This is a genomic window from Pelotomaculum propionicicum, from assembly GCF_048984525.1.
Lineage (GTDB): Bacteria > Bacillota > Desulfotomaculia > Desulfotomaculales > Pelotomaculaceae > Syntrophopropionicum > Syntrophopropionicum propionicicum_A.
Window position 1 is genome coordinate 113,241 of record NZ_JBMGJC010000001.1, and the last position, 230,686, is coordinate 343,926.

Annotated in this window: 227 protein-coding genes, 1 tRNA gene, 3 pseudogenes and 2 riboswitches (2 of these 233 only partly in view); of the genes and pseudogenes, 81 read left to right on the forward strand and 150 right to left on the reverse strand. The window is 48.5% G+C overall.

Annotated features, from left to right (window positions below; translation table 11 throughout):
* The 5 genes from ACOBQJ_RS00640 to ACOBQJ_RS00660 all read left to right on the forward strand — a co-directional run.
* Positions 1–238, forward strand: the final stretch of a protein-coding gene (locus ACOBQJ_RS00640) for a 7-carboxy-7-deazaguanine synthase QueE (RefSeq protein WP_421069778.1). 500 nt of this gene lie to the left of the window's left edge; only the last 238 of its 738 coding nucleotides appear in the window; its start codon lies off the left edge, out of view; its stop codon occupies positions 236–238.
* Between the two features lie 34 nt (positions 239–272).
* Positions 273–833, forward strand: coding sequence for a GTP cyclohydrolase I FolE (folE, locus tag ACOBQJ_RS00645; RefSeq protein WP_421069779.1), 561 nt, complete (start codon positions 273–275; stop codon positions 831–833).
* A 60-nt stretch (positions 834–893) separates the two neighbouring features.
* Positions 894–1,082: a YpmA family protein gene (locus ACOBQJ_RS00650; RefSeq protein ID WP_421069780.1), complete on the forward strand. Its 189-nt coding sequence runs from the start codon at positions 894–896 to the stop codon at positions 1,080–1,082.
* A gap of 12 nt (positions 1,083–1,094) precedes the next feature.
* Positions 1,095–1,853, forward strand: a complete 759-nt coding sequence (gene surE, locus ACOBQJ_RS00655) for a 5'/3'-nucleotidase SurE (RefSeq protein WP_421069781.1) — start codon at positions 1,095–1,097, stop codon at positions 1,851–1,853.
* Between the two features lie 145 nt (positions 1,854–1,998).
* Entirely contained in the window at positions 1,999–2,559 is a 561-nt protein-coding gene (locus ACOBQJ_RS00660; protein ID WP_421069782.1) for a class I SAM-dependent methyltransferase, read from the forward strand.
* 90 nt (positions 2,560–2,649) lie between these two features.
* On the opposite strand, the gene spoVB is transcribed toward ACOBQJ_RS00660, so the two are convergent.
* Positions 2,650–4,257: a stage V sporulation protein B gene (gene spoVB / locus ACOBQJ_RS00665; protein ID WP_421069783.1), complete on the reverse strand. Its 1,608-nt coding sequence runs from the start codon at positions 4,255–4,257 to the stop codon at positions 2,650–2,652.
* Positions 4,258–4,573: 316 nt separating this feature from the next.
* Between spoVB and fusA the strand changes: the two genes are divergently transcribed.
* From fusA to ACOBQJ_RS00695, 6 genes are all read left to right on the forward strand, one after another.
* Entirely contained in the window at positions 4,574–6,589 is a 2,016-nt protein-coding gene (gene fusA / locus ACOBQJ_RS00670; protein WP_421069784.1) for an elongation factor G, read from the forward strand.
* A 71-nt stretch (positions 6,590–6,660) separates the two neighbouring features.
* A complete protein-coding gene (locus ACOBQJ_RS00675) occupies positions 6,661–6,855 on the forward strand; it encodes a hypothetical protein (protein ID WP_421069785.1) in 195 nt (64 codons plus the stop codon).
* A gap of 423 nt (positions 6,856–7,278) precedes the next feature.
* Positions 7,279–7,572 carry a hypothetical protein gene (locus tag ACOBQJ_RS00680; RefSeq protein ID WP_421069786.1) on the forward strand — a complete coding sequence of 98 codons (294 nt, stop codon included), beginning with the start codon at positions 7,279–7,281 and terminating at the stop codon, positions 7,570–7,572.
* 56 nt (positions 7,573–7,628) lie between these two features.
* Positions 7,629–7,769, forward strand: a complete 141-nt coding sequence (locus ACOBQJ_RS00685) for a hypothetical protein (protein ID WP_421069787.1) — start codon at positions 7,629–7,631, stop codon at positions 7,767–7,769.
* 255 nt (positions 7,770–8,024) lie between these two features.
* Positions 8,025–8,216, forward strand: a complete 192-nt coding sequence (locus ACOBQJ_RS00690) for a hypothetical protein (protein WP_421069788.1) — start codon at positions 8,025–8,027, stop codon at positions 8,214–8,216.
* A 341-nt stretch (positions 8,217–8,557) separates the two neighbouring features.
* Complete coding sequence (locus ACOBQJ_RS00695) at positions 8,558–9,121, forward strand: hypothetical protein (protein ID WP_421069789.1); 564 nt, start codon at positions 8,558–8,560, stop codon at positions 9,119–9,121.
* A gap of 48 nt (positions 9,122–9,169) precedes the next feature.
* Here the strand turns inward: ACOBQJ_RS00695 and ACOBQJ_RS00700 are convergent.
* Positions 9,170–9,244, reverse strand: a tRNA-Trp gene (locus tag ACOBQJ_RS00700).
* 143 nt (positions 9,245–9,387) lie between these two features.
* Here ACOBQJ_RS00700 and ACOBQJ_RS00705 point away from each other — a divergent pair.
* The 17 genes from ACOBQJ_RS00705 (at position 9,388) to ACOBQJ_RS00785 (ending at position 27,215) form a co-directional block, all read left to right on the forward strand.
* Positions 9,388–10,326 (forward strand): D-alanine--D-alanine ligase, encoded by a 939-nt coding sequence (locus ACOBQJ_RS00705; protein WP_421069790.1) that lies wholly within the window; start codon positions 9,388–9,390, stop codon positions 10,324–10,326.
* Between the two features lie 22 nt (positions 10,327–10,348).
* Positions 10,349–11,026, forward strand: a complete 678-nt coding sequence (gene deoC / locus ACOBQJ_RS00710; RefSeq protein ID WP_421069791.1) for a deoxyribose-phosphate aldolase — start codon at positions 10,349–10,351, stop codon at positions 11,024–11,026.
* A 197-nt stretch (positions 11,027–11,223) separates the two neighbouring features.
* Positions 11,224–11,412: a hypothetical protein gene (locus ACOBQJ_RS00715; protein WP_421069792.1), complete on the forward strand. Its 189-nt coding sequence runs from the start codon at positions 11,224–11,226 to the stop codon at positions 11,410–11,412.
* Between the two features lie 30 nt (positions 11,413–11,442).
* Positions 11,443–14,190, forward strand: a complete 2,748-nt coding sequence (locus ACOBQJ_RS00720; protein ID WP_421069793.1) for a UPF0182 family protein — start codon at positions 11,443–11,445, stop codon at positions 14,188–14,190.
* Between the two features lie 150 nt (positions 14,191–14,340).
* A complete protein-coding gene (locus tag ACOBQJ_RS00725; protein ID WP_421069794.1) occupies positions 14,341–15,444 on the forward strand; it encodes a 6-phosphofructokinase in 1,104 nt (367 codons plus the stop codon).
* A gap of 271 nt (positions 15,445–15,715) precedes the next feature.
* Positions 15,716–16,318: an FmdE family protein gene (locus ACOBQJ_RS00730; protein WP_421069795.1), complete on the forward strand. Its 603-nt coding sequence runs from the start codon at positions 15,716–15,718 to the stop codon at positions 16,316–16,318.
* Positions 16,319–16,320: 2 nt separating this feature from the next.
* Complete coding sequence (locus ACOBQJ_RS00735) at positions 16,321–16,791, forward strand: HAD family hydrolase (protein WP_421069796.1); 471 nt, start codon at positions 16,321–16,323, stop codon at positions 16,789–16,791.
* Between the two features lie 102 nt (positions 16,792–16,893).
* Positions 16,894–17,352 carry a hypothetical protein gene (locus ACOBQJ_RS00740; RefSeq protein WP_421069797.1) on the forward strand — a complete coding sequence of 153 codons (459 nt, stop codon included), beginning with the start codon at positions 16,894–16,896 and terminating at the stop codon, positions 17,350–17,352.
* 114 nt (positions 17,353–17,466) lie between these two features.
* The gene (locus ACOBQJ_RS00745; RefSeq protein WP_421069798.1) at positions 17,467–18,693 is read left to right on the forward strand and encodes a glycosyltransferase family 4 protein; all 1,227 of its coding nucleotides are present in this window, start codon (positions 17,467–17,469) and stop codon (positions 18,691–18,693) included.
* 162 nt (positions 18,694–18,855) lie between these two features.
* On the forward strand, positions 18,856–19,281 hold the full coding sequence (locus ACOBQJ_RS00750; RefSeq protein WP_421069799.1) for a Fur family transcriptional regulator: 426 nt from the start codon (positions 18,856–18,858) through the stop codon (positions 19,279–19,281).
* Positions 19,282–19,310: 29 nt separating this feature from the next.
* Positions 19,311–20,225 carry a metal ABC transporter substrate-binding protein gene (locus ACOBQJ_RS00755; RefSeq protein ID WP_421069800.1) on the forward strand — a complete coding sequence of 305 codons (915 nt, stop codon included), beginning with the start codon at positions 19,311–19,313 and terminating at the stop codon, positions 20,223–20,225.
* On the forward strand, positions 20,222–21,040 hold the full coding sequence (locus ACOBQJ_RS00760) for a metal ABC transporter ATP-binding protein (RefSeq protein ID WP_421069801.1): 819 nt from the start codon (positions 20,222–20,224) through the stop codon (positions 21,038–21,040). The genes ACOBQJ_RS00755 and ACOBQJ_RS00760 overlap by 4 nt, the downstream gene beginning before the upstream one ends.
* Positions 21,040–21,879 carry a metal ABC transporter permease gene (locus ACOBQJ_RS00765; RefSeq protein ID WP_421069802.1) on the forward strand — a complete coding sequence of 280 codons (840 nt, stop codon included), beginning with the start codon at positions 21,040–21,042 and terminating at the stop codon, positions 21,877–21,879. The genes ACOBQJ_RS00760 and ACOBQJ_RS00765 overlap by 1 nt, the downstream gene beginning before the upstream one ends.
* Positions 21,880–22,203: 324 nt before the next feature.
* A complete protein-coding gene (locus tag ACOBQJ_RS00770) occupies positions 22,204–22,794 on the forward strand; it encodes an NAD(P)H-dependent oxidoreductase subunit E (protein WP_421069803.1) in 591 nt (196 codons plus the stop codon).
* Entirely contained in the window at positions 22,775–24,721 is a 1,947-nt protein-coding gene (locus ACOBQJ_RS00775; RefSeq protein WP_421069804.1) for an NADH-ubiquinone oxidoreductase-F iron-sulfur binding region domain-containing protein, read from the forward strand. The genes ACOBQJ_RS00770 and ACOBQJ_RS00775 overlap by 20 nt, the downstream gene beginning before the upstream one ends.
* Positions 24,669–26,597, forward strand: coding sequence for an NADH-dependent [FeFe] hydrogenase, group A6 (locus ACOBQJ_RS00780; RefSeq protein WP_421070105.1), 1,929 nt, complete (start codon positions 24,669–24,671; stop codon positions 26,595–26,597). The genes ACOBQJ_RS00775 and ACOBQJ_RS00780 overlap by 53 nt, the downstream gene beginning before the upstream one ends.
* 93 nt (positions 26,598–26,690) lie before the next feature.
* Positions 26,691–27,215 carry a MerR family transcriptional regulator gene (locus tag ACOBQJ_RS00785; protein ID WP_421069805.1) on the forward strand — a complete coding sequence of 175 codons (525 nt, stop codon included), beginning with the start codon at positions 26,691–26,693 and terminating at the stop codon, positions 27,213–27,215.
* Positions 27,216–27,280: 65 nt separating this feature from the next.
* Here the strand turns inward: ACOBQJ_RS00785 and ACOBQJ_RS00790 are convergent, their stop codons facing one another.
* On the reverse strand, positions 27,281–27,541 hold the full coding sequence (locus ACOBQJ_RS00790; protein WP_421069806.1) for a hypothetical protein: 261 nt from the start codon (positions 27,539–27,541) through the stop codon (positions 27,281–27,283).
* Positions 27,542–27,602: 61 nt separating this feature from the next.
* Positions 27,603–29,060: a long-chain-fatty-acid--CoA ligase gene (locus ACOBQJ_RS00795; RefSeq protein ID WP_421069807.1), complete on the reverse strand. Its 1,458-nt coding sequence runs from the start codon at positions 29,058–29,060 to the stop codon at positions 27,603–27,605.
* A gap of 196 nt (positions 29,061–29,256) precedes the next feature.
* Here ACOBQJ_RS00795 and ACOBQJ_RS00800 point away from each other — a divergent pair, with 196 nt between their 5' ends.
* The 3 genes from ACOBQJ_RS00800 to ACOBQJ_RS00810 are packed head-to-tail and all read left to right on the forward strand — an operon-like array spanning position 29,257 to position 31,556.
* Positions 29,257–30,195, forward strand: coding sequence for an ATP-binding cassette domain-containing protein (locus ACOBQJ_RS00800; RefSeq protein WP_421069808.1), 939 nt, complete (start codon positions 29,257–29,259; stop codon positions 30,193–30,195).
* On the forward strand, positions 30,182–30,952 hold the full coding sequence (locus ACOBQJ_RS00805) for an ABC transporter permease (protein ID WP_421069809.1): 771 nt from the start codon (positions 30,182–30,184) through the stop codon (positions 30,950–30,952). Before ACOBQJ_RS00800 ends, ACOBQJ_RS00805 begins: the two co-directional genes overlap by 14 nt.
* A 19-nt stretch (positions 30,953–30,971) precedes the next feature.
* Positions 30,972–31,556 carry a DUF6657 family protein gene (locus ACOBQJ_RS00810; protein ID WP_421069810.1) on the forward strand — a complete coding sequence of 195 codons (585 nt, stop codon included), beginning with the start codon at positions 30,972–30,974 and terminating at the stop codon, positions 31,554–31,556.
* A gap of 429 nt (positions 31,557–31,985) precedes the next feature.
* Here ACOBQJ_RS00810 and ACOBQJ_RS00815 read toward each other — a convergent pair whose 3' ends face one another.
* Positions 31,986–33,260, reverse strand: coding sequence for an MFS transporter (locus tag ACOBQJ_RS00815; RefSeq protein ID WP_421069811.1), 1,275 nt, complete (start codon positions 33,258–33,260; stop codon positions 31,986–31,988).
* A 214-nt stretch (positions 33,261–33,474) separates the two neighbouring features.
* On the opposite strand from ACOBQJ_RS00815, the gene glpX reads away from it, so the two are divergent.
* The 9 genes from glpX (at position 33,475) to ACOBQJ_RS00860 (ending at position 42,381) form a co-directional block, all read left to right on the forward strand.
* Positions 33,475–34,452 carry a class II fructose-bisphosphatase gene (glpX, locus tag ACOBQJ_RS00820; RefSeq protein WP_421069812.1) on the forward strand — a complete coding sequence of 326 codons (978 nt, stop codon included), beginning with the start codon at positions 33,475–33,477 and terminating at the stop codon, positions 34,450–34,452.
* Positions 34,453–34,596: 144 nt separating this feature from the next.
* Positions 34,597–35,256 carry an ABC transporter ATP-binding protein gene (locus ACOBQJ_RS00825; RefSeq protein ID WP_421069813.1) on the forward strand — a complete coding sequence of 220 codons (660 nt, stop codon included), beginning with the start codon at positions 34,597–34,599 and terminating at the stop codon, positions 35,254–35,256.
* Entirely contained in the window at positions 35,257–36,054 is a 798-nt protein-coding gene (locus tag ACOBQJ_RS00830; protein ID WP_421069814.1) for an ABC transporter permease, read from the forward strand. It abuts the gene before it with no gap.
* A gap of 102 nt (positions 36,055–36,156) precedes the next feature.
* On the forward strand, positions 36,157–36,942 hold the full coding sequence (locus ACOBQJ_RS00835) for a hypothetical protein (protein WP_421069815.1): 786 nt from the start codon (positions 36,157–36,159) through the stop codon (positions 36,940–36,942).
* Between the two features lie 25 nt (positions 36,943–36,967).
* On the forward strand, positions 36,968–38,074 hold the full coding sequence (locus ACOBQJ_RS00840; protein ID WP_421069816.1) for an NADH:flavin oxidoreductase: 1,107 nt from the start codon (positions 36,968–36,970) through the stop codon (positions 38,072–38,074).
* A gap of 40 nt (positions 38,075–38,114) precedes the next feature.
* Positions 38,115–38,489: a GNAT family N-acetyltransferase gene (locus tag ACOBQJ_RS00845; RefSeq protein ID WP_421069817.1), complete on the forward strand. Its 375-nt coding sequence runs from the start codon at positions 38,115–38,117 to the stop codon at positions 38,487–38,489.
* A 75-nt stretch (positions 38,490–38,564) separates the two neighbouring features.
* Positions 38,565–38,945: a hypothetical protein gene (locus tag ACOBQJ_RS00850; RefSeq protein ID WP_421069818.1), complete on the forward strand. Its 381-nt coding sequence runs from the start codon at positions 38,565–38,567 to the stop codon at positions 38,943–38,945.
* 25 nt (positions 38,946–38,970) lie between these two features.
* Positions 38,971–41,052 carry a DNA topoisomerase III gene (locus tag ACOBQJ_RS00855; RefSeq protein WP_421070106.1) on the forward strand — a complete coding sequence of 694 codons (2,082 nt, stop codon included), beginning with the start codon at positions 38,971–38,973 and terminating at the stop codon, positions 41,050–41,052.
* 165 nt (positions 41,053–41,217) lie between these two features.
* Complete coding sequence (locus ACOBQJ_RS00860) at positions 41,218–42,381, forward strand: peptidoglycan-binding protein (RefSeq protein WP_421069819.1); 1,164 nt, start codon at positions 41,218–41,220, stop codon at positions 42,379–42,381.
* Between the two features lie 75 nt (positions 42,382–42,456).
* Here ACOBQJ_RS00860 and ACOBQJ_RS00865 read toward each other — a convergent pair whose 3' ends face one another.
* Positions 42,457–45,198, reverse strand: coding sequence for an EAL domain-containing protein (locus ACOBQJ_RS00865; RefSeq protein WP_421069820.1), 2,742 nt, complete (start codon positions 45,196–45,198; stop codon positions 42,457–42,459).
* A gap of 214 nt (positions 45,199–45,412) precedes the next feature.
* Here ACOBQJ_RS00865 and ACOBQJ_RS00870 point away from each other — a divergent pair, with 214 nt between their 5' ends.
* The 3 genes from ACOBQJ_RS00870 (at position 45,413) to ACOBQJ_RS00880 (ending at position 48,575) form a co-directional block, all read left to right on the forward strand.
* Positions 45,413–46,201, forward strand: a complete 789-nt coding sequence (locus ACOBQJ_RS00870) for a tRNA 2-thiocytidine biosynthesis TtcA family protein (protein WP_421069821.1) — start codon at positions 45,413–45,415, stop codon at positions 46,199–46,201.
* Between the two features lie 171 nt (positions 46,202–46,372).
* A complete protein-coding gene (locus tag ACOBQJ_RS00875) occupies positions 46,373–47,428 on the forward strand; it encodes a DUF3231 family protein (RefSeq protein ID WP_421069822.1) in 1,056 nt (351 codons plus the stop codon).
* Between the two features lie 205 nt (positions 47,429–47,633).
* Positions 47,634–48,575, forward strand: coding sequence for a methyltransferase (locus ACOBQJ_RS00880; protein WP_421069823.1), 942 nt, complete (start codon positions 47,634–47,636; stop codon positions 48,573–48,575).
* A 20-nt stretch (positions 48,576–48,595) separates the two neighbouring features.
* On the opposite strand, the gene ACOBQJ_RS00885 is transcribed toward ACOBQJ_RS00880, so the two are convergent.
* Together ACOBQJ_RS00885 and ACOBQJ_RS00890 are read right to left on the reverse strand one after the other, a co-directional pair.
* Positions 48,596–49,405 (reverse strand): YkgJ family cysteine cluster protein, encoded by an 810-nt coding sequence (locus ACOBQJ_RS00885; protein ID WP_421069824.1) that lies wholly within the window; start codon positions 49,403–49,405, stop codon positions 48,596–48,598.
* Positions 49,406–49,622: 217 nt separating this feature from the next.
* On the reverse strand, positions 49,623–50,468 hold the full coding sequence (locus tag ACOBQJ_RS00890; protein ID WP_421069825.1) for an amidohydrolase family protein: 846 nt from the start codon (positions 50,466–50,468) through the stop codon (positions 49,623–49,625).
* A 544-nt stretch (positions 50,469–51,012) separates the two neighbouring features.
* Between ACOBQJ_RS00890 and ACOBQJ_RS00895 the strand changes: the two are divergent.
* Both ACOBQJ_RS00895 and ACOBQJ_RS00900 read left to right on the forward strand, forming a co-directional pair.
* Positions 51,013–51,387: pseudogene (locus ACOBQJ_RS00895) on the forward strand (copper amine oxidase N-terminal domain-containing protein); the annotation flags it as partial.
* Between the two features lie 294 nt (positions 51,388–51,681).
* Positions 51,682–52,734, forward strand: coding sequence for a DUF3231 family protein (locus ACOBQJ_RS00900; RefSeq protein WP_421069826.1), 1,053 nt, complete (start codon positions 51,682–51,684; stop codon positions 52,732–52,734).
* A 139-nt stretch (positions 52,735–52,873) separates the two neighbouring features.
* On the opposite strand, the gene ACOBQJ_RS00905 is transcribed toward ACOBQJ_RS00900, so the two are convergent.
* The gene (locus ACOBQJ_RS00905; protein ID WP_421069827.1) at positions 52,874–53,170 is read right to left on the reverse strand and encodes a CC/Se motif family (seleno)protein; all 297 of its coding nucleotides are present in this window, start codon (positions 53,168–53,170) and stop codon (positions 52,874–52,876) included.
* Between the two features lie 144 nt (positions 53,171–53,314).
* Between ACOBQJ_RS00905 and ACOBQJ_RS00910 the strand changes: the two genes are divergently transcribed.
* Complete coding sequence (locus tag ACOBQJ_RS00910; protein ID WP_421069828.1) at positions 53,315–53,692, forward strand: VOC family protein; 378 nt, start codon at positions 53,315–53,317, stop codon at positions 53,690–53,692.
* A 60-nt stretch (positions 53,693–53,752) separates the two neighbouring features.
* On the opposite strand, the gene ACOBQJ_RS00915 is transcribed toward ACOBQJ_RS00910, so the two are convergent.
* A complete protein-coding gene (locus tag ACOBQJ_RS00915) occupies positions 53,753–54,556 on the reverse strand; it encodes an EFR1 family ferrodoxin (protein ID WP_421069829.1) in 804 nt (267 codons plus the stop codon).
* A 382-nt stretch (positions 54,557–54,938) separates the two neighbouring features.
* On the opposite strand from ACOBQJ_RS00915, the gene ACOBQJ_RS00920 reads away from it, so the two are divergent.
* From ACOBQJ_RS00920 to ACOBQJ_RS00930, 3 genes are read left to right on the forward strand one after another with little or no spacing between them, the layout of a single operon-like run.
* Complete coding sequence (locus tag ACOBQJ_RS00920; protein WP_421069830.1) at positions 54,939–55,418, forward strand: DUF2975 domain-containing protein; 480 nt, start codon at positions 54,939–54,941, stop codon at positions 55,416–55,418.
* A 10-nt stretch (positions 55,419–55,428) separates the two neighbouring features.
* A complete protein-coding gene (locus ACOBQJ_RS00925; RefSeq protein WP_045641699.1) occupies positions 55,429–55,632 on the forward strand; it encodes a helix-turn-helix domain-containing protein in 204 nt (67 codons plus the stop codon).
* Between the two features lie 13 nt (positions 55,633–55,645).
* The gene (locus ACOBQJ_RS00930) at positions 55,646–56,893 is read left to right on the forward strand and encodes a DUF4153 domain-containing protein (RefSeq protein WP_421069831.1); all 1,248 of its coding nucleotides are present in this window, start codon (positions 55,646–55,648) and stop codon (positions 56,891–56,893) included.
* Between the two features lie 467 nt (positions 56,894–57,360).
* On the opposite strand, the gene ACOBQJ_RS00935 is transcribed toward ACOBQJ_RS00930, so the two are convergent.
* Positions 57,361–57,708 carry a LysM peptidoglycan-binding domain-containing protein gene (locus ACOBQJ_RS00935; protein ID WP_421069832.1) on the reverse strand — a complete coding sequence of 116 codons (348 nt, stop codon included), beginning with the start codon at positions 57,706–57,708 and terminating at the stop codon, positions 57,361–57,363.
* 580 nt (positions 57,709–58,288) lie between these two features.
* Positions 58,289–59,467: a stalk domain-containing protein gene (locus ACOBQJ_RS00940; RefSeq protein ID WP_421069833.1), complete on the reverse strand. Its 1,179-nt coding sequence runs from the start codon at positions 59,465–59,467 to the stop codon at positions 58,289–58,291.
* A 964-nt stretch (positions 59,468–60,431) separates the two neighbouring features.
* On the opposite strand from ACOBQJ_RS00940, the gene ACOBQJ_RS00945 reads away from it, so the two are divergent.
* The 5 genes and pseudogenes from ACOBQJ_RS00945 (at position 60,432) to ACOBQJ_RS00965 (ending at position 64,262) form a co-directional block, all read left to right on the forward strand.
* Positions 60,432–60,998 carry a PIN domain-containing protein gene (locus ACOBQJ_RS00945; protein WP_421070107.1) on the forward strand — a complete coding sequence of 189 codons (567 nt, stop codon included), beginning with the start codon at positions 60,432–60,434 and terminating at the stop codon, positions 60,996–60,998.
* 1,098 nt (positions 60,999–62,096) lie between these two features.
* Positions 62,097–62,939: pseudogene (gene istA / locus ACOBQJ_RS00950) on the forward strand (IS21 family transposase); the annotation flags it as partial.
* Positions 62,939–63,325 (forward strand): annotated as a pseudogene (locus ACOBQJ_RS00955) (ATP-binding protein); the annotation flags it as partial. The pseudogenes istA and ACOBQJ_RS00955, both read left to right, overlap by 1 nt.
* Before the next feature lie 222 nt (positions 63,326–63,547).
* Positions 63,548–63,985 carry a hypothetical protein gene (locus tag ACOBQJ_RS00960; protein WP_421069834.1) on the forward strand — a complete coding sequence of 146 codons (438 nt, stop codon included), beginning with the start codon at positions 63,548–63,550 and terminating at the stop codon, positions 63,983–63,985.
* A gap of 46 nt (positions 63,986–64,031) precedes the next feature.
* Entirely contained in the window at positions 64,032–64,262 is a 231-nt protein-coding gene (locus ACOBQJ_RS00965; RefSeq protein ID WP_421069835.1) for a hypothetical protein, read from the forward strand.
* Between the two features lie 494 nt (positions 64,263–64,756).
* Here ACOBQJ_RS00965 and ACOBQJ_RS00970 read toward each other — a convergent pair whose 3' ends face one another.
* Positions 64,757–65,074, reverse strand: coding sequence for a hypothetical protein (locus ACOBQJ_RS00970; protein WP_421069836.1), 318 nt, complete (start codon positions 65,072–65,074; stop codon positions 64,757–64,759).
* Between the two features lie 199 nt (positions 65,075–65,273).
* Between ACOBQJ_RS00970 and ACOBQJ_RS00975 the strand changes: the two genes are divergently transcribed.
* The 3 genes from ACOBQJ_RS00975 to ACOBQJ_RS00985 all read left to right on the forward strand — a co-directional run bounded on the left by ACOBQJ_RS00975 (position 65,274) and on the right by ACOBQJ_RS00985 (position 66,555).
* Positions 65,274–65,717, forward strand: coding sequence for a hypothetical protein (locus tag ACOBQJ_RS00975; RefSeq protein ID WP_421069837.1), 444 nt, complete (start codon positions 65,274–65,276; stop codon positions 65,715–65,717).
* Between the two features lie 35 nt (positions 65,718–65,752).
* Entirely contained in the window at positions 65,753–65,965 is a 213-nt protein-coding gene (locus ACOBQJ_RS00980) for a hypothetical protein (RefSeq protein WP_421069838.1), read from the forward strand.
* Between the two features lie 395 nt (positions 65,966–66,360).
* On the forward strand, positions 66,361–66,555 hold the full coding sequence (locus ACOBQJ_RS00985) for a hypothetical protein (protein ID WP_421069839.1): 195 nt from the start codon (positions 66,361–66,363) through the stop codon (positions 66,553–66,555).
* Positions 66,556–67,074: 519 nt separating this feature from the next.
* Here the strand turns inward: ACOBQJ_RS00985 and ACOBQJ_RS00990 are convergent.
* The 18 genes from ACOBQJ_RS00990 to ACOBQJ_RS01075 form a co-directional block, all read right to left on the reverse strand.
* Positions 67,075–67,734, reverse strand: a complete 660-nt coding sequence (locus tag ACOBQJ_RS00990; protein ID WP_421070108.1) for a zinc dependent phospholipase C family protein — start codon at positions 67,732–67,734, stop codon at positions 67,075–67,077.
* 125 nt (positions 67,735–67,859) lie between these two features.
* Positions 67,860–68,477 (reverse strand): indolepyruvate oxidoreductase subunit beta, encoded by a 618-nt coding sequence (locus ACOBQJ_RS00995; RefSeq protein ID WP_421069840.1) that lies wholly within the window; start codon positions 68,475–68,477, stop codon positions 67,860–67,862.
* A gap of 1 nt (position 68,478) precedes the next feature.
* On the reverse strand, positions 68,479–70,389 hold the full coding sequence (locus ACOBQJ_RS01000; RefSeq protein WP_421069841.1) for a thiamine pyrophosphate-dependent enzyme: 1,911 nt from the start codon (positions 70,387–70,389) through the stop codon (positions 68,479–68,481).
* Complete coding sequence (locus ACOBQJ_RS01005; protein WP_421069842.1) at positions 70,390–71,472, reverse strand: Coenzyme F420 hydrogenase/dehydrogenase, beta subunit C-terminal domain; 1,083 nt, start codon at positions 71,470–71,472, stop codon at positions 70,390–70,392.
* A gap of 445 nt (positions 71,473–71,917) precedes the next feature.
* The gene (gene nifJ, locus ACOBQJ_RS01010) at positions 71,918–75,421 is read right to left on the reverse strand and encodes a pyruvate:ferredoxin (flavodoxin) oxidoreductase (RefSeq protein WP_421069843.1); all 3,504 of its coding nucleotides are present in this window, start codon (positions 75,419–75,421) and stop codon (positions 71,918–71,920) included.
* Between the two features lie 124 nt (positions 75,422–75,545).
* Positions 75,546–76,946, reverse strand: coding sequence for a pyruvate carboxylase subunit B (locus ACOBQJ_RS01015; protein WP_421069844.1), 1,401 nt, complete (start codon positions 76,944–76,946; stop codon positions 75,546–75,548).
* Positions 76,947–76,983: 37 nt separating this feature from the next.
* The gene (gene mdh / locus ACOBQJ_RS01020) at positions 76,984–77,919 is read right to left on the reverse strand and encodes a malate dehydrogenase (RefSeq protein WP_421069845.1); all 936 of its coding nucleotides are present in this window, start codon (positions 77,917–77,919) and stop codon (positions 76,984–76,986) included.
* 98 nt (positions 77,920–78,017) lie between these two features.
* Positions 78,018–78,440, reverse strand: coding sequence for a biotin/lipoyl-containing protein (locus ACOBQJ_RS01025; RefSeq protein WP_421069846.1), 423 nt, complete (start codon positions 78,438–78,440; stop codon positions 78,018–78,020).
* 40 nt (positions 78,441–78,480) lie between these two features.
* Complete coding sequence (locus ACOBQJ_RS01030; protein WP_421069847.1) at positions 78,481–78,678, reverse strand: hypothetical protein; 198 nt, start codon at positions 78,676–78,678, stop codon at positions 78,481–78,483.
* Positions 78,679–78,711: 33 nt separating this feature from the next.
* On the reverse strand, positions 78,712–80,250 hold the full coding sequence (locus ACOBQJ_RS01035) for an acyl-CoA carboxylase subunit beta (protein WP_421069848.1): 1,539 nt from the start codon (positions 80,248–80,250) through the stop codon (positions 78,712–78,714).
* A 15-nt stretch (positions 80,251–80,265) separates the two neighbouring features.
* Complete coding sequence (gene mce, locus ACOBQJ_RS01040) at positions 80,266–80,664, reverse strand: methylmalonyl-CoA epimerase (protein WP_421069849.1); 399 nt, start codon at positions 80,662–80,664, stop codon at positions 80,266–80,268.
* A 125-nt stretch (positions 80,665–80,789) separates the two neighbouring features.
* A complete protein-coding gene (locus ACOBQJ_RS01045) occupies positions 80,790–81,185 on the reverse strand; it encodes a cobalamin B12-binding domain-containing protein (RefSeq protein WP_421069850.1) in 396 nt (131 codons plus the stop codon).
* A 17-nt stretch (positions 81,186–81,202) separates the two neighbouring features.
* Entirely contained in the window at positions 81,203–82,873 is a 1,671-nt protein-coding gene (locus tag ACOBQJ_RS01050) for an acyl-CoA mutase large subunit family protein (protein ID WP_421069851.1), read from the reverse strand.
* Between the two features lie 24 nt (positions 82,874–82,897).
* Positions 82,898–83,770, reverse strand: a complete 873-nt coding sequence (gene sucD / locus ACOBQJ_RS01055) for a succinate--CoA ligase subunit alpha (RefSeq protein ID WP_421069852.1) — start codon at positions 83,768–83,770, stop codon at positions 82,898–82,900.
* A 68-nt stretch (positions 83,771–83,838) separates the two neighbouring features.
* Positions 83,839–84,954 (reverse strand): ADP-forming succinate--CoA ligase subunit beta, encoded by a 1,116-nt coding sequence (sucC, locus tag ACOBQJ_RS01060; RefSeq protein ID WP_421069853.1) that lies wholly within the window; start codon positions 84,952–84,954, stop codon positions 83,839–83,841.
* A gap of 505 nt (positions 84,955–85,459) precedes the next feature.
* Entirely contained in the window at positions 85,460–86,020 is a 561-nt protein-coding gene (locus tag ACOBQJ_RS01065; protein ID WP_421069854.1) for a Fe-S-containing hydro-lyase, read from the reverse strand.
* A 61-nt stretch (positions 86,021–86,081) separates the two neighbouring features.
* A complete protein-coding gene (locus ACOBQJ_RS01070; protein WP_421069855.1) occupies positions 86,082–86,957 on the reverse strand; it encodes a fumarate hydratase in 876 nt (291 codons plus the stop codon).
* A 249-nt stretch (positions 86,958–87,206) separates the two neighbouring features.
* Positions 87,207–88,910 (reverse strand): sigma 54-interacting transcriptional regulator, encoded by a 1,704-nt coding sequence (locus ACOBQJ_RS01075; protein WP_421069856.1) that lies wholly within the window; start codon positions 88,908–88,910, stop codon positions 87,207–87,209.
* A 179-nt stretch (positions 88,911–89,089) separates the two neighbouring features.
* Between ACOBQJ_RS01075 and lexA the strand changes: the two genes are divergently transcribed.
* Positions 89,090–89,701, forward strand: a complete 612-nt coding sequence (gene lexA / locus ACOBQJ_RS01080) for a transcriptional repressor LexA (RefSeq protein ID WP_421069857.1) — start codon at positions 89,090–89,092, stop codon at positions 89,699–89,701.
* A 389-nt stretch (positions 89,702–90,090) separates the two neighbouring features.
* A complete protein-coding gene (locus ACOBQJ_RS01085; protein ID WP_421069858.1) occupies positions 90,091–91,440 on the forward strand; it encodes an MFS transporter in 1,350 nt (449 codons plus the stop codon).
* A gap of 270 nt (positions 91,441–91,710) precedes the next feature.
* Here ACOBQJ_RS01085 and ACOBQJ_RS01090 read toward each other — a convergent pair whose 3' ends face one another.
* The 15 genes from ACOBQJ_RS01090 to miaB all read right to left on the reverse strand — a co-directional run bounded on the left by ACOBQJ_RS01090 (position 91,711) and on the right by miaB (position 110,144).
* Complete coding sequence (locus tag ACOBQJ_RS01090) at positions 91,711–92,742, reverse strand: DctP family TRAP transporter solute-binding subunit (protein WP_421069859.1); 1,032 nt, start codon at positions 92,740–92,742, stop codon at positions 91,711–91,713.
* 11 nt (positions 92,743–92,753) lie between these two features.
* Positions 92,754–93,431: a response regulator gene (locus ACOBQJ_RS01095; RefSeq protein WP_421069860.1), complete on the reverse strand. Its 678-nt coding sequence runs from the start codon at positions 93,429–93,431 to the stop codon at positions 92,754–92,756.
* A gap of 6 nt (positions 93,432–93,437) precedes the next feature.
* Positions 93,438–95,054 (reverse strand): ATP-binding protein, encoded by a 1,617-nt coding sequence (locus ACOBQJ_RS01100; protein WP_421069861.1) that lies wholly within the window; start codon positions 95,052–95,054, stop codon positions 93,438–93,440.
* A gap of 43 nt (positions 95,055–95,097) precedes the next feature.
* On the reverse strand, positions 95,098–96,009 hold the full coding sequence (locus ACOBQJ_RS01105) for a selenium metabolism-associated LysR family transcriptional regulator (RefSeq protein WP_421069862.1): 912 nt from the start codon (positions 96,007–96,009) through the stop codon (positions 95,098–95,100).
* An 85-nt stretch (positions 96,010–96,094) separates the two neighbouring features.
* A complete protein-coding gene (locus ACOBQJ_RS01110; RefSeq protein WP_421069863.1) occupies positions 96,095–97,330 on the reverse strand; it encodes an aminotransferase class I/II-fold pyridoxal phosphate-dependent enzyme in 1,236 nt (411 codons plus the stop codon).
* Between the two features lie 44 nt (positions 97,331–97,374).
* Positions 97,375–98,337 carry an AAA family ATPase gene (locus ACOBQJ_RS01115; protein WP_421069864.1) on the reverse strand — a complete coding sequence of 321 codons (963 nt, stop codon included), beginning with the start codon at positions 98,335–98,337 and terminating at the stop codon, positions 97,375–97,377.
* Between the two features lie 112 nt (positions 98,338–98,449).
* A complete protein-coding gene (hfq, locus tag ACOBQJ_RS01120) occupies positions 98,450–98,692 on the reverse strand; it encodes an RNA chaperone Hfq (protein ID WP_421069865.1) in 243 nt (80 codons plus the stop codon).
* A 52-nt stretch (positions 98,693–98,744) separates the two neighbouring features.
* Positions 98,745–99,698: a tRNA (adenosine(37)-N6)-dimethylallyltransferase MiaA gene (gene miaA, locus ACOBQJ_RS01125; RefSeq protein ID WP_421069866.1), complete on the reverse strand. Its 954-nt coding sequence runs from the start codon at positions 99,696–99,698 to the stop codon at positions 98,745–98,747.
* A complete protein-coding gene (locus ACOBQJ_RS01130) occupies positions 99,695–100,525 on the reverse strand; it encodes a class I SAM-dependent methyltransferase (protein WP_421069867.1) in 831 nt (276 codons plus the stop codon). Before ACOBQJ_RS01130 ends, miaA begins: the two co-directional genes overlap by 4 nt.
* Positions 100,526–100,536: 11 nt before the next feature.
* Positions 100,537–102,321 carry a DNA mismatch repair endonuclease MutL gene (gene mutL, locus ACOBQJ_RS01135; protein ID WP_421069868.1) on the reverse strand — a complete coding sequence of 595 codons (1,785 nt, stop codon included), beginning with the start codon at positions 102,319–102,321 and terminating at the stop codon, positions 100,537–100,539.
* Between the two features lie 14 nt (positions 102,322–102,335).
* Positions 102,336–103,697, reverse strand: coding sequence for a histone deacetylase (locus tag ACOBQJ_RS01140; RefSeq protein ID WP_421069869.1), 1,362 nt, complete (start codon positions 103,695–103,697; stop codon positions 102,336–102,338).
* Positions 103,698–103,701: 4 nt separating this feature from the next.
* Positions 103,702–105,375 (reverse strand): hydantoinase/oxoprolinase family protein, encoded by a 1,674-nt coding sequence (locus tag ACOBQJ_RS01145; RefSeq protein WP_421069870.1) that lies wholly within the window; start codon positions 105,373–105,375, stop codon positions 103,702–103,704.
* Positions 105,376–105,404: 29 nt separating this feature from the next.
* Positions 105,405–107,981, reverse strand: coding sequence for a DNA mismatch repair protein MutS (gene mutS, locus ACOBQJ_RS01150; RefSeq protein WP_421070109.1), 2,577 nt, complete (start codon positions 107,979–107,981; stop codon positions 105,405–105,407).
* Positions 107,982–108,360: 379 nt separating this feature from the next.
* The gene (locus ACOBQJ_RS01155) at positions 108,361–108,744 is read right to left on the reverse strand and encodes a YlbF family regulator (protein ID WP_421069871.1); all 384 of its coding nucleotides are present in this window, start codon (positions 108,742–108,744) and stop codon (positions 108,361–108,363) included.
* A 77-nt stretch (positions 108,745–108,821) separates the two neighbouring features.
* The gene (gene miaB, locus ACOBQJ_RS01160; protein ID WP_421069872.1) at positions 108,822–110,144 is read right to left on the reverse strand and encodes a tRNA (N6-isopentenyl adenosine(37)-C2)-methylthiotransferase MiaB; all 1,323 of its coding nucleotides are present in this window, start codon (positions 110,142–110,144) and stop codon (positions 108,822–108,824) included.
* Between the two features lie 221 nt (positions 110,145–110,365).
* Here miaB and ACOBQJ_RS01165 point away from each other — a divergent pair, with 221 nt between their 5' ends.
* From ACOBQJ_RS01165 to ACOBQJ_RS01175, 3 genes are all read left to right on the forward strand, one after another.
* On the forward strand, positions 110,366–110,716 hold the full coding sequence (locus tag ACOBQJ_RS01165; RefSeq protein WP_421069873.1) for a hypothetical protein: 351 nt from the start codon (positions 110,366–110,368) through the stop codon (positions 110,714–110,716).
* Between the two features lie 94 nt (positions 110,717–110,810).
* A complete protein-coding gene (locus ACOBQJ_RS01170) occupies positions 110,811–111,005 on the forward strand; it encodes a hypothetical protein (protein ID WP_421069874.1) in 195 nt (64 codons plus the stop codon).
* Positions 111,006–111,105: 100 nt separating this feature from the next.
* Positions 111,106–111,747, forward strand: a complete 642-nt coding sequence (locus tag ACOBQJ_RS01175; RefSeq protein WP_421069875.1) for a hypothetical protein — start codon at positions 111,106–111,108, stop codon at positions 111,745–111,747.
* 3 nt (positions 111,748–111,750) lie between these two features.
* Here the strand turns inward: ACOBQJ_RS01175 and ACOBQJ_RS01180 are convergent, their stop codons facing one another.
* The gene (locus ACOBQJ_RS01180) at positions 111,751–112,158 is read right to left on the reverse strand and encodes a universal stress protein (protein WP_421069876.1); all 408 of its coding nucleotides are present in this window, start codon (positions 112,156–112,158) and stop codon (positions 111,751–111,753) included.
* Positions 112,159–112,293: 135 nt separating this feature from the next.
* Positions 112,294–113,169: an HpcH/HpaI aldolase/citrate lyase family protein gene (locus ACOBQJ_RS01185; protein WP_421069877.1), complete on the reverse strand. Its 876-nt coding sequence runs from the start codon at positions 113,167–113,169 to the stop codon at positions 112,294–112,296.
* Positions 113,170–113,325: 156 nt separating this feature from the next.
* Here ACOBQJ_RS01185 and ACOBQJ_RS01190 point away from each other — a divergent pair, with 156 nt between their 5' ends.
* Positions 113,326–113,730: an Asp23/Gls24 family envelope stress response protein gene (locus ACOBQJ_RS01190; RefSeq protein ID WP_421069878.1), complete on the forward strand. Its 405-nt coding sequence runs from the start codon at positions 113,326–113,328 to the stop codon at positions 113,728–113,730.
* Positions 113,731–114,978, forward strand: a complete 1,248-nt coding sequence (locus ACOBQJ_RS01195; protein WP_421069879.1) for a hypothetical protein — start codon at positions 113,731–113,733, stop codon at positions 114,976–114,978.
* 269 nt (positions 114,979–115,247) lie between these two features.
* On the opposite strand, the gene mutT is transcribed toward ACOBQJ_RS01195, so the two are convergent.
* From mutT to galT, 7 genes are all read right to left on the reverse strand, one after another.
* Complete coding sequence (gene mutT / locus ACOBQJ_RS01200; RefSeq protein WP_421069880.1) at positions 115,248–115,652, reverse strand: 8-oxo-dGTP diphosphatase MutT; 405 nt, start codon at positions 115,650–115,652, stop codon at positions 115,248–115,250.
* A 50-nt stretch (positions 115,653–115,702) separates the two neighbouring features.
* Positions 115,703–116,455: an acyl-[acyl-carrier-protein] thioesterase gene (locus ACOBQJ_RS01205; RefSeq protein ID WP_421069881.1), complete on the reverse strand. Its 753-nt coding sequence runs from the start codon at positions 116,453–116,455 to the stop codon at positions 115,703–115,705.
* A 40-nt stretch (positions 116,456–116,495) separates the two neighbouring features.
* Entirely contained in the window at positions 116,496–117,176 is a 681-nt protein-coding gene (locus ACOBQJ_RS01210) for a SanA/YdcF family protein (protein ID WP_421069882.1), read from the reverse strand.
* 62 nt (positions 117,177–117,238) lie between these two features.
* The gene (locus ACOBQJ_RS01215) at positions 117,239–117,529 is read right to left on the reverse strand and encodes a hypothetical protein (protein ID WP_421069883.1); all 291 of its coding nucleotides are present in this window, start codon (positions 117,527–117,529) and stop codon (positions 117,239–117,241) included.
* A gap of 77 nt (positions 117,530–117,606) precedes the next feature.
* Positions 117,607–118,155, reverse strand: coding sequence for a DUF6630 family protein (locus tag ACOBQJ_RS01220; protein WP_421069884.1), 549 nt, complete (start codon positions 118,153–118,155; stop codon positions 117,607–117,609).
* Between the two features lie 149 nt (positions 118,156–118,304).
* On the reverse strand, positions 118,305–119,798 hold the full coding sequence (gene glgA, locus ACOBQJ_RS01225) for a glycogen synthase GlgA (RefSeq protein ID WP_421069885.1): 1,494 nt from the start codon (positions 119,796–119,798) through the stop codon (positions 118,305–118,307).
* Positions 119,791–120,837, reverse strand: coding sequence for a galactose-1-phosphate uridylyltransferase (gene galT / locus ACOBQJ_RS01230; RefSeq protein ID WP_421069886.1), 1,047 nt, complete (start codon positions 120,835–120,837; stop codon positions 119,791–119,793). Before galT ends, glgA begins: the two co-directional genes overlap by 8 nt.
* Before the next feature lie 218 nt (positions 120,838–121,055).
* Here galT and minC point away from each other — a divergent pair, with 218 nt between their 5' ends.
* Positions 121,056–121,709 carry a septum site-determining protein MinC gene (minC, locus tag ACOBQJ_RS01235; RefSeq protein WP_421069887.1) on the forward strand — a complete coding sequence of 218 codons (654 nt, stop codon included), beginning with the start codon at positions 121,056–121,058 and terminating at the stop codon, positions 121,707–121,709.
* A 70-nt stretch (positions 121,710–121,779) separates the two neighbouring features.
* Here minC and ACOBQJ_RS01240 read toward each other — a convergent pair whose 3' ends face one another.
* Entirely contained in the window at positions 121,780–122,322 is a 543-nt protein-coding gene (locus tag ACOBQJ_RS01240) for an NUDIX domain-containing protein (protein WP_421069888.1), read from the reverse strand.
* Positions 122,323–122,694: 372 nt separating this feature from the next.
* On the opposite strand from ACOBQJ_RS01240, the gene ACOBQJ_RS01245 reads away from it, so the two are divergent.
* From ACOBQJ_RS01245 to cobO, 4 genes are all read left to right on the forward strand, one after another.
* A complete protein-coding gene (locus ACOBQJ_RS01245; RefSeq protein ID WP_421069889.1) occupies positions 122,695–123,690 on the forward strand; it encodes an acyl-CoA dehydratase activase-related protein in 996 nt (331 codons plus the stop codon).
* Positions 123,678–124,781 (forward strand): acyl-CoA dehydratase activase-related protein, encoded by a 1,104-nt coding sequence (locus tag ACOBQJ_RS01250; protein ID WP_421069890.1) that lies wholly within the window; start codon positions 123,678–123,680, stop codon positions 124,779–124,781. The genes ACOBQJ_RS01245 and ACOBQJ_RS01250 overlap by 13 nt, the downstream gene beginning before the upstream one ends.
* Positions 124,782–124,797: 16 nt before the next feature.
* Positions 124,798–125,751 carry an acyl-CoA dehydratase activase gene (locus tag ACOBQJ_RS01255; protein ID WP_421070110.1) on the forward strand — a complete coding sequence of 318 codons (954 nt, stop codon included), beginning with the start codon at positions 124,798–124,800 and terminating at the stop codon, positions 125,749–125,751.
* Between the two features lie 243 nt (positions 125,752–125,994).
* Positions 125,995–126,537 (forward strand): cob(I)yrinic acid a,c-diamide adenosyltransferase, encoded by a 543-nt coding sequence (gene cobO / locus ACOBQJ_RS01260; RefSeq protein ID WP_421069891.1) that lies wholly within the window; start codon positions 125,995–125,997, stop codon positions 126,535–126,537.
* A gap of 10 nt (positions 126,538–126,547) precedes the next feature.
* On the opposite strand, the gene ACOBQJ_RS01265 is transcribed toward cobO, so the two are convergent.
* From ACOBQJ_RS01265 to ACOBQJ_RS01280, 4 genes are all read right to left on the reverse strand, one after another.
* On the reverse strand, positions 126,548–127,732 hold the full coding sequence (locus ACOBQJ_RS01265; protein ID WP_421069892.1) for an aminotransferase class V-fold PLP-dependent enzyme: 1,185 nt from the start codon (positions 127,730–127,732) through the stop codon (positions 126,548–126,550).
* A 204-nt stretch (positions 127,733–127,936) separates the two neighbouring features.
* Positions 127,937–128,749 (reverse strand): CAP domain-containing protein, encoded by an 813-nt coding sequence (locus ACOBQJ_RS01270; protein ID WP_421069893.1) that lies wholly within the window; start codon positions 128,747–128,749, stop codon positions 127,937–127,939.
* A gap of 351 nt (positions 128,750–129,100) precedes the next feature.
* Positions 129,101–129,313, reverse strand: a complete 213-nt coding sequence (locus tag ACOBQJ_RS01275) for a hypothetical protein (RefSeq protein WP_421069894.1) — start codon at positions 129,311–129,313, stop codon at positions 129,101–129,103.
* A gap of 64 nt (positions 129,314–129,377) precedes the next feature.
* Positions 129,378–129,956: a hypothetical protein gene (locus tag ACOBQJ_RS01280; RefSeq protein ID WP_421069895.1), complete on the reverse strand. Its 579-nt coding sequence runs from the start codon at positions 129,954–129,956 to the stop codon at positions 129,378–129,380.
* Between the two features lie 148 nt (positions 129,957–130,104).
* Between ACOBQJ_RS01280 and ACOBQJ_RS01285 the strand changes: the two genes are divergently transcribed.
* Positions 130,105–130,518: a hypothetical protein gene (locus ACOBQJ_RS01285; protein ID WP_421069896.1), complete on the forward strand. Its 414-nt coding sequence runs from the start codon at positions 130,105–130,107 to the stop codon at positions 130,516–130,518.
* Between the two features lie 121 nt (positions 130,519–130,639).
* Here the strand turns inward: ACOBQJ_RS01285 and ACOBQJ_RS01290 are convergent, their stop codons facing one another.
* Positions 130,640–132,037, reverse strand: coding sequence for a phage-shock protein (locus ACOBQJ_RS01290; RefSeq protein ID WP_421069897.1), 1,398 nt, complete (start codon positions 132,035–132,037; stop codon positions 130,640–130,642).
* Between the two features lie 294 nt (positions 132,038–132,331).
* Between ACOBQJ_RS01290 and ACOBQJ_RS01295 the strand changes: the two genes are divergently transcribed.
* On the forward strand, positions 132,332–133,003 hold the full coding sequence (locus tag ACOBQJ_RS01295; protein ID WP_421069898.1) for a GNAT family N-acetyltransferase: 672 nt from the start codon (positions 132,332–132,334) through the stop codon (positions 133,001–133,003).
* A gap of 75 nt (positions 133,004–133,078) precedes the next feature.
* Here ACOBQJ_RS01295 and guaB read toward each other — a convergent pair whose 3' ends face one another.
* The 25 genes from guaB to ACOBQJ_RS01420 form a co-directional block, all read right to left on the reverse strand.
* Entirely contained in the window at positions 133,079–134,545 is a 1,467-nt protein-coding gene (guaB, locus tag ACOBQJ_RS01300) for an IMP dehydrogenase (RefSeq protein WP_421069899.1), read from the reverse strand.
* Between the two features lie 148 nt (positions 134,546–134,693).
* Entirely contained in the window at positions 134,694–134,927 is a 234-nt protein-coding gene (locus ACOBQJ_RS01305) for a helix-turn-helix domain-containing protein (RefSeq protein ID WP_421069900.1), read from the reverse strand.
* Between the two features lie 80 nt (positions 134,928–135,007).
* Positions 135,008–136,087: a mechanosensitive ion channel family protein gene (locus tag ACOBQJ_RS01310; protein WP_421069901.1), complete on the reverse strand. Its 1,080-nt coding sequence runs from the start codon at positions 136,085–136,087 to the stop codon at positions 135,008–135,010.
* 9 nt (positions 136,088–136,096) lie between these two features.
* Positions 136,097–136,747 carry an alpha-ribazole phosphatase gene (gene cobC, locus ACOBQJ_RS01315; protein WP_421069902.1) on the reverse strand — a complete coding sequence of 217 codons (651 nt, stop codon included), beginning with the start codon at positions 136,745–136,747 and terminating at the stop codon, positions 136,097–136,099.
* Between the two features lie 4 nt (positions 136,748–136,751).
* Positions 136,752–137,846 carry a threonine-phosphate decarboxylase CobD gene (cobD, locus tag ACOBQJ_RS01320; RefSeq protein ID WP_421069903.1) on the reverse strand — a complete coding sequence of 365 codons (1,095 nt, stop codon included), beginning with the start codon at positions 137,844–137,846 and terminating at the stop codon, positions 136,752–136,754.
* 259 nt (positions 137,847–138,105) lie between these two features.
* On the reverse strand, positions 138,106–138,843 hold the full coding sequence (gene cobS / locus ACOBQJ_RS01325; RefSeq protein ID WP_421069904.1) for an adenosylcobinamide-GDP ribazoletransferase: 738 nt from the start codon (positions 138,841–138,843) through the stop codon (positions 138,106–138,108).
* A 68-nt stretch (positions 138,844–138,911) separates the two neighbouring features.
* The gene (gene cbiB / locus ACOBQJ_RS01330) at positions 138,912–139,880 is read right to left on the reverse strand and encodes an adenosylcobinamide-phosphate synthase CbiB (RefSeq protein ID WP_421069905.1); all 969 of its coding nucleotides are present in this window, start codon (positions 139,878–139,880) and stop codon (positions 138,912–138,914) included.
* Positions 139,881–139,905: 25 nt separating this feature from the next.
* Positions 139,906–141,426: a cobyric acid synthase gene (locus ACOBQJ_RS01335; RefSeq protein ID WP_421070111.1), complete on the reverse strand. Its 1,521-nt coding sequence runs from the start codon at positions 141,424–141,426 to the stop codon at positions 139,906–139,908.
* A gap of 38 nt (positions 141,427–141,464) precedes the next feature.
* Complete coding sequence (gene cobU, locus ACOBQJ_RS01340) at positions 141,465–142,019, reverse strand: bifunctional adenosylcobinamide kinase/adenosylcobinamide-phosphate guanylyltransferase (RefSeq protein ID WP_421070112.1); 555 nt, start codon at positions 142,017–142,019, stop codon at positions 141,465–141,467.
* Between the two features lie 94 nt (positions 142,020–142,113).
* Positions 142,114–142,297: riboswitch (cobalamin riboswitch) on the reverse strand.
* Positions 142,298–142,522: 225 nt separating this feature from the next.
* Positions 142,523–142,798, reverse strand: a complete 276-nt coding sequence (locus ACOBQJ_RS01345; RefSeq protein ID WP_421069906.1) for a translation initiation factor 2 — start codon at positions 142,796–142,798, stop codon at positions 142,523–142,525.
* A 375-nt stretch (positions 142,799–143,173) separates the two neighbouring features.
* Complete coding sequence (locus tag ACOBQJ_RS01350) at positions 143,174–144,340, reverse strand: LL-diaminopimelate aminotransferase (protein WP_421069907.1); 1,167 nt, start codon at positions 144,338–144,340, stop codon at positions 143,174–143,176.
* 36 nt (positions 144,341–144,376) lie between these two features.
* Complete coding sequence (locus tag ACOBQJ_RS01355; protein ID WP_421069908.1) at positions 144,377–145,192, reverse strand: PHP domain-containing protein; 816 nt, start codon at positions 145,190–145,192, stop codon at positions 144,377–144,379.
* 161 nt (positions 145,193–145,353) lie between these two features.
* Entirely contained in the window at positions 145,354–145,614 is a 261-nt protein-coding gene (spoVS, locus tag ACOBQJ_RS01360; protein WP_134212817.1) for a stage V sporulation protein SpoVS, read from the reverse strand.
* A gap of 148 nt (positions 145,615–145,762) precedes the next feature.
* Positions 145,763–146,542: a TIGR00282 family metallophosphoesterase gene (locus ACOBQJ_RS01365; protein ID WP_421069909.1), complete on the reverse strand. Its 780-nt coding sequence runs from the start codon at positions 146,540–146,542 to the stop codon at positions 145,763–145,765.
* A gap of 15 nt (positions 146,543–146,557) precedes the next feature.
* Positions 146,558–147,079 carry a hypothetical protein gene (locus ACOBQJ_RS01370; RefSeq protein WP_421069910.1) on the reverse strand — a complete coding sequence of 174 codons (522 nt, stop codon included), beginning with the start codon at positions 147,077–147,079 and terminating at the stop codon, positions 146,558–146,560.
* A 276-nt stretch (positions 147,080–147,355) separates the two neighbouring features.
* The gene (gene rny / locus ACOBQJ_RS01375) at positions 147,356–148,894 is read right to left on the reverse strand and encodes a ribonuclease Y (protein WP_421069911.1); all 1,539 of its coding nucleotides are present in this window, start codon (positions 148,892–148,894) and stop codon (positions 147,356–147,358) included.
* A 286-nt stretch (positions 148,895–149,180) separates the two neighbouring features.
* Entirely contained in the window at positions 149,181–149,651 is a 471-nt protein-coding gene (locus ACOBQJ_RS01380) for a regulatory protein RecX (protein WP_421069912.1), read from the reverse strand.
* Positions 149,648–150,691 carry a recombinase RecA gene (recA, locus tag ACOBQJ_RS01385; protein WP_421069913.1) on the reverse strand — a complete coding sequence of 348 codons (1,044 nt, stop codon included), beginning with the start codon at positions 150,689–150,691 and terminating at the stop codon, positions 149,648–149,650. The genes ACOBQJ_RS01380 and recA overlap by 4 nt, the downstream gene beginning before the upstream one ends.
* A gap of 215 nt (positions 150,692–150,906) precedes the next feature.
* The gene (locus ACOBQJ_RS01390; protein ID WP_421069914.1) at positions 150,907–152,499 is read right to left on the reverse strand and encodes a DEAD/DEAH box helicase; all 1,593 of its coding nucleotides are present in this window, start codon (positions 152,497–152,499) and stop codon (positions 150,907–150,909) included.
* Between the two features lie 198 nt (positions 152,500–152,697).
* Positions 152,698–153,939 (reverse strand): competence/damage-inducible protein A, encoded by a 1,242-nt coding sequence (locus tag ACOBQJ_RS01395; protein WP_421069915.1) that lies wholly within the window; start codon positions 153,937–153,939, stop codon positions 152,698–152,700.
* Positions 153,940–154,096: 157 nt separating this feature from the next.
* Entirely contained in the window at positions 154,097–155,578 is a 1,482-nt protein-coding gene (locus ACOBQJ_RS01400) for an AAA family ATPase (protein WP_421069916.1), read from the reverse strand.
* On the reverse strand, positions 155,562–156,134 hold the full coding sequence (locus ACOBQJ_RS01405) for a hypothetical protein (RefSeq protein WP_421069917.1): 573 nt from the start codon (positions 156,132–156,134) through the stop codon (positions 155,562–155,564). The genes ACOBQJ_RS01400 and ACOBQJ_RS01405 overlap by 17 nt, the downstream gene beginning before the upstream one ends.
* A 139-nt stretch (positions 156,135–156,273) precedes the next feature.
* Complete coding sequence (locus tag ACOBQJ_RS01410; RefSeq protein WP_421069918.1) at positions 156,274–158,199, reverse strand: PocR ligand-binding domain-containing protein; 1,926 nt, start codon at positions 158,197–158,199, stop codon at positions 156,274–156,276.
* A gap of 216 nt (positions 158,200–158,415) precedes the next feature.
* Positions 158,416–159,744 (reverse strand): 30S ribosomal protein S12 methylthiotransferase RimO, encoded by a 1,329-nt coding sequence (rimO, locus tag ACOBQJ_RS01415; RefSeq protein ID WP_421069919.1) that lies wholly within the window; start codon positions 159,742–159,744, stop codon positions 158,416–158,418.
* A 47-nt stretch (positions 159,745–159,791) separates the two neighbouring features.
* Positions 159,792–160,289 (reverse strand): YajQ family cyclic di-GMP-binding protein, encoded by a 498-nt coding sequence (locus ACOBQJ_RS01420; RefSeq protein ID WP_421069920.1) that lies wholly within the window; start codon positions 160,287–160,289, stop codon positions 159,792–159,794.
* Positions 160,290–160,472: 183 nt separating this feature from the next.
* Here ACOBQJ_RS01420 and ACOBQJ_RS01425 point away from each other — a divergent pair, with 183 nt between their 5' ends.
* Together ACOBQJ_RS01425 and ACOBQJ_RS01430 are read left to right on the forward strand one after the other, a co-directional pair.
* The gene (locus ACOBQJ_RS01425; protein ID WP_421069921.1) at positions 160,473–162,101 is read left to right on the forward strand and encodes a DAK2 domain-containing protein; all 1,629 of its coding nucleotides are present in this window, start codon (positions 160,473–160,475) and stop codon (positions 162,099–162,101) included.
* A gap of 66 nt (positions 162,102–162,167) precedes the next feature.
* Positions 162,168–163,013 (forward strand): DegV family protein, encoded by an 846-nt coding sequence (locus tag ACOBQJ_RS01430; RefSeq protein WP_421069922.1) that lies wholly within the window; start codon positions 162,168–162,170, stop codon positions 163,011–163,013.
* 301 nt (positions 163,014–163,314) lie between these two features.
* Here the strand turns inward: ACOBQJ_RS01430 and ACOBQJ_RS01435 are convergent, their stop codons facing one another.
* The 11 genes from ACOBQJ_RS01435 to thiD all read right to left on the reverse strand — a co-directional run bounded on the left by ACOBQJ_RS01435 (position 163,315) and on the right by thiD (position 174,268).
* Positions 163,315–164,055: a helix-turn-helix domain-containing protein gene (locus ACOBQJ_RS01435; protein WP_421069923.1), complete on the reverse strand. Its 741-nt coding sequence runs from the start codon at positions 164,053–164,055 to the stop codon at positions 163,315–163,317.
* Positions 164,056–164,135: 80 nt separating this feature from the next.
* On the reverse strand, positions 164,136–165,200 hold the full coding sequence (gene mnmH, locus ACOBQJ_RS01440) for a tRNA 2-selenouridine(34) synthase MnmH (RefSeq protein WP_421069924.1): 1,065 nt from the start codon (positions 165,198–165,200) through the stop codon (positions 164,136–164,138).
* Between the two features lie 397 nt (positions 165,201–165,597).
* Positions 165,598–167,835, reverse strand: coding sequence for a DNA translocase FtsK 4TM domain-containing protein (locus ACOBQJ_RS01445; protein ID WP_421069925.1), 2,238 nt, complete (start codon positions 167,833–167,835; stop codon positions 165,598–165,600).
* 118 nt (positions 167,836–167,953) lie between these two features.
* Positions 167,954–168,745: an undecaprenyl-diphosphate phosphatase gene (locus tag ACOBQJ_RS01450; protein WP_421069926.1), complete on the reverse strand. Its 792-nt coding sequence runs from the start codon at positions 168,743–168,745 to the stop codon at positions 167,954–167,956.
* Between the two features lie 300 nt (positions 168,746–169,045).
* Positions 169,046–169,258, reverse strand: coding sequence for a YlzJ-like family protein (locus ACOBQJ_RS01455; RefSeq protein WP_421069927.1), 213 nt, complete (start codon positions 169,256–169,258; stop codon positions 169,046–169,048).
* Positions 169,255–170,097 (reverse strand): ClpP family protease, encoded by an 843-nt coding sequence (locus ACOBQJ_RS01460; RefSeq protein ID WP_421069928.1) that lies wholly within the window; start codon positions 170,095–170,097, stop codon positions 169,255–169,257. The genes ACOBQJ_RS01455 and ACOBQJ_RS01460 overlap by 4 nt, the downstream gene beginning before the upstream one ends.
* 117 nt (positions 170,098–170,214) lie before the next feature.
* On the reverse strand, positions 170,215–170,847 hold the full coding sequence (locus ACOBQJ_RS01465; protein WP_421069929.1) for an MtnX-like HAD-IB family phosphatase: 633 nt from the start codon (positions 170,845–170,847) through the stop codon (positions 170,215–170,217).
* 6 nt (positions 170,848–170,853) lie between these two features.
* Positions 170,854–171,474: a thiamine phosphate synthase gene (gene thiE, locus ACOBQJ_RS01470; RefSeq protein ID WP_421069930.1), complete on the reverse strand. Its 621-nt coding sequence runs from the start codon at positions 171,472–171,474 to the stop codon at positions 170,854–170,856.
* Positions 171,465–172,268 carry a hydroxyethylthiazole kinase gene (thiM, locus tag ACOBQJ_RS01475; protein WP_421069931.1) on the reverse strand — a complete coding sequence of 268 codons (804 nt, stop codon included), beginning with the start codon at positions 172,266–172,268 and terminating at the stop codon, positions 171,465–171,467. The genes thiE and thiM overlap by 10 nt, the downstream gene beginning before the upstream one ends.
* On the reverse strand, positions 172,258–173,469 hold the full coding sequence (cytX, locus tag ACOBQJ_RS01480; protein ID WP_421069932.1) for a putative hydroxymethylpyrimidine transporter CytX: 1,212 nt from the start codon (positions 173,467–173,469) through the stop codon (positions 172,258–172,260). The genes thiM and cytX overlap by 11 nt, the downstream gene beginning before the upstream one ends.
* A complete protein-coding gene (thiD, locus tag ACOBQJ_RS01485) occupies positions 173,462–174,268 on the reverse strand; it encodes a bifunctional hydroxymethylpyrimidine kinase/phosphomethylpyrimidine kinase (RefSeq protein WP_421069933.1) in 807 nt (268 codons plus the stop codon). Before thiD ends, cytX begins: the two co-directional genes overlap by 8 nt.
* Positions 174,269–174,362: 94 nt before the next feature.
* A riboswitch (TPP riboswitch) is annotated at positions 174,363–174,471 on the reverse strand.
* A 459-nt stretch (positions 174,472–174,930) separates the two neighbouring features.
* On the opposite strand from thiD, the gene ACOBQJ_RS01490 reads away from it, so the two are divergent.
* The 6 genes from ACOBQJ_RS01490 (at position 174,931) to ACOBQJ_RS01515 (ending at position 180,189) form a co-directional block, all read left to right on the forward strand.
* On the forward strand, positions 174,931–176,109 hold the full coding sequence (locus tag ACOBQJ_RS01490; protein WP_421069934.1) for an ABC transporter substrate-binding protein: 1,179 nt from the start codon (positions 174,931–174,933) through the stop codon (positions 176,107–176,109).
* Between the two features lie 73 nt (positions 176,110–176,182).
* Positions 176,183–177,064 (forward strand): branched-chain amino acid ABC transporter permease, encoded by an 882-nt coding sequence (locus ACOBQJ_RS01495; protein ID WP_421069935.1) that lies wholly within the window; start codon positions 176,183–176,185, stop codon positions 177,062–177,064.
* A gap of 9 nt (positions 177,065–177,073) precedes the next feature.
* Positions 177,074–178,024 (forward strand): branched-chain amino acid ABC transporter permease, encoded by a 951-nt coding sequence (locus tag ACOBQJ_RS01500; RefSeq protein WP_421070113.1) that lies wholly within the window; start codon positions 177,074–177,076, stop codon positions 178,022–178,024.
* Positions 178,021–178,788 carry an ABC transporter ATP-binding protein gene (locus ACOBQJ_RS01505; protein WP_421069936.1) on the forward strand — a complete coding sequence of 256 codons (768 nt, stop codon included), beginning with the start codon at positions 178,021–178,023 and terminating at the stop codon, positions 178,786–178,788. The genes ACOBQJ_RS01500 and ACOBQJ_RS01505 overlap by 4 nt, the downstream gene beginning before the upstream one ends.
* Before the next feature lie 3 nt (positions 178,789–178,791).
* Positions 178,792–179,496: an ABC transporter ATP-binding protein gene (locus ACOBQJ_RS01510; RefSeq protein ID WP_421069937.1), complete on the forward strand. Its 705-nt coding sequence runs from the start codon at positions 178,792–178,794 to the stop codon at positions 179,494–179,496.
* Positions 179,497–179,526: 30 nt separating this feature from the next.
* Positions 179,527–180,189, forward strand: coding sequence for a CBS and ACT domain-containing protein (locus ACOBQJ_RS01515; protein WP_421069938.1), 663 nt, complete (start codon positions 179,527–179,529; stop codon positions 180,187–180,189).
* A 20-nt stretch (positions 180,190–180,209) separates the two neighbouring features.
* On the opposite strand, the gene ACOBQJ_RS01520 is transcribed toward ACOBQJ_RS01515, so the two are convergent.
* From ACOBQJ_RS01520 to ACOBQJ_RS01530, 3 genes are all read right to left on the reverse strand, one after another.
* Positions 180,210–180,716, reverse strand: coding sequence for a nitroreductase family protein (locus tag ACOBQJ_RS01520; RefSeq protein WP_421069939.1), 507 nt, complete (start codon positions 180,714–180,716; stop codon positions 180,210–180,212).
* A 75-nt stretch (positions 180,717–180,791) separates the two neighbouring features.
* Positions 180,792–181,439, reverse strand: coding sequence for a flavodoxin family protein (locus ACOBQJ_RS01525; RefSeq protein ID WP_421069940.1), 648 nt, complete (start codon positions 181,437–181,439; stop codon positions 180,792–180,794).
* 56 nt (positions 181,440–181,495) lie between these two features.
* On the reverse strand, positions 181,496–181,900 hold the full coding sequence (locus tag ACOBQJ_RS01530) for a pyridoxamine 5'-phosphate oxidase family protein (RefSeq protein WP_421069941.1): 405 nt from the start codon (positions 181,898–181,900) through the stop codon (positions 181,496–181,498).
* Between the two features lie 132 nt (positions 181,901–182,032).
* Between ACOBQJ_RS01530 and ACOBQJ_RS01535 the strand changes: the two genes are divergently transcribed.
* Positions 182,033–182,404, forward strand: a complete 372-nt coding sequence (locus ACOBQJ_RS01535; RefSeq protein ID WP_421069942.1) for a winged helix-turn-helix transcriptional regulator — start codon at positions 182,033–182,035, stop codon at positions 182,402–182,404.
* A gap of 107 nt (positions 182,405–182,511) precedes the next feature.
* Here the strand turns inward: ACOBQJ_RS01535 and ACOBQJ_RS01540 are convergent, their stop codons facing one another.
* From ACOBQJ_RS01540 to ACOBQJ_RS01605, 14 genes are all read right to left on the reverse strand, one after another.
* Positions 182,512–184,176, reverse strand: coding sequence for a ribonuclease J (locus ACOBQJ_RS01540; protein WP_421069943.1), 1,665 nt, complete (start codon positions 184,174–184,176; stop codon positions 182,512–182,514).
* 92 nt (positions 184,177–184,268) lie between these two features.
* Complete coding sequence (dapA, locus tag ACOBQJ_RS01545) at positions 184,269–185,153, reverse strand: 4-hydroxy-tetrahydrodipicolinate synthase (protein ID WP_421069944.1); 885 nt, start codon at positions 185,151–185,153, stop codon at positions 184,269–184,271.
* Between the two features lie 38 nt (positions 185,154–185,191).
* Complete coding sequence (dapG, locus tag ACOBQJ_RS01550) at positions 185,192–186,424, reverse strand: aspartate kinase (protein WP_421069945.1); 1,233 nt, start codon at positions 186,422–186,424, stop codon at positions 185,192–185,194.
* A 44-nt stretch (positions 186,425–186,468) separates the two neighbouring features.
* Complete coding sequence (locus ACOBQJ_RS01555; protein WP_421069946.1) at positions 186,469–187,488, reverse strand: aspartate-semialdehyde dehydrogenase; 1,020 nt, start codon at positions 187,486–187,488, stop codon at positions 186,469–186,471.
* A 67-nt stretch (positions 187,489–187,555) separates the two neighbouring features.
* Positions 187,556–188,140: a dipicolinate synthase subunit B gene (locus ACOBQJ_RS01560; RefSeq protein ID WP_421069947.1), complete on the reverse strand. Its 585-nt coding sequence runs from the start codon at positions 188,138–188,140 to the stop codon at positions 187,556–187,558.
* A 29-nt stretch (positions 188,141–188,169) separates the two neighbouring features.
* Entirely contained in the window at positions 188,170–189,063 is an 894-nt protein-coding gene (gene dpsA / locus ACOBQJ_RS01565) for a dipicolinate synthase subunit DpsA (RefSeq protein ID WP_421069948.1), read from the reverse strand.
* A gap of 86 nt (positions 189,064–189,149) precedes the next feature.
* A complete protein-coding gene (dapB, locus tag ACOBQJ_RS01570; protein WP_421069949.1) occupies positions 189,150–189,959 on the reverse strand; it encodes a 4-hydroxy-tetrahydrodipicolinate reductase in 810 nt (269 codons plus the stop codon).
* 90 nt (positions 189,960–190,049) lie between these two features.
* Positions 190,050–190,274, reverse strand: a complete 225-nt coding sequence (locus ACOBQJ_RS01575) for a hypothetical protein (RefSeq protein WP_421069950.1) — start codon at positions 190,272–190,274, stop codon at positions 190,050–190,052.
* Positions 190,275–190,314: 40 nt separating this feature from the next.
* A complete protein-coding gene (locus ACOBQJ_RS01580; RefSeq protein ID WP_421069951.1) occupies positions 190,315–191,301 on the reverse strand; it encodes an SDH family Clp fold serine proteinase in 987 nt (328 codons plus the stop codon).
* A 415-nt stretch (positions 191,302–191,716) separates the two neighbouring features.
* Positions 191,717–191,986, reverse strand: coding sequence for a YlmC/YmxH family sporulation protein (locus tag ACOBQJ_RS01585; RefSeq protein WP_421069952.1), 270 nt, complete (start codon positions 191,984–191,986; stop codon positions 191,717–191,719).
* A gap of 24 nt (positions 191,987–192,010) precedes the next feature.
* A complete protein-coding gene (locus ACOBQJ_RS01590; protein WP_421069953.1) occupies positions 192,011–192,346 on the reverse strand; it encodes a hypothetical protein in 336 nt (111 codons plus the stop codon).
* A 136-nt stretch (positions 192,347–192,482) separates the two neighbouring features.
* A complete protein-coding gene (gene dut / locus ACOBQJ_RS01595) occupies positions 192,483–192,944 on the reverse strand; it encodes a dUTP diphosphatase (RefSeq protein WP_421069954.1) in 462 nt (153 codons plus the stop codon).
* 31 nt (positions 192,945–192,975) lie between these two features.
* Positions 192,976–194,238: a M16 family metallopeptidase gene (locus ACOBQJ_RS01600; protein ID WP_421069955.1), complete on the reverse strand. Its 1,263-nt coding sequence runs from the start codon at positions 194,236–194,238 to the stop codon at positions 192,976–192,978.
* A gap of 42 nt (positions 194,239–194,280) precedes the next feature.
* Positions 194,281–194,442, reverse strand: coding sequence for a hypothetical protein (locus tag ACOBQJ_RS01605; RefSeq protein WP_421069956.1), 162 nt, complete (start codon positions 194,440–194,442; stop codon positions 194,281–194,283).
* Positions 194,443–194,634: 192 nt separating this feature from the next.
* Here ACOBQJ_RS01605 and ACOBQJ_RS01610 point away from each other — a divergent pair, with 192 nt between their 5' ends.
* The gene (locus tag ACOBQJ_RS01610; RefSeq protein WP_421070114.1) at positions 194,635–195,051 is read left to right on the forward strand and encodes a MaoC family dehydratase; all 417 of its coding nucleotides are present in this window, start codon (positions 194,635–194,637) and stop codon (positions 195,049–195,051) included.
* Positions 195,052–195,174: 123 nt separating this feature from the next.
* Here ACOBQJ_RS01610 and ACOBQJ_RS01615 read toward each other — a convergent pair whose 3' ends face one another.
* From ACOBQJ_RS01615 to ligD, 36 genes are all read right to left on the reverse strand, one after another.
* Entirely contained in the window at positions 195,175–195,927 is a 753-nt protein-coding gene (locus tag ACOBQJ_RS01615) for a polysaccharide deacetylase family protein (RefSeq protein ID WP_421069957.1), read from the reverse strand.
* Positions 195,928–196,241: 314 nt separating this feature from the next.
* Positions 196,242–198,449: a polyribonucleotide nucleotidyltransferase gene (locus ACOBQJ_RS01620; RefSeq protein WP_421069958.1), complete on the reverse strand. Its 2,208-nt coding sequence runs from the start codon at positions 198,447–198,449 to the stop codon at positions 196,242–196,244.
* A 143-nt stretch (positions 198,450–198,592) separates the two neighbouring features.
* A complete protein-coding gene (rpsO, locus tag ACOBQJ_RS01625) occupies positions 198,593–198,862 on the reverse strand; it encodes a 30S ribosomal protein S15 (protein ID WP_421069959.1) in 270 nt (89 codons plus the stop codon).
* Between the two features lie 84 nt (positions 198,863–198,946).
* Entirely contained in the window at positions 198,947–199,168 is a 222-nt protein-coding gene (locus ACOBQJ_RS01630) for a hypothetical protein (protein ID WP_421069960.1), read from the reverse strand.
* A 13-nt stretch (positions 199,169–199,181) separates the two neighbouring features.
* Complete coding sequence (locus ACOBQJ_RS01635; protein ID WP_421069961.1) at positions 199,182–199,406, reverse strand: hypothetical protein; 225 nt, start codon at positions 199,404–199,406, stop codon at positions 199,182–199,184.
* A 110-nt stretch (positions 199,407–199,516) separates the two neighbouring features.
* Positions 199,517–200,452 carry a bifunctional riboflavin kinase/FAD synthetase gene (locus tag ACOBQJ_RS01640; RefSeq protein ID WP_421069962.1) on the reverse strand — a complete coding sequence of 312 codons (936 nt, stop codon included), beginning with the start codon at positions 200,450–200,452 and terminating at the stop codon, positions 199,517–199,519.
* Between the two features lie 18 nt (positions 200,453–200,470).
* Positions 200,471–201,400: a tRNA pseudouridine(55) synthase TruB gene (gene truB / locus ACOBQJ_RS01645; protein ID WP_421069963.1), complete on the reverse strand. Its 930-nt coding sequence runs from the start codon at positions 201,398–201,400 to the stop codon at positions 200,471–200,473.
* Positions 201,401–202,378, reverse strand: a complete 978-nt coding sequence (locus ACOBQJ_RS01650) for a DHH family phosphoesterase (protein ID WP_421069964.1) — start codon at positions 202,376–202,378, stop codon at positions 201,401–201,403.
* The gene (gene rbfA, locus ACOBQJ_RS01655; RefSeq protein ID WP_421069965.1) at positions 202,371–202,730 is read right to left on the reverse strand and encodes a 30S ribosome-binding factor RbfA; all 360 of its coding nucleotides are present in this window, start codon (positions 202,728–202,730) and stop codon (positions 202,371–202,373) included. The genes ACOBQJ_RS01650 and rbfA overlap by 8 nt, the downstream gene beginning before the upstream one ends.
* 74 nt (positions 202,731–202,804) lie before the next feature.
* Positions 202,805–205,726, reverse strand: coding sequence for a translation initiation factor IF-2 (infB, locus tag ACOBQJ_RS01660; protein WP_421069966.1), 2,922 nt, complete (start codon positions 205,724–205,726; stop codon positions 202,805–202,807).
* Positions 205,727–205,811: 85 nt separating this feature from the next.
* Entirely contained in the window at positions 205,812–206,084 is a 273-nt protein-coding gene (gene rnpM, locus ACOBQJ_RS01665; RefSeq protein ID WP_421069967.1) for an RNase P modulator RnpM, read from the reverse strand.
* A gap of 12 nt (positions 206,085–206,096) precedes the next feature.
* The gene (gene nusA / locus ACOBQJ_RS01670) at positions 206,097–207,179 is read right to left on the reverse strand and encodes a transcription termination factor NusA (RefSeq protein WP_421069968.1); all 1,083 of its coding nucleotides are present in this window, start codon (positions 207,177–207,179) and stop codon (positions 206,097–206,099) included.
* A gap of 20 nt (positions 207,180–207,199) precedes the next feature.
* Positions 207,200–207,661 (reverse strand): ribosome maturation factor RimP, encoded by a 462-nt coding sequence (gene rimP, locus ACOBQJ_RS01675; protein WP_421069969.1) that lies wholly within the window; start codon positions 207,659–207,661, stop codon positions 207,200–207,202.
* 165 nt (positions 207,662–207,826) lie between these two features.
* Entirely contained in the window at positions 207,827–208,498 is a 672-nt protein-coding gene (locus ACOBQJ_RS01680) for an MgtC/SapB family protein (protein ID WP_421069970.1), read from the reverse strand.
* Between the two features lie 32 nt (positions 208,499–208,530).
* On the reverse strand, positions 208,531–209,718 hold the full coding sequence (locus ACOBQJ_RS01685) for an MGDG synthase family glycosyltransferase (protein WP_421069971.1): 1,188 nt from the start codon (positions 209,716–209,718) through the stop codon (positions 208,531–208,533).
* A gap of 236 nt (positions 209,719–209,954) precedes the next feature.
* Positions 209,955–211,667: a proline--tRNA ligase gene (locus ACOBQJ_RS01690; RefSeq protein ID WP_421069972.1), complete on the reverse strand. Its 1,713-nt coding sequence runs from the start codon at positions 211,665–211,667 to the stop codon at positions 209,955–209,957.
* 30 nt (positions 211,668–211,697) lie between these two features.
* Complete coding sequence (gene ispG / locus ACOBQJ_RS01695; RefSeq protein ID WP_421069973.1) at positions 211,698–212,747, reverse strand: flavodoxin-dependent (E)-4-hydroxy-3-methylbut-2-enyl-diphosphate synthase; 1,050 nt, start codon at positions 212,745–212,747, stop codon at positions 211,698–211,700.
* A gap of 381 nt (positions 212,748–213,128) precedes the next feature.
* On the reverse strand, positions 213,129–214,184 hold the full coding sequence (rseP, locus tag ACOBQJ_RS01700; RefSeq protein WP_421069974.1) for an RIP metalloprotease RseP: 1,056 nt from the start codon (positions 214,182–214,184) through the stop codon (positions 213,129–213,131).
* Between the two features lie 18 nt (positions 214,185–214,202).
* Positions 214,203–215,363, reverse strand: a complete 1,161-nt coding sequence (locus tag ACOBQJ_RS01705) for a 1-deoxy-D-xylulose-5-phosphate reductoisomerase (protein WP_421069975.1) — start codon at positions 215,361–215,363, stop codon at positions 214,203–214,205.
* 282 nt (positions 215,364–215,645) lie between these two features.
* Positions 215,646–216,689: a sporulation integral membrane protein YtvI gene (ytvI, locus tag ACOBQJ_RS01710; protein WP_421069976.1), complete on the reverse strand. Its 1,044-nt coding sequence runs from the start codon at positions 216,687–216,689 to the stop codon at positions 215,646–215,648.
* A gap of 12 nt (positions 216,690–216,701) precedes the next feature.
* Entirely contained in the window at positions 216,702–217,490 is a 789-nt protein-coding gene (locus ACOBQJ_RS01715) for a phosphatidate cytidylyltransferase (protein ID WP_421069977.1), read from the reverse strand.
* Between the two features lie 18 nt (positions 217,491–217,508).
* Entirely contained in the window at positions 217,509–218,321 is an 813-nt protein-coding gene (locus ACOBQJ_RS01720; protein ID WP_421069978.1) for an isoprenyl transferase, read from the reverse strand.
* Positions 218,322–218,445: 124 nt separating this feature from the next.
* A complete protein-coding gene (locus ACOBQJ_RS01725) occupies positions 218,446–218,613 on the reverse strand; it encodes a DUF362 domain-containing protein (protein WP_421069979.1) in 168 nt (55 codons plus the stop codon).
* Position 218,614: 1 nt separating this feature from the next.
* Positions 218,615–218,824: a hypothetical protein gene (locus tag ACOBQJ_RS01730; protein ID WP_421069980.1), complete on the reverse strand. Its 210-nt coding sequence runs from the start codon at positions 218,822–218,824 to the stop codon at positions 218,615–218,617.
* A 2-nt stretch (positions 218,825–218,826) separates the two neighbouring features.
* Positions 218,827–219,384 (reverse strand): ribosome recycling factor, encoded by a 558-nt coding sequence (gene frr, locus ACOBQJ_RS01735; protein ID WP_421069981.1) that lies wholly within the window; start codon positions 219,382–219,384, stop codon positions 218,827–218,829.
* On the reverse strand, positions 219,365–220,105 hold the full coding sequence (gene pyrH / locus ACOBQJ_RS01740; RefSeq protein WP_421069982.1) for a UMP kinase: 741 nt from the start codon (positions 220,103–220,105) through the stop codon (positions 219,365–219,367). The genes frr and pyrH overlap by 20 nt, the downstream gene beginning before the upstream one ends.
* Before the next feature lie 70 nt (positions 220,106–220,175).
* Positions 220,176–220,835, reverse strand: coding sequence for a translation elongation factor Ts (tsf, locus tag ACOBQJ_RS01745; RefSeq protein ID WP_421069983.1), 660 nt, complete (start codon positions 220,833–220,835; stop codon positions 220,176–220,178).
* A gap of 199 nt (positions 220,836–221,034) precedes the next feature.
* On the reverse strand, positions 221,035–221,733 hold the full coding sequence (rpsB, locus tag ACOBQJ_RS01750) for a 30S ribosomal protein S2 (protein ID WP_421069984.1): 699 nt from the start codon (positions 221,731–221,733) through the stop codon (positions 221,035–221,037).
* Between the two features lie 223 nt (positions 221,734–221,956).
* Positions 221,957–222,742, reverse strand: a complete 786-nt coding sequence (codY, locus tag ACOBQJ_RS01755) for a GTP-sensing pleiotropic transcriptional regulator CodY (protein ID WP_421069985.1) — start codon at positions 222,740–222,742, stop codon at positions 221,957–221,959.
* A 16-nt stretch (positions 222,743–222,758) separates the two neighbouring features.
* Positions 222,759–224,153 carry an ATP-dependent protease ATPase subunit HslU gene (hslU, locus tag ACOBQJ_RS01760; protein WP_421069986.1) on the reverse strand — a complete coding sequence of 465 codons (1,395 nt, stop codon included), beginning with the start codon at positions 224,151–224,153 and terminating at the stop codon, positions 222,759–222,761.
* Between the two features lie 15 nt (positions 224,154–224,168).
* The gene (hslV, locus tag ACOBQJ_RS01765) at positions 224,169–224,699 is read right to left on the reverse strand and encodes an ATP-dependent protease subunit HslV (protein ID WP_421069987.1); all 531 of its coding nucleotides are present in this window, start codon (positions 224,697–224,699) and stop codon (positions 224,169–224,171) included.
* 88 nt (positions 224,700–224,787) lie between these two features.
* Entirely contained in the window at positions 224,788–225,720 is a 933-nt protein-coding gene (gene xerC / locus ACOBQJ_RS01770) for a tyrosine recombinase XerC (RefSeq protein WP_421069988.1), read from the reverse strand.
* Between the two features lie 38 nt (positions 225,721–225,758).
* Positions 225,759–227,132, reverse strand: coding sequence for an FADH(2)-oxidizing methylenetetrahydrofolate--tRNA-(uracil(54)-C(5))-methyltransferase TrmFO (gene trmFO, locus ACOBQJ_RS01775; protein WP_421069989.1), 1,374 nt, complete (start codon positions 227,130–227,132; stop codon positions 225,759–225,761).
* A complete protein-coding gene (topA, locus tag ACOBQJ_RS01780; RefSeq protein ID WP_421069990.1) occupies positions 227,125–229,293 on the reverse strand; it encodes a type I DNA topoisomerase in 2,169 nt (722 codons plus the stop codon). The genes trmFO and topA overlap by 8 nt, the downstream gene beginning before the upstream one ends.
* Before the next feature lie 81 nt (positions 229,294–229,374).
* On the reverse strand, positions 229,375–230,478 hold the full coding sequence (gene dprA, locus ACOBQJ_RS01785) for a DNA-processing protein DprA (RefSeq protein ID WP_421069991.1): 1,104 nt from the start codon (positions 230,476–230,478) through the stop codon (positions 229,375–229,377).
* A 172-nt stretch (positions 230,479–230,650) separates the two neighbouring features.
* A protein-coding gene (gene ligD / locus ACOBQJ_RS01790) for a non-homologous end-joining DNA ligase (protein ID WP_421069992.1) crosses the window boundary here: on the reverse strand, positions 230,651–230,686 show its 3' end. It continues 885 nt past the right edge of the window; the window shows 36 of its 921 coding nt (coding positions 886–921); the start codon falls outside the window, past its right edge; the stop codon is at positions 230,651–230,653.

Consider the following 230,686-nt stretch of genomic DNA (forward strand, 5'->3'; position numbering starts at 1 on the left):
TACATTTGTAAAGATCGTGGCGGGAGACAAAACCCCCCCGGAAGAGGTTATAACAGCCGCTGAGCTGATAAAAGACACTGCCCCTGGTGTACCCCTGGTCATCCAGCCGGTAAGCGCCGGAGGGAACATAATGGCAGTTGCAGCCAAACACTTGCTTGAGCTGCAGGAACTGGCGTTAAGCATAATCGATGACGTGCGCGTAATACCCCAGACGCACAAGATAATGGGCTTTTTATAAACTGTAAATTCCCCCAAGGGGAGAGGATGATGATATGTTCGACGAGCAAAAGATTAAACAAGCGGTAAGATTAATTCTGGAAGCGATTGGCGAGGACCCCGAAAGGGAAGGCCTTATAGAAACACCGGCCAGGGTTGCCAGGATGTACTCTGAAATATTTCAGGGGCTGCGTGAAGACCCTGAGGTGCACTTGGAAAAAGTATTTTCCGAACAGCATAATGAAATGGTAATTGTCAAAGACATTCCTTTATATTCGATGTGCGAGCACCACCTGCTGCCTTTTTACGGCAAAGCGCACGTGGCTTACATACCCCGCAAGGGAAATGTTACCGGCCTGTCGAAACTGGCCAGGGTCGTGGAAGGTTACGCCAGGCGGCCTCAGCTGCAGGAGCGCCTCACATCGCAGATCGCCGACAGTATCATGAACCGGTTAAATGCATACGGTGTCCTGGTGGTAATTGAAGCGGAGCATATGTGCATGACCTTCCGCGGAATTAAAAAGCCCGGATCAAAAACTGTAACATCAGCGGTCAGAGGCGGTTTTCAGAAAAATGAAGCCACCAGGGCCGAGGCCTTTTCTTTGATAAAAGGTTAAGAGTTTTACAGCCGCGCTGATATCTGAATAAATTCCAGCTGGAGGTGGACAATTCTAAATATGGCCGATAATGAACATCCAGAGGAAGGAAAACTCGAGCTTATCGCTTCAAAAAGTTTCAAATCTTATGACGAGATGTACAGGGTGGTAGACTTTTTAAATAAAACACTGAAAGATAAAAAAGTTATTTTCGGGCTGACCAAAGACAAGTCAAATGATACTATGAGTATTTCCGTCTATGAAATTTAATGGAGAAGCCTTATGCGAATACTAATCAGCAATGACGACGGCATCCAGGCGGACGGCCTGAACGAATTGAGAAAATCCCTGCAGGACCAGCACCAGGTCTTTGTAGTGGCGCCGGATCGCGAAAGAAGCGCCACCGGACACAAAATCACAGTTTACAGGCCTCTAAGGGTTAAGGAATGGACTTACCCCGGCTCCTGCACTGTCGGTTGGGAAGTTGACGGCACGCCCGCAGACTGCGTCAAATTGGGCCTGGAGGCCCTGCTGCCGGAACCGCCTGACCTTGTTATATCAGGGATAAATTTTGGACCGAACCTCGGCACGGACGTGCTTTATTCAGGTACGGTTTCCGCCGCTGTTGAAGGGATCATCAACGACATTCCTTCCATAGCGATCTCCCTGGCCAGCCGTGATTACAACGATTTTACGTTTTCAGGAAAACTAATCAAGAAGATTGTTGCGGTACTGTCCGGCGAACTCGGGCCGCGAACCCTTTTAAATATTAACACGCCCCCCTGTGAACCAAGGGGCATAAGGGTAACCAGGCTCGGCCACAGGCGGTATGTTAATATTTTTGATAAGAGGACCGACCCCAGAGGCAGGGTTTATTTCTGGATGGCCGGTGAACCTTTTGACTCGGATATAGATGATCCGGAGACGGACGTATGGGCTGTCCGGGAAGGCTATGTTGCGATTACTCCAATCCATTTTGACCTTACAGACTACGGCTTCATGGATAAGCTGAAAAACATATGCAAAAAATTAGAGGGCTAGCCCCCTTTAGAATAATTTTATCTGCTTATAAACATTATCACAAGATTAACAGGACCATCAGGATTAACAAGATTATTTAATTAATCATAATGACTTGAAAACAGCCAAAATTATTTTGCCCTGATCATAAAAAAGGAAGGGGCACATGATGAACCACCTTAAACACCTTCAAGATGCATTAGAAAGTCCAGAGAAATTAGCAGAATTAAGACCAAAAGAAACGTTAAATAAAATTGGTTTGGGTGAGCACGATGTTTTCTGCGACATTGGAGCAGGGACGGGTATTTTTACAATTCCCGCGGCCCAAATAACTAAAAATTTGGTTTATGCTTTGGAAATAAAAGATGAGTTCCTGGAAATTATTAAAGAAAAGGCAGTGGACCAGAATCTGCTTAATATTAAAACCATGAAAGTTACAGGCAACAGTTTTGATATTGAAAATGGTTCGGTGGATTTTATAATTTTAGTTACCGTCTTACATGAAATCGAAAATAAAACTGCTTTTTTAGCTGAAGTAAAAAGAATTATGAAGAGTACAGCTAAACTTTCAATCATAGAACTTCATAAAAATACTCTCATAGGACCTCCGAACGCACCTCGCCTTGATCTGGGTGAGGTTGCCGCAATATGCAGGGGGGCTGGATTTACCCTGATAAAGGAATTTAATTTAGGCAGCAATTACTATTGTGTTGTATTAAATGCCTGAAATTTAATTATAATAATGTTTTTAACACCAAAATTACATTTTTAAAAATCCTGTTAATCTTAAAAATCTTGTTAATCCTGTGAATACGTTTTACATGTTTTTTATTATTAACAGGTCTTTTTTATTTACGCCGCCGTTGATAACCAGTAATAGCATGTACCCCAAAAACCCCGCGGCCATAGAGCTCATAACTACAATTGACTCGGGTGCCGTCTGATCATGCAAAATGTTGTACGAGAAGAAGATTACCGCGCTCATGGCTGCTGCTGCTGTGAGCGGTTTTAATATGACTTGGTGATAGTTGATTTTAAACCCGCTCAGGTTTCTGATATCAACCAGGTTTAAAACAGCCATCACAGCGCAGGCCGCCGCTGTGGCGGCAGCGGCGCCCTGAATGCCCAGGTGCGGCATCCCGGTTAAATAGTAAATGCCGCTAATTTTAAGAAGTGAGGCGATGACAAGGTTTTTGAAAGGCAGAGCCGCCCTGCCCATACCGTGGAGAATACCGGTGGTAGTCTGATGCAGGTACAGGAAAGGACCTCCCAGGGCCAGTATTTTTAAGCTGTCACCGGCCTCCGGGTAACCAAAGATGAGCCCGCAGAGCTTATCGCCAAGCAATATAAAAATAACGGCAAAGGGTATGCCGGCCAGCAAAGTTATTCTGACTGCTGTTTCACATCTGGCTCGTACCAGCTGAATATTCTTTAAAGAGATAGCGTCGGAAATAGCCGGGACTAATGCAGTAGCCAGAGATATAGTAATGATGCCCGGTATGAAAAGGAGGCTTTGGGCTATGCCCACAAACTGTCCGTATACGGCGGTGGCGCCGGCAAGGCTGAGACCGCAGACCTGCAGGCGCTGTGGTATTATTATGGCGTCCAGCGATAAAAACAGTGTCGAGACAAATCGTGTCAGGGTGACCGGGACTGCCAGGCTTGATATCCTGGCCGCCATTATGCCAGGGCGTTCGGCCGGGAGGCGTCGGGCATCGCGCGGTATCAGGGGCCGGTATTTAAAGTAGAAAACAGCCATTAACAGAAACCCTGAAAATTCCCCGGCAATGATTCCCAGCGAGGCGCCGACAGCAGCGTATTCCACGCCCCTGGGTAAAAGCAGGCCGGCTAAAAAGAGACCGGATATCACTCTGACCAGCTGTTCAAAAGACTGGCTCACAGCTGTGGGTTTCATCTGCTGAAGACCCTGGAAAAAACCCCGCAGGGCCGAGCACAGCGCCACAATGATTACTCCCGGCAGCAGGCTTAAGAAGATATAGTAAACCCTGGGGTTTGGAAACACATACGCAAGTAAAAACGGCGCGCACAGGTAGCAGAGGGAGCTGAACAGGACACTGGTCAGTATTAAGGACACAAAACAGGTAAAAAATATTCTATAAGCGCCTGTCAGGTTATTTTTGGCCATTTCCTCAGCCACAAGCTTGGCTATGGCTACCGGTATACCCGCTGTGGCCAGGACAATTATTAAAACATAAACAGGATAAACCATGGCAAAGAGGCCCAATCCCTCGGGAAGGATTAGCCGTACCATCAACACCTGGTAAATAAAACCGAGGACCCGGTTAAAAGAAGCGGCCAGGAGCAGTACCAGGGCGCCATAAATGAAAGATTGTTTAGACATCACAGGTCCTTTCAACTCCCGCACGGCCTGCAGCACGGCAGCATGTCCGTACCTGCGCGGCATGGGGACAGACTTTCCTGGTAATATCTATTCAACCTTTATTTACCTATGAATAATAATTACTTGCACATATGATTTTTTTATGAAAAATAGTCTCATATTTTTTAAAAAACAAGGATTTTGGCAAACTACTGTAGAAATACCATTTTTAATAGAGGCTTTATATGGGGTTAGACTTGAGACGTTTATTAAAAAAACCGTCGAACTCTCAGGGGGTTCTTCTTTTTTGTTTTTTATCCAGTTTAGCCCAGTTTTGGTTTTAAATAAGTATATAAAATCTATTTAGGGGAACCATTATTTACAAAAGGAGGCACTAATTTTGAAGAACTATCAAACCGGTCAATTACGCAACCTTGGGGTGGTAGCGCACGGCGGAGCCGGTAAAACCTCCCTGGTAGAGGCAATGCTCTTTAATACCGGGATCCTATCTCGCCTGGGCAGGGTGGAGGACGGCACAACAGCTTCCGACTACCACCCGGAGGAAGTAGCAAAACAAATTACCATTCATACCAGCTTGGTGCCATGTGAGTGGAACGGCGTCAAGATTAACCTGCTTGACACTCCCGGATTTTCGGATTTTATCGGTGAGGTCAAAGGCGCCCTTAGAGTGTCGGACGCCGCCATGTTCGTAGTATCAGCCGTTGATGGCGTTGAAGTCCAGCATGAGGTTATTTGGGATATTGCAGATGGATACAACCTGCCCAGAACTGTGTTTATAAATAAAATGGACCGTGAAAATGCAAATTTTGAAAGAGTACTGGATGATCTCAAAGCAAAATTTAAAACTAATTTTGTGCCGGTTCAAATACCTATTGGTTCTTTCAACACTTTCACCGGCGTAGTGGATATAATTAACGGCACTGCTTACGAAGGGGTTGGAAAAGGAAAAGAAATCTCCATCCCGCCTGAGCTTGCCGATGAGGTCGCCCAGTACAGGGAGCAGTTGATTGAAGCAGCGGCTGAGGGAGACGACGACCTGACCATGAAATACCTGGAAGGTGAAGAATTAACTCCAGAAGAAATAAAAGACGGCCTGAAAAAAAGTATCGCCCTGCGCAAGGTGGTTCCAGTTTTAGCAGGCTCCGCCACAAAGAATATGGGCGCCGCCCAGTTGATGGATGTTGTGGCAGGTTATATGCCCGCGCCGGAGGCAAGTGAAGGAAAAATGTCGGCCCTGGTATTTAAAACTATTGCCGACCCGTATGTTGGTAAAATGAACTTCCTGCGCGTGTACAGCGGCAATTTCAAGAGTGATTCAACGGTCCTCAACAGCACGAAGGAAAAAAATGAGAGAATTGGCAATGTCCTCTTTGTGCGCGGCAAGAACACAGTTCAAACAGACTCAGTTCCTACCGGAGACCTGGCTGTTGTAGTTAAGCTGCAGGACACCGGCACGGGCGACACCCTTTGTGAAAAAGACAAACCGGTCGTACTTGAAGGGGTTGAATTCCCGACCCCCACGCTGACCGTGGCTATCGCGCCCAAAAGCAAAAACGATGAAGATAAACTGGGGGACGCCATTTCCAAGCTTTTAGAGGAAGACCCCACCATGAGAGTGGAAAAAAATGCTGAAACAAAGCAGACGCTGCTGACCGGTATGGGCGAGCTTCACATCAATACCATGATCGAGAAACTTAAACGAAAGTTTGGCGTGGATGTAGTGACCGCTGACCCGAGAGTGCCTTACCGGGAGACTATCCGCTCCAAGGTGGAGGTTGAGGGCAAACACAAGAAACAATCAGGCGGCAGGGGACAGTACGGACATGTTTGGATACGCTTTGAGCCCTGTCCAGAAGAGGATTTCGTTTTTGAAGAGGATATATTCGGGGGCTCAGTCCCCAGGCAGTACTTCCCGGCTGTAGAAAAAGGCCTGCGTGAAGCGTTGCTGGAAGGAGTGCTGGCCGGCTATCCCACTACCGGAATCAAGGCCACGCTGTACGACGGCTCATACCATAACGTGGACTCTTCTGAACTTGCTTTTAAAATAGCGGCTTCACTGGCCTTTAAAAAAGGAGCCCTGCTAGCCAAGCCAATCATACTTGAGCCGATTATGAACGTGGAGTCTGTGGTGCCGGAAAACTTCATGGGAGATATAATAGGTGATTTCAACACTAAACGAGGTCGGGTGCTCGGCACAGAGCAGATTGGCAGGCTTACAAAAATCAGGGCCACTGTTCCTCTCTCGGAAATGTACCGCTATGCCATAGACCTTAAATCAATGACTCAGGGGCGTGGTTATTTCACTATGGAATTCAGCAGCTATGAAGAAGTGCCAGCCCGCCAGGCTGATGATATCATAAAAAGAGCAAAGGCTGAGGCTGAGGCTGAAAAATAAAGAAAAGCGGGTGTTTAATCCCGCTTTTTTATTTTGCACAAATCTAATATAAAAAAAGGAGACGTAATAACATGGAGATGGATTTAAGTTATTTTGTGCATTACAAAAGCAAAGGGGCCGATTATATCAACAGGGCGATGGCCGACTTATCTATTGAAATAACTGACGACATAACTCCACTGGAACTTTTCAGCGTTTTCAACGGTATTTTTGCCAGGGCTATTGATATCATGCTTGAGGAAATAAAAGAAGGCGTAGATTTTTAGTCGTTAATTGGTAAATGTCCAAGCTTACAAGATTAAATTGGATGTTTTATATTCGGTTTTTTGTTTGCTTTCATAACGCAATTATGGTTGTCTATGCATATGTATTTATACTGGCAGGTTATTTCGGAACTTATTTCGTTTAAAGCGTTACTGTTATTGACCTTGTCTTTAGCAAGGGGACACCTGGTCATGTTTCTCACGCTCCTTGTTTTGTATTCTTCCCTTTGTAAAATTAATTATTAATAAACTTTTAAAAAGAACCGCTGCCTCACCGGATTTGCAGCGGCTCTTTCATCTTGCGGATTTTCAAAATCATTTAAGGGATTTATAAAGAAAATGAAAATTATACCGAGTAATATGCAAAGAAATTTAACCTCTTAAAAAGAAAAGGCAATCATTTTATTTATCCGGCAGGTGAACCAAATGTACGACTTATCCCACTGGACCATGGAAGAGCTGGCCAAGGCGCTGAGCGAGCCGACTGACGAGCTTTCTAAAAAAGCGGAGCAGACTCTCTGGCCGACAGTATGGCGGGACATGCCCAAAAAGGAGAAGAAGTATCTTTTTCTTCTTCTGCGGTCCTTTATAACTCCGATTGACTTTTTAGAAGATTATCATTTCGACATGGCCGCTGTCTTCCTGGCCAATATATTTTTTGCGCCGGGCCACAGTTTTGATGTAAAGCAGGCCTACCCGGTGGCACAGGGAATGCAGTAAACCACCTTGGGAAATTGATGAACATGTTTTCTGCAGGCAGTACGGAGGAGTTAAAAATGAAATTATTTTTTGCACTGATTTTTGTATTTACAATATTTTTTAATATAAGCGCATCTTCTGCACCCATTGTATATGCCCAGCCGGAAGTTCGCTGCGATTCGGCAGGCATGGACCTGAGCGGGAACGGCAGCGGGTGAGGGGCAAACAATTCTGCGGCTGCAGAAAAATACGAGTACAGCACGTGGGAAAAATCATTTATTTTTTTAATTATTGCCGGTATGGCAGTAATATTTTCTTTATTAAAAAGCATTCTATAGTAATACGGCTGACAAGCCGATATCTGTAAATTTTTATTGATATTATAAGTATACTGTATATTTTTTTATATAAAGGAGGATAATCCGGTCTGTTGTATAATAATCCTATAAAATTCATAAAAAGGAAGATACTAAATGATAATATGCCGCTCTTCTCTCATGGGCTGCTCATACTGCCAGCATCCTGAAAAAACAAAGTACCCATCCACCTGTCCCGGGTACGATGAAGCAAAGGTATGCCTTTATTACCTTGAGCGTTTTGTATGGCCGGATCCATGTGATGGAAAAGACGAAGAATGCCCGTTAGATTGTTTTTTCGTAAAATGAGGAAGAGGTATTATATACAAAAAAAGAAAATTTGCCGTTGTTTCAGTATTTTTTGTCAGTATAAAGCCACGGTTTCAGCGATCGTGGTTTTTTATTTCACAAAGGCATCAATAACAGCAGCAGGGGCTGTTGTCTTTAAGAAAAATAAAAATTATCATGGCTATATACGAAATGGCTATTTCATGCATAATTGATCCGAATCAAAGTTTGTATTGTTATCTCTTTATCTATGAAACAACTATTTCACATATACTTGACACTTCTGAATACAAGCTTTATCATTAATTACTACCATGAATTATTTATTGCATTGTATTGCAAGAATTACAAGGAGATTTTTTATGATGCTGCTCGGCATGGTTCAGGAAGAATTATCTGCTTTTGGTATTAATATTACTGAACGGACTTTAAAAAATTATGTTGCATGGGGGCTGATTCCTCAGCCTATCAAAGAAGGCGGGGGAGCGGGGAAACAATCGGAATATCCCGGACATACTTTGCCGGAAGCTTATGCAGCCTGGAAATTGCTGCACCACGAGGCTTTGAAGACTTCTCCGCAAAAAGTTAAGGAGTGCCGGGAAAATGCGCTATACATAGTAGAATCGGAAATTCTAGACAGTAAAACCCTGGTTTCCAATAAAACACTAAAAGAAAAATTATCAGAGCGTATTATTGAAATTGTGCTGGTGCACGATTGGCTTAAATTTTGGAGTGAAATTATTTTCAAGGGCCTGGATGAGCTCTACAATAAAGTGTATTCTGATTACGAGCAGGCCTTGAAAATCAACGCGGATTATAGCGAGGAACTAAAACAGGATCTGAAAGACATTTGCGAGGAAATAGCGGCAAGGGATTTTTATAAAAACTGCTCCGCGCTTTACAGCTTTGCTTACATAGCTGATTAGGCAAAGATAAGGTTGGATATAAAAAAAAGCCCCCAGGGCTTGACATTTTGGCAGGGGAGACAGGACTCGAACCTGCAACACCTGGTTTTGGAGACCAGTACTCTACCATTGAGCTACTCCCCTGTGCCATGTTTACTACGTTTTATATTATATAAAAAACGTGTCTTTTCAGTCAAGGGAAAACACTGTCACCGGAGGATTTTCTTGAATAGGAACGAATATAATAGGATCAGTCCAGGTTAAATAATTTTGTGGAGGTGAGTGCAGTGGCGCCTAAAATTGGTGTTTTAATGGGCGGCAGATCATCCGAAAGGGACGTTTCTCTCCGGACTGGCGATGCTATTTTCAGCGCTCTTCAGGTTAAAGGCTACCCCGCAGTGAAAATAGACGTCGGCTTTGATGTTGTTGAAAAGATAAAGGCGGCAGGCATTGACCTGGCGTTTCTGGCGCTGCACGGCAGGTACGGTGAAGACGGCACGATACAGGGTATGCTCGAGATGCTGGATATCCCTTATACCGGTTCGGGGGTCCTTGCCAGCGCCCTGGCCATGGATAAGACAGCGACTAAAAAAATGTTGCTTTTTGAAGGGCTGCCGACACCTCGCTTTAAAACAATAAGCAAATCAGAGGCAAGTGCAGAAGGATTGGGAAATATTTGCGGCCAATTGGTGCGGGAAATGGGCCTGCCGCTGGTGATAAAGGCTCCGACCCAGGGGTCAACAATCGGAATTTCGTTTGTAAGACAGGAAGACGAACTTGCAGCGGCTTTTGAGCTTGCTTTTAAATACGATCCCGCAGCCCTGGTCGAGCAGTTTATTGAAGGCGTTGAGCTGACGGCATCAGTGCTGGGCAACGACAATCCCGCAGCTCTGCCTCTTATTGAGATTGTATCTGCCACCGGTGTTTACGATTATGATGCCAAGTATACCGCGGGAATGAGCGATCACATCATCCCGCCCAGGATTTCCGGGGAACGTCAGAATATGATAAAAGACTTGGCTGTCAGCGCTTATAAAGCAATTGGATGCCGTGGACTGGCCAGGGTCGATTTCATTTTGGACCGCGTCGGATCACCTTATATCCTTGAGATAAACACTATACCGGGTATGACCGCAACCAGCCTTTTCCCTGACGCTGCAAGGGCGGCCGGGATTGAATTTCCGGACCTTATAGAAACTCTGGTCAGGTTGGCCCTGGAAAAATAACCGCTTAGTTTTGGAGACTGATATGCAGTTCACAAGATCGGAATTGGCCGGGAAGATAGACCATACTCTGTTGAGACCTGACGCCTTGCCTGATGATATCGTCCGGCTATGCGGCGAGGCGAAATATTATGGTTTTGCTTCTGTTTGTGTTAACCCGTGTTATATTTCCACAGCAAGTAAAGAACTTGCCGGATCACCCGTGGCGGTCTGCTCCGTAATTGGTTTTCCCCTGGGGGCAAGCGCCCCGCTGACCAAGGCTCTCGAGGCGGCGTCAGCTGTACGGAGCGGCGCGGCTGAGCTGGACGTAGTTATCAACATTGGTTTTTTGAAAGGCGGGTTGCTTGACCTGGTGAGTTCGGACCTGACCGGAGTTGTGGAAAGCGCCAGGCTTGCCAACCAGGCCACGGTAGTAAAGATAATTCTTGAAACCTGCCTTCTAACTGAAAAAGAGAAAATGACAGCCTGCCGCCTGGCTGTCGAGTCAGGCGCGGACTTTGTTAAAACCTCCACCGGATGGGGCAAAAGCGGCGCCACAATAGCTGACGTGGCCTTGCTGAAACAGACCGTCGGCGCCAGCGTCGGCGTTAAAGCCTCGGGCGGTATCAGAGACCTGGCAGCGGCGCTCTCCATGCTTGAAGCCGGCGCGGCAAGAATTGGCACCAGTTCAGGCCCCGCCATAATAAATGAGTTGATAAAATAGGGTTAAAAAAGTCCGGCCTTTAAATAGCCGGACTTTTTTTAACATTGTCTTAACTACATTTTGACAAAGATGGTTAAACTAAAGCTGTGCTAAATTAAACAGAGGATACCCCGTTATTTTTTATTTGAGCAGGAATTATGCCAAACGACAGCGAAATATCCTTCTAAAGCTCATAAAAAATAACAGGGGTGATTGTTTTGAAGATACGCTGCATGCTGTGTGGGATGCCTATTGATGAAGAAGTGCTGTCAAGCGCCGATCCTCTTGAAGATGACGACGACGATGACGATATGCCGAAGAAAAAGCCTATGTCGGTATGCCTGCGGTGCCAGGCGAAACTAAAGCACGAAGCGGACGGCCAGCAAAAGATACCCAAACCTATGTAATAAAGCAATTGTTATCAGGAGGTAGAATATTTGCAGAATAACCTTCGCAAGATAATAAACTTTTTGATACTGGCGACAGTATTCATCTTATTTGTTCTTGCCTTGTCCGGGGCCAGGCTTTATACCGACTGGCTCTGGTTCCAATCCTTGAACTACCAAAAGATTTTCACAACAATATTAATATCTGACATAGGTCTCCGGTTTGCAGTCGGTTTGGCCTTGTTTGTGTTTCTGTTTATTAACCTGTATATAACACGCGGTCCCCTGCTCAAGGCAACACAGAAAGCGACTGTTATCAAAGAGGAAGATTTGCTTACAATCCAAAACGCTCCTCTAAACCAGCTTATCACACCCCGTTTTTTGCTTTTGCTGTTTATAGGGATTAGTTTTGTTATGGCTATACTTTTTAATTTATCTGTAGCCAAGGACTGGATTATCCTGCAGCAATTTTTGCACCCAAGTAATTTTGGCATTAATGACCCTGTCTTTCAAAAAGACATCGGTTTTTATGTATTTCAGCTGCCTTTTTACATTTTCCTGTACAATGTGGCCAGCATGGCAGTATTGGTGACCGCTTTCTGGGTTGCTATTGTATACCTGGTGATCAATTTCGTGCAGGGGAGTCCGGGCCGGCTGCTGCAAAACATTTCAGCACGCTACCACCTTTCCTTCCTGGCCGCGGTTTTCTTTATTATCAAATCTGTGGGATACCTGTTGGAACAATATGCCCTTCTTTTTGTTCACCGCGGCGCAGTTTGGGGGCCGGGCTATACAACGACCCACGCCACTATTATAGCCTACAAGGTCCTGGCTGTTATCGCCCTGATATGCGCCCTCGCTATTTTAATCAACCTGTTCCTCCGTAAATTCAGGCTGATAGTATACAGCATCGGCGTCCTCCTGGTAGCGTCCATAGCGCTGGGCGGGCTTTACCCGGCTTTCATCCAGAAATTTGTGGTAACACCGAATGAAGCGGTGATAGAAAGGCCATACCTGGAGAGAAACATTCAATATACACGGATGGCTTACGACCTTGATAAAATTGAGAAAAAAAGCTTCCCAGCCGGCAGAATTTTAACAGCTGGAGATATCCGGGCCAACCAGGACACGATCAACAACATCCGCCTCTGGGACTGGGAGCAGCTAAAACAGACTTACGGGCAGCTGCAAGAGATACGTCTGTATTATGAATTTACTGATATTGATATTGACCGCTACACAATTAACGGCCGTTACCGCCAGGTGATGCTGGCGCCCAGAGATCTCAACCAGGAACACCTGCCGGCCCAGGCGAAAACCTGGGTTAACCAGAGGCTTTTCTTTACCCACGGTTACGGGATCGCCATGAGCCCGGTCAACGAGCTTACCACGGAAGGGCTCCCCACCTTTTTCCTGAAAGACATACCACCCGCAGGCAATACCGACTTAAAAGTAGAGCGCCCGGAAATTTATTACGGAGAGAGGACAGACCAGTACGTCCTGGTCAACACAAAATCGCAGGAGTTTAACTTCCCGCAGGGTGACGTCAACGTCCTTTCCACTTATGAAGGGGAGAGCGGCGTTAAGGTAAGCGACTTCCTGCGGCGGGCGATGTTCGCACTGGCAATGGGAGATTATAAAATACTCCTTTCCAGCGAAGTCGACAACAACAGCAGGGTCTTATACTACCGCAACATTAAGCAGAGAGTGCCCAAGATCGCCCCGTTCCTGAAATACGATGATGACCCTTATATAGTTTTGAGCAACGGAAAGCTCTACTGGATGTGGGACGCTTATACAATAACAAACAAGTTTCCGTATTCCGAGCCGTTTGATAAGGTAAACAACTACATCCGCAATTCTGTAAAAGTCGTGGTTGACGCTTATACCGGGCAGGTCGATTTCTATATCAGCGACGAAAATGACCCGCTGATCCAGACATACAGCAAAATCTTCCCCGGCATGTTCAAACCTTTGGAAGAAATGCCCGAAGACCTTCACAAACATATCCGCTATCCGGAAGATTTCTTCCGGACACAGGCGGAGATGTATGCCGTCTACCACATGGAAGACCCGCTGGTATTTTACAACAGGGAAGACAAGTGGAACGTCGCCACTGAAACCCTGGGTAAAGAAGAAAAGCAAATCGAGCCGTACTACACGATTATAGAGCTGCCTGGAGACAATGAGCCGGAATTTGTCCTGATCCTGCCTTTTACTCCACAGAACAAAAAGAATATGATCGCCTGGATGGCCGCAAGGTCTGACGGCGAAAATTATGGCAAGCTTTTATCATATAACTTCCCCAAGCAGGAGCTTGTTTACGGCCCTACTCAGATTGAAGCGCGGCTTAATCAGGACACTACCATATCACAGCAGTTATCTTTGTGGAACCAGCGAGGCTCCAGCGTAATCAGGGGAAACCTGCTGGTTATACCTGTTAAGGACGCGCTTATTTATGTCGCGCCTATTTACCTGCAGGCCGAGCAGAGCAGAATGCCCGAGTTGCGCAGGGTTATTGTGGCGCACGGGGAAATGGTGGTTATGGAACCGACGCTTGAAATAGCTCTTCAGAAAATATTCGGAGAAGGTACGGGGATTATGCAGCCGCAGGTACAGCAGCCCCAAGCGGGCGCCCCCGCCGCAAGTATTGCCGACCTCGCTAAAAGCGCCAGCAAGCTGTACGATGAGGCGCAAAACAAGCTTAAGAACGGCGACTGGGCAGGTTATGGAGAATCTTTAAGCAAGTTGAAGCAGACGCTGGCTGACCTTGTATCCAAAGCAGAGAGCCAGCCGTAAAACTTAAAAAAATATTCATATGATGCCGGCGTTCCAATATATGCTCATCATTTAAACAACTGCAATAAAAGCTGTCGGCCCGGCGCCGGCCGCTTTTTTTTAAAGTGTCAGTCCGTATATCATTTAAATGTTTGAGGGAGGTTAAAGCAGATGGCTCCAGGCGGGAAGATCAGGCGTATCGGCGTGCTGACAGGCGGCGGGGACTGCCCGGGCTTAAACGCGGTTATCCGCGCGGTAGTTAAAACTGCGATAGGTAGTTACAGGTTATCTGTCGTCGGATTTGAAAACGGTTTCGGCGGCTTGATCCAGAACAGGGCGCGTGACTTGACCATGAACGACGTGGTCGGCATTTTGCCGCGCGGCGGAACCATCCTGGGCACTACCAACAGGGACAACCCCTTTAAATACCAGATGGTTATCAATGGACAAAAAGTTTTCAGGGATGTTTCAGACCGTGTTATTGAAAATATAAATATCCAGGGAATAGACGCCCTGATCGTGATCGGTGGCGACGGAAGCCTGAGTATCGCCAGGGAGCTTTACGAAAAAAAGGGTCTCCCGGTTGTCGGCGTGCCCAAAACCATTGACAACGACCTGTCTGCAACCGACCAGACTTTTGGTTTTGACACAGCCCTAAATACCGCTACCGAAGCCATAGACAAGCTGCACACTACGGCTGAGTCACACCACCGGGTAATGGTGCTCGAGGTCATGGGACGCTACGCGGGGTGGATTGCGCTGGAGGCCGGCATCGCCGGGGGGGCTGATGTAATACTTATTCCGGAAATCCCCTTTTCAATGGATACAGTATATGAAAAGATAAACCAGCGGCGGGATAACGGGAAGCTCTTCAGCATTGTGGTAGCGGCCGAGGGAGCTAAAGCATTAGGCGGCGAAATAGTCGTGCAGAGAATGGTGGAAGAAAGTTTTGACCCAATCCGCCTGGGCGGTATTGGCAACGTAGTGGCCAGGCAAATTGAAGAAGCTACTGGAATGGAATCCCGGGTAACAGTGCTGGGCCATCTCCAGAGAGGGGGGACGCCGACCGCCTTTGACCGGATCCTGTCAACCCGTTACGGCGCCGGAGCTGTAAACCTTGTTATGAGCGGCAACTTTGGTGAAATGGTATGCCTGCGCACTCCCAATATACAGTCTGTACCGCTGGCGGACGCTGTGGGTGAAATTCGCCTCGTGCCCAAAGACGGTGACATGGTACGCACCGCAAAACAGGTTGGCATATGCTTCGGTGACTGATAAAAACAATTTCACAGGATTAACTAGATTTAAATTGATTAACAAGATTTTTTTATTTAATAATTAACGTTTTATTACTGACTCCCAAGGTAGAAACATTTTGGAGTAAAACAATTTTTATCACCATAAAACGTCTAATTAATAATTGTTTATAATCTTGTTAATCTTAATAATCCTGTAAATCTTGTGATATAAATATTTTTTTAAATTTTTTGATCCTGTAAATCCTGTCAATTTGTTTAAAAATCTAGATGATATGGTGGTGACAGTAGTGGATAAATATGGATGCGAGAATAAAACCAGCTGGGAGAAAACAGTGGAATTTCACGGGCATGAGTGCCCGGGGCTGGCTATTGGTTACCGTGCCACCGAACTCGCGCTGCAGGAGCTTGGCACTGATCGCTCTGTTGATGAGGAACTGATAGCAATAGTGGAGCACAACTCCTGCGGCGTAGACGCGCTGCAGACCCTGGCGGGTTGCAGTTTTGGAAAAGGCAACCTGTTCTACAAGGATCTCGGCAAGTCTGTATATACGATAGCCAGGCGGAAGGACAGCAACGCGGTCAGGGTTGCCGTAAAATATGGCGCCACATTTGACCCTGATTTCAGGACACTTAAAGAGCGGGCGGCCTCTGCCTCTGCCACCGAGAAGGACCGGGCGCTGTACCGTGAAGCGCTCCAGAAACGCATAAAAAGCATCCTCAGCGCGGGTTCAGAGGTGTTCGATGTTAGAAGGGTGGCAATTGAACTGCCACGCCCGGCCTCAATATATCAAACCCTGCAGTGCAGTGTGTGCGGCGAAGGTGTTATGGAGCCCAGGGCCAGGCTTAAAGACGGCAGGGTGGTCTGCATCCCTTGTGAGGGAGAGATCTAGATTTGATAACTATAGACATCCCGGGCCTGGAGAGACTTATTATTAAAAATATCGTCCTTGATTTCAACGGCACAATCGCCCTGGACGGCGCCCTGATTCCCGGAGTGAAGGAAAAATTAAATTCCCTGGCAGGTTCCCTTGATATTTATATACTAACTGCAGATACTTTTGGAACTGTCTTATCTGCTTGTTCAACTGTGCTCGCCAGGGTGATCGTACTTAAAGGACCAATAGGGTCCGGTGAAAAACTAAAGTTTATTGAAAACCTGGGCATTCGGGAAACCGCGGCTATCGGCAACGGCGCCAACGATGTCCTGATGCTTGAAGGAGCGGCGCTGGGGATCGCCGTGACAGGGCCGGAAGGGACTTGCGCCAGGGCTTTAATGGCGGCGGATGTGGTTGTTAAAGACATCAATGACGGTCTGGATTTGTTTTTAAATCCCCAGAGGCTGGTTGCTACTCTAAGGCGATAAGGTTTTTATCCGGCCATCGTACAAGTAAATAAATAATTCCATAATATGGAAGGATTTTTACTGCGGCACACCGTATTTATTAAATAAAGCGGGGTGCCTTTAATGTTCAATAGAATATTTGCCATTGTCCTCGTTATATCCTTAATGACTGCAGTAATGGCTGGGGCGGAACCGGTTCAACCCAATACCCCGGTTAAAGAAGATATTGAATTTGAAATTGCTAAAGTTGTGAAAGGCGCGGTTGAAGACACGAGCTGGCTGCATGCTTCTTCCAGGCAGGAAATGGAGAGCCTGCTAACGGCATACTATACGGGCGATCTTCTTAATGAGCTCGGCGACAGCGGGTGGCGCTTCGTAAGCAGGCCCAACGACTGGGAATATATTACCAGCGCCGGGCGCATTGACGTGGTAGTTATATCTCATCAGGAAGGAGCGGCCTGTGCTGAGATCCTTGAAAAAGACGAGTTATCGGGAATGGTTTATTCCAGCACTGTCAGGTACTTTTTAATAAAAACCGGCGGCGGGTGGAGAATCCGGGCTAAGACCCATGTATACAATTAAGAGAAATGGGAATAATAATAGATTGCCATACAGGCCGGGAAATATGGCCAAACTTGCTGTAAAGCAGGCGTTGTGTTAAAATAAGCCACAGAAAACTACTTTGGAGGATGCTAAGTGAGAATAGGTGTTTTCACTGATAGTTATTTACCATATACAAGCGGCGTCGTTCGTTCTATCCAGACCTTTAATGAAGAACTTACCAGGTTGGGCCATGAAGTTTATATATTCGCCCCGAGCTATAAGAACTGCAGCAGCGAAAGCAGGGTTTTTCGCTTCGCTTCCATACCATCGCCGACCAACCCTGACTTTACACTGGCTCTTCCTTTTTCCTTAAAACTGAGGCCGACAATTAAACAGCTCAACCTTGACCTGATCCACGTGCATTCACCTTTCCTGCTGGGGCGTCTTGGCGCCAGGTACGCCAGGAAAATCGACGTGCCCCTCGTATTCACGTACCACACCCTGTATGAACAGTATGTGCATTATGTACCTTTTGCCCAGTCCGGCTCAAAAGATATTGCTCAGATTGCGCAGTCGGTGTCAAAAGACCTGGCCCAAAAAGTGAGCCGGGATTTTTGCAACCTGTGTGACCTGGTGATAGCGCCTACAGGCATCGTGGCTAACTACCTGTTAGAAATCGGCGTTAAGACCGATCTTAAAGTTGTACCTACAGGCATTAAGACCGCCGAATACAAAAAAGGGGAAAGAGAATGGCTCCAGAAACATTATAGTGTCTCCGCCGGCGATAAGGTACTTCTTTTTGTAGGAAGGCTGGGCCAGGAAAAAAATATTCCATTTCTACTGGAGAGTTTTAAAATAATAAAAAATAATGTTAAAAACTCGGTACTGGTGATTGTGGGAGGTGGTCCCGAAGAGGAAGAGCTCAAAAATATGGCTGTGGACCTGGACCTGGGTGACAGCGTTATTTTCACGGGCACCCTGACACCGCAAGACGTAATCAACTGCTACGCGGGATCAAGCTTGTTTGTTTTTTCATCAGTAACCGAGACCCAGGGTATTGTGATAGCCGAGGCCAAGGCCGCCGGGCTGCCGGTGGTGGCAGTACGCGCTTATGGTGTATCGGAAATGGTCGAAGACGGTGTTGACGGTTACCTGACAGACCTGGCCGCTGAGCAGTTTGCGGATAAGATTATCACACTCCTGAACAACGAACAACTTAGGTTGGAAATGGGCAAAAAAGCAGAAAAGAATGCCGAAAGGCTTGATTCGGCCAACTGTACATCAATGCTGTTAAAATGCTACCGAAGCCTTAAAGATGACTGTGAAGCGGGTCACGTAAAGATAGATGAGAGCAAACGATCTTCTCAAGGGCCAAAATAATTTTTAGAAGTAGAAGACGGCTCACAACAGAATACTGCCAAACCTGGTTTAACCACCATACCTGCTAAAAACCGGCAAAATGCCGGTTTTTTATTTGACATAATTTAGGACAGGCGTTAATATTAATATTATTAAATAGGAATATTCTTATTTGGAGGCATTATGAAAGAAGCAGAAATACTACAGCAAATAAAGGCCAGGGGGTTCAAAATAACGCCGCAGCGCAGGGCTATTATCGCAGCACTGCTTGTACCGGACAAACCGCCGACGGCAAAAGACGTTCTTGAAATTGTCAGAAATAAGTACCCTGATGTCGGCCTGGACACAGTGTACCGCAACCTGAACCTGCTTGCTGATATAGGGTGCGTAATTCAAATTAATCTTAAAAACAGTGAAAAGAGCAGGTTTGAAATCCTTAAAAACCACCACCATCATTTGATATGCCTCGGCTGCGGCGAAGCCGTCTGCCTCGAAAAGTGCATGCTGGAAAAACACACAGGTGTTTTAAAAGACAAGGGGTACCAAATTGTGGGGCATGCGTTTGAAATATACGGTTACTGCCCGTCCTGCCGTGGTGAAGCAGGATAGTAAAGTTTAAGACTAAAGGATGTGAAAAAATGTTTAAGAAAGCATCTTTTTTGTTAGTCAGATTTGCAGCGCTCGCCTTTTTACTGTCTTTTCTTACCGCGTGTGGAATTCAGCCGGCAAACAACAGTAAGGAACATGATGCAAAAACAATTGTTATCAACACAACATTTTATCCGATATACATTGAGGCCTTGAATATTACCAGGGACATACCTGACGTGAAGCTTGTCAATATTGCCCCTCCTGTCACGGGGTGCCTTCACGATTACCAGTTGAGCCCGGATGACTTGAAAAAAATGAGCGAAGCTGACATCCTGATCATAAACGGGGCGGGAATGGAGTCATTTATAGATAAGATAGTCAGTCAACTGCCTGAATTAAAGATAATTGATGCCAGCAGAGGTATACCTCTGCTAAAAAGTGAAGGGGATGAATATAACCCCCACGTCTGGGTCAGCATCACCAATGCCATACTGCAGGTAAAAAATATCGGAGAACAGATTGCTCTGCTTGATCCCGGACACGCCGCTCAATACAAAGCAAATACTGAAGCTTACGCTGCCAAGCTGGAGGACCTCCGGGTAAGGATGCACCAGGTCATAGACGATTCCGGCAGCCGGGAGATCATCACTTTCCACGAAGCTTTTCCTTACTTTGCCAGGGAATTCAACCTGAACATAACCGCTGTCATAGAAAGAGAGCCCGGTTCCGAACCCATCCCGGCTGAGCTGGCGGAGACTATTGATATAATTAATGAGACCGGCACAAAGGTTATTTTCGCTGAACCTCAGTATCCGGCAAAGTCCGCTGAAACTATTGCCCGTGAGACCGGAGTAAAGCTATACATACTTGACCCGGCAGCCACAGGAGAATTGGAACCGGACGCCTATATAAAAACCATGGAAAAAAATATGGATGTTTTGCGTGAGGCTCTAAACCAATGAACGAGAAACCAATTGTGAAGAAACAGTCAAAAGCCTGCGGCCTGTGCTGTACAAAGCTGAAGTCTTTCGGCGTCACCATAGGCAAAAACGAAATCCTGAGGGACATCAACCTGCATATTCACTGTGGTGGACTGACGGCACTGGTCGGCCCTAATGGAGCGGGCAAAACAACGCTGCTCAAGGCTATTATGGGAGAAATCCCCCATTCAGGCACTTTACGGTTTCTGGATATCAAGGACTGCCATACCAGAAAACCCCTGCTAGGCTATGTCCCGCAAAAACTTGAGTTCGATCCCGGCGCTCCAATCAGCGTTCTGGACCTTTTTTCAGCAGGACTGTCAGCCAGGCCGATCTTTTTGGGCCATTCAACCCGCCAGCGAGAACATGCAGCCGCCAGTTTATCGGTTGTCCAGGCTGAACACCTGTTAGAAAGACGCCTGGGGGATTTATCAGGCGGCGAACTGCAGAGGGTCCTCCTGGCCCTGGCGCTTGATCCCTGCCCGGATCTGCTTCTTATGGATGAGCCGGTATCCGGTGTTGATCCAAACGGCAGGGAAATATTTTATAACATAGTTTCCAACCTGCGCCAGCATTACGACCTGTCAATCATTTTAGTGTCGCACGACCTGGCGGTAGTCTCGCGGCATGCTGACAGGGTAGTGTTTATTGACCGTACACTACAGTGCCAGGGCACCCCGGAAGAGGTTTTTAACAACGAAAAAATATTACGGGCCTATGGCTTTGTCTACCAGGAAAGCATTGGAGGAAAACGGTCAGCCTCAGATGAAGATAAAAATGAAGGGGTTGGCGCCTGATGGATGTATGGTACTTAATAATTGACCGGCTTTTGCCTTTTGCCTGGGCTCATCACACTTTTATGAAGAACGCCCTGCTGGCTGTTTTACTGGTGGGGCCGATGTTTGCCATCATGGGCACCATGATCGTAAACAATAAGATGGCTTTCTATTCGGACACTATCGGCCATTCCGCCCTGACAGGCATAGCGATAGGTATTCTCATGGGTTTTCAGGACCCTTTGTGGATCATGATTATTTTTTCTGTTCTCCTGGCCATAGCCATATCGCTATTGAAATACTATACGACTGCATCAACAGATACTGTTATCGGCGCCGTTTCCGCTGCCATGGTGGCGCTGGGCATAGTTATACTATCACGCGGCGGGGGCTTTGCCAAATTTTCCCGTTTCCTCATCGGCGATGTTTTAAGCATCACCCCTAAAGAGATGTACCTGCTTGCAATTGCCCTGGCAGCAATAATTCTGCTCTGGGCAACCATGTTTAATAAATTTCTTATGGTCAGCGTTAACCCGACCCTGGCCCGCAGCAGGGGCATTCCGGTCCGCCTGGTGGAAACGCTGTTCTGTATAGCCACCGCTGTTGTAGTTACGATCTCAATACAGTGGGTGGGCATCCTGATTATAAATTCGTTTTTAATCCTGCCTGCCGCCGCCGCCCGCAATGTGTCCGCCAACATGAGACAGTACCATGTTATTTCGGTGTTAATAACTTTGGCCTCCGGCATAACGGGGCTCCTGCTGTCATTCTACTGGGCAACGGCCACAGGCGCGACAATTGCTTTAGTCGCTGCGTTATTCTATCTTATTACACTTGTTCTTAAACCAAGGTTTGCCTAAATTGTGACGTGGGACGTAAGACGTGAGAAATTATTGCAATCCTCTTATGTCTTAATCTTTATAGCCTGTAGGGTCTGATTTATCCGACCTTGTATTGTGCGGCTGAAGCCGCGCCTACAGCTCTCAAGCCGCAGGATCAGCTGATTTCAAGGCCATGGTCCCTGCAGTATTAATTTGTCGACACTCTTTAGCGGGATAAATCCCGCCTGCAAGAATGCAGAATATATTTTTCCTGCCGTCTACGGCAGCTTTTTTATTTTTGGCATAAAAGCTGTTTAAAGATAAACAATATTACACAAAAGACTTATTGCAGGAGATGTTGTGATGGCACAGGAGATACACCGGGAAGAAGAATTAAGAGAACGCGAAATTCCCGCGGCGTTCGTATATGATGTAATGCCAGGCGAAGAAAAAGAAGAAAAAATAAAAGAGAATAAATATGACGAACTAAACCGGGTTATCAGCCTGTATTCAAAGGAGCCGGGCCAACTGATACGGATTTTGCAGAAAGCACAGGACATATTCGGTCACCTGCCGGAAGAGGTGCAGGCTTACATAGCGGAAAAAACCGAAACACCGGTAAGCGAGGTAAACGGTGTAGTTACTTTTTACTCATTGTTTTCCGCAGAGCCCAGGGGAAAATACACCTTGGACCTCTGTATGGGAACAGCCTGCTATATCAAGGGCGCTCAGGAATTGATGGACACGCTGAAAGATCACCTCAAGATAGATTCCGGTGAGACTACACCGGACCAGCTTTTTACCGTTAAAAGCACACGCTGCATTGGAGCCTGCGGGCTGGCTCCGATCCTGGTCGTAAACGGTGATGTGCACGGAAATGCCACCACCGGCGAAATATTAAAAATAATAAAGAAGTACCGGAAAGGTGAAGAAATTGAAAGTAAAAAGCACTGATAATCTCAGGGAAATAAAAGAAAGGTTTTTCCCCCTGATTAAACAGCGGCTTGGACACCGCAACGGGCTCGGACTTACACAGGTGATGGTTTGCTCCGGCACCGCATGTTCCTCAGCGGAAAGCCAGGATTTTCGCTTAGAGCTGGACAGGGAGCTGGACCGGCGAGGTTTAAAAGACAGCGTGCGCGTGTTTAAAACAGGCTGCTTTGGTTTCTGCCAGCACGGACCGATTGTAATGGTCCATCCGGGTGAACTGTTTTATTGCCAGGTGAAGCCGGAAGACGTGAAAGAGCTTGTTGAGACGCATTTAATCCACGGACGGATCGTGGAAAGGCTGCTCTATAATCATGACGGCCAAAAGACAAGCAATATTGAAGATATTAACTTTTTTAAAGCCCAGAAGCGGATTGTGCTGCGAAACTGCGGAGTAATAAACCCGGAGGAAATCGGCGAATACATTGCGAGAGACGGTTATTTCGCCCTGGCGGATATTATCTTAAATAAAAAACCGTCTGAAATAATTGACCTTATAAGCAAATCCGGGCTCAGGGGCAGGGGTGGGGCCGGATTCCCTACCGGCAGGAAGTGGGAGCTGACGGCCGCTCAGGATGTAAGTCCAAAGTATGTATTATGCAATGCGGACGAAGGCGATCCCGGCGCTTTTATGGACCGGAGCATTCTTGAGGGAGACCCGCACAGTGTTCTGGAAGCGATGACAGTGGCCGGTTACTGCATTGGCGCGAGCCAGGGTTATGTTTATGTCAGGGCGGAATACCCGATTGCTGTGGAAAGGTTGGAAATCGCCATTAACCAGGCAAGAGAACTCGGCCTGCTCGGCAAGAATCTGTTTGGCTCTTCTTTTGATTTCGATATCGGGCTGCGCTTTGGCGCCGGAGCTTTTGTTTGCGGGGAGGAAACCGCGCTAATTCATTCTGTTATAGGCCAGCGGGGGGAACCGCGTCCCAGGCCGCCCTACCCGGCTCAGGAAGGACTCTGGGGCAAACCGACATTAATTAACAATGTGGAGACCTACGCCAACATTCCGGTTATATTAAGAGAGGGCTGGGAGTGGTACAGCGGTCAGGGCACGTCGTCCAGCAAAGGCTCCAAGGTATTTTCCCTGGCCGGAAAAATTATTAACACCGGACTAATAGAAGTGCCCATGGGCACTACCCTGCGTACAATAATATTTGATATTGGAGGCGGCATCCCCGGCGGGAAAAAATTCAAGGCTGTCCAGACCGGCGGTCCTTCAGGCGGCTGTATACCAGACAAGCACCTCGACCTTGCGATAGATTACGAGTCCTTAAAAGAGATCGGCTCGATGATGGGGTCAGGCGGCATGATTGTCATGAACGAGGATAACTGCATGGTTGACATAGCGCGGTTTTACCTTGAATTCACCCAGGACGAGTCATGCGGCCGCTGCACACCCTGCCGGGTTGGCACCAAAAGGCTGTTGGAAATTTTAAAAAGAATTACAGAGGGCCAGGGAGAAATTGAGGACCTGGAGCTGCTTGAAGAACTGGCTTATGACATCCGTGACGCTTCGCTATGCGGACTGGGCCAGACGGCGCCCAACCCGGTAATATCTACGATGCGTTATTTCAAAGAAGAATACATCGCCCACATCAGGGACAAGGCCTGCCCGGCCGGGGTGTGCAAAGCTCTTCTCGACTATACGGTGGACGAAGCTAAATGCGCCGCCTGCGGCCTCTGCGCGAAGGCTTGCGCCGCCGGGGCCATTACAGGCGAGCGAGGGCAGCCTTACCGGATCGACCCTGATAAATGCCTTAAATGCGCCGCATGCGTCGCCAAGTGCCCTAAAAATGCCATTATCAAAGGCGCCAGAAAGGAGGTCGTAAAATTTGAAAATACCGGAGTACACACCGGGCCCGGTGGTCAGGAAGAAAGGGCAGCTTTATGATAACCCGGAAAAAAAGGTGGAAAAAATAAAGCTGGTCGTTGACGGCAGGGAAGTTGAAGCAGACAAGGGAATGAATGTATTAGAAGCCGCCCGCCTTGCCGGCGTTGAGATCCCAAGCCTGTGCTACCTCCGTCATATCAATGAAATCGGTTCCTGCCGGGTCTGCCTAGTTGAAGTGGAGATAAAAGGGACAAAAACACTCCAGGCCTCCTGTGTCTACCCGGTTTCAGAGGGACTTGTCGTCCATACTTCATCACCCCGCGTCAGGCGGGTCCGAAAAACAATGGTGGAACTCCTTCTTTCCGACCACCACCGCGAGTGCACCACCTGTATCCGCAATTTGAACTGCGAGCTGCAGAATGTCGCTGACAACCTGGGAATAAGGAATATCAAATATACTGGAGAAATGAAAACGCTGCAGGTCCAGAATGAAAATTCATTTATTATCCGCGATTACAATAAGTGCATCAAGTGCCGGCGCTGTGAGGCCATCTGCAGCAAGGTGCAAGAGGTAAATGTCTATTCCGCCCTGAACCGCGGCTATGACACTGTTATCGCGCCAGCCTTTATGCAGGACCTTTCAGAGGTGGCCTGCATCACCTGCGGTCAGTGTGTGATAGCCTGTCCCACCGCTTCTCTGACCGAGAAGGAGTGCGTGGAATCCGTCTGGGAAGCGCTGGAGGACCCTGATAAATACGTTGTGGTACAGACAGCGCCGTCCATCCAGGTTACTTTGGGCGAGGTGTTCGGCTTCGAAGTGGGAACAGTGGTAACAGGGAAACTGGTTGCCGCCCTGCGGCGACTTGGATTTGACAAGGTATTTGCCACGGATTTCACAGCGGACCTGACCATTATGGAAGAGGCCCACGAACTGCTAGAAAGGCTGGGGGGCCACGGCAAACTGCCCCTTCTTTCTTCCTGCAGCCCCGGCTGGGTCAAGTTCGCGGAGCATTTTTACCCTGAATTTCTAGAAAACCTGTCAACCTGCAAGTCGCCGCACGAAATGTTCGGGGCGTTGACAAAAACATATTTTGCGGATAAAGAAGGATTAGACCCCAAAAAAATTGTGGTGGTGGCAATTATGCCCTGTACGGCGAAGAAATTCGAGGCCAGCCGGCCGGAGATGGGCACCGGCGATTTCAAAGATGTGGACTGGGTTTTGACCACCAGGGAACTGGCCCGGATGATCAGGCAGTCGGGTATAAATTTTCACGACCTGCCGGACGAGGACTACGATACACCGATGGGAATCTCCAGCGGCGCCGGCGCCATATTCGGCTCAACCGGCGGGGTAATCGAAGCGGCAGTAAGGACGGCATATTATCTAACATCAGGCAGGGAAATGGACCTCCTGGACTACGAGGAACTGCGCGGTTTCAGCGGGCTGAAAGAAGTATGGGTAGAACTGAAAGGCCGCAAAATCAAAATAGCCATCGCTCACGGCACCGGCAACGCCAGGGTAATGATGGACCGGCTCAAAGCAGGTGAGCAATTTGACTACGTTGAGATCATGGCCTGTCCGGGCGGCTGTGTCGGCGGCGGCGGGCAGCCCATCTTCGGCACCAGGGAGCATAAAGAAATTTCGCTGGATTACAGGCATAACCGGGCTGAGGCCCTGGACCGGATCGATTTTTCAAAGGAATTAAGGCGTGCCCATGAAAACCCCGCGGTCAAGAAAATTTATGACGAGTTTTTGGGCCATCCTCTGAGCGATATGTCAAGAAAACTGCTCCATACCTATTACACACCTCGCGGCAAGGCGCCGGGTCTGAATCTGGGGGGAACAAAGGGAAGCCATGCAGGACACGTGAAAGAAAACATGCCGCCCCATGACAGCCAGTACATGCCGCGGGATGAAATGGCTCCAAAAATTTAACTGCTTGCAGGAAAAACATATTGTCCTAAGGCGTAAACATCATAAACGCAATTTTGTATTATTAAGCGCGATTACACAGACGGAGGTAAACCGATGACAGAAAAGACAAACTGGAAAGTCGGGGAGCTTGCCAAGCAGACCGGGCTTTCGGTACGGACACTGCACTACTACGACCAGATCGGGCTGCTTGTCCCTTCCAGGAACAAGGGAAACGGGCACCGCCTATACACGGGAACGGACATAGTAAGGCTTCAGCAAATAGTAGCCTTGAAACACCTCGGTTTTTCACTGGATGAAATAAAAGAGTTCCTGCAGAGCTCCGTTTATTCGCCGGGGAGTGTGATCAACCTGCACATCGGGCAGCTGCGTGAACATATCAAGTCGCAGCAAAATCTCTGCCGGCAGCTGGAAATAATCGCGGAAAGCCTGCTATCGCAAAAAGAAGTGACCGCGGAGCAGTTCATTGAAATAACAGAGGCTATAAAGAGTTCAGAAAAGTATCCCCTGAGCAGGGAGCTGGATGATGGAGACAAACACAGCGGGGAACTGCCGGTTAAAAAGAAAAGCCGGCAAACTAATCAGGCCTGGGACGAACAGCAGATTTACGTAATGAAATAAACAAGCGGGCTGTTGCCTGCGGCAAATTTAAAAATTGGCTGGGCTGCGCTGACATCCTGTTTAATTTATTTTAATTCCGTAACGGTTGAAGAACCGTTCAGCCCGGTCACCACCAGGTATTCTTTGCCGGTCAGCGTGTCTTTAATTACAGTAAATCCGCCGATATTGTTCGTCTCTCCCTGCTCCTGGACGATCTGGAACCTTTGATTTGCAATATCCGGAGCCTCATTGGTGTTTTCTATCAGCGGGCGGCTTTTAGTCAGTGAAGCGCAGCCCTGGAGCAATAAAACTGAAAATATTATTAATATAATGGATATTTTTTTCACAATGACTCAGCACCTTCTCCATAATATAACCTTATCAGGTCTTGTTTTCTCTCAATGCTGCTCACTTAAGCAAGCGCTTCAGCACCTTTCCGCTTGCGCCTCTGGGCAGTTCCTCTTTAACCTCGAATATTTCCGGGATCTTATATATGGAAAGCCTTCCTTTCAGAAAGCGAAAAAGTTCATGTTTATCCGGCGTAAAGCCCTCCGCCAGAATTATGAAGGCTTTAATGATCTCACCCTTGACCGGGTGGGGAACACCGATCACAGCTGCCTCCGCCACCGACTGGTGAGACGCCAGCGCCTCCTCAACCTCGCCGGGATACACATTATACCCGGCTGTAATTATAAGCTCTTTTTTGCGGCCCACGATAAATATATAACCGTCCTGGTCACAGTAGGCCAGGTCGCCGGTATAAAGCCAGCCGCTTCTTAGCGCCGACCGGGTTTCTTCTTCCCTGTTAAAGTAACCTTTCATAACGTTGGGCCCTTTAACGATTAGCTCTCCCACCTCGCCGGCCGGCAGTTCCCTGCCTTCATCATCCACTATTTTTACATCCACACCAGCCAGCGGCAGTCCGACCGACTTTATTTTACGGACACCGTCCAGCGGGTTCAGGCTGACCACAGGGGAGGCCTCAGATAGCCCGTATCCTTCGATTATAGGAAAGTTAAAGAGCTTCTCAAAAGCAATCATATGTTCTTCAGAGATGGAATCACCTCCTGAGATGGCATACTTCAAGGTGGGGAAGGGAGCCTGGCGCCGCAGCTTGAGCAGCACCGCAAACATGCTCGGCACGCCGCAAAATACCGTCACTCCTTTTTGTGACAGCACCTGCAGCACTTCCTTGGGCCTGAAGGCGTCAAGTATGGTTATGGAGCAGCCAAGGTACAGCGGCAGCAGTACGCTGGTCGCCCAGCCAAAACTGTGGAACATGGGCAGCACAGCCAGAAAGTTGTCGCCGGGGCCAAAGTCGGAAACGTAGTCCATGGACTTGACGTTGCCGTTCAGGTTGTTGTGCGTCAGCATGGCGGCCTTGGGATGGCCGATAGTGCCTGAAGTATAAAGAAATGTGCATATTGACTCCGGGTCTGAGGCAGGGAAATACGCCAGCTGTGCGGCTGCTATCTCGCTGCGGCATTTTTCGTCGATTATAACAGGGGTAACAGACTGTCCCGGCAGCTGAGAAAACGCCCTGCCGATAGCTTCGTTTGTTATCAGAAAGCGTGCGCCGGAATCTTTCAGCATAAAAGCAAGCTCCGGCGGTGACTGCAGCAGGTTTAAAGGGACGGCTACGCCGCCGGCGCGGGTTATGCCAAAATAAGAATAGATGAACTCCGGGCAATTGGGGAGAGCGATCGCAGCTCTGTCACCCGGCTTAAGGCCCAGGCCGGCACAGTAACTTGCGTATTTCCCTATATTATCTTCCAGCTGGCCGTAGCTGACAGTAACATCTTTAAAATATAATGCCGGTCTATTTACGTCCTGGCTGTTATCTTTGTGTATGTTATGAATGTTCACCCTTATAAAACCTCCCGGTCGTATCTTAACAGGCATTATTTTCGACAGACTGAGCTTATAATCCTCCGTTGGGCGTTCCCTTTTATTGTAAAGATGAATAAAATATCTGCTCTGGCGCCCTGACGTATATTTGACCCAAAAAGAGCTGAAAGTTATAATGATATTGGCAATTGCTAGAAGCAGCGGGGGTTTTTTGTTGGACCAAGTAATTACCGCACAAAACCTGGTAAAAAAGTACAATGGTAAGACAGCGGTTAAAGGAATAAACTTTCACGTCCGGCAGAGAGAATGCTTCGGCATCCTGGGGCCGAACGGCGCGGGAAAATCCTCTATCGCTAAAATGGTTTACTGTTTTTCTCCTGTGTCGGCGGGATCGCTCATTGTACTTGGTATGGACGTGATGTCAAAGCCAAGGGAGATTAAAAAAAGGCTGGGTGTGGTCGCCCAGGACAACAACCTCGACACCGATTTGACCGTACTGGAAAACCTTCTGGTATATGGCAGTTTTTTTAATATCCCCGCCCGCCGGGTTGCCGCGGCCTCTGTTGAAATTCTTGATTTTTTTGCCCTCGGCGACTATATGAACGATAAGGTTGAAAGGCTCTCCGGCGGGATGAAAAGGAGGCTTACAATCGCCAGGGCTCTGATAAATTCCCCGGAAATCCTGATCCTGGACGAACCCACTACCGGACTTGACCCGCAGGCAAGGCACCTGCTATGGCAAAAGTTAAGAAGCCTTAAAGAGCGGGGAGTGACACTCCTTTTGACCACGCATTACATGGATGAGGCGGAACACCTGTGCGACCGGCTTATAATAATGGATGAGGGAGCCATACTCGAAGAAGGCCGGCCGGAAGACTTGGTGGCCCGACACATTGGGAACCAGGTCCTGGAAATAGGGCTGGGAAGCGCTGCCGAAGATGATATCCTCAAATGCGGGGGTGACCGGATCAGGGGCTATCAAAATGTCGGTGACATGATGTTTGTATATCCCACTGACGGGCAGGCGCTTATGGAAACACTCAGGCCGTTGACCGGGAGTTTCTCCCGCTTGATGCTGCGCGGCGCTAATTTGGAGGACGTATTTTTAAAGCTTACCGGGAGAGGGCTGGTGGAAGAAAATGTACCGTCCTGACCTCTCGCCGCTGGTATGGAAAGTTTTCAAAAGACATTTGCTGGCCTACCGGAAGACCTGGAAGGTCAGCATCTCGTTTAACTTCTTTGAGCCGCTATTCTACCTGACGGCTTTCGGCTTCGGCCTGGGAGCCTACCTCCAGCCGATGGAAGGAGTATCTTACATCGAGTACCTGGCGCCGGGCCTGATCGCTTACTCGGCCATGTTTGCGTCCACTATTGAGTGTACATACGGTATTTTTGTCAGGATGGAATACCAGAAGTCCTACCAGGCCATTGTAGCGACACCGGCGAGTATTTATGACGTGGTTATGGGAGACATGCTGTTCGGAGCTTTTAAATCGGTCATGTACGGCGCTGTAATACTGATCGTCATCTCTGTGCTGGGGCTGGTTAAATCACCACTGGCCATATTAATCCTGCCTGTGCTCGCTTTGTCAGGGCTGCTGTTTTCTGCGCTGGCAGCCACTTGGACCGGATTGGTGCCGAACATCGACAGCTTTAATTACTTCTTTTCGCTGCTGATAACCCCGATGTACTTGATTTCCGGGGTGTTTTTCCCACTCTCCGGGCTGCCGGTTATAATACAGAAACTAGCCTGGTTCAGCCCTCTTTATCACCTGGTTAACATATCCCGCGGGCTTGTCACGGGTAATGCCGGCGCATATATGGCGGGAGACCTTGCCTGGCTGCTGGTTGTGTCTTTGATAATTTTACCGGTCCCGGTTTACTTGCTGCGCCGGTTGATAATAAGGTAATAATACGGGAGGTCTTATTTTGGACAGGATTAAATCAGCCTATGAAATGGCCATGGAGCGTTTTCAACAGAGGAAGGAAGTGCCGCCGGAAGAGATTGAAAAAATGGAGCACATCCCGGTCGGAAAAGCGATGGCAGCTAGATATTTAAACGAAAAAGACTTTGACTTTTTATCAGAGATGAATAAATATCCTGATAAAATAAAAGGGTATATGGCGGAAGGCGCGCTGGAAACCTTCTTAAGCAACATCCAGCTGCCGGTTGACAGGGCTGCTTTTGACACGACTAAAAAAGCCCTGGAAGGGATAACGCTCCTCAAGGTAAACAAAGACGCCCTCAGGGAAGTGTACGGCCAAATTGAACACCTCTTTAATTATTATGAAAAAACTCTTGAACAGGCATTTGGACAGTTTAAAGAAAGGTTTTCGGCCAAGATGGCCTCGTCGATGCAATCAATAGAAAAGAAAATGGGGGCCAAAATAAAAGTGGACCCGGAAAAACAGCCCGGCTTCCGGGAAGAATGGTCGCGGGTAGTGAACAGCTTTAACGCCCAGTATAACCAGGTACTGGCCGAGCAGAAAGAAAAGCTCAAGAAAGTCAGGTGAGACATGAGACGTGAGACGTGAGACGTGAGTATATACTGCATTCCTTTTGGGTCTTTCTTAACCCTTGAGATAACATTCACGATCAATCTCAAGTCTAACATCTTAATAATGCGGCTGGTTTCTAAACGCGACTGGGGTACTGTTCTCTGGTCGCGTTCAATTTATGATCATATATATTTCAATCCTGTCTAGTATCCCAAACAGGTGGGCGGTTCTCTTTTCTTGCAGGGTAGAATTTGTCACTACAAGGAGGCGATTCTCTTGTATTGTAGGGTCGGATTTATCCGACCATTTTGTTCGGCTGAAGCCGAACCTACCATTTCAGAGACCGGAAGTCTGAAGTCGGAGGTCGAGCCGGATATCTGATGTCTGACGTAAGTTATAAGTTCCAACATTATTTCACGCGTCTCATTCCCCACGTCCCACTTCTCACTTTCCGGGTTTGCCGGCCGGGATTGGCTTATAAATAAAAGACGCCGGGTTAGCTTGTGAGCCCTTTGCTTTTCCAAATATAAAAAACACAACCGCGCCTGCCAGGGCCAGGCCGGCCGAGCTCCAGAACATGAGCCCGGTCCCTTTCGCCATCAGAAAACCATAGAGGGGAGGGCCGGCGGCGACGCCGAAAAACCTCACGCTGCCGTAAAGCGAAGTGATTAATCCGCGCTCCTTTATTGTAGCCGCGCTTGTTATAAGCATGTTCAAACAGGGCAGCACCAGTCCCGTGCTGACCCCGATTACTGAAATAGCGGCGAAGTAAAAAATAACCCCTTTAGCCAGCGGCAAGAATATCAGTGCCGCCGTCATAATACTGAGACCTGTTATCACCAGTATTTTCATCAACGCTTCTTTCTTCTTGATAATAAAACCGGTTATAAAAGAAGTAGCGCTCATGAATAAAACCGGGATCGCCAGCACCAGCCCTTTGGGGATGCCGTCCAATCCGTACTGCTGTTCCAGGTATTCGGAGAGATAGAAAAGAACGCCGAAAAGCACCATCAGCGCTATAGCGCCCGCCAGGTAAGAGGAGAGCAGCAGGCCTTTTTGATCTTTAAACACTTTCGCAAATGATTTCAAATACTGCCCTAATTTTTGTTTGGCACGGCCTTCAGGCTCTTTTACCAGCAGCCACATCCCCACAACCACCGGTATTACTACTAACGGGAAAAATATAAAAGCGGCATACCAGGCCAAAAGGCCGACAGCCGAACCGAGGACAGGGCTTAAGACCTTGCCGAGCCCATTTGAAGCTTCGATTGACCCCAGTGAACGGCTGCGTTCCTTGTCTTTAAACAGGTCTCCGCACAGCGCCATGGCGATCGGCGCGGTTCCGGCGGCGCCGATGCCCTGGACGACCCTGCCGGCCAGGATTAACACATAAGCATACTGTTTGAAAAAAACAGCCGCCAGGGCGGCGATAAGCCCGCCCGCGCCGTATACAACCAGAGCCGGGATGATCACCGCTTTTCTCCCGTAACGGTCTGAAAGAAAGCCGGTCACAGGTATAATTATACCGGCCGGCAGGGAAAACAGCGTAATTATTAAACTTACCTGCACTGAGGATAAATTAAGCGAGTTCCTGATATCGGGAAGGACGGGGATCAGCATTGAATTGCCCAGGACCATTATAAACGGGACTCCGGACAGTGCTGCGACCACCAGCCAGTAGTTTTTTGGGGTTTTTTGGGCGTCTGAGCTTTCAGTCATAATTATCCCTCCGGATCTTTAAACTTCCCCCTGTTTTAAAAAATAAACTTTTAAGAATTTAAAGATTATGGATATTAAAAAAATATCCAATTGCTGTAAATATCGTTGCAGGGGTATTCAATTCAATTTGACAGGTATATAGTATATTTAAAAGCACTACTATAAAGGGCCGTTTTCATTAACGCCTTTTATTTTTTTACGGGGAGTGGGACAGATGGATAGAGAACTCGCAATGGAACTGATAAGGGTAACAGAGGTCGCGGCGCTTGCTTCCGCAAGGTGGATGGGCCGGGGACAAAAAAATGAAGCGGATGAGGCGGCGACAAACGCCATGCGACGGATGTTTGATTCAGTTTCCATAAATGGAACAGTGGTTATAGGGGAGGGGGAAATGGACGAAGCCCCCATGCTCTATATCGGAGAGAAAGTTGGAAATGCCGCCTCACCGGAAGTAGACGTGGCCGTTGACCCGCTGGAAGGCACAAATATCCTGGCAAAAGGTCTGCCCAATGCCATGTCGGTCATCGCCATAGCCGACAAGGGCAACCTCCTGCACGCGCCGGACATGTATATGGAAAAGCTTGCCGTTGGCCCGAAGGCGGCCGGCAGGGTCCACCTCGACGATCCTATCGAGGTAACCCTAAGAATTGTGGCGGAAGCCAATAACAAAAAAGTATCCGAGTGCGTAGTGATTATACTGGAAAGGCCGCGCCATAAGAAACTTATTGACGCGGTGCGCAAAGCAGGGGCCAGGGTGAGGCTGATCGGTGACGGCGACGTTAGCTCTGCCATATCCACGGCCTTTGATGATACAGGCATTGATATATGCGCTGGAATCGGCGGGGCGCCTGAAGGAGTAATCGCGGCGGCCGCCTTAAAATGCCTGGGCGGTGAAATGCAGGCCCGCCTTGTGCCGGAAGACGATGATGAGTACCAGCGCTGCATCAGGATGGGTATTGCCGACCCTAAAAAAATATTGTCCATGGATGATCTCGTAAAGGGTGATGACGCGATTTTCTCCGCCACCGGCGTTACGGACGGGGAACTTCTAAGAGGGGTGCGCTTTTACGGCGGCGATAGGGCTGAGACACATTCGGTGGTTATGAGGGCCAAAACCTGCACTGTGCGTTTCATAAGGGCGATCCACAAGCTGGACCGCAAACCATACCCTTTCCTTAGCTTTCCCGCTTAGTAATTTCTATTTACATCTGACATCCAATTTCCGGCTTCCGACTTCTGCTTTTGCGGCAGGCATCTATTACCTGCCGCTTTTTCAGGTTATAATCTAAAATAGCTGGCAGCAGAAATTAATAAATTTTCCCGGGAGGGAAAACTTGTGACGGGATTTTTCAAAATCGACCATGTTGAATATCACCTCGGCTCCGCTGGCCGCACTGTCAGCGTATCATCCAGCCTGGAAGAAGGATCGCTGCTGGTAGTGAAAGGGTCGTCAGGCGCCGGCAAAACAACCCTGCTGAAGATTTTGGCAAGGCTTATGAAGTGCGACAGGGGCCTGGTCTCTTTCCTGGGAGAAGACTGGCTTTCGTATTCTCCCCAGCAGTGGCGCAGCAAAATTAATTACACAGCCCAGAAACCGGCTATTTTCAGCGGGACGGTGCTCGATAACCTGAAAAAGCCTTTTGAACTAAAAATAAAGAAAGAACAGTTTAATTCCAGCGAAGCTCTGGACGGGCTGAGGGCATTATTATTGAATGAGGATTTACTGGGCCAGGATGCCCGCACTCTTTCCGGCGGCGAAATGGCAAGAATAGCGCTGCTGCGATCAGCTCTTTTCAAGCCGAACATTTTACTTCTGGATGAACCCTTTGCAGCCCTCGATGATAATTCCGCCAGGGCGGTAATGGCTTTTTTGAGGATTTGGGCCGGAAGTGAAGCTGGCCGCGGCATAATTATGGTAACCCATAATGACATTTATAAAGATATTACGGATATTATCATCCACGAGGTTGTACTCCCCGGGCCGGGGGTGAATTAATTGGACGTTGGCATAATACCTATATCCAACCTGCAGCTTGCCCTGAGCGTTATTTTAGTATTAATCGCGGGCGTTATTTCGGCCGCGTTAAGGCTTGAACTGCTCAAGCCGCTGCTGTGGGGCACTGTCAGGACTTTTGTCCAGCTGACGCTGATCGGCTATGCCCTTACATATATTTTCAAGCTAAACAACCTGTTCCTGATCGTGGTAATCATAACCATGATGACCCTGGTGGCATCCGGAACAGCCGCGCGGAGGTCGCCGCGAGCGGTGCGGCATACCCTGGCGCTCGCGTTTGTTTCTCTCTGGGCCAGCACTTTTATCGTAGGGACAATAGTCGTGGCCCTGATCATAGCTCCTGAGCCCTGGTACTCGGCCAGGATAGCCATACCTATTTTCGGCATGATCCTGGGCAACTCGATGAACGGTATCGCCCTTTCACTTGACCGCCTGTTTTCAGAAGTCAGGTCAAATATATCCGAAATAGAAGCTTTGCTCAGTTTCGGCGCATCACCATGGGAGTCTGTCAGAGAATGCGTTAAGGAAGCGCTGCGATCCGGTATGACCCCGACAATTAATTCACTTATGGTCGTCGGCCTGGTCAGCCTGCCGGGTATGATGACCGGGCAGATCCTGAGCGGCGCGGACCCTCAACAGGCCGTCCGCTACCAGATAGTAGTAATGCTTATGATAGCCGCGGCGGTTGCGATAGGGTGCCTGATACTGGTTTTAATGTCTTACAAAAAATTATTTACAAAAGAAGATGCGATAGCGCAGTATGTTTTTGACCGGGAATAACAGCAGCCTGCAAAATCCGGTTGTTGCCCAATTATCATGTATGTGGTAATTTAATACTAACTCTGCAGGATTAAAAGTACACCGGACAGGGAGGAGCATTTATTGGATTACTCATTAGTAAGCAACCATATTGTGTTTGATATCGATGAAATACTGGAGATGATTGAGGAGTACATAGAAGAATACTTGCTTTTGGAGCACTATTTCGAAGATCAGCTGGTCGAGTCAACTATCATATACCTTGAAGATATTGAGGTTGAATTTGATCCCGGCGATGCGGGAATGTATTTTAAACAGAAGTACATGCAAAATGAATCTGAAGAGCACGATTTTTCCAGCTTTTTAAGAAATACCTTCCCCACCAGCCTGTTTATTAACGATTCCCAGATTGAAATAGAGATACAAAACGGGCGCATTGTCTGCCTGCTGGGAAACAGGGGGGAATTAATCCTGAGGACCGGTATGGACAGCTTCGTATTTTCACCGCTGTTCAAGCTTTCAATAAAGCCTGACAAGGCGCAGGTACTATTAAACGCGGTTATTACAGCTTATAAAAAGAACTACGAAAATGTGGCCAATGAGAAACTAAATCCTGAGTCCTACTCCATGTTCTCAGGTGTTTGCCTGATGGCACTGGCTAAAATAAATGAACTTCCCACCAGCGGCTACGAACTCAACCTCTCCCATGATGAAATGCTGCTTTTCGGCCTGGCCCTGAATTTAGCCGGTGAAAACGCTGACAAGGAAACCCTGGCGGTAACGCGCCAGATCATGGAGCAAATAAAAAAATACTTCCCTGAAATCGAGCATATTTCGCCCGAAAGTTTTGAATCAACACCAAGGATGGGCAAGATCCTGGACTTCAAAAAGCCTGACGACAAAAAGTAATATCATCAAAGTGGGGAGACAAAAGATGTCTATACTGAACACACCTTACAAAATTAAAAATATGGAGATTAAAAACAGGTTCCTGCGTTCCGCGACTGTCGAGAGCAAGGCTGATATTGACGGCTTCGTTACCGACGACCTGCTGGAGCTTTACTACCATTTAGCAGCGGGAGGGTCGGGTATCCTGGTAACCGGCGCCGCCGCTGTTGAGCCGGCAGGGAAAGGCTTTGCGCAGCAGATGTGTGTTTTTGACGACAAGTTTATAACCGGTCTAAAAAAACTGGCTGATATCGTGCACAAATATGGCAGCGGCTGCAGGTTAGCGATGCAAATATTTCACCAGGGCACGTCCGGATATGGGTTTTCATATGGCGCTCTCGACAGGGGTTACCGTCTTAACGATATCAGGGAAGAGGATATAACCACCACAATAAAAGCTTTTGGCACGGCTGCCCGCAGGGTAAAAGAAGCCGGCTTTGACGCGGTTGCCGTGCACGGCGCCCACGGATACCTGCTAAGCGAGTTCCTCTGCCCGGCCACAAACAACCGCGCGGATCAATGGGGAGGCAGCCTGGAAAACAGGATGCGCTTCACCCTGGAGGTTTACTCCGCCATACGGGAGCAGGTCGGTGACGATTTCCCGGTATTCTGGAAAATGAACACCTCAGATTATATAGATGGCGGAAATGGAATAGAACAATATGCCACGGTGGCTAAATCACTGGCAAAAATGGGCGTGGACCTGATTGAATTGAGCGGCGGGGTCGAGAAACAGATACAGCTGCGGGCCAGGCTCAGCAAGGAAGCGGGAGAGCGTGAGGCATATTTCGGCTGGGCTGTAGACGCCATGAAAGAAGCAATAACAGGAACAAACACCGCACTGGCGGTTACCGGCGGCATCCGCTCACTGCCGGCGATGGAGCACCTGCTGAAAAACGGAGCCGACTTTATCGGCATCTGCCGCCCATTAATATGCGAACCGGATTTGCCTAACCGGCTGCTGCACAGCCCGGACAAGAGGCAGTCCAGGTGCACATCATGCAACAAATGCCTTATGCATATTGCCAGGCAGCCATTGAAATGTGTCGAGTTCGACCCTTTCCGCAGCGTGCTGGCCGGTGTTTCCAGATAAATATTTTGTATTATTAATTGCTGATTTTAAGGTGGATGGCTTGGAACAAAGCATAATCAAAGAAGGTAACATCCTGATCACAGAAGAGAAAAACCCGATCAACAGGATCGTCCGGTTTCAGAGAAAAGAAAACGATAAAACACTTGCCTGCGCTGAAATAAGCAGCGCCGGCGACATCTGGATTTTTACCAGGATGTATGTTTCAGAAGAAAACAGGGCGATGGGGTATGGGTCCGAAGTCTTGACAAAACTCACCGCATACCTTGACCGGAAAAATTTGGACTTATACGCTTATATATATTCCTCCGGCAACCTCAGCGAAAAACAGCTTGACGCGTGGTACAGGAGGTACGGGTTTGCAGACGACGAGAATAAAGGTTATCCCCTGGCCAGGTACGCCGTCAGCCGCATATGAGCGGTGAGCTTAGATCAGTAATATTGCCTGCGGCTCATTGCAAATAAATAATTCCATAGGAAAGGGCGTGTATATGTGAAACTGGAAATTAACACATCAAAGAAGAGCGGTGAGATAATCAAGGGATGTGAATACCGTTACAGCAGGACAAATGACATGCCCGCCGCCGTGAGGAATAAACTGTATCTTCACATATACCCCAAAAAGGATACCCTGCAGGACGACGGTGAACGTCTGGGCTTATTTGATTCCTACCTGTCTGAGATACATATTTTCAATACAGACAACAATACTGTTTATGTCCTGCCGAGATTATATGACAACATTGATATTCAGGTTTCGAAACATATAAGTGTACGGTACTTTAAGGACTTGAGTATATTCATCGAAGTGCCGGGGCCTGTAAGGATAAAGGCAGACAGTACTTTTCAAATCCAGGAAATCACTGCTGATTAGTTTAATTAAGAATTGAGGAGATTTGATGAAAGCGCTTGTGCTGGCGGAAAAGCCCAGTGTGGGCAGGGAAATAGCCAGGGTTTTAAAATGCGGCAGTAAAAACAAGGGGTATATAGAGGGACCCCAATTTGTTGTGACATGGTCGCTGGGTCACCTGGTAACACTGGCTGAGCCTGATGACTATGATAAAAAATATAAGGATTGGCGCCTGGAGGATTTACCAATGCTGCCGCCAAGTATGAAATTAAAAATCATCAGGCAGACTTCCCACCAGTTCCAGGTAGTCAGAAATTTAATGAGGCGGGACGATATCAAAGAGTTGGTAATTGCCACAGACGCCGGACGGGAAGGCGAGCTGGTGGCCCGCTGGATCATGGTCCTGGCAAACTGGAAAAAACCGTTCATGCGGCTCTGGATCTCCTCTCAGACTGACGACGCCATCCGGGAAGGGTTTGCCAACCTGAAGGCCGGCAGCTCCTATAACAGCCTGTATGACGCAGCCGTTTGCAGGGCGGAGGCAGACTGGCTGATCGGGCTTAACGTTACCAGGGCATTAACCTGTAAGTTTAACGCCCAGTTAAACGCCGGCAGGGTGCAGACACCAACACTGGCTATGATTGTAAACAGGGAATCAGAAATAAAACAATTTGTACCGGTTGATTACTGGACGATCCGTGTTGATTTTGGGGACTACTTTGGCGACTGGCGGAACAAGTCCGGAAACGGAAGGATCTTCAGCCAAGGCCTGGCGGAAGATCTGGCCGCTAAAATAAAAGGCCATCCGGGTGTGATCAAGGAAATTCACACTGAAAATAAAAGCGAGGGGGCACCCCTGGCCTACGACCTGACTGAGCTGCAGAGGGACGCCAACAAACGGTACGGGTATTCAGCGCAAAAAACCCTGTCTATCTTGCAGGACTTATATGAACAGCACAAACTGGTCACCTACCCGAGGACTGACTCAAGATATATCACCACGGATATAGTTCCCACACTCGCGGCCAGGCTGAAAAGCATTTCTGTGGCGCCGTATGCGGAGATTGTTAAACCCCTTTTGCAGAAACCTTTAAACCCGACGAAACGGTTTGTCGACAACAGCAAAGTCACTGATCACCACGCCATCATCCCCACTGAACAGCCCCTGCGTCTGCCGTTGTTGAAAGAAGAGGAAAGAAAACTGTACGATTTGATCGTCAGGCGGTTCATCGCAGTTTTATACCCTCCTTACCGTTATGCCCAGACCACTATCATCACCGCTGTCAATGGTGAGAATTTTCACTCCCGGGGCAAAGTGGTAAAAGAAAAAGGCTGGCGGGCTGTAACCTCCAAAACCGCTGAAAAGGACGGTGCCGATGAGGAAGCGCTGCCGGAACAGACCCTGGCCCTGCAAAATAAAGGCGAGTCCAAACAGGTTAAAAATATAAAAACTAACAAATCAAAAACCAGGCCCCCGTCTCGTTACACGGAAGCCACCCTGCTGACTGCGATGGAGAGTCCGGGCAAGTTCATCGAAGACGAGGAACTGCGCGAATCCATGAAAGGGAGCGGCCTTGGGACACCGGCCACACGGGCCGAGATTATTGAAAAGCTGCTCAATACCAGTTACATCGAGCGCCAGGGGAAAGAGCTGGTCCCCACCTCAAAAGGGATCCAGCTAATCGGCCTGGTTGCCCCGGCCCTGAAGACACCGGAATTAACCGCGCAATGGGAGCAGAGGCTATCCAGCATAGCCAGGGGGAAGGGAAGCAAAAAAGAATTTATGGCTGATATCCGTAAAAACGCCGCGGAACTGGTCAAAAGCGTTATCGCGGACACGGCCGTCTACAAAGCTGATAATATTACTAAAACAAAATGCCCGGTCTGCGGTAAATACATGCTGCTGGTGAACGGGAAAAGAGGAAAAATGCTATCGTGCCAGGACAGAGCCTGCGGGTACCGGCAGCCGGAGAAACAGGATGATTATGGCTTCAGGAGTTCCAAAGGGGGCGGCAGGGCTAACCAGCAGCTGATTGCCCGTTACAGCCAGCAGGACTCTATTGGCAGTAACGTGGGTGAACTTCTGAAAGCAGCGATGGCCAAAGAAAACAATAACTCGGACAAAGATTAAAAGGTTTCTGAATTACGTTAATCCCCATCTCATAATGGGGATTTTTTTATGCTAAAGAAGATTAAGAAAAGGCAGGTAATATTAGAGACTGTGTCGAAAAAATAAAAAGAATTGATTTTTAGTAAGAATCCGCATGATAATCGGGACCTAAAAGGAGAAGTCATATTGAAAAAAAAGTTTATAATATCGTTAGTTGTAGTATTTTCGATATTTCCAGTGTTTCAGGCGCCTGGAGCCAGCGCTGAAGAGCTGATGCTCAAGGAAGGGATGTCAGGGCAGGCCGTACTTGAAATGCAGACCAAACTGCAGAGCCTGGGTTACTTTGAATCAGGCGAGCCAGACGGCATCTTTGGCCCCGCGACAGTTTCCGCGGTCATTAAATTCCAGGGCGACAACGGACTTGGCGGAGACGGCATAGCCGGCCCAGCGACCCTGACCGCAATCGACGGCCTGGCTGTGGAAGAGGATGGCACAGGAGCGAACAGTAATCTTCTAAAAGAAGGCATGAGCGGCGATAATGTGCTTACCTTGCAGACAAAACTTAAATCCCTTGGCTATTACAGTGGAAGCGTGGACGGAAATTTTGGCGCCGGCACACTGTCAGCGGTCATTGCCTTCCAGAAAGGCAACGGCATTAACGATGACGGCATAGCAGGCCCTGCGACCCTGGCCGCGATTGACAGCCTGGCTGCGGCAAAGGTAGAAGCGGTAGCGGGAAGCCCGCGGCCTGACCTTATAAAAAAGGGGATGAGCGGCGATAAAGTGCTTGCCCTGCAGACAAAGCTGAAATCGCTTGGTTATTACAATGACAGCCTGGACGGAAATTTTGGCGCTGGCACACTGCTTGCTCTTATCGATTTTCAGGCTAACAACGGGCTTACGGCAGATGGTGTGGCCGGCCCCCAAACACTGCAGACAATGCAAAATTCTCCGGTCGTCGCCAGCCGAGGCGCATCCGGCAGCCGCAAGTCACAGGCGATCGCCTCCTACGCCAGGCAGTTTTTAGGAACGCCATATGTATGGGGAGGCAGTTCACCTGATGGTTTTGACTGTTCAGGGTTTGCCTACTATGTATACAGCCATTTCGGAATAGAAATCCCGCGTATGGCTGACGAGCAGTATTATTATGGCGCCAGGGTAAACCAGCTGATACCGGGTGACCTTGTGTTTTTCACAACATACATGTCAGGGCCTTCACACACAGGCATCTACATAGGAGATAACTGTTTTATCCACAGCAGTTCAGCTGAAGGTGAGGTCGTAATAACATCTCTTTCACAGAATTACTACAGCGAGAGATACCTGGGAGCCAGCCGGGTGGTAAATTAGAATTTTTACAATTCGCAGATCAATAATTCGCAAAAGAAGCCCTGGAGTTTTAGTCCCCAGGGCTTTAATTTGTTTTCAAGATGACCGGCTGAGCTTCCTTTTTGACAATAGCGCCTCCATATCCACAGAACTGAGAGGCTTGCTGAACAGGAACCCCTGCATCTCAGAGCACTGGTGCTTCTGGAGAAATTTGCGCTGCACCTCTGTCTCCACGCCTTCGGCAACAACACCCAGTTTAAGGCTCTTGCAAAGAGCAATAACAGTTGATGCGATTACTTCGCTATCCCTGATTTCTCCAATCTCCATTACAAAAGTTTTGTCAATCTTGAGTTTGTCAACAGGGAAGCGTTTCAATTGGCCCAGTGAAGAGTACCCTGTACCGAAATCGTCGATAGAAAGCTGTACCCCCATTTTTTTAAGCCTGTACAATGTCTCTGCGGTATATTCCGAGTTCTGCATAGCGGTGCTTTCAGTGATCTCCAGCTCCAGCCAGTGCGGGTCCAAGCCTGTATCTTTTAATATGCGTTTAACCGTCTCTACTAAATTCTGCAGGTAAAACTGCTTGCCGGAAAGGTTAACGGAAACTGCATTCGGCGTGTAGCCGGCCTCATGCCAGGACATATTCTGGGCGCAAGCGGTCCGCATGACCCATTCGCCCAGAGGGACTATCATCCCTGTTTCTTCAGCAATAGGAATAAATTCAGCTGGCAGCAGCAGGCCGCGGCAGGGGTGGTTCCACCTGACCAGCGCCTCAATGCCGGTTAGTTCCCTGCTATTTATATTGACCTTTGGCTGGTAATGCAGGACAAATTCCTTGCGTTCAATTGCCCGCCTCAGCTCATTCTCAATCAAAAGCCTTTCATGTGTTTTGTGGTTTAAGGCAGGCGTGTAGAACTGGTAGTTGTCTCTATTTTTTTCCTTAGAAAGGTACATCGCCGTGTCGGCATTTTTAATCAGTGTTTCCGTATCATCACCGTCGCTGGGATACAGCGCGATGCCGGCGCTGGTGGAGATAAACAGCTCGTGTTCTCCTAATATAACAGGCTTTCTGATGTTCTCAAGAATTTTTTCAGCTACTTTCGCGGCTCCTTCTGCGCAAGTTATTTCGGGCAGCATAATAGTAAACTCGTCTCCGCCCAATCTGGCGACAGTGTCACCTTCCCGCACACATTCACTGAGGCGCTCAGCCACCTGGCAGAGCAGAAGGTCGCCGACCTCATGGCCCAGAGTGTCGTTGATCAATTTGAACCTGTCCAGATCTAAAAAAATGAGCGCCAGCATTTTATTATTGCGTCTACAGTGGGCAAGTTCCAGTGACAGCCGGTCTTTGAACAGTAAACGGTTGGGCAGGCCGGTAAGGCTGTCATGGAAAGCCTGAAATTTAATAGTTTCCTCATATTTCTGCTTTTCTGTAATATCCCGTGAAACGGCTACCAGCCGGCTCTCACCTTTTACAGTTTTGAAAGTCTTGGCGGTGCTTTCGAACCATCTTAAATCACTGTTCTTGCTCATCATTCTGTAAGTCAGTTCTTTTAATCCCGAGAATTCAATGTTTACAATTGCGTTATTTACCTTGTTTTTATCTTCCTGCCAAATGAAATCAATAACACTCTTGTTAATCATATCCGATTGATCATAACCCAGTACTTCCTTGTAGTTGGGGCTGGTGTATAAATACCTGCCATCGGTGCTTATTTCACAGATCAGGTCGTAAGCGTTTTCCGTCAGGGTACGGTACCTTTCCTTAGTGACACTGAGGATTTGATGGGTATTCTGCAATGACTCCAGCATTTTATTTGCAGATTCGGCAAGCTCGGTTAACTCATCATTTCCTGACGCCTGAAGGCGCATCGAATGGTCGCCGCAGCTGCTTATTAAGCTGAAGTTCCTGCTGAGTTTTGCCAGCCTGGAAAGCACATTCTTTTCTAACAGCATGACCACCAGCGCGCCAAAGACCAGTACAAATATCACAAGCGAAAACAGCAGCAGCCTGAGGCTGTTTTTACCCTGCTGGTAAATTCCCCTTTCCAGGTCAACCTGCAATACCATAACAGGGTTGTCAAAAACATCTTTTAATAAGGCGTAACCGTTAATAATTTCCTCGTTGAAGGGTTGGACAACAATAAAATTATCTTCTTCAGTACCTTCCAGCTTGGATTTAATGTCCGCCAACAGCCCGGGCATAGCGTCGAGTCTATGCAGGTTAAGAGTTAAGTGAGTTTTTTCAGCCAGGTTCGCTACTTCTCCTGAATTCAGATAGCGCCCCATAATTAAAGCTCCTCGCACAGGACCGGTCTGGTCGCTTGTAATAATAGGCGCGGAAGCCAGCGCCATCGGCCCTTCCTGGAAAGCAAAAATGCCGGAAATTTTGCTTTCCGTGGAATCATGATGCCAGAGCATTTTATTTTCTGCCAATATACTTTCGAGACCGGACGGCATAGGCATTTCTGTGCCATTGATAAAATCATAGCTTTTGCCAAACACTATCTCACCGGAAGAATTAACACAGAGGAACAGGCTTAATTTAAGATCTTCAAAGGTGGTATCGGGGATATTTCTTTCTATGTAATCACTATTTCTGTCTTCAACAAACTTGTATGTATCATCCCATGTCGCCCAGTCACTGGCATTTGCGGCAATTTGGTCTGCCTCATCATTTATGGCGCTCAAAACCCTTTGAACATTTTGGCTGGCATCCTGATTTTCCAGTGCCGTATAGTCCTTCATTATTATATATCTTAAGCTGCCGTACAGCAGTAAAATCAGGCATGAAAAAGTAATGCCGATAATAATTAATGTTTTTTTGCTCAGAGTCATTATCTCACCTGCTATATGAAATTTGACAAGTATATTATCGGTATTATTTTTTATAAATTAATGAAATTGTCGAATTATTTCTAAATTTCATTTTGTTTTTTTCCCAAGCAGCTGCAACACACGGGCTTGTCCAAATGTTAAAAGCCCATTATTATATATCTGGTAAGGCAATAGCTATTGCATTATATGAAGGCTGTAAAAGGAGCTAGATATTTTGGTCAAAAATTACCGCAAGTGGTTTTTAGCAAGAGTCAAAAGGGCCATATACGATTTCGGCATGCTGCAGGACGGTGACCGGGTGGCCGTCGCTTTCTCGGGAGGCAAGGACAGCGTTACCCTGTTGTACTCGCTTGACCTGCTCAGACGTATGCTGCCGGTCAAATTCGAACTTTCCGCGGCAGTATATATCAAAACCGGCTGGCCTGTAGACCTGCCGGTACTTAAAGATTTTTGCCGTTCCATAAATGTGCCTTTTTACGTGGTGGAGACTGAAATCGCTAAAATAGTTTTTGAGGAGAGGGGGGGCGGCAACCCCTGCGCCATCTGCTCGCACCTGCGCCGCGGCGCCCTGCACGGCAAGGTCCTGGAACTGGGCTGCAACAAGGTCGCCCTGGGCCATCACCTTGACGATGTAATAGAAACATTTTTCATGAGCCTGATCTACACCGGCCAGCTGCGCGTGTTTTCACCGGTTACTTTTCTCGACCGCACCGGCCTGACAATGGTCCGGCCGCTGGTCTACCACCCCTCGGAGGAAATATACTCTTTTGTTGAGAAGGAAAATCTGCCTACCGTGCCTAATACCTGCCCCGCAAACGGCTTCACCCACAGGGAAGTGGCTAAGAAACTTACAGCTGACCTGGCCAGGCAATTTCCCAACTTTAAGGCACGCTTTCTTACCTCTCTCCAGACATTCGATCAGAGAAACTTATGGCCTGAGATCATTCCGAAGAGCAGCGGTAAAGACATAAAGGGTAAAGACAATATTACAGAACCTTTTTAATCAGATTACAGAATCGTCGTCTTCAACTTCCTGGATGTAGCTTGGATTGTCCCTGCGGAGATTTACAAAAAACTTCCATCTGTAGATAGTAAAATATATGGTGGTTAATATAAAAAAATATTTTTGGACAAGAATATATTATAAGATAATGCAAAAATGGAGGACATTTAATTGGAAATAATCCAGAATAACACCGGACCATCACCGTATCATGATATAGAAGCGGTCCATACTGCCGCTGCAAACCAACAAGACACAAGACTTACTTCTGCGGAACTTGCTAACCTCTGGTCTTCCTGGATGGAAAGCAGCATTAAGAAGCAAATCGTAAAATACTTTTTAAAAATTGTTGAAGACCCGGATATCAAAGATGTTTTAGAATATACTTTGGGGATCGCTAAAAAGCACCTGCGCATAATTTCAGAGATATATTCTCTTGAAAAACACCCCGCTCCCATCGGATTTACGGACGGTGACTTAAACCTTGAAGCGCCTCGCCTTTTTTCAGACACTTTTGTGTTAAGGTTCCTCGAAGGTATGGCCAGGATCAGGTTGGACGGCTATAGTACCGCACTCCAGATGAGCACTAGGGCAGATGTCCGTAAATATTTTACCGAATGTGTTGCAGACCCGGCGGAGATATACAACAGGGCTGTCAGCCTTATGCTTTCAAAAGGGATGTATACAAGGCCCCCCTATATTCCGGTACCGGAAAGGATTGATTTTGTAAAAAAACAGAACTATCTGGCCGGTTACCTGGGGAAACAAAGGACTCTCAATTCAATAGAAATCTCACATATATTCTCCAGTCTCCAAAGGAATTCGCTTAGAAAGGCTATGTTAAAAGGATTCGGCCAGGTTGCCCAATCGGAAAAAGTAAGGCAATATATGGATAGAGGGTGGGAGATAGCCAATAAGCATGTTGAAATATTCAGTTCACTTTTAATAAAAAATAACCTGCCTGTATCAATGCCCTGGGATAATGGTGTTATGAAATCAAATATTGCTCCTTTTTCTGACAAATTGATGATGCAGCAGCTAAGGTCATCAAATGTTGTTTTAACCAGTGCCTATGGGAAAGCTCTGCCTGTTGTGAGGATCGATATAGTGGCAGACTTTTCAAGATTGACGGCTGAGGTTTTAAAATACTTGGATGACGGCGTAAATGTTCTCATTGAAAACGGCTGGTTGGAAGAACCGCCCCAGTTGCCGGATAAAAAACATTAAAGATAGAATGGCAGTAAAGAGTAGGTGCCGTGAGCAATATCTTAACTAATGAACTACAACATGTAATTAATTATTCCAGCCCCAAAAACTATAGCAACCCTTGGATTAAACCTTACCGGCCAGATAACTATAAAGGTAAATAAAGGCCCTTGTTGAATGTATTATATAATTAAATTAACGGTAAAAAGAGGAGGTAGGTAACCCCATGCCAAATCCGGCGTCATTTCAGCTGCCGCAAGAATTTTTGTTAGTAGGCGCAGCGGTGAAAATCGGGCTGTTCGATGCGATTAAAAACGGTCCGCACACATTGCGGGAGTTATCAGAAAAACTAGGTACGGACTACAGGGCACTGTGGACGGCAACAGAGGCACTGGCAGCTTTAGGTTATGTAATATACAGCGATAATAATGAGTTAAAGTTGAGCGAGGAAGCTGATAACATTTTTTACAACCCAGCACACGGAGATTATACCGGTTTCTCTTTTATGCACGGTTATAATCTGATTTCAGCCTGGAACCAGCTGCCTGAAGTGATAAAGACCGGAAGTCCTGCCTCCAGAAAAGACAAGGCCGGCCATTCCAAGAGTTTTATAATGGCTATGAGCCATCACGCTCAAAGATCTGCATCCGCGGTATCCGAATTTTGTCTGAGAGACCTGTCGGCCAACCCAAGGGTGCTCGATGTGGGTGGCGGCCCGCTCACATATGCCGTGGCTTTTGCCAAAAAAGGCGCGGCTGTCACAGTCCTGGACCTGCCCGAAGTCATTGAAATGATGAGCCCCGAACTCGACAGCGCCCTGAATGTCAAAATGGTCAAAGGGGACTTTACCCGGGGACTGCCTGAGGGCCCCTTTGATTTGGTCTACCTTGGAAATGTATGCCACATTTACGGAGAAACAGAGAATAGAAAGCTCTTTGCAGACGCGGCAAAAGAAACTGTGAAAGGCGGGCGCATTGTGATCAGTGATATGATCCGGGGCACCGGCGCCAGGGCGGCGGTCTTCGCAGTGAACATGCTGGTCAACACTGTTTCCGGTGGCACATGGACTTTTGAGCAATACAAGGAATGGCTTGGAGATGCGGGATTCCAGGTGAATCCCTGGGAACTAGTGGGGGAAAGCCAATTAATCACAGGCATAAAGAAATAGACAAATTATATTATTTATCATTATAAAATCTTTCTTAATAAGGTTTTTTCTTTGGCTTCGACGTAGGGCATCTCGAAGTATTTATTACGCCGTTCTCTACCCAGATATGTTTTAAGGTCTTCCAAACCGTTCAGCGCCAGGTAAAGCCAGTAAATAACCGGGTACACGCTTCCCCTGAAGCACGAGTCTTTATAACTAATGGTCAGTATATCTTTTATGAAACTGCTCCAAATATCTATGGTGCTTGGCCCGCAGTCCATTATCTTTCTGTTGGTCCCTATATGCGAACATATGTACATGTTATCAATATCAGTATAATATGACGTGCCTGAAATTCTGCAGATTAAGGGCCTTACATTATAGATCGAACAAATCTTGTCCCCGTTAGTCAACTCGGTTAAAAAAGGGCAATCTAGTTTTACACCCCTGGACAGTTCATAAATTTTTAGTGACATATTTTTAAAATCCATCTGGGAGTGGTCAGATCTAAAACATTTTAACAATTCAGGCTGTTTATTATTTAAATATGATATCCCCTGTAAAACCCTGTGTTTAACAAGCGCAATCTTTTTATGATCAAATTTTATCATCTCGCGGCAGATTAAAAAGAATTCTACTATTGAAACACAAAAAACCGTGCCGCAGCACTCACTGCATCCCTTTCTGCAGACCGGCTTGACGCTGTGTTTAGAGTAATGGCAGTTTATCAGCGTGTCCGCCCTTGCATAAAGTGAAAGCATTTTTGCGGCAAGGCTTTCCCCGAAAATATCCGGATGGCATTTTTTATGCCTCCTCAAACTGCCGCAAAAGCAAACGGTATCGCCTGACACAGTGACTGATCCCTCCGCAAATTTAAATATTTGTTGTTAGTGATGTTGGATAATTCGAAATTCAACAAATATTTAAACTTACCTTTAGGAAATACTGTCGGAATATGTCGAATTGTATGATTATTATAACAATTATATTTCACGTGATTACAGGTATAAAAAAAGAACACCCCACAGTCACAATTGTACACGGAGGTGTTCTTTTACTTTGCAACCATCAGGCTAATCCCAGGAGCTGCCTGGCGTTTTCCCCCAGTATCTTCGCAACAGCCTCCTGGGGAAGGTTTAAGTTCCTGACCATTTCGATGTTCTTTTTAACATCCACGCTGGGCCAGTCAGTACCAAATATAAACTTATGGGCAAACCGTCCCATATCAGGGAAATATTCAAAAAGCTTTTTAGGGGGCAGTCCAGAAACTTCTATATAAATATTCTTATGCAGGCGAACCATGCTGATTGCTTCATTATACCAGGGACCCCGCCCCCCGTGGGCCATAATAATTTTCATGTCCGGAAAGTCTACAGCCACATCATCAAAAAAGATGGGATTCGCATACTTTAATCGTGTGCCATAATAAATTGAAGATCCAGTATGGAAAAGAACAGGTATGCCAAGTCTCTCTGCAACAGCATATAACGGGTACATGAAACTGTCGTTGGGATAAAAATAATTGTACGAGGGAAGAAGCTTGAGACCCTTGAAGCCACGTTTAAGGATAAAATCCTCTAACATATTGCCCATTTTCGGGTGCAGATACGGGTTTATCGTGCAAAACGGTATTAATCTCGGACTCACCCGGCAAAAATCTTCTACCATTTCATTTGTGGCAATACCGGTGGACAATGGCGAAATCTCTGCTAATACAACAGAATAATCAACTCCATTTTTATCCATCAGCTGCAGAAAAGCATGGGGGTCGCTGTGTATTCCGCAGAAATAAACATATTCTTCTTTGGAGGGGAAGGCACCGGCAAAGAAATTAAAGGCATCTTCACCAAAGGACTCGTACTCTGACAGGTGAACATGAAAATCAATTACAGTATTTTTCAATTCCAAATTCACACCAATCTTATGAAGTTAAAAAATAAAATTATGCCGCGCTTGCTTGCATCTCTACTTTATATTACCATCCCCCAAAAGGAAAATATAATATGCGTAACAGATGGCATTTATTAGTTTTAACCATAAATACTGTTGTAAAAATTTTTGACAATAAATTATAGTAATTATTTAACTTAATAGAATTAACTAACCACAGGAGCTAGTGCAAAAAAATAAGCATAACTTCATTAAAATTGCTCAGTAAAAGAGAAGAGAGGAGAATGCCTGACCTGATGATATGATTGATAATAAAGGAAAAATGTAGTATAATTTATTTGCTAAAGTTTACAATGTTAGAAGGTGGTAAATGATATCAAAGTATAATTTAGCTGTGCGTGGGACCTGAAAGTATCTATTTTAAACCTGAAAGGTGGTATTTATTATTAAAAACTTTAAACTTTTTATTATGGTTATGGCACTGGTAATAATGGCAGCTGGAGCTGCTTACGCTTTGGACATGGATAAGGCAGATTATAGCGTAGATGTTTACGTGTATGGGGAACAAGTTGTCTTCCCCGACCAGAAACCTTTCATTGACACCAGCGTAAACAGAACTTATGTTCCGGTCAGATTTGTTTCCGAAGCTCTAGGCGCGGCGGTTGCCTGGGACCAAAGCACCAAAACTGTTACAATTAACAAGGATGGACAGCAAATTCTTCTCACCATAGAAAGCGATAAAGCTATAGTTGGCACTGACCCTTCCCAAACCATTACACTTGATGCTCCAGCCGCTCTGGTTAATGATAGAACAGTTGTTCCGCTCAGGTTTGTTTCCGAGGTATTAGGCGCTAAGGTCGACTGGGTCCCTTCCACCGAAAACAGCAACAATAAAGTCGATATAACCTTGCCGTCAGTGGCAGATAATGTATACGGTTCTTAAGCTCCTTAGTTTTGAGTCAACCCTGTTATTTTGGAATACAACAAAACAGCCGGCTGTTAAAGACGCCGGCTGTTTTGCTTTAACTTAAGAAATTTATTAAACCGAAAATTTATGTTTGGAGTTTCATGGCAGCTAAGCCTCGAAAAATAATTTTTACCTGGCTTGAATTTTGTTTAAAACCAATTAAAATAACTGCTTTTAATATTAAAGTATATCGGGTATTAAATAAAGGCAAAATAATACATACGATATGGAGAAAAAAGTTCTATACAATGTTGAAAGGATGTCCGTTTAATGGAAACAACTTCAAGTAGTATAAATGAATTCCATACAAAAGATCCTATTGTTAAGAGTCCCGAATTGAGTTCATCTGAGATAGGTAATCTCTTTAATACATATATGAATGTAGATATGATTTCTGTTTTTATAAAACACCTTTCCCAGCATGTTGAGGATAGTGATATTAAATCTTTGGTCAGAGAGGCCGTCCAGTTGTATGAGCAGAGGGCAAAAGATATTAGAGATATCATGGAACGCAATAATCTGCCTCAACCGGTAGGTTTTACGGCGGAAGATATAAACCTGGGGGCACCCCGGCTTTATTCCGATATCTTCTGTATTTATTATTTATTTTGTCTTGAAAGAGCTATTATGCCCATAAACACCATTACCCTGGGATTTTTAACCCGTTCTGATGTAAGGGAGGTCTTCAATCAGAGCACCATTTCTTCTCTGAAGTATCTTGACAAGGTTACCGGCACCCTGCTTTCTAAGGGCCTCTATATAAGGTACCCTAATGTTGCTATCCACAAAGTTAATGACTTTGTCAAAAAACAAAATTTCTTAACCGGGTTTCTCGGCGATAAAAGACCCTCTCTCGCCCTGGAAATCGCTTCGTCTTATCATCTGGTTTTCCTTAACGCGATGGGGAAATATCTGCTGACCGGATTCAGGCAGACAGCGAGGTCGAAGCAGGTGAAAAATTACATTGATAGAGGTATAAATATCATAGATAAAATTGTTGACACATTTAGCGCTCATTTAAAAGATGAAGATGTCCCTGTCCCCATGTTTTGGGACAGCATGGTGACTGACTCGGTTGAACCCCCTGTCTCGGATAAAATAATGATGTATCACATTAGATTTATTAGCATCTGCGGCGCAATGGAATACTCTTATCTTATGGCCCTGAACCTTAGACATGGTGTAAAGGCCAAATATCTTTTTACAATGACTGAAGCAGGAGACTTTGCAGAGGACGGAACCAATATTCTGATAGATAACCACTGGTTTGAGGAACCACCACGTTTGGTTGACAGGAAGAACCTAGTAAGTAAAATGCATTGAATATTTTCTTATCGCTCACCCAAAGCTAATACTTAATTAAAATCATATATTTAAAACCATAGGCCAATACCTTAAAAAGCATGAACCAATGTTATGAAAACAATTACCATGGCGTTTCCACAGTGGTATGCATGTAAATCTATGCTGGATATCTCAGCCCTTCGACCTCCAGTTCCTGATATACAAACTTGTTACCCTCCAGGAATATCCTAATCCCATCCGGAGCAATAACAGCCCCCTTAAGAATGTAGACCTTAATCCCATCGACAACCACTAATTCATAATTCTCAGGCTCGGGCGGTTCGCCTTCGTTCACAACAGGTACCATAGTAAGGCCAATGCAGCCGCTGCACGTCATCATCGCATCTACATAAACGGCTTCAGCCCTGTTGAGAATAAACTCCCTGGTATCTTCAGAAATCTCCACTTTGAACATTTTATCAGCCCCTAAAATTTTATAATTACAGTTGCTTCACCGATTTTAAAAGCGAAATCCGGATACCAAATTTAAAGAAACAACACAAATTCCTTTAGAGCGGCGGGACATACTATTAATAAACTATTGATTGGGGGTTAGCCAATGTTCCGGCGGATTGACCATATCGCCTTTAATGTCAGGGACAGAAAAAAGTCGATTGACTTTTATGAAAAGCATTTTGGCTTTAAGAAATATTTTGAACATGATGTTCCTGTTCCTTCTATTGAAAAAATAGTATATTTAAAACTCGGTGACACAGTTATGGAAATAATCCATATGCCCACTAGCAAAATAATTCAAGGTTTTCATTTCTGCCTGGAAAGTGATAACTTTGATGAGGATTATAAACGTTTGAAACAGGCTGGTATTCCTGTTCAAACAGAACCACATCCTGCAGGCGCCAGAGAATCCGGTGAGGAAGGCTGGCGAAGGGTGGTCTTTAAAGGCCCCGACGGAGAAGATATTGAGTTCAGGGGCTGAGAAAGGCATACCAAGCATGCGCGATATTTAAAAATTGACATCATATACACTCATGTAATGTTAAAAAAAGACTTCTGGTTCCTTTCTTACCGAACACAGGCCCTGCAGCATTTCCATGGCTTTAGACCAACGGACGTCATCAATTACTCTCGCACTTGCAGGGCATTTTTTAACACAAGCAAAACAAAGCATGCAGCTATCCATACTGGTTATTACAGTATTTTCGCTGATAGATACTGCCTCTACCGGGCATATATCAATGCACATACCGCATAATGTGCATTGACCTTCTATTGTAACTGGTGCGACTGGGTGTCTTGGTATTGTTCTGTTTTTGTATTCGCTGCTGCCAGGTATAGATATTTTGTGTGTATTATCATAGTTAATTAAGATATCCAGCTTTTCCTGAACAGCAGTCCCAAATAGTTTTGCCTTTTCTAAGTCTGTCTTATCCGGTCTCCCTTGAGCTATTGGCAGTTTATCTGATGAATAGGAATGTTCGCCGATAAATACAGCACATGCCACAGGAATAAAACCGGCGGCACAAGTCACATCATAGAGTTCCTTTAAAGCGTCCTCATATTCACGGTTACCGTAAACGACAACCAGTACAGCATGAATATTATCAACGTGGACTTTTGAGAAAAAGTCCCTTACTTCATTGGGGACTTTTCCATAGTACACCGGACTGCCAATGATTGCCACATCGCCTTTTATAGAATTAAATTTATTCTCTCTAATCCGCTTGGCAGTAAAATCTATTACCTGTTTTTCGTAGGGAATAGACTCTGCAATAGTTTCAATGATCTGCTTAGTTGTTCCTGTTGGGGAAAAACAAAGTTGGCTGATTTTGTTTACAGGCATATTCTCACATCGCCTTCCATCAATTTTTGCAGAGAACAAATATGTTTTACTTCTACGGATTGCTATCTTTTCCTCCTTGCAGTATCACCCTCTGAGAATCCATTATTTTAGCAAAAAAGACATGAAGGGTGGCGTTAATAACAGGCGGGGGCTCACGGGGCACAAAAACGTTCTCATATGAAGCTGCGGTTAGGAGGGAAGGGCCTGCGGGGCATATGCAATCTACCCCGGGAGAACGCGTTAGAAACGATTCTGTCGCGTTTTTTGATCTAAGCAGGATAAATTTGTTTAAAATTAACATTCTCATAACGATAATTTATTATTGTAAAACGATAAATAATGTGTTAAATTCAAATTGTAATTAAAAAGTGAGGTGCTTTTTGTGAAACGAGAAACACTTTTTTTGAAGGCGGCAGTTGTTCTTATTGGAATTCCGGTTCTTGCTTTGTGTATATTTTTGGTGCCTGAGATAGCGAATTTTACTGCAGAATTGTATCCAGACAGTGCTTATTTGAAATATCTCGTTTTAACCAATCTGTATGCAACGGCGATCCCTTTTTACTTTGCTCTGTATCAAACTTTTAAACTTTTAAGCTATATTGACGAGAACAAAGCCTTCTCGGAATTATCTATTAAGGCACTAAAGAATATAAAATACTGTGCAATCGCATTCAGCAGCTTGTATGTGGCAGGCATGCCGCTATTCTATCTCATGGCGGAAGCAGACGACGCACCAGGTGTCATACTTATCGGATTGGTCATGATCTTCGCTTCATTGGTCATTGCGGTCTTTGCAGCTGTTCTTCAAAAGCTATTACAAAATGCTATCGATATAAAATCTGAAAATGATTTAACGGTTTGAGGTGAATAACATGGCGATTATAATTAATATTGATGTGATGCTGGCTAAAAGGAAAATGAGCGTCACAGAACTTTCGGAGAGAGTTGGAATAACGATGGCCAACCTTTCTATATTGAAAAATGGAAAGGCAAAAGCAATTCGATTATCAACTCTGGAGGCGATTTGTAAGGCTTTAGAATGTCAGCCCGGAGATATTTTAGAATACAAAAGTTAGGAGAGGTATAACTATGGACGTTAACAATCCGATTATTGAAAATATTGCCAACCCCCATGAGCTGGAGAGAATGTTTAGAAAAGAACCAGAAGCTTTTAAAAACTCATTCTCATACGCCTGGGAACAAAACCCTGACTCGCAGGTTCTTGCCGTTTGGAATGAAAGATTGCATTTCAAGGAGACGGCAAATACAGAAAAAGCTACCTTGCTTAAGAAAAATTTCTTATCCATAGGCATTTTAGCAATTCTGGCCGGGATAAGCACCAGGATAATGTTGCATTTTGCCGAACAACAGGCAATAGCCCCTATTAACCTAATTTTTGGTATACTTCCCTTTATTGCCGCCTATTTTGTATATAATAACCCCCCCAAAAAAAATATTCTTTACACCCTTGTATCGTTATTCCTAATCTCCGGATTTTATATCAATATGCTTCCAATTGAGAATACAGATAGTATTATCCTGGCTTATCTGCACCTTCCTATTTTCTTATGGGTATTAATTGGGCTTGCATTTACAGGAAATGAATATGGCATAGGCAGTAGAAGATTAGCCTATCTTAAGTTTAACGGTGAATTTTGCATAATCTACGCCAGCATGGCAATCAGCGGAATGCTGCTATCAGCATTAACCATGCAGTTATTTACATTTGTCGGCATGGATATAGAAGAATTCTATTTTAAAAATGTCGTTTTATTCGGTGCTGCCGCTCTCGCTGTTGTGGCTGCCTACCTGGTTTCAAGGAACCTTAAACTTGCTAAAAATATTGCACCATATATAGCCAAAATTTTTAGTCCTCTTGTACTGGCCACATTGCTGGCCTATCTTATAACGGTTATCTGGGTCGGACAAAATCCATTCTTGGACCGCAATTTCCTCATATCCTTCAACGGAATACTCCTTATTGTATTGGCCGTCACCATATTCTCTATTACCGAAAGCGGCACAGACGAGAAAAAGAACATTTCTGATTATATAAATTTTGCCCTGATTGTTCTTGCTCTTCTCATCGACAGTGTGGCTTTATCAGCCATAGTGTTCAGGCTTTCTTCTTTTGGGATTACGCCCAACAGAATTGCTGTTTTAGGCGTCAACATACTTATCTGGGCCAATCTAATTTGGATTATGCTCTCCTATATCCGTTTTCTACAAAACAAAACCGGGCCTTCAACCATCCAAGATGCCGTTACCAAGTATTTGCCGCTCTACGGACTTTGGGCAGCTTTCGTTACATTTACTTTCCCTTTAGTTTTTAATTAAAAGGCTTTGTTTGAGTTCCAGATAATTGGGGATAGTTCGAAAGCCCGCACGCTGTACATTATGTCTGGCTTAGTCGTGTATCTCCGTTTAGTTTGGTCGAACAAGTATACGCGTTAATTGTCCTCGCTGGTTCGACGGGGCTTGTCGGGATTATATTCGCGTTGCACTTGTACAGCATGTGTCAAAAGATAAGCCTGTTACATATTATACATACCAAGGGAACATATTTTTAAGGGGGGAGTTTTATGGCAGAAGGAGTATTAGGCTGCAAGCCGGGATTCGGCAATGAGGCTTTCATCTTATTTCTGATTCTAATCCTGTTGATATTGGGGATAGGCTGCTTTTTCATTATTTAGTTAAGTTTTCCGAAACATATTCCAACCTCCTAAATAGACCAACCACCCAAATGGGTGGTTTGGTCTTTTACAAGCATATCCTGAGCAAAACATAATTGAAGCCTGGTCATTCTATCGCTTTTTAACCGGCAGACAAAGGACTTGACCAACCTGTAGATTTTCAGGCTCTACACCTGGATTGGCCGCGATTATTTCTTCAACTGTGAGTCCGTACCAGATGCCTATTTGAGATAAAGTGAAGCCTTTCTCAATTACAAGTGGATAAGTATTTCCAGTGCATGGATTAGGCGGGATACAGAGGACCTGCCCGATTTGCAGGTTGGCAGGATCCACACCCTTGTTGGCGGCATACAGCAGTGTAAATGGAACATTTAATTTCTCCGAGATTAGATACAAGGAGTCGCCCGCCATAATGGTGTATGCTGAACTTCCCGGCGGGCAGGTATTTGTTTGTACCATTTTTTTATCTCCCAGAATTTATTTATTATTTAAGAATATGTTTGTGTTTCAGGAACTGTTCTTTTATGTTAGTTATTAAGAAAACCCCGTAATTTAACAGCAGGTTTCTTGCTAATATTTTACAGGGGGGCTTATCTTGTTGCAAGGTGTGTCCATAGATAAGCTGATATTTACAGGAAATATTGTTGATATAAAATATATTGGCGGGCGACTCCCGGGGTAACAAAACGTTTCGGTATCCTCAAAAAAGAATATGAGCCGGTATTTGAAAACCGGCTCATGTCGATTTCTAGTTAAATGAATACAAACGCAAACACAAATACGAAGATGAAAACAAAGAAGAATATTGAAAAGTGCGGAAATTTAAACCCAGGACGGCCGAACCCTTCAGCAGCAGTATTAAACCCCATTAATTGTTCCTCCCTTATAATATCATTTATGTTATATTATGTCGTTTTAGTTGTGGTGCTACACAAATAATCACCTGTTATACTTTACTCTGCTGGCATTTCGCCCGCACAAAAAAATAACAAGGATTTTACACCTTGTTATTTTTCTCCTTTTGAACGGGAGTTAGAAGTTAGCTCTGGGTATAATGCAATGTGATCTCCTGCACATCAGGCTTCCATTCAACTGAACAGCCCAGCGTCTCGGCGGTAAAGCGCAGCGGCAGCATGGTCCGCCCCGGGGGCAGAATTACCGGGGTCACTCTTTCATTATTGGGGTCGATGAAGGTCAGTGCTCCGTTCACCCTGGCCCAGGGATTGTCAATGCTGAGCTCAATTGTTTTCGTACCGTTTACCGTGACCTTCCTTTCCTGGGCATTCCATGTTACCTCTGCTCCCAGGGCATCAGCCACGTAACGGATCGGCAATACGGTCCGGCCTTCGAAGATGACGGGGGCGGTATCCATGGTGTCCAGTTTGCCGTTCACATAGTATTCGGTCCTGCCGATATAGAATTTAATTACAATTCCGCCGGATCCGTTTGTGGAGGAAGTTCCGGGCTCTGTTGGCGTTCCTGGTTCAGCCGGGGCAGGTGGTATGGCTTCCGTCTCGGTGGAAGCGCTGTCTTCGTTTGAATAGGCAGATGAAGAGCTGCCTTTATATGCTTTTACCCGGTAGCTGTATTCCGTTCCCGGTTCTGCAGTTTCGTCATTATATGTTTCCGTGTTGGCGGGAAGGGAAGCCAATACCTCATAAGATTGCCCCTCAGTTTTTCTTTCTAATTTAAATCCGTCTTCATTGGTGCTTTTGTCCTCCCAGTTGAGGGTGATATTGCTGCTCCCCGTGGCACCCGCTTCCAGGTTAATGGGGGCGGCAATGAAATACATCGCCTGGAGAGATAATTGTGGTACTATGGTAGCCGGCTTAATGCTGAACATACCGCCTTCTATGTTACCGCTGTGCCACCCTATTAAATCAACATACCTGTATCTTAGTTGAATGAGACACAGATCGCTGTCAACATTAGGGACTGTCCAACTATAGTGTCCGATGTGGTCTTTCGGTGTATCCTCAATGCCTGCAACCTGGTTCCAATGCATACCTCCGTCGCTTGAAAACAATATTTCCTCCTCCACAGATGCTAATCCCTTCCAGCTGATATCCGCAGTGCTCCCGGCAGTAAGCACCTGGTGTGCCTCCGGCGTCAGTATGTTTTCGCTATAATTTGCCTGCACCGGAGACGGACTGTACAGCCCTAGGATACCTGCCAGCAACGAGATCAATACCGCCATTAATAAACGCTTATTTATCATCAAGCACCCCTCCTTAAGCATAATTCACTTCTTATTGACATTATACTTGATATAAAAATTTGACACTACCATATTTTTCATGAACATCTTTTTCCAAATAATACTTTAAGGATATTTATTTCACATTTGCAGGTATATTTAATTATTCTGGATTTATTGATTGCTCAGATGATAATGAGCCTCCACAAAACATATTTGACGGCACAGTAACTCAGATAGAAAGATTTAAATAAAATTGGTTTTGAGTAAGTTTCACATGATTGTTTATTGTGGATCAGTGTGGGTCGCATGTTGGTCTCGATAATAGAGCAATGAGGTTATTATACAAGCCTCATATAAGCCCGTATAAGCAACGATAAATTTTCGGGCTAATACAAAAGGACCTTCGGGAAAAACAAACCCCGGCTCAGAATGCCACCTGAGGCCGGAATATTTTTGAGTAAGATATCATGTCAAACTCGCGATGCTAAACTACCACCAAGAGAACAAGTACGGGGGGCGATCACAAAACGCCACCGGCATCAAGTAATTGGACCGCCCAATTTAAAGGCTGAGGGCAATTGACAGCCCCTAAATCTAAGGGCGAGTTTACATAATGTCTTGTCCTTTATCGGCTGATTGCTTATACCATCTAACGATTACAGTTGATTTGCGGGATCAGAACGGCGGATAATAAGCCTTAATGTAAAGATCTTAAAATCCGAAGCTGGAAGGTGGGCGTGGGATTTGCTGTTATATAACTTCAATTAGTTAAGAAATAGATTTTGCAAATACCATGAAAAACTGGAGACAAAGACTTACAGTTTGAGGTAATTTTTGTTATTTTATAAAGGATATTTATATTTTTCGCAGAAATAACTTAACAGTATGTTGTAAAATATTTACTTACTTATTTCCTTTTCAATAAATAACGGAGGATCTTATGTCTATTGAGAAGAAAAAGCAATTTGAATAATTTCTTTACATTGATTATGAAAATGTTCAGGATGTTATAGTAGATGTAATTAATGAAACATTTAAAGTCATTATTATTATGAGGGAAGATCAAACAAAGGTGCCAATTGATCTTGTTAATATAACCCAACCGTTAGGAAATGCAGTAGAATGGATTCGTGTAAACGGAAAAGGTCGAAATGCATTAGATTTCTTCATAGCTTTTTATCTGGGAAAAGATGTTACCGCGAACCGGGATAAAACATTCATTATCTATTCTAAGGACACTGGATACGATCCATTATTAACTCATCTAAAAAAGAGTGGAATCAAAGCAAGGAGAATCGTTAGCTTTCAGCAATTATCACAGAATAAAGCGATAAAGATTGATGAAGCCGGGATAATGAAACTGAAAGATGTTTTAATAAAAGTTCCGGCCAACAAAAGGCCCAAAAAGAGAAACAGTTTAACTTCGCACATCACTGCTCTCTTTAACAGCAAGCCGAAGCAGTATATCGACAATTTAATAGAAGACCTATTTATTAAAAAAATTGTTTATGAGGAAAACGGTACAATAAAATACTCTCTTGATAAATGATACAGATTCGCATATTAACGAAGTGTATCGCATATGCAATCTCCCTCTTGGAGTAAAACACACAACGATAAAAGCTGCGCTTGATTTCAATAAGTGCCGGGTCTCTGCCATGGCCCGCGCGCAAGGTGTCACTCGGGGGGTCCCTGCGCCGGGCCGGCAGAACCACCACGTTATGTAAACTAACGCGCGTTTTCAAAAACCGGGCTGTCTCATTACGGTAAGATTTCTATGCTGGCACAAATCTATCTTTTAAAATCCGCATACCACAAAAAGAAACTCTTTAGCAACCAGGTAACTCCATTGGGGTAACTTCGGCCAGACTGGCCGCGATAAAACCCCCGCGCGTCTAACCGACGAAGGTGGATTGGCCATCGGTACGAGATTGCCAAACTACCACCAAGCCCGCGAAGGCATAATATAATACCATAGCCGGATAAACAAGGAGATGCATTGAATATAAAAAAAGTAATTAAAATGATATTCGGAAATGCTTATGACAATAAATTGTTTAAGATTGCTTATTGGTTCGGAGTAGTGTTCTATATAATTTGCGTCCCATTATTATTGATTATAAGTTATTTAGTAGAATCTAAAGAAATATTAATAATATCTTTAATTAGTCTTATTATCTATCCATTAATGTTTAGATTATCTTATAATGTTAATGCATATCTTTACAAAATGACAATTGGCGATTTAATAAAAATGGAATAGGTACAATTACCCTGGTATGTAAATTGTAACGCGTTAGAAGCGATTCTGGCGCGTTTTGCGATCTTAGAAAGATTACAGATATTATGTAGTACCCGCATAGGATGGCTAACCTGAATAGGAAACATTACTGGCGGGGAAATAATGAGGCGTTCTGCAGAAAAATAATCATCCGCCCGACTGGAAGAGGAAAGAGCAGCTGGGGATTCCTTTCTAAGGGCGGGTTTACATAATATCTTGTCCATTATCGGCTGATCGCTTAATTTTATCAAACGATTGTTAATGCTAATCTAAAATTGTACCAGATGCTGGTTAAAAATTAGGCCACCTTAAATCCTTATCCTGTATGATAAATTTTGCTCAGACATTTCGTACAGGAGGAAAGAGATGATTAAGATGGCCCAATTAGAAGATATCAGAAAAATGTACTTCATGGAAGATCTAAGTGTCCGGGAAATTAGCCGCAGGACCGGCATTCACCGCGATACAATTTCTAAATATCTATCTGTAGATAAACCGGTGCCACCTAAATATCAGTTAACCAAAGATAAAAGTCATCCGGTACTTGGGCCCTACCTGCCCATGGTTAAACAGATCATTGAAGAAGATAAAACAAGACACCGCAAGCAAAGGCATACAGCCACAAAAATCCTTGAAGTTTTGAAAGACGCCGGCTATACAGGCGGTTACAGCACAATCACTGATTACCTTCGCAAAGAACACAGGAAACAGCGGGAAGCTTTCCTGCCCTTAGAATTCGAATTAGGCGCCTATGCAGAAGTTGATTGGACAGGAGCATGTTTTTACCTGAAAGGGCTGGAAACGAAAGCCCATCTATTCGTAATGAAACTCCGCGGGTCCGGCGGGTTCTATGTAAGGGCTTACCCTTTTGAAAAGCAGGAAGCATTTTTTGACGGCCATATTCGATGTTTTGAATTCATGCAGGGAATTCCCTACAGGATCACCTACGACAACCTTAAGACAGCAGTTAAAAAGATATTACAGGGCAGCAGCCGCGAGGAACAGGAACAATTCATCGCACTGCGGACCCATTACCTTTATGAATCATCCTTCTGCCGGCCTGGCCGCGGCTATGAAAAAGGCGGTGTTGAAAACGCCGGCAAAGAAGCCGTAAGAAAGTTTTTTGTTCCTTATCCCGAAGTCGATTCTTTTGAAGAACTAAATGAGTACCTGCACCTGGCATGTGTGAAACTGACAGAGCAAAATCCTCCTGCCGGCAGGGATTTAAAGTTAAGTTCTATACGGCGGCCGAGCTAATCAACGAACTACTTGCCGCCCAGCAGGAATACCGCCTAAGCCGACTGGAAAAACAGTGGCTCATCCCTCATGTTGTGATCCTTGACGAGCTTGGTTATATCCCTTTCAGCAAGACGGGGGCGGAGCTGTTGTTCCAATTTTGTTCCGCCAGGTATGAAAGAGGCAGTCTTATCATCACCTCGAATCTTGAATTCCCGAGATGGACTGAGGTATTAGGTGATGAACAAATGACGGCGGCTCTTTTGGACCGGCTTACTCATAACGCTCATATTTTAAATATCAATGGAGAGAGTTTCAGAATCAGACAAGCGCTTGTCAAACAAACAGTAAATGGCTGATTTTTTATTATCTGGTGGCCTAATTTTTAATTGACATTAACAAACGATCACAGTTGATTCGCGGGATCAGATCGGCGGATAATGCGCCATTATGTAAAGATCGTTAGATCCGAAGCGTTAACGGAGCCCGACCGACTAGAATATGTTTAAATAATTTAAGAAGGATTAGATAAATGTTAGTAGAAATAGTAATTGTTAACATTATTCGGAGGAATGCCCAGGATGATTCAAGGATTAGGAAACATATTTTTAATGTTGTTATTTATTGTTTGTATTGCAACTGGATGCAATAGTATGACTCGAGAATATTTCAATTCAGCCAAGGAATTTAACAATATTTATTTTCAGGTTACAGATCAAGTTGAGCTTAATAATGATGTGAAATCACTTAAATCACTGCAAACCGAAGAAAACCTTAAAAATATTGAAAGATTAGGCGTATTACTAGAAAACATAAGACAAACAGCTCCCGAAAATAGAATACCCCTAATAAATAATTTTGAAGAACGTTATAATGATCTAGTTTTTCTTAGAGATTCATATGAAAGATATAATGTCTTAAGTATAGAAGAAAAACGCAGGTTTTATATATCTATGATAAGAATAGCAGGCAACAAAAGAGACTGGAATGATAAAAAATCAAATACTGTCTGGGAATAAAAGGTTTCTAAAATCACCTTTTAAATATAAAGTTAGGATCAATCATATGGGTAAAGAACTTTTTTTGAAACTCTCAAATGCAATGATTGAGATTGAAGAAGGTAAAACAAATAAATTTTTTTTTAAGAACGGTGAACCCCCAATGATTGGATTAATAATAGAAGATATGGATTTCGAACACGAAGGACAAATATTCTTTTATATCTGGAATTCCGATGAACATGAAGACTATCAACTTTGTGAAAGAGAAATCTCTCATATTATTGGTTTAAGTTAATTTTAATGAATCTTTTACTTTACTTGATTATAAGTATTAATACCGCCGCAGATAACAGCCGGATGCCTTGTGAAACAAGGGGAAATTGAATATTTGATTAGGATGATAACTGGCGGGCGGCTCAAAGAGTAACATAAACATTTCGGTACCAGACTGCCAGCAAGAGGGTATAGTAACACAACGGCAATCTTTCTATAGGAGCTAAACTCAAAAAGATACGACCTTAGAATATGGGTCAACAAGTGTCGAACTCTGCCACAGCCCGCGGGAAAAAAGGAAACTGACCGCCCAGCTGGAATAGGAAACAGCAGCTGGGGATTCCTTTCTAAGGGCGGGTTTACATAATATCTTGTCCATTATCGGCTGATCGCTTATTTTATCTAACGATCACACCTTTTTTGCGGGATCAGATCGGCGGATAATGCGCCATTATGTAAAGATCGTAGATCCGGAGCCTTTAGGCGAAGCCCGACCGATTCTAATTTATATGATTATCAAATTTTTATATTTAGTAAACGGCACCAATCTCTTTTTTTATAAGAAATACGTTTCATCAAAGTGCAAGGTAATTTTTTTATAAAATTTTCAGCTATATAATATTTATTAGTTCTTTGTTCAATTAAACATGAATTGTTTAGTCTTTTTAGACCACCACTTAATTCAGTATCAGTTAATATCATATGTTCTCGCCAATCAACAAATTTTATAATATCATCTTCTGTACTACCATTTTCTTGGAAGGTAGCAATAGCCATTAGTATCTCTGCGTCTGTCCATGTAATTTGATTGTTTTTATACAACACAACCATCATCCTTTTTTACTTTTATATGTGCTATGTTTCTCTATATATAACATAATTCCTTTATAAGGAAATATTACATTCGCCATTTTGACTGTGAATCTAAATAATACAAGAAGGTATAAAGGTATTACAGCGAATTATAGGGTTATTGATGCTTTCAAGAAATTAGCAGTTTATGGATAACATAAAATTGGTGGAGGTTAAATTAGTGCATTGGGAAGATATAGAAGGTAATGAAGATGTAAATAAATTATTAAAGCTATTTAATTATTTCCACGACAGTTGTTTAAAGGAATTATATATGTGGAGTGATCATTATGTAGACAACGATCTCTCCATGAATACATCAGCAGAACTTGACCATAAAGTAAGAGTGATTTTCCAGAGACAGGATAAAAATCCTTCAGCAATAGAAGTGTTTTTTGAAAATGTCACTGAACTACACATAATTCCCACTTCAGAAAATTACGATTCTATAATTCATGAAGCAACTTTTTTATTTGAAGATGGTACGTTTTACTGGGCAGATGTTTTTGGTTGGAAACCAGAAGATAAGTTAACTAAAGAAGCCAGTTGGCTGTCTTCTAAAAAGGTTAAATGGCGTGATGTTAGTGGTTGGATGGGTAATAAATTAAGATATGGAACTGAATAGATCTTTTACTTTATTTGAAATGGAGGGAGTGGTCTGTGTGGCTTAAAATATTTGTAGCAATCATTGGAATTGTAGTAGGTATTGTTGTAGGTGCAGTTATCGGATTCAACGTTGTAGGTTTTGTGGGCATTATTTTAGGCAATAAATCAACGGGTTATTTTTGTGCATTTTTGGGAACTATCATTGGAGCTGCATTAGGATTACTTCTTGCTTTGAAAATTATTGATAAATGCAAGGTTCCATTATAAACCAAATATTTTTTTCTTTACTTTACTTGATTATAGGTATTAATACCGAGATATTTTACAGCATAAATCCTTTTGGAATAAGGGATTAAAAGCAGATTTTTATAAAATGAAAAATAACAGTGAAGAAGGGCGGGCGACTCCTAAAGGTAACACAAACATTTTTACGCTAAGCTGCCTCAAAAGGGAAGAGTACCGCACATGCAATCTCCCTCTAGATGCTAATCTCTTTAAGACACAATCCACGCATGTTTTCAATAAGTGTCGGATCGTTGCCACGGCCCGCGCGCAAGGGGTCCCCACGGGGGGTCCCTGCGCCGGGCCGGCAGAACCCACACACGTTATGTAAACTAGCGCGCGTTTTCAGGACCAGGTAACGCGTTACGGTTAGATTTCCAATGCCGGTACTAAACTATCATTTAAAACACGCCTACAACAAAAAGCATCTCATTGTGCAGACAGGTAACTCCATGAAGGTAACTTCGACCAAACTGGCCTCTGCAAAACTACCAAGCGGAATAACCCCGACAGGGGTTTCGGCCAGCGCCGAGATTGCCAAACTGCCACCAAGCCCGCCGCAGAAAAAAATGTAATAGGTACAAATACCCTAAGCACAAATTATAAACGCGTTAGAAACGATTCTAGCGCGTCTTGAGATCTAAGTAGAATTACAGATATTATGTAGTACCCGCATAGGATGAGTAACCTGATAGGAAACATTACTGGCGGGGAAATAATGAGGCTTTCTGCAGAAAAAATATCATCCGCCAAACTGGAAGAGGAAAGTGCAGCTGGGGATTCTTATCTAAGGGCGGGTTTACATAATATCTATTATCGGAACTAAAAAAGGGGGAATAAAATTGAAAAAACATATCTTTTTTGGGGTCCTCCCTGTTAAACAAGCTTATATTGCTTCTCAGCATACGCTATCTTTTACCCCAGGCAATCACCCTGGCACATAGATATAAACGCGTTAGAAACGATTCTAACGCGTCATTTATCTGAATATAAATGTGTTTTCTAATTAATCAGTTTTAATGGACTTCACATTTTTAATCTCTCGACATTTCAACACATTATCTTAATTATGCTATTTTTGATTTATTATAAATTTATAGTTTTACACTTTCTAAAAAGAATGATAAAAACCCGGCGGTTGTTCTCTGGGCCAGCGGCAGCAAAACTTTAGTCGCCATATCATATGAACGTTTTGATCTGATAAAAGAAACATATGGATAGTACACTCTTGAAATATTTGCGTTGTGTTCTACCCAGTCACCTGAATTTGCATCGTAATTATATATTCCGCCTGACGAAACCTCGTAGCTGGCATAATTTACCTGGACCCATTTTTCATATTCGTTGTGGCCGCTGAAAGCAGCGCCTGCCGAATGATGAGGCACACAAAGGTCCTGGACCAGATGAGCTGCAGCGCCCAGATAAAACATCGCTTTCTTCTTTTTATTGTTAAACCATAAATACATAGCTTTATCAAAAAAATGTTTACATTCGTGCTTTGCGTTCGGGTATGGGCCATACCCGTTATTCACCTTTGGGTCCAGGTAATGTGAAAAATACTTCCACCCTTGATCTGCCCATATCACTCCCCTGTTTAAACTGTCTATATGGTTGTCGAGAAAAAGGGCATGTGATATCTTTCCATCGTTTTTTAATATTTTAACGCCCTGTCTGTTGCAAAAAAGATGAGTGATTCCCTTTTCTGAAAATAATTTTTGTATTGGCGTTCCTGCCGCTAGAAATGTCTTTAACACTTCCCAGGAAGTGGCTGCCAAATAAATTCCCCTTCCCTCTTTTTTTATAGCTTTAGATAATCTTTGAGGGAAGCATTAATGTTATTCATCTTTACAGCATATTTTTATTAGATTTTGCAAATTTTTTATTCAGGGTTAATTAATTCCTGGGCCGCGTTATAGCCCATGCTAAATGCTGTTTTGTTTAAGTCAAGGACCTTTTCCGGAACAACCTGGCTGATAATACGAACAAATGTTTCCCTGGGTATGAATAGATGATTAAAACCAGCCAGCGCCCCGACCATGACAATATTCTGCATAACCGGGTTCCCGGCCCGGGATGCTATCTCAGTACTTTCAATAATATAGACCTGAGCTGAAATATCCTTTAGTTTGCCCAGCAATTTATCGATATCCGGGTAATTATCCTTGCCCATGAGGACACCGACTGGATATACCGGACGTGGGTTGACGATAATTTTCACACCGGGGCTGCCGAATTCCATGGCCGCCCGTGCTGCTTCAACCGGCTCAAAGCCGATAATCACGTCCGCGCATCCCGCGGGGATTATAGGTCCATAAATTGATTTACGGGACAGCCTGATATGTGAGGACACTGAGCCTCCGCGCTGGGACATGCCGTACGACTCTCCGACTGTAACTTTATAGCCGACGGCAGCGGCAGCTTTTGCCAAAATCTCTGATACAAGAATATTGCCCTGCCCGCCAACGCCGGCGATAAGAAGGTTAATGGGATCTTTCATTTTAGGCCTCCCCCTCTACTACAATTGCTCCAGCCGGACAAAGGCTGGCGCAAACTCCGCATCCCGCACACACAGCTTCGTCTATAGCAGCTTTCCCTGCTTCCTGATCCCATATATTGCCTGGGCAGCCCCATACGGATGTGCAAAAACGGCTGCAGCCGCAGGTATCGCCCCGGCAGAGGGACTGATCAACATATACCCTTCTTTTCTGCCGTTTTTTTCGCCCTGCTACAAGAGCGCATTCCCTGCGCAGGACCAGCACTTTTACACCTGGCTCCCGCAGCATTTCACATATTTTCTCCGTTACTGATTTGTTCTCGAAAGGATCGGCTATCTCACATGTTACTCCAAAACCCCTCACTATATCTTCAATTAAAACTTTATTTAAAGTAACGCCGTCTACAGTAAGTCCTGTGCCCGGGTGCGGCTGGTGTCCGGTCATTGCTGTAACTCCGTTGTCAAGAACAATGCACAAAAAATTGGATCCGCTGTAGTGGCCGTTGATCAGGCCCGGTATAACAGCATGGTAAAATGTCGAGTCGCCGACAAATGTCAGCGCCGGCCTTTCCAAGCCAAACCTGCCGAGTTTGCTTAACCCGCCGGCAATACTTGGGCCGGCTCCCATGCAGTGAAGGGTGTCAAATATGTTGAAGCCGGTATCCCAGGCGCCGAGACAGTAACAACCGATATCACCGGCGACTATGCAGTCTCTTCCGTCTACCGCGATAGCCGTCTTGACCGCCCAGAAGGAAGCCCGGTGCGGGCAACCCGGGCACATGGCGTATTCCCGCGGTGGTATCAAAGCTTTTATTTCTGCAATCTGATCAGGCTGATATCCGGGGGTATCATATTGGGTGCCTTTTATTTTGGCTAAAGCTTTCAATATAATATCAACGTTCATTTCGCCGCAGGAAGGCCCGCGCGCCCCGGATATGTCTCCGGAGATTTTACCGTAAAACCTCACTTTATGGTCACAGTTCCTGGCATAGAGAAGCATAACCCCTTCTTCAAGGAATGGGCGGACCTCCTCAGCGAAAATCACATTGCTGACTCCCCCCAGGTGAGAAATTATAAAATTCTCCGGCAAGGGAAAAGTTGTCCCCACCCTTACCAGCTTTATTTCATCTTTAAGCCCGAGTATATTAACAGCTTCTCTGGCATACAGCAGGCTTGTGCCGCTGCAGAATATAGCGGTGTCAGCCTGTTCCGGACCTTCGGCGAAGTTAAGGCCGCATTCCTCAAGGACAACAGCCGCCTTCCCTGTCCTGTCTCTGGCTTTCATATGGAAAACCGTCTTGGTTAAAAAACACTCGCCAGACGGGAAGTAAGCCTTCCTGTTTTTCTCAAGCGGCTCACCCAGCACAACCAAACCTCGTGAGTGTGATATTCTTGTAACCGATCGAAGAATGACAGGACCCTTTATCCTTTCTGAGAGTGCAAAAGCCTTTATGGCCATTTCCTTTGCTTCTTCCACAGTCGATGGTTCCAGGACCGGCACCATGGCTGCTTTCGCCAGGTAACGGGCATCGTACTCTTTTACGCTTGAATGCCCTTGCGGGTCATCCGCCACCGCGACCACCAGCCCGCCTTTACATCCTCCCAGGTTCATACTGGTGAGAAAATCGAAGGCCACGTTTAAGCCGTCCGATTTCATTACGCACATTGCCCTAAGCCCTGCAAAGGATGCCGCCGCTGCTCCTTCCAGGGCAACAATCTCGTTAACTGACCACTCAGTATAAATTTCACTGGAGTTTACCTTGTCCAGTGTTTCAATAATTTCCGTTGTGGGAGAACCCGGGTATGACGAGGCGAAACATACTCCTGCTTCAATGGCGCCGCGGGCTGTCGCTTCATTTCCGTTTAATAAGACCTTATCACCCGGCCTGCCTTCAATTACATCTTTCCAACCCATTTAAGCGCCACCTCCATTGGCGAGGAAATATTCCCTCTCCTGCCCGGAAATCTCCAGGTACGTCGCGTCCGGCCTTTCCAGTACCCGTTTCTTTTTATTGAACACCGCTTTTCTTAGTAACGGCAGGCGCGGGGCCGGGTATTCTTTTATTTCAATAATTCCGTTTGCCGCAGCCTCTTTTGCCAGGTTCGAGCCTTTCTCAGACCTGATAATCAATGTATTCCAGCCATAGTCATATTCGGTTGACCCAACTGACAAATCCGCCAGCTCTGACAGCGGATCAAAACATATGCTGCAAGAATTCCGTATATATTCGCGGACCTCGTCATATGGAAGGCTTGTTTCCTTATTGTCCTTTTTGAAATTAACATCACCGGGTATATCCATTTTTTCGTACTCGTCCAGACCTTTTTCTTTTATAAACTTATAAAACTCCGGTGAAAACGATCCCATGCAAAAGAGCCCGATTATTAAAGATATCCTCTCCCCTTTTATCTCTGCCACCTGCTGCATCTTGCGCGCCGCTGTGCACTGGCATGGGCGGCCAACTACGCCGATATTATTAAAGCCTTCTTTAACCGCATCCTGGAACACGCTTAAGTTTGGTGCAGCGGTATACTTTGAACCCGTGCACGCCAGTATTTCACCGGCGGAAGAAGCGATAAAAGGCCTGGCCCCGGTAAAACTTCCTCCTGTCATTAAAGCGCTGTCAATTACACCTGTTTGCAGGGCGTATATTGACAGGGCTGTAACTACCCCGCCATATTGTCCCCTGGAGCGGATGTCTTCATCGCAGGCCCTGGCGTAATTGATTTCTTTAAAACTCCCGAAAACAGGATCGGTCTCCACATCACCAAAAGGTATTTTTCTTAGATTAGTAAAACTAGTTGCGGCACGCGGGCAAACCCGGTAGCAGGTCCCTTCGCTTTTTTTGCAGTCGTGCACAACCCCTACCCTTTCACCAAAACTCTTTATATATGGGCAGTAACCTATGCAGGCGCCGCATCCGCTGCATAGACCAGGTTTGATGACATCACTAACCAATCTTTCTGCTGAATTATGTACCGAAACACATTTCTGCATAAAACGCACTCCCTTTTAAAAGACAATTAAACACATTTATAGAGAAATTATTAAATCTTATTTATATATAAATATATAAATTGATATCTATATATAGAATAACACTAATTTTAAAAAATGTAACAATTAATCTATTATTATGGTTAAAATAGTAATACTCTGAAAAAACTGATAAATAGTACATTTATGAAAAATCAAAATTCAACATGCGGATAACAATATGCCTTTATATAAATTTAATAAAACATTATTAACCTTAAAAATATCCCAATAATTTGCTAAATCTCATATTAAATATTTGAATAGTAACACTTTTTTAAATTATTTAAAAAAGAGGCTTTACAGCCCCCCTTGTTTATACATAATATTCAATCTTAAACCAGCAACCCTAAAAAATATGTACATAAAAAAGCGGGGGCTGTTAAGCCCCCGCTTTTTTTTATAACTACTGAGCCATACGCACGTAGTTTTCGTATCTTTCCTTGGCGTCTGCCTGAGTCTTCTTGAACAGCGCTTCCGCTGTTGCGGGGAAGAGTTTCGCCAGTGAATTGTAGCGGACTTCGCCCATGATGAAGTCTCTGAACAGATCCAGGTTCGGCTCTTTGGAATCCAGGGTGAACGGGTTCTTGCCCTCTTTCTTAAGGTCAGGATTGAACCTGTAGAGGTGCCAGTATCCGGCCTTGACAGCCTTGTCCATTTCCTGCTGGCTGCGGGTCATGTTGATCCCGTGGTTGATGCAGGAGGAGTAAGCGATGATCAGCGACGGGCCTTGATACGCTTCTGCTTCTTTGAAAGCTTTGACGCACTGGGCCTGGTTTGCGCCCATCGCAACCTGCGCTACATATACATAACCATAGGTCATGGCCATTGCGCCCAGGTCTTTCTTCTTGGTGTTCTTGCCGGCTGCGGCAAACTTGGCGATAGCCGCGGTCGGGGTGGACTTGGAGGACTGGCCGCCGGTATTGGAATAGACCTCGGTGTCCACAACCATGATGTTGATGTCCTCGCCGGAAGCGAGCACGTGGTCAACACCGCCGTAACCGATGTCATAGCCCCAACCGTCGCCGCCGAATGACCAGTTGGACTTCTTGATCAGGTAGTCTTTCAGATCTAAGATCTGCTTCAGGATCGGGTTGGTTGCCTTTTCGAGCAGAGGAACAAGTTGCTTGGTGGCCGCTTTGGAGCCATCGCCCAGCAGCATGTTGTCCAGCCAGCCCTGCAGGGCAGCCTTGGTTTCAGCTGGTATATCCTGAGCTAAAGCATCTTTCGCCAGCCCGGCAATTTTATTTCTGATTTGCTTAACGCCCAGGTACAGTCCTAAGCCAAATTCTGCGCTGTCTTCAAACAGTGAGTTGGCCCAGGCCGGACCGTGACCTTCCGCGTTTTTGCAGTAGGCCATGGACGGTGCGGCAGCGGGATAAATAGATGAGCAGCCCGTGGCGTTGGCGATAAGCATCCTGTCGCCGTAAAGCTGGGTCAGGAGCTTGATGTACGGTGTCTCACCGCAGCCGCCGCAGGCGCCGTTGAATTCAAATAACGGCTGGCAGAACTGGCTGCCCTTAACGCTGTACTTATCCCAGAGGTTTTCCTTAATTGTAACTGTTGTTGCGAATTCCCAGTTGGCAGATTCAATTTCTGACTGGGTCTCAAGCGGCTCCATGACGAGAGCTTTTTCTTTGGCCGGGCAGCAGTTGACGCATACTTCGCAGCCCATGCAATCAAGCGGTGAAACCTGCATGCGGTAGGTAAGTCCAGCCAGTTGCTTGCCGACAGCTTTCAGTGTTTCAAACTCTTTCGGAGCTTTTTGAGCTTCCGCCTCGTCTAACAGGAACGGCCTGATGGCAGCGTGTGGGCATACCATCGAGCACTGGTTGCACTGGATGCAGTTTTCCTTGATCCACCTAGGCACGAATGCCGCTACGCCGCGCTTTTCAAATTGCGATGTGGCGGACGGGAAGGTGCCGTCTTCTGCCCCTTTGAAGGCGCTGACGGGAAGCTTGTCGCCTTCTTGCCTTGTGATCGGACGCAGAATGTTCTTGATAAATTCGGGGTCTTTCTTGTTGTTTACAGGATCATCAGGAGCGTTAGCCCATGCATCCGGCACATCGACCTTAACCAGGTTATTGATACCGGCATCAACAGAGGCGTTGTTCATGTTGACGATCTTCTCGCCTTTTTTGCCATAGGCCTTCTGGATCTGTGCTTTCATGTATCCGACAGCTTCGTCGATGGGAATAACTTTGGCCAGGTTGAAGAATGCAGACTGCATAATCATGTTGGTGCGGTTGCCCAGGCCAAGTCCTCTTGCCAGTTCAACGGCGTTGATGGTGTAGAAGTTGATCTTATTCTTGGCAAGGTAACGCTTCATCGCGGCCGGCAGTTTTTCATCCAGCTCTTCCGGTGTCCACACGGTGTTGAGGAGGAAGGTGCCGCCGGGCTTGAGGCCGGCAGTGACGTCATACATATTGACATAGGCCTGGTTGCTGCAGGATATAAAGTTAGCACTACTGATCAGGTAAGGGGCTTTAATCGGCTTCTTGCCGAAACGCAGGTGAGAAACGGTAATGCCGCCGGACTTTTTGGAGTCATAGGCAAAGTATGCCTGTGCCAACAGATCCGTGTGGTCACCGATAATTTCGACGGCCTGCTTGTTGGCGCCGACAGTTCCGTCAGAACCAAGTCCCCAGAACTTGCACTGGATGGTCCCTTCCGGTGTGGCGTCAATATCTTCACCCCTGGGCAGGGAGGTATTGGAAACGTCGTCGATAATGCTGATGGTGAAGTTGTTCTTCGGCTGAGCAGCCTTCAGGTTGTCAAACACTGCTACGATATCGCAAGGCAGTGTGTCTTTGGAACCAAGGCCGTAGCGGCCGCCTACGATAATCGGCTTAATGTCGGCATCGTAGAATGTGTTTTTGATATCCATGTAAAGAGGCTCGCCGGGAGATCCGGGAGTCTTAATCCTGTCAAGGACGGCGATCTTCTTCACTGACTTGGGCAGAACGTCAAAGAAGTATTTGGGAGCCCAGGGCCTGTACAGGTGGACCTTGACGATACCAACTTTCTCGCCCTTGGCCATCAGGTAGTTGATGGTCTCTTCCGCTGTATCGCAGACGGAACCCATGGCAACGATGATGTTCTCAGCATCCGGCGCGCCGTAATAATCAAACGGCTTGTACTGCCTGCCGCAGATTTCGCCCATTTGCTTCATATAATCTGCCACTATGTCTGCTACTGGCTCGAAGTAAGGGCTGCAAGCCTCTCTGGCCTGGAAGAAGATGTCGGGGTTCTGGTTTGAGCCCCTGGTAACCGGGCGGTCCGGGTTCAGGCTCCTGTCGCGGAATGCCTTGACGTCTTCCATGTCGATGAGCTTGGCATAGTCTTCATAGTCGATCATTTCTATCTTTTGTTGCTCGTGGGAGGTCCGGAATCCATCATAGAAGTGCAGGAATGGGATCCTGGACTTGATGGCGGCCGCGTGGGCGACGGGGCCGATGTCGATAATTTCCTGGACGCTGTTGGAGCAGAGCATTGCCCATCCGGTCTGTACAGTGGACATAACGTCGGAGTGGTCGCCGAAAATGTTCAAGGCATGGGTCGCCAGGCTGCGGGCAGTGACGTGCAGTACGCCCGGCAGGAGCTCACCGGCTATTTTGTACATGTTCGGGATCATCAGCAGCAAGCCCTGGGAAGCGGTGTAGCTGGTTGACAGCGCACCGGCTGCTAGCGCGCCGTGCAGAGCACCGGCGGCGCCTGCTTCGGATTGCATTTCAGTAACATTAACGGTTTGCCCGAATATATTCTTTAGACCTTGAGCGCTCCACTCATCCACGTATTCCGCCATGGGTGAGGATGGAGTGATGGGGAAAATGCAGGCGCATTCGGTAAACGCATACGATACGTATGCCGCTGCCTTGGTTCCGTCCATCGTCTTCATTTTTTTGGCCATTTAGTTGACTAACCTCCTTTTAGAATTGGAACTTTAATTCGTCATACCGGGCCGGGAGGTAAACCGCCGGCCCGGTAATGACATTTTAATTACTACTAATACTATACAGGATAGTAACGCAATACTATACAGGATAGTACTGGCTGCTCTGTTTGGCCAGTTCAATATCTACCTTAAGTTTCTTGGCCATTCTTTCCTCAAGGAACTTGGGAGCTACCTGCGGGTAGATGGCGTTGGAAATAATGTCTTCTTCCTTCTCCATAACGTACGCGATAGTTTCCTTGGCCTTCGGAAGTTCAGGCTCGAGCATGTCGGCCGGACGGCAGGTAATCGGCTTCTCATTGCCGATGATCATCTTGCGGGCTTCCTCGTTAATCGGTGCCGGAGGCCGTCCATAGTAACCGCGCATGTACTGCTTAACTTCGTTGGTGCACATCTTATAGCGTCCCATCAGGACGTTCAGCACAGCCTGAGAACCAACGATCTGGCTGGACGGTGTTACCAGCGGAGGCCAGCCAAAGTCTTCCTGCACCCGGGGCATTTCCGCAAGCACTTCAGGCAGGCGGTGCAGAGCGTTGGCCTGCTGCAGCTGGGACAGGAAGTTGGACATCATGCCGCCAGGCACCTGCGATACCAGGATACCGGCATCGGGATACTTTTGCGCCAGGTCGAACGATGCGTACAGCGGGCGGATTTCTTTCCAGTAGTCGGCCAGTTCAATCATGGGCTCAAGGCTTAATCCGGTATCATATTCGGTACCTTCAAAAGCTGAGCACATAACTTCGATTGACGGCTGTGAAGTCTGAACAGACATTGGGGATATGGCGCAGTCAATAATGTTGGCGCCTGCTTCGATGCCCTTCATGTAAGCCATCGAACCCATGCCGCTGGTGTAGTGGCAGTGGATCTGGACGGGCAGGGTAATCTTGGCGTCCCTGATGCCCCTGACTATATTGTAAACCACGTAAGGAGCTATGATTCCGGCCATGTCCTTGATGCAGAGAGAGTGTACTCCCATTCCTTCCAGTTCCTTGGCCAGTCCGACATAGTGCTCAACCGTGTGCACCGGGCTGATAGCGTAACAAAGAGTGCCCTGGGCGTGAGCCCCTTCATCTATGACGGTCTTAATAGCAACTTCCAGGTTCCGGTAATCGTTCAAAGCGTCGAAGCAACGGAAAATATCCATGCCGTTAAAGACCGCTTTTTTGATAAACTCGATCAGGACATCGTCAGCGTAGTTCCTGTAACCAACAACGTTTTGCCCCCTGAGAAGCATCTGGGTCTTGGTTTTTTTCAGGTGGCGCCTGATTACCCGGAGACGCTCCCACGGATCGTCGCCGCAGAAACGCATGCAGGTGTCAAAAGTCGCGCCGCCCCACATTTCCATTGAATGGAAGCCAATCTCGTCGTGTTTCTCAGCTATCGGGATCATATGCTCGGTCTTCATCCGGGTAGCCAACAAGGACTGGTGGGCATCCCGGAAAGTAGTATCGGTAATTAATGCAGCTTTTGGTCCTTTTGCCATCTTATTATCCTCCCCTTTTATCGCTAGCCGGACTCTTTTAGGATCCCAGCCCGACTACCTTCATCAGGTCGCGAACTGCCTGGATGGAATAATCCAAGCCCGCTTTCTCTTCCGGTGTGAGATCGATTTCAAGAACCTTTTCTACGCCGTTGCCGCCGATAATGGCCGGTACGCCGGTGTAGATGTCCTTGGCGCCGTATTCGCCGTTCAGATATGCCGCCACAGGCAGGATCCGCTTCTTGTCTTTCAGTACAGCCTCAGCCATTTGAACTGCGGACGCTGAAGGAGCGTAGAAGGCGCTGCCGGTCTTCAGGAAGTTAACAATTTCGGCTCCGCCGTTTGCTGTTCTCTTAACGATTTCAGCCAGGCGCTCGGCAGGGATCAGCTTGGTAATCGGTATGCAGCCCACGTTGGCGTGGCTGAGCACTGATACCATGGTGTCGCCGTGGCCGCCAAGCACTAAAGCGTTAACATCCTCGAAGGACGCTCCGAGTTCCATAGCCACAAAGGTGCGGAAACGGGCTGAATCAAGCACGCCGGCCTGTCCAAAGACGCGGTTGGCCGGGAATCCACTGGCCTTCCAGGCAGTATAGGTCATTACATCAAGCGGGTTGGAAACGACGATAATGCATGTATTGGGTGAGTAACGGGCAAGATTTTCAGCTACCATGCTGACGATCTTGTAGTTGGTGTTCAGAAGGTCGTCACGGCTCATGCCGGGTTTACGGGCAATACCGGCTGTAACGATACATACATCTGAATCAGCTGTATCTTCATAATTATTTGTGCCTTTTACCCAGCAGTCCGTTCCATCCAGCGGGTTGGACTGCATTAAATCCAAGCCTTTACCCTGCGGCACGCCCTCAATAACGTCAAGAAGGACTACATCCCCCAGTTCCTTGGCTACACACCAGTGGGCTGCTGTAGCGCCAACGTTACCTGCCCCAACGACTGTTATTTTATTCCTCTTCATTGAGCACAACCTCCCTAATATTTTTATGAACAACAAGCGTCGTCCATATTCCATTTCCGGTGGAAGTCCATATCTGCGGCTTCCACCGGATTCTATATTTAACCGATAACGATTAGGGCATCGCCGCCGTTTACAGCCTGGCCCTTGGTTACCTTAACTTCCTTGACTGTGCCGGCCTTGTCAGCTGCAAGCTCGTTCTCCATCTTCATGGCTTCCAGGATTAACAGCACATCACCGATATTAACGGCGTCGCCGACTTTTACTTTAACATCAAGAATGGTGCCTGGCATCGGGGCACACAGTGCGCCGCCGCCACCGCCGCCTGCGGCGGGTTTGGGAGCTGCTGCCGGGGCTGCTGCCGCCTTAGGTGCAGCTGCAGGAGCCGCTGCCGGGGCCGGCGGGGGAGCTGCTGCCGGGGCTGCCGGAGGAGCTGCCGGGGCTGCTGCCGCCGGGCTTCCGCCTATTTCTTCAACTTCTACTTCAAAGATTTCTTCATTAACTTTAATTTTGAATTTTTTCATGCAATATTTCCCTCCTAATGGTAGGCCTGTACTTGTTGCCTTACATGAAATCCCTCATACTCAGATCACGGCCAAGCATTAACTCGGCAAGGCCAGCCCTTTTCCAGGCGTTTCCGACCTTGGTCACGCTGCTGACTTGGTAGCCTGCTTCAGCCGAGTAACCGTATAGAGCCACAGCCGCAGAAATAGCGGCGAGCACTTCGGGTTTAATACCGGCCTTTGCTTTTTGTTTAGCCATTTATTATATCCTCCTACACGCCGGTATTCATAACTACATGGGGATGTTTCCGTGTTTCTTCTTGGGTCTGCTTTCGCGCTTGGTGGACAGGTTCCAAAGAGCTTCGATAATCTTGGCCCTTGTTTCTGTCGGGTCGATAACATCCTCAATGAAGCCCCTGGCGCTTGCAATGTACGGGTTGGCAAAGCGATCGCGGTAGTCCTGCACCAACTGCTTGCGCTTCTCGATCGGGTTTTCGGCCGCGGCGATTTCCTTGCGGTTAATAACGTTAACCGCGCCTTCCGGGCCCATAACAGCGATTTCAGCTGAGGGCCAGGCAAACGTTGAGTCAGCCCGCAGCGATGCCGCGCACATGGCCAGATAAGCGCCGCCGTATGCTTTACGGGTTATTATTGTAATTTTGGGTACGGTAGCTTCGGAATAAGCGTACAGCATCTTGGCGCCGTGCCGGATAATGCCGCCGTATTCCTGCTGGACGCCGGGCAGGAATCCCGGAACATCCATAAATGTGATGATCGGTATATTGAAGCAGTCGCAGAAACGGATCTGCTTGGCAATCTTGTCGGATACGTTAATGTCAAGGCATCCGGCGAGTACTCTGGGCTGGTTGGCGATAATACCCACCACTTGGCCGCCGATGCGGGCAAAGCCTACCACACCGTTGGTAGCATAGTACTGGTGTACTTCAAACAACGAACCGGCGTCGACAACCCCGTTGATCAGGTTCCGGACATCATAACCCTTGTTGGCGTCATCAGGAATAACGGTGAGAAGGGTTTCTTTGCCAAAAGCAGGATCAACAGCCGGATATGTCGGGGGCTCGTCCAGGTTGTTCAGGGGCAGGTAGCTGACCAGCGCTTTAATCTGGGCAATGCAGTCGTCCTCGTTGGCTGCCATGAAGTGCGCCACGCCGCTGACCTGGTTGTGGGTAGCCGCGCCGCCTAAAGCTTCCTGGCTGACGTCTTCACCGGTGGTAGCCTTAATTACCAGCGGGCCGGTAATGAACATCTGGCTGGTGTTTTGGACCATCATGATGAAGTCGGTGAGGGCTGGTGAATACACAGCGCCGCCGGCACATGGTCCCATGATTACGGAAATCTGCGGAACTACACCGGAAGCGATGGTGTTGCGGTAGAAGATCTGTCCGTATCCGTCAAGGGCGTCCACGCCTTCCTGGATGCGGGCGCCGCCGGAGTCGCAAATTCCGATTACCGGCGATCCAACCTTCATTGCCATATCAAGAACCTTGCAGATCTTGGCGGCGTGTACCCTACCAAGCGATCCGCCGACAACTGTGAAGTCCTGGGCGAAGAGGTATACTTTGCGGCCGTTCATGGTGCCGTAACCGCCTATAACACCTTCGTTCGGGTTCTTTACTTCCCTGTAGTCTACTTCAGTATTTGCGAAAACATCAATTTCCTTGAAGGAACCTTCGTCAAACAGCTTGGCGATTCTTTCGCGGGCGGTATATTTGCCGCCGTCATGCTGCTTGTCAATTCTCTTCTGGCCACCGCCGGCAGTTACATCAGCCCGCAGCTTAGTTAGAATATCCAGTTTATCCTGCATACTCATGCGATTACCTCCATTCTAGTCGCGCTCACTCAGTTCGATCAGAACACCAAAGGTGGATTTCGGGTGCAAAAATGCTATTTTAGCTCCACCGGCGCCATACCTGGGCTTCTCGTCAATTAAACGGACACCTTTTTCTTTGAGCTCCGCTAGTGCTTTTTCAATGTTGTCAACCCGGAAAGCGAGATGCTGGATGCCTGCACCGTTCTTTTCTATATATTTCGCGATGGGGCCATCCGGTGATGTTGATTCCAGTAATTCTACCTCGCTGTCACCTACAGGGAAAAACGCTACTTTTACTTTCTGCTCTTCCACTACTTCTGTGCCTGCGGATTTTAATCCCAGTGCCTCATAAAACTTCATGGCTTCAGCAAGATCTTTGACCGCAATTCCGATATGGTCAACCTTTTTAAGCATCCGAATCCCTCCATGTATTTGGATTCACAAACTTTAACACTCTCTTAATAAACAGGGCCGGCGCAGGGCAGGTACCCGGCAATCCCGGCCTGCCCCGCGCTGTATAAATTTAGTTTAACCCTTGCTTACTTAACATTTTCCTTGATATACTTAACAACTTTTTCCAGAGGAGTGCCCGGTCCGAATATTTCGGCCACGCCAGCCTCTTTCAATGCCGGAATATCGTCATCCGGGATAATCCCGCCGCCTACCACCAGAACGTCGCCTGCGCCCTTTTCTCTCAGAAGGTTTACTACTTCCGGGAACAGTGTGCCATGTGCTCCGGAAAGGATGCTCATGCCGACAACATCTACGTCTTCTTGCAGCGCGGCTGATACAATCTGTTCAGGAGTCTGCCTTAAGCCCGTATATACAACTTCCATGCCTCCGTCACGAAGGGCCTGGGCTATAACTTTTGCTCCACGGTCGTGACCGTCAAGGCCTGGCTTTGCGACCAGAACACGAATGCGTTTCTCGCTCATCTGCTTTCCTCCTTCTCCTAGAATACGATTTGCTGCTTGTACTCACCGAATACGTCTCTCAGAACTCCGCAAATCTCACCGAGAGTTACATATTCTTTAACTGCATCGATAAATACAGGCATCAAATTGGTGTCGCTCAGCGCAGCTTCGCGTACAGCTTTAAGCTTGGCTTCAACAACCGCTTGGTCTCTTCCCGCTTTCATCGCCTTGAGTTTTTCAACCTGGCGTTCGCCAACGGAAAGGTCAACTTTGAGCAGTCCTTCTATCGGCTTTTCTTTCATTTGGAACCTGTTTACGCCGATAACGGTCTTCTTCTTATTGTCGATAGCCAGCTGGTACTGGTACGCAGAGTTGTGGATTTCCTTCTGCATGTACTCGATAGCCTTGACAGCGCCGCCAATGGCGTCGATCTTGGCGATATATTCCATGGCTTTTTCCTCAAGCGCGTTGGTCAGGGCCTCGATGTAGTAGGAGCCGCCCAGCGGGTCGACCACGTCGCAGACACCAATTTCATAACCTATAACATGCTGGGTGCGCAGCGCGATCATCACTGACTCGTCACAGGGCAGTGCCAGAGCTTCGTCGTAGGAGTTGGTGTGCAGGGACTGGGTGCCGCCCAGCACAGCGGAAAGAGCTTCAAAGGCAGTCCTCATGATGTTTACCATGGGCTGCTGGGCAGTCAGGCTGACGCCGGCAGTCTGGGTGTGGAAGCGCAGCATCTGTGAACGCGCGCTCTTGGCGCCGAAACGCTCTTTCATAACTTTTGCCCAGATGCGGCGGGCCGCCCTGAACTTGGCGACTTCCTCAAGGAAGTTCAGGTGAGCGTTAAAGAAGAACGAAAGGCGTCCAGCGAAATCATCGACCTGCAGGCCGGCTTTGATGGCAGCGTCAACATAGGCGATACCGTCGGCCAGGGTGAAGGCGATTTCCTGGGCAGCTGTCGCGCCGGCTTCACGGATGTGATAGCCGCTGATGCTGATGGTATTCCAGGTCGGAACTTCCTTGGCGCAGAATTCGAATATATTCGAAATCAAACGCATGGAGGGTTCCGGAGGCAGGATATATGTGCCGCGGCAGATATATTCCTTGATTACGTCGTTTTGAATGGTGCCGTTGATTTGAGCTTTGGTGAATCCCTGTTTTTCCGCACAGGCGATATACATGGCCAGCAGTACGCCGGCGGGGGCGTTGATGGTCATCGATGTGCTGACCTTGCCAAGGGGAATCTGGTTAAACAGCACTTCCATGTCCGCCAGGGAGTCAATCGCCACACCCACTTTGCCAATTTCGCCCCGAGACAGCGGATGGTCGGAGTCGTAACCGATCTGGGTCGGCAGGTCGAAGGCGCAGCTGAGGCCTGTCTGGCCTTGCTCCAGCAGGTAGCGGAAACGGGCGTTGGTTTCTTCAGCGGAACCAAACCCGGCATACTGGCGCATGGTCCAGAGGCGCCCGCGGTAAACGTTGGGCTGTACGCCGCGGGTAAACGGAAATTCCCCGGGCAGACCCAAATCAGCGTCATAATCTCTGTCACTTAAATTCAGCGGAGTGTAAACAGTGTCAATAACGAACCCGGAGTCAGTGGCAAACTGGGCTTCTCTTTCCGGGCGCTTTTTTACTGTCGCATCCAGCTTCGCAGCCCAATTCTCTTTCTTGGCTGCTATTTTGTCCAGTTGATCTTGTTTAAACAAGATATCTCCTCCTTCCATTAATAATTATTTTCTTCCAAGCGCCTCTTTAATCAGCGCAGGGACTTCAAACGGCAGCGGGGCTACTTTGGCGCCGGCGGCTGTTAAAGCTTCTACTTTGCCCGCATATGTTCCCTTGCCGCGCTCGATAATGGCTCCCGCGTGTCCCATCCGCTTTCCAGGAGGTGCGCTTTTTCCTGCGATGAAGGCAACGACCGGCTTGGTCATTTCCTTGATGTATTCGGCAGCGATTTCTTCGTTGTTACCGCCGATTTCACCGATCAGCACAACAGCCTTGGTCTGGTCGTCCTTTTCAAACATCTTCAGCACATCAACGAAAGTCAGGCCTACTGCCCTGTCGCCGCCCATGCCGACAACGGTGGACTGTCCGAGGCCGTTAGCGGTGAGGTTGCCGACGATTTCATAGGTCAAGGTCCCAGAGCGGGCAACTACACCGATGTCGCCCTCAACGAAATACTGGTTGGGCGGGATGCCCATTTTGCATTTGCCGCCGGAAACGATGCCGAATGTGTTCGGGCCGAGCACATAGGCTCCCTTGCGCTTCGCATAGGCAACAATATCGATTTCATCAAATACCGGAACGCCTTCAGTAACGATGACGACTACCTTTACGCCTGCTTCCAGGTTTTCCAGGGCGGCGTCTTTGGTCCCGGCAGCGGGAACAAATATAACTGAAGCGTCGATCCGGTGCTTCTCACAGGCTTCACGGACTGTGTTGTATACGGGGATGCCTTCTACTTCCTGCCCGCCTTTGCCGGGGGTGCATCCGGCAACAATTTTGGTCCCGTAGGCAAGCATCTGCTTGGTGTGAAATGAAGCTTGTCTGCCGGTTATTCCCATGACTAATACATTAGTATTCTCATCAATGATAATAGCCAATTTTACTTATCCTCCCTTTTCGAAAAATTCTATTGATTTCAGCAATATCGCTTAAATATAAGGATAACTTATTTAGTAAGCTCAATTATCCTTTTAGCTGCGTCCTGCATGAAATCGAACGCTTCAACGCCGATGGACTTAAGTATTTCACGGCCGGCATCCTGGTTGGTGCCTACGAGACGGATTACCACGGGTACCGGGAAACCGCCGCGGGCTGTATAAACATCTTTAAACGCGTTGGCAACGTCGTCGCAGCGGGTGATGCCGCCGAAGATGTTAATGAACAGACCCTTGGGATTGAGGCCGAGAAGAATATCCAGGGCTTTGGCTGTCGCTTCACGGCCGGTGCCGCCGCCGCAGTCCAGGAAGTTCCTCGGTGTGCCGCCGAATGCCTGCAGGGTGTCCAGAGTGCCCATGGTGATGCCGGCGCCGTTTGCCATAACAGCGATGTCGCCGTCCAGGTCCACGAATGAAAGTCCAAGATCCTTGGCCGCTCTTTCAGCCGGGGACTTGTCTTCAACGAAAGGCAGGTCTACCATGCGGAACATGGCGTCTTCATCAATGGTAACCTTGGAGTCAGCAGCGATTACCCTGTCGTCGCTGAACACCAGCGGGTTGATCTCAACCAGCTCGGCGTCTTTTGCTTTGCAAATCTTATAAAGTAATTGAACTATCTTCACCATTTCCTTGCCGTGCGGGCTGTTTAAGGCAACACCCATTTTTCTCACGACATCACGGGCGAAGAAAGGATGCATTCCAAGCTCAGGATCGATGTGCTTCTTAATGATGTACTCTTCCGGCTGGGCTTCGATTTCCATCCCGCCGTAAGCTGAAGCGATCATGACAGCTTGCTTGGCAGAACCATCGATGGTGATTGACATGTAGAGTTCTTTGTCAATTTTTAACTTTTCTTCCACCAGGACGCACTCAACGGGCAGTCCCTGGATGGTCATGCTGAGAACCTCTTCTGCAGCCTTCTTGGCTTCTTCCGGAGTGTTAGGAAACTTAATACCCCCAGCTTTACCTCTCTTGCCTGACAGCACCTGAGACTTCACTACACATGGACCACCAATTTCCGCAGCGATCGTTGCGGCCTCTTCCGGGGTCTTAGCCATTCTGCCTTTCGGAGTCGGGATACCGAATTTGGCAAATAGCTCCTTACCCATGTACTCGAACATTTTCACAGGCTAAATCTCTCCTCTCCATTTTTGTTTTTGGCGCTTTATTTAAAAAAAATAACAAAAATAGTCTTACCCAACCTATATACTTCGTTGTTTACATTGTTTTTCCTTCTTGTACCACTAAAATTTTGTTATACTCCTTTAGATCTCCCCCCTTTTTAACCGCTCCTTTATAAATTGCCTCCCGGAGCGAAAAATATCCAACACTTAATAAATAAATTTTTCTTTCATTATGACTTTTATATATCTATTTAATACTCTAGTTATAATTTAACCCCCTACCCAAACTGCAAAACAATGAAATTCCTAAAAATAAAAAGCAACCATATAAAAAATAATGGTTTAAATCATAAATGCACTAAAATTTAAAAAAAAGGGGATAGCCCAACCTATTTTTACGGGTCGGGCACTTCCCAAAAACAATTTATGCACTCTAGTCTCCCAAAAGGTAATATTTGTCTCTACGGACATAATTCCTCCTGGCTGTCTTTTTATATAATAGTTTAAACTACTTAACCGCGTAAATCTTTATACCTTCCTGATAGAGGTCGCCGCCCAGGGTGTCGTTAACTACAACCATGGGAAAATCTTCAACCACAAATTCATGGACCGCCTCGGCGCCGAGATCCGGATAAGCGATAACCTTGGCGCTCTTTATGCTCTTGGCAATCAGGGCTGCCGCGCCGCCAATAGCAGCGAAATATACGCCCTTATACTTTTTCATAGCCTCGATTACTTCCGGGGACCTTTTTCCCTTGCCGATAGAAGCTTTCAGGCCCAGCTTGTAAAGTTCTGGAGCGTACGGGTCCATGCGGTAACTGGTCGTGGGGCCGCAGGAGCCAACAACTCTCCCAGGCTTCGTGGGGCTCGGGCCTACATAGTAAATAATCTGACCTTTTGGATCAAAGGGCAGTTCATTGACTTTTCCCGCCTTGATCAGATCCACCATTCTCTTGTGAGCGGCGTCCCGACCGGTATAAATGAGACCGCTGATTAAAACCTGCTGCCCGATTCTAAGCTTTTCTACATCTGCGTCCGTTAATGGGGTAGTAAGCCTGATCTGGGTCAATATTTTCACCTCCCCTGTTTATTACAAACCATCTCTATCCTTTTCCATAACCATATAATATCTATAGGACTACTTCCTTATGCCTTGCGGCGTGACAGTTGATGTTGACAGCCACAGGCAGGCTGGCAATGTGAGCCGCGTATGTCTTGATGTGCACAGCCAGGCAGAATGTCCTGCCGCCCAGGCCTTGCGGCCCGATTCCCAGGTTATTTACCTTTTCCAGCAGTTCCGCCTCAAGCTTTGCCATTTCAGGGTCTTCATTCACTGAGCCAATTTCCCTCAAAAGCGCTTCTTTCGCGATTAAAGCTGCTTTCTCCATGGTGCCGCCAATGCCAACTCCTAAAATAATCGGAGGGCAGGGATTCGGGCCGGCGTTTTTAGCCACTTCCAGGACGAAGTTTTTCACGCCTTCCACTCCGTCGGCCGGCTTCATCATTTTGATCTGGCTCATGTTTTCACTGCCGCCGCCCTTGGGAGCAAGTGTAATCTTGAGGTTCTCACCAGGGACGATCGTTGTGTGAATAACCGGAGGTGTGTTGTCACCGGTATTTTTACGCTCGAGCGGGTGACTCACGATGGATTTCCTGAGGTAGCCATCTGTATATCCTTTTCTTACGCCCTCAGTTATTGCCTCATAAAGATCTCCGCCCTCAATGCGCACATCCTGTCCCAACTCCAGGAAAATGACCGCGTAGCCGCAGTCCTGGCACATGGGGACCTGCTCTTCACGGGCTATCTCAGCATTCTTAATCAGAATCTGAAGAATCTCTTTCCCCGTGGCGGACACTTCCGTCTCATACCCTTTTTTGAAGGCTTCCAAAACGTCTTTCCCCAGTAAGAAGTTAGCCTCCTGACACATCCTTGCTACGTTTTCCGTAATGACACTGGTGTTAATGGTTTTAATTTTTATTCCCCCCTTTGCTAAGTGTTGGTCCATTTAGATACATGCTAGCAAGATCTGTACCATAGGCATAGTACCTGGCAGACAGGGGGCGTTTTTTATTTATTTAGTCAAAAAATCTCAGTAAAAACAGTAATACTGCTGATTTATTCATAATTAATCTATTTGAATGACTCTACCTGAAAATGGTATAAAAAAGAAAACTATATTCTAAGTTTTAGAATATAGTTTGTCCTTAAGCCATGGTATTACTAGTAATTCTAATATTTATAAACATTCTAAATTTTATATATTTTCAGGGATATATCTTTTTAGTTTATTGTAAAGTGTAGCCAGAGAAATGTTAAGAGCCTGCGAGGCGCGTTTTTTCCCCTCCACTGTATTTCCATATTTCGTCAGTGCTTTCTTAATCATCAACTCTTCCATTTCATCCAGGGGAACCAGATCTAAATCCCGCTCGTGAGTTATTTTGAACTGGCTGGCATGCATAACCAGGATTTTCTTGGTTATTACCTCCTCGTCCATAGTCACCAATACTCTTTCGATCATATTTTCAAGCTCGCGGATATTCCCCGGCCAGTCATAATTTAACAGTACTTCCATAGCGTCACTGTCTATCCATTTAACCTTTTTACCGAGCTTTCTGTTTAGTTTTACAATCAGGTTGTCTAAAAGGACTGGCAGGTCTTCCTTGCGCACTCTAAGCGGTGGAACCGTTATTTCAACAACATTAAGCCGGTAAAAAAGGTCTTCCCTGAACTTGCCCTGGCGGATTAATTCACGCAGTTTACGGTTGGTGGCGGCTATGACCCTTACATCTACTTTTGTCGTCTGTGTGCCGCCCACACGTTCAAACTCCATCTCCTGCAGCACCCGCAGCAGTTTTCCCTGCAGGTTCTGATTCATATCGCCTATTTCGTCAAGAAATATCGTGCCGCCGTGAGCCAGCTCAAATTTACCTATCTTCGATTTAACCGCACCGGTAAATGCTCCCTTCTCATAACCAAAGAACTCACTTTCCAGCAGCGTCTCGGGTATGGCGGCGCAGTTGACTTTTATAAACGGGTACTCTCTGCGCATCGATGATGAGTGAATGGCATGCGCGAACAATTCCTTGCCTGTCCCGCTTTCACCGTGAATCAGGACAGTCGAGTTACTGCGGGCGGACCTTTCCGCCAGGTCAACACACCTCTTTATTTCCGCACTGCTGCCCAGAATATTGTCAAAGGTATATTTGCTGGTTGTTACCTGTCCCAGTTTATCAGTAAGGTTTTCGATGATGCTGGTGCTCTTCTTCAGCTCTTCCATCAGGTTCATCACGTCTGTAAAGTGCTGAAACACTACGACCGCGCCGTCCATCACGCCATCGACCATGATCGGAGCCGCGTTGGACACAACTTCGGCGTTGCTGCCGCCTACTTTGGTCCTTTGCCCGAAAACCAGTTTTCCGGTTTTCAAAACCGTTGCCAGCGCCCCGTCAGGAGATGCTTCAAAAATATTCTGGTTGATCCTTTCCTCTTCGGAAATACCGGTAACCCTTGAGAAAGCGGGGTTTACAAACTTTATATTTCCGTTTATATCCGCAACTTCTATGGCTTCCTGGACTGAATCCAGAATAGCGGAAAGCTGGCTCTTAACACTCTTGATTTCAAGCAGTTCCTCTTTCTTATCCCTAAGCATGGAGATTATCAGGTTAGCAGCTTTGGCTTCCATTATAGCTGTGCCGCTGTTTTTATTCTGCCGGATAAAATCCAGCACCCCGGGTGACGCCGTAGCCTCAATAATTACGTCCAAGTCAGGTTCGACAAGCAGATCTTTGATTTCCTCCGTGACAAAGACGCCTTCTCTCCTGGCGGCGGCCATGCCGGGAGCAGCAGGGTCTTTATCGGCAATGCCGGTTATAGACACTTCTTTCATTTCTTTTAACATGCGGTACGCCGAGTAACCGTCTTCACCGGCGCCTGCTATGGCGACTCTAACTATTCTCATCCGTTGACCTACCTCGCAATAAGGCTTTCTGTGGTATTTTTATTTCGACGTTTTAAATCCTCATCCTTCTAATAATTAAAAATTATTAAATATTTGAAAATCAGCGAACAAATGTTTTTATTTGGCTTTTTTTATGTTATAATTATTTTACAAATTATTGTTGTAAAGGCAGGTGCAAAATGGACTCCGATCTTACACCCAAGCAGGCGGCCATCCTGGCGTTTATAAAGAAGAACATCAGGCAGAAAGGCTATCCTCCCTCGGTTCGGGAGATAGGCCAGGCAGTTGGTTTAAGTTCCAGCTCTACTGTACATGGTTATTTGAGAAAGCTTGAAACCAAGGGCTACCTGAGGCGTGACCCCACAAAGCCAAGGGCGATGGAAGTGCTTGATGAACTGGAAGGCGACAAGGTCGAATTTGTTAATGTGCCCCTGCTGGGTAGGGTTGCCGCGGGTATGCCTATCCTGGCGGTCGAAAACAGGGAGGAACTTTTCCCCCTCCCCACTCACTTTACCGGCATGGGTGAATTCTTCATGCTTACGGTGCGGGGAGACAGCATGATCGAGGCCGGCATACTGGATGAAGACATGGTTGTTGTCAGGCGCCAGAACGATGTGAACAACGGGGATGTTGTAGTCGCATTGCTTGACGAGGAAGCAACTGTGAAAAGGTTTTTCAGAGAGAGCGGCAGAGTTAGGCTCCAGCCTGAAAACAGCCTGATGGAGCCAATATATGCAACTGACCTGCAAATACTTGGTAAAGTAATTGGACTTGTCAGAAAAATTCATTAGCCTTTAAATCTTATAGTAATACCGGGACCGCTGGATAAGTTCCAGCGGTTTTTTATTTGTCTTTGGAAGCCAAAAGCATAATGTATACAATATATTATATTAAATAAACAAGTATACAGTATAACAAATTCAAAATACATTGAACTATATAAATAAAATTAAAACTAAATGAACTAAATATTTTTGATAGTTATCCCTTTAAATATAATGTTGTTGTTATTAAAAACCAGCTGCTGGCACATTAATCAGATTGCAGGTATTCACTATTAAAGCTCTATTATCAAAAGGTTATGTCTAAACAATTAAATCTTTTGTATCGGAGGGATGAAACGCTAGACAATCTTGATATTTAAACTTTTCTAATTAATTGCTTATGGGGGGTGTATTTTATGTCATCAGTTCCGGCAAGTGCATTATCAGCAAAAAAACCTTTAGAGAAATCCACTAAACTTGCCATGATATCACAATTCCTGGGTTTCGCCATGGATGCTTATGATATGGCACTGGTAATAGTTATGGCTCCGATGCTGAGCACACTTTTTGTATCGCCAAAAGGCAGTGAAGCCTGGCAGTACATAGCTATTGTTTTAACTTATTCCATTACTATGGCCGCGCGGCCGGTCGGGTCAGCCATATTCGGCCACTATGCGGACAAGATCGGCAGGCGGATGCTCTTGATTTACACCATCGGCGGTGTTGGTCTAATGTCCGTTGTCGCTGCTTTTCTTCCCACCTACCAGCAGGTGGGTGTAATGGCTTACGTATTCTTTGCTGTGGTCAGATTTATCATGGGCGTTTTCTTTGGGGGGGAATACGCCGTGGGCCATACTTTCGCCATTGAACACGCCCCGGTCGGCAAGCGCGGTATCATCGGCGGATTTATCCAATCCGGGTTTCCCGCTGGATACGTCGTCGCCTCCCTTGTCTTCGCAGCCATTAACGCCGGTTTGGGCAAAGAGGCCATGTTGGCGTATGGTTGGAGAATTGCATTTTTTACAGGCGTGATACCCATTATTCTGGCCATCTACATCAGAGGGTTCCTCCCTGAATCACCTAAATTTGAACAAGCAAAGGAAAAAGGCACTATTGAAAAAGCGCCCTTTCTCAGCCTTTTTAAACCACCTCAGCTCTGGACATTCCTGCAGGTATTCTTTTTCATGACCGGTCTTTTCCTGACAGATTACTCTGTATACGGCTTCCTGCCCAATATATTGACCCTGGGAGGCAGGGGTTTCGATCCCACAACATACAGCTTAATTTACGGTTTTGCCCTGTTCTGCGCTTTCCTGGGATACAATTTCTACGGCTGGCTGTCAGAAATCGTCGGCCGGAGAAAGCTGACCATGTACTACTGTGTCTTCCTGGTGGCTTTTGGTGTCCCGGTATACTATGTGCTTTACCACGCGGCCCTTTCCCGCAACATAATGATTGCCCTGATTGGAACAGTTATGGCGGGGATGCTGAAGCTGGCGTGGGGTGTTGTCCCGTCATACCTTTCTGAACGTTTCCCGACCAAGCGCCGTGCCGTTGGAGTGGGATTCGGCTATTCTTCCGGAGCTTTGATCGGCGCCTGGTTCAGCATCTATGTCTGGTGGGCTCACAGCATACCATTTATTAAGTCGATAGAAGGTGAAGATATGTGGCTTTCACCGGCCGTGATTTTAACCATCGGCGCGGTGATGACGTTTGTCAGCCTGATTTTCAGCCCAGAAACAAAGGACGTTGAGCTGGACGACTAATAATAAAAACGGTTGACTATTACAGAAAACTTCTGGTAAAAGAGGCTGCCCTTAGTTACAACCGGGCAGCCTCTTTTTTTAAAGTTAATCCGTTATTACATGATTAGCAAGATTTAAAAGATTAACAAGATATTTTTATAAATTACTTAAAAAGGAATGAATATAAATTATAATATTGAATAAATAATTATTTAATCCTGTAAATCTTGATAATCCTGTTAATCCTGTGAAATTATTTTTTAATTAATCCTGTAAATCCTGTCAATTTGTTTAGTTGTTATTCTTTAATTCCTCCACCGATTCGATCAGGTCGGGGCCGATAATATATTCAAACTCCTGGTAAAGCGGCTTCAGCACCTGAATCCATTCAGACTTTTCATCGTCTGTCAGGTAATGCAATTGCACCGCCCCTGACGCTGTAATCGTCTGCATGCCCTCCCTGTTCATTCTCAACGCCTGCTGGCGCTCCCATTCCGTGACCTCGGCCAGCGTGCTCTCCAGAAGGCCCCTTATATCTTCCGGCAGGCCGTTCCAGTATTTCTCATCAGTTAATACAACGTAGCCCATGTATCCGTGGTTTGATACTGTTATATACGGCTGGACCTTAAACAAGTTCTTAGAGCAAATATTGGATATAGTGTTTTCTTCTCCGTCAATTGTACGGGATTCGAGCGCGCGGTACAGGTCGTCAAAAGACCCTTCCACCGGTTTCGCGCCCAGTTTTTCAAACTGCTTTTTCAAGACCTGGCTGTTGATCATTACCCTGAAAGACAAACCCGCGAAATCATCAGGATGGACCACCGGCTTCTGGTTGTTGGTCATCACCTTAAAGCCGCTGTCCCAGAAAGCCAGCGCGTGGAGATTATTTTGCCTGAGGCCCTCGAACAATCGGCTGCCGATATAACCGTCCATGGCCTGATGGACTTTGCTTTCATCAGCGAAAGCGTACGGCAGATCAAATACCTGCCACAGGGGGAATACCCCTGACAGCTTGGAAGTCGCGGGCGCTATCATCTGGACCGCGCCGGACTTCAGCGCTTCGATCTCTTCACCATCTTTATAAAGAGTTGAATTGGGGAAAACCTGTACTTCCACCCTGCCCCGCGTGCGTTCTTTGACCAGTTCCGCAAAACGCTCGGCGGCCAGGCCTTTTGGCGTGTTTTCAGCTGTTACGTGTGAAAATTTTAATACAATTTTTTCATCAGGGCTGAACTGTTCTTTATCTTCAACTCTTTTCCCGCATCCGCTGACTGCAAAGAGCAGCAAAGAAATACACAGGATAAGGGCAAGCCTGTTTTTCATTGTTTCACCTCTTATTCTCTCACCTTGTAGCGGTTCACAGGGCGGCCGATGGATCCATACTGCATACCCAGCATAACCTTCCCCGTTTTCTCCAGGTAATCAAGATATCTCCTCGCGGTAACCCTTGCCAAACCGATCCCTTCAGCAACCTCTTCAGCGGATAACGCTTTTCCCTCTTTTAACAAGTACAGGTAAATCTGTTTCAGGGTAAGCTCGTTTAACCTTTTAGGCATTTCCTCATCAAATTGCTGGCCGCGGCTTTTCGCCAGGCTGTCTACTTCCGCCTGGTTCATTCGCGTTTGCCGTCTAAAACGGTTATGCAGGGTTTCGTAACTGTTTAAAGCCGCCTTCAGGCGCAAAAATTTAAAGGGTTTAATTACATAATCAATCGCCCCGTAACGAAAGACATTTTGGACTGTCCTGGCATCCTGGGCGGCAGTAACTACAATAACGTCCGTCGGCAGGTCGAGACGCCTCATCTCCTGCAGTGCGGTAACGCCGTCCATGTCAGGCAGATATATGTCCAGCAGGACCAGGTCCGGCTTTATTTCCTTAACCATGTCCACAGCCTCGCGGCCAGTCCGGGCGACTCCCGCCACCCTAAAACCGGGCACCGCCTCTACAAAGCCCCGGTTTACCTCGACCACCATCGGGTCATCCTCAACAATCACAACATCAATTGGGGACATCTCACTTTACGCCTCCTGGGTTTTATCTTTTTTAGGAATGATAATGCTAAATTCAGCTCCGCCTGCGTTTAAATTTTTGACTGTTATTCTGCCGCCGGCCAGTACAACGTACTGCCTGACCAGGTATAGCCCGATGCCGCGGTCCGCGGAGCCTTTAGTGGTATAGCCCTGGTTAAAGATAGTTTCAAGTTTTTCTTCAGGTATACCGCTGCCCCAGTCACGCACTGTTATAATCAAGTCACCGGGGTTGTCAAATATGGCAAAGTATACCTTGCGTCTTTCCTGTTCAGACTGGCGTACCGCGTCCAACGCGTTTTCGATCAGGTTGCCGATTACAGCCACCATGTCTCCTGTCTCCAGACAGGGCGGCAGTTCAAAAAGCTTTGACGACCTGTCAATTTCGAGATTGACCCTCAGTTCTTTGGCCCTGGCGTACTTTCCAAGGATCAGCCCTGCTATACTGTGGTCGAATATATTCTTTGATATTATCCTGGTTAGCTCTTGCTGCTCCTCTGTGATATCAAATATGTAATCTAAAGCCTGCTGGCTTTTTTCAAGCTGGATCAGGCCGGCTATCGTATGGAGTTTATTCATGTATTCATGGTTTTGCACCCGCAGGGCTTCAACAAATGATTTTACTCCAGTCAGTTCCTCGGCCAGCCTGTTTACTTCCGTTTTGTCCTGGAAGGTTGCCACGGCTCCGATAATTTCTCCCTGGTATTTTATCGGCACCCGTTTAGCCAGGACTATCGTGTTATTAATAATCATCTCGCTGTTTAACTGCGATTGCCCCGTATTTATAACCTCCGGCATGAGGGTGCCGGGAATGACGTCAGCAATGTACTTGCCTATGATTTCGTCTTCACTCCTGCCGATAATGCGGATAGCCTCGTTATTTACAATAGTAATCCTGCTGCTTGAGTCAATCGCTATAATTCCTTCGCTTATCGACTGGAAAACAGCAACCCGTTCTTCTAAAAGCCTGGCCATTTCCTCCGGCTCCATGTTGAACATGGCGCTTTTAATTCTCCTGGACAGGTAAAATGAACCGGCCAGTCCGATGGCCATTCCTATACCGATGGCATAGTAAACCGAAATCTGTATGGATTTTAACAGATCTATTTTAGTAGGTGTCAGCACTCCGACTAAAACCACACCGACCTGCCTGGTGCCCTCATCCACTTTCACCGGCACAAAAGCCCTTACAGACGGCCCCAGAACTCCCTGGGCCTTTGATATATATTCATTGTTTGCCAGGGCGGGACCGAGGTCGGCGTCAGTGAATTTATTGCCTATTCTCTCTTCCACCGGGTGTGAATAACGCGTGCCTTCCATGTCCAGGATCACAACATATTCAACGCCGGTGGCCAACCGGGTGCGCTCCGCGATCGGCTGTATAACAGTGCCGCCGCCCGGCGTTCCCACGTTTTTTTGTATTTCTTCGAACTGGGCGAGCGTCCTGGCAATAGCCATTGCTCTCATGCCGATTTCATTTTCCATTGAATCGGAAAGCCTTTCGACCACCACAAAAACACCTATAAAAATAGAAAGGATAACCGTTCCAAAAGAAAGGACGGCTATCTTTGTGCTTAAATTAAAATATTTTTTATTTATAGCAGGCATATTGAACACTCTTTTTATGTTAGGGAAAAATAGTAAAGCTATATTATTTCAGAAACTCCTGGGTACTCTCTTTATCGTTGATATATGCCATAAAGGCCTCCAGCGCGTAACCTCCCATGCCTTGACTGTGCTTGATCTGGTACAGGTAGCGGCTCAGGTCGATACCGCCCAGCTTTACTTCCTTGACCAGTCCCAGGCTTAAAGCTTCGGAAACCGCGTACCTCGATACGATGCTGATCCCCAGCTTTGCCTCGACAGCGGTTATTACCGACCTTGTACTACCCAGCTCCATGCCGTGAGGCAGTTTTTCAAGTGAGATATTCTGCTCGGCAAGTTTCTGCTCCAATGTCCGGCGGGTGCCGGAGCCCCGTTCCCGCAGTATAATTGTTTCTTTTTTTAGGTCTTCCAGGCTGACTTCCTTAATTTCAGCCCACGGGTGGGAAGGAGGAACAATTAAAACAAGCTGGTCCTTGAGCCATGAAACACACTCGGTGCCTTCCCAGTCGATGGGAGCCCCGGTTATGCCGAAATCTATTTCCCTTTCCCGTACCCAGCGCCCGACCTGGCCGCTTCCGGCCACCTTGAGAGTGATTTTTATGCCGGGGTATTTTTCCTTAAAACCGCCGATTAAAATCGGCAGCAGGTATTCACCCGGTATCGTGCTGGCCCCGACAACAAGGTGTCCGGTTTTCAGCCCCTTGAGGTCGTCAAGTCCCGCCTTAATTCTGTTATAATGCCTGATCAGTTGCTTGGCTTCTGGATATAAAAGCCGTCCCGCCTCCGTCAGGATTACCTTCTTATCGCCCCGCTGAAACAAAGTTACCTGTAAATCTTCTTCCAGTGCCTTAATTTGGAAGCTGACGGCCGGCTGACTCATGAATAGCTGGCGGGATGCTTTTGTAAAACTCTGCAGTTCAGCTACCCAGATAAATGCCTCCAGCTGCTTAAAATTCATGTGATAACCACCGCCTTTAAGGCTTTTTAAAAAACTTTCGCCATATATCTCCTAATACCTTCTAATTTTTAATTTTTCTAAAAATTTAACCGCGCAATAATTCACGTGCCGCTGAGAGCAGGGCCAGCTTTATATATTCCTTGGACAGCCCTCCCTGCAGGTATACGGCGTACGGCGGCCGCAGGGGACCGTCCGCGCTTAATTCAAGTGAGGCTCCCTGGACGAAGGTTCCCGCCGCCATAACAACCGGATCCCCATAGCCGGGCATTTCGTTTGCCTCGGGCATTACGTGAGAATCAACAGGCGACCCTTTCTGCAGGCCGCGGCAGAAGGCCAGCATCCGCTCCGGCGTGCCCAGCATAATTGCCTGGACAATGTCACTCCTGTGATCACCGTGCCGTGGCAATACCTTAAAGCCCAGGCTTTCAAAAAACATGGAAGCAAATACAGCGCCTTTAAGGGCTTCCGAGACAACGTGGGGAGCCAGGAACAAGCCCTGGTAAAGCAGTCTCTGGAAGTCACCGGAAGGTCCAACTTCAGCCCCGATACCCGGAGCGCTCCAACGGTTGGCGGCCATATCCACGTATTTCTCTTTTCCTGCGACGTAACCGCCTGTCGGAGCAAGACCGCCGCCCGGATTCTTAATCAGAGACCCAGCCACCAGGTCGGCGCCGGCTTCCACGGGTTCCTCCAGTTCTACAAACTCGCCGTAACAGTTGTCAACAAATACAATGGCGTCCGGTTTTCTTTCTTTAATGAATTCTATTGCTTCCCTTATTTTATTTATCCCGAGAGCCGCACCCCAGCGGTATCCCGCGGAGCGCTGCAGCATGACCATCTTTGTCCTAGGGCTGATGGCCTGTCCCACGGCTGAAAAATCCAGGTCACCTTCACCGGTCAGGTCAACCTGTTTGTAAACAACGCCGAGGTCCCTGAGCGAACCTTGGGATTCACCCCTGAGGCCGATCATTTCACCGAGTGTGTCATACGGCTCCCCCTGGACAGAAAGCAGTTCGTCGCCTGCGCGCAGGACACCGTACAAACACAAGGCAATGGCGTGGGTGCCGGATACAATCTGCCCGCGCACCAGGGCTTTTTCCGCGCGAAACACATCCGCGTATATTTTTTCCAGCGTTTCCCGGCCGCTGTCCCCATAACCATATCCCGTGGAACCTTTCAGGTGATAGTCGCTCACCCTTGCCTTGCGGAATGCCGCCAGGACTTTGGCATGGTTCGCCAGGGCTCTCTCGTCAATTAAACGGTATATGGGCTCAACTTTGCGATCTACTTCTTTAGCAAGTGTCTCCAGGTTGATACACATATATTATTTTTCTCCTCACAAAGATGGAAAACAATCCAGAATACTTAAATTTGGTCAGAAGCGCCTTCCAGGTCTTCCCTGTTTATGGCCATCAGGTCCTTTCGGCTGAGGTCGCTTTCTCGCTGAAGCAGCCTTACCGCCTGGCGCCTGATCGCCCTCTCGATCAGGTTACGCACAAGCCTGGCGTTTCCGCTGTGCTCATGCCGCTTGTGCTCTTTTTCTATAACATAACGAAATTCTTCCCTGGCTCCGTTGGAAAGGTAATACTGCCTCTGCTGAAGCATTAAATCAGCAATCGCCAGCAGTTCCCTGTTGCTGAAGTCCGGGAACGTAATGTGAATAGGAAAACGTGAGCGCAGGCCGGGATTCGTTTCTACAAACCAGTCCATCTCGTCCTGGTAGCCGGCCAGGATCAGGATCAGGCTGTCCCGGTGGTCCTCCATCCCTTTTACCAGCGCGTCAATTGCCTCTTTACCAAAATCTTTATCTCCCCCCCTGGCCAGGGAATACGCCTCGTCAATAAACAAAATTCCGCCCAGGGCCCTTTTTATCTGGTCCCTGGTCTTCTGGGCCGTGTGCCCGATAAACTCCCCCACCAGGTCGGCTCTTTCAACCTCAATCAGGTGACCTTTGGGTAGAACGCCCACTTCTTTGAACAGCTTGCCCAGGATCCGGGCCACTGTGGTTTTCCCTGTACCCGGGTTGCCCTTGAATATCATGTGCAAACCCAGCGGCTCAGAGACCAGCTTCTCTTTCTGCCTCATTTTCTGTATTTCTATATATGAATAAATTTCTTCGATCAGTTTTTTTACACCGTGCAGGCCGACCAGGGAATTGAGCTCCAGGAGTATCTCACCGGTATTCTTGCTGTTATTTACCTGTTCGGCGCCGCCGCGGCCGGTCCTTAAATTATTCAGTTGGGCCGGGCTTATCTTCCATGACCTGCAGTCAGCCTTATGTCCTGTGTTTTTATTGGTACCCTGAACGTTCCAGATTTTTATTTTCACAGGTTTTTAAGCCACCTCGCATCAGGCATCAGTCATTACCATTATACGCCTGACACGAGCTTTTACGACTAAAAAAGTAAGCCCCTCTTATGAGGGGCCGCCTATCTTTTGCTTAAGAGCCCTTTGTTTCAGAAAATGTAGTGCTGACAGGCTTCAGCGGACTGATTGTGGAAATAGCGTGTTTATAAACCATCAACTGCTTCCCGTCACTTTCCAGGATCACAGTAAAGTTATCAAAACCCTTGACCATCCCTTTCAGCTGAAATCCGTTGACAAGGAATATGGTGACAGGTATATTTTCTTTCCTGACCTGGTTCAAAAATGCGTCCTGTAAATTAATTTGTGGTTTCGTCATAGCAAGGGCTCCCTCCATAGGTATTTATTATCTTTATTCTTTTCTACAAACCTTAAGATACTCCTTCAATAAATCTGGTAATTTCATTAATAATCGCCCCGGGCGCATCAACCTGGTCCGGATTCAGCCATTTTATCCTGTTGTCACGCCTGAACCAGGTCATCTGCCGCTTGGCGAACCTCCTGGTGTTTCTTTTTAAAATATCGACAGACTGGTCCAGTGACATGTCCCCATTCAAATATTCAATGATTTCCTTATATCCCAGCCCGCGCATTGAACTCAGCGCCGGAGAAAAACCCCTGTTTAAAAGTCTCTGTACTTCATCCACCAGGCCCGCCTCGATCATGCGGTCAACCCGCTGTTCTATTTTTTTATATAATTTTTCTCTTTCCAGGATCAAGCCAAACATAAGCAGGTTATAATTTGCACTGCGGGTACGGTCTATCTTGTGAAAGCTGGAAATAAGCGCGCCCGTCAATTTGTAAACTTCCAGGGCGCGGATAATCCTCCTGGCGTCATTGGGATGCAGCTTCGCAGCCGCCTTTGGGTCAATCTCACGCAGTCGTTCGTGCAGTTTCGATGTGCCGTGTTCCTCCGCTTCTTTTAATAGAGTTTTTCTGTACTGTTCGCTGCCACGGGCGCCGCTGAAATCATAGTCGTCGATTACCGCCCCGATATACAGGCCGGTGCCGCCCACCAGTATGGGCAGTTTTTTTCTTTTCATAATATCCAAGATGATCGCCCTGGCCTGTTCCTGAAACAAAGCGGCGCTGTATTCCTGGTCCGGGTCAACAATGTCGATGAGATGGTGAGGTATGCCGCGCATTTCCGTAGGGAACGGCTTTGCTGTGCCAATATCCATGCCGCGGTATACCAGCATGGAGTCAGCGGATATTATCTCACCGTTTAATTTTTCCGCTACGTATACAGCGGTATCGCTTTTACCGGTCGCGGTCGGCCCGCAGATTACCACCAGCGGCGTCTGGATGTCAGAAAACTCTTTCACTGCGGCACCCCTAGCCTCTCCAAGACGCCATAGGCTACGGGCGAATATTTCCCGCCGACAATTTTTTTGAAGCCCAATCGCTCAAATTCGGCGCTGTCCCTTCTTTCTTTCAAAACAACCCGCCTGGCGGCCGCGTTTAGTGCCAGATCTACAGTCTCACGGTCAACCGGATCATGGTCGGCAAGCATCCTGGCCGCGTTTATCCCGGGTGAGCGGCGCCTGGGAGAGCGAAACATCGGGTCAAAATAAATTATATCGCAGCTGCCCGGTTTTAATGAAGCCAGGTAATCCTTGTATTTTGCATTAATTACTTTAACGCGCCGCATAGCATCAGTTATTTGGCTGTCCTCGTCCGCGTATGAATGTAAACCGCGCTTCACCAGCTCACATATTACCGGAGAGCTTTCCAGGGCGGTTACCCTGCCGGCGTCGCCTGTGACATAGCTCGCGACAATCGCGTCTGTCCCCAGACCCATAGTGCAGTCCAATATGGAATACCCTTCCTTGAGAGACATCGCGCTGATCATTTGGTCAGTTTTCCCATTATTTATCTCTTTTATACGCAGCCCAGCCAGGCCAGGGTGGAAAAAGAATTCGTTCTCCCCCATTATGAAAGAAATCCTTTTAGCTGAGACAACCAGCAGGCCGTCCGCATTGTATAAGCCGGCCAGATTTTTTACCGATAGATCGCGTCTCTCCGCAAAAGGCACATTAAAATGCGCTGCCAGCTGTTTCGCGCTTTCAACCAGCCCTGGCGCAGGGCGCAGCGATGTTGTGACCGCGAACCTTAAGCCTGATTCAGCTTTTTTCTGTGAGGGTCCTGCCAAATTTTCTTCACCTAGCGCTTAAATTTTTTTTCCAGGTCCGTAAAAGACAAATGGATGATGGTCGGCCTGCCGTGCGGGCAGGTATAGGGATTTTCCGCGCCTGCCAGGCGGTCGATGAGGGCGTCCATGGAGGACTGGGCCAGTTTTTCTCCGGCCTTCACCGCGCTTTTGCAGGCCAGGGACGAGGCCAGGCGGCTGAAAAACTCATCATACGATGCGCCGGCGCCTCTCTCACGCAGGTATTCCAGCATATCATTAAAAAATTCTTTCTCCTGTCCCGGCGCGAATCCAGGGGGCGCGCCCCTGATCAGAAAAGTATTGCCGCCAAAGTATTCCAAAACGAAGCCGGCGCGGTTGAACCAAAATATACGCTCAGTCAGGACCGCCGCTTCCCGGTAATCCAGTTCCAGGGTGACCGGCAGCAGCAGGCCCTGGCTCGGCCTTTCGCCTTCTCCCGCCAGGTAATCCTCGTACAGGACCCTTTCGTGAGCGGCATGCTGGTCCAGTATATAAAGGCCATCTTTACCTTCCGCCAGGATATATGTCAGCCCTATCTGGCCGACAGCCATTATTTCGGGCAGGGCCTTTTCGCCGCTTAAATAGTCAGCCGCCTTTTCTCCGGCTTTTTTAAGGTCATAGTTTATTGTAACCGGATTATCGTATACTTCAGTAATGCCTTGTATTGCGGCGGCGCCGGAATCAATCTCTTCTTTTTTAAGCGTTCCACGCGGCGCGGCAAACAAATCCTGGTACAAATCCGCCCCGGCAGACCTTTTTTCCGGGTTAAACAGCTTTGCGGGTATTACCGTTTTCGCCAGCAGCACTTCCCTCAGGGTACGGGAGACCTGCCTTACGATATCTTTCTCCTCCAACAGCCGTACTTCCAGCTTGGAGGGGTGGACATTCACGTCTATCAGTTCAGGCGGGACTGCCAGGCTTAATACAACTACAGGCTTTCTGCCATGGGGCAGCAAAGTGCGGTAGGCTTCTTCCACGGCTCCCGCCGCCGCCGGGCAGTGCACATAGCGGCCGTTGATAATTATATTTATATGGCTTTTGCTGCTGCGGCTGAGAGAAGGTTTTCCTATGAAGCCTTTCAACGTTATGCCGCTTGCCGTGCTGTCAACAGGTATCATTTCCCGGGCCTGGCTGACACCGTAAACAGCTATAATCGTGTCGATCAGGTCCCCGGTGCCGGGCGAGTAAAAAGAACGCCTGCTTTTGTTCCTTAATTCAAAGCTAACGTCTGGCCTGGCCAGAGCCATGTGAGATATTACCTCGCCGCACAGAGAACCCTCAACAGAAGGGCTCTTCATGGATTTTTTTCTCACGGGCGTATTGAAGAACAGGTCTCTTACCACGACTGTCGACCCCGGCGGACAGCCGGCGCTGGCCCTGTTGACAATTACCCCTTCCACAGCCTCAACCCTGGCCCCGTTGAGGGCATCGGCGGGTCTGGAAGTAAAGTCCATACGTGAAACCGCCGCAATGCTCGGTATCGCCTCACCCCTGAAACCGAGGGTGAGGATCCTGCTCAGATCAGACGCGCATGTGATCTTGCTGGTGGCATGCCTCTCAAAAGCCAGCGCCAGGTCCTCTTCGCCCATGCCGCACCCGTCATCTGTAACCGTTATGGACGCGAGCCCTCCCTCATTAAGTTCGACTGTTATCCTGCGGGCTCCGGCATCTAATGAATTTTCGGCCAGCTCTTTTACCACTGAAAGCGGGCGCTCAACCACCTCACCGGCGGCAATCTGGTTTTTAGTGAATTCATCCAGAATTATAATTTTTGTCAAAGCATTTGCACCCACTATCCTTCAGAGCGCCATTCGTTATGACTGTCTGTGCTGTAGCTGTAAAAGATATCTTCATGTTTATTCTGCAGGTAAATATATTTGTACATTGTGTCTTTCTTGGACCGCTCATACAGTTCCGCCGCTTCTTCGCGGCACCTGCCGCAGGCTGCGTGCGGCACAGAAACGCACAGCACCCGCACGCTTCTGGTATAACCGTGGTTTGCTTCCGAATCAATTAACAGGTACCCGGGGCAGTCATCACAGAGCCTCAGTTGTTCAGTTTGATTTTCCTCAATGTAGTCGGTATCGTAAAAAATATGTTTGTCCCTGGTGTAGTAATTGCCGGAGATCCTTTTGGCGTCGGGCGATACCCTGTCACGGGCTTCCCAGCGCTGCAGCAGCTCGTCTGCCAGCCGCTCAACATTTTCTTTCATGTCAGGTCTTTCCGTGAATCGCCCCGGCCAGTAGTCCGGCTCTTTCACGCCGCTGTAATCAAGACCGGCGAGTGCCAGTATGATGCCCATATTTACATAGGGAAGCGCCGTTTCAATGGCATAGCCGCCTTCCAGCACGGCCAGGTCCGGGCGCAGCTTTTCCGTTAGCGCGGCGTACCCGTTCGCGGTTATCCGCATGCTGCCGAGGGGGTCCGTGTAATGGTTGTCCTGCCCGGCCGAGTTGACAATAAAGTCCGGTTTAAAATCTTTTAAAATAGGAAGGATTAAATTATCTACCACGTAAAGCAGGCTTTCGTCAGTGGTGCCTGGCTGCAGCGGAATGTTGATGGTGCGGGCGTAAGCCCTCGGGCCGCCAAGCTCATAGGTGTATCCGGTACCCGGATAGAGGGTGCGCCCGTCCTGGTGAAAAGAGATAAAAAGTACGTCAGGGTCGTGCCAGAAGATATCCTGGGTTCCGTCACCGTGGTGCACATCCGTGTCGATAATGGCAATTTTTTTCAGACCGTGGCGGGAGCGCAGGTGATCGACCATAATCGCTTCGTTGTTTATATTGCAGAAGCCCCGGTTGCCGTGGACAACACGCATGGCATGGTGCCCGGGAGGCCTGACCAGGGCAAATCCGTTTTTTATTTCCCCGCTTACTATTTTATCTGACAGCAGGATCGCCGCGCCCGCCGCGATCAGGTGGGCTTCCGTGGTTTGTTTTTCCACCGTGGGCACGCAGAAATGCAGCCTGGCAACGTCATGAATACCGGCCAGTGAGGGTTTGTATTCCTCTATTTGTGGCAGGTCCATAATTCCCTCTTCAAATATCTGGTCCCTGGTATAGAGAAGGCGCTCTTCCCTTTCAGGGTGGGTGGGCGATATGGCCCAGTCAAAAGCAGGAAAGAAAATCAGCCCGGTCTTTTTGCACTTATTCATTAAATCACTCCCCAGCACCGATTCTGGCCATAATTCCCCTTGGTGTCTGAACCGTGATGTCATAAAGCCTGCCGGTTGTATCCCAGCCTCTGATCATATTGAACACTTCCTGGCGGGTGACTTCAATTTCACCAGCCGGCAGTTCCAACCCGTATTTTAACGCCCGTTTCACCAGGCTGTCTTTTGCCATTTCCAGCGCTTTATTTATGTTAAACTGCCGGTCGTTGATTTTTTCCTGGCGTCCTTCTTCCTGTATTATGTAGTAACCTTGTTCGGTGTCTGCCCTGAGATTTACCTGGAGCGTCGGTTTGGCCAGCGCCGCGCCGATAGCGTTTGCCACAGACGCGTATTTGGGTATAACGGAACGGCAGCCCAGTTTCTCCGCTATCCGCGCCGAGAACCCGGCGGCCCCCCCGCCCACTCCCGCGACAATTGTCGGTTTTACCGTGTGTTTATGCAGTATCTCCCAAACCCGGTAGGCAGGCTCCTGCTCCCATTCTATAAACATTCTTTTTATTTCAGCGGTAATGCTGTCCACAACCCTGGTAACAACACGGCCCGCAACCTCTTCCGCGGATATGTTCAATCCCTCGCCTAAAAGTGCCATGGCTTCAGCCGCTTTCACCCTGTCTCCCAGGTCAGTCAGGCCCATCACCCGCAGGGCATCGGTCGGTGTTGGCGCGGGACCGCCCAGGCAGTATGCCTGGCCTTTCCTCTGGCTGTGGATATTAATATCGTTTCCCGTCCGGCTTAAAACGCTGTCGCCGCCTATAGCAACGGATTTGACAGCCAGGGTCCTCACCTGAGTCAGCTGCTCCATCACCCGGGCGCCTTTTGCGGACAGCAGGGGCTGGCCGCTTAGAATCAGCGCCAGGTCGGTGGTTGTACCCCCTATGTCCACGACCACCGCCGTTTCACCGGGGCCGGTAAGCGCCTGTACACCAAGGGTGCTGGCGGCAGGCCCGGAAAAAATTGTTTCAACTGGGAATTCCTCGGACCTCTTGAGCGGGGCGGTACCGCCGTCAGCCTTTAAAATATAAACGTCAGCGTTGATTTCACGTGAGTTCAGGGCCTGGCGTACGGAATCGATAAAATAATGGTAGGGCTCGCGGGTAGCGCAGGTAAGATATGTTGTTACCACTCTCCTGGGAAAGTTCAGCTGGCTGCCGATCTTCGAACCCAGCTCAACCTGCCACCCGGGATATTTATTATGGATTATTTCCGCCACCTGTTTTTCATGAGAAGTGTTGCGGGGGGAAAATTTACCGACCACACCGACCTTCTTGGCGCCTTTAGCGGCGATCTCGCGCAGTGCCGTTTCGATTTCCTGCTCTTTCAACGAAAGTATTTCCCTGCCGCGGTAATCTATAGCGCCGGGGATGATATGCGCGTAAGGCATATTTCTATAGAAATCGTGGCTCAGGCCGGGGCCGGGGATAATTAAGAGGTCTACGTCCTGGTATTTTCGCTCCGCGATCAGGTTAGTAATAATCGTGGTGCTGAAAACGATCCTTTTGACCTTTTTTTTGTCCGCGTCCTTTATGATAGTGTCGACAGCCTCAGTTAACGAGTCTATCAGGTCCGCCCTGGTAGGGACCTTGGCAATTGCCCGCACCCGGTTGTTTTCCAGGAGCACGGCGTCCGTATACGTACCTCCCACGTCTATGCCGACAAACATATCTTTCCCCCCATCGGTAACTAAAACCCTTACTGCAAACTGCCGTCACCTATTTTTTTCTGCAGAAGGTACAGTTTGTTGATAGCCTCCAGCGGTGTCATGCTTAAAATATCCAGGTGGCGCAGCTCTTTAATAACTTCATTTTCTGTTTCGCCGCCCCTGTCGCAGCCGTTATCGGAAGCTGCCGCGACCTGAGAAGGCGTCTCGGAGGAGTTTTCCAATAATTTCAATATATTCGCGGAACGGCCTATAATTTCAGCCGGCAGACCGGCCAGTTTTGCCACATAGATGCCGTAGCTCCGGTCCGCTCTGCCGGGCAGCACTTTTCTCAGGAATACAACCTGTTCGCCCTCTTCTTTTACCGCCACGTTCATATTGACGACCCCCGGCTCCCTGTCCAGGTCGGTGAGCTCCAGGTAATGTGTTGAGAAGAGGGTCTTGGCCTTAATTTTGTGATGGATGTATTCAGCCAGCGCCCTGGCAATGCTGATCCCGTCATATGTACTGGTGCCCCGCCCGACTTCGTCCAAAACGATCAGGCTTTTTTCGGTCGCTCCCGCTACAATGGCACGGCATTCATTCATTTCCACCATAAAGGTGCTCTGCCCGCCGGCGATGTCGTCCGAGGCCCCGATCCTGGTGAATATGCGGTCGACCAGTGAAATTTCCGCCCTGGAAGCAGGCACGAAGCTGCCGGTCTGCGCCATTAACACGATTATGGCCACCTGGCGCATATAGGTGCTCTTGCCCGCCATATTCGGGCCGGTAATCAACAGCAGCCTTTTTTCCTCATAATCCATATCGGTGTCGTTGGGCACGTACTGTCCCGGCCCCATAGCCCTTTCCAGGACCGGGTGCCTGCCGTCCCTGATCAACAGCCGCCCGTCTTCTAGTATTTCCGGCCGCACGTAATTATTTTGGGATGCCGCTTCCGCCAGGGAGTACAGCGCGTCGACCCCGGCCACGGCTGACGCGGTGGCCTGGACTCGCCGGATCTGCGCCGTAAGCTGCTCCCGGATATCGTTAAAAATTTTATATTCCAGGTGCAGCAGCCGGTCCTGCGCTCCCAAGACAAGGTCTTCATACTCCTTGAGCTCCGGCGTGATATATCTTTCCGCATTGGCGAGAGTCTGCCGGCGGGTGTAGTCCTCCGGCACGTGGTCAAGATTTGACCTGGTTATTTCTATGTAATATCCAAATACCTTGTTGAAGCCGACTTTGAGGGACTTTATGCCGGTGCGGAGGCGCTCCCTCTCTTCCAGCCCTGCCAGCATCGACCTGGCTTCCTTCCCGGCTGAGCGGTACCTGTCCACATCCGGGTTATAACCGGTTTTGATAATTCCACCGTCCCGCAGTGACAGCGGCGGATCGTCATCAATGGCCCGGTCTAAAAGGTCCGCGGTGTCTTCCATCGCGTCAATGGCCGCGCCCTTTTCTTTTAAAAGGCTGCATAACGCTTGTCCCAGCAGTTCCTTGAGCGCCGGGAGACATAATAACGATTTTTTCAGCGCGATTAAATCGCGGGCGTTAGCCGCGCCAAACGCAATTCTACCCGCCAGCCTCTCCAGGTCATAAATTTTCTTCAGCTCTTCTTTTAGCTCCTTGCGGAAAAAAGCATTCTTGGCCAGTTCTTCGACCGCGTCCAGCCGTGCGATGATTTCCGCCTTTTTCAGCAGCGGCTGTTCGAGCCAGTTCCTCAGCATCCTGCCGCCCATAGAGGTGACCGTATTATCCAGGACCGAAAGCAGCGTAAACTTTTTCGTGTTGTCAGACATTGACCTGGACAGCTCCAGGTTTCTCCTCGTCGGCGCGTCCAGGGTCATATACCTGCCGGGCAGATAAAACTGGATCCTGTTGATATGGGCCATGCTTCTTTTCTGGGTGTCTTTCAGGAAGCTTGCCAGCGCGCCGGCGGCGCAGGCCGCTATTTCAGGATCTGAAATATTAGTCTTTAAAAAAGCGCCTGGTCCAAACTGCTCTTCCAGCGCACTTTCAGCGGCAGACAAATTAAAGGCTTCGTCCCTGTAGCCGCTGACCAGAATATTCCCTTTTAACCTCAGAGTCTCCGGAAAGCTTTTAACCAGCGAAAGCGGCACAACCAGTTCCGCCGGCATTAACCTGTTCAGTTCATCTGCCAGTTCAACGCCTGCTTTTTGTCCTGTCAGAGAACTTACCATAAAAGTCCCGGTAGTCACATCTGTGACAGCCAGGCCGTAGCCGTTGCCGCCGCGTGCGGCGCAGGCCAGGTAGTTGTTCCTCCTCTCCTCCAGGAGGTTTCCTTCCATCACCGTGCCCGGCGTGATTACCCGGGTCACTTCCCGCCTGACAATGCCTTTTGCCGCCGCCGGGTCCTCCACCTGCTCACAGATCGCCACATGGCGGCCCCGGCTGACCAGCCTGGCGATATAGCCGTCAGCGGCGTGATACGGCACACCGCACATGGGTATGCGTTCCTTCAGCCCCCCGTCCCTGCCGGTAAGGGTTATCTCAAGATCTCTTGACGCCGACAGGGCGTCGTCAAAAAACATCTCGTAAAAATCACCCAGCCGAAAAAAAAGGATGGCGTCCGGATATTGTTTTTTAATCTCAAGATATTGCCTGATCATTGGGGTAAAACTCACCGGGATCCCTCCTGGAGAACATTATAACATATGGCATTCTAAACCAAAAGAAAAACCCCGCGCAGTGTGATATGCTCCCCCCTTAAATGACAGTTTATCTTTTTCACTGTCTACTTTAAGGGGAGCATATTAGTTCGCAGGGTTTCAAAATATATCTTCATTTCGCATGTGTCAGCAGACTCGTGTCTTAACAGACATACTATGACAGCGGAATGGGGACACACCAAATGAGACGTGAGATATGAGACCTGAGACGTGAGAATGCAAGACAGATCTTAAGGGTTAAAGACCCAAAAGGAATGCGTAAAACCCACGTCCAACGTCTCACTACCCACGACTCATGTAATGTCCCCGTTCTTGGTTTTTAACCGCAGCTGCCGTCGCAGCCGCAGGACTGGTCTTCGCAGCCGCAGCCCTGCTGTTTGACGCCTATGGCTTCGCCGATGATATTGTTTATTGACTCCAGGATGCCCTGAAACTCCTGCTGGGCCTTAAAAAAGTTATAGACATACGGGTTGTTGAGCATTTTGAATTCCAGTTCCTCAAGTTCTTTAACCTGTCCTTCAGTCAACTGCTCGCCCTGGGCCTGGATCATCTGATAAGCCCTTTGCTTTTCGTCAAACTGGGCAATAGAGCCTCTAGCTTCATCGTTTTCCATCATCATCTTTTCCGCTTCTCTCATGGTGTTCAGTTCCTTTGATTCCGCAAGCGCCCTGCCCAGATCCTGTGCTTTTTCTATGATAGACATTATTCTTAGCCCCCTGTTATTTAAATTATTATTTCTTTCCTAATTCAGTCATCGGGTCCTCGATTATCACGTGTATCTCACGTCTCAACAATCTCGCCTGAAAGGTGCGCCAGTTGAGCTCCGGTAATTCTCACTTTGACTATTTCTCCCCTCAGGTCCCCGCCGCCCGCAAACATAACTATTTTATTGCCCCTGTTCCTGCCGAGCAGCAGGCCGGCTTCCTTCCTGCTTTCACCTTCCACCAGTACCTCCTGGCGCCGGCCGACCTCCTCCATGTTTTTCTCCAGGCTGATTTTATTTTGCAGTTTGATTAAAGCCTGTATCCTGTCCTTTTTTACTTCTTCAGGGACCTGTCCCTCCATTTCAGCAGCCGGCGTTCCGGGCCTGGTATTGTATATGAATGTGTACGCGCTGTCAAAACGGGCCTGCCTGACCAGGTCCATGGTGTCGCTGAAATCATCTTCATCTTCTCCGGGGAAACCGACCATGATGTCGGTCGTTATATTGGCCTGAGGCACGAAAGTCCTTATCTTTTCTATCAAACCAAGATAATTTTCCCTGGTATAGCCCCTGTTCATAATTTTTAAAATTCTGCTGCTGCCCGCCTGCACCGGCAGGTGAAAATGCTCGCAGACCTTTTTCGAGCCTGCTATGGTCTTGATCAGCTTTTCGTTAAAGTCCCTGGGATGGGAGGTCATGTAACGGATCCTCTCAATACCGTTTACACCTTCCAAGCACTGCAGCAGCGACGCAAAATCTTGATTACCCCCCAGGTCTTTTCCGTAGGAGTTGACATTCTGGCCCAGCAGTACTATCTCTTTGTAGCCCTCACCGGCCAGCCCGGCTACTTCAGATATGATATCTTCCTTATTACGGCTTCTCTCCCTCCCTCTCACAAAAGGTACAATGCAATATGTGCAAAAATTATTACACCCGTATGTTATTGTTACCCAGGCACGCACACCTTCTTTCCTTTTAACGGGATGCCCTTCATATACGCCCCTGGAGCCGGTCCATATCTCCTGTACAGTTTTTCTGCTTTCAGAGACCCGGTTGAGCAATTCAGGCAGCTGGTGCGCATTATGAGTACCAAAGACCATGTCGACATGTGAGAAAAGCTGTGCTATCCGGGCGGCCATGTTTTCCTGCTGAGGCATGCAGCCGCAGACTCCAATTATTAAATCAGGATTTTCAAGTTTCTGCCGGCGAAGCCGCCCCAACAGCGAGAATACCTTATTTTCGGCGGTTTCCCGCACACAGCAGGTATTTAACAGGATTACCGACGCCGCGTCGGCCGAATCAGCGGGAGTATAGCCGACGGCCTCAAGCATGCCCGCCAGGACCTCTGAATCATGCTCATTCATCTGGCAGCCGAAGGTAATAATATGATATGATTTCAAAAAGCAACCGCCTTTTCGACAAGATTAAAACCATTATAATGGTTTAATCATCCATATGCAAACATACCTTACCTTCGCGGGCAGGCTGTCAACAGCTAAATAAATTTAATTATTCTTTAATAGGAAATAATCCTTTTTTTGCAGAAATATATAAATAGTTATTGAGCAGCGATACCATTCATTTTATGTTATTTGAAACTTGCGACAGGAGGAGTTCATATATGCTGCAGAAGCTTACAGGGATAGCCGTGCTGGCCGGGTTGGTGATATCGGTCACAGGCTCTATCCTGGAAGATGAAAACTTAAGGCTGTCCGGTATAATAATACTCCTTGTCATAGCCACACTGGCGGGTTACAGGTTCTTAAAATTTTCGGTGTTGACACCCACCAGTAACATATCCGGCACGTGTATAGGCCTGAAGCGGCTCCCCACCTATTTTGAGCTTTCATTCCGGACCAGCACGGGCGTCTATAACGGACAGGCCGGCCTGAAAATTGGCAATGACCTTAAAATTGGCGACAGGGTGGAATTGGTTGTAAAAGGTCCGGTTATTCTCGAAATCCGCAAATAACAGGGAATTTATATCTATATTCATAAATTAACGTGTATAAATACCTCCCGTGTATAAAATACTTTCATTATGGATTAACGGGAGGTGAAATTCCATGGTAGACACCGGGGTTAAAGCTGAGATTCAAAATTCAATCAGAAACGCCCAGGAATGCATGGTGGAAATGGGTTCTGTCCTGGACAAGCTTCCGGAACAGGGCCACGAAGAAAAGAAACGCCTGAGAGATCTCTGTTATAAAACAGGGACTCTGCTGAAAGAAGCACAGCAGAGGTGCGACAAACTTTTTTAGAGGTTTTCCCGGCTTACAACCGGGAAACTTCTTTTTTATGTTATAATGCTTTATAATTGAGTTTGCCGTGAGATATACTGCCGTGGAGGAGGCGAAAACATTGTCTCAGATCGAAGATCTTGGCGCAGCTAAACAACTGATTGAAATGCAGTTAAAAGATATCGACAATATTGGCACGAAAGTGCCTTATGGTCTGGAGTATTCCTTCTGGGAAAACTTTACCGCTAAAATAATTGACCGTATTTATGGAAATGATTCCAGGCAGCGCCACGGGTTTGAACAGGCCGGGCGCGGCGGTTGCTTTTCCGTATTCGATACTTATTCGGAACACCAGAGGAGAGAAGATTTTCTGGAAATACTGAGCTGCAAAAAGGAATACCTGGAGAACCTGATCAAAGACCTTGATGTGCGCACCCATGGCCCCGGGCATAAGGCATCCGAAGGCACAAACGAATTCGGTTTGCCCCCGGAGAGCGACGTGTATTCAGAGGAGATCTCAAAGACCGGTGACGCTTCCCCTCTCGACCACGCGGTTTATGAAATTCTGTCCAAAATAAAAGACCCCGCGCTCTTAAAAGAGGCGAGGCTCAACCTGATTGCTTTAAGGGACGAACTGCTAAGGCCCAAACCTTCCTGGGCAAGGCTTAAACACCACATGATCTGGCTGATTGAATTCGGTAAGGAAGAATTTTTCTCAATACTGCCCTTCGTAGTACTCTATATACGAAAGATTTCGGATTAAACTTTACTTGACGAGAGTTACCCGGCAGTTGGCCAGGTGGATCACTTTATGGCTGACACTGCCGATGGCGGCGCCGCGCAGTTCGCTGGCGCCCCTGCTGCCCATAATAATATGGTCGTAACCGCCCCGCTCGGCATAATTAATAATAACCGTGGCGGGGTCTCCTTTTTCAATATACCTTTCCACCTCAAGGCCTTCTTTTATGAATCCCTGCAGTGTTCTATCCATTATTTCTTTGCCCTTTTCTTCCATAGCCCTGTCAATTTCCATAAAGCCACTGCTTTCAGGAACAACTACCAGCACAGACAGTTTTAAATCCGGGTTTGTTTTCATGAGCCTGGAAGCATAAGCGGCCGCTTTCAGCGACGTGTCGGAACCATCGCTCGGCAATAATACTCTGCTCTTAAGCATACAAAGTCCCCCTGGTTAATTGGATTGGCTTTAAACAGTCCCGTTTGGCTGCTGCAAACAGTGACAGGATTTTTTTATATTTTCCCGTGACAGGTTTTTTTTATTTATAAATTTGCCTGACAGGCTCTTGAAACCTCACACTGATTTTTTTGCTATCTGGTCAGCCAGGGCTATGATGCGCCTGGCGCGGTTTGCTATCGGGTACTCGATCATTTTCCCGTCCACCTGAAATATCGCCTGGCCTTTGGATTCCAAATCGTCAAATACTGTTACAATTTTTTGCGCCCAGGCCATCTCTTCAGGTGTCGGCGTGAACACTTCGTTTAAAGGATCTATCTGCCCGGGGTGTATGGCCAACTTGCCCTGGAACCCCATCTGGCGCACCAATTTAGCATCGGCTACCAGTCCCTCGATATCTTTAAAATGAGGATAAACCGTGTCGATAGGCGGCTCGATACCGGCTGCGCGGGACGCTACCACCAGCTGGGAGCGGGCGTAAAATATTTCACTGCCTTCCTTGGAAAAAGTAGTGCCTATGTCAAGGACATAGTCCACTCCACCGAAGAACATCCGGCTGACCCTGGGGCTGGAAGACGCGATGCTGAATGCGTTGACAATGGCATTCGCGCTTTCTATGAAGGGTATTATTTCCATACTCCCTTCCGGCAATCCACGCTCTTTTTCTATTTTGCCGATCAGCCAGTCGACCTGCCGTATTTCTTCAGCTGATTCAGACTTGGCCACTACCAATCCCTTTACACCTTCTGTTACCGCCGCCAGCAGGTCGCTCAAAATAAATTCGGTTTGGACGCTGTTGACCCGGATAAACACGTCTCCCCTGCGGGGCAGGTCCAAAGCCTCTTTTAAGGCATTCCTGGCGTTAGCTTTCTCGCTTATTGCCACCGCGTCTTCCAAGTCAAGCACGGTCCCGTCCGCGTTAAGCATCAGGGCCTTGCCCACTTTGCGCAAATCATTGGCAGGAGCAAACAACATAGTGCGATAAATAGACAATGCACTTACCTCCCATCACATAAAATATCTTACCAGAATATTCTACCCCGTTGTGCTTTTTCCTTTCTTGCCGGTAATTCTTTGCAATCCTTTTAGTGGACAACCTTGCCGGGCAAGTGTTATAATTTTGATTAGTAATATCTGGGAGGAATTTTAATGGAAAATAATGAAGCCGCTAAAACCGATAAGGGCAGCAGACAGGGTACAATAAAAATATCTGAAGAAGTAGTGACCACCATAGCCGGGCTCGCCGCTGCGGAAGTCGCAGGCGTGGCCGGGATGAGCGGCGGTATCGCCGGTGACCTGGTCGAAAAGCTGGGCCGCAAAAACCTGTCCAAGGGAATCAAGGCCGAAGTGAGCGATACCGAAGCCACTATCGACATTAATGCTATTGTCGACTACGGGGTTAATATCCACGAAGTGGCGCTTGAGCTGCAAAACAGCGTTAAAAATGCCATTGAAAATATGACCGGCCTGGACGTGGTGAACGTCAACGTAAATATCCAGGGCCTGTCTTTTGGCCCTGAGAACAAGGAGGAAACGGGCGGTCTAAATAAGTAAATGAAATTTCCGCGTATGGTAAAAATCGGGCAGTCCTTTCCAAGTCTGGGGCTGGCCGATTTAACGGGTGAGCTAAACCGGGTCTTGTCGCAGTCGAACCTGCGGGACAGTATAAAGCCCGGCATGCTGGTCGGCATTACCGCCGGCAGCAGGGGCATTGCCAACATTACTGAGTTATTGCGTGTGCTGGCCGGCCATATCAGGTCTCTGGGAGGGCGGCCTGTTTTACTTGGTGCGATGGGGTCGCACGGTGGCGGCAATCCCGTCGGACAAGCTGAATTACTTGGCTCACTCGGCATAACCGAGCATGCCACCGGAGCCGAGGTAATTTGTTCTGCCGAGACTGTAGTTATCGGCAGTGCTTTTTATGGTGACATTTATCTCGCAACCAGTGCTCTTGCATGTGACGCTGTTATTGTAATCAACCGGGTCAAGCCCCATACCTCATTTCACGGTGACATTGAAAGCGGCCTGCTGAAAATGCTGGCGGTAGGCCTGGGCGGCCCTGCCGGAGCCGCTTCACTGCACCGCAGCCATCCCAACCTGCTTTCCAGGGCGGTGGCCGAAGCCGGGATGGCCGTGCTCAAAGCCTGCCCGGTGGTCCTAGGCCTGGCCATAGTTGAAGACGCCCATGAGGCGACATCTAAAATCGTGGCTGTTAAACCCGAAGATTTTTTTGAGACGGAGAAAAATCTTTTGTCTGAATCGCGCCGGTACTTACCCGGGCTGCCGGCAGCGGAAATCGACGTCCTTATCGTCGACGAGATAGGCAAGAATTTCAGCGGCACCGGCATGGATACAAATGTAATCGGCCGTTTGAGGATCCAGGGCGCTCCTGAACCTGAAACCCCAAGTATAAAGAGGATCATAGCCCTCGATGTGGCTGCCCAGGCGCACGGAAACGCTTACGGAATAGGTTTGGCCGATTTCACAACGCTGCGTCTGGCCTGCAAATTCGACCGCGAGTCCGCCTACCTGAATGCTCTGACCAGCACTTTTATACAGCGGGCCATGATGCCTATGACCCTGCCCGATGACCGGGAAGCGCTCAAGGCCGCGCTGAGAAGTTTGAGCGGTATTGCGCCGCAGGATGTAAGGATGATGCGCATCCACAACACCCTGCACCTGTCTGAAATGCTGGTTACAGAAAACCTGCACAAGGAAATTTCCGACTCACCGCATATAAAAACACTTGGGCCGCCGCATGAAATAGACTTCGGCCCGGACGGAAACCTGCCGCCCTTTTGAGACGTGCAAAAGAGACGTGAGAATTGAGACATGAGACGTGAGAATGCATGACATTTTTAAAGGGTTTTAAGACCCTGAAGAAATGCAGGATATAATCACGACTCACGACCCACGACTCAATTAATGTCCCCGATTGGAATGGCGGGATAAATCCCGCCCTACAGCAAGATACCTTCGATGCATACGACTCGCGACGCACGTCCATCAACCCAAATAGCCAAGCGGGTTCAACGCCATGGAGACTTTGTCTGCAACCTGAATAAACCACATTAGTCTTGCACATTAAGATTACTTTTTAATAAGAAATCCACCACCGGGCGGTCGGCTTCCGCAAAATCGAAACTTTTCATTTCACCAGCGCTAACCCATTTAAAACTGCGGCACTCCAGGGCTTTGGCTTCGCCCCGCAGGTACCGGCACCAGTGGCAGCGCATGATCACCTTTCTGTCCCGGTACTTGTGCTCTACCACCATCAATTCCCGCCCTACTTCAATCTCAAGATCAAGCTCTTCCCTGATCTCTCTCTTCAAACAGGCGGCCGCATCCTCACCCGGTTCTATTTTGCCGCCGGGGAATTCCCATTTCAGCCCCATGTGAGAGCACTCCGGCCTCTGGGCAATAAGTACCTTACCGTTATTTCTGATTACAGCCGCGGCAACTGCTATTTCTTCCATTATCATATCTCCTGAAATTCTCTGTTGTTAGTCCGGCTGTCGCTACAGTATTATTCAACCCTTTTCCATTGAGTAGCCGCCCTGGCAAGTTCTGCTCCGGTTATTTTGTCTGTTACCTGGTGAAGAAATTCAATACCGCCGTCGTCCCGCTGTTTCTGAGCAGCGCAAGAAATGACCCGTGAGCCGTAAACAGTTTCCTTCTTGTAGGCAACCTCTATTTTCACTGGCAAGTATTCGCGGTGTACATCTACAGGCACCGCTTCCAGCATCCACTCCACGTACCTGGTATTGTTTACATGCCTGTACATGTCGATATCGCTCAAACGGACCATGAACTCCAATTTTTGTTCGCAAGATTCAGCGGACTCAATTTCAGGGAATCTGCCGCCGGCGGCCTGCATCCCATCAACTCCGAAAACCACGGCGATATCCGGCGGTACGCGAACAGGCCGGTTCCGTTTGAGGTCGTAAAAAATCCAGCGGGAATCCGCGGTACCCAAAATCATTTTATTCTTATCCCTGATTTTGAACTCCCGGTAAGCGTAGAACCTTTCAAAGCTGCAGACCTTTGTCTCTACGATCACATCTTCCATCCACCCGGGATACCTCTCCATCTGTATAGACCAATTGGTCAATATCCATATCTGGCCCTGTGACATCAGTTTGCCGAGCCCGTACCCGCATTCCTCCGACTGCCTGGCCGCGACTTCTTCGAAAAAGTTCAGGACTGTAACCGGCGACGCCAGCCTTTGGCTGTTTATCTCGTAATAGTGGACGCGGTTGTTGATCGTAAAAGTACTCATTTTTTTTAGTTCCACTCCCCCATCATAAAAACAATCGTTTTCATTTTGGCAGGTTGTCGTCGGTGGCTCTGCCGTCACCGCTGACAGGAATGACCTCTCCCAGGAAGGTGGGCTCGGGTTTAAGGAACCTGGCCATGAAGAAATCTTTGTTCCTGGCTGCTGTCTCCCTTAATTTGCAAATCGTCATTACTTCACCGTAGTCATGCAGGTCAGATGCCACGCCGCAGGCCTCAAGCCCCATCTCCCTGGCAATAAAGACTGCCCGCGTCAGGTGGTATCCCTGGGTTACAATGATAACCTTTTTCACCTGAAAGATATCCCTGGCCCTGTAAATACTTTCGTACGTGCTAAAGCCGGCATGGTTCATAAACACGTCTTTAGGCGTAATACCCTTTGCAATGAGGTGCTTTTTCATGGTGTTGACCTCGTCGTAACTCTTGCGCCCGTGGTCGCCGCTGACCAGTATTTTGCCTGCTTTCCCTTGTTTATATAACTCATAAGCCTGATCCAGCCTGTCATTTAACATAAACGATACTGTGCCGTCCGGAAAAACATAGGCGCCTAAAACCAGTATGGCGTCGCTTTCCGGCGCCTCACCCGGATTGATTATATAACTGGAACCGGTCCTTTGAACGTAGTGGTCGACCAGTAAAAATAAGCAAGATGCGGCAGCGGCTAAAATGCTCAGAATAATCATGACTCTTTTAATTCTATTCTTCAAAACACTGCACCCTTTAAATAATTTTTATGCCTGGAAGGCCTTTCGAGCTGAACAATTAACCATCATGCCATTATAATAAGGGCGGCGACAGGTATTAATAAAATAAGTGAACTTACCACCCACCAGCCGGAATTTTCATCTCCGCGCAATCTCCCCTTCAGTCCCATGATAGCGGCAGACAATGACACAAGAGCGCTGATCAGAGCGATAGACAGCGCAACCAACCCACGTGTCAGGCAGCCCAGGATATAGACTGGTGTCGCGGCGTTTACAAAAAATAAGACCGTAAGGATTAAAGGATAGATGATATGGTTCCTGATATTTCTTTTTTTTAAATTACTGCTGTAATGCAAAATTAAATCCTCCCGAAAGCTTCACCAGATATAAGGGTATCGACGCGTGTATTATTTAGTTTGCCGAGTCTGACGGGCTAAGCAAAATGAGTTTTTATTGACAGGCCGATTTCGTCCGAAACGCGCTTTAACTCATCTAAATCATAGTTTTGCACGATTACTACAGGAAAAGAATCAGAACCGTCATCGGCGAATGCTAACGTCAAACCGCCGGGTTCCAGTTTGGACGCGATAATATTAAGCGCATCCCATGTCGGCATTTTGCCGTCTATCTCTGACAGTAAAGCATCTTCCGCAGGGAGTCCCCTCCTGGCCAATAGTGAATTTACCGCGAATTCTATATCCTTGTGAAAAGCCCTCCAGTCCAGCCTAAAGATAAAATGCTCCCTGTTAAGTATGCCGTACAATATATCCCACAGGTATGAACCAAGAAGGTTGCCGGGGTCGGCAGCCAGGTCATCCAGGTCGTCCTCTTCGTAGCAGCAGTACTCTCCATACTCGCTGTCCAAATACTCCGCCGGCTTGTCACTAAAGTACTTAACCTTATTGACAACCTCTTCCGCTCCTGAAGTCAAGAGCTCTGCCAGCCTGTAATATTTTTCAAGAAACATTCTGTCAGTATTCATCACTTACCTCCCTGTTTAAGTCTCTTTAATTGTATAACGGCTGCATAGTTGGATAATTCAACCTTTAACTGCAAAATACCTGCGTACAGATACCTTATGCATAGAAAAAAGCCCGATATTTCGGGCTTTTTATCTTTCATCTAAAATTATCAGGCAATTTTCTGCAGCGACAGGTGCGCGCTCATCGCCTGCTGGTACAGCTGGAGGTACTCCACTCCTGACCGCGCCCAGGAGAAATCCAGCTCCATGGCGTTTCTGACCAGGGTTTCCCACTGCCCAGGCTGCTCCCGGTAAAGCCGCAGCGCCCTTTTGATGGCGTTGAATAGTTCTCTGCCGGAATAGTCGCTGAAGCCAAAACCGTTCCCGGATGAAGTTTCCGGGTTGTATTCATTGACAGTGTCGGCCAGCCCTCCCGTAAACCTCACTATTGGGATAGTCCCGTAGCGCAGGCTGATCAGCTGGCCGAGCCCGCAGGGTTCAAATCGCGAAGGCATCAGGAACATGTCGGAGCCCGCGTAAATCCGCTGCGCCAGAATGGCGTTAAAGCCCAGGTACAGCCCCATTTTTTCCGGGAAGCGGCTTCTGATCCTTTCGAACATATCCTCGTAGTATTTGTCACCGCTGCCCAGGACCGCAAACTGAATATCTTCCGACATCAGCTGGTCGACTATCTCTGCAATCAAGTCCAGGCCTTTCTGGTCTACCAGGCGGGAAATCAGGCCAATCAGCGGAATGTCCCTTACCGGTAGTCCCAATTCCTTCTGCAGGGCAAATTTGTTTTCCTTTTTATGGGTGACGTTGGCGCTGTCATAGTTGCGGTGGATGCGGTTGTCAGTTTTAGGATTAAACTCGTGGTAGTTAATCCCGTTCACAATACCGTACAGGTCTTTGGACCTCTTCCTCAGCAGGCCGTCCATCCGCTCTCCCAGCTCCGGCCGCTGGATTTCAGCGGCATAAGTGCGGCTGACGGTATTTATAACGTCCGCGTACACGATGCCTGCTTTCATAAAGCTTACCGATCCGTAGAACTCCAACCTTTCCGGGTGGTAGAACTCGTCACCCAGCCCGAGGACTTGCAGGACTTCCTTGGGGTAGTTGCCCTGGTATTGGAGGTTGTGGACAGTGAAAACGGTTGCTATCCTGTTGTAAAAAGGGTCCTGCCGGTAGTGTGTTTTTAAAAATAAGGGAATGGGGCCGGACTGCCAGTCATTGCAGTGGATTACATCAGGCTGCCAGTCCAGTTTCGGAAGCATCTCCAGCACTGCCCGGCAGAAAAACGTAAAGCGCTCAGCCTCGTCGTCATACATATACATCCGGTCACGGTAAAAATAGTGGTGGTTGTCAACCAGGTAGACCGGGATAGTTTTATGCACCCCCTGGTACTGCGACTCTATACTGCTTTCCCTGATTATTGCCGTTTCATTTCTATTTTTAAAAGGAACCGGGAAATCCATCCTGTAAGTTCCAGACTCGATTTGCTGGTAACGGGGCATGGCCACCCTGACGTCATTGCCCATGTTATCGTTGCCCACCACTGCCAGCGCTTTGGGCAGCGAGCCGGCGACATCCGCCAGTCCGCCCGTTTTAGCAAAGGGAACGACCTCCGAGGAGACCACTAATATTTTTAAAGGCCGATCAAACATACTGGGGCACCTCCCTTTCATACCTTTGTCCGATTGGAAATATTTCTTCGGTTTCCCTAAGCGCCTGTGCCGCTATTTCAGGCGGGGTGGGGTTGATAAAATAACCGGTGCCCAGCTCAAAACCAGCCATTATGGTCAGGCGGGGCATTATCTCCAGGTGCCAGTGGAAATGGTGTTCGTCTCCCATGTTTACAGGCGCTGAGTGCAGGACCACGTTGTAAGGTATATTCCTTATCAGTGATGTCAATTTCCCGAGGGAATTCCTTAAAACATAAGCTAGGTCCCGCACCTGATCTTCTCTTATCTGGGTGAAATCATACTGGTGTTCTTTCGGTACAATCCAGGTTTCAAAGGGAAAACGCGAGGCGAAAGGACTGAAACTAATAAAGTGGCCGCTGTCAATGACAACTCTTTCTTTCTCCGAAATTTCCTGCCTGATCATATCGCATATTACGCACGATCCGCGCCGGTTACCGTATTCCCTCATCCCTTCAATTTCCCGCCTTACGTCCTCGGGGACAAGCGGGGTGGCGATAAGCTGGGAATGCGTGTGCTCAAGGGATGCGCCGGCCACGCGGCCGGTATTTTTAAAGATTTGGATATATTTCAGCCTGGTGTCTTTCCTTAAATCCAGCGAGCGGTCACGCCAGATCCAAATTATTTCTTCCACCTGTTTTTCTGTCTGCTCATCCATACCGGTAATATGTCTTTCGGATTCAATAATCACCTCGTGGGCGCCCACACCGTCCATGTACTGGTATACACCCCTGTCCCGCCGGTAAGGGTCACCCTGGATATTTACGGCGGGAAACTTGTTGGGTACTACCCTGACCCACCAACCGGGTTTGTCTTTAGAAGTGCCTTCTTCACGGTATGAAATTATTTCCGGGGGTGTTTTTTCTTCATTTCCTTCACAAAAAAAGCACTCCTGAGACTGTTTTCCTTCGTTTATTTCTTTGTAGTCATTGGGGCGTTTCCCTCTCTCAGTGGCAATTATTACCCACCGGTTGACAATGGGATCCTTTCTCCATTCAGGCATTGCTTTACCTCCTGCTTTATATCCTGGTTATATTTCCATAATATGTAGCCGGCGCTTTCCAGTGCGAATATAAACTTATATTGAGAGTGCCGCAATATGTTCATTTTTATTCGTTTAAATGTTACCTTTTGCTGATTATTTTCAATTAAAGAAGGAAAAAGTCAAATCTGATCGAATGTAACAAATACATGAAATGCAGTAAAAAAGGGGTAGCCGTTATGGGCAGCGATTTGGTCAGCATTAAAGGGACCAGGAACGGGCTGTTGATTTTACTTAATCCAAACCGGGATTATGAAGAAATCAGGAAAACCCTTATGAGCAAGATGGAGTCTGCCAGGGGTTTTTTCAAAGGCGCGAAATTTTCTTTGTCACAGGGTCCCGTTGAAATACCCGTCAATCAAAAAGACGAGCTAGAAAATATTTGCCGGCAGTACGGTTTAATTCCAAATACGGACAAGGTAGCGGTTATAAGGCCTGTGCATAAAGAACCCCCTGCTCCCAAAGTTGTTGCCCGTGTCGCCGCCAGGCCGGAAACAGGCGAAGCCGCGTTAATGGTGCGGCGTTCGCTGCGGTCAGGTCAGAGTGTCACCCATGACAGCCATATAATTGTACTGGGAGACGTAAATGCAGGTGCGGAGGTAATATCAGGCGGAAATGTTATTGTAATGGGAAGCTGCCGCGGCACGGTACATGCAGGGGCGGGAGGAAACCGGTCGGCGAAAGTTATTGCCCGCAGGCTTAGCCCAACTTCCCTCAGCATAGCAGAAAAGAGGCTCAGCTCGGAGATTTCAAAATCTATTACAAATGAATGTCAGACCGTGAAGCTGTCCGGACAGAACTTTATCTTTGAAAAGTACGTGCCCGGCCGTTAATTTAAAAAGCGGCATGGAGACTGCGTAAAAAACCCCGGTGGTTCGCACCGGGGTTTCGTTATTAAGCAATTTATTTATCCTCCAAAAATTTTAGAGCGGTCAGGATGCCGGCGACCGACTTGGCGTCACGTATCTTGCCCGACATAATCATCTCCGTCGCCTGTTTCAGGCTGACGGTTTCCACATCGATAAACTCGTCCTCGTCAAGATTTTGTTTTTTCAGGGAAAGGTCCGCAGCCAGGAACAGGTGAATTTGTTCGTTGGTGAACCCGGGAGTGCTGTAAAAGCTAATCAGGTGTTTCATGTTCCCTGCTTCATAACCTGTTTCTTCGGTCAGTTCCCGCCCGGCGCTTGACGCGTAATCCTCCCCGGGTTCTATCTTCCCCGCCGGTATTTCCAGCAGGGTTTCCCCCACAGCATATCTATACTGCCTTACCAGGAGCAGCTCTCCTTTTTCGTTTATGGGAACAACGGCGACGGCTCCCGCGTATTCTACAATTTCGCGCTTTGATGTTTTCCCGTCCGGGAGGGTTACTTCATCGACCCTGAGGTTAATAATCCTGCCATCGTAAATCTTTTTTGACGATATCATTTTTTCCTTGTAATCTGCCATAATGTTCACTCCAAATTTTTGCGAAAGTCTATTAAAGATTATTTATTCTCTAATATCTGGAATATATCCTGCAATCTTCTCTAGGTTCTTATTTATTATACCTAAATTTGTAAGCATTAAAAATGCATATTGAGTTCAGGTAAACAATCTGAATTTTAAAATCAATAAAAATATAATAACACCGGTGAAATCTCTTTTAGAGAATAGTATTTAAAATATTACACTATTGGACTTCAGATAAGGGACTTTTTTGTTGTTTTTGTTGAAAGGATTTTCCCTTACGAGCATAGAATTTTAACCATAAATAGAGTTCTATGGCATAAGACGACAGTTCAATTTGTATAGTTAACTAATAAAGAGGTGAGCGACGGTTTGGCAAGAATAGGCATTCCCAGTGCCCTGCTTTACTATATATACTACCCTTTCTGGCTGACCTTCTTTAACGAGATCGGGGTCCAGGTTGTCACATCAGGAAGGACGACTAAAAATATTCTGGATAAGGGCGTGCGCGAGGCCCTGGCCGACGCCTGCGTTCCGATCAAGCTTTTCTTCGGCCATGTAATGGACCTGAAGGACAAAGCCGACTACCTTTTTATTCCCCGCGTAGTTTGCCTGAACGGAAAAACAATATACTGCCCGAAGTTTTTAGGTTTGCCGGACATGATCCGCCATTCGCTTGACGACATCCCCCCTATCATCGATGTGCGCATAGATACCCGCCAGGGGCGGCTGTCACTGATCAAAGCCTATCTTGAAATCGGTTCTTATTTCGGCGCCAGCAGGAATACCGTCCTCAGGGCATACTGCCTGGCCAGGGCAGCTCTGCGCCGCTATAACCTGCTGCTGATGAAAGGGTTTAGCCCGATAGAAGCCATGGAACTAATAAAAAACCCCGATAACAAAAAATTAGTACTGCCGCCTAAGGCGAACCTCAGATTCGCTGTCCTGGGATACCCCTACGCTATATATGACAGCTTCATCAGCGTCAATATACTCGATAAATTAAAGAAAATGGGAGTTAATGTTTTAACCGCGGAGAATATAAACCCCCTTCTACTTTCTTTACAAAAAAACTGCGGGCTGCCCAAACGGCTGTTCTGGACTTTCAGCGATAAAGCTCTTAAAGCAGCTCATTATCTGTTCAGGCATGACCGGGTTGACGCGGTCCTGCACCTTACCGCCTTCGGCTGCGGTCCTGATTCATTATTAAATAAATTTATTGAACTGGAAGCGAAGCAGCACAGGGATATCCCCTTTATGACCCTGATGATCGACGAACATACCGGGGAAGCCGGAATGGCCACGCGCCTGGAAGCATTCGTGGATATGGTCAGGCGCAGGAAGGAGGCCTTTGCTTGTCAAAATTAACATTTCCCAGGATGGGCGAGTCCTGGCGAACATTTAAAATGCTGCTGGAAGACCTGGGCAACGAAGTGGTGGTACCGCCCCGCCCCAGCAAACGCACTCTTGATCTTGGCGTCAGGTATTCCCCGGAATTTGCCTGTTTCCCCCTGAAAATACTGATGGGAACTTACCTGGAAACCGTGGAGAAGGGCGCGGACACCATCGTCACTTCGGGCGGCATGGGCCCATGCAGGGCCGGTGAGTATGCCATGCTGCACCAAAAAATCTTAAAAGACCTCGGGCATGATATGAAGATGGTGGTCTTTGAACACCCCCGCCGCCAGCCTCTAAACTTTATCAGAAACGTATGGATCCTCAATAAAGACCGGCATTCCATCAAGGTCGTCATCGCCCTTATTAAAAAAGCCTGGCGCAAACTGCAGGCCCTTGATAACGCTGAAAAGCTGAGCCACATAGTCAGGCCCAGGGAAATCGCCCGCGGGACAACTTCAAAAGTTTACCGCAAGGCACTGGAATGGATCGACCAGGCCAACACCACCGATCAAATCATTGAAGCCGAGACAGCCGCTCTGGAAGCGCTGCACGTGGTGCCCCAGGACTCAGACAGGGATGTGTTGAAAGTCGGCATAGTCGGCGAGATTTACGTACTGCTGGAGCCTGCGAGCAACCTTGAAATGGAAGAAACCCTGGGCTATTTGGGAGTCGAAGTGGAAAGGTCCATGTTCCTTACCGGCTGGACCAGGGACAACACCTGGACCGAGACTACCGAAGGGATGACTGTAAAAGATGCGGCTTCTCCCTACTTGCCGGAGTTGGTGGGCGGCCACGGGCGTGATTCCATCGGCAACACCATACTATGCGCCAAACGGGGATTTGACGGTATGATCCAAATAGCCCCATTTACATGCATACCGGAAATTGTCGCCCGCACAATACTTCCCCGTGTCAGCAGGGACTACGACATACCGGTACTGACTTTCTTCCTGGATGAGCAGACCGGCAAAGCAGGTATGTCCACCAGGCTGGAAGCATTTACTGATTTAATGAGGAGAAAAAAACGCTTTAAACATGAACTAGGTTCATTAACAGGTTAAACAGGAAGGATACATGATGAAAGCATATTTAGGCCTCGATGTTGGATCGGTCAGCATAAACATCGTTGTTCTCAGCGAGGCTGGTGATGTTATTACCGGCCTTTACCTTCGCACAAAAGGCAGGCCCATCCAGGTAATCCAGGAAGGGCTGAAAAAAGCCGAGCAGTCAATACCGCCTGATTGTGAAATAGCTGGTGTCGGCAGCACGGGCAGCGGCCGTTACCTGGCCGGCATAATGGTAGGCGCCGACGTGGTAAAAAATGAAATTACAGCCCATGCCGTAGCCGCCTCCACGATGGTACCCGACGTGCAGACAGTATTTGAAATAGGCGGCCAGGATTCAAAAATCATTGTCTTAAGAGACGGAATAGTAACTGATTTTGCCATGAATACCGTCTGCGCGGCAGGCACGGGATCTTTTCTAGACCAGCAGGCTGCGCGTCTGAACATCCCGATCACTCAGTTTGGCGAGCTGGCTCTCCAGTCCAGTGTTCCGGTGAGAATTGCCGGCCGCTGCACCGTTTTTGCGGAATCTGATATGATCCACAAGCAGCAAATGGGACACCAGATCCCCGATATTATTAACGGCCTGTGTGAAGCTTTGGTGCGAAATTATCTCAATAATGTAGGTAAAGGCAAGGAAATACTGTCCCCCATCGTATTCCAGGGAGGCGTGGCCGCCAATGTGGGAATAAAGGCGGCTTTTGAGAAAGCCCTGGGCGAGCCGGTGTTAATACCGAAACATTTTAACATCATGGGCGCCATCGGAGCTGCCCAGCTGGCTCGTGAAGAAGTGCGGAACAGGCAGACAAGCTTTAAGGGTTTTCAGATCGCAGGCCTTCCTTACCGCACAGGGAGTTTTGAATGCGACGGCTGCTCCAACGTGTGTGAGGTCGTGGAGATTTACGAGGGGGACAAGGTTATCGGACGCTGGGGTTCACGCTGCTCCAAATGGGATATTGTACAATAAAAAGCAAGTAAAACATTTCGACAGGATTAACTGGATTTTTAGTAGATTAACAGGATTATAAAACATTTATATTAATAAATTCTTGTTAGCAAAAGTATTACAGGACAACATTAATAAATAATTGGTAAAGAAATAGTAGAATATCTTTTGTATATATTTAATAAAATCATGTAAATCCTGTCAATTCGTTTAAAGGAAATATTCATAAAGTAATATTAAGTAACTCGAATTGAGGAGATAAAGATGGCGGAGGATAAGGGGAAAAGAAAAGGTGCGGTCCATGTTTACACAGGCAACGGCAAGGGCAAAACCACCGCCGCGGTGGGCCTGGCCTTGCGCGCGGTAGGCCATGGTTTCAAAGTGTTTATGCTGCAGTTTATGAAAGGCAGTAAAAATTACGGCGAAATTATCGCCGCCGAAAAATATCTTCCCGATTTTACCATTGTGCAATCAGGTTTGGAAACCTTCGTCAGCAAGGAGGACCCGGCTCAGGTCGATATTGACCTTGCGCTCCGGGGCCTTGAAATTGCAAAAGAAGTAATCAGAGAAAACAAGTATGACATGGTAATACTTGACGAAATAAACGTGGCCCTGGACTACAAGCTGATCCCCCTGGGCGAAGTCGTGGAAATGATAAAGAGCAGGCCGCCTGAAATGGAACTGGTCCTTACCGGCCGCGACGCCCCGAAGGAGATCATGGAACTGGGCGATGTGGTGAGCGACGTTACCCTGGTAAACCACCCTTTTTACCACGGGGTGGAAGCGCGGGAAGGAATCGAGTTCTGATATTATAAGGCTAACACCCGCATGATTTATCGTCTTTTTTGTTAAACTTCTCAGGAGGTATGGCGGCTATTTCAGCCAGGGAGCGGATGGCAAAGTCTACTTCCTCCTCCTTGTTGAAATATGAAAAACTAAACCGTACCAGCTTCTTTTCAAAAGTCCCCAGCGTCCTGTGCGCGTCCGGCGCGCAGTGCAGGCCGGCCCTGCAGGCGATATTGTACTGCTGGTCCAGCACCGTCCCCACCTGCCCGCTGTTTTTACCTTCCAGGCTGAAGGACACCACCGGCGCGCGCTCATATAATTCCGCCGGGCCGTAAACCTTAAGGCCTTTTATCTTTTCCGCTCCCTTCAGGAACCGGCCCGTGAGGCCCATTTCATGCTGCCTGATCTTCTCTGATCCTTCGTCTCTTATAAATTTGAGTCCCGCCGCCAGACCTGATATCCCCACAGAATTTAAGGTGCCGCTTTCATAGCGTTCCGGCAGAACATCAGGCTGTCCGGGAATATGTGACATGCTTCCGGTACCGCCTTCCTTTAAAGTCGTTAACTCCAAACCTTCAGAGATATAAAGGCCGCCTGTGCCTGTAGGGCCAAAGAGCCCCTTGTGTCCCGGGAAAGCCAGCAGATCTATATTCATAAAAGGCACATCGATGTTAAAAACGCCGACGGTCTGGGCTGCGTCTACTATGAACTTCAGCTTTTTTCTTTTTGCCAGCCTTCCTATTTCCGCAACCGGCATCAATGTACCCGTAACGTTGGAGGCATGTGTAATAACTATCGCGGCGGTATTCGGCTTAAAAGCGTTTTCTATATCCGCCACCTTGATCCCGCCGTCACCGGAGCAGGCGACTTTGGACACATCGACGCCCTTTCCCTGCAGCACATGCAGAGGCCTGGTAACCGAGTTGTGTTCCATGGAACTGGTTACAACGTGGTCACCCGGCTTGAGCAGGCCCTTGATAGCCAGGTTCAGAGACTCGGTGGCGTTTAAGGTGAATACAATCCTGTCCGGGTTTGCTATATTAAAAAGCAGGGAAAGGAGTTCCCGTGCTTCGTCAACCAGCCTGCCCGCTTTAACCGCCATCTGGTGACCCGACCTGCCGGGGTTGGCCCCTACGAATTTTATACAGTGTTCCATAGCCTGCCAGACTTGAGGAGGTTTGGGCCATGAGGTGGCAGCGCTGTCAAAATAAATCAAGTGACATCCCCCTATTAAATAATTCTTGCATTAACTGTAGATTTATATTCTTGTTTGCTAACAATTATTTTATTCAGCCCGTTTAATTTAGTTTCCAGAAAATAACTATGAACCGCCATGGAGCAGCTGGTTTCAACACCATGGGCTTACAAGATAAAAAAAGTTTGAGGGCATTTTCGTGCCCTCAAACTTTTTTTATTTATTTTATTTTCCCGCGAACAACTGGGTAACCACAACCCCGTTTGGAGTTTTAACTATACCTATGCCGATTATGGTATGCATGGAATTCATGATATTCGCCCTGTGTCCCTCGCTGCTCATAAACAGCTCGTGTGCCCTCTGGGTTGTGGCAGCCTTGGCGATATTTTCCGCTCCCATAACCCTGTATGATACACCAGCTTTCTTCTCCATGTCTAACGCGCTGCCGTAGGTTGGAGAAGTATGGCTGAAGTAGTTGTTTTGATACATGTCCTGGCTTTTCATCCTTGCCAGTTCAACCAGTTTGGCGTCAACAGTAAAAGGTTGAAGCCCCGCCTTTGTCCTTTCCTGGTTTACCAGATCCAGCATAAGTTTTTCATCCGCGCTCAAGACCGAAGACCCCTGGTCGGCCGGTGGTGTTGTCGGTGCTGTCGGCGTTGTTGGTGTTGTAGGCGTTGTCGGTGTAGTAGGCGTTGTCGGTGTAGTAGGTGCCGTAGGTATACCGGTATATCTTCCGTAGCTGCTGCCGTAATACTTGCTCCAGTATGATCCCAGCGGGCTTGTTGTTTTAGCCGGTGTTGTCGGTGTTGTTGGAGCTGTGGGTGTCGTCGGCGTTGTAGGTGTAGTAGGTGTTGTAGGTGTTGTAGGTGTAGTAGGTGTTGTACCGCTTCCCCCGTAGTATTTATCATAATATGCGTACATAGGGCTGCCAACCGGGTACGGGTTTGCAGGAGTAGCCGCGCTGGCGGCAGTCAACGTGAAAGAAATCATTAACAAGCAGGTTATAATCACATACGTTATGCGCCTGGTTCTGGACATATCCATTTCCCCTTTCCCTTTGCCTGCGGGCTGTTCGATCAATCAAACCGGAACTTAATGTATCCGTTCCGGCAAATTAAATTTGATTGATTATTCAACATCCCGTTCCAGAGCATGTTATTTCTGGAATTTGGCTTTTTTTTAGTACTAATGAGAAATTATATATATCCTCGTCTGCTTTGACAAAGCCTTCTCTGGAACATAGACGGGCATGAGGGAAAGTGAGATATCCTATTCATCCGCATTAATGCTTATTTTCAAAATCAGAGCAAAGTGGTAAATATAACCCCTGATTTGGATAAATGTTCAATATGATCATATTAGGCCCGGCACGCCGGGCTAGCAGTGCCTTCATCCTCCAGGTGAAGCGGATATGCCGAGCGAGCTCATCGCGGCTTTCAACTTGCCTGGATATACTTTGGAAGGGTTGTAAGAAATTTTCATCCTGTCAGGAGGAAATATTTGCACGTTGCTGACACCCTCGATATTCATGATGACTTCCTTTAGCTTTTTTGCTTTTTCACTGTTCTGCAGGCCGTTCACTACAAGGTTCATTAAATACACTCTAATTACTCCCCGTATTCTAATGGATTAATTGAATTAGGAGCGGATAAACCGCTCCTAATATCTAGCGTCCCGCTAAAGGCGGGCATTGCGGCGGGAATAACGTTGGAGGACACACGAACGGGCCTTCAGGCGATACTTGTTCGCAAAGAGCCGGCGTGCAGAAGCCAAAGCTGGGGATAAGGATTTTTACTATTGCCACGGACTGGATGACAATACAGAGGTCAAAGGTGCAGCAGATTTGATTGCCGAGGATCAGGCACGGCCCGCAGGCGGCATTGACAATCTCGCAGTTCGTGAAGGTTCCCTCTGGCGCGCAGAGGACTACTGTCTTGGTGAAGCTGAAGGTCAGCCCCCTGAATGTTTGTACTACTTCTCCCTCAGTATTCAATATTTCAAGCTTGTAGGTGACCACCACTGCGAAAGTTACGTTTGCCCTGCCCGACTCGTTAGGCTCGGACCGGCTGACCTCGCTGCAGGTGGCGTTCTTGATGGTACATCTCACTGTGGCGCCCGTCGGAGGCATAAAGGTATTCAAGGGAGTACAGATATTTTCGCGGCGCTCCGCCTGGAAACAAAAATCGTATACCTTTGGCACCTCGATACAGATAGTCTCAAAATTTCTCAAGCTTTCCATTTCCATAAATTCAAAGCCCTCCTCTTATAACTGGGTTAATCATTACCTGTCAATACAAAATATGCCAACTCACAAAGATTGGTGAGGTTATTCCAGGAAAAATTATGTATAACTTTTTTGAAAATAACGCATAGGATATTTCGAGGTGATCCAATTGTTTCGCAGAGTTTATTTTAACCCTTACCGGCAGGCCCTGGAAAGATACCTTTCTTCCCGACAAGAAGCCTTAGAAGATAAAAGAGACTGCCTTAAAGACAGCACCATGAAGCGTGAGCAAAAACAACAGTGCCATAAAGAAGTTCAATCGGGCAATCTGCCAGGGAAAGCTGCTGAAAATTCTGCCGGCAAGGATGTTATCGGCGGGTTTAAAGAAATAGCGCCGGGCATATACCAGTTCCGGCAGCCAGCGCCCGCCTCGAAAGGATATGAAGTGCCGCCCAAATTATACCCTTCCTGCCAGTCCGGGCATTTAAATCCGCAAAGAGCGGGTGAATTGGGTTTTAAAAGAGTTGACGGACTTCCGGGACCTTACCAACATTACAACACACCTGTTTTTCAATTTACCTGAAAAAAACCATTCGTGCCCGCTGTAAGCGGACAGCCAGGAAAAGAAACCAAATGAACGTCTTCTTGACTCCCCGGGGGTATAAAAAAACGCCCTTGCGGGCGTTGTTAGGGGGTAGTCGGCATTAAACCGATTGTTTGGAGCGTCTGTCAAAAAACGAACATACTTTAAGAATAATAAATACCAGGGGATTTTTCATCCGTCTTTCCAGCCTTTTGTATCCTTCCCTGGCGGCTGCCAGCTCCTGTTGAGCTAACATGTAAGAGCGCTGGAAATCCTCTTCCGATTTAAGGGTCTTCAATAAGTCGTTACTGAGGTCTTTTATTTCTTCCTTAAGCCTTCTGTTTTCTATAACGGCAGAGGATTTCTCTCTCTCTATTTTCTGCTTTAAATCAATTATTTCTGTTTGCAGTTCAGCTATTTTAATGCCGTGCTGCTCTTTTATTTCAGCCAGCTTTAATTTGTTTTCCCTGTCCCTTTCCTTGTAATGCTGCAGTTTTGTAAACAAGCCCTCCAGGTTGCCATGGTTTTTGGCCAGCAGTTCCTTCAGCCTCGCTGCCTCCTCATGCGCCTCCTTTGTCCGTTTTACCCAGAGACGGCACTGGTATAAAATGCTGTTAGCCTTAGCCTCAAGTTTTGCCAGGTGCTCCCTGTAGCGCAGTATTTCTCTTTTGCGCAGCGACAGGAGAAGGTCCTTTTCAGCCATCTGGGTTAACAAGTATTCATGCTGGCCGGCCAATTCCATTTTTTCTGCCAGGGCCGCCGCTGTTTCCCGCTGCCCTGAAACCGCTTCCTGCACATGTTTTTGCATTGAATCAAGCTTGTTTTTCCAGCATGACCGGTCACGGTGCCAGCGATATTTTTGCCTGTTCACAACGCCGAGAAATTTTTTTAACAGGTCCTCATACAGCACCCTGGCGGCAGGGTTATACGACCAGACACCCTCACCCGCCATTTCAAAATATGAAAACTTTTTCAACACCCCTTCCAGTGTCTTGATGTCAGTACTGCGCCAGGAATTAATCAATTGGTGAAGCTGCTGCAGCGAAAGGCCTCCGGGGTGTATTTTCATAGCTTTTATCAACAGGTTTTTCAAAGAGTAATGGCTTGTTTCAACTTCCCATTCAGTCAATCCCCAATAGCCGTTATCCAGCTGGATGAACCTGCCGTCAGAGATCAGGCAGACCTCCTCTGATATAATTTTTTTTACTTTCTTCTTCTTGTTATTAGCGTTTTTTAAGATTTCCCGCAGGTTTAAAGACTGGCCTTTCTTAAGGAGAAGTGAATAAAACTGGTCATTCTCTTTATTCCCTTCCAAATCCAGACGCCAATTGTCTTTTTCCTTGTAAAAACATGGGTTTTGATTCAAACAAAGATTAACTCTTTCCTCAACCTGCGACAGGGAATAATCCTTCAGCATTTTTCTTTGTACATGAGGCGCCAGCTCTGCTACAGACAGGGCTTCAAAGAAGAACAGAGTTTTCTTTAGAACATCAGTCAGGGAATTAAGCTTCCCACCCATTTTGCATGTCTCACCTACCTTGCAAGTATAGCTGTTTTAATAATAAATTCATTTGAGATTTCAATATTCCTTTATTTTCCATAGAAATAATTGTAAATTTATTTATTAATTATTCAACAAAATTCTCAAGAAAAAATCGGCAAAAGAAGCAATATTACAGTTGATTAAAAACACCAGGTTGCAATATAATAAAGTAAATGGTTGTTATACAGGGTTGGATGGTTATATACTATACTTTAACGGTTAAACCATTTACTAATTATTGATAAAAATCGCCCGCGAGCGGTTGTTTTTATGGCTGAATGGAATGCCTCCCTCATACAGATTAGGGGTGAAGTCATGATCCTTGCCTGTTGCGAGATCGAAAGTCCCATGAACTCAACAAAAGAATATTTTTTGGAGGGGCCGGTAGTATCAAAATCCCTTGAAAACCTCAATATTAACCGGAAGCTAACAAATTTCCGGCCGGCGGAGGACCAGAAAAAAGCGCTTATTTCAATATCCAAACTGCCTGATGGGATGATCTACATTGCCCGTTCGGGCCGTGAAATCATTGGCTATGTCACATTCCACTACCCGGAGTCATATTTCAGGTGGAGCAAGCATCCAAAAGTATTGGAACTCGGCGGCATCGAGATCAGTCCTGACTGGAGAAAAAAAGGCATCGCAGAGGCTTTGCTGAAGGAGGCCTTTAACAACCCGGCCATGGAAGAATTTATCATAGTCACTCTTGAATTTTGCTGGCACTGGGACTTAAAAGGCAGCGGACTGGAGATTTTTGAATACCAGAAGATGCTGGAGAAGCTTTTTGGGATGGTCAGCCTTAAAAGACGCGCGACTGATGACCCCGACATTACGGAACATCCTGCTAACGTCTTGATGGTAAGGTACGGAAAGCGTGTCAGCACAAAAGACATAGCGCTGTTTGAGGATATGCTGTTTGAAGGAAGGGCTGAATTACATTAAAAAGCCTGCTTGCCGTAAGGCAAAGCAGGCTTTTAATTGATTTTTCACTCCCGGATTTTTTGTATCCGGGCTTATTTATTTCAGGCTGTAATTGGGAGCTTCTTTGGTTATGGTTACATCGTGCGGGTGGCTTTCCTTCAGCCCCGCGGCGGTGCAACGCATAAACCTGGACTTGGTCTTCAGCTCATGGATGTCGCGGGTGCCCACGTAGCCCATCCCCGCTCTTAGCCCGCCAATCAATTGATATACTGTTTCAGATAGAGAGCCTTTGAAGGGGACCCTGCCTTCCACTCCCTCAGGCACAAGCTTGTTATCGCTTTCTGTCTCAGCCTGAAAATAACGGTCTTTGCTGCCGCCTTTCATAGCCGCCAGGGAACCCATGCCGCGATATACCTTGTAGCTGCGGCCCTGGTAAATTTCAATGTCTCCGGGGCTCTCCTCGGTGCCCGCCAGCAGGCTGCCGAGCATTACCACATCCGCACCCGCCCCTATGGCTTTGGTTATATCTCCCGAATACTTAATGCCGCCGTCGGCTATGATCGGGATGCCGGCTTTATTTGCTTCAATGGCGCAGTCGTATATGGCTGTCACCTGGGGCACGCCAATCCCGGCAATAACCCTGGTTGTACATATAGATCCGGGGCCCATGCCTACCTTAACAGCATCCGCGCCTGCCTTGATCAAGTCCCTTGTCCCTTCGGAGGTGGCCACATTTCCGGCGATCACCGCGACTTCAGGGTATTTGTCCTTTATCCTGGCTACCAGGTCCATTACTCCCCTGGTGTGACCGTGTGCAGTATCAACTACCAGAGCGTCTACATTTGCCTTCACCAGCGCCTCCACCCTGTCCATGGTGTCGGAGGTAACACCGACCGCTGCCGCCGCGATCAGCCGGCCTCTCTTATCCTTCGCCGAGTTGGGGTACTGGCGGGTTTTTTCAATGTCTTTTATCGTTACGAGTCCCCGCAGCATAAACTTATCATCTACAATCGGCAGCTTTTCTATCTTATACTGTTTTAGAATTTCTTTGGCCTGGTCCACCGTCGTGCCCAGGGGCGCGGTAACCAGGTTTTCCTTAGTCATCACTTCTTCTATTCTCTTTGTGAAATCACGTTCAAAGCGGAGGTCCCGGTTGGTAAGGATACCGACAAGTTTTCCATCTACAGTTATCGGCACTCCGGAAATGCGGTACCTTTCCATTAATACCAGCGCCTCACTAACCAGGCTGTCAGGTGAAAGGTAGATCGGATCTGCGATTATTCCGTGTTCTGAACGTTTTACCCGGTCCACTTCAAGAGCCTGGCGCTCTATTGGCATATTTTTATGGATAACGCCGATACCGCCCTCACGGGCGATAGCAATAGCCATTCTTGATTCGGTAACAGTGTCCATGCCGGCACTCATCAGCGGAATATTCAGCTTTAACTCTTTGGTAAGATTTGTCGTAGTGTCGACGTCCCTAGGCTGGACTTCCGCGGCTGCAGGAATGAGCATAACATCGTCAAAAGTGAGACCTTCTCTGCTAAATTTATCCGGCCACATTTGCTCTCTCCCCCTTGCGATAATTTTCAAGCAAATTAGTATTTGTTTATTATAGCACAGTTATCGCGGGGATGTACAAGCAAATTTAGTCTGACAGGATATGCTTCGAAACAATAAAAAACGGGTATAAATGCTTATAACAGGCATTTTAGTCCTGTCCCATCACTGAATCGACGCCGTGGGTGTAGAAATGGTCTCTCAGGTGATATATAAGTTTTTCTGATACATCAAATTCTTCCGCCATCTCCGTATCGGTTTTATCATTCTTTATCCCGTCTATGAAGCGGTCGACGTCCACTCCCACCTCGCCGACCATTTCTTTCAGGCTTGGCTCCGAACTCCAGGGCACCCTGCTCACTATAAAGGAATCGCTTTCATCCATAATAAAAACACCCCCAGTTTTTATTATATATTTTCCGCCTGGAGGCAATTAATACGTATACTGTTTTTGATATGTTCAGCCTATTTACTTTCCCCTTCTTTGCCAACCAGGAAAACATCACTGCGCGGATAAGGAATTTCAATGCCTTCCTTTTCAAACCTCTCTTTGATGCTCATATTCAACTCATCGATGACCCCCAGGCGATCCCGGTAGTTTTCTATCGTGAAGCTGATGGAAAGGTTCAATGAGGAAATCCCGTAAGCTGTAAAAAACACGCCCGGTTCGGGCTCTTTTAATACCCTGGCGTTGCCGGCAAGGATTTCTTTTAAGACTGCCTTGACTACATTAATATCAGAACCATAGGCCACCCTGACCTCCATGGTCACGCCGATATCCGGAGTCGGAAAAACGTGGTTGACAATCCTGCTGTTGGCCAGGTCCTTATTCGGCACCACTATCACATTGTTTTCGGGGGTCAGGATCCTGGTCGTCCTGGTCCCGATCTGGATCACATCACCGACATGCCCCTTGTCCAGCTCAATCCTGTCACCAGGCCTGAACGGGCGGTCCAGCATAATCATCAGCCCGGCAAACATATTGCTTAATGTCTCCTGGGCGGCGAGCGCAATAGCCAGAGAAGCCACACCGGCTGTGGCAATAAGCCCGGTAATGTTTTTGCCGAAATATTCGAGGATGAAGGTAAAAGCGATAAAATAGATAACCAGCCTGGCCAGCTGTCTTATCAACGGCAGAAATTGCTCCAGCGAACCCTGAGTCCTGCTGTAATACTCCCTGGAATACCAGTCAACAGCGACGTGTACCGCCAGGTCGACCAGGAGGGCGAGGACAATCACCATTGCTGTGTAAAACAACTTGTCCAGGGCGCCAAAAAACGCCTGTCCGGGAGCAGGCCCCAGATAACCCAAAGTAAACTTCACAAAAAACAAGAAGGTAAATATCACCAGGTAACGGTGAGAAGCTTTGACCAGCCTTTTATATATCTCGATGCTGGAACGGGCGGCCAGCCTGCCGGCAACAACATCCCACAGTTTGCCCAGCAGCCAGGCGAAAATGATGGAAAACAGAAGGCACAGGGCAGCTTTCCCGATTATCAACAAATTGTTTTGATAGCTGATAAGGTAAGACCACATATTAGACATTTACAGCTCCTATTTGCGTCCGGCGTCAGACAGGCAGTCATAAGCAATTTCAAGGTGGGAGCGGTCATTAAAAAGCATAAGTATGCCCTTATCCCATTCAGGGAAATCAATTATATTCAAGCAGGCGTTATCCTGGCGAAGACGCCAGTATTTATTCATATCCATGCCCAGCACAGTGCCAACGACACTACGGATTACACCGCCGTGGGATACCAGTACGACATTGCCGTCGCCGTGAGACTCCACAATTTTTTTCACAGCCGTGACAGTCCTTTTCACCACTTCATCCAGCGACTCGCCACCCGGTATCCTGGTCAGCAGGGGTGTCTCCCACCACTGCTTTATTTCTTCCGGGTACTGCCCCTGTATCTCGTTGATGCTGAGCCCTTCCCAGCGGCCAAAATTCAACTCTCTCAGCTGCGGCAGCGTCTTTATATCCTGGTTGTTGTGATGCAGCGCGATGATCCTGGCCGTTTCATAAGCCCTGACCAGGTCACTGGCGTAGAATGCGTCAAATTTCAATGCCGCAAGACGTCTACCCAGCTGCTCGGCCTGGCGGCGTCCCCGTTCAGACAGCGGCACGTTGGAATGGCCCTGTAATCTTGACGTGGCGTTCCAATCAGTCTCTCCATGTCTGACCATGTAAATACGGCAGCTCATTATATTATCTTCCTCCCAGTATATCCTTTATCGCTGCAATAAGGATTTCGTTTTCCGGCCTGTTTTTTACCGCTAACCTGATGTAGCGGCCGGCAAGCCCGCTGAAACCGTAACAGTCCCTGACCAGGATGCCGCGCCTGCCCAGCAGTTCTGTTAATTCACCTGATTTGAGTCCGCTTTCGCTTATATTCAGCAGGATAAAATTAGCCGCGCCCTGCAGGGGGCACAAGCCGGGGATATTCTGCAGTTCTTCAAAGAGAAATGATTTTTCCCTGTTTACCAGCGCGTTGGTACGCTCCATATGTTCCAGGTCGTTGAGACCCGCCAGGCCAGCGGCCTGGGCCAGGATATTCACATTCCACGGATCTTTTGAGGCGTCCATCCTTTTAATTATGTCTTTCGGGGCGGCTATGGAGCCCAGCCGCAGCCCCGGTATGCCGAAAAACTTGGTCAGGGAATACAGCACCGCCAGGTTGGCGGAACTCCCCACGGCGGGCATCATGGAATACAAGGCCCGCTGCGGCACAAAATCCATAAAAGCTTCGTCTACCACGACCAGTACACCGTGGGCGGCGGACCGTTCGAGTATCTGTTCTATGGCGCGTTTTTCAACCAGGCGCCCGGTGGGGTTATTGGGAGTGCAGATAAAAAGCATGTCGGCCTGAGGTATGAGTTTTATTATTTTCTCGGCCGGAAGGCTAAACCCTTCTTCCTCATCCATTTCGACCTCAATTACTTCACCGCCCTGGCTTAGGACCGCAAGACCGTACTCGCAAAAAGACGGGACCGGGATCAGCGCCTTTTTACACCCCATTACGCGTACCAGAAGATAAATCAGTTCCGCCGCGCCGTTACCCAGCAAAAGCAGATCCCTGTCAATTCCCAGGTAATCTGCCAGGGTATCCTTTAATTCAGTGCAGTCCGGATCAGGGTAATTTACAATTGCGTCAAGGTTGCTTGTTATGGCGTCATAGATCTTTTTTGAGGGCCCCAGGGGATTGATGTTCGCGCTGAAATCAATTATTTTCTCTTTGGGCAGCCCGTATTTTCTTGACGCCAGGGTAATATTGCCCCCGTGAATATGTTCAAGTTGCTGCAACAGATCTAGCTCCCTTCCCCTAATCTATCCTCTATCGGGGACATTAATTGAGTCGTGGGTCGTGGGACGTTGGACGTGGGGTAATTGAGTCGTGAGTCGTGAGTATATCTTATCCTGCATTTCTTCAGGGTCTTAAAACCCTTTAAAATGTCATGCATTCTCACGTCTCACATCTCATTTCTCACGTCCCAAACGGTGTGTCCCCATTCCGCTGTCATAGTATCTATTAACGATATGCGTTCGTTGTTAAAGGCTCTGCTCACTTTAATAACAACATATAGGCGGCAAGCAGCAGCAATACCTCACTTAGCTCGTTGATAAAACCATATATATCACCAGTGAGGCCTCCTAATTCTTTGCTGATCTTACTTCCTGCCAGGTACGTTATGAAGCCTCCCAAAGCCATCAGCAGGGCACCGTGCAAGCCAAGCGCCGTCGCGGCGGCAGCGCCCGCTAATACTGTTGCCAGCAGCATCTCCTTTTTACCGCAGTATTTCTTATAGATTGTTCCAAGCCCTTCCTGCCTGGCGTAAGGAAAAACAAATACTGCCAGGGTCATGTTCCAGCGGCTTATAGCAGGCACCGCCACCAGAAGCTTAACCAGCACATGGCCGGGGATCCCCGCCAGAAGGTTGAATTTAAACAGCAGCAGGCAAATTGCCCCGATCACGCCGAAAGCGCCCACCCTGCTGTCCCGCATGATTTCGAGCTTTCTTTCTCTTGGGCGGCCGCTGAATAAACCGTCGATGCTGTCCATAAAGCCGTCCAGGTGGATTCCCCCGGTTAACACAACCATTAGCACAATTAAGAGAGAAGCCTGCAGGTTAATCGGCAAATACAGTCCCGCCGCCCAGGCCACAGCCGCCATTACAGCGCCTATTACAGCGCCTGCCACCGGAAAAAACGCCGTGGCCCGGCCGCAGGATGCCTCGTCGAAAGTCACGTGGGGCAGGGGCAGCCTGGTTAAGTGCTGCAGCGCGAATATAAGGCTCTTCAATAAATATATTCATCCCTTTCCGCGAAGGCAACAAAATACTTAAGGTGCCCTGGTTCTAATATTTCTTTTTAAAAAAGCCGCCTGGCAAAAAAGAAAACAAGCAATCCAGTGAATACCGCTATCGATGAAGAGAGGTACATGAGTTTCACCGTCTGTTTTATATGGTCAGGCGCCAGGGGCGTCAGAGGCTTACCCATGTAAGCCCTGAATGAGCCGCGTCCGTTGTAGTAGTTCATTCCTCCCAGCCGCACTCCAAGTGCGCCGGCAACAGCCGCCTCGGGGATGCCGCTGTTGGGGCTGGGATGACCTGACGCGTCCCTCAATACCGCCTGCAGCGCTCCTTTGGCGCTCATCCTGAGTATCCAGGCTGCTGCCGGCAAAAACAGCCCTGTCAAACGGGCGGGTATATAATTGGCAATGTCGTCAAGCCTCGCTGAAGCCATGCCAAAGTTAATGTAGCGTTCATTTTTATAACCCAGCATCGAGTCAAGGGTGTTGACGGCACGGTATGCCATGGCCAGGGGGGCGCCGCCGATAAAAGCGTAGAAAAGAGGCGCCACGACACCGTCCACTATGTTTTCAGCCACAGTTTCCACTGACGCCCTGATTACAGACCCTGGCTCCATTTGACTTGTGTCACGGCCAACGATCATCCCTACTTTGCGGCGGGCTTCAGCCAGATTTTCGTTTTGCAGCAGGATGTAAATTTCCCCGGCCGCCCTTGACAGGCCGCGCGCCGCTATCGTAGTCGAAATGAGCCAGATAGACAAAATCGCGCCGGCCCAGTAATTTATGCTGAATGCCCAGCGCGCCAGCAGGCAGGTCAGTCCCCAGCTCGCGCCCACAATAATTATCGCGGTCAGGAGGCCCGTAATTTTTAAAGCGGCCGGGTTTTGGGAAACCCGTCGGAACAGTCGCTCCATTATTTCGATTGCTTTTCCGATTAGCACCACCGGATGTGGAATCCAGGCCGGGTCCCCCACCAGCAGGTCCAACAGAAACGCCAGCAATACAAACAAACCTATATTTTCCAGCATAACTGATTACCTATGTCCGTAAAATTTATTTTAATCCCATGAGGGCATAGACCTTTTCCATATCCAAGCTGCCCCGCACCACCGCGGCCAGTTTGTCCAGGTCTTTATGGCGCTGTTCAAACGCCGGTATCGACGTGGCCGGCTCAAGCGGCCTTAAGCCCTTTCTGGCGCGCAGGTTGTTGAGGACTCGCCGCCTGAAATCGCTGCTGTCAAAGATGCCGTGGATGTATGTGCCGAAAACCAGGCCGTCCCGGCTTACCGCCCCGTCAGGTGAACTAGCTTCCCGGCCGGAGCTCTCAGTTACTCTGAAAGCAGGGTGAACACCAACCGCCAGCTCGGTCTTGCCCATGTGTATCTCGTAACCGGAGACCCGGCTGCCTTTTGTCCCCCCGAGCAGCGGCCCCGCCCCCGCCACTTCCGCTTCCACCTGGGTGGTAACTTTTTCACTGTAAAATGTTGTGGATATATTAAGAAGCCCCAGGCCTTCCATGCGCGGGATTTCTGATTCAGTATGGAGCGGGTCGCTTAATTCTGCGCCGAGTATCTGGAATCCGCCACAGATACCGATAACAGGGGTCCCGGCCCGGTTGAGCTCCACGATCCTGGCCGCCAAGCCGGAACGTTTTAAGAAGTACAGGTCTTCAATAGTATTTTTACTGCCAGGTATTATAACCAGGTCCGGCCTGCCCAGGCGGTTCCCCCTGCCGACATAGCTCATCCTGACATCAGGTTCGTCTTCCAGCGGATCAAAATCGGTAAAGTTGGATATGTGAGGCAGGTGAACGACAGCTATATTCAGCCACTCATCCTCCGCAGCCACCTCTGCTGTTCCCCGGTCTTCAGAGATAGTATCTTCCTCCTGGACCCTGAAACCCTGGAAATAAGGCACCACCCCAAAGACCGGCCGTCCGGTTTTCCGCTCGAGGAAGTCCACGGCAGGCTGAAAAAGGCTCAGATCGCCCCGGAATTTGTTAATTATAAAACCGGCTATACGCGCGCGGTCCTCCTCTGAAACCAGTTCCATGGTGCCGACAACAGACGCCAGCGCGCCCCCCTTGTCTATATCGGCAACAAGCAGTACCGGTGCCTCTGCCATCCTGGCGATGCGCATATTAACTATTTCATGCTCCTGCAGGTTTACCTCGGCCGGGCTGCCGGCGCCTTCAATTACAACAATATCAAAGTTGGAACGCAGCCGGTTTAAAGCCTCCTCGATAACCTGCAGGGCTCTGGGAGCATAATCAAGGTGATACTGCTGCGCTGAAAAATTCCCTACGGGCCTGCCCAGAACTATTACCTGCGAAGAAGCGTTGCCGGTAGGTTTTAATAAAATCGGGTTCATATCCACCGTGGGGTCGATGCAGGCTGCCTCTGCCTGTACCACCTGCGCCCGGCCCATTTCTCCGCCGTCTTTGGTAACAAAGGAATTTAGGGCCATATTCTGTGACTTAAAAGGCGCCACACGAAATCCATCACGCACAAATATACGGCACAGTGCAGCGACCAGAACACTCTTACCCACATGGGAAGCGGTGCCCTGGATCATAATTGTCCTGGCTTTGATAGCAATCACTCCGTTTATAACTAATTTTGCGGCTGGCTTTTTATTTCCAGGGGGATCCCCGCGACTACCAGATAGACACTATCGGCTTTCGCCGCCAGGACCTGGTTGGCTTTGCCGGCCAGGTCCCTGAAGAGCCTGCCTAAAGGGTGTTCCGGGATAATGCCGAGCCCCACCTCGTTGGAAACAATTATCAGGTCAAGGCCGTTTTCCACTGTCTCCGCAAGCCTGACGACCTCTTCCAATATTTTGGCTCCGCTTACAACCGGCTCATGTTCAGAGCACTGCCCATTAAAAAGCAGGTTTGTAAGCCATATGGTAGCGCAATCAAGAAGAAAAACATCTCCTTTTCCACCCCTGCTCAGCACCCCGAGGACATCTTTTTCCTCCTCCACAGTAAACCAATCTTTCGGGCGACGCTCCCGGTGCAGTTTCACCCTTTCAGCCATTTCTTCGTCACGGACAGCCGCCGTTGCGATATAAATTATATTTTTACCTGAGCTTTCCGCTATTTTCTCGGCAAACTCGCTTTTGCCGCTGCGCGACCCGCCCAGTACCAGTGTCAGTTTCCCTTTCATGCTCACCCACCCGCCGTAAAAAATTTCCCCGGCCTGCCGGACCGGGGAGGAATACCGGGCAATATTACCCGCCGTCCCCTTTACCGCGAAGGACTTCCGGCCGGAATCCACAGACAGGTATCCTGGCTTCCGATCAGTTAAGACAATCGCATCTGAACATCTTTTAAGAAAGCGTATTTGTCTTTTTGCTGCACCGGTTACAGTGGCGGGACCGCTCAGGCTTATACCTGATTCCCCTGTTCGCCAAACATCGTGGCGCCTGTGGAAACGATAACTTTAATATTCTATTACGCCTGCAAAAATTCCTTCAGGATTATGGTTTATTTGCCTTAAATCAGCAAGTTAGCTGTGAAAAAAGTCAATACTGTAGTTTACTTACGTTTTAATATTTTATCAAAAAAAAGACCGTTAAGGTCTTTTCTGTCGATATTAATAAATTGTTGTAAAATTATAATAATACTAACAGCTGCTGAAATATTGTGAATAAAATTGTGGATAAGTCACTATTTTGATGAATTGCGGGAGTTTGTATCATGCAGTTTTGACTCCAGTTCAACGATCTGTCGGTTTTTATGAAGCAGCCATTTGGCGTAGCGATAATTATCCTGGTGCAGCTTACGGTTTTCCTTTTCAAGCTTGTTCAAAAAGCCCATTTTATCTTTTTCTATCTTTTCAATTAAATTCATCAACACCCGCCGGCTCAGCCTGAGCTGCTCCACTTTTTCCTCAAGTTCCCGCACCCTGGCCTTCAGGTAGGGCAGGTCGGTCCTGTCATGCACGCCACATCACCTCACCTGGCATTCCCATCATAGTATATGCCGGGTGTCATACAAATAGACGGTTGCGAAATGACCTAATATAATTCTTCTACTGTTGTCCAAAAAAATAAATTAAAAACAATTTGACAGGGATTTACAGGATTAAAGATTAAAAAAATATATCACAAGATTTACATGATTATTAAGATTTACAGGATTCAATAATTATTATTAAAATAGAAATTCCCAGAATCATTATCCTTAGTTATTTTGGCAAATTAACTCTGTTTAAAATATTTTATAATCCTGTAAATCCATTTAAATCTAGTTAATCCTGTCTATTTGTTTTCATTTTCTTACTTTGATGGTGGTTAGTTAGCGGAATTGATTTCTAAGTTACTTGAAAGAAAAGTTCTGGCCAATCCGCTTTACGGCTTCAGCCAGGAGCGTCTCGTCCTTTACCATCGCTATTCTTACGTAACCTTCGCCCTGTCTGCCGAAAGCCCCTCCCGGAATGACAACTACTCCCGCTTTCTCCAATAAATCTGAAACAAAGTCAAAAGAAGAGGAATATCCCGGTGGCAGCGGCGCCCAAATGAACATGGACGCGCTGGGTTTTGGCATGCGCCAGCCAATTTCAGCCAGGCCGTCGACCAGCACGTCTCTGCGGCGCTGGTAGGTCCTGGCGGTGGCGGCAACACAGTCCTGAGGCCCGTTAAGGGCTGCGATACCCGCTTCCTGTACTGCGAAAAACACACCATAATCTATATTCGATTTGATTAAGGCAAGGTTAGAAACAACCTCCCTGTTCCCGACGACAAAACCCAGCCTGCAGCCCGCCATATTGTAAGTCTTTGACAGTGAATAAAACTCCACTCCCACTTCCTTGGCGCCTTCGGCCTCCAGGAAGCTCACGGGTTTAAAGTTGTCATAAGCCAGTTCAGCATAGGCCACATCATGGCAGACCAAAACATCATACCTGCGGGCAAAGTCAACCACACGCCTGAAGAAATTGCTGTCTGCCGAAGCGGCCGTCGGGTTGTTAGGATAATTGATCCACATCATTTTTGCTTTTTTTGCAATATGTTCCGGAATAGCGGTCAAATCAGGCAGAAAGTTATTTTCAGCCAGGAGCGGGACTGGGTAAATTTCTCCCTGTGCCATCTGTATGCTGAAGCTGTAAATAGGGTAACCGGGATCCGGTACCAGTGCCATATCACCCGGGTCGATATATGCCATAGCCAGATGGGCCAGCCCGTCCTGTGAGCCCATCAGCGCCAGTATTTCATTTTCCGCGTTAAGTTCAACATCAAACCTTTTTTTATACCAGCCTGCCACCGCCTCGTACAGGCGGGGCATGCCGCCCAAAGAATATGAATAATTCAATGGGTTCGCCACGGAATTCTGCAGGGCCTCTATTATATGGGGGGCGGGAGGAAGGTCGGGGCTGCCCACGCTGAGGTTGATCACCTCAATACCTTTTGATTCAAATATTTTCTTTTTTTCATCCATATTGTTAAAAATTCCTGAGGACAGACTGTCCATGCGCTTTGCCTTATTCATTAATGACCTCCGGGTTATTAACCTGTCTAATTTGTTCTATTCCACTCTTTTTTTAAGTTCCTCCACTACTTTGTAGGGAACAGTGACTATTCCGAACCGGCTTCCTTCCTTATGCCCCGGGCTGTGGTAATCAGACCCTCCGGTAGCAATTAAGCCTTTCTGCCGGGCCAACAGCTTAAAATAGCGGGACTGTTCTCCAGAATGAGAAGGATGGTCGGCCTCGATACCGTCCAGGCCCGCTTTTATCAATTCGCACAAAAGATGCTCCGATACGTTCAGTCCCGGATGAGCGAGTACAGCAGCGCCTCCGGCTGATTTGATCAATTTAACCGCCTCGACAGGCTCCATTTTATACCTGGGCACGTAGGCAGGCCGCCCCGCACCTATAAACTTTTCAAATGCTTCAAAAACTGTCTCCACAGTGCCGATTTTAATCAGCGCAGCGGCCAGGTGAGGCCTGCCGACCGAGCCGCTCCCTGAAATGTCCGTCACCATCTCCATAGTTACGGAAAAACCGAGCTCCTGCAGTTTTTCAACCATCCTCTCCATGCGGTATACCCTTGTTTCACGCAAATACGCCAGCCTCTCAAGAAATGACTGGTTATCCAGTTCCACCAGGTAGCCAAGGATATGTATTTCTTCTCCCCGTGTGTATGACCCCAGCTCGATGCCCGGTATCACCTCAACTCCACTTGTGCGGCCGGCTTTCATGGCTGGCCCGATGCCTTCAAGGGTGTCGTGGTCGGTTATGGCTATAGCCTCCAAATTAATAGATTTAGCCATCCTGACAATTTCTTCGGGCGTGCAGCCGCCATCGGACGAGGTGGTGTGTATATGGAGGTCAGCCGGCATTTTTGATCACCCCTAATTTTTTTCGACACTTTTTATTTTAAAACCTGCTTTGGGGTCTTAAAAACCAGAGAATCACTTAATAAAACAACACCTGTTTATTAATATTTAATAAACAGGTGTTTTTATTAATTTATTTATTACTGATTTATCCAACTGACTGGTTATCTCGGCTCTACAATAAGCTTGATGGCTGTCCTTTCTTCCCCGTCGATTATGATGTCTGTAAATGCAGGAATACAGATCAGGTCAACTCCGCTCGGTGCTACAAAACCTCTGGCTATCGCTACAGCTTTTACTGCTTGGTTAAGTGCACCCGCGCCGATAGCTTGCATTTCAGCGCAGCCCCGTTCACGGAGCACACCAGCCAGGGCGCCGGCTACAGAATTTGGGTTGGACTTAGCTGAAACCTTTAATACTTCCATATTTGCTGAAAACCTCCTTCATTACTTTGTATAAACTTGAACTCCTGATCTCCCTGTATGAAAATATATTTCGCTAACCGCTAAAAAATTCCTTTCAATTAGACTCAAATATTTTTATAATATCATAATTTTCTAACTATTTATGTTCTTATTCGTAGTTTTGTATGCGTTGAATAGAAACTGCCTCGCCGGTATCTTCACTAACTTCTATCAAGGCCGCGTTAAATTGAAAAGGGCCTGTGGCGACCTCAAAATACTGGGGAATTTGGGTGATGAACTTGCCGACAGCGGCTTCCTTTTTGACTCCGATAACTGAATCCATTGGCCCGGTCATGCCCAGATCAGTAATATAAGCGGTCCCTCCGGGGAGAATTCTTTCATCTGCGGTCTGCACATGAGTATGAGTGCCGACCACCGCTGATACACGGCCTGCCAGGTACCATCCCATGGCTACTTTTTCCGAAGTGGCTTCAGCATGAAAATCGACAATTACGATCCTGGCTTTATCTTTTATTCTAGCTATTATCTCGTCAGCCTTGCGGAAAGGACAGTCCAAAGGCTCCTGAAAAATCCGCCCGGCCAGGTTGATCACACCTACCTTAACATGACCCGGCATGTCATAAACAGCCCAGCCCAGACCGGGTGAGCCCGGCGGGTAATTGGCCGGCCTGACAATCCTTGTTTCCCGGTCTATGTATTCAAATGCCTCCCTTTTATTCCAAACATGGTTGCCCATGGTAAGCATATCCACACCGCCTGAAAACAGTTCACGGGCAGTGTCTTCTGTAATACCCTTGCCTCCGGCGGCGTTCTCACCGTTTGCAATTACAAAATCCAGGTTGAATTCTTTTCTCAAACTGCCGACATTGACCTTTACAGCCCGGCGGCCGGAACGCCCTACTATATCGCCGATTATCAGCAGGCGCAAAGATTTGACCTCCTGTTACTTGTTAAAAACCAGGACCCTGCCTTCTTCCCTGAAGGCAAACAAATATTTATTCTCCACAGATCCTTTTATGCATTGAAGCATATGTTCGATTATCTCTTCCTGGGCAATAGCGTCTTCTTCGATGAGACGATCATTTTCTTCTGTCACGAGGTTGGAATTAAGGCATTGGCGGAACAACTCCACTATCAGGGATATTTCCTCCTGAGCGAGGGATTGCACATCACGCTGCACCTCAATCATGGTCAGGTTGTCACATATATTATGATTTATGGCAACCAAAAGAGTTTCTTTGCCTTCCAACAGGTTGTACGCTTCAATACTGTCCAAAAGCTTTCCTTTGAGGCTGGCAAGCTCATTATCCCCTAATACCTGTGAGTATATAAATGTAAACTTCAATAATTGTTTTTCCGGATCAAAGTTGACGGTGGACACTTCCGGGTAACGCACCAGTATCGAAATCAACAGGCCTACGCTGTCTGTTAGTTCTTCACTGCCGCCTTTATAACTGAATCCCATGCTGACACCTTCCTTATCAAAAACCTGCCGAATATTAAATGATTCTGTTTAATAAAGATTATTCCTGCTTTTTTAAACTGGAGCTCTTTAAAAAATTCTTCCAGATCAAATCAATATTGGATGCGCGTTGAGCCACAGTAGGGAGCCAGCCGGGATACTATAAATAAGAGGACATACCTGCGTGGAAGGTGCGAACTTCCATAAGCCGGTATGTCCCCTTTTCCCTTGTGAAGATATCATCACAACAAATTTCAGAAATTTATTTCATTATCACGCTTACTTGGCGTATTCTACAACTCTGGTCTCCCGGATAATAACTACCTTTATCTGGCCGGGATAATCCAGTTCATTTTCAATTCTCTTGGTAATCTCCCGCACCAGGCGCACAGCGGCCAAATCGTCAATTTTGTCCGGCTTGACCATGATCCTTACTTCGCGGCCGGCCTGAATGGCAAAAGATTTTTCCACACCTTCGAATGAGCTGGCTATTTCTTCAAGCTTTGTTAACCGTTTAATATATGATTCCAGGGTCTCTCTGCGAGCGCCCGGCCTTGCCGCGGATACCGCGTCGGCGGCCTGGACGAGGACGGCTATAATAGTTTTTGGCTCTTCATCCCCGTGGTGGGCGGCAATGGCATGGATAACTTCATGCGCCTCCCGGTATTTCTTGGCCAGGTCAACACCTATAGTCACGTGAGGGCCTTCCACTTCATGGTCAACGGATTTCCCCAAATCGTGCAGCAGGCCGGCTCTTTTAGCCACCTGGATATCCGCCCCTAACTCCGCGGCCATCAATCCTGCCAGGTGGGCGACTTCGATAGAGTGCTTCAGGACATTTTGCCCGTAACTGGTACGGAATTTAAGCCTGCCGAGCAAAGTGATAATCTCGGGGTGCAGCCCGTGCACACCGGTCTCAAAGGAGGCCTGTTCACCTGCTTCACGGATCTGTGTATTAACTTCCTTTTGTGCCTTTTCTACCATCTCTTCGATACGGGCCGGGTGGATCCTGCCGTCGACAATCAGCTTCTCCAGGGCGATCCTGGCCACTTCCCTGCGGATCGGATCAAAACCTGATAGAATAACCGCTTCGGGAGTGTCGTCGATAATCAAATCTATACCGGTCAGCGTTTCAAAAGCTCTTATGTTCCTGCCTTCACGGCCGATAATACGGCCCTTCATTTCATCGCTTGGCAGCGGTATAACCGCCACGGTAGCTTCAGCCACATGATCGGCGGCACATCTTTGAATAGCCAGGGAAATGATATCGCGGGCGCGTTTTTCCCCTTCTTCCTTGGCTTTATTCTCAATGTCTTTTATCATCATGGCCGCTTCATGCTGAATTTCTTTTTCAATATCAGCCAGCAGGATCTGCTTGGCTTCCTCGGAAGTCAAACCGGATATGCGTTCCAGCTCTACTAATTGCCGGTTATAGATATCCGATAGCTTTGTCTTTACCGCTTCAATTTCCAATTCTTTTTTGTTTAGATCTTCTTCCTTTTTTTCAATGGAATCGACCTTGCGGTCCAGGGTTTCTTCCTTTTGCACTAAACGGCGCTCAAGCCTTTGCAATTCTGACCTGCGCTCCCTGTTTTCCCTTTCCACGTCATTGCGCAGCTTCAGCACTTCTTCTTTGGCTTCAAGAACGGCCTCTCTTTTCTTGGCCTCCGCTCCTTTATCGGCCTCTTCTATAATTTTTTTAGCTTCAGCCTCAGCGGAAATAATTTTAGCTTCCGCCAGGTATTTCCTGAGGAAGTATCCCAATACAAAAGTAAACAGCGCGGATACTATAATAATAATGACAGTGGTTACATCCACAACAACTCACCTCCTTGTCTCAAATAATATTAAGGACTATACAACAAAAAAAACACCGAGTAAAACTCGGTAGAAAATATACTGATACTACTTATATACTTGTCCAGTCCCAGGTAAGGAAAATTAGATCACCAAAATGAGCGCCATCTAAAAGTTCGGCAAGTAATAACCTGCCAAACTCCTACCTCCCGACAATATTGGATTTTATCTATAATAAAACCCGTACACAGTAGTATACAATTCTATTTTCTCCCAGTATTTATTGTACAGGAAGTTTACAATACTGTCAAGGCTGAACGCTACTATCACACCCCGTACCCAATGTCGCGCAAACACTATTGATAACGGTATAAGAAAATCCCCTGCGTTTAAGAAAACCTGCCAGGCGTGGATAAGGACAGGACCCGCCGCACTGCGTTATTTTTTTCTCCGCTATTTTCAATGCTGAGCACAATTCATCTTCAGGGCTGAACTCCGCAAGAGATGCATTGATGACATCAATTTTAATACCCTTAGCCAGCAGCTCCTGCCGCAGCCCGTAGCTGCCCTTTTTACCGGACCTGCACGAAATCCAATTGCGGGCAAAAGCTTTATCGTCGATATAACCCAGCTCCGTCAGCTGTAACATGACGCTGTCAACCACATCGCTTAAATAACCACTACATTCAAGCCGCCGCCGCAACTCTGACTCTGAGCGGGGACGGTAAGTCATGAGCTTGTATGCAAATAACCTGGCTCGATCTGTTTCACTGCTCACTTAATTTCTCCGTCACCAGCCTGAACCGCCGGGCCGGCCGTCTCTTTCGCGCCCAACATATTCAAAGCCTGGCGAACTTTATGCTCGATTTCATTAGTTAGTTCGGGGTGATCTTTGAGGTATTCTTTTACATTTTCCCTGCCCTGGCCAAGCCTGTCCTCCCCGTAGGAATACCAGGCGCCGCTTTTGCTGATAATGCTCATTTCCGCGGCGACATCCAGGATGCTGCCTTCTTTGGATATGCCGGTACCGTACATTATATCGAAATCAGCCGCCTTAAAAGGCGGGGCGACTTTATTCTTCACTACTTTTGCCCTCGTGCGGCTGCCTATGATATCCGTTCCCTGTTTGATATTTTCCTGTTTGCGCACCTCGAGGCGTATCGTGGCGTAGAACTTGAGGGCACGCCCGCCAGTGGTCGTTTCGGGTGAACCGTAAACCACTCCCACCTTTTCACGGATCTGGTTGATAAAAATGACGGTTGTTCGCGACCTGCTTATCGCGCCGGTAAGCTTACGCAGAGCCTGGGACATTAAACGCGCCTGCAGCCCTACATGGGCGTCTCCCATTTCGCCTTCTATTTCTGCGCGGGGCACCAGCGCGGCGACGCTGTCTACCACAATAACGTCAATGGCTCCGCTTCGCACCAGAGCCTCGGCGATTTCCAGCGCCTGCTCGCCTGTATCCGGCTGGGAAACCAGGAGGTTTTCTATATCAACGCCTAAATTGTTGGCATAGCTCGGATCAAGCGCGTGTTCGGCATCAATAAAGGCCGCCGTACCCCCAGTTTTCTGAGCCTCGGCGATAATATGGAGGGCGACCGTGGTTTTACCGGATGATTCAGGTCCGAATATTTCAATTACCCGCCCCCGCGGCACCCCACCCACCCCCAGGGCAATATCCAGGGCAATAGCGCCGCTCGGAATAACTTCCACGTTCATTTTGGCGGACGCGGACCCCAGCTTCATAATAGAACCTTTTCCGAACTGCCTCTCGATTTGAGTCAGAGCTAAATCCAAAGCTTTTTGTTTGTCTGACATGATTTCCCCTCCCAAACTCACTGTAACAGAACACCTGTTCGTTTACAATTTCATTATAATGGTTATTTCTGGTTAATGTCAATACTAAAATTTCAAAAAAATATAGAAAGTAATTTAAGCCGCACGTCGAGGTGGTATTAATTTCTCTTTAATACTTAGCCATTGATAGCTGCCTGGCATTCTCACGTCCAAAGTCTCACGACTCACGACTCATTTTAATTTCTGCCGCGCGCGGGCTCCACGCTGACCCGGCGGCCCCTTATCGTCCGGTGGTGCAGGCAGTTTATCACGCGGCTGGCCCATTCTTCATTAACCTCAACGAACGCAAACTTCTCATAAATATTTATATTGCCGATGCTGCTTTCCGAAATACCAGCCTCTTCAGCGATGGACCTTACCAGATCCGCAGTCGAGACATTATCTTTTCTGCCGATGGTCATAAAGAGCCTGGTCATGCCGGGACGCGCGCCTGTGTTGCCGAAGGACTCCACGATCAGGTCGTCTCCGCCCTCGTCCAGGTCAAGAGAGAGTTTCAAGGCGGCTGCCGCCACATCCATGGGGTCATATTCATCAACAAAAGAGTCGACAATGTTACGGTAGTAAGCCAGTTTTCCTTCCTCCAGCATCTGGAGAAGCTTTTCTCTGATGCCTTCCTTCTGGCGCTCGTGGATGTCAGCCTGGGATGGCAGTTTTTCGCGCCGGATGCGGGTTTTGGTCAGGTCTTCAATAAGCCTCAGCTGCCTGTAATCACGCGGGCTAACCAGTGTTACAGCCATTCCGCTCTTCCCGGCCCGCCCTGTCCGGCCGATCCTGTGCACGTAGAACTCGGGGTCCTGCGGGACATCATAATTGATTACATGTGAAACGTTTTCTATGTCTAACCCGCGCGCTGCCACGTCGGTCGCCACCAGGTAGTCGATCTGGCCGGTGCGGAACTGGCGCATGACATAATTTCGCTGGTACTGGCTCAGGTCGCCGTGCAGCGCGGCGGCCGGATAGCCCCTCGCCTGAAGACCGGCCACAAGTTCATCCACACCGCGTTTGGTCCTGCAAAATATAATGGCCAGAGAAACAGTCATCGAATCCAGTATTCGGCACAGGCTCTCCAGTTTGTTTGGTTCCCTGGTCTCGTAATAGACCTGTTCGATCAGGGGTACGGTCAAGTTTTGCTTGCTGACAGTGATAAATTCAGGGCTGTGCAGATATTTTCTGGCCAGCCGCCTTATTTCCTCGGGCATCGTGGCCGAAAAAAGAAGGGTCTGCCGCCTCTCGGGCGTGGCCTGGAGAATCGATTCAATGTCGTCTATAAATCCCATGTCCAGCATTTCATCGGCTTCGTCCAGCACTACTACTTTAACATTATCCAGCGACAGCGTTTTTCTGCTCAAATGGTCCAGGAGACGCCCCGGGGTGCCGATCACGACTTGCACACCCTGCCTCAGTCCCCTTATCTGGCGGTCTATCGATTGGCCGCCGTAGATCGGCAGCGTCCGCACCCGGCGGTATTTGCCAATCCGGGAAATTTCCTCGGCCACCTGGATCGCCAGTTCCCTGGTCGGTGTCACGATCAGAGCCTGTACTCCGCCATGTCTGGTATTGGCCATTTCTACAATTGGAATGCCAAATGCCGCTGTCTTACCGGTGCCTGTTTGCGCCTGTCCGATCACGTCCCTTCCTTCCTGAAGAAGCGGGACTGTCTGCTGCTGGATCGGTGTGGGCTCTTCAAAGCCCATATCGGTCAGAGCCTGCGCTACCCTCCGGTTAATATTAAGCTCTCCAAAATTAACTGTTTCTTTTAAAGCAGTCAAATTTCCTGTTCCTCCTCAATTTAATCGCGGACATTCCTCTTCTTTGGCATTGGTTAACAACAGGTATACGTTGAAAAGGCATGTCCATTACATAGGGGACATATCTCTGACATCAGAGGAATACCTGTAAGTGAGATGTGTCCCCATTCCTCTGTCAGAGTATGTTTGTTAAGACAAGGGCCTGCTGAAACATGCATGTTAAGCTTTATCTAATAGGTACTGCCTGACCATGTTTAACGAGGCGTTTACGGTGCCCTGCCTGACAGCCATGCGTATGCCGGGAAAATGGTGTCCACGGCAGATGGTGATATCGCCGGCCGCCAGCGCTACATAAACCAGGCCTCTGGGTTTGGCCGCGGTCCCGCCCGCGGGTCCGGCTATTCCCGTGACAGCGAGTCCCAGATCCGCGCCTGTGCCTGCACGCACACCGGCGGCCATGGCTTCAGCTGTCTCCCTGCTTACCGCCCCGAAACTGTCCAGTATTTTAATATCAACACCCAAGACCCGGTTTTTCATCTCATTGCTGTAGGATACTACGCCTCCCTTGAAATAAGCGGAACTGCCGGGTATGTCGGTCAGCCTGGCCGCTATGAGACCGCCGGTACAGGACTCCGCGACTCCAATGGACAGTCCCCTTTCCAGCAGGAGTTTCCCGACCAGTTCTTCCAGTACGGCTTCATCACAGGCAAAAATGTATTTTTCCACGCGGGACCTGACTTTCCCGGCAAAGTCCGCCAGGAGTGCATCCGCCTGGCCGCTGTCAGCGCCGCGCGCGGAAATACGCACCTGGATCTCGCCGGGCTTAGCCATATAGGCAATACCGGGATTGCCCTGCCCTCCCAGGTCTTTGAGCAGGTCCTGCACTGCCGATTCAGAAATGCCGGTAAGCTTAAAGACCCTGTACCTGATCACTTCACTGCCGCCTGTCTTGCCTGCAAGATACGGCGTTACCGCGTCTTCAAACATGTACGTCAGTTCATGGGGGGGGCCGGGCAGCATCATTACAATTTTATTACCGATTTCCAGGATAGCCCCGGGCGCGGTCCCCACGTTGTTCGGCAGGATTATGGCCCCCCGGGGGAAATATGCCTGTTTGACATTGCTTTCAGGCATTATGGCGCTGCGGCTTTGAAAGATCCTCTTTATAGCTTTAAGAGATACCTGGTCCAGGATTAACGGCAGCCCAAATACCTCGGCCACAACCTCGACCGTAATATCATCGGTGGTAGGGCCGAGGCCGCCGGTTATAATGATCAGGCTGGAACGGTCCAGCGCCTGCCGCAAAACGTCGATCATCGTCTCCCGGTTATCGCCGACGGTAGTGTTTAAATCAACTTCAATTCCCATACCGGAAAGCTTCGCCCCCAGGTACTGGGCATGAGTGTTCAATATATGGCCCAGCAGCAGCTCCGTGCCGGTAAAGATTAACTCCGCTTTCATTATTACCACATCCTCAATGTTAAATTATAACATACCACCGATCAAAAGCAAAAGCTGCTTGAAATGGAATACTGCCCTGCGCGATAACCCGCTATAATAATTAAGCCGCCGCGGAGGATTTTAGTCCTGCTCCCGCGGCGGCTGATTCTTATGTCTTTTAGTTTAACTTTTCCCGCATGATTTCACGGAACCGGTCACCTGAAATCTTTTCTTCCTCCAGCAATATTTCAACTGTGCTGTTGAAGATGTGTTTCGATTCTATGATATAATTTTTGACCCGCTCTTCCTGCCCGTTGACTATTCCTGTTATGGTTTTGTGCTTCAGTTCCTGCGGCAGGCTGTCCGGGCAGACCACACCCAGATCTGACATGCCGCTGCGCAGAATAGTGTCGGCAGCCCGCACGGCCTGCTCAAAATCACCTGATGAGCCGGTGCTCCGGTTGCCTAAAATTATTTCTTCAGCTACAGAGCCGGCCAGCATAATAGCAATCTGGTTTTCCAGGAAGTCCTTGGTATACAGGTAAGTGTCGTCTTCCGGCGTCTGGCGCATGTATCCAAGCGCGTCGCCCCTCGGCGTCACAGTAACCGCAGAAACAGATCCCCTGCGGACTATCTCGCTGAGCAGGGCATGTCCGGACTCGTGGACGGCCACCCTTTTCATATCTGCCTCAGACGGCTTCTTGTCAAGTTTACCGCCCATCATTACCTTGTCGATTGATTCGTTAAAGTGATGCTGGCATATCTCCTGCGAATCTTCTCTCATGGCCAGAATTGCCGCTTCATTGGCCAGGCTTTCCAGGTGAGCGCCGGAGAAACCAAAAGTGTCCTTGGCTATTGCCTCAAGCTTTACGTCCCCGGCCAGGGGCTTGTTCCTGGTATGAAGCTTCAATATTTGCAGCCTGCCTTCTTTGTCCGGCAGGTCAACTTTAACCCGCCGGTCAAAACGGCCCGGCCTTAAAAGAGCCGGGTCAAGCATGTCGTCACGGTTAGTGGCGGCGACAAGCAGCACCCTGACATTGTCATCGACCTTGAGGCCGTCCATTTCAACCAGCAGCTGGTTTAAAGTCTGGTCGTACTCCAGGTGGCTGGTGGTTTTCCCGCGCTTTCCGCCTAATATTTCTATTTCATCAATAAACACAAGGGCGTTATTCTTTTTTTGGCGGGAAGCTGTTTCCCTGGCCGACTGGAATAGTTTTCTCACCCTCTGGGCGCCCACGCCGGCGTACATTTCGATAAACTCTGAGCCGGACGACGCCACAAATGCAGCGTCGGTATAACTTGCCGCCGCTTTGGCCATTAATGTTTTGCCGGTACCCGGCGGCCCTGTCAGTAAGATTCCTTTGAGCGGACGGATACCGAGGTGTTTGATGCTGCAGTGATTTTTAATAAAATCCAGAGCCTCTTTTAGTTCCTTAATAGCGGATTCCTGCCCGCCAATATCATCAAAAGAAAAATCGCGCCGTTCAGCCACGCTTACTGTTTCAAAATTTTTGACGTTAATTAAGCCCCTCATCCTGGCAAAGTAATACAGTCCCCCGGCAGCGGCGGCCAAAAATAAAAAAGGGGTGATATCATAACCCATTATAAGCATGGATAAAAGCGCTGCCATGCTGATACCTATACTAATTTCTTTGATCATTAACGCCACCTCCGGCAGCAGGCCAATTATTTCCGGCAACATGGTAAGCGCCGCGGGGAATAACCTCGTCCAGAGTGTGATTCTGATGCCGCAGCCGCAAATAAATATATTCCTGGTCAATGTTGATGTTTGCTTCTGATCCGCCGGCAAGGGCTTCCCGGTTTATCACTTCAGCCATCTCCACAAAGCTGCCCTGCACCTGTGCCTGGTAAACCGCGTATTGGCATCTGTACCAGACTTGTTCCAGGGTACCGTCACGGTCGTCGCTCAGTATAAATATGAAACTCTTTCCGCCCATGACCTGCTCCAGGTCTTTTCTTATTTCCTGATAGGGGACCATCAGGTCCGCTTCGCTGTTGATATGCACTGACACCAGCAGTGTACCGCCCTCGCTGCTTACCTGGTATGATTTAACAGCCTGGTTTGCACTCAATACCTTGTTAATAGGTCCGTTAATATTGTATTTCTGGTACATCCACTGGGCCCCGAAAATAAGAGCTATCCCGATTAGCAGGGAAAAGATAATTACATGTAATTTCAGGCCTTTCCACTGCATGAAAATCCCCTTTCTTATACAAATTAACGCCATTCCAGCCACACCATTATAGCACAGGCACTATATGATTTCCCTAGTAAATGGCTGGTTAAAGCCTCCCGGAAGAGAAGAACCGCCCTGTGAAAAGGCGGTTCTGCTTTTAGATTTTAAACCTGACCTGAAAAGTCGTCCCGGCCGGGCCGGTATCTACTTCTATCTCGGCGTTATGCCTGGCAGCGATGCTGTAACAGACCGCCAGGCCCAGCCCGGTGCCGGTTTCCTTGTTTGTAAAAAACGGGGTCCCCAGCTTTTCCAGGATTTCATCACTTATACCCGGGCCCTGGTCCCGCACTGACAAAACAACTTCCCGGCCTTCGTGAAAAGTCCCGATAAACAGGCTGCCTCCCGGCTGCATAGCTTCCAGTCCGTTGCGGACAAGGTTTATAATCACCTGCCGGATTTCTTTCTCATCAAGGAGCAGCAGCGGGGTATCCTCTAATTCCAACACTATTGTTTTGTCTTCTTTAAGAGCGTCAGCCTGAAGCAGTGGACTAATGCTTTTTATTATTTTATTGATGCTTCTTCTTTTTAAATCAGTAACTTTATTTTTGGCCAGAGACAGGTATTCGGTGATTATAGAATTCGCCCTGTCCAGTTCATCCACCATCAGGTTAAATTGCTCCCGGTAATTGGCAAATTCCTCCTTTTCCTGAAACAGCTGCAGGTAACCTTTCACAGCTGTCATCGGGTTTCTGATCTCGTGGCCAATTCCGGCCGCCATCTCGCCAACCAGGTTAAGCCGGTCGAGGCGGGCCATCTCCGCCTCCATCTTCTTTTCCCCGGTTATGTCTTTCAAAACTGTCAGCCAGCATATCTCATCGTTAATATTAATGATTTCAGTAGAACATAGTGTTGTGATTATCTCGCCTGACTTTGTGCGAAGTTTAATTTCAACATTATTTATATTACCCTGTTCACTCAGCTTTCTGAAAAAGGTTTCATTTAAATTATTCTCATCAATGAAAATATTCAGTTCCTCCGGTGTCCTGCCTATTACCTCTTCGAGTGTATATTCCAGTTTCTCTGCAAACTTCTTATTTACCTCAATGTACCTTCCGTCTTCCATCCCAATAATATTTATTATATCGGGGCTATTGTCAAATACCTTGTAAAAACGCTCCTCGGACTGCCTGAGCGCCTCCTTTGACTGTTTCTGTTGAGTAACATCAAACAGAGATACCGCTGTCAATTCAGTATCGGGAATAATGGCGGCCGTCGCGTAAAGCTCTTTTATATTGCCGTTTTTATCATAAACACTAATTTGATAATTCTTTGGGACAGAACCCGGATTACCCATTCTCAGGGAATGGTACTCTTTAATTTTCTCGAAATCTTCTTTATAAAGGAATTCAGTCCAGGCATTACTGCCTTCAATCTCCTCTTTTTTAAAACCAAAGATCCTTTCGCTTTCCATGTTTGCCATTATTATCTTCAGGTCTCTGTCGATAATAAATGTGCCTGCTCCTGAATTTTCAAAAACAGTCCTGTACTTATCTTCCGATCTGATCAGTTCTCTTTTTTTCTCCAGCCCCAGCGTGGCTAAAAGCTGGGCCAACTGCGAGTAAAATGACATAATAGATACTACTCTTTCTTTGGGAATAACAGGAACACGGCGCAGCGCTTCCATGTATGCCGTTTCATCAAATCCGTACTTGCTTGCCTGCCGGCGGAAGAACTCCTCGTCAGGCGGCTCATGCAGAAGCTGCCCTATAAAAATTGTAGCCAGGTGCTGTCCTTCCACGATGATGGGAGTGGCGTAATCCATAAGGCCGTTTATACATTTGTAGCCAATAAAGGGCTCTTTAAGCAGGTGCTCGCAGATAAAGCTGTCGCTTTTCCTGCAGTTGCTTTCTGTTTGGGGGCAGTTACGGTGGAACTTGTTGCAGATATCCTGCCAGCCTATCTTGCTAAGGATATTACCGCTGGAATCCAGGACCGCGTTTAGCAAACCGGTAATTTCGCAGGCAGAAACCATTAGTTTTTCAAGATGTGAAATATCTACAAGATCTGTGAACTTATACTCCATGACACATATTTATTCTCCCTTTAAATAGGCAATTTTACATATTGCTGTTGGTTAATTGTGTTTATACAATTATTGAGATATTTCCTTCGGAAATGCTGTCGAATAATGTCTTGTCGAAAAATATTTTTTCAAAATTCAAAAAACCACCTAATGGTGGTTTGCGAAACAGATGGTTAAGCTGAGAATCTGACAGCGGAACCAATAAGGGTGACTGTCTTATGTGGACAGTTCCCCGTTCAGATCGTACCACGACGCGTCTTTAATCAATACCCTGACAAAATCTCCGGGATTTAAATTTCTTTGCGAGCTGAAAAACACCTTACCGTCAATACCGGGAGCATCGCCTTCAGTCCTGCCCTCATACATGCCGTTCTCCCCGGCGCCTTCAACCAGGACAGTCAATGTTTCACCGACCTTACTCCGGTTATTCTCCAATGATATTTCCTGCTGGAGCTCCATCGCCTTTTTCCGCCGCTCGATCTTAATTTCTTCCGGCACCTGACCTGACATATCCGCCGCCGCGGTACTTTCCTCGCGTGAATAGATAAAAACCCCGGCCCGTTCAAACTTTACCTGGGACATAAAATCAAGCAGCTCTTGAAATTCATCTTCCGTCTCCCCGGGGAACCCGACAATGAACGATGTGCGCAGGGTAATTCCCGGTATGGACCGGCGCAGTTTTTCCAGCAGCCTGAGGTAATCTTCCCTGCTACCTTTCCGGTTCATCCGCCTGAGGACCGTGTCTGAGGCATGCTGCAGGGGAAGATCTATATAGCGGCATATTTTTCTGCCCCTGGACATTATCTCGATCAGTTCGTCGCTGAAATAAGTGGGATAACCGTACAGGACTCTAATCCAGACCAGTCCCTCAATACTCTCCAGTCCAGACAATAAATCAGGCAGGGCTAGCCTGGAATAGATATCCATGCCGTAGAGGGTGGTATCCTGCGCTGTTACGACAAGCTCTTTTACGCCCCGGCCGGCGAGCCCCGCCGCTTCATCCAGGATATCTTCCATTTTCCTGCTCCTGTAAGAACCCCTTATATCCGGTATAACACAGTAAGAGCAACGGTTATCGCAGCCCTCTGCGATCTTCAGGTAGGCCGTATATGATGGTGTGGCCTGGACTCTTGAATGATCGGCCTGGTGCAGGTAGCCGGGTGTTCCAACCAGCACTGCTTTTTCACCGGCAAGAGTTTTATTAATTGCGGAAGCGATCTCCGCGATAAAACCGGTGCCTACCAGCCCGTCGATTTCCGGCATTTCCCGCATAAGTTCTTCCGGGTAGCGCTGGGCCAGGCACCCGGCAACCAGGAGCGACCGGCATTTTCCATCAACCTTTTGCCGGGCCAGTTCAAGAATAGTATTGATAGATTCCTCCTTGGCCTCATCAATAAATGAACAAGTATTTATCACCAGGACGTCGGCTTCCTCCTCACTGTTGGTAAGAACAAAGCCTGAATCCTTAATAATGCCGAGCATAATTTCAGAGTCAACCAGGTTTTTCGGACAGCCCAGGCTGACAATCCCTACCTTTAAGGTCATCTCATATCCTTCCAAAATGTAAAATTCGACACTTGTCAAGCCGTAATTTAAATAGTCCGGTAGTTCACAAACTGCAGGGGTATGTCGAACTCATAATCCTTAATAATTTTAATTATTTCCTGGAGGTCATCACGGTTTTTGCCGCTTACCCTGACCTGGTCCCCCTGTATTGTGACCTGGACTTTAAGCTTGCTGTCTTTAACCAGCTTGGTTATTATTTTTGACTGCTCCTTGTCAACTCCCTGCACCAGGTTAAGCTTCTGGCGGACAGTGTCCTTGGCCGCCGGCTCTATTTTCCCGTACCTCAGCGCTTTGATATTAATTCCCCGCTTGACCAGTTTGCCTTCCAGGATGTCAACAACGTTTCTGAGTTTAAAGTCATCGTCTCCGACCAGCGTGATCTCTTCCCCGTCAAAGATGATATCGCTTCTGCTTCCCTTAAAGTCAAAACGGGTGCGCATTTCCCGGACAGCCTGGTCCACGGAGTTCCTGACCTCTTGCATGTCTACCCGCGAAACGATATCAAAAGTGCTTTCTTTAGCCACAAAAACACCTGCCTTAAGATTTTCTATTAAATGTACAACTTTCCATGAAAAATGTCAAAGGTTAGTAATCAGGCGTATATTTACCTCCAATGGCTAATACCAAGATGGCATTCCTGTCAAAGGAAAAATAGGAATCCGTGTCGAAATGCTAAAAAAGTGACACTAAGCAGGAGGAACTTTATCGTGGCAGTATACTCTTTTGACGGAAATGATTTAAAATTAATCCTCCGGGGGTCAGTGGAATTGCTTGAGCAGTCAAGAGAACATATCGATTCTTTAAATGTATTTCCCGTCCCCGATGGCGATACCGGTTCTAATATGTACCAGACTCTGACAGCCGCTTTAAAAGAAGCTCTTCTGCTGGAAACCGACCATATCGGCATGGTGGCGGAAGCAGCGGCAAGAGGCGCGCTGGTAGGCGCAAGGGGTAATTCAGGGGTAATCCTGTCCCAGGTCCTGCAGGGATTTGCCCAAATACTAAGCACTAAAGAAACCGCCTCAGCCTCAGACATCGCCGCCGCCCTGGACAATGGTTCCCAGTTGGCATACCGGGCAGTTATGAGCCCGGTGGAAGGCACTATCCTCACCGTTGTCAAAAAATCCGCCGAGGAGGCTTCCAACCGCCGCAGCGTGGACCTGCTCAGGATCATGGCGGCCGCGTTTAAAGGCGCGTTTAACGCCCTCGAAAAAACCCCCGACCTTCTGCCGGTGCTGAAACAGGCCGGTGTGGTCGACGCGGGCGGCCAAGGTTTTGTCACTATTCTGGAAGGCGCAAGGCGAGCTCTGAAGTCAGCCTCGCCGGCAGCTAAAACTTTAGCCCTGGCGCCGGCGCCGGGTAAAGAGATCGCGCTGCCCGCAGCCAGCCCCGATAACCTCGAACCGCCACAATGTATTGATTTTGCCTACTGTACAGAACTTATTTTAAAAGGCAGCAGTCTGCCGCAGGAGATCATTAAGAAAGGCCTCTCCCCGCTGGGGGACTGCCTTCTGGTCGTTGGCGGCGACGACCTTTTAAAAATACACATTCATTCAAACCACCCGGGTCTTGTCCTCGAATGCTGCCTCAAGTACGGCTCGCTGCACGATTTAAAAATAAACAACATGGTTGAACAAAGCAAAGAAAATAAACCGGGCAATGGAGCGGCTAATTTCAGCAAACCGTTCGGAATTGTATCTGTGGGCGCGGGCGAGGGCATAACATCCATCATGATGAGCCTTGGCGCTGACCGTGTGATCGCCGGCGGCCAGACCATGAACCCGAGCACCGGTGAAATATTAAAGGCCGCGGGCGAGGTCCCCGCTAAAAAAGTTATCATACTGCCCAACAATAAGAATATTATTCTCTCCGCCAGGCAGGCGGGTGAAATGTCGGCAAAAGATATAACCGTGATACCCTCTAAAAGCATCCCCCAGGGACTCAGCGCCCTGCTCACTCTCAACAGCGGGGACGATTTTGACACTGCTGTAAAAAAAATGGAAGGGGCTCTGGGTTCGGTCCGCACCGCTGAGATAACACGGGCCATACGAGACACTGTATACGGTAATTTAGATGTTAAAAAAGAAGAATATATAGGTATAATTGACGGTGATTTGAAGGTGTCCGGCCCGGTCCTCAGCGCGGTGCTCGAAGATACCCTGAGAGTGATGATTGAGGGTGACGGCAGCCTGGTGACGCTGTATTACGGGGAAAACATGGACAGAGACAGCATGGAAGCATATGCTGAAAAGCTGCAGGAGAAATACAGGGGGAATGAATTTGAAATACAGGAAGGCGGCCAGCCAGTATACGACCTGATTATATCCGTTGAATGATATATATAGTTTTCGGATCAAGTGTCCTTAAAGAAATATAATGAAGAGTTGGGTGTGACAATTTAAGTGAGTCAGGTAAGAATTGTAACCGACAGCACCGCCGATCTGCCTAAAGATTTGGCGGCCAAATACGGCATTACCGTAGTCCCCTTAAAGGTGATTTTTAACGACGATGAACCGCTGAGGGACGGCGTGGATATAAATACGGAGCAGTTTTACCGGCGGCTGGTTGAAAAAAAGGAATATTCAAGGACATCACAACCCGCGCCGGCAGAATTCTGCAAGGTATTCAAGGAGCTGACCTCAGACGGCAGCAGTGTGCTCTCCTTACATCTCTCCTCCTGTTTAAGCGGTACCTGCCAGTCCGCCCAGATGGCCAGAGACATGCTCCCCGGCGCCGACATCGAAGTGATAGATTCAAAACTGGCCAGCATGGGGCACGGCATGATCGCGCTCGAAGCCGCGCGCGCGGCAGGCGAAGGCAAAAGCAAGGATGAAATCCTCGGCATTGTAAGGCACATGGTCTCAGGAGCAATGTTATATTTTATTGTGGATACCCTGGAATACCTGGCGCGGGGCGGGCGGATCGGCAAAGCCCAGGCCCTGCTTGGAAATATCCTCAGCATCAAGCCGATCTTGTATTTAAAGGACGGCATCGTGCACCCACTGGAAAAAATAAGGGGCAGGGCGAAAGCCATCGAACGGCTCACGCAAATTATAGTGGAGAAGGCCGGTCAGCGCAGGGTCAAGTGCTCCCTGGTGCACGGGATGGACCCGGAGGGGATGAAGCAGCTCTATCAAAAAATCGTGCTTCTTTTAAACTGTGACGAGCCGGTATGCTCAACCCTCGGCGCCGTAATCGGCACCCACACCGGCCCCGGCGTGCTGGGCATCATTGTATTTCCGGAGTAAAACATAAAAACAAATTGACAGGATTAACAGGATTTAAAACAGATTAACAGGATTTCTAAATTGATAACACTGGCTTTGCTGTTCTATTGGGGTAAAAAATATATTGTATTTATGAATAGGAAGAACTAAGACTGAAATTTTTATTTTTTAACTTTTTAAAAGATTATTTAAATCTTGTTAATCCTCATAATCTTGTAAATCCTGTGTAATATATCCTTGTTTCTATCTGAAATTAATGCCATTTAAGTCCCGTGATTATGTTTACAATGGACAAAAAAACTGCCTTGCGGCAGTTTTTATACTACTGAGATGCGGGCGCTTTGAATTCCCGGTTTACAACAGCACCCATGGTACCCAGGAACCCGAGGCTCTTACCGTTCTCAAACACCTCTACCGCGCCGGCGTTGCCCAGGGTGACAGCAATATTTTCTTTGCCTTCAAAAGATCTTGTTTCTCCGGCCGACAATTCCCCCTGGAACTCCTGCTTCCCGTCTACTATAACCTGGATCCAGCTCCTGTCACTTATAATATTGAGATCAACTTTTACTCCGGTAATAGCGGCGGTATTATTCTGGTCGGGAGCCTGCTGCTGGCCGGTGTTGTCCTGGGCGAGGATTTGGCCGGTTTTTTGCGGTTCCTCTTCTTTTACCGCGGCGTTGTTTTTCCACAGCCCTCCGGCCCCGTAAACAAGTGTAACAACCACCGCGGCTACCAGCAGTAACGCCGCGGCATATAGGCGGTACGGCGGCTTTTTATTAGCTGTAACCTTTTTTTCAGCCACTGGCTTGTCATGCTCTTCGTGTACAGTCTCTATGCCCTGTTTCTGTTTAAAAGCATCCATGATCTGATCCAGGTTGAGGTTTAAAAATTTAGCGTAATTTTTTAGAAATGCCTTGGCATAGATATGGCCCGGCAATACTTCAAACTGCTCCATCTCCAGTGCCATTATGTATTTCTTGCGTATTTTTGTTTCTTCTTCCACATCTTCCAGGGTAAGCCCCCTGGCCCGTCTTGCCTCTCTTAGCGTGTTGCCGATCTCCACCACTTCGCCCCCCAGCAGCTAATGTGATTTCAATATCCCCGTGTAACCGATACCTTTGAATAATCCCGCGAAAGAAATTGTTATGATAGTTTGCAGACGTATGAATTGAATTCCGGCAGACCTGATATAAAACTTAAAATTAGATCCGACGCTCTTTCCACGTCACTGGTATCAACTGAGCAGCCGTACTCCCCGCTTGGCCCATCCGGGTATTTATACAGCGGATCATAATATTTGGTCAGCAAATAAGTAAATACAGCTTCAAAATTCCTTTCCTCCAGCATCCTGTTCAGTTCTTCAACCCTGGCCCGTCCCAACCTTTTCACCAGTGTTGATGTGGCCTCCTGCAGCTTTTCCACGTTGTCCCCGGGCCCGTCCGTGTAAATATTACGGATCCGCCGGACCCTTTCTGCCAGAGGAGCATACAGCAAAATTCGGATGCCGTTCCTGATCGCGTTCATCAAGGGCAGCGGGACCAGCAGGTTGCCGACCCTCCTGCTCTCGCACTCTACAATAAAGATTCCATTTTCGTCTATTGATGATAAAAACTTTACAATATCACTCTCAAAAGCTTTTTGCGTCGGTGAAGGAGTCAGACCAATCTTGCCGTAGACCGATCCCCTGTGCCTGGCCAGCCCTTCCAAATCCAACACCGGCAGCCCCTTCTGCCCCAGAAGTTCCAGCACTTCGGTCTTCCCCACTCCGGTCAGCCCGTGCAGTACAACAGCCCTCTGGGTCAGCTCTTCTTTTTCCAGGTACTCGTTAACATAGCGGCGGTAGGACTTGTACCCGCCTATAATGCGGTATACATCATAACCCATGGTGTCGAGCACTGAAGCCATAAACCGGCTGCGCTCGCCCCCGCGCCAGCAGAACACTACCAGGTCGCCGCCGCAAGCACGGTCCACCGCGGCTATTTTACCGGGAAGTTTCGGCGCCGCCAGCGCAAGGGCATGCCTCCTGGCGGATTCCGGACCGTCATGGCGGTACAGGGTCCCGACTATGGCCCGCTCCTCGTTGTCTAATACAGGAATGTTGACAGCGCCCGGTATTGTGTCTTCACTGTATTCACCCTCCGAGCGCACGTCCACCAGGACCGCGTTCTTCATTTTGAGGGCTTCATCAATTGTAATTTCTGCAACCATATTTATGCTTGTCAAAAACCTCGCAATTATTAATTAGATACGAAACCGCATGATATTTTACGGGCGGCAGAGGCCTGGTAAAATGAGCCATTGGCTGGACGTGCATATACCCGTCGTGAATAAAGCTCTATTTTTAGGGTTTCCTTTTTTAACAAAATATATTTCAGCGTCTTCCCATATGAAAATTAAAATTCTTAGGGCCAAAGATTAAAATAATTTTCACATGATTTACAGGATTACGAAGATTTACATGATATAAATATATATTTTAAACAAAACATTTAATTTTGATATTTTATTTACCCGTGATCAGGGCGAAAACATAATCATATTAATTTTTTAAATCCTGTTAATCTATAAAATCTTGTTAATCCTGTGAAAATAGTATTTTTTTCCTCTACTTTGCCTTTCTGAATACCTGGTTGTACTGGTCCAGGGTCATCAGTATGGACCGCGGCTTGCTACCCTCGTAGCCGCCCACGATGCCTCTCTGCTCCATCATGTCGATCAGCCGCGCGGCCCTGGCATACCCTATGTGCAGCCTTCTCTGCAGCATGGAAATTGACGCGTGCCCGCTTTCAATCAAGATCTTTACCGCCTGCGCCAGCAGTTCGTCCTCCATTTCGGGCATTGCTTCTTCTTCAGGTTCTACGGTAAGGATCTTATCGTCATATACCGGTTCGGCCTGTTTTTTCAGGTGATTGACCAGGTCCTCCACTTCGCGGTCAGACAGGTAGGCCCCCTGGATCCGCACCGGCTTGGCCGCTCCCACGGGATAAAAGAGCATATCCCCTTTCCCCAGCAGTTTTTCAGCTCCGGCCATGTCCAGGATCGTACGGGAATCTATCTGTGATGAAACAGCGAATGAAACCCTTGATGGGATGTTGGCTTTAATCAGGCCGGTGATCACATCCACGGAAGGGCGCTGGGTAGCGACAACCAGGTGTATCCCCGCGGCTCGGGCCATCTGCGCCAGCCTGCAGACAGCGTCTTCCACGTCCGCCGGCGCAATCATCATCAGGTCGGCCAGCTCGTCAATGATTACCACAATCAGGGGCAGCGGCAGCCCGCCGCCGGGTTCCTTGTTTTTAAACAACTTGTTGTAACGGGTTATATCCCGCACGCCTGACTGCGCGAAAAGTTCATAGCGGCGTTCCATCTCCCGCACCGCCCAGCGCAGCGCCGTGGCAGCCTTCTTGGGATCAGTGACCACCGGGTTGACCAGGTGCGGAATGCCGTTGTAGGTCGCCAGTTCAACCATTTTAGGGTCTATCATGAGCAGCTTCACTTCGTCCGGCGTGGCTTTGAACAGGATGCTGGCGATTAATGTGTTGAGGCATACGCTTTTGCCCGAACCGGTGGCGCCCGCTATCAATAAATGCGGCATTTTGGCAAGGTCGGCCACTTCGGGATTGCCCGCTATATCTTTACCCAGCGCTATTGTAAGCTTGGATCCAGACTGGATAAATTCCTGCGCCTCGAGGAGATCCCTCAGGTGGACCATGGAAATCTCCTTGTTCGGCACCTCAATTCCCACGGCGGCCTTGCCGGGAATGGGCGCCTCGATGCGGACATCCGGCGCAGCCATGGACAGGGCAATGTCATCGGCCAGCCCGACGATACGGCTGACTTTCACCCCGGAAGGAGGCTGGATTTCATAGCGGGTAATGGCCGGCCCCCTGGAGACCTGGATTACCTTGGCCTTAACCCCGAAGCTTTCCAGGGTCTCCTCCAATATGCGTATATTCTCATTAATATCCTTGCTCAAACGGATATTTTTAATCCGGTGCGGCCGTGAGAGAATGGAAATGGGCGGCAGGTGGAAACTGTTTAGTTCCGGCGCCAGGTCCTTAATAAAGACCGGGAACGTCTCTTCAGCTTCCTTTGGCGCATCTGCAGCAACTGCCCCGGCTGAATCAGACGGGATCTCCACATTCTTTTTAACAGCAGTGTTCAGAACAGGTACCCGTTCCTTTTCTCTTTTTTCTTTGATGCTGTTCTGCCCTTTGACTATTGAAAACTGCTCCCCCTCATGGTCAATTATAACTGGTGCGGCGGGCTCGGTTTGTTTTTCATCCTCCACCTCTTCAAAAAGGAAATTCATGACGCCGCGCGCCGTGTTTTTGCCGGTTTCCCGCACCCTGGCGGTAAACCCCTTGACCATGGACGCTGTAGAGAGGTTGGTCAGCAGGAGCAGTGAAATCAGGCCCAGGGTAATCAAGATAACATACGTGCCTATGATACCAAAGGATTTTATGCAGATAAAGGTAATCAGAGCTCCGATCAGCCCGCCCCCGTCACCGGCGAAGCCGGCCGAAAAGGAATCTTCAACCGGAATAACCAGGTGAAAAAACGCGAGAACAACCAGGAATAAAAGTATTACCCCGTACATTCTTTCGGATATACTGGCTTGGGCCCGGTTGCGCACAAGTTTCGCCCCGATCAGGATTAAAAGGAAAGGAAAAATATAACGCCCCTCGCCCGCAATGCTTTTTAGAGCCTTGTCAATAATTCCGCTGATCAGGCCTGCATCAGGCGAAAGCAGGCAGACAACACCCAAAACGCCCAGCGCGATCAGGGCAATGCCAAATATTTCATATTTGAGTTCGTCTTTTATTTGACTTAGAGCACCCATGTTAAACCCTCCAGAAATAATATACCACAGTCTGGCTGAAATTCCTTTAAATACTTATAAAAATAGCCCTCCCGGCTTATCGGGAGGGCTTAAATTCCTGTAGTTCTGAACAGCCGCGCTATGGCATTCTGATATAAACCAGCGCGATAATCGCGAGACCGGCCAGGAACCGGTACCATACGAACAGAGCGAAACTGCGTTCAGTCAGGTATCTCAGCAGAAATCCGATGGACAGGAACCCTACTACCGCGGATGAAACTACTCCAGTGATGAAAGCCAGGTTAATATCTGCGAGCGCAATTTCTTTTAATTGCATTACTCCCGCCCCAAAAATAATCGGGGTGGACAGCAAAAACGAAAACCGGGCCGCGGTTTCGCGGGTAAGGCCAAGGGCCCGCCCCGCGGTCATGGTTACACCGGAGCGGGAAACGCCCGGTATAATGGCAAATGCTTGTGACAGCCCGATCAGCAGGCTGTCTGAAAGAGATATACCGCCCATCTCTTTCCTTTTTACAGCGCGCCGGTCGACCAAAAATAGTATTAAACCCATAATAATCAGCATGGTCGCTATAAGCAGCGGGTTTCTGAAAACAGTCTCGGCCTGTTCTTCTAAAATATATCCGGCCAGCCCGCCGGGGATGGTCGCTATCACCAGGTACCAGAACAGCGAGGCTTTTTTTGTGCCCCTGCGCTTTATAATCGCCTCGCTGAAGAGCTCCACCCAGTCCCTCCAGAAAAACGCCACCACGGCAAAGAGTGTCCCCATGTGCAGCGCCACATCAAATGAAAGGCCGGGATCATTCCAGCCAAAAACCCACGGCGCTAATACCAGGTGGGCTGAACTGGATATGGGGAGAAATTCGCCCAGACCCTGTATGACGCCCATCACCAGGGCTTGTAATACAGTCAAAAAAACACCTCCCGATACTCATACTTAATAATTATAGCACGGGAGGCCTGTCCTAAAAAACAAAAACAATTTTCACAGGATTAACAGGATTTAAAATAGATTAACTGGATTTTAAAACAATTTAATTTTGTAAGCCCTTATAATATGACAGTCATTAATTTATTTGTGTTTTAATCTTGTAAATCCTTATAATCTTGTTAATCCTGTGAAAAAGTTTTTAATTAAATCCCACGTCTAATTTCTTTAAATTCTAACGGCACAAAAGGAATGCCCGGATTCTCACGTCTCACGTCCCACTTCTCACGTCTCAATTATGCTGCCCGGTGTCATCTCCGGCTTAAGGTAGTCAAACGGGTCGGTGCTTAAAAGCTTTACTATCCTTTTTCTGCCGAAGTCTGTGCTTTCAACCACCATCGGGACACCTTTAAAATTAATTTCCTCATAATCGGGGTAATTGGTTTTGTCGAAACCCTCCAGCACCAGTTCCAACTGCACAGGGGTATACAAGATCATTGGAGAGGCACCTCTTTCCGGTTCTGTCTACGCTCCTCGATCAGGCTGTTTAGCTTTTTGACAGCGTCGCCGATACCGCCGACTTCATCAATCAACCCCACGTCCACAGCCTCCCGACCGATTAAAACCGTCCCGATGTCCCTGGCCAGCTCCCCGGTGCGGAACATCAATTCGCGGAACTTTTCCTCGGATATTTTTGAGTGCTCTATGGTAAAACGGACCACCCGGTCCTGCATCTTGTCCAGGTATTCATAGGTCTGCGGCACACCGATAACCAGCCCGTTGAGACGGATCGGGTGGATGGTCATGCTGGCTGTATTGGCGATATAAGAATACTGCGTTCCCACGGCGATCGGCACGCCTATGGAGTGCCCCCCGCCCAGGACTACCGACACCGTCGGTTTGGACATGCCGGCAATCATTTCTGCTATGGCCAGGCCGGCTTCCACGTCCCCGCCTACCGTGTTGAGGACAATCAAGATACCCTCTATTTCTGGAGCCTGCTCAAGGGCCACCAGCTGCGGGATCATGTGCTCGTACTTGGTGGTCTTATTCTGGGGCGGCAGGACCAGGTGCCCTTCAATCTGGCCGATGATGGTGAGGCAGTGGATATTGCTTTTTATCTCCGGCACCGGCGTTGACCCTACTTCTTTCATCGCCTCCAGGGAACTTTTAGACTTGCCGGACACCCTGCGGCCGTGCCTGGGGTCACGATCGGGATCGTCGTTCCGGTCCGGGTCTTCACGCCGCTCCGGTTCCGGCTCAACGCCCGGCCCCGGCGGCGGAACAGGGGTATAAGGAAAAACGCCTGGTTCGGGATCAAAGCCCTGCTTTTTCATTCATTTCACTCCAGCATTGTTATTTTCAGCACTCTTAGTATGCATTTATAATAAAAAAAATACACGGACTCAAACCCGTGTATTTATAAGCGTGAAATTACAATTTCCGTGAAAGCTTTATTTCACTGAAACCAGATATGAAATTACATCGCTGAAATCATCATAATACCTGGCGCTGATCCCGTTGTCCCGGCAGAACCGGTACAAGTCTTTCTTGGCAAAAACAATATCTGCCTTAGTGGCGGGGCAGGTGTCCGAATAACCGTCCCCGACATATATAACCGTATTCCCCTCGCCTTTCAGCTTTTCCATCAGCCTGGTTTTACAGGTGCCGCAGATACCGCACGAGGGGTTCGAGCCGGGACACTCTATTTTGAAGCCCCCGTCATATACCATTTTGTTGGCGTAATAGGGCGCCTCAATATCATATTTGTCAAACACAGCGTCTATGCAGAAATCATAGCCGTCGCTGAGCACGTATACCAAGTGATTTCGCTTCCGGCAAAACGCCAGGAATTCCATGAAATACTCGTCTATTTCCACGGTGTCCAGCAGCTTTTTAAGATCGTTGAGGTCAGCCTGGAAAAGATTAAAGGTCATATTCGCGCACTGCTCCGTGGAGATCTCTTTCCTTTCCCAGCGATCATTTATCTCGCGCCAGCCGTCGCCGGCAAACGCCTCGACCATGGCGGCGCAGGTGTCCTCTTTAGTTATGGTCCCGTCAAAGTCGACAAATAAAACTATACCCATCCCATATTACCTCCAGGCGTTTCTAAGATCACTGGCCGCCGCTTCGATATCATCCCTGGCCAATATCGCCGATATGACGGATATGCCCTCGATCCCAGATTTTTTTACTTCATCTATATTGGGCATCCCGATTCCGCCTATACCGACGATGGGTATTGATACACTTCCCTTTATATTTTTCAGCCCTGCCGCACCGATGGGTTCAATTTCGGTCACCTTGCTCCCGGTGCGGTAAACCGGGCCAGCCCCGAGATAATCCGCGCCGTTTTTCTCCCCGTATACCGCCTCAGCCACATTTGAAACTGAATACCCGAGTATTTTTCCCGGGCCAAGCAGCTTTCTGGCGACCTCCAGGGGCAGGTCCTCCTGTCCTATATGCAGCCCGTCCGCGTCCACCGCGAGAGCGATATCCAGCCTGTCGTTGATAATCAGCGGCACACCGTATGAGTTGGCCAGCTTTTTCATCTCCAGCGCGATATTATAAAATTCACCGCTGCCCGCGTCCTTCTCCCTGAGCTGGAGGAGAGACACACCGCCTCTGATCGCCTTTTCAACCGCATGGTATAAACTTATATCCCTGAGCATGCCCCGGTCCGTAACAAGGTAGAGGCTGTAGTCTACAGACATTCGATTTTCCCTCTTTTCATTATATCTTCTTCTGACAAATTATATATATGGTCAAAAAGCCTGGCCCGGAAAGTCCCCGGCAGGACTTTTCCCAGCGAGTCAGCCGCCATTTCCCCGGCCAGTCCCATGGCCAAGAGCGCGGCGGCGCTGGAAATATACCGGTCATCACTGGCGCCCGCCGCGGCGGCAGCCAGCGCGCCAACCATACACCCGGCGCCGGTAATCATCGTCAGCATTTTTGTTCCGTTATAAACCTGGCAGGTCCTCTCGCCGTCAGTAATAATGTCAGTTTCCCCGGTGGCGGCAACAACTGTGCCGTACCGCCCGGCCAGCAACCGGCAGGCTTCAACCGCCCCCTGCCCGTCATCTATGGAATCCACGCCCCTGACCTTCCCCGCATGCCCGGCGAGAAATTTGATCTCCCCGGTATTTCCTTTGATCACAGAAATTTTAGAGACTTCCAGCAGCTCTTTTATAACGTCCATTTTCCTGGGTATGGCCCCGCAGGCGACCGGGTCCAGCACGACCGGCTTGTTCAGGGATGAGGCCTTCCGGGCCGCGAGTACCGCCGCTTCTTTTTGTTCTTCATTAAGTGTGCCGATATTGATATACAGCGCCGAAATCAGGCCGGCAAAATCTTCGACTTCCGATTTAGCTTCGCACATAGCGGGTGAGGCGCCGAAGCAGAGCAGGATATTGGCGCAGTCGTTTATGGTAACATAGTTGGTAATAGCCTGCACCAGCGGGGTTTTTTCCCTTACAGCGCTTAGCACGCCAGCAATCTTACTGAGCATATTTTTCCTCTCCTTTTACAACAAAAGCTTTTTTCACATACCTGAAGACAGCGTACACCAGCAGCGTAACCGTCATGGACGGTATGGTGGCTCCTATAAGCAGGTCCTGCCCGATAAAGACATAGTATGACGCCACCCCGACCGCTGCCGCGGCCAGGCCGGTGAAATTGAACAGGTCGCGCGAACGGTTGTCCTTGTATATAAAATAGTCCGCGATTACGACGGAGAAAACCGGCGCGAAAAGCGACCCGATCATATACAGGAAATTCTCATACTGTTCCATGGGGAAATACATGGCCAGCAGTATTCCCAGTGCGCCGAAAATAAAGATCAGTTTGCTCTTCGATATTTTCGCGGTCACATTGAGAGTGGACATTACAGCGGAATAAACGTCAAGGAAGGTTGTGGTGACGGTTGACAGCACCACTATCAGTAAGGCCGACAATCCCAGGTTAAGGCTGGTTAAAACGCCGATGGGGTCCGGCGTGCCCGCGTATATTGAGGACACCAGGCCGATCGCGTACATAAAGGAACTCCCTATGAAATACCCCCCGAAACTGCCCCAAAAGCTGCCCCTGGCGCTCCTGCCCATCATGGTGTAATCCGATATTAGCGGCAGCCAGGTCAGCGGCATAATAATGCTCAGTTCGAGCGCCGCCCCGAAAGTTATATTTGACGCGATTTCTTTCACTTCGTTTCCTGAAATAACCGACTTCAGCATCACCAGGCAGAGGACCAGGAGCAGCCCAACTGCGATATGGTTTACCGTGTTGATAGCGTTTTCTGTGTTCAAGGCCCATATCAATACCAATATTCCGGTGATCACCACTAGAATGTAAAAATTGTCAAAGCCGAAAAGCCTGCCGGTAATCGACTGCAGCGACCTGGCGCTCTGGATCAGCATTATCGCAGTCCAGCCGATAAGCTGGACGATATTGAAAAATGATATGATATATGACCCGTACCTGCCCAGCGACAGGCGGCTGGACATCAGCGAAGGGCTTTTTTCCCTGAAGCCGATGACCCCGACCAGGGCCAGGATCAGGGCGCCGATGAGGTGTCCGGTAAAGATCACGATCAAACCCTGTTTCAGGCCAAGGGGTGCGATTAAACTGCCCGTCATGATTTCCGCCAGTGAAACGGCCGCTCCAAACCAGAGGGTGAAAAAGCTAAAACCTCCTGTCTTTCCCGCTTCAGTCATTTTGATAACCTGCCTTCTGATATAAATTGTAAAAATGGTTGGTCGGGCCGACACCGCGGCCGAGTTCGAAGGAATGTTCAATGGCGCCGTTAATATATTCTTTCGCCAGCCTGGCCGCTTCCGGGATCGGGTATCCCCTGGCAAGCAGGGCCGCTATGGCCGATGAGAATGTGCAGCCTGTGCCGTGGGTATTTTTTGTCTCTATCCTCGTCCCCTTCAGGTAGCTGAAATTTTGGCCGTCGTACACGACATCTATAGCGTCACCGGTTAAGTGGCCGCCCTTTACAATTACCTTAATCCCGCCGAGACCGTTTATTTTCACCGCTGCTTTTTCCATCTGCGCCAGGTTTTCAATTTTATCACCGGTGATCAGCTCCGCCTCGAAAAGGTTCGGAGTCACCACTTCAGCCAGTGGAAACAGCACTTTAACCAGTTCATCCTTGGCCTCCTCCCGCAGCAGGTGGTAGCCGCTCTTAGATACCATAACCGGGTCGACTACGATATTAGCCGCATTGTTCTTTTTCAGGCACTCCCCGATCACATCGATAATTTCAATGCTAGATACCATCCCTACCTTAACCGCGTCTATTTTGATATCATCAAACAGGCAGTCGATCTGTTCCCTGATAATATCGACGTCCAGCTCCCTTACGCTGAAAACGCCCATGGTGTTCTGTGCGGTAACAGCCGTGATTACGCTCATGCCGTAAGCACCGAGCGCGCTGAACGTTTTCAAATCAGCCTGTATGCCCGCGCCGCCGCATGAATCTGATCCCGCGATTGTTAATACTGTCTTCATTGCAACTCCCCCCATTATTAAACTAATAAAGCACAATCACCCCCGGAAAAATAAAATAGCCTTTTACCTGAACTGGCAAAAGGCTACAAACGCACCTGTAAAACGGCTGCATTCCCTACGCTGGCATTACCCAGATCAGGTTCAATGGGTCAGAATACACATTCTTTCTCAGCTGAATCACTTCAGCTCCCCATGCATCTATTTTGTTGTCAAAAAATAGATCTTGCTGTTTGTTTTTAAGATATCATTATATATAAGGGAAAGCAAGAGAAATTATTACATTTTATTTATAGTCTGAATTTTTGATCGTGAAATCCGGCGCTATAAACTCTTATAATAGTTGTTTAAAGCCAATTAATATTGTATAATATGACATTATATTTACATTTCGCAGTAAGGAGCTTAGAGAAGTCTCGCCTCCGTTACCAAATAATAACCAAGCCCTTGTGGACACGCAAAGGCTTATTTTCTTGTTATGGAGGAAGGATCTTTTACATGCCGGCAGGATAACCGGGTGGGACAGGCGAATAACTAGACTAAAGACATAACAGGTAGAAATTTTATAGTTTTAATTCATAATCAACTAGAGAACAATTATAATCGGACTTATAACCGTTTTACGGTTATTAAGATTATTAAACAAGAAAAAAGGAGGAAGATGGATGAGGATTAAAAAAAGAGTCGCCTTGCTGATTACCATGCTGTTTGTTTTCAGCATCGCCGCCGGTTGTGGCGGAGGGGCGACGCAGACAGGTGGTAAGGCCGGAGACGCGATTAATGTGGGTATTAACGTGGAATTATCGGGCGGCGTGGCCAGTTATGGCACAAATGCCAGAGATGGCGCAATGTTGGCCATCGAAGAAATTAACAAGGCCGGCGGTGTGCTGGGCAAGAAGATCAATCCTATTGAAAGAGACTGTAAGTCCGTTGCTGACGAAGCTATGAGCGTAAGCGCCGCGCTGATGGGTGAGAAAATTGTGGCCCAGATTGGACCCCTTACCAGTGGTGATGTGGCCGGCAGCACACCCGTTATGATGGAGAACAAAGTGCCCCTTATTGCTCCGGCGGCTACTGCAGCCAATGTGACTGTGGACGACAAAACTGGTAAAACCAGAGATTATATTTTCCGGGTTTGCTTTATCGACCCATTCCAGGGAACCCTGATGGCCCAGTTCGCATCAGATAATCTGCAAGCGAAGAAAGCTGTTATTTATTGTGACAACTCCAGTGATTACGGTAAAGGCCTGGCGGAATACTTTGAAAAGACCTTTACAGCAAATGGCGGCACCATCCTGGCCAAGGAAGGTTTTGTGAAAGACGACCGTGACTTTAGAGCCGCATTGACTAAAATTAAGGGGTTAAATCCTGACTTTATTTATGTGCCCGGCTATTATCAGGAAGTCGCTCCCTTGATCAAACAGGCCCGGGAACTGGGAATTACTGTTCCGATGGGCGGCTGCGACGGTTGGGATTCTCCTGATATGGTAAGCGTTGCCGGCAACGATGCATTAAACAACACATTTTTCACTAACCACTATTCTTCCCAGGACAAGGATCCCCAGGTTGTGAAGTTTGTTGAAGCTTTCAAAGCCAAATACAATAAAGAACCGGATGCATTTGCCGCATTGGGTTACGACTCCGTCCAGATAATGGTGCAGGCGCTGAAAGAAGCCGGCACAGCCGATCCGGTCAAATTAACGGAAGCGCTGGCGAAGATTAAGGACTTTGCGGGTATTACCGGTAAAATGAGTATCGACGACCAGCATAACCCGGTTAAAGCCGGGGTGATACTCGAATTTAAGGATGGCAAGCAAGTCATGAATACCCGTATTCAACCATAGGATACTTCACGGAAGAGAGGGTAACTCCTCTCTTCCCGTTCTTCCCGTTTAAACATGGAGGGATGTGGCAACTTTGCTGGAATTTACACAACAAATAGTCAACGGGCTGTCCCTGGGCGCCATATATGCATTAATTGCCCTGGGTTACACCATGGTTTATGGTATTATAAAGCTGATAAACTTTGCCCACGGGGATATCATGATGGTTGGAGCCTTTGTGGGTTATTTCTCGCTGACACTATTTGGAACCAACATTTTTGTTGCTATGATAGCGGCTATGTTGACCTGTGCGGTATTTGGAGTTTTAATTGAAAAAATAGCATACCGGCCTTTACGCAACTCGACCCGGATTGCGGCACTTATTACAGCCATAGGTGTATCGCTGTTTTTAGAATATATAGCTATCTTCCTTCTGGGACCTTCCCAGAAGGTTTTTCCTGCCTCGGCTTTCCCCATTAAAGCATATACAGTTGGAGGATTATCAATTCTAAACAAGGATGTCTTTGTATTTGTTTCAGCAGTGGTCCTTATGTTAGTCCTGCAATATATAATTAAATATACTAAAACCGGAAAAGCCATGCGGGCTGTATCCCTTGATCGTGACGCGGCGGTCCTGATGGGTATTAGTGTTGACAAAACCATTTCCATTACCTTTGCTATTGGCTCTGCCCTGGCCGCTGCGGCTGGCGTAATGGTAGGTGTTTATTATAATACAGTCAATCCGTTGATGGGAATTATCCCGGGACTTAAAGCTTTTGTGGCAGCTGTACTGGGAGGCATAGGAATTATCCCCGGTGCAATGGTAGGCGGATTTGTAATGGGTCTTCTGGAAACCATGGTTAGCGGTTATGGCAACAGTCTTTACCGGGATGCAGTTGCTTTTGGGGTATTAATATTGATCCTATTAATCAAGCCCAGCGGTATTTTTGGTGAAGATACCGGTGAAAAAGTGTAGGTGAAAAAAATGCAGAAGGTAAAGAACAATTGGATAAAAATTGGTTCAGAAGCACTCATACTGGCAGCGTTATTTTTACTGGTACAATTCTTGATCACGGCAGGCCTGCTTAACCAGTATTACCAGATAAACTTGGCTTCCGTGTGTATCAACATTATTCTGGCAGTCAGCCTCAGCTTAATTAACGGTTTTACCGGGCAGTTATCCCTGGGCCATGCCGGGTTTATGGCAGTTGGAGCCTATGTTGCAGTAATAATAACCAACATGCTGGACCTGCACTTTATAATTGGTTTACTGGCCGCCTGCCTGGCCGCCGGATTGTCCGGATTTATTATTGGGGTGCCTACATTAAGGCTCAAAGGAGATTACCTGGCTATTGCCACCCTGGCTTTTGGCGAGATTATCCGGGTAGTTCTGCAGAATATTGACTATGTAAACGGTCCGGCCGGGATAATGGGAATCCCTAAACTTACTACCTGGCCGTGGTTGTTTGGAGCTACTGTACTAACCGTCCTGGTGATTGTCAACCTTATTAATTCCAGTTATGGACGGGCGATAATATCAATTCGTGAGGACGAAACAGCCTCGGAACTGATGGGGATTAATACTACCAAATACAAAGTCCTGGCATTTGTTATCGGAGCTATGTTTGCCGGTCTGGCCGGAGCTCTGTACGCCCACTACTTTTATATTATCAAACCCGAGACTTTCAACTTCCTGAAATCATTCGACATACTGATAATGGTAGTTCTGGGAGGCCTGGGCAGCACAACCGGAGCTATAATTGCGGCCATATTTGTCACCGCCCTGACAGCAGCCCTGCAATCCTTCCCGGCAATTAGAATGATTTTATACGCCCTTATACTTATTATCGTTATGTTATACCGTCCTCAGGGATTAATGGGTAACAGGGAACTGAGCATGAAGATATTTGGCAGGATTTGGGGTGGCAGTAAATGAACCTTATGGAAATAAATAATTTAGACAAATCCTTTGGTGGTCTGAGCGCCTTACTGGACTTCAATTTCCAGATAGCGGAAGGTGAGCTGGTGGGATTGATAGGCCCAAACGGCGCGGGCAAGACAACGGTTTTTAATTTGATTACCGGGGTATACAGACCGGACCAGGGCAGCGTAATGTTTAGAGGGGAGAACCTGGTGGGCATGGCCCCCTACACTATTTGTGCCAAGGGTGTGGCCAGGACCTTTCAAAATATACGTCTTTTCAATGATCTCACAGTCCTGGACAATGTTAAAATAGCGACCCATAAAGATGTGCCCTACGGATTAACCAGCGCCATTCTCAGGACGCCCAGCTTTTTCCGGGGAGAAGAAAAAATAGAAGTGGAAGCTGTAAAGTACCTGGAAATATTTAATTTGAAAGACAAAAAGGACGAGCTGGCCAAAAACCTGCCTTATGGGGAGCAGCGGCGTATCGAAATAGTCCGCGCCCTTGCTACCAAACCGCTGCTGCTGATTTTGGACGAACCAGCGGCGGGGATGAACCCGCAGGAAACCCAGGAACTGATGGAATTAATCCGCTATATAAGAAAGGAATTCAATTTGACCATTCTGCTTATAGAACATGACATGTCGCTGGTAATGGGAGTTTGTGAACGCCTGTATGTTCTGGATTACGGCCAGGTAATAGCCGAAGGGACCCCGGAGGAGATACGCAGCAATAAAAGAGTAATCGAAGCATATCTGGGAGAGGATGTTGGATAAACCATGCTCGCAGTGAAAGATATAAATGTGTACTACGGGGCGATCCATGCCCTGAAAAAGTTATCTATTAATGTTGAGCAGGGCTCAATAGTAACCTTAATCGGAGCCAATGGAGCAGGCAAGTCTACCACCCTGAAAACTATTTCGGGATTAACAAGGCCCAAATCAGGCAGTATTACTTTCAAAAATGAGGATATTACCAGAGTTCTTCCCGAAAAAATTGTAAGCCTCGGCATATCCCAGGTGCCGGAGGGCAGACGGATATTCGCCGCGATGTCCGTAATGGAAAACCTGGAAATGGGCGCTTTCCTGCGGAAAAACAAGGCTGACATTAATAATGATATAGAAATGGTATTTACCCGTTTTCCCCGCCTGAAAGAAAGGCGCAAACAAACAGCTGGAACTCTAAGCGGAGGGGAGCAGCAGATGCTGGCTATCGGCAGGGCGTTGATGGCAAAGCCGGAGTTGATGCTGATGGATGAACCTTCGATGGGCCTGGCCCCTTTGCTGGTTAAGGAGATTTTTGAAATTATTAAAGACATAAACAGCCATGGAACCACTATTTTACTGGTGGAACAAAACGCCCACATGGCATTGTCAATTGCCGACTATGCATACGTAATAGAGACAGGCGAGATTGTGCTGCAGGGCAGCGCCGGGGAATTGATGCATAGTGAAGAAGTGAAAAAAGCTTATTTGGGTGGATAAGAGAGGCGTACCATTGAAGGGGGAGTAACAGTGAAAGTAAAAGACCGTATGTCCGGTAATGTCAGTACAGTGCAATTGGACGGCAGCCTGACGGAAGCGTTTCGTATCATGAAGGAAAACAATATTCGCCGTCTGCCGGTAATGGATAATAATAAGATGGTGGGTATTGTCACCCTTTCAGATTTAAACCGGGCAGCGCCATCCTCCGCAACATCACTCAGCATTCATGAATTGAATTACCTTTTGGCAAAAACCAAAATCAAGGATATCCTGCCCAAGAAACAGAAGCTGCTTACCGTATCTCCAGAAAGCTTCATTGAAACGGCGGCTTGTATTATGAGGCAGAATACCGTTAGCGGCTTACCTGTCGTTAACGGAGAAGAACTGGTCGGCCTGATAACAGAGACCGATATATTTGATGCTTTTATAGATATTCTGGGTGTAAACAAGCCCCACTGCCGTATAGATGTGTATATAGTAGACCGGCCGGGAGCCCTGGCTGATTTGATTGGAATTATATCCAGCAAAGGCATAAGCCTGCTCAACACAGTAGCTTACTATGATAAAAACAGAGATATGTATAAGACGATTTTGCGGGTCGAAACTCTGGATTATAAATCTATTGTTGAGGAAATGAAGAGTAAAGGCTATGAAATTGATTCGGTAATGGAGAACATAATAAATTACGTGTAAATGGTCAGCCCTCTTCATTATCACCAGCCGTTGCGGTGCACCCGTGTTTGGTCGTAGCGGGAGCCGGGGCTCTTTGCCGAGGCCGGATAGCCCAAAGCAATCCCGGAAAAAGGCACTATATGTTCCGGGATGTTCAACAGACGCCTCAGTCCTTCCACACGATCATTTTTGGGATACATCCCCAGCCAGCAAGCCCCCAGTCCTAAGTCCTGTGCGGCGATAAGTATGTTCTCGGTCGCCGCCGCGCAATCCTGGACCCAGTAGCCGACACCCGGATATTTATCACGGTTCATGTCCGCGCAGACAATTATTGCCGCGGGGGCTTGCTTCAGCATTTTAGAATACTCGTGAAATTCCGTAATGCCTTCCAGCAAAGTACGTTCAGTTATGACCACAAAATGCCAGGGCCGTTCATTCCCCGCCGAAGGAGCGCACATTCCCGCTTCTAAAAGAGCTGTAAGGACTTCCTCTGATATAGGCTTGTCTGTATAATCCCGGACGCTGCGCCTCTGTTTAATTGCATCCACGGCACAAAAACCCCTTTCATTATTAAATATTTTCATGCTTTCCATTAAATATTATACGCAATTTCAATATATAAGTTAGGGCTGTTGGACCAGCCTTATACCCATCTCAAAGGCCTTTTCGCAGTCTAGCGGAAATACTTCCTTTCGCACCCTGGTTTTAGCTTCCACATCGATCCCCGAGGTTTCGTATTTTGAATAATCGTCAAACTGGTAAGTGTCGGTAACAAGCAGCGTCTCTGAGGATCCAAAGATCATCTTCATTATCCCTCCCTGGATCCAGGACTGCCGGTCGTATCCCATTTGTTTAATCCGGTCCTCGTTGGCGCCCAGGGTGTAGATAAGCCCTGTCTTAATACTTTTCTTGAAAAGCGAGGAATATTTGCCGTCATAGACCAGGTACGGGTAGGCCAGCCTCTCAATAAACGACTGCATCGCACCGTTGACCGCCCCCATGTAAACCGGCGCTCCAAGTAAAAGGGCGTCCGCTTCCACGGCTTTTTTCAGAACCGGGGTCAAACCGTCAACCGCGGCGCACCTGCCGTAGCTTTTCCCCCCTTTTGCCTTGCAGGCAAAACAACTGCGGCAGCCTTTATAATCAAGGTCGTATAAATGGACGAGCTCTGTCTCAGCTCCTTTTGACGCCGCACCGTCGAGCGCTTTTTTTAAAAGGGTCGCGGTATTCCAGTCCTTTCTGGGGCTGCCGTTAAAAGCTATTACTTTCATCGATACGCCTCCATTACTTTTTGGTTTTCCATATCTCTCGTTGTTAAAGTCATTTGTCAGAACTCGTAAATCCTAGGCGGATCAGGCGAGAAATCATTGACGACCGCCTTGCCATGTTCTAAATAAAATGCCTTGAAAACCGGGTTGTCCGGAGTTTGGTAAAGGTCTTTCAGCATTGGAGCCGCCTCAAACATCTTCTCTTTTTTCTTGATGTCCTCATCGAACTGGATCTTTCCGTTTACTCTGACCCAGACCATGTCTTTGTTTGTCTTGGAGTACTCCACATACGGCACAGCGGACAGCTGCTTATAAACATCCTTGACGCTGGCTGTGCAGAAATACAGCCTGCCGTTTTCCTCAAACATAAAACCCCACGGCCTGACCCTTGGCATACCATCGTCTACTGTCGCCAGGTAACCGATGGCTGATCTGTCATTTAAAATTTCCAGTACTTCTTTCATAAAGATGTCCCCTCCTCCAATACAAACACAGGTGTTGATTTCCTTTGGTAAATTATATATGATTATTTTATATTTATGAAGTATGCACATTATAGTTATATACTTAATTATAAGTAAGTAAAGGAGTATTAAATGAGAGATTATCCTGAAACGTGGGAATACTGCCCGATGTACTACACCCTGTCCGTCCTTGGCGGAAAGTGGAAGTGGGCGATACTGTGGCGGATATCCAGGGCTGAAGTAATAAGGTACGGCAAATTGAAAGACAGCCTGTTCTCCATCGCGCACAAGACACTGAGCCAGCAGCTTAAGGAACTGGAAGACAGCGGTTTGATCCACCGGAAACAGTATAATGTGATTCCTCCCAAAGTAGAATACTCCCTGACCGGGAAAGGGAAAACACTGATCCCGGTATTGGAAATGATGTCGCAGTGGGGCATTAAAAACATGCCAAAGGAAAAGCCGCTCGACAGCGGCTGTGTTGAGACATGCAATGAGACGTGAGACGTGAGACGTGAGACGTGAGACTGCAAGCCATTCTTATAGGCTAAAGGACCCTAAAGGTATACAGGATATACCCATATCTCACGTCCCACGACTCACGTCTCATATTATGTTTCCATTATAATCGGCAGGATCATGGGGCGCCTCCTGGTCTTTTCATATAGATATTTGCCGACCGCGTCCCGGACCTGGGACTTGATGCTTGCCCATTCTGATATACCTTTTTCGGAGCATTTCTCCAAAGCGATTTGGACCCTGGCCTTAGCTTCCTCCAGCAGCTCCTCCGACTCACGAACGTAGACAAAACCCCTGGAGACAATGTCCGGGCCGGCTATCACCTGCCCGCTCTCGCGGTCTATGGTTAAGACGATGATCAGGATACCGTCCTGGGAGAGAAGCTTGCGGTCCTTGAGCACCACATTACCCACATCCCCCACTCCGAGCCCGTCAACAAGTACTTTTCCTGCTGCCACCCTGCCGGTTATACGCCCGGAACGGCGGCTGAACTCCAGCACCTGCCCGTTCTCGGCCACTATGATATTCTGCGGCAACACCCCGACATCTTTCGCCAGTTCCGCATGTTTGATCAGCATCCTGTATTCACCATGGACCGGCACAAAGAACTTTGGCCGTAAGAGGTTGAGCATCAGTTTAAGCTCTTCCTGGTTGGGGTGACCCGATACGTGAATATCGGAAGCAAGCTCGTAAATTACTTTTGCTCCCAGCTTAAAAAGCTGGTTAATTATACGCGCGACCAACTTTTCATTGCCCGGTATCGGAGCTGCCGAAATTATGATGGTGTCACCCGGATAAATGTCCACCTGCCGGTGGTCGGAAAAAGCCATCCTGGTCAGTGCGGACATCGGTTCGCCCTGGCTGCCGGTTGTCAGGATCACGATCTTGTTCCTGGGAAGTTTGCTGGCTTCTTCCATTTCAATTAAAATTCCTTCCGGAATATCAATGTAGCCGAGTTCGTTGGCCACACTGATAACATTGACCATGCTCCTGCCGACGACAGCGACCTTGCGGTCATGCTTGTACGCGGTCTGGATAGCCTGCTGCAGCCGGTGCACGTTTGACGCGAATGTAGTGATAATGATGCGTTCGGTCGCTTGCCGGAAGTTCTCGTCAAAGGTATTTCCCACAACTCTCTCGGACATGGTGTATCCCGGCCGTTCCGCATTCGTGCTGTCAGACATTAAAACCAGCACGCCTTTTTCACCAAGCTGCGCCAGGCGGTGGAAATCAGTCACCTGCCCGTCGACGGGGGTCAGGTCAAACTTGAAATCGCCCGTGTGCATAACCACACCCATCGGCGTATGTATCGCCAGCGAGACAGCGTCCGGTATGCTGTGTGAAACCCTGATGAACTCTACTTTAAAAGGGCCTACCTGGACGCTGTCCCTGGGTTTAACCGTATTCAGGGACACACCTGCCAGGATATTTTGCTCCTTGAGCTTGCCTTCCAGCAGCCCGAGAGTAAGCCTGGTTCCGTATACGGGAATATTTAAATGGCGGAGCACGTAAGGCAGCGCCCCGATATGGTCCTCGTGGCCGTGGGTAAGCACGATTCCCTGCACAAATTCCTTGTTTTCCAACAGGTATGTAATATCCGGAATGACTATATCAATACCTAGCATTTCCTCTTCTGGAAACATCAAGCCGCAGTCAATGATTAAAATGCTGTCCCCATACCTCACCGCCATCATGTTTTTACCGATTTCCCCCAGCCCGCCCAGGGGTATCAGGGACAATTTAGGGTCTTTTGCCAAGTTTTCACCTCCCTGCACATGGAAATTATTAATACGCTTCACGTTAATCAGCCGCAGCTTTTAACTGCGGCTGTTTATTCCGGCATCAGTTTTTAAAGCAGTCGCATGCCCTCCATCAGCCTCCTGATAGAATCCTTTTCCGCCGGGGTGGCTTCTACCAGCGGCAGCCTCGGTGCTCCTACCTGCCATCCCGCCATGCTGAGGGCGCACTTGATCGGGACAGGGTTAGTGGTTATAAATATCCCTCTGAAGAAAGGGTATAGTTCCAGGTGTATATTTGTAGCCAGGGTAACGTTGCCTGAAGCAAAAGCGTTGACCATATCCTGCATGCGTTCACCGACCATGTGCGACGCCACGCTGATAGCCCCTTTCCCTCCCAGCGTCAGGATGGGAAGGGTCAATGAGTCGTCGCCGCTGTAGATAGCGAAGTTATCCGGCAGGGACATCCTAAGTTCGCTTACCTGGTCCATGTCACCGCTCGACTCCTTGATCGCGACGATATTGCCGATCTCAGCCAGGCCGGCCACAGTACGGGGCAATAAGTTCACGGAAGTCCGGCCCGGTATATTATATATTATTATCGGCAGGTCAGTGCTTTGGGCCACCGCTTTAAAATGCTCGTACATCCCTTCTTGCGAAGGTTTATTATAATACGGGGCCACCAGCATGACACCGTCAATTCCTACTTTTTGAGCGGAGCGGGTGAGAGCAATGCTCTCCGCTGTTGAGTTACCGCCGGTATTGGCGATAACCGACGCTTTGCCGCCCACCTCTTCCACGATAACTCTGAAGAGCTCAAGCTTTTCCTCTTTTGTGAGCGTGGGGCTTTCACCTGTGGTCCCGGCAATCACAAGGCCGTCTGATCCCGATTCGACCAGGTGACCGGCCAGTTTTCGCGCCAGGTCAAAATTGACGCTCTGGTCCTTGTTAAAAGGTGTCACCATGGCTGTCAATATACGACCGAAATCAACATTCAAGTCTTTCACCTTCTTTTATATTATCCATTTTAGCCTCTTTACATTTCTCCGCACATTTCTCCGCCGAACTGCCGGTGCAGAGCGCGTATACTTTTTTCCATGTCTTCTTTTCTTACCAGGACCCAGATCGTTGTATAAGAGTCGGCAGACTGCAGGATCTGTACTTTTTCCAGGGCCAGCGATTCAACAATTCTGGCCATAACACCTGGCACGCCGGTCATAGCCGCTCCTACCGCCGCTACTTTGGCGCAGTCAGGAAAAACTTCCGGGCTGATGCCCATGTTGTCCAAAACCTGCAGGGCCTTGGAAACCACAGAATTTTTTATTGTAAAAAGGACAGCCTCCGGGCTGACATTAATAAAATCAACGCTGATCCCGGCCAGTGCCAGCGCTTTGAAAATGCGCCTCTGAAAGTCCGGTATGTCGGCGGCGTCCTTTGTTAATATCCTGAACTGGGTAATGTCCTGAATATGAGTAATCCCTGTGATGGTCCGGTCTCCCGCAATATCGATGCTTTGATAAGGCCTTTCGTGAGTCACCAGGGTCCCCGGCGCATCGCTGAAAGTACACTTCACCCTTAGAGGTATGCTTTTTTGCGCGGCTATTTCGACCGCGCGCGGGTGGACTACCTTGGCGCCTTCGCGGGCAAGCTGGCAAATTTCGTTATAAGTGACCGTCTCAAGCGGCCTGGCTTCGGCTACGATCCTTGGGTCAGCCGTCATTATGCCTTCCACGTCGGTATAAATATCCACACTGGACGCGTTCAGAGCCACACCTAGCGCCGCCGCGGTGGTGTCGCTGCCTCCCCTGCCCAGGGTCGTGATCTCCCCGTTTTCCGTAACGCCCTGAAATCCGGTGACAACGACTACCTTCCCTTCCTGCGCGTTTTTTAATATATTTTCCGGGTTAATTTTCAATATCCTGGCGTTATTGTGTTCACCGCTGGTAATAATGCCGGCCTGCGGCCCGGTCAGGAGGACAGCGGGACAGCCCGTCTTCTGCAGGGTTGCGGCCATTATTACCCCTGATATGATTTCACCGCAGTGCATTAACAGGTCGGATTCGCGGGGCGGCAGTTCTTTGCCGCCTTCCCGCGCAAAAGAGAGAAGCGTATCGGTGGCATAGGGATCTCCCATGCGGCCGATAGCTGAAACTACCACTACAGGGACATATCCCCGCTGCTGGGTTTCTATCACCCTGGAAACAACCTTCCCGCGCAAATCATCGCTGGTCAGGGAAGTGCCTCCAAACTTAAGGATAATAAATTTCACAGACCGGCCTCCCTTGGATGTTTGCCGGCCTTAGAAAAAAAATTCTATTTAACCGGCGAGCATCCGTATTTGATTACCAACTCGGCGATCTGGATCGTGTTGGTGGCCGCGCCCTTGCGGATCTGGTCCGCCACCACCCAGATATTCAAGCCGTTGGCGATCGAATTGTCTTCCCTGATCCGCCCCACAAAAACCTCGTCGCGGTCAGATGTAAACAAAGGCATGGGATATTTCTTTTCAGCCGGGTCATCTACCACTATAATGCCCGGGAATTGTTCAAATAACTTTTTCGCCTCGGCGGCAGTGAGTTTTTTCTCGGTTTCTATATTGATTGCCTCTGAATGGCTGCGGGCTACCGGGACCCTTACAGTGGTCGCGGTAATTGCGATCGAATCGTCGTGCAGTATCTTCTGTGTCTCTCGCACCATTTTCCATTCTTCCTTGGTATAATCCAGGTCCATGAAAACATCGATGTGAGGGATCAGGTTAAAAGCAATCTGGTACGGGAAAACTTTTGGATTTGCTTCCCCCTGTTCCATCAAGCTTTTTGTCTGTGTCATTAATTCATCTATGCCTTCCCGGCCCGCCCCCGATACTGCCTGGTAAGTCGCTACCACCACCCTCTTGATTACAGCAGCATCATGTATTGGTTTTAGAGCCACCACCATTTGTATGGTTGAACAATTGGGGTTGGCAATAATGCCTTTATGCCATTTCACATCTTCCGGATTAACCTCCGGCACCACGAGCGGCACTGCGGGGTCCATCCTGAAATTGCTGCTGTTGTCAATAACCACCGCCCCTCTTTCAACCGCAGCCGGGCCAAATTCCTTGCTGGCGATCCCGCCCGCGAAAAGGGCGATATCAATCCCGTTAAAAGATTCGGGTGTCGTCACCTCAACAACATGCGGTTTCCCCCGGAAGAGCAGCTCTTTGCCCGCTGAACGGGTGGTCGCGCACATCTTGAGCTCTCCCACCGGAAAGTCGCGCTCCTCCAGTATTTTAATCAGTTCCTGTCCGACTGCGCCGCTGGCGCCGACGATCGCTACATTGTACTTTCTCATGTGTTTCACCCCATTAACAGCAAAAATTATTTAATATATTTCAAAATCAGGTAATCAATACTTGATTCTAATAAAAGGTTAAAACGGGCTGATACTGCTTCCCTTTAAGAGCCTCAAGCACCGTATCTATGACAAGGTCCCATTTGGCTATTAAAGAATTCGGTTTTTCAACTGGATTATCCTGTCCGAAAGGCACCATATAAATATTTTTTATATTGAGCAGAAGTCCGATATTTTTGGCGTTTAAACCCAGGCCGTCATTGGTGGATATACCCAGCACCACCGGGCGTTGGTTGCGCAGGTGTGCTTTTACTGACATCAGCACCGCCCCGTCAGTGATGCCGTTTGCGATTTTAGCCAGAGTGTTGCCGGTGCAGGGCGCGACCACCATAATATCAAACAATTTCTTAGGGCCGACGTCCTCTACCTCTGTGATGGTTTTGAAAATCGGCCTTCCGGTAAATTCGCTGAGCATGCCTTTCCACTTTTCACTGGTACCGTACCTGGTGTCCGTTGTGTCAACAGAGCTGCTAATGATTGGAAATATCTCGGCCCCTTCATTAACTAGATTGCGTACCTGCGGCATCACCTGGCCAAGACAACAGTGAGATCCAGTCAGGGCAAATCCGACTCTAATCCCCTTTAAACGCATGTAGAGCACCTCCGTAACCAAGAGCCGAATTAATTCCCGGCCATTTCCTCGTGCAGTAACCTGATCACCACTTTTGCCAGGATCCGGCCGGCAGTCTTGGGCGCTACTTTACCCGGCAGGCCCGGCGCCAGAACGGCCTTGACGCCAATGCTTTCCGCTCTCTGGAAGTCGACACCGCCCGGCGCTGATGCCAAATCAATAATCAGCGTGCCGGGATGTACTTTTTCCAGAACCTCGCCTGTCAAAACCGGTACCGGGACGGTGTTAAATATCACGTCAGCTTCGTCCAGGTAATGAGGCATATCTGCAAACGGCACAGGCGTGAGGTTCAATTCGGTAATCCGGGCCAGGTATTCAGGCCTTCTGGCAGCAACCATGGTCCTGGCTCCCATCGAACCGAGAAGGCGTGCCAGCGTGGCCCCGGTCCTGCCAAACCCCAGGACGAAGGCACAGCTGCCGTGTATGGTGATGGGCAGCATTTCCATCGCCATTTGCACGGCTCCTTCCGCAGTAGGGATGGAATTTAAAATAGCCACTTCGTTCATCTTCATTAATTCAATCAAACGAAGTCCTGAATTGGCGGCTATTTTGGCCAGAGCCGGCCCCGCCACCCCGACAAAGACCGGAATGCCCGGCGGGAAGCGCGCCGCCAGGTCCTCTGTAAACGCAAGGGGCTGCGCGGCCAGGGGACTGTGTAGGTATCCCTTTTCACTCATCCCCGGTACCGGCAGGATAACAGCACCGGCGCCGGCCAGGCATGCTTCAGGCTCGCTGAAGTAATGAACGCCGGCTGGAATGACATCAGCAGGCATTCCAGCGGCATTGACAACAGCCCCGGATGCGGTCAGGTCTTCCATCATGGCCAGTGACCTGGCGTCACCGCCCAACACAACGATGCTTATCCCCTTCAGGTTAATCTGCACGTCCCTCAAAACTCCTTAAGAGACTTTGTCTCACGTTTACAACATTATATGAGTTTCAGGAAACGGAGGTGCCTGTTCATATTTAGTTATACTGTTTCAAACAGCAGCTTATCTAAGCCATACACCACCTTGTTTAAATTCAACGACCTGCGTACAGCTAAAAGGACTCCGGGCATAAATGACTCCCTGGTGATAGAATCGTGCCTGATAGTCAGGGTTTGTCCCAAGCCGCCGAGAATTACTTCCTGGTGTGCCACCAGGCCCGGCAGCCTAACACTGTGGATGCGGATCCCTCCCGAAAAATTTCCGCCGCGCGACCCGGGCAGGGTCTCAATTTCAGAGGCCAGCCCCTGCTTGTACTCATCTCCCCGCTGTTCTAATATTATTTCAGCAGTTTTAATGGCCGTGCCTGACGGGGCGTCGATTTTTTGGTCATGGTGCATTTCAATTATCTCCACGTCCGGCAAAAACCTGGCGGCTTCGGCGGCAAACCTCATCATCAGGACCGCGCCGATGGCAAAGTTCGGCGCAACCAGGCCGCCGATCCCCCTTTTTTCAGACAGGTCAATAATTTCTTTAATCTGCCCGGCATCAAGACCTGTAGACCCAATAACCGGCCTCACACCATACTCAAGATATTTTAGAGCGTTATGGTATACTGCCTGGGGGCCGGTAAAATCCACTGCCACGTCCGGGCGTTTGGATTTTAAGAACTCCTCAAGATCATTTTCGATGTTTATGCCTGTGCTGCCGCATTCGATGAGCTGCCCGATATCTGTGCCTTCACCCCGGCCGTCGACAGCCCCGGCCAATAACATATCGTCGGCGTCCCATACAGTTCTGGCAGCCTCGCGGCCCATCCGCCCGTACGCGCCGGTAACCATTACTTCAATCAACCCGGTACCCCCTTGTGCAAATGAATAATAGTCCATACCAAGATTTATATAAAGTTAATTTTCATACATATAAAAAAATATGTCAATATTTTAATAATTTAAATTCTCTGTATCAGATGTGATATTCGCAGTCTTTTGCCTCATTTCAGGCACCACCAGGACGTCTCCAGTACTGCCTCCTCCCGGCAGCAGGGGGTAACTGAATTCAGCCAGCGGGTAACCTGTGCCGCCGGTTAAAAGATAATATTTAGTTTCATTGGTCTGGTAGTTAAAAACCACATTGACATCTTTTATGAGTACGTCTCTATTGTCCATCGTTTTCCTCCCCAAAATTTAAATTGGTTGGGTACATCTATCAGGATATTGTCCGCCACTTCTGTTTCAGAATATTTACCTTGACCTGTCCGGCCTCGGGGTAATCACGCCGCTCGAGGACACCTGAAAAAACAAACGCGTCCGAGCCGTACACAGATTCCACAAAGCCGCTGGTCACTTCAAATTCGTTCCTTACTCCATGGAGCTGCTCAGACGGGTTGAAAGGCTCCGACAGGGCCAGGTCCTCCGAGTAATCCTGGTACAGGGACCATATCAGCGGTTCCAGCCTGGAGTCCGGCTTGACCACGGGCAGGTTAATTTCACCTGCCGCCTCCCGTCTCGATATCATGTGGTTATGGGCATACAGCTTTTCAGTGAGGTTGTCGACGATGTGCTCTATACGTCCTTCCTCCATAGGCTGCTGGTGCATAGCCAGCAGTTTTTTTGCCATCGACCGGATCAGCATATAGTTGCGGTGTACATTGCCGAGCGCCAGCGGGTGAATTTTCTCCACCAGGATGGTAAAGGCTTTCACCTGCTGGTCGCTGCTGCATACACCGGCCTTTTCCCCGGCCAGCGCGAAGTAAGAATAAACATCTTCAATATTGACCGGGATCCTGGCGCTCGGGTTGTTGGGGTCCTGCGGGTTAAAAGCGTTGACCACACTGGGATCAATCGGGCCGAGCTCGGCCATCCTGGTCATTACCAGCTCGTCCGCGCCCAGGCACAGCAGTGTTCCGGCGCTGTAGCACCTGAAAGGTATCAGTACGCAAAACCTGTCTGTGTATTCGCGGATCAGGTGGACCAGCCGCCAGGGCGTAAGCACGTCGCCCCCACGGGTGTAAAGCAGCAGATCTACCTGCCGGCTGTCCCCGTACATCTCCAGGTGCCTGTAAAATACCTGCGTCACATCAGGGGCTATCCTGGTATTGACGTTATCCCGGTCACCGGTAATATAACAAATGACAGAAGAACCTCTCAGTTCACCTATTTTTTTTATTATCTCCACCCTGTGCTGTCGGGCCATGCCACGCCTCCATTTTTACATTTTCATATTTTAGTATGTCAACCAGAGGCTCTCTTAATAACACCTGCTTTAACCATGATAAAAAAAACTCCATGCTCAACATGGAGTCAAAGTGTTAAATATTACCTTCCATATCAGGGGACGGTTTGCCGAGCGTGTCTTGGGGACGGTTTTGTTGACACGATTTCAATTATTATATCTTGAGACAAAAGCGTGTCAACAGAACTGTCCTCATGACACGTTCGAGAGAAAAAGCCTATTAGAAAAAACCATCATCATGACACGGTCTTTAGAACAAGTATGTCTGCAGAACTGTCCTCGTGACACGATCCAAATCCAAGAAATAATTTCCACATCCTGACACAGTCAGCTGAGAGTTTAGCAGGTTTTGCTCCAGCCGTACAATCTACAAATGTTACATTGGATAACGCTGATACAGCGGGCTGGTCTGGTCCAGCTCGACAATGATCACTTCAGTACCAACCTTTTTAACCGCTTCCCATGGTATTACCAGGTGCTGCCTGTCCACCCACAGGTTTATAAAATTATTTCTCCTCGGGAGTATAATCGACTGGATATCACCCGATTCAATATCTACGGCCATGTCCGAATCTCCCACTACGCCCAGTCGCCGGCCGTTATTAATATTTATTATTTCTTTACCGACAAGCTCACCCATTCTCATATCATAAACCTCCATCACCTAAGTTTAAAGACGTCTCCAGGCGTTAACCGCCTTAAAAAAGTATGGCTGTGCCAGTGAAACCAAGATAGATATTGCTGCCAGCGGTTCCAGGCTGATCCTGCCGAAGCTCACACGTTCGGGGATCTGCAGTTCCAGAAAGGTGGCCAGGATTACCAGCGTAAGGTATATGCCCCCGGCTACGCCGATAAGGTTGGTCAGAGCCTGTGAAATCTGGCTTGGCTTTGCTTCGCCAATAAAACCCCAGTCCTTTTCGCGCAGATAGCGCTGGCGCATCCTTTCCCTCAGTGATACAACCACAAGCAGCAATACTGCCAGGCTGAAAATTATTACTACTGCCATTTTTCTCACCTCAGAATAATTTATTATGGACAGGCTTGAAATATGATTGCAAATAAAATAAAAACCCGCCTCCTGGTTAAGACGGGCTATGGTATGTAAAATATAATAAACTGTTGTAAACCACCTGGTTGACTGCTTATTTTCCGGTGGAGCCGAAGCCTCCGGCTCCCCTGCCGGTATCCTTCAGTTCATCCGTCTCCTCGATATCAGCCTTGAAAACCGGAAGGAATACGAGCTGGGCTATCCTTTCTCCCGGCTTGATCACATATTCACTGTCTCCCTGGTTAAATACAGCCACGATAATTTCACCCTTGTAGTCGCTGTCGATGACCCCGACCGCGTTGGCCAGCGAGATGCCGTGTTTGGTGGCCAGGCCGCTCCTGGGAAAAACCAGCCCGACAATGTGCCTGTGCGGAATTTCGATGGCGATGCCGGTCGGTATTTTCACCCTGGCGCCCGGCGCCACTACCTGCGGGGAATCAAGGCAGGCGGGCAGATCAAGGCCAGCCGACCCTTCAGTGGCGTATTGAGGCAGGGGTGGAGCGTTCACCCCGTTTTGAAATACTCGCTTGACCTTGACACTGATTGAAAAATCCATCCGTTTTATCACCTATAATACAGAACTTTATTTAGATCAAATTCTTAATAGTTCTTTCCAGGCTGCCGCAGTCATCCCACGGGCCGATGCTGGCCAGGGAAAAACCCTTCGGGTCCAGTACTTCTTTTGCCAGTTCCTGAATATCGCCAATGTTTACCTTGTTCACCTTTTCTATGATTTCCTCCGGCGTAACGACCTTTCCCAGGTACAGCTGGGATTTGCCCAGCCTGCTCATCCTGGTGTTCACATTCTCCAGGCTCAGATACAAGTTGCCTTTAAGCTGCTCCTTAGCCCTGTGCATCTCTTCTTCCTTCACGCCGTTGACCTGGATATCTCTCACTTGTTTGAATACCAGCTCCAGGACTTCGTCCACGTTCTTTTTGCTCAAGCCCGCGTAAATTCCGAAAAGCCCTGTATCCCGGTAAGAGCTGTGGTATGAATAAACTGAATAGACAAGGCCCCTTTTCTCCCTGATCTCCTGAAAGAGCCTTGAGCTGAGGCCTCCGCCCAGGATGGTATTTATAATCTGCATAACATATATGTTTTCATGGTCCAGTTTCAGGCCGGGCGCGCCGACGATTAGGTGGACCTGCTCAGTCTCTTTGCTGCGGCAGATGATTTCCCGCTGGGTGGCCGGGGTATTGATCTGCCTGGGGTGCTCTTTGCTTTCTCTTTTTTCAAAGATCCGGCGCAGCCTGTCGATAACCCCGTCGTGGCTGATGTTTCCCGCTACGGCGACTATTATCCGGCCGGGGTTGTAGTGTGTTTTATAGTAGTCATACAACCTGTCCCTGGAAAGGCCGTTAATTACATCCGCCGTGCCGATAATAGGCTGCCCCAGGGAATGGCCCCGCCAGATCGAGCTGGCAAATATGTCATGCACAAGCTCGTCCGGCGTGTCTTCATACATTTTGATTTCCTCAATAATAACATTTCTTTCCTTGTCTATGTCCGCGGGGTCAAATTTTGACTCAAAAAGCATATCCCCCAGCAGGTCAACAGCCAGGTCAAAATGCTCATCCAGCACCCTGGCATAGTAACATGTATATTCCTTGGTTGTAAAAGCGTTTAGCTGGCCGCCCACAGCGTCCAGTTCCTCGGCTATGTCTTTGGCGGTCCGCCGGCTGGTCCCCTTGAACATCAGGTGCTCAATGAAGTGAGAAGCCCCGTTAATGTCAGGCGCCTCATACCGTGAGCCTATGTCCACAAAAAAACCTATGGATACTGATCGGACGTGGGGCACGTTCTCTGTAAGGATCTTCGTTTTATTGTCCAGGGTAACTAAATTAAACATTAAATGAAAAACCTCCTAATATTCCGTCATCAAAAGTATTCGTTAAGTATAAGTCATATCCTTTTTAAAGCTGTTTAAAAAAATATTCTTCCGAAAAACAGCCTTAGCGCGCTCTGCCTTTTTACGCGCAAGCTTAATTTTTACAACCTGAAATGATCTCAAAACCTGGTTTTCAACTACAAGGATTCCCATTTCCCCAGCCAAATATTTAAAATATATTTGCCCCGGCATAAACTTGTTTAAAAGTGAATTTTATTAAGTAATAATTTATAAGCACCGCCCTTGTTTTAAATAATTATTCAATATTGATAAAAACATGAAGGAGTTGCTGGAAATATAAAGAATATTTTGAACAAACTAAAGGCTCTTGTATTAATAAAATAAGGGGTTGATATGATGATAGGCAAAAAAATCGGTGAATTGGAAATCGGGCAAAAAGAATTCGTGCAAAAAACAATAAGCGAAACCGATATCTACCTTTACGCCGGGATCACCGGCGACTTAAACCCGGCCCATATTAATGAGGAATATGCTAAGAATACTTTTTTCAAGGGCAGGATCGCCCACGGCATGCTGACGGCCGGTTTGATATCGGCTGTTGTAGGCATGAGATTACCGGGACCCGGGGCGATTTACATGGCCCAGGAGCTGAAATTCACGGCGCCGGTAAGGATAGGAGACACTATCAAGGCCGAAGGCGAGGTTATTGAATTAATCCAGGAAAAAAATATCGCGGTAATCAAAACTACCTGCACCAACCAGGACGGCACTGTTGTACTAACCGGTACAGCCACTGTAAAGCCGCCGAAATAAAAGACATTATCCTTATGGCAGCATTAAGCCTCCTGAAAACGATGTCTTCAGGAGGCTTTTGTCATTAATTTAGTAATAATTCAGGCGCTAATGGTGTCAAGAGAACCGTCCCCCTGACACGTTTCAGCTTTCAACTATCCCGCCGCTTTCTTTATTTAGGTTTTCTAAGAGGGAGGAGACCTTGACCAGCTGGTAGCCCTGTTTTTTCAACTCCTTGATTATTACCGGCAGTGAGTGGACCGTGGGGGCAGTCGGGTGCATCAGCACGATTGCGCCGTTATGCGCCCTGGCAAGCACGCGGTCCGTTATTACGGAAGGCTCGGGCCGCTGCCAGTCAATGGTGTCGATGCTCCAGAAGACCGTGGTGTACCCCGCTTCCTCCGCGGCTTTTAGAATTACGTCGCCGCGCTCCCCGTACGGGGGGGCGAACAGACTGGGCTTGATCCCCGTGACATTAATTATTGACTTTTCAGCCTTCCTGATTTCTTCAATGTTCGCTGCTTTGGAAATCCTCTCCTGGTGCAGGTGTGAGTAGCCATGGTTGCCTACCTCGTGGCCGCTCCGGGCAATTCTGCCGGCCAGGTCCGGAAAGTCATCCACCCACAGCCCCCCCATGAAAAAGGTGGCCTGCACGCCGTTTTCCCCTAAAATATCTAAGATCTGGGGGATGTACTCCTCTCCCCAGACAACATTAAAGGTAAGCGATATCTTTTTTTCATCGGCGCTGCCGTGGTAAACCGGCGCCATAACGGCCCTGTCCGGGCTGTCCCACGTTTTTATAATTGCCGCGCCGACCAGCAGCAGGGAGGCTAAAAATAATGTGCATGATATAATTCCTTTTTTACTCAAGGTAAAATAAAATATTCTCACTGCCATCCCCCCCTCATTACCTTTACAAAAAATAACTATGCCGTTCTAGGCTAAAATATTTTGGAAATAAAAAAAAACCTCAAACGAGGTTTTTAATTTTAATAACATTACAAGGTCATGTGTTGAAACCGGCTGCCCAACTGAATCGTGAGTAATGAGACATGAGACGTGCAATGAGACGTGAGAAGTTGAACTTGAGACGTGAGAATAACCGATAGATCTTAAGGGTTTCAAAGACCTTGAGGAATGCTGGAATCCCACGACTCACGGCACATGTCTCACGACCCAAATGCGGGTTCAACATCATAGAACTATATTAATTATTCGTTGTTATGTTCCCTGCGCCTGGGAGGACGGCCGCCGCGGTCGCCTTTGTTCTCCTGGCCCGGGGGAAGCGGAATCGCGTCTTTCCTGGAAAGCTTCATCCGGCCCTGGTTGTCGTAGCCGATTACCTTGACTATGATCATATCCCCTTCTTTGACCACGTCTTCCACTTTGTTCACCCGGTGGTGCTCAAGCTGGGAAATATGCACCAGGCCTTCTTTGCCCGGCATCCCCATAACACCCGGGACAACTTCCACAAAACAGCCGAAGTCGGTGACCCGTGTGACTTTGCCATTGTAGATTTCACCGGCATGCACTTCTTTTACTATGGACTCGATAATCTCCAGTGCCCTCTTGCCTTTCTCCTGGTCTACAGAGGCGATGAAAACCCTGCCGTCGTCTTCAATATCGATATCCGCGCCTGTTTCTTCCACGATTTTCTTTATTATTTTGCCGCCTGGGCCGATGACTTCCCTGATTTTGTCCGGGTCGATGGTGGTATGGATAATTCTCGGGGCGTTCGGCGACAGCTCAGGTCTTGGAGCTGGTAACACTTCAGTCATTTTCCCCATGATATGCATCCTGCCTTCATAGGCCTGGGCCAGCGCCTGCTCAAAAACGTCCTTGGTAATACCCGGTATCTTGATGTCCATCTGCAGCGCCGTAATGCCCTTTTCCGTCCCCGCTACCTTGAAGTCCATATCGCCAAGGTGGTCCTCGTAGCCCTGTATGTCCGTCAGTACGGTAAAAACACTTTCTTCCGCTATAAGTCCCATGGCGACTCCAGCCACCGGCGATTTAATGGGGACACCGGCGTCCATTAAAGCCAGGCAGCTGCCGCACACGCTGCCCATGGACGTGGAGCCGTTTGACTCCAGCGCGTCCGATACCACCCTGATGGTGTAAGGGAAATCCTCTTCCACCGGTATGACCGGGTACAGAGCTTTTTCAGCCAGGGCGCCGTGGCCGATTTCACGCCGGCCGGCGCCTCTGAGCGGCCTCGTTTCGCCAACGCTGTAAGGCGGAAAATTATAGTGGTGTATGTATCGCTTGGATTCTTCAACGCCCAGGCCATCCAGGATCTGTTCCTCTGAAATGGTGCCTAGTGTCACCGCCGAGAGGATCTGAGTCTGGCCGCGGGTAAAAAGACCGGAACCATGCGGCCGCGGCAGCACCCCGACCTCAACCGATATGGGCCGGACTTCAGTGATGGCGCGGCCGTCGATGCGCACCTTCTCAACTGTCATGACCCTGCGTATGATCTTTTTCTCAACCGAGTCCACTATTTTCTTAATAGCACTTTCTTCCTCGGGATACTCTTCCAGGAACTGCTGCAGCACTTCAGCTTTTATTTCATCAAAGTAGTTGTCTCTCGCGTGTTTGGACAGCCTTTCATCAATACACCTGTGAATGGCCTGGTCGAGCTTTTCAGTGGCGGCGGCGGTGACTGCTTCCAGCATGGCGCTGTCGGGCTCAATAATTTCAGGCACAAACTTTTCTTTGGCCAGGCCCATGGCCAGGGCTTCTTCCCTGAAACTTTCTATGAAACTTACAATTTCCGAAACTACCCCGTGGCCGTAAGATATAGCTTCAAGCATCACTTCTTCCGGGACTTCCTTTGCTCCCGCTTCAACCATCATCACCGCGTCAGCGGTGCCTACGACCACCAGGTGCATATCACTCTTCTCAACCTGGGACAATACCGGGTTTATCAATAATTCACCGTCTACACGGCCGACAATTACACCGCCAATTGGATATTTTAAAGGGATCTCTGAAATATGGAGCGCCGCAGACGCACCTACCATCGCTGCTATTTCCGGAGCGTGATCCTGGTCCACTGACAGTATTGTCGCGATAACCTGGACCTCGTTGCGCATATCTTTCGGGAAAAGCGGCCTGATCGGCCTGTCGATCAGCCTGCAGGAAAGAACAGCTTTTTCACTGGGGCGGCCTTCCCTTTTTATGAAACCGCCCGGAATCTTTCCGACGGCGTAGAACCTTTCTTCATAATCCACAGTGAGAGGGAAAAAATCGATGCCTGGTCTTATAAAGCTGGCCATAGTGGCGGTAACCAGAACGGCCGTATCACCGTAACGTACAAAAACCGCACCGCCTGCTTGTCTGGCGAACCTGCCGGTCTCCAGTACCATAGGCCGGCCGCCGATCATGATTTCTCTTTTTAATACCGGTTTTTCTAACATATAGGGGACATCCTCCTGTAAAAATTAAGCAAAATTAAAAACCCTTATATCTTCGTCCTTTTTTCTATTATCTCCTTCTTTTATGACAAAAAATACACTATCTCAGAACAACAAATAAGCGGGTATAACCCCGCTTATTGTATCTACTTCCTTAAACCAAGTTTTTCAATTAAAGTACGGTATCGATCAAAATGACGATCTCGCAGATAATTGAGCAAAGCCCTTCTCTGACCTACCATTTTCAATAGACCGCGCCGCGAATGGTGGTCTCCCTTGTGGAGTTTCAGGTGTTCAGTCAGGGTGTTTATCCTTACCGTTAATATCGCTACCTGGACTTCCGGGGAACCAGTGTCATTCTCGTGGATCTTGTGCTTGGAAATAACCTCTTGTTTCATGTCAGTGGTCAAGGCCATGCCGTCACCTCCTTTTGTCAAAATCGCCACAGGCCAAGAAAACCGCTGGAGAACAAGTCCCCTAGCCTGCAGTTCACCGGAAATTCACTTTCCGATTATTGTTATTACCAGGCGTCCGCCCGGTATGTCTTTGGCGACAAGGTCAAATACACGCCCGGATTTCGCGAAGAACCCTCGAAACCGGGTAGCGGTCGGTATCCTCCCCGGCAGGCCGTTGGCCGCGCACACGATATCCGCAACCGTAATCTTTTCCTGCCTCATATCTTTTAAACGCTTCCGGGCATGATCGGTGATAATTACCTTCATCTAACGCAACCCTCTAAGCATGCGCCGGATACGTATTATCATCATCGTCCTGGTTAAGAAATGCGTAAAGAGCGTCCTGAAATGCCGCCAGTTGGGCATTCTCCACATTCGACTGGAGATAGATGGTTTCAAGCTCCCTTTTCAGAGACTGAAACTCCTCGCTGAGACAAATTAAGGCGATATGGTTAAGCCACTTTTTAACCTCATCATCAGGAAAGTCGAATTTGGGTATGCCCAATGTTAACGTCTCCTTTTATTTTTTCGGGACTGTTAACGCGTTAATTGTAGCATAAATCCGGTATCCATGTAAACGCCGCCTATTGAAAATATATTTACGCGGGGGGCTTTTTATTCCCTTGCTTTCAACCATTCCGTCCTGGCCTCGTTTATGTCCATTTCAATTTGTTTAATCAGATCGGAAGGTGTCGCAAACTTTTTCTCACCCCTGATGCGCCTGGTAAAACTCACTTTAATCTGCTTACCGTAGAGGTCTTCGCAGAAATCCAGCAAATGCACTTCTATATTTCTTTTCTTGCCGTAAAATGTCGGTTTAACCCCGATATTTGCCAGGCCGAAATAGGTGTCGCCGTTATGATAAATCTTTGCTGAGTACACTCCGTTAGCCGGCGCCAGCAGTTCCTGGTCGATATCAAGGTTGGCGGTAGGAAAACCAAGCGTCCTGCCGCGCTGTTCCCCGGTCACGACCTCCCCCTCCGCGAAAGGGTAATACCCCAAAAATTTTGCGGCCTCGGACACATCACCACTTTTTATCAGGTGCCTGATCAGCGTGCTGCTGACAGTCTGCCCCTCAACCATCACTGGCTGGACCACCTGCAGCGCATAACCGTAAGTTTTGGAAAGATCCTTCAACAATTCCGGGGTCCCCCGGCCGCGGTGCCCGAATGTATAATTATAGCCCACCACTACACCCCTGGCGCCGATTTCTTCAGTTAAAACGGTCCTGACGAAATCTTCCGGGGCCAGGCCGGCCAGTTTAAGGTTAAAAGGCACCGTTAAAAGGACTTCCACGCCGAGCCTGGCAAATATTTTCTGTTTGTACCCCTGTGACAAAAGTTGGGGCGGGCAGTTGTCCGGCTTTAATACAGCCAGCGGGTGCGGGTGAAAGGTAAACACAGCCGGTGTGCCGCTTAACTCTTTCGCCATGGCCACAAGATCATAAATTAATTTCTGGTGCCCGATGTGAACACCGTCAAAGTTGCCAAGGCCGAGCACAATATTTTTATGTTTGCTCTTGAGACTTTTCCAGCTGTTATAAATATGCAATGTGCGAGACCTCCTAAGTTACCTCGGCAGTACACAAACAGGCTTAAAGACCAACCGACCATTATCCCGCGGGTCATAAGACGTTTCCGCCACAGCCAGAAAGCCTTCCTGGCCGACCAGGCGGACGCGGTCTCCCTCCTGCAGCCCCACGGGGAGCTCCGCCACACCTGGCGGATACAGTTTTGCGCCTGACTGCACCGCCGGGACTGCCCCGTTTTTTACAAGAACAGCCGGCAGCCCGGAGAGAGCCTGATTTATATTGATAACCTTTTCTTCCAAGGTATTTTTCATTTTAAGGAACTTAATTTCTTCCAATGTAAGCGAATCATGTATTTTATAGGGGCCTGCCCCGGTCCTCACCAAAAAAGACATGTGCGCTCCGCAGCCCAGGCTGGTCCCTATATCGAGACAAAGGCTCCTGACATAGAACCCCTTGGAACAGGACAGGTGCAGAAGTGCTCGCGGGCGGGGCGTGCCCCAGCCGGTCCCGCTGATAAATTCCAGGGAATTTATATTAACAACCCGCCCGGGCCGGTCGACAGTAAGTCCCGCCCGGGCCAGCTCGTAAAGCTTTTTTCCATTTATTTTAATAGCCGATGTCATAGGTGGTACCTGAGTTATTTTTCCATGAAAACGCGGCAGAACCGAACGCACTTCATCCTCGCTCAGACCCGAGGCGTCTATCTCGCTTGTAACCTCGCCATAAGCGTCTCCGGACAGCGTGGCGATACCGAAGGTAATCTCGGCCCTGTATTCCTTGTCTTCATCGGTCAGGTATCCCGCCAGGCGGGTAGCACCGCCCAGGCAGATCAGCAAAACTCCCGCCGCGCCCGGATCCAGTGTTCCAGTATGTCCTACTTTCTTTATGCCCAGCAGGCGGCGAAAAAAATTAACTACATCATGGGAAGTCATCCCGGGAGGCTTTAAAACATTAATAAATCCGTCCACTTATTTAATTCCCTTCAAAGCCAGTAAAGCCGCGGAAACAACCTTGTCTTTTATTTCCTCCAGGTTCCCCCGCACCGTACAGCCGGAGGCGTGCGGATGCCCGCCGCCGTTAAAAAGCGCGGCCAGCCTGTTTACGTCTACAGCGTCCTTTGAACGGAAGCTTATTTTATAACAACCTTCCTCAATTTCACGAAAGAGCATGCCGACCTCGACACCTCTGATTGATTTAGCGTAGTTTACGAGGCCTTCCGTATGCTCGTCCTCCGCGCCTGTGTTTTTAAGCGTCTCGCGCGTAACTGTCATCCACGAGACTTTGCCGCACGGACTGGTGTTAAGAGTGCTCAACGCCGAGCACAGCAGCTTATAAACAGCTTGAGGTTTTTCCTCATAGATACGGATATTAACCTGCGCCGCCGGCACACCTATTTCCATAAGTTTTGCTACCCGGCGGAGTGTGCCAGGCGTGGTGCTGTCATACTGAAAGGAACCTGTGTCAGTCACTATGGCCGTATAAAGGCACACGGCGACATCAAGGGTAATTTCCAGTCCCATTTCAATAATCAGGTCGTATATGATTTCCCCCACCGCCGAAGCCGCCGGGTCTACATACCTGTATTTGCCCAGGCAGGACGAGCTGGCATGATGGTCCAGGATGATTACGTCCGTTTTTCCAGCAGACAGCAGTTCACTGTAGCCATCACCAAGTCTGTCCGGCACAGAGCAGTCCAAAATAACCAGAGTATCAAACACGCCGTCAGGCGGCAGACCAGCCCGGTATTTTTCCAGGCCCGGCAGAAAATCATATATCGCCGGCGCCGGGTCGGGGCCGGCCATAGTTACCTTTTTGCCCATGTTTTCCAGGGTTATTCCCAATGCCAGCACTGAACCAAGGGAATCACCGTCAGGCATAACATGACCGCAGACCAGGATGTTATCTGCGCTTTTTAAAGCCGCGGCTATGTCTGCCAGTTTATTCATCCTGACCGCCGCCTTTTTCCCTGACCTCTTCCATCAATGCGATTATCCGTGAACCATGGCTTATTGACTGATCGAGTTTAAAGGTTATTTCCGGGGTATAACGCAGGCGGATCCTTCTTCCCAGCTCTCCCCGGATAAAACCATGGGCTTTCTGCAGGGCCTCGATGGAAGCTTTCTGCTGGGCCGGCTCGCCAAAAACACTGGCGTAGACACTGGCGCAGCGCAGGTCCTTTGAAACCTCAACAGACGTTATCGAAACGAACCCGATCCGCGGGTCTTTCAACTCTTCTCTTAAAATATCTGATATTTCCTTTTTAATGGCCTCAGCCAGCCTTTCGGGGCGGAAGGACATTACAAGCACCTCTCAATTTAATCTTCAGCCAAAAAGGCATCGGACATCGAAGGAATGTAACATGTTAACATTAATCAGGACAGCTGACGTTTGATTGTTTCAATATTAAAAGCTTCAATAACGTCCCCTTCCTGTATTTCATTGAATTTTTCCATGGCCAGGCCGCACTCGTATCCCTGCAGCACTTCTTTAACATCGTCTTTAAAGCGCTTCAATGAATCAAGCTTGCCTTCATAAACAACGATTCCGTCACGCACAACCCTGACACCGGCGTCTCTTTCTATTTTACCCTCAACCACATAACAGCCGGCGATAGTACCAATCCTGGAAGCCTTAAAGACCTTGCGAATTTCAGCACGGCCGAGCATGACCTCGCGGTACTCCGGTTCAAGCAGGCCGCTCATGGCTGCCTTGACGTCCTCAATGGCGTCATAGATTACCCTGTACAGGCGTATATCCACTTTTTCATTTTCCGCCGCCTTCCTGGCGTTTACGTCAGGGCGTACGTTAAAACCGATGATAATGGCGTTGGAGGCGGATGCGAACATAACGTCTGTTTCTCTGATGGCGCCCACACCGCCATGAATAATATTGACCTTTACCTCACCCGTATTCAATCTTTCCAGCGCCTGGCGGAGAGCTTCCACGGAACCCTGGACATCGGCCTTGACGATAATTCCGAGTTCCTTGATCTGACCTTCCTGAATATGTTTGAACAGGTCTTCCAAAGACACCTTGTTGGTGGTCTTCAGTTCCTCGTCGCGCCTTCTGGTCTGTCGCCTGGAAGCAATGCTCCTGGCTAGTTTCTCATCCTCCGTGACAATGAATATGTCACCGGCGGCCGGTACTTCGGAAAAACCGATAACTTCAACCGGTGTAGACGGGCCCGCTTTCTTAATCCGGCGTCCCTTATCGTCCATCATGGCCCTCACCCGGCCCACTGCCGCTCCGGCAATAACGGTATCGCCGACATTCAGCGAGCCGTTCTGCACCAGGACCGACGCCACAGGGCCGCGGCCCTTATCAAGTTCGGCTTCTATAACGGTGCCTCTTGCCGGCCGGTTCACGTTTGCTTTCAGTTCACCCATTTCGGCAACCAGCAGGATCATCTCTAAAAGCTCTTTAATACCCTGTTTATTGACAGCCGAAACATTTACACAAATAGTATCCCCGCCCCACTCTTCAGATACCAGTCCATGTTCCGTCAGTTCCTGTTTAACTTTATCCGGGTTTGCGCCGGGTTTGTCGATCTTGTTGATGGCGACAATTATGGGGACCTTGGCATCCTTGGCATGGTTGATGGCTTCCACCGTTTGTGGCATCACACCGTCATCCGCGGCTACTACCAGGATAGCGATATCGGTTACCTGGGCGCCGCGCGCCCGCATCGCGGTGAAGGCCTCATGGCCCGGTGTGTCAATAAAGGTTATTTTTTTGCCGTTGTGCTCAACCTGGTAAGCCCCAATATGCTGAGTAATTCCGCCAGCCTCGGTGGCAATTACGTTGGTTTCCCGGATGGCGTCCAAAAGTGAAGTCTTGCCGTGGTCAACGTGTCCCATTACGGTTACCACACTGGCCCTGTGCTGCAGCAGTTCCGGATCGTCCTCAGGCTCCTGCATAAGCACTGCTTCCAGGTCCACAGGCAATTTTATCTCCACTTCATAACCGAACTCTCCGGCTAATATTGTAGCCGTGTCAGTGTCGATCTCCTGGTTTATTGTCGCCAGGACGCCCAGCTGGATCAGCTTCTTGATCAGTTCCGCGGGGCTCTTGTGGACCTTCAGCGCCAGTTCCTGTACTGTAACAGATTCGCCAAGTACAACAGGTTTTTTCTCAATTGGTTTAGCTGGTTTTTGGGCCTGCTCCTGTCCCCTGGAGGGCCCCTTTTTACGGTGCGCGCCCGCGCGGAGCCTTGCTTCAGCCTGGTCAGCGACCGAGCTGCGCTTTTCAAAGCGGCTCCTTGGTTCAGGCTTTTTATAACCCGGTTTGGGTTGTTTTTGCTTTTCCGCGGTTTTTGCCTTTTCCGCCGGCGTACGGCTCTTGTCGTCCGGCCTGGGGATTTGCGGACGCAGACCTTGCTGATCGGGCCTTGGCTTCATACCCTGGCCGGCATCGATACGGACCGGACGGTCCATCGGTTTAGGCCTGGCGCCCTGGGCGCCGGCAGGCCTCGGACCACGATCAACTCCCCGCTGCGGCGGCCTTGCCCCCGGAGCAGATGGCCCTTGCCCTGTCCTTAGAGGAGCGCCCTGCCTCTGGCCGGCAGGCCTGTCAAAAGGCCTGGCAGGCCCTGGGCCTGACGGTGTCCTGCTGTCGGCAGGTCTGCGGTCCTGACGGTGATAATCCTGCTGAGGCCTGTCGTGCTGAGGCCTGTCATGCTGAGGCCTCGCCTGCTGGGGCCTGTCAAAAAGCGGCTTATCAGGGCGTGACATATCACGCTGAGCCTGCTGTCTTTCCTGCTGCGGGAAGCGTTCCTGCTGATTCTTTTCGGCCTGGGCACGGTCTTGCTGAACATCAGCCCTGGGTTTAAAAAATTGATCGCTCCTGGGAGGGCTTTTGGGTCTCGGCGCGCCCGACGGTCTTTCCTGAAAGCGCCTGTCCGGCGGACGGGAGGGCACGCGGTCAACAATGCCGGGGCCGCGATAAGAATCAGACCTTGCCGGCTTATCTTCTCTTTTAGTCTCTCCCTTTAACTGTTTGTCACCACCGGGTACGAATTTTTGCGCATCCGGTGTTTTTTTCTTTTCAACCTGGGTCTCCTGGGGAGTTGCAGGTTTAACAGGCTGAGCTGCTGACGCAGTCTTACCAGTGGCGTCAGCCTTATCAGTCTTGGCTCCGTCTTTTTTGTAAATTTTGAGCAACCGCCCGATATCGCTGTCTTCCAGGGTGCTCATATGAGATTTGACGGTAACGCCCATGTCGTTTAACTTGTTGATAATTTCCTTGCTTTCTATGTTAAGTTCCTTGGCGAGTTCGTGTACACGTTTTTTTGCCATCCAATCACCTCCAAGATTTAGTATGCTTTTATTGGACATCTCCCCTTCCAGGGCGGTTTCGGAACCAATCACCAAAAGGCTTGCCTCATCCGTTCTTTACCAGCCCCTTTTTTAAATCTTCCACCAACTCCTGGCTTATGGTGCGCTGCAGCGCTTTGTCCAGCCGTTTGCCTTTCAGTGCTTTGGTGAGACACTCCAAACCCGGGCAGATGTATGCGCCGCGTCCGGATTTCTTTCCGGTGGGGTCTATTTCCACAGTATCATCAGGGGTGCGGACCACCCTGATCAGCTGTTTTTTGGGTTTCATCTCCTGGCATCCAACACACATGCGCTGGGGAGTTTTTTTTACTTTAGGCACTTAGACCTCTCCCTATTCATATTCATTTTCAAAAAGGTCGTTGTACTCGTCCGGATATATCTCTCTCATCTGGGACTCACTCTTAATATCTATCTTCCAGCCGGTTAATTTAGCCGCCAGACGGGCGTTTTGGCCTTCTTTCCCGATAGCCAGCGAAAGTTGATAGTCCGGCACAATCACTCGCGCCACTTTTTCTTCCTCCCAAATTTCCACCGCGACTACTTTAGCGGGACTCAGTGAGCTGGCCACAAACTTGGACGGATCTGTATTCCATTTTATTATATCTATCTTTTCACCGTTCAGTTCGTTTACTATATTCTGTACCCTGAGCCCTTTCGGACCGACGCAAGCGCCGACCGGGTCCACGTTATCGTCTTTGGAATAGACAGCTATTTTTGAACGGGCGCCCGCTTCCCTGGCAACCCCTTTGAGCTCGATTACACCGTCCAGCAGTTCCGGTACTTCCATCTCAAAAAGGCGTTTCAAAAGGCCGGGGTGGGTGCGTGAAACAAGGATCTGAGGCCCTTTGGTGGTTTTTCTGACTTCTATAATATATATCTTGATCCTGCCTCCCTGCCGGTAGTCCTCCCCCGGCATCTGTTCTGAGGGAGCAAGGATAGCCTCTGTTTTTCCCAGTTCTATATATACGTTTTTTTGCTCAATTCTCTGGACAACCCCTGTTACAATGTCGCCTTCCCGGTTTGAGAACTCTTCAAAAATTATGTCTCTTTCTGCCTCACGGATCCGTTGGACAACTACCTGCTTGGCTGTCTGCGCTGCGATGCGGCCGAAATTCCGGGGCGTGACTTCTGTTTCAACGATATCACCCAGTTCATAATTGGGGTTTATTCTTTGCGCCTCTTCCAGCGCTATTTCCTGCCGTTGATCTTCCACCTGATCTTTAACGGTTTGTTGAGTATATACCTTAAAATCCCCGGTCTCACGATCTATATGGACCCTGGCATTTTGCAGCGAGCCGAAGTTTCTCTTATAAGCGGACAATAACGCCGCTTCAATCGCTTCCAGCAGTATATCAACCGTTATACCCTTTTCCTTTTCTAAATCCTTAAGGGCTTCCAAAAAATCGATGTTCATCTTTTTCCCTCCCTGAACTCTTAAAATTCCGCTTTCAGCCGTGCCGACGCAACTTGCCTGAAAGGTATAACGAGTTCTTTGCCTTCTGAATGAAGAATGATATCATCATCGCGGACATCCGCGATCTGTCCGGTAATATTTTTTTTCCCGTCATATGGCACAAAAGTGGTTATGACAGCCATGCTTCCGGCAAAGCGGTTGAAATCAGACAATTTTTTCAGCGGCCTTTCGATCCCCGGTGATGAAACCTCGAGGTAGTAAGACTGCGGTATCGGATCCTTTTCATCTAATAGCCTGTCTATTTTTTGCGAAAGATACCCGCAATCTTCAATCCCTATGCCGCCGGGTTTGTCAATAAATATACGCAGGTACCAGCTGCCGCCTTCTTTAACAAATTCAACATCGACCAGTTCCATGCCGGATTCCTGCACCAGGGGTGTAATTAATTCCTCGACTATTTCTACAGTCTTTGTTTTGGCCAACTGTATAACCTCCATGGCAGACATGTTTTTAAAAACACATATTTATCTCCAACATAAGACGAAAGAGTGGGCGCCACCCACTCCTTAAAGAAGTAAAAATCTACCTTGCCGAAAACCAAAAATAGTATATCACAGAAGATAATTGTTGACAAGTGCAAATATAGCTCAGGTTCTGTGTTCGACCCTGTACACTCCCGGCAAGGTGGTAAGATAGTGCAGGATATCAATCATCTTTTTCTCAGGTGGTATTTTCATATATACTTCGAGCAGCACCCGCCCGGCTTCGTGCATTTTGCTGACTTCAATTTTATTAACTTCGCCTACCTGCTCTTCGAGATAAGCCCTGATTAACCTGACTTGTTCCGGCATGTCTGACACTACCATGCTGAGGAGGTCATACCTTCCCTTGCCGCGCACCAGGTCTTCAAAAGTGCCCAGCAGTACCAGGGTAAACAACACCAGCAGGGTTCCCAGGGCGGCCGGCAGGTAATAACCCGCGCCGCAGGCCAGGCCCACCGAGGCAACCACCCAAAGGCTGGCTGCTGTTGTGAGGCCGCGGATCAGCAGGCCTTCACGCATAATCGCCCCGGCCCCCAGAAAACCTATGCCGCTTACCACCTGGGCGGCGACCCTGGCGGCGTCACCTTTGAACTGGTAGTGCAGTCCCTCGGAGACTATCATGCAAACAGCTGCGCCGACAGCGACTAATATATGGGTCCGGAATCCGGCCGAGTATGTACGGTATCCCACCAGCAGCCTTTCCCGTTCCAGTCCAATGAAGCCGCCAAGTACCACAGACATAACCAGTCTTAAAACAACTTCACCCTCGTTCAGCACAGCAGCACCCCCAAGCCGAGGAATTTCATTTTTTATTTTGCAGCCCTTTTGTAATCTGGGCTGTCCACAGCTTGCGCCATTAGCCTTACGGCGTCACGCGCCGCGTTTGGTTTGCCGCGCGCCGCCGATGCGCGCGCCATTATTTCGATTTTTGCGGGATCCTTGAGGTAATCCTTTACCACTGAGGCCAGGTTTGCCGCGCTGACCCTGACGCCTGCGCCCGCGGCGGCCATAAATTCAGTATTCTTTTCCTCCTGGCCCGGCAGGGGATCCACAATTAATATCGGCAGTCCCAATGACATGGCCTCGGCACAGGCGAGCCCGCCGGCTTTTCCCACCATGATATCGGACGCTGCCATCAACACGTGGATGTAGTCGACAAAGCCATGGATCTGCACCCGGCACGCCATGTCCCGGGCCATATTGTCCAACTTCTCCCGCAGCGCGGCATTGGCGCCGGCCACACATATCAGCTGATACCCGCTGCCGCTCCCCAGTGTTTTAAACACAGAATCTATAGGCCCCATACCCAACCCGCCGCCCATGAGCAGGATTACCGGCAGGTCCGGCTCAAGGCCGATCTTTTTCCGCAGCAGGGCTTTATCATACCGGCCGGAAAATTGCGAGTGAATTGGTATCCCCGTCGCGTGCACGCGCCCGGGTTCTATTCCGAAATCCAGGCACTGCGGTATTAAGTCCTCGGAACCAACTATATAGTTGTCTACTTCAGGAAAAATGTAGAAGGAGTGGACGTCATAGTCGGTAATTATCGCGAACACCGGTCCCCGGAACACTCCTTTTTTCTTAAGGAATGAAACTATACCAAGGGGAAAGGCGTGGGTGCAGACTATAATCTCCGGTTTGAAATCTTTTATGTATTCCACCAGCCTGGGCGCGGCCGCGATGTTTATGATATGGCTGAAGCCGACCTTGCCTTTTCCCGACAGCGGCTTCCCGTGTTCAGCCTGGCGGTACAGGAATCCATACAGAAGAGGCGATTTTTTCAGCATTTCCATGTAAGCGCCGAGAACAACTTTGCCCAGAAATGGGCTGGCATAGCGGAAAGTGTCCAGGATTCTGATTTCCGCGCCGGGATAAAGCGATCCCGCCGCTTCCCTGAGCGCTTCCGCTGTACGCATATGGCCCGCCCCGACTGCCACGGATAATATCAGAACTTTATTCAGCCCCAAATCTTTGACAACCTCTTTCCAAGTATACATTTTCGAAGACTTTCCTAGGCCATTCTGATCGGGGACATATCTCCGACCCGCAAAGGAATGCCTATTAGAGAGATGTGTCCCCATTCCTCTGTCTGGTACCATGCTACGATACAAGTTGCAAGAAAAGTGTGTCAAGAGAACCGTCCCCTTGACACGCAAACAGAGGTGTGTCCCCATTCCTCTGTCATTGTATCAACCCAAACTATCAGTTTCGCAACATGGGTGTCACGTCTCAATTACAGTACCCTGAGCATCTCCAGCACAGTATGTTCCAGTTTATCCTCGGGTACCATAGATACTTCCCCGGTCCGGCGCGTCTTCACTTCAAATGTCTTTTCCGACACTGCTTTTGAACCCACGGTTATCCGCAGCGGGTAGCCGATCAGGTCGGCGTCTTTAAACTTGACTCCCGCCCGCTCGGCCCGGTCGTCCAGAAGCGCCTCCACGCCCGCGGCTGTCAGACGCTCATATATATTTTCGGCCAAAGCTGCCTGTTCAGCATCCTTGATGTTAACGGGTACGACCACTACGTGAAAAGGCGCGATAGCCGCTGGCCAGATGATTCCGTCCTGGTCGTTGTTCTGTTCGATGGCAGCCGCCATGGTCCTGGTGACGCCTATCCCGTAACAGCCCATTATTATTGGCTTGGACTTGCCGCTTTCATCGAGGTAAGTCGCCCCCAGTATCTTGCTGTATTTAGCGCCCAGTTTAAATATCTGGCCGACTTCGATACCCCTCGCTTCATTTAACTTCTGGCCGCAGCAGGGGCATGGTTCACCGGCCTCCACCATCCTGACATCAGTTAATATATCTATGGAAAAATCACGGCCGGGGTTGACGTTTATGTAGTGAAAATGGTCCCTGTTAGCCCCGGCGGCAGCATTGGCCATAGACGACACCTCAAGGTCCGCGATTATTTTTACTCCTTTTAAGCCAATCGGCCCGGAAAACCCTCTCGCTGCCCCGGTTACCTTTAAAATCGTGTTTTCTCCCGCCAGGTCCACCCTCAGGGATCCGAGCAAATTAAGCAATTTTATCTCGTTTACTTCACGGTCACCCCTGACGAGTACAGCGACTACTTCAGTGTCAGTCTCATAGAGCAGTGTTTTAATGATTTTTTGCGGGGGGATGCCAAGGGACCGTGTTACTTCTTCGACCGTGCGGCATTCCGGTGTTTCTTTTTCAGTAAGTTTGTCAAGGCCTTCTTTAGCTTTGTCCGGCGGATTTATCTGAGCCGCCCTCTCGACGTTGGCGGCATAATTGCACGTATCGCTTTCACAGAACAAAATTGAGGCCTCGCCGGATTCCGCCAGTACCATAAACTCCTGGCTCTCGTTGCCTCCAATGGCGCCCGAATCAGCTTCCACCGGGCGAAAACGCAGGCCGCAGCGCTGGAATACCCTGTTATACGCCTCATGCATTTTCATATAGCTCTCAGCAAGACCTTTTTCATCCCTGTCAAATGAATACAGGTCTTTCATGATAAATTCCCTGCCGCGCATCAGGCCGAACCGCGGACGTCTTTCATCCCTGTATTTATTCTGGACCTGGTAGAGTAAAAGCGGCAGCTGTTTATACGAACTGACTTCTCCCCGCACCAGCGTCGTTATTACTTCCTCGTGGGTGGGACCGAGGGCAAAATCCCGGTCATGCCTGTCTTTGAGGCGAAAGAGTTCCGGGCCGTATACATCCCACCGGCCGGATTCCTGCCAGAGTTCCGCCGGCTGCATTATAGGCATCAGCAACTCCTGGCCGCCCTGCCGGTCCATTTCCTCCCGTATAATCCGCTCTATCTTTTTAAGGACACGCATAGTCAGCGGCAGGTAGTTGTACACCCCGGCCGCCACTCTCCTGATAAAACCAGCACGCAGTAATAGCCGGTGGCTTACAACCTCCGCATCAGCCGGCGCCTCTCTCAGTGTAGGCGCTAATAACGCTGTCGCTCGCATGGAACTCCTCCTAATTATAATGTTTATAAATTATAGTGTATCGATCTCTTTCAACAGCTCTTCCACCAGACATTCTTCCGGCACCTTGCGCAGTATTTCCCCTTTGCGAAAAATAAGGCCGAAACCCTTTCCCCCGGCGATGCCGACATCGGCTTCCCGGGCCTCACCGGGCCCGTTTACCACACAGCCCATGACTGCTATTTTGAGCGGCTTGTCCACCCGCTGCAACTTATTTTCCACTTCTCCGGCAATCTTAATTAAATCTATCTCCGTCCGGCCGCAGGTCGGGCATGAGATAAGCTCCACTCCCCTGCTGCGCAGCCCCAGGGCCCTTAATATATCAAAGCCGGCTCTTACTTCGTGGCCCGGATGGCCGGTCAGGGAGACCCGGATGGTGTCGCCTATGCCCTCCGACAGGAGTATACCTATGCCTATAGCTGACTTAACGGTGCCATAACGCAGGGTACCGGACTCGGTAACGCCTATATGCAGGGGGTAATCCACTTTTTCAGACATCATGCGGTATGCTTCCAGCATAAGCGGTACATTAGAGGCCTTCAGGGATAATTTAATATTGGTAAAGTTTAAATCTTCAAGAATTTCGACATGGCGCATGGCGCTTTCAACCATGGCCGTAGCTGTAACCCCGCCGAATTTTGCCATAAGCTCTTTTTCTAAAGACCCGGCGTTCACGCCGATACGAATGGGGATACCATGACCCTGTGCCGCCCTTACGACTTCTTCCACCTTGTTCCTGCCGCCTATGTTGCCCGGGTTAATCCTCAGCCCGTCCACACCGGCCTTTATAGCTTCCAGAGCCAGGCGGTGGTCAAAATGAATATCGGCGACAAAGGGAATGCTGATGCCACTTAATATTGCGGGCAGAGCGGCCGCCGCCTCCGCGTCCGGCACCGCCGCGCGTATAATCTCGCAGCCGCTTTCAGCCAGCGCGTTGATTTGCTCAACAGTAGACACCGGGTCCCTGGTGTCTGACTTGGTCATGGACTGCACACTGACAGGGGCGCCGCCGCCGACCTGTACCCCGCCGACAAAAACCGCCCTCGTCTTTCGTCTGTTCATATAGTTCACCTACGTCAATCACTGGTTTACACAATCTGTTAGTGTAGAGCGGGATTTATCCCGCCAAAGATGTGCGGCTAAAGCCGCACCTACAACAACCACAAGTATCGCCAGGACGGCGTGCCATACCATCGGGGACATTAATTGAGTGGTGGGTCGTGAGACGTTGGACGTGAGGTTCATACATTCCTTTCAGGTCTTCAACCCTTAAGGTCTGTCTTGCATTCTCAAGTCTCACGTCTCATTTGGTGTGTCCCCATTCATATGTCATTGTATCAACCCAAAACAATCAGTTTCGCAACATAGGTGTTTCGGGGTCGGGTTCTTTTAACCCTTGAAAACGTCTTGCATTCTCACGTCACACGTCTCATTTCCCACGTCTCATTGTCCCGTTCCATTATCCATAGTAAAAATCTGCAGTATGTCATTGTACGTTATTATCACCATCAACAGCAGGAGCAGGCCGAACCCGACCAGGTGGATAAAGTTCTCCTTAACAGGGTCCACCGGGCGCCTCCTGATTTTCTCCCAAATTAGGAATAGAATACGGCTGCCGTCCAGGGCCGGTATGGGGAACAGGTTGAATAAGCCAAGGTTTATACTCAATATAGCTGCGAGCTTCAGCAGAATGACAAACCCGATCTGCGCCGCCTTGCCAATTTCACTGACCACCCGCACCGGACCGCCCAGCTCGGCCGGTGTCTGCCCGAATATCATCTTTGATATAAATTCCATAATTACCGCTGTGAACCTGCCGGTCCATTCTATTCCCAGCGAAACCGACTGCAAGAGGCCTACCTTGACATATTCCTCCGCCGGGTAAATTCCGATTAACCCGCGGCCGTCTTCAGCCTTTATTGTCGTCAGTTCAAACTGCAGTTCAGAGCCGTCCCTGAGTACGACAATTGAAATGTCTTTTTCAGGCCTTTCATTAATTAAGGTGACCAGGTCAGCCCATTTATCAACCGCTTTGCCGTCAACCGCCACAATCCTGTCGCCAGCGGCAAGGCCGGCAATCTGCGCGGGGTAACCGGGGTTAACGTCCCCGATCCCGGTCCCGCTTGACGCGACAGGCTCGCCTTGCGAGGCAAAAACCACGGCAAAAAGCAGCGCTGCCAAAAAGAAGTTCATAAACGGCCCCGCAAAAATAACAGCAATTCTCTGCCAGACGGTTTTCCTGTTAAAGCCCCTGTCCTGATCTTCTTCGGGCAGTTCTTCGTTCGGGTCCATCCCGGCCATGCGCACAAAACCGCCAAGGGGGAACAGGCGCAGGCTGTATGATGTTTCCCCCCGGGGGAGCGCTAACAGTTTGGGGCCAAAACCGAGACTGAACTCGTAAACTTTGATCCCTACCATTTTGGCCACTACAAAGTGACCGAACTCGTGGAATAGTATCAGTATTCCGAAGACAAAAACCGAAGCAATAAATGTTAACATTACAGCACCCCAAGCACTCTAAGTGAGATTTTTAATTATTTTCCCCGCTGTTTTCCTCGCCCAGAGGTCGGCTTCCATAATTTCTTCAAGGGAGGGTGTTGGCAGAGTATTGTGTTTTTGCATAACACCCGCAACAACGTCTGGAATGCCTTTAAATGACAGCGCTCCAATTAAAAATGAATTTACGGCTTCCTCGTTGGCAGCGTTCAGTACAGCAGGCATTGTGCCGCCGGTCCGCCCCGCCTCGAAAGCCAGGCGCAGAGAAGGAAACCTTTCCGTGTCCGGCGCCTCGAAGGTTAACCCTTTTAAGTCCGCCATTTTCAGCCTTGGCGCCGGCCCGTTTACACGTTCCGGATAAGTAAGGGCGTATTGTATGGGCAGGCGCATGTCCGGGGCCCCCATTTGAGCGATTATCGAGCCGTCTATATACTCGACAGCCGAGTGAATGATACTCTGCGGGTGAACCAGCACCTCTATCTGTGAATAGTTTACCCCAAACAGCCATTTAGCTTCAATTACTTCCAGACCCTTATTCATTAAAGTGGCTGAATCCACAGTCACTTTTTTGCCCATATTCCAGTTGGGGTGGCGCAGCGCCATCTCTACCGTCACGCCTTCCAGCTCCCTTGTGCTGAGCGCACGGAAAGGGCCGCCTGAGGCAGTGAGTATGATTTTTTCAACTTCGCCCGCATTATTTCCATGCAGGCACTGCCACAGGGCTGAATGCTCGCTGTCCACCGGGTAAATGCTGGTTTTTTTCTGTTCCGATAATTTCATAACCAGCTGCCCGGCCGCAACCAGCGTTTCCTTGTTCGCCAGGGCAATGTTTTTACCAGCCCGCAGGGCCGCGAAGGTTGGAAAAATGCCGGCCGACCCTGTCACAGCGACAACGACCAAATCAGCCTCGCCCAGTGAGGCCAGGGACTCCATGCCTTCCCTGCCCCAGCCCAGCGCGGGAATTTTCCCGGGGCTCAGCTCTTTTATCAGCAGGTCCAATTCCTTTTGCCCTGAGAGGGCTGCGTAAGATGGCTGAAACTCTTTTATCTGGTCAGCCAGAAGACGCCAGTTTTTGCCCGCGGCTAATCCTGTTACCACAAACCTGTCCGGCAGGTTCCTGATTACATCCAGCGTCTGCCGCCCGATAGAACCGGTGCTGCCAAGTATAACAATTCTTTTCATTACCTACTCCAATTTGTTAAAATACTCTTCAACCCTTAAGTTCTGTCTTGCACTCTAATGTATCACGTCTCAATTCTCACGTTTCAAATAATGTGTCCCCATTCCGCTGTCTGGTATCATCTAACGATATAAGGCTGCAGAAGAGGGCGCCGAAGATGTACGGCTAAAGCCTACCTGCAAGGGGTGGTCCCGTTCCATGGTAGGGCGGGTTTTAACCCGCGAATAATGTGCGGCTGAAGCCGCACCTACACCTCTCACGACTCACGTCCCACGTCCCATGTCTCACTTGGGCCTGGGCAGCAATATCCCCGCCTTGTAAAAAGACTGGACAGCTATTAATAAAATTGGGCCCATGATCAAACCTGCCAGGCCTAACGTCCACAGGCCGGCGTACATTGAGACCAGGGTTGCCAGCGGGTGCAGGCCGAGGTTGCTTGACACTATCTTTGTTTCCAGCACCTGCCTCACTATGAGGACTACCAGGTAAAGCACAGCCAGCTTTACCCCGAACACCGTAGCTCCTGTGGCAAAGGACCACAATAGCCAGGGCAGGTAAATTGTTGCCGGTCCCAGGACCGGGATCAGGTCAAAGACACCGATCAGCAATCCCATCAGCAGCGCGTAGTCCGCGCCTATCAAATACAGTCCCGTAACGCTCAAACATGTTGAAATCAGAATTAGTATGGCCTGCGCTTTCAAATATGCCATAAAGGCGGCTGCCACTTCCCTCGCCGCGATAATGATTTTCTCATCCCAGGGATCGGGAATTAACCGCTTTATAAAATCAATTATAATCTGCTTGTCACGGGCAATAAAATATGATGACAGCAGTATTACCAGCATTACCGCAAGTGTGCCCGGAACCATGGAAATAAATGACAGGAGGGAATTGGCGACCCCGGTGGCCACTCCCTGCAGGCTTGAAGCAAGGCTGTTTAAGCTTTGCTCAATTGACGAAGTGATGCCGGGAGGCAGTGTTACATAAAAAGCTGTCGTTTTTTCAACCAGGCCCTGGACATAATTTTTTATTTCAAGTGTCAGCGCCGGCACTGAAGCAGAAAGGTGGACCAATTCAGAAACAAGACGGATTATGACAGCGGTAACAATCACTCCAATGCCCCCGAACACTATTACCATAGTGGTCAGGGTAGCAAGGCCCCTGGACATTTTCACTCTTTGCAATATCTTAATCACCGGCTCCATGAACAGCCCGATAATTACAGCGATAATGAAAGGAACAAGGATCGGCAGGACATATTTTAAAAAAGCCATACCGGCCAGTATAGCCACAGCTGTATATATTATTACTAATAGCGGCCTCGGCATCAATGTCTCACCTCAACTTTTGATAAACAAGAGTACAAAGTAATAAACCAGCGGGGCGGTAAAAAGCGTGCTGTCAATACGGTCCAGAATACCGCCGTGGCCAGGTATCAAAGCGCTGGAGTCCTTTACCCCGGCCTGCCTCTTAAAAGCAGATTCCAGCAGGTCCCCCACCTGGGCCGCGGCCCCCAGGGACAAACCAAGCAGCAGCACTTTAGACATGGGGAGAAATGTATATATGTATGAAAAAACACCGGCTACCAGGATGCTTCCGATAAAACCGCCGACAGCCCCTTCAACTGTTTTTTTAGGGCTCAGAGCCGGTGCTATCCTCCTTCTGCCAAAAACCATCCCTACAAAATACGCGGCCGTGTCAGTAGCCCAGGTCGCGGTCAGGGTGAAGATAAGCCAGATCCAGCCATCGGGCATCATCCTCAAAAGGTAGAAATAATTCAGCAGCCCCACGTACAATGTCCCCATCATGGTGCCGGCGCTGTCGAGCAGCGAGTAGCGCGGGTATAACGCCACAGTGGCGAGGAGGTGCATAAACAGGATAATTGTTATAGTCGGGCCGGGATAGCCGGCTTTATAAAGATAAGAGCCGGCGGTCATGATTAACCCGCCTGCGACAGCCAGCCAAAGTGAGGGTTTTAACCCCAGTTTTGCCAGCATTTCATTCATTTCCCTGAGCCCCAGGACAATAATAAGCCCGGTCAGCAGTACTAAAGGAATACCCCCAAACCATACAGCTATAACAACCAGTGGAATGCCGACCAGGGCGCTTATGATCCTTTGCGTAAGCAAAAATTATTCACCAGCCCGTCAGGTTGTTCTGTTATTTTTTTTCAGGCCTCCGAATCGCCTTTCCCGGCTCTGGAAGTCTACTATGGCTCTCATTAAATGAACCCGGCGAAAATCAGGCCACAGCACGGGAGTAAGCCAGAACTCGGTGTACGCCAGCTGCCACAGCAAAAAGTTGCTTATCCTGAAGTCGCCTGACGGCCTGATCAGCAGGTCCGGGTCAGGCTGACCGGATGTGTAGAGGTATCCCGATATAGTATTGCCGTCAATTTGGTCAATTGATAGAATGCCTTTTTTAACATTTGACGCAATATTTCGCACCGCTTCAACAATTTCGGTGCGTCCGCCGTAATTTAATGCCAGGTTCAAAATAAGTCCTTCATTTGTCCTGCTGCGCTCAACAGCCATTTGCAGCGCTTTAATAACGCCGGCCGGCAGTTCGTCCAGTTTTCCGATTGGATTTAACTTTACGCCTTCCCGGCACAATTCGTCTATCTCTTTGTAAAGGTATTCCACCAGCAGGTCCATTAAGACATTAACTTCCTCCTGGGGGCGCTTCCAGTTTTCAGTTGAAAACGCGTAAACGGTTAAAACTTGTATTTTAAACTCGGAACAGGCCCTGACAATATCTCTTAAAGATTCCACACCGGCTTTGTGTCCAAAAAACCTTGGCAGCCCGCGGCTGTTTGCCCACCGCCCGTTGCCGTCCATGATAATGGCGATATGCCTGGGGACCCTGTTCCGGTCGATTTTCGCCAATAATTTTTCCAGATCTGCCCCGTCTAGATCTTTCGATTCTTTCTGACGCCACAGGCGGGCTATTCTGTTGTACATCCTTATTGACCACTCCCGGCTCTCAAAAAGTAACGAATAATGGCAGACTTAATAAAGTGCGCATAATCATCCCCATAGTAACAGGTTATATAAACAACCCCCTCTATGTGAGGGGGTTAAGTGATTACTCTTCAATGATAGCTCCTGTTGGACAAGCATCAACACAGGCTCCGCACTCCGCACATTTATCCTGATCGATTACATAGATGTCACCTTCTGAGATTGCCTCGCTGGGGCATGCCTCCAGGCAGGTGCCGCATGCCAAACATTCATCCGTAATTTTGTATGCCAAATTATCCACCTCCTCTCACTATATCTTCAAAAGCCACAGTTACCACCCCTTTATTTGTCGAGACCACATTAAAACGAACAACCCGGGGATTTTCTTCGGTTGTTGCTTTAACTGGTCGGGTGACCACAATTTCAATTTCATACCCCGACGACTCACATATTTGCAAGGCTTCTGCCAGGGGATATCCGATAATGTCCGGTAACTGGTCCATTGCTAAACCTGCATGATCTCCTGTTCTTTGGTGGATAAAATGCTGTCAATGTCTTTTATCATCCGGTCTGTCAGCTTCTGTACTTCATCCTGGTTCCGCTTCAGGTCGTCTTCAGATATTTTCCCGTCTTTCTGTGCCGCTTTCAGGTGATCGTTGGTGTCGCGGCGGACGTTCCTGACCGCCACCCGGCCTTCTTCAGCTTTTTTCTTGATCACTTTCATCAAATCAGCACGTCTTTCCTGGGTCAGCTGAGGGATAGCCAGCCTGATTACCGTGCCGTCACTGGCCGGTGTAATGCCTAGATCTGATTTCAATATCGCGCGTTCGATCTCGGGCATCGAGCTCTTGTCCCAGGGCTGGATAACCAGCAGCCTGGCCTCCGGCACCGTAATATTGGCAAGTTGGTTAATAGGTGTCGGAGTCCCGTAGTAATTCACCATTATTTTGTCAAGCAGTGCCGGCGTAGCCCTCCCGGCGCGCATTGAGGCAAATTCTTTTTTGACCACTTCTATAGTTTTTTTCATGTTGTTTTCTGCTTCTTTAATTATCTCTTTGACCAAAAGACTCACCTCCAATATATGTGCCTATTTTTTCCCCAAAAACCGCTCGTTTGATGTTGCCGTCAACATTCAAATCAAAAACAATGAGCGGTATTTTATTATCCATACACAATGAGGCCGCGGTTGAATCCATGATGCCCAGCCCGCGGTTAAGCATTTCTATATAAGTGAGGACTTCAAATTTTTTCGCGTCGGGGTTGATCATGGGATCAGAGTCGTAAACACCGTCTACCCTTTTAGCCATCAGGATAACCTGGGCTTCAATTTCCGCCGCCCGCAAGGCAGCTGTGGTGTCAGTCGAAAAGTAGGGGTTTCCGGTCCCTCCGGCAAATATGACCACCCTGCCCTTTTCCATGTGCCTGATGGCACGCCGCCTGATATAAGGCTCAGCTACCTCTTTCATTTCGATAGCGGTCTGGGTCCTGGTATTTACCCCGTGTTTCTGCAGGGCGTCGTGCAGGGCCAGGGAGTTCATAATAGTTGCCAGCATACCCATGTAATCCGCTGTAGCTCTGTCCATCCCCTTGGCGCTTCCGGCAACACCCCGCCAGATATTTCCCCCGCCGACCACTATGGCCATTTCGACCCCGTGGGCAACCACGTCCTTAATCTGCCTGGCAATAGCGTTTACAACATCAGGATCAATTCCAAACCCAAGGGAACCGGCCAGTGCCTCACCGCTTAACTTTAAAACGATGCGGCTGTATTTTGGAGATACCATAGCAGGCAATAACCTCCAGTTTCCCAAAATAGATTCTACAAACTATATTAAAACTCCTTTTGGAAAAATTTTATTTACATACATTTCGGGTAATTGCCTCTACCTCGGCAGCCAGGTCCGCCTGTTTCTTTTCAATCCCCTCGCCCAGTTCATACCTGGTGAAGCGCCGGACGCTTATGTTTTCACCGATTTTTGCTATTTTTTCTGTCAGCAGCTGCTGGACTGTGATATTTGTGTCTTTAATAAATGGCTGTTCCAGCAGGCACACATCTTTGTAATATTTCTCAATACGGCCGGCAACCATTTTATCTACGATTTTTTCCGGTTTGCCCTCGTTGAGAGCCTGGGCGCGAAGAATGTTTCTTTCTTTCTCCAGCATCTCCTCAGGCACTTCTTCCCTGCTTACATAGTCCGGTTTGGCTGCCGCGATCTGCATTGCAATATCTCTGGCCAACCCTCTGAACTCATCGGTTTTAGCCACGAAATCTGTTTCGCAGTTTACTTCAACAAGGACACCTATTTTCCCCACACCATGTATGTAAGATTCAATCAGGCCCTCGGCGGCTATCCTGCCCGCTTTTTTAGCCGCGGCGGCCAGGCCTTTCTCCCGCAGGTAGGTTGCGGCCTGTTCGAGATCTCCGCCTTTTTCGGCAAGTGCTTTCTTACAGTCCATCATTCCGGCCCCGGTACGTTCCCGGAGCTCTTTTACCAGGCTTGCAGATATAGACATTTATTAAACTTCCTCCCTTATGACAAATTAAACCTGTATATGATATTATAACCATATTTCCAAAAGAGATGTCCATAAAACTTTTTCAAATTAAAACTTTTTATTATAAACCGCTCATCACAGGGGAAAAACCCGCGCGGGCAGAAAAAAGGCAGGGGTTGCTCGGTATTTTATATATCCCCCGCCGTTTATCTATAATTTATTCAACAGTTTGCTCTCCCTGTTTACCTTCAAGAACGGCTTCTGCCATCTTGCTGGTCAACAGGCGGACAGCCCTTATAGCGTCATCGTTTCCTGGTATAACGTAGTCTATTTCGTCGGGGTCGCAGTTTGTATCTACAATGGCGACAATGGGAATGCCAAGTTTTCTGGCTTCGGCAACAGCGATTCGCTCTTTCCGGGGGTCTATCACAAACAACGCTCCCGGCAGGCGCCTCATTTCTTTTATGCCGCCCAGAAACTTTTGCAGTTTTTCCTTTTCGTGCATTAACTCCGCTACTTCCTTTTTGGGCAGGACCTCCATGGTTCCGTTGGTTTCCATCTTTTCTAATTCCTGAAGCCGGTCAATCCTGCGCCTTATGGTCTGGAAGTTGGTCAGCATGCCCCCCAGCCAGCGCTGGTTGACAAAAAACATGCTGCAGCGTTCAGCCTCTTCTCTGACCGCTTCCTGGGCCTGTTTTTTGGTGCCGACAAAAAGGATGGTTTCCCCTTCAAGAGAAAGCTGCTTAACAAAATTATAAGCTTCCTCGACCTTTTTTACTGTCTTCTGCAGGTCGATTATATAAATGCCGTTGCGATCGGTAAAAATATAGGGGGCCATTTTGGGATTCCAGCGGCGGGTTTGGTGTCCAAAATGAACTCCTGCTTCCAGGAGCTGTTTCATGGAAATTACAGCCACTTTATTACACCTCCTTCCCCCATCGGTTTTTCCTCCGCTGCTTTCATCTTCTGCAAGACCCCGGCGCGGGGCACCCTTGCACAAATCAAGCAGCGTGTGTATTTCACACCAATTGGTATTTTACCACATAGAAAATCCCGGTGCAAGCCGGGTTTTCAAAATTCGCAAATTTAGGCAGAACATTATAAAAAGGCGGGATGAACCCCGCCTTCCATAGTATCTATCAGTGCTGTTTGAGCCTTCCCAGCTCTTCCAGCAACCTGTCGTTAAGCACTCTGATATAAGTGCCTTTCATGCCGAGGGACTTGGATTCGATGACACCCGCGCTTTCAAACTTGCGCAGGGCGTTTACGATAACCGAGCGGGTGATGCCGACACGGTCCGCAATTTTGCTGGCCACCAAAAGCCCTTCATCGCCTTCCAGCTGTTCAAAGATATGCTGCACAGCGTCCAGCTCGGAATATGAAAGCGTGCCCAGGGCGACCTGTACCGCCGCCAGCTTGCGCGCGTCTTCCTCCATCTTGCCGGACCTGGCCCTGAGGATCTCCATCCCGACCACTGTAGCGCCGTATTCCGCAAGGATAAGGTCCTCATCGGTAAAATAATTTTCAAACCTGCCCAGGAACAAAGTCCCGAGCCTCGCACCTGCCCCTACAATCGGAATAATGGTGGTGACTTTATTATTATAGCGGCAGGGCTCATCCACAAAAAGACAAGCATTTTTGGTCTGGCAGAAGTTCGCATGGGTCTGCACTATTGTCATCAGGTTTTCATTATAGTCCTCAGGAAAACCTCCCCGTCCCTCAACAATATCCTTCATTATGTCGCAGGTCCAACCTTTTAGATATGAATACCCCAGTACTTTTCCGTTCCGGTCCAGGATATAGATACTGGCACCAATATTCTCGCTTAAAACATCTGCCACCTCATTAAAGTCCACAGTGGTGTTTCCGGCGGAATTTTGAAGTATCTTATTGATATCCCGGGTTTTTTCCAATAGTACTCTCATCCTGCCCCTTCTTCCCCTACAAAATATATCGGCTTAAATCTTGGTTTTTCACCAGATCGCCTAATTTTTCGACAACATAATTTTTATCTATATCTATATCTTTTACTGACAGTTCAGGTGCTTCGAAAGATATATCTTCAAGCAGTTTTTCTAGTATTGTGTGCAATCTTCGGGCACCTATGTTCTCTGTTTGTTCATTTACAGTATAAGCGATTTCAGCAATTTCTTCAAGAGAATTTTGTGAAAATTTAACCTGCACACCTTCTGCGGCAAGCAATTCAGTGTATTGCTTAACTATGGCGTTTCTCGGCTCTGTCAAAATTTGTTGAAAGTTTTCACGGGTAAGGCTTTCTAATTCGACTCTTATCGGGAAACGTCCCTGAAGTTCGGGAATCAGGTCTGAGGGTTTGGCGGTGTGGAAGGCCCCCGCGGCTATAAACAGCACGTGGTCTGTTTTGACCGGGCCGTACTTGGTCATGACGGTGGAACCCTCAACAATGGGCAGGATATCCCGCTGCACCCCGCCCCTGGACACATCAGGCCCGTATCCTTCCCGCCCGGCAATTTTATCAATCTCATCAAGAAATATAATCCCGTCCTCTTCGGCCCGCTTAACCGCCGCGGTGGTTACCTCGTCCATGTCGATAAGTTTCTGCGCTTCCTGCTGGATTAGAATTTTACGGCCTTCCTGCACAGATACCTTGCGCCGCCGTTTTTTCTTGGGCAGAAATCCGCCCAGCATATCCTGGATATTGACACCCATTTCCTCCATGCCGGAACCGGTAAATACTTCCAGCATAGGAGGCTTGTTATCCTCGACCTCTATTTCAATAAATTCGTTCTCCAGCTCACCCCTGGCCAATTTTTCAGTCAGTATGTCACGCTCAAACTGGATCCTTTTTAGCCGCTGCTCCTGGGTCTTGTCAACGGTCTCCACAGGTTTATTAGTTCCGAAGAGAAATTCCAGCGGATTGCGGGTGGGTGACTCCTGGACCGGGTAAGGCGCCAGCAGCTCCACAATCCTTTCATTGGCCTGCCGCTCAGCCCTGTCCTGGACCATGTCCAGTTTCTCCTGCTTGACCATCCGTATCGCGGTTTCAACCAGGTCCCTGACCATGCTTTCCACGTCCCTGCCCACATAGCCTACTTCGGTAAACTTCGTGGCTTCCACTTTGATAAACGGCGCTTTGACCAACCTGGCCAGGCGGCGGGCAATCTCCGTTTTGCCCACCCCGGTGGGCCCGATCATGAGTATGTTTTTTGGTATTACCTCGTCCTTAAAATCCTCCGGCAGCAGCTTGCGACGGTAGCGGTTGCGCAGTGCTACCGCCACCGCCTTTTTTGCCTGGCGCTGGCCTACAATATATTTATCAAGTTCCTCGACTATCCGGCGCGGTGTAAAATCCTTCAATTGATTGTCCTCCATTTATATTTCTTCCACTATTATATTCTCATTGGTATAAATGCATATATCGGCGGCAATGGAAAGGGCCTCGCGCGCAATGTCGCACGCCGCCATGGGAGTATGCTTGACCAGCGCCCGCGCGGCAGCCAGGGCGTAAGACCCCCCGGAGCCGATGGCGGCCAGCCCGTCGTCCGGCTCTATCACCTCGCCGCCGCCGGATATAATCAGTAGATCGTCAGCGTTGGCGACTATTAACAGCGCCTCCAGCCTTCTCAGTACCCTGTCGGTCCGCCAGTCCTTGGCCAGCTCGACTGCCGCCCGCTGCAGGTTGCCGTGGAATTCCTCCAGCTTGCCCTCAAACTTTTCAAACAGCGTAAAGGCGTCAGCCACCGAGCCGGCAAATCCGGCGACCACCTTGTCTTTATAAAGGCGCCTGATTTTCCTGGCCCCTTTTTTAATAACGGTATTCTGTCCAAAGGTCACCTGGCCGTCACCCGCGAGGGCAACCTTGCCGTCTCTTTTGACTGCGACTATGGTTGTGGCGTGGAACATAACATTCTCCCTTCAGTTTATATTGCACCCCGGCGTCCGCCCGCGCCAGTTATATAATGAAACAAAGATGACGTCCCCCTGTTTCCCCTTAAGTGTCCTCCTGTTCCTCAGCCCTCGGGTGGGCCTTGCGGTAAACCTGCTTGAGCCTTTCACCGGTTACGTGTGTGTAGACCTGTGTACTGGACAGGCGGGAGTGGCCCAGAAGTTCCTGCACTGAGCGCAGGTCGGCTCCCGCGTTCAGAAGGTGTGTGGCAAATGAATGGCGCAGGGTGTGCGGGCTGATTTTCCTCTCCAGGTTTGCCTTCTCGGCATATTTGTTCAGTATTTTGCGGATGCCCCGCGCGGTGAGCCTTTCGCCCCAGCGGTTGAGAAAAACCGCGTTATTTATTTTCTTTTCAGACGCGTTGGCCAGGATCCTGGGCCGGGCGCCGGCCAGGTAGCCGCGCAGCGCCTTGACGGCCTGCGAGCCAAGCGGGACAAGCCTTTCCCGGGCCCTTTTGCCCATCACCCGCACATACCCGGCGCTCAGGTCCAGGTCCCACAGGTCAAGCGTCACCAACTCGTTAATCCTCAGTCCTCCCGCGTATAATAACTCCAAAAGGGCCCGGTCGCGGATGCCGAGCGGGTGTTTCAAGTCCGGCGCCTCCACCAGGACAGCCGCCTCCCCTTCATATAAAAAGCGCGGCAGCCGCTTTTCCAGCTTGGGGCTCAGGACTCTGGAAAGATAATTTTCCTCGATTACTTTTTCTCTCAGCAGGTACTTATAAAAAGATCGCCAGGCTGCCAGCCGCCTGGCCACAGTGGTGCGGGCCAGGCCCTGCCCGCGCAGGTGGGCCAGGTAGTGACGAAATACCAGGTGATCAATTTCTTGCGGCGTAACGGCGCTGTCTTCTTTTTTCAGGACAGAAGAGAAAAAGTCCAGCCCGTTGAAGAGGTCCTTCTGGTAGCTTTCCACAGTCCTGGGAGAAGCGTTTTTTTCCACCTTGAGATATATTAAAAAATTGTCAATATGGCTGTACATTTAACCTCACCAGTATTCACAACGGCTCTGGCAAAAATTTATAGTGAGCCGCAGTATGCAATCGACTTCAGAGCAATCCCGGCTATTAACCGGCAGCGTTCTTTCTTGTCGTCAAATTTTACGCCGGGAGAGGGGAATAGCCCAAAATTTATATTCATCGGCTGAAAACGTCCGGGATCGGCGGTGGTTATATAATGTGCGAGGGCACCGTGGGCAGTTTCCCGGGGAAATATAAAGGGTTCCTTTCCCTGTGCGAGCCGGGCGGCGTTAATACCCGCCACCAGCCCCGAAGACGCCGACTCCACATAACCCTCCACCCCCGTGATCTGGCCGGCGAAAAAAAGGCCGGGCCGGTTTTTGCTCTGGTAAGTAGACTCCAGCAGCACCGGGGAGTTTATGTAGGTATTCCTGTGCATGACACCGAAACGCACAAACTCCGCTTTCTCCAGGCCGGGGATAAGGCGGAAAACCTTTTGCTGCTCGCTCCATTTCAAACTGGTCTGAAAACCCACCAGGTTGAACATCGTGCCCTCGTTGTTTTCCTGTCTCAACTGCACTACAGCAAAGGAGCCCTTGCCCGTGCGGGGATCGGTCAGCCCTACAGGTTTCAGGGGACCATAGCGGAGCGTGTCCCTGCCGCGGGCGGCGAGGGCCTCCACAGGCATGCACCCCTCAAAATGCACTTCACGCTCAAAATCCTTTCTGGGCGCCTTTTCAGCCTTTACCAGGGCGTCCCAGAAGGTAATATACTCCTCCCTGGTAAACGGGCAGTTCAGGTAGGCGCTTTCTCCTTTCCCATAACGGGAATAGCGGAAAACCCTGTCCATATTAATTGATTCAGCTGTGACAATGGGCGCCACAGCGTCGTAAAAGTAAAGGTATTCGCTCCCGGTAAAGCTTCTTACGGCTTCGCCCAGGGCGTCTGAAGTCAGCGGTCCCGTCGCCAGTATTACCACGTCATCTTCAGGTATTTCATTTATCTCGCGCCGGACAACCTCGACCAGGGGGTGATGTGAAAGCATTTCGGTCACGCGCCGGGCGAAGATGTTCCTGTCAACAGCCAGGGCGCCGCCCGCAGGCACTCTTGCCTCATCAGCGCAGTTTATGATCAGGGAATCCAGGCGCCTCATTTCTTCCTTGAGCAGTCCCACCGCGTTTTCCAGCGCGGCTGACCTGAGAGAATTGCTGCAGACCAGTTCGGCAAAGTCCCCGCTCCGGTGCGCGGGCGTTTGTTTTTCAGGCCGCATCTCGTAAAGCCTGACTTTAACACCCCTTTTTATGATCTGCCAGGCAGCCTCCGCCCCGGCCAGGCCGGCCCCGACTACGGTGACCGCAGCGGGCTGCGAGAGGCCGGGCACGATATTTTCAGGTTTTTCACTGGGGCCTGTAAGCCCCCCCGGTCTTTCATCCATCCTGTGTCCTTGATTCACCTTCCAGGTTCACGTTTGCATCTGCCTTTGCCGTTTTCGCAGTTTTCCTGCGGGGTGTTTTCTTTTCAGCTGAAGATTTGCCGCCGCATTCTTTATTTACACAAAGGAGGTAGCTGCTTTTGCCGTTTTTCTTCTTTTCCACCATCAAATCGCCGCAGTTGGGACACTTGACATTTGAAGGCTGGTCCCAGGTCACAAAATCACATTCCGGGAAGCGGCTGCATCCGAAAAACTTCCTGCCTTTCTTGCTGCGGCGGGCTACCAGCTCGCCTTCACAGCGCGGGCAGTTTACCCCAATCGGCTCCAACAGCGGCTTCGTGTTGCGGCATTCCGGAAAACCGGGGCAGGCCAGGAACTTGCCAAAACGGCCTATCTTAATTACCAGGTTGCGGCCGCACTGATCGCAGATCTCCTCGGTCACTTCGTCAGCAACCTTGACATGCCCGATTTCCTCCTCGGCCTTTTCCAGGGTGCGGCTGAAGGGCTGGTAAAAGTTATCGAGGACCTGGACCCAGTCCTGCTCCCCTTCTTCAATTTTATCCAGCTTTTCCTCCATGCCGGCGGTAAATTCAACATCGATAATATCATGAAAGTGGTTTTTCAGCATGGCAACAACGATATCGCCCAGTTCAGTCGGGTAAAACTGCTTGCTTTCCCTGACCACATAAGCCCTTTTGATGATCGTCTCGATAATGGGCGCGTATGTGCTAGGCCGGCCAATACCCTTTTCTTCCAGCATCTTTACCAGCGTCGCCTCCGTGTAACGGGGCGGCGGCTGTGTGAAGTTCTGTTTCGGGGTCAGCGAGCGGGCTTCCACTTCCTCGCCTTCCTTTAATTCCGGCAGCAGCCCTTCCTCATCCTTCTCGCCGTTGTCCCGGCTTTCAGTATATACTTTCATAAATCCCGCAAAGACAATGATCGAGCCGGTGGCGCGAAAGCTGTACAAACCGGCGCCAATATCAACACTGGTGGTGTCAAATACGGCCTGGCTCATCTGGCTGGCCAGGAAGCGGGACCAGATCAGTTTGTAGAGCTTGTACTGGTCATTGGTCAGGTAACCTTTTATCTGGTCGGGTTCCCTTAGCACTGAAGTCGGCCGGATAGCTTCATGGGCGTCCTGGATCTTGCCCTTGCCCCCCGCTGGTGCGGTCTCCCTGCCGACATACTGGGCGCCAAAACGCTCTGTAATATATTTTTGGGCCTCTTCCCTGGCAGATGCGGATACCCGCGTTGAATCTGTACGGATATATGTTACCAGGCCGGAAGTCCCTTCCTTGCCCAGATCAAGGCCTTCGTACAGCTGCTGCGCCACCATCATCGTTTTCCTGGCGGTAAAATTCAGCTTGCGGTAGGCTTCCTGCTGGAGAGTGCTGGTTGTAAAAGGCGGCGCGGGCCTGCGTGTCTTCTCTTTGCGGACGACCTTGGACACCATATAATGAGTGCCCTTGAGCTTATCCAGGACTTCCCGCATCTCTTTTTCACTTTTTATGGCAATATTTTTATTTTTATATTTTAAAAGCCTGCCTTCGAAAGGCGCCCTACCGGTCTTGACAAACATACCGGTCAAGGTCCAGTATTCTTCCGGTTCAAAAGCCTGGATTTCCGCTTCTCGGTCGCATATGAGGCGCACGGCTACCGACTGCACCCGCCCGGCGCTAAGTCCTTTTTTTATCTTGCGCCAGAGAAGCGGGCTCAAGTTGTAGCCCACCAGGCGGTCCAGGATACGGCGGGCCTGCTGGGCGTTGACCCGGTTATAATCAATGCGCCGTGGGTGTCGCGCGGCATTTTGAATGGCCTGCTTGGTGATCTCGTTGAACTCGATGCGGCACGGCTTCTCACCGGGGATCTCCAGGAGGTTCTGCAGGTGCCAGGCGATCGCCTCTCCCTCGCGGTCGGGGTCGGATGCGATCAGCACCTGGTCGGCTTTTTTAACCGCTGTTCTCAGATCCTTGATGGTGTCACCTTTACCGCGTATAGTAATATATTTTGGCTCAAAGCCTTCTTTAACATTAACGCCGAACTGGCTTTTCGGCAGATCACGGACGTGCCCCATGGAGGCCTTGACAACATATTTTTTCCCAAGAAACTTGCCGATAGTTTTTGCTTTGGCCGGTGACTCCACAATAACCAGTATTCTAGACAATAAAACACCTCATTATTACTCCGTTTTAAATTGCCATTTATTATAGCAACTTTTTTTAAATCTATCCATTGATAAATATTTTTAGAACGAACTGTAACCCGCGCGGACGTATAATTTCCCGGGCATTTGCCTTGTCAAGCCCTTTATTTCCAGGTACATCAGGGCCGCCATTACTTTTTGCGGCGGCAAACCTGTCCGGTCAATCAGTTCGTCCAAAGGAACAGGCTCCAGCGACAGCAGGCTGTACAGCGCCTCTTCCTCCGCGCTCATTTTAAATCTCACACCGGAATTTTCTTCCAGGACGGGAAATAGCCTTTCCAGGCCCAATTCATCTATGATATCGCCGGCGCCTTCGACCAGCCTGGCCCCCTGCCTGATCAGCCTGTGCGGCCCGCGGCTCAAAAGGCTGACTACGTTACCCGGCACAGCCATCACGTCACGGCCCTGCTCCAGCGCAAAGTCAGCCGTGATCAGGGCGCCGCTTTTCTCAGCCGCCTCAACGACCACGGTCCCCAGCGACAGCCCGCTGATAATCCTGTTCCTGGCCGGAAAATGCCAGGGCTCGGGAGGAGTCCCCAGCGGGTACTCGCTGATAACCGCGCCGTTCTCCACAATTTTATCCACGAGCTTTTTATTCTCTCTCGGGTAAACCACATCAGGGCCGCAGCCAAGCACGGCCACCGTCCTGCCGCCGCCCGCCAGGGCGCCCTTATGGCCGGCCGTATCAATGCCCCTGGCCATGCCGCTTACCACGGTAATGCCGAGCGCCGCCAGGTCCTTGGCCAGTTTTTTGGCTACCAGGAGGCCGTACGGGGAAGGTTTGCGCGACCCCACGACAGCTACAGCCAGCTTGTCCGAAGACTTAAGTGAGCCCTTTATAAAAATAACCGGGGGAGGGTCAAAAATCTGAAAAAGGTTCTCCGGATAGCCGGGGTCATCACAACAGATAAAATTCACACCGGCACACTGAAGCTTCCCTTCCTCTTTCACGGGGTCAAGGCCCGCCCTTCGCCGCGCCAGTTCTTCCGGGCTTTCTTCTCCGCTCCAGGGCGCGCCGGCAAGGTCCTTTAGGCTGGCTTCCCAGGCTGCCCGCGGTGAGCCAAAGTGCCTCAGCAGGGACCAAAGCTTCTTCCCCTGCTCCGGCATCAGGCACTGCCACCCCAGCCAGTACAATCTATCTTCCAACAAAACTTCTCCCCTCAAGTACTCTTTAATCCCATTCTTTTCGGGACACAAGCAAAATCTTCCTGCATACTGGCAATATTTTCTTTTTGAGAACCTTTTATTATCTTTCGTCAAAAGGGCCGCTTAGATTTAGGCAGTTATTGCTGCAACCGGGGAGAATTTAAAGAATCTCTTATAATTTTTTCAAGTCGCCATAATCGATCATGTT

Coding starts and splice junctions, on each gene's coding strand:
- ACOBQJ_RS00760 (WP_421069801.1), top strand. CDS start 20,222: ATGAACGAGAAACCAATTGTGAAGAAACAGTCAAAAGCCTGCGGCCTG.
- ACOBQJ_RS01610 (WP_421070114.1), top strand. CDS start 194,635: ATGATAGGCAAAAAAATCGGTGAATTGGAAATCGGGCAAAAAGAATTC.
- ACOBQJ_RS00900 (WP_421069826.1), top strand. CDS start 51,682: ATGGAAACAACTTCAAGTAGTATAAATGAATTCCATACAAAAGATCCT.
- ACOBQJ_RS01190 (WP_421069878.1), top strand. CDS start 113,326: ATGGAAAATAATGAAGCCGCTAAAACCGATAAGGGCAGCAGACAGGGT.
- ACOBQJ_RS01035 (WP_421069848.1), bottom strand. CDS start 80,250: ATGAGTATGCAGGATAAACTGGATATTCTAACTAAGCTGCGGGCTGAT.
- cobC (WP_421069902.1), bottom strand. CDS start 136,747: ATGAGCTGCCGTATTTACATGGTCAGACATGGAGAGACTGATTGGAAC.
- glpX (WP_421069812.1), top strand. CDS start 33,475: ATGGATAGAGAACTCGCAATGGAACTGATAAGGGTAACAGAGGTCGCG.
- ACOBQJ_RS01155 (WP_421069871.1), bottom strand. CDS start 108,744: ATGTCTATCATAGAAAAAGCACAGGATCTGGGCAGGGCGCTTGCGGAA.
- ACOBQJ_RS00995 (WP_421069840.1), bottom strand. CDS start 68,477: ATGAAAGATCCCATTAACCTTCTTATCGCCGGCGTTGGCGGGCAGGGC.
- ACOBQJ_RS00940 (WP_421069833.1), bottom strand. CDS start 59,467: ATGATAAATAAGCGTTTATTAATGGCGGTATTGATCTCGTTGCTGGCA.
- deoC (WP_421069791.1), top strand. CDS start 10,349: ATGCAGTTCACAAGATCGGAATTGGCCGGGAAGATAGACCATACTCTG.
- ACOBQJ_RS01510 (WP_421069937.1), top strand. CDS start 178,792: ATGCTCGCAGTGAAAGATATAAATGTGTACTACGGGGCGATCCATGCC.
- ACOBQJ_RS01000 (WP_421069841.1), bottom strand. CDS start 70,389: ATGGGTTGGAAAGATGTAATTGAAGGCAGGCCGGGTGATAAGGTCTTA.
- ACOBQJ_RS01685 (WP_421069971.1), bottom strand. CDS start 209,718: ATGTATACTTGGAAAGAGGTTGTCAAAGATTTGGGGCTGAATAAAGTT.
- ACOBQJ_RS01145 (WP_421069870.1), bottom strand. CDS start 105,375: ATGTTTGTCGGCATAGACGTGGGAGGTACGTATACGGACGCCGTGCTC.
- ACOBQJ_RS00985 (WP_421069839.1), top strand. CDS start 66,361: ATGCCGGTACTAAACTATCATTTAAAACACGCCTACAACAAAAAGCAT.
- ACOBQJ_RS01075 (WP_421069856.1), bottom strand. CDS start 88,910: ATGAGAATAGTTAGAGTCGCCATAGCAGGCGCCGGTGAAGACGGTTAC.
- ACOBQJ_RS01350 (WP_421069907.1), bottom strand. CDS start 144,340: ATGAATAAGGCAAAGCGCATGGACAGTCTGTCCTCAGGAATTTTTAAC.
- ACOBQJ_RS01720 (WP_421069978.1), bottom strand. CDS start 218,321: ATGTACAACAGAATAGCCCGCCTGTGGCGTCAGAAAGAATCGAAAGAT.
- ACOBQJ_RS01395 (WP_421069915.1), bottom strand. CDS start 153,939: ATGAAAGCGGAGTTAATCTTTACCGGCACGGAGCTGCTGCTGGGCCAT.
- ACOBQJ_RS01630 (WP_421069960.1), bottom strand. CDS start 199,168: ATGAAGGTAATTATCACCGATCATGCCCGGAAGCGTTTAAAAGATATG.
- ACOBQJ_RS00680 (WP_421069786.1), top strand. CDS start 7,279: ATGTACGACTTATCCCACTGGACCATGGAAGAGCTGGCCAAGGCGCTG.
- ACOBQJ_RS01370 (WP_421069910.1), bottom strand. CDS start 147,079: ATGGGATTCAGTTATAAAGGCGGCAGTGAAGAACTAACAGACAGCGTA.
- ACOBQJ_RS01240 (WP_421069888.1), bottom strand. CDS start 122,322: ATGGCAGATTACAAGGAAAAAATGATATCGTCAAAAAAGATTTACGAT.
- ACOBQJ_RS00695 (WP_421069789.1), top strand. CDS start 8,558: ATGATGCTGCTCGGCATGGTTCAGGAAGAATTATCTGCTTTTGGTATT.
- mutT (WP_421069880.1), bottom strand. CDS start 115,652: ATGGAAGAAATAGCAGTTGCCGCGGCTGTAATCAGAAATAACGGTAAG.
- ACOBQJ_RS01195 (WP_421069879.1), top strand. CDS start 113,731: ATGAAATTTCCGCGTATGGTAAAAATCGGGCAGTCCTTTCCAAGTCTG.
- ACOBQJ_RS01500 (WP_421070113.1), top strand. CDS start 177,074: ATGCAGAAGGTAAAGAACAATTGGATAAAAATTGGTTCAGAAGCACTC.
- ACOBQJ_RS01045 (WP_421069850.1), bottom strand. CDS start 81,185: ATGAGCGAGAAACGCATTCGTGTTCTGGTCGCAAAGCCAGGCCTTGAC.
- mutS (WP_421070109.1), bottom strand. CDS start 107,981: ATGATCAGGCAATATCTTGAGATTAAAAAACAATATCCGGACGCCATC.
- ACOBQJ_RS01170 (WP_421069874.1), top strand. CDS start 110,811: ATGGTAGACACCGGGGTTAAAGCTGAGATTCAAAATTCAATCAGAAAC.
- ACOBQJ_RS01015 (WP_421069844.1), bottom strand. CDS start 76,946: ATGGCAAAAGGACCAAAAGCTGCATTAATTACCGATACTACTTTCCGG.
- ACOBQJ_RS01335 (WP_421070111.1), bottom strand. CDS start 141,426: ATGATCCAGGGCACCGCTTCCCATGTGGGTAAGAGTGTTCTGGTCGCT.
- ACOBQJ_RS01705 (WP_421069975.1), bottom strand. CDS start 215,363: ATGAAAAGAATTGTTATACTTGGCAGCACCGGTTCTATCGGGCGGCAG.
- dut (WP_421069954.1), bottom strand. CDS start 192,944: ATGGATTTTTCAATCAGTGTCAAGGTCAAGCGAGTATTTCAAAACGGG.
- ACOBQJ_RS00910 (WP_421069828.1), top strand. CDS start 53,315: ATGTTCCGGCGGATTGACCATATCGCCTTTAATGTCAGGGACAGAAAA.
- ACOBQJ_RS01220 (WP_421069884.1), bottom strand. CDS start 118,155: ATGAATACTGACAGAATGTTTCTTGAAAAATATTACAGGCTGGCAGAG.
- ACOBQJ_RS01280 (WP_421069895.1), bottom strand. CDS start 129,956: ATGGAAATGGAAAGCTTGAGAAATTTTGAGACTATCTGTATCGAGGTG.
- glgA (WP_421069885.1), bottom strand. CDS start 119,798: ATGTTTGATCGGCCTTTAAAAATATTAGTGGTCTCCTCGGAGGTCGTT.
- hslV (WP_421069987.1), bottom strand. CDS start 224,699: ATGTTCCACGCCACAACCATAGTCGCAGTCAAAAGAGACGGCAAGGTT.
- mnmH (WP_421069924.1), bottom strand. CDS start 165,200: ATGGTTGCAGAAATTACAATTGATGAAGCCCTCAAAATGAAGAACGCG.
- ACOBQJ_RS01005 (WP_421069842.1), bottom strand. CDS start 71,472: ATGCAGAAATGTGTTTCGGTACATAATTCAGCAGAAAGATTGGTTAGT.
- ACOBQJ_RS01455 (WP_421069927.1), bottom strand. CDS start 169,258: ATGATCTTGTATACCCCTGTGCAGTTGGAACTGGTGCTGGAGGGTTTC.
- ACOBQJ_RS01445 (WP_421069925.1), bottom strand. CDS start 167,835: ATGGGTGCTCTAAGTCAAATAAAAGACGAACTCAAATATGAAATATTT.
- ACOBQJ_RS01410 (WP_421069918.1), bottom strand. CDS start 158,199: ATGGAGTATAAGTTCACAGATCTTGTAGATATTTCACATCTTGAAAAA.
- ACOBQJ_RS01110 (WP_421069863.1), bottom strand. CDS start 97,330: ATGTGTATCAACCTGGAGACACTTGCTAAAGAAGTAGATCGCAAAGTT.
- folE (WP_421069779.1), top strand. CDS start 273: ATGTTCGACGAGCAAAAGATTAAACAAGCGGTAAGATTAATTCTGGAA.
- pyrH (WP_421069982.1), bottom strand. CDS start 220,105: ATGGTATCTCCAAAATACAGCCGCATCGTTTTAAAGTTAAGCGGTGAG.
- ACOBQJ_RS01100 (WP_421069861.1), bottom strand. CDS start 95,054: ATGCCTGCTATAAATAAAAAATATTTTAATTTAAGCACAAAGATAGCC.
- trmFO (WP_421069989.1), bottom strand. CDS start 227,132: ATGGATGAAAGACCGGGGGGGCTTACAGGCCCCAGTGAAAAACCTGAA.
- ACOBQJ_RS00925 (WP_045641699.1), top strand. CDS start 55,429: ATGGCGATTATAATTAATATTGATGTGATGCTGGCTAAAAGGAAAATG.
- rbfA (WP_421069965.1), bottom strand. CDS start 202,730: ATGTCCTTCCGCCCCGAAAGGCTGGCTGAGGCCATTAAAAAGGAAATA.
- galT (WP_421069886.1), bottom strand. CDS start 120,837: ATGCCTGAATGGAGAAAGGATCCCATTGTCAACCGGTGGGTAATAATT.
- ACOBQJ_RS01270 (WP_421069893.1), bottom strand. CDS start 128,749: ATGTCCAGAACCAGGCGCATAACGTATGTGATTATAACCTGCTTGTTA.
- ACOBQJ_RS00740 (WP_421069797.1), top strand. CDS start 16,894: ATGTTCAATAGAATATTTGCCATTGTCCTCGTTATATCCTTAATGACT.
- ACOBQJ_RS00815 (WP_421069811.1), bottom strand. CDS start 33,260: ATGACTGAAAGCTCAGACGCCCAAAAAACCCCAAAAAACTACTGGCTG.
- ACOBQJ_RS01070 (WP_421069855.1), bottom strand. CDS start 86,957: ATGGACCAACACTTAGCAAAGGGGGGAATAAAAATTAAAACCATTAAC.
- ACOBQJ_RS01205 (WP_421069881.1), bottom strand. CDS start 116,455: ATGAGTACTTTTACGATCAACAACCGCGTCCACTATTACGAGATAAAC.
- ACOBQJ_RS00880 (WP_421069823.1), top strand. CDS start 47,634: ATGCCAAATCCGGCGTCATTTCAGCTGCCGCAAGAATTTTTGTTAGTA.
- ACOBQJ_RS00915 (WP_421069829.1), bottom strand. CDS start 54,556: ATGCCTGTAAACAAAATCAGCCAACTTTGTTTTTCCCCAACAGGAACA.
- thiM (WP_421069931.1), bottom strand. CDS start 172,268: ATGCTCAGTAAGATTGCTGGCGTGCTAAGCGCTGTAAGGGAAAAAACC.
- ACOBQJ_RS01590 (WP_421069953.1), bottom strand. CDS start 192,346: ATGGCAGTAGTAATAATTTTCAGCCTGGCAGTATTGCTGCTTGTGGTT.
- spoVS (WP_134212817.1), bottom strand. CDS start 145,614: ATGGAAGTATTAAAGGTTTCAGCTAAGTCCAACCCAAATTCTGTAGCC.
- ACOBQJ_RS00750 (WP_421069799.1), top strand. CDS start 18,856: ATGAAAGAAGCAGAAATACTACAGCAAATAAAGGCCAGGGGGTTCAAA.
- ACOBQJ_RS01575 (WP_421069950.1), bottom strand. CDS start 190,274: ATGGACAATAGAGACGTACTCATAAAAGATGTCAATGTGGTTTTTAAC.
- codY (WP_421069985.1), bottom strand. CDS start 222,742: ATGAGAGTACTATTGGAAAAAACCCGGGATATCAATAAGATACTTCAA.
- ACOBQJ_RS01085 (WP_421069858.1), top strand. CDS start 90,091: ATGTCATCAGTTCCGGCAAGTGCATTATCAGCAAAAAAACCTTTAGAG.
- ACOBQJ_RS01585 (WP_421069952.1), bottom strand. CDS start 191,986: ATGAGAATGGGTGAGCTTGTCGGTAAAGAAATAATAAATATTAATAAC.
- ACOBQJ_RS01140 (WP_421069869.1), bottom strand. CDS start 103,697: ATGAATAAGTGCAAAAAGACCGGGCTGATTTTCTTTCCTGCTTTTGAC.
- ACOBQJ_RS00840 (WP_421069816.1), top strand. CDS start 36,968: ATGTCTATACTGAACACACCTTACAAAATTAAAAATATGGAGATTAAA.
- ACOBQJ_RS01555 (WP_421069946.1), bottom strand. CDS start 187,488: ATGAGAAAGTACAATGTAGCGATCGTCGGCGCCAGCGGCGCAGTCGGA.
- ACOBQJ_RS01105 (WP_421069862.1), bottom strand. CDS start 96,009: ATGAATTTTAAGCAGCTGGAGGCATTTATCTGGGTAGCTGAACTGCAG.
- ACOBQJ_RS01355 (WP_421069908.1), bottom strand. CDS start 145,192: ATGCCGGCTGACCTCCATATACACACCACCTCGTCCGATGGCGGCTGC.
- tsf (WP_421069983.1), bottom strand. CDS start 220,835: ATGTCTATATCTGCAAGCCTGGTAAAAGAGCTCCGGGAACGTACCGGG.
- ACOBQJ_RS00660 (WP_421069782.1), top strand. CDS start 1,999: ATGATGAACCACCTTAAACACCTTCAAGATGCATTAGAAAGTCCAGAG.
- ACOBQJ_RS00865 (WP_421069820.1), bottom strand. CDS start 45,198: ATGACTCTGAGCAAAAAAACATTAATTATTATCGGCATTACTTTTTCA.
- ACOBQJ_RS01290 (WP_421069897.1), bottom strand. CDS start 132,037: ATGGGTGGGAAGCTTAATTCCCTGACTGATGTTCTAAAGAAAACTCTG.
- infB (WP_421069966.1), bottom strand. CDS start 205,726: ATGGCAAAAAAACGTGTACACGAACTCGCCAAGGAACTTAACATAGAA.
- lexA (WP_421069857.1), top strand. CDS start 89,090: ATGGACTCCGATCTTACACCCAAGCAGGCGGCCATCCTGGCGTTTATA.
- ACOBQJ_RS01095 (WP_421069860.1), bottom strand. CDS start 93,431: ATGTCCCCAATTGATGTTGTGATTGTTGAGGATGACCCGATGGTGGTC.
- ACOBQJ_RS01730 (WP_421069980.1), bottom strand. CDS start 218,824: ATGGACCAGTTACCGGACATTATCGGATATCCCCTGGCAGAAGCCTTG.
- ACOBQJ_RS01405 (WP_421069917.1), bottom strand. CDS start 156,134: ATGCAGTGGAAAGGCCTGAAATTACATGTAATTATCTTTTCCCTGCTA.
- ACOBQJ_RS01525 (WP_421069940.1), bottom strand. CDS start 181,439: ATGAAAGTAATAGCTTTTAACGGCAGCCCCAGAAAGGACTGGAATACC.
- ACOBQJ_RS00960 (WP_421069834.1), top strand. CDS start 63,548: ATGATTCAAGGATTAGGAAACATATTTTTAATGTTGTTATTTATTGTT.
- ACOBQJ_RS00765 (WP_421069802.1), top strand. CDS start 21,040: ATGGATGTATGGTACTTAATAATTGACCGGCTTTTGCCTTTTGCCTGG.
- ACOBQJ_RS01025 (WP_421069846.1), bottom strand. CDS start 78,440: ATGAAAAAATTCAAAATTAAAGTTAATGAAGAAATCTTTGAAGTAGAA.
- rpsO (WP_421069959.1), bottom strand. CDS start 198,862: ATGGCCTTGACCACTGACATGAAACAAGAGGTTATTTCCAAGCACAAG.
- ACOBQJ_RS01690 (WP_421069972.1), bottom strand. CDS start 211,667: ATGCGAGCGACAGCGTTATTAGCGCCTACACTGAGAGAGGCGCCGGCT.
- ACOBQJ_RS00675 (WP_421069785.1), top strand. CDS start 6,661: ATGGAGATGGATTTAAGTTATTTTGTGCATTACAAAAGCAAAGGGGCC.
- ACOBQJ_RS01600 (WP_421069955.1), bottom strand. CDS start 194,238: ATGTTTAATTTAGTTACCCTGGACAATAAAACGAAGATCCTTACAGAG.
- surE (WP_421069781.1), top strand. CDS start 1,095: ATGCGAATACTAATCAGCAATGACGACGGCATCCAGGCGGACGGCCTG.
- cobU (WP_421070112.1), bottom strand. CDS start 142,019: ATGAAAGGGAAACTGACACTGGTACTGGGCGGGTCGCGCAGCGGCAAA.
- ispG (WP_421069973.1), bottom strand. CDS start 212,747: ATGAACAGACGAAAGACGAGGGCGGTTTTTGTCGGCGGGGTACAGGTC.
- nifJ (WP_421069843.1), bottom strand. CDS start 75,421: ATGGCCAAAAAAATGAAGACGATGGACGGAACCAAGGCAGCGGCATAC.
- ACOBQJ_RS00770 (WP_421069803.1), top strand. CDS start 22,204: ATGGCACAGGAGATACACCGGGAAGAAGAATTAAGAGAACGCGAAATT.
- ytvI (WP_421069976.1), bottom strand. CDS start 216,689: ATGCCGAGGCCGCTATTAGTAATAATATATACAGCTGTGGCTATACTG.
- mdh (WP_421069845.1), bottom strand. CDS start 77,919: ATGAAGAGGAATAAAATAACAGTCGTTGGGGCAGGTAACGTTGGCGCT.
- ACOBQJ_RS01535 (WP_421069942.1), top strand. CDS start 182,033: ATGAGAGATTATCCTGAAACGTGGGAATACTGCCCGATGTACTACACC.
- recA (WP_421069913.1), bottom strand. CDS start 150,691: ATGTCAGACAAACAAAAAGCTTTGGATTTAGCTCTGACTCAAATCGAG.
- minC (WP_421069887.1), top strand. CDS start 121,056: ATGGGCAGCGATTTGGTCAGCATTAAAGGGACCAGGAACGGGCTGTTG.
- cbiB (WP_421069905.1), bottom strand. CDS start 139,880: ATGCTGGAAAATATAGGTTTGTTTGTATTGCTGGCGTTTCTGTTGGAC.
- ACOBQJ_RS00965 (WP_421069835.1), top strand. CDS start 64,032: ATGGGTAAAGAACTTTTTTTGAAACTCTCAAATGCAATGATTGAGATT.
- mce (WP_421069849.1), bottom strand. CDS start 80,664: ATGCTTAAAAAGGTTGACCATATCGGAATTGCGGTCAAAGATCTTGCT.
- thiE (WP_421069930.1), bottom strand. CDS start 171,474: ATGTCTGTAGACTACAGCCTCTACCTTGTTACGGACCGGGGCATGCTC.
- ACOBQJ_RS00905 (WP_421069827.1), bottom strand. CDS start 53,170: ATGTTCAAAGTGGAGATTTCTGAAGATACCAGGGAGTTTATTCTCAAC.
- ACOBQJ_RS00930 (WP_421069831.1), top strand. CDS start 55,646: ATGGACGTTAACAATCCGATTATTGAAAATATTGCCAACCCCCATGAG.
- ACOBQJ_RS01560 (WP_421069947.1), bottom strand. CDS start 188,140: ATGCGTTTAAAGGGGATTAGAGTCGGATTTGCCCTGACTGGATCTCAC.
- ACOBQJ_RS01400 (WP_421069916.1), bottom strand. CDS start 155,578: ATGATCAAAGAAATTAGTATAGGTATCAGCATGGCAGCGCTTTTATCC.
- ACOBQJ_RS00725 (WP_421069794.1), top strand. CDS start 14,341: ATGGCTCCAGGCGGGAAGATCAGGCGTATCGGCGTGCTGACAGGCGGC.
- ACOBQJ_RS01460 (WP_421069928.1), bottom strand. CDS start 170,097: ATGAAAAAGCAGGGCTTTGATCCCGAACCAGGCGTTTTTCCTTATACC.
- xerC (WP_421069988.1), bottom strand. CDS start 225,720: ATGTACAGCCATATTGACAATTTTTTAATATATCTCAAGGTGGAAAAA.
- ACOBQJ_RS01295 (WP_421069898.1), top strand. CDS start 132,332: ATGGCTGAATGGAATGCCTCCCTCATACAGATTAGGGGTGAAGTCATG.
- ACOBQJ_RS01650 (WP_421069964.1), bottom strand. CDS start 202,378: ATGAATAAACTGGCAGACATAGCCGCGGCTTTAAAAAGCGCAGATAAC.
- ACOBQJ_RS01615 (WP_421069957.1), bottom strand. CDS start 195,927: ATGGCAGTGAGAATATTTTATTTTACCTTGAGTAAAAAAGGAATTATA.
- ACOBQJ_RS01620 (WP_421069958.1), bottom strand. CDS start 198,449: ATGTTAGAAAAACCGGTATTAAAAAGAGAAATCATGATCGGCGGCCGG.
- nusA (WP_421069968.1), bottom strand. CDS start 207,179: ATGAACATCGATTTTTTGGAAGCCCTTAAGGATTTAGAAAAGGAAAAG.
- ACOBQJ_RS00785 (WP_421069805.1), top strand. CDS start 26,691: ATGACAGAAAAGACAAACTGGAAAGTCGGGGAGCTTGCCAAGCAGACC.
- guaB (WP_421069899.1), bottom strand. CDS start 134,545: ATGTGGCCGGATAAATTTAGCAGAGAAGGTCTCACTTTTGACGATGTT.
- ACOBQJ_RS01305 (WP_421069900.1), bottom strand. CDS start 134,927: ATGGATGAAAGCGATTCCTTTATAGTGAGCAGGGTGCCCTGGAGTTCG.
- ACOBQJ_RS00690 (WP_421069788.1), top strand. CDS start 8,025: ATGATAATATGCCGCTCTTCTCTCATGGGCTGCTCATACTGCCAGCAT.
- ACOBQJ_RS00685 (WP_421069787.1), top strand. CDS start 7,629: ATGAAATTATTTTTTGCACTGATTTTTGTATTTACAATATTTTTTAAT.
- rimO (WP_421069919.1), bottom strand. CDS start 159,744: ATGACCTTAAAGGTAGGGATTGTCAGCCTGGGCTGTCCGAAAAACCTG.
- ACOBQJ_RS00755 (WP_421069800.1), top strand. CDS start 19,311: ATGTTTAAGAAAGCATCTTTTTTGTTAGTCAGATTTGCAGCGCTCGCC.
- ACOBQJ_RS01255 (WP_421070110.1), top strand. CDS start 124,798: ATGAAAGCATATTTAGGCCTCGATGTTGGATCGGTCAGCATAAACATC.
- ACOBQJ_RS01310 (WP_421069901.1), bottom strand. CDS start 136,087: ATGTCTAATATGTGGTCTTACCTTATCAGCTATCAAAACAATTTGTTG.
- rseP (WP_421069974.1), bottom strand. CDS start 214,184: ATGTTAACATTTATTGCTTCGGTTTTTGTCTTCGGAATACTGATACTA.
- ACOBQJ_RS01530 (WP_421069941.1), bottom strand. CDS start 181,900: ATGAAAGAAGTACTGGAAATTTTAAATGACAGATCAGCCATCGGTTAC.
- ACOBQJ_RS01465 (WP_421069929.1), bottom strand. CDS start 170,847: ATGGGTATAGTTTTATTTGTCGACTTTGACGGGACCATAACTAAAGAG.
- ACOBQJ_RS01505 (WP_421069936.1), top strand. CDS start 178,021: ATGAACCTTATGGAAATAAATAATTTAGACAAATCCTTTGGTGGTCTG.
- ACOBQJ_RS01580 (WP_421069951.1), bottom strand. CDS start 191,301: ATGGCCCGACAGCACAGGGTGGAGATAATAAAAAAAATAGGTGAACTG.
- ACOBQJ_RS01490 (WP_421069934.1), top strand. CDS start 174,931: ATGAGGATTAAAAAAAGAGTCGCCTTGCTGATTACCATGCTGTTTGTT.
- spoVB (WP_421069783.1), bottom strand. CDS start 4,257: ATGCCGCGCAGGTACGGACATGCTGCCGTGCTGCAGGCCGTGCGGGAG.
- ACOBQJ_RS00650 (WP_421069780.1), top strand. CDS start 894: ATGGCCGATAATGAACATCCAGAGGAAGGAAAACTCGAGCTTATCGCT.
- hfq (WP_421069865.1), bottom strand. CDS start 98,692: ATGACGAAACCACAAATTAATTTACAGGACGCATTTTTGAACCAGGTC.
- ACOBQJ_RS00935 (WP_421069832.1), bottom strand. CDS start 57,708: ATGGTACAAACAAATACCTGCCCGCCGGGAAGTTCAGCATACACCATT.
- ACOBQJ_RS01090 (WP_421069859.1), bottom strand. CDS start 92,742: ATGAAAAACAGGCTTGCCCTTATCCTGTGTATTTCTTTGCTGCTCTTT.
- ACOBQJ_RS00970 (WP_421069836.1), bottom strand. CDS start 65,074: ATGATGGTTGTGTTGTATAAAAACAATCAAATTACATGGACAGACGCA.
- ACOBQJ_RS01180 (WP_421069876.1), bottom strand. CDS start 112,158: ATGCTTAAGAGCAGAGTATTATTGCCGAGCGATGGTTCCGACACGTCG.
- thiD (WP_421069933.1), bottom strand. CDS start 174,268: ATGAAGACAGTATTAACAATCGCGGGATCAGATTCATGCGGCGGCGCG.
- cobO (WP_421069891.1), top strand. CDS start 125,995: ATGGCGGAGGATAAGGGGAAAAGAAAAGGTGCGGTCCATGTTTACACA.
- cytX (WP_421069932.1), bottom strand. CDS start 173,469: ATGACTGAAGCGGGAAAGACAGGAGGTTTTAGCTTTTTCACCCTCTGG.
- ACOBQJ_RS01030 (WP_421069847.1), bottom strand. CDS start 78,678: ATGGCTAAACAAAAAGCAAAGGCCGGTATTAAACCCGAAGTGCTCGCC.
- ACOBQJ_RS00805 (WP_421069809.1), top strand. CDS start 30,182: ATGTACCGTCCTGACCTCTCGCCGCTGGTATGGAAAGTTTTCAAAAGA.
- ACOBQJ_RS00855 (WP_421070106.1), top strand. CDS start 38,971: ATGAAAGCGCTTGTGCTGGCGGAAAAGCCCAGTGTGGGCAGGGAAATA.
- ACOBQJ_RS01165 (WP_421069873.1), top strand. CDS start 110,366: ATGCTGCAGAAGCTTACAGGGATAGCCGTGCTGGCCGGGTTGGTGATA.